The 227,676-nt window shown below is 62.8% G+C and carries 230 protein-coding genes, 1 tRNA gene, 1 other RNA gene, 1 pseudogene and 1 riboswitch (2 of these 234 running past the window's edge); of the genes and pseudogenes, 80 read left to right on the top strand and 153 right to left on the bottom strand.

Going from position 1 to position 227,676, the window contains the following annotated elements:
• Positions 1-1,319: the 3' portion of a tripartite tricarboxylate transporter permease gene (locus ACVZUB_RS16865; protein ID WP_003941745.1), read on the top strand. 64 nt of this gene lie to the left of the window's left edge; only the last 1,319 of its 1,383 coding nucleotides appear in the window; its start codon lies off the left edge, out of view; its stop codon occupies positions 1,317-1,319.
• A gap of 61 nt (positions 1,320-1,380) precedes the next feature.
• Here the strand turns inward: ACVZUB_RS16865 and ACVZUB_RS16870 are convergent, their stop codons facing one another.
• From ACVZUB_RS16870 to ACVZUB_RS16880, 3 genes are all read right to left on the bottom strand, one after another.
• Complete coding sequence (locus ACVZUB_RS16870) at positions 1,381-2,793, bottom strand: GGDEF domain-containing protein (RefSeq protein WP_482627552.1); 1,413 nt, start codon at positions 2,791-2,793, stop codon at positions 1,381-1,383.
• A gap of 187 nt (positions 2,794-2,980) precedes the next feature.
• Complete coding sequence (gene bioD / locus ACVZUB_RS16875; protein ID WP_276116746.1) at positions 2,981-3,664, bottom strand: dethiobiotin synthase; 684 nt, start codon at positions 3,662-3,664, stop codon at positions 2,981-2,983.
• Positions 3,661-4,806, bottom strand: coding sequence for an 8-amino-7-oxononanoate synthase (locus tag ACVZUB_RS16880; RefSeq protein ID WP_058039475.1), 1,146 nt, complete (start codon positions 4,804-4,806; stop codon positions 3,661-3,663). The genes bioD and ACVZUB_RS16880 overlap by 4 nt, the downstream gene beginning before the upstream one ends.
• Before the next feature lie 38 nt (positions 4,807-4,844).
• Between ACVZUB_RS16880 and ACVZUB_RS16885 the strand changes: the two genes are divergently transcribed.
• From ACVZUB_RS16885 to ACVZUB_RS16905, 5 genes are all read left to right on the top strand, one after another.
• A complete protein-coding gene (locus tag ACVZUB_RS16885) occupies positions 4,845-6,137 on the top strand; it encodes an adenosylmethionine--8-amino-7-oxononanoate transaminase (RefSeq protein ID WP_007733120.1) in 1,293 nt (430 codons plus the stop codon).
• A 57-nt stretch (positions 6,138-6,194) separates the two neighbouring features.
• Positions 6,195-8,534, top strand: a complete 2,340-nt coding sequence (glgX, locus tag ACVZUB_RS16890; protein ID WP_064689174.1) for a glycogen debranching protein GlgX — start codon at positions 6,195-6,197, stop codon at positions 8,532-8,534.
• A gap of 13 nt (positions 8,535-8,547) precedes the next feature.
• Positions 8,548-10,914: a malto-oligosyltrehalose synthase gene (gene treY, locus ACVZUB_RS16895; protein ID WP_482627553.1), complete on the top strand. Its 2,367-nt coding sequence runs from the start codon at positions 8,548-8,550 to the stop codon at positions 10,912-10,914.
• A gap of 94 nt (positions 10,915-11,008) precedes the next feature.
• On the top strand, positions 11,009-11,821 hold the full coding sequence (locus tag ACVZUB_RS16900) for a mycofactocin-coupled SDR family oxidoreductase (RefSeq protein WP_007733124.1): 813 nt from the start codon (positions 11,009-11,011) through the stop codon (positions 11,819-11,821).
• Between the two features lie 66 nt (positions 11,822-11,887).
• A complete protein-coding gene (locus ACVZUB_RS16905; protein WP_050655323.1) occupies positions 11,888-12,817 on the top strand; it encodes an NADP-dependent oxidoreductase in 930 nt (309 codons plus the stop codon).
• An 18-nt stretch (positions 12,818-12,835) separates the two neighbouring features.
• Here the strand turns inward: ACVZUB_RS16905 and ACVZUB_RS16910 are convergent, their stop codons facing one another.
• Positions 12,836-13,255, bottom strand: coding sequence for a PaaI family thioesterase (locus ACVZUB_RS16910; protein ID WP_230587613.1), 420 nt, complete (start codon positions 13,253-13,255; stop codon positions 12,836-12,838).
• A 55-nt stretch (positions 13,256-13,310) separates the two neighbouring features.
• Between ACVZUB_RS16910 and ACVZUB_RS16915 the strand changes: the two genes are divergently transcribed.
• Positions 13,311-13,904, top strand: a complete 594-nt coding sequence (locus ACVZUB_RS16915; RefSeq protein ID WP_162113855.1) for a TetR/AcrR family transcriptional regulator — start codon at positions 13,311-13,313, stop codon at positions 13,902-13,904.
• Positions 13,905-13,938: 34 nt separating this feature from the next.
• Here ACVZUB_RS16915 and ACVZUB_RS16920 read toward each other — a convergent pair whose 3' ends face one another.
• Positions 13,939-14,835 carry an EamA family transporter gene (locus ACVZUB_RS16920; RefSeq protein WP_218680117.1) on the bottom strand — a complete coding sequence of 299 codons (897 nt, stop codon included), beginning with the start codon at positions 14,833-14,835 and terminating at the stop codon, positions 13,939-13,941.
• An 83-nt stretch (positions 14,836-14,918) separates the two neighbouring features.
• On the opposite strand from ACVZUB_RS16920, the gene ACVZUB_RS16925 reads away from it, so the two are divergent.
• Positions 14,919-15,809, top strand: a complete 891-nt coding sequence (locus tag ACVZUB_RS16925; RefSeq protein ID WP_482627554.1) for a LysR family transcriptional regulator — start codon at positions 14,919-14,921, stop codon at positions 15,807-15,809.
• A 1-nt stretch (position 15,810) separates the two neighbouring features.
• On the opposite strand, the gene ACVZUB_RS16930 is transcribed toward ACVZUB_RS16925, so the two are convergent.
• From ACVZUB_RS16930 to ACVZUB_RS16940, 3 genes are read right to left on the bottom strand one after another with little or no spacing between them, the layout of a single operon-like run.
• Positions 15,811-16,167, bottom strand: coding sequence for a PLD nuclease N-terminal domain-containing protein (locus ACVZUB_RS16930; protein ID WP_003941757.1), 357 nt, complete (start codon positions 16,165-16,167; stop codon positions 15,811-15,813).
• Between the two features lie 57 nt (positions 16,168-16,224).
• The gene (locus ACVZUB_RS16935) at positions 16,225-16,848 is read right to left on the bottom strand and encodes a TetR/AcrR family transcriptional regulator (RefSeq protein ID WP_037129760.1); all 624 of its coding nucleotides are present in this window, start codon (positions 16,846-16,848) and stop codon (positions 16,225-16,227) included.
• Between the two features lie 57 nt (positions 16,849-16,905).
• Entirely contained in the window at positions 16,906-17,100 is a 195-nt protein-coding gene (locus tag ACVZUB_RS16940; protein WP_003941743.1) for a DUF1918 domain-containing protein, read from the bottom strand.
• 179 nt (positions 17,101-17,279) lie between these two features.
• On the opposite strand from ACVZUB_RS16940, the gene ACVZUB_RS16945 reads away from it, so the two are divergent.
• From ACVZUB_RS16945 to ACVZUB_RS16960, 4 genes are all read left to right on the top strand, one after another.
• Complete coding sequence (locus ACVZUB_RS16945; protein ID WP_030537115.1) at positions 17,280-19,292, top strand: MFS transporter; 2,013 nt, start codon at positions 17,280-17,282, stop codon at positions 19,290-19,292.
• 52 nt (positions 19,293-19,344) lie between these two features.
• Positions 19,345-19,935 carry a TetR/AcrR family transcriptional regulator gene (locus ACVZUB_RS16950; RefSeq protein ID WP_482627555.1) on the top strand — a complete coding sequence of 197 codons (591 nt, stop codon included), beginning with the start codon at positions 19,345-19,347 and terminating at the stop codon, positions 19,933-19,935.
• The gene (locus tag ACVZUB_RS16955) at positions 19,932-20,063 is read left to right on the top strand and encodes a hypothetical protein (RefSeq protein ID WP_256082667.1); all 132 of its coding nucleotides are present in this window, start codon (positions 19,932-19,934) and stop codon (positions 20,061-20,063) included. The genes ACVZUB_RS16950 and ACVZUB_RS16955 overlap by 4 nt, the downstream gene beginning before the upstream one ends.
• Positions 20,064-20,186: 123 nt before the next feature.
• Positions 20,187-20,513: a VOC family protein gene (locus ACVZUB_RS16960; protein ID WP_230691664.1), complete on the top strand. Its 327-nt coding sequence runs from the start codon at positions 20,187-20,189 to the stop codon at positions 20,511-20,513.
• Here the strand turns inward: ACVZUB_RS16960 and ACVZUB_RS16965 are convergent.
• From ACVZUB_RS16965 to ACVZUB_RS16980, 4 genes and pseudogenes are all read right to left on the bottom strand, one after another.
• Positions 20,512-20,901: pseudogene (locus ACVZUB_RS16965) on the bottom strand (arsenate reductase ArsC); the annotation flags it as partial. The gene ACVZUB_RS16960 and the pseudogene ACVZUB_RS16965 sit on opposite strands and share 2 nt — an antisense overlap.
• Complete coding sequence (gene arsB, locus ACVZUB_RS16970) at positions 20,898-22,001, bottom strand: ACR3 family arsenite efflux transporter (protein WP_063316134.1); 1,104 nt, start codon at positions 21,999-22,001, stop codon at positions 20,898-20,900. The gene arsB and the pseudogene ACVZUB_RS16965, both read right to left, overlap by 4 nt.
• Positions 21,998-22,384 (bottom strand): ArsR/SmtB family transcription factor, encoded by a 387-nt coding sequence (locus ACVZUB_RS16975; RefSeq protein ID WP_003941739.1) that lies wholly within the window; start codon positions 22,382-22,384, stop codon positions 21,998-22,000. Before ACVZUB_RS16975 ends, arsB begins: the two co-directional genes overlap by 4 nt.
• 64 nt (positions 22,385-22,448) lie before the next feature.
• Complete coding sequence (locus ACVZUB_RS16980) at positions 22,449-23,333, bottom strand: helix-turn-helix domain-containing GNAT family N-acetyltransferase (RefSeq protein ID WP_482627556.1); 885 nt, start codon at positions 23,331-23,333, stop codon at positions 22,449-22,451.
• A gap of 95 nt (positions 23,334-23,428) precedes the next feature.
• Between ACVZUB_RS16980 and ACVZUB_RS16985 the strand changes: the two genes are divergently transcribed.
• Entirely contained in the window at positions 23,429-24,790 is a 1,362-nt protein-coding gene (locus ACVZUB_RS16985) for an NAD(P)-binding domain-containing protein (RefSeq protein WP_387390948.1), read from the top strand.
• A 69-nt stretch (positions 24,791-24,859) separates the two neighbouring features.
• Positions 24,860-26,581, top strand: a complete 1,722-nt coding sequence (gene treZ / locus ACVZUB_RS16990) for a malto-oligosyltrehalose trehalohydrolase (RefSeq protein WP_058039463.1) — start codon at positions 24,860-24,862, stop codon at positions 26,579-26,581.
• A gap of 21 nt (positions 26,582-26,602) precedes the next feature.
• Here the strand turns inward: treZ and ACVZUB_RS16995 are convergent, their stop codons facing one another.
• Positions 26,603-28,147, bottom strand: a complete 1,545-nt coding sequence (locus ACVZUB_RS16995; RefSeq protein WP_054781564.1) for an MFS transporter — start codon at positions 28,145-28,147, stop codon at positions 26,603-26,605.
• Positions 28,148-28,275: 128 nt separating this feature from the next.
• Here ACVZUB_RS16995 and ACVZUB_RS17000 point away from each other — a divergent pair, with 128 nt between their 5' ends.
• A complete protein-coding gene (locus tag ACVZUB_RS17000; protein WP_007733148.1) occupies positions 28,276-28,797 on the top strand; it encodes a TetR/AcrR family transcriptional regulator in 522 nt (173 codons plus the stop codon).
• 13 nt (positions 28,798-28,810) lie between these two features.
• Here ACVZUB_RS17000 and ilvA read toward each other — a convergent pair whose 3' ends face one another.
• From ilvA to ACVZUB_RS17015, 3 genes are all read right to left on the bottom strand, one after another.
• Positions 28,811-30,166 (bottom strand): threonine ammonia-lyase IlvA, encoded by a 1,356-nt coding sequence (ilvA, locus tag ACVZUB_RS17005; protein WP_007733150.1) that lies wholly within the window; start codon positions 30,164-30,166, stop codon positions 28,811-28,813.
• A gap of 78 nt (positions 30,167-30,244) precedes the next feature.
• Positions 30,245-32,020, bottom strand: coding sequence for a pyruvate dehydrogenase (locus ACVZUB_RS17010; protein WP_020969844.1), 1,776 nt, complete (start codon positions 32,018-32,020; stop codon positions 30,245-30,247).
• A gap of 97 nt (positions 32,021-32,117) precedes the next feature.
• Positions 32,118-32,552 carry a nitroreductase family deazaflavin-dependent oxidoreductase gene (locus ACVZUB_RS17015; protein WP_003941666.1) on the bottom strand — a complete coding sequence of 145 codons (435 nt, stop codon included), beginning with the start codon at positions 32,550-32,552 and terminating at the stop codon, positions 32,118-32,120.
• A gap of 186 nt (positions 32,553-32,738) precedes the next feature.
• Here ACVZUB_RS17015 and ACVZUB_RS17020 point away from each other — a divergent pair, with 186 nt between their 5' ends.
• Positions 32,739-32,972, top strand: a complete 234-nt coding sequence (locus tag ACVZUB_RS17020) for a hypothetical protein (RefSeq protein ID WP_003941759.1) — start codon at positions 32,739-32,741, stop codon at positions 32,970-32,972.
• A 96-nt stretch (positions 32,973-33,068) separates the two neighbouring features.
• Here ACVZUB_RS17020 and dnaE read toward each other — a convergent pair whose 3' ends face one another.
• The 5 genes from dnaE to lspA all read right to left on the bottom strand — a co-directional run bounded on the left by dnaE (position 33,069) and on the right by lspA (position 39,944).
• Complete coding sequence (dnaE, locus tag ACVZUB_RS17025) at positions 33,069-36,605, bottom strand: DNA polymerase III subunit alpha (RefSeq protein WP_003941755.1); 3,537 nt, start codon at positions 36,603-36,605, stop codon at positions 33,069-33,071.
• A gap of 99 nt (positions 36,606-36,704) precedes the next feature.
• Entirely contained in the window at positions 36,705-37,643 is a 939-nt protein-coding gene (rarD, locus tag ACVZUB_RS17030; RefSeq protein WP_064113284.1) for an EamA family transporter RarD, read from the bottom strand.
• Positions 37,644-37,654: 11 nt separating this feature from the next.
• Positions 37,655-38,338, bottom strand: a complete 684-nt coding sequence (locus ACVZUB_RS17035; RefSeq protein ID WP_275231722.1) for a hypothetical protein — start codon at positions 38,336-38,338, stop codon at positions 37,655-37,657.
• The gene (locus tag ACVZUB_RS17040; protein ID WP_007733161.1) at positions 38,335-39,261 is read right to left on the bottom strand and encodes an RluA family pseudouridine synthase; all 927 of its coding nucleotides are present in this window, start codon (positions 39,259-39,261) and stop codon (positions 38,335-38,337) included. The genes ACVZUB_RS17035 and ACVZUB_RS17040 overlap by 4 nt, the downstream gene beginning before the upstream one ends.
• Positions 39,258-39,944 (bottom strand): signal peptidase II, encoded by a 687-nt coding sequence (gene lspA, locus ACVZUB_RS17045; RefSeq protein ID WP_003941684.1) that lies wholly within the window; start codon positions 39,942-39,944, stop codon positions 39,258-39,260. Before lspA ends, ACVZUB_RS17040 begins: the two co-directional genes overlap by 4 nt.
• A 68-nt stretch (positions 39,945-40,012) precedes the next feature.
• Here lspA and ACVZUB_RS17050 point away from each other — a divergent pair, with 68 nt between their 5' ends.
• Positions 40,013-40,939 carry a hypothetical protein gene (locus tag ACVZUB_RS17050; RefSeq protein WP_003941753.1) on the top strand — a complete coding sequence of 309 codons (927 nt, stop codon included), beginning with the start codon at positions 40,013-40,015 and terminating at the stop codon, positions 40,937-40,939.
• Positions 40,936-41,703, top strand: coding sequence for a sensor domain-containing protein (locus tag ACVZUB_RS17055; protein WP_482627557.1), 768 nt, complete (start codon positions 40,936-40,938; stop codon positions 41,701-41,703). Before ACVZUB_RS17050 ends, ACVZUB_RS17055 begins: the two co-directional genes overlap by 4 nt.
• A gap of 364 nt (positions 41,704-42,067) precedes the next feature.
• Here the strand turns inward: ACVZUB_RS17055 and ACVZUB_RS17060 are convergent, their stop codons facing one another.
• The 3 genes from ACVZUB_RS17060 to ACVZUB_RS17070 form a co-directional block, all read right to left on the bottom strand.
• On the bottom strand, positions 42,068-42,718 hold the full coding sequence (locus ACVZUB_RS17060; protein ID WP_218694877.1) for an NAD(P)-binding protein: 651 nt from the start codon (positions 42,716-42,718) through the stop codon (positions 42,068-42,070).
• 228 nt (positions 42,719-42,946) lie between these two features.
• On the bottom strand, positions 42,947-44,362 hold the full coding sequence (locus tag ACVZUB_RS17065; RefSeq protein WP_063316143.1) for a DUF1254 domain-containing protein: 1,416 nt from the start codon (positions 44,360-44,362) through the stop codon (positions 42,947-42,949).
• A gap of 285 nt (positions 44,363-44,647) precedes the next feature.
• Positions 44,648-45,589, bottom strand: coding sequence for a helix-turn-helix domain-containing protein (locus ACVZUB_RS17070; protein WP_063316144.1), 942 nt, complete (start codon positions 45,587-45,589; stop codon positions 44,648-44,650).
• Positions 45,590-45,744: 155 nt separating this feature from the next.
• Here ACVZUB_RS17070 and ACVZUB_RS17075 point away from each other — a divergent pair, with 155 nt between their 5' ends.
• The 5 genes from ACVZUB_RS17075 (at position 45,745) to gad (ending at position 50,951) form a co-directional block, all read left to right on the top strand.
• Positions 45,745-47,343, top strand: coding sequence for an MFS transporter (locus tag ACVZUB_RS17075; RefSeq protein WP_482627558.1), 1,599 nt, complete (start codon positions 45,745-45,747; stop codon positions 47,341-47,343).
• Positions 47,327-48,160, top strand: a complete 834-nt coding sequence (locus ACVZUB_RS17080; RefSeq protein ID WP_312639261.1) for an SDR family NAD(P)-dependent oxidoreductase — start codon at positions 47,327-47,329, stop codon at positions 48,158-48,160. Before ACVZUB_RS17075 ends, ACVZUB_RS17080 begins: the two co-directional genes overlap by 17 nt.
• Positions 48,157-48,519, top strand: coding sequence for a YidH family protein (locus ACVZUB_RS17085; protein ID WP_054781930.1), 363 nt, complete (start codon positions 48,157-48,159; stop codon positions 48,517-48,519). The genes ACVZUB_RS17080 and ACVZUB_RS17085 overlap by 4 nt, the downstream gene beginning before the upstream one ends.
• Entirely contained in the window at positions 48,516-48,848 is a 333-nt protein-coding gene (locus tag ACVZUB_RS17090) for a DUF202 domain-containing protein (RefSeq protein WP_218694883.1), read from the top strand. The genes ACVZUB_RS17085 and ACVZUB_RS17090 overlap by 4 nt, the downstream gene beginning before the upstream one ends.
• Before the next feature lie 711 nt (positions 48,849-49,559).
• Entirely contained in the window at positions 49,560-50,951 is a 1,392-nt protein-coding gene (gene gad / locus ACVZUB_RS17095) for a glutamate decarboxylase (protein ID WP_042452846.1), read from the top strand.
• A gap of 83 nt (positions 50,952-51,034) precedes the next feature.
• On the opposite strand, the gene ACVZUB_RS17100 is transcribed toward gad, so the two are convergent.
• From ACVZUB_RS17100 to ACVZUB_RS17220, 25 genes are all read right to left on the bottom strand, one after another.
• Positions 51,035-51,544 (bottom strand): WKL family lipoprotein, encoded by a 510-nt coding sequence (locus ACVZUB_RS17100; RefSeq protein ID WP_050655357.1) that lies wholly within the window; start codon positions 51,542-51,544, stop codon positions 51,035-51,037.
• A gap of 116 nt (positions 51,545-51,660) precedes the next feature.
• Positions 51,661-53,025, bottom strand: a complete 1,365-nt coding sequence (locus ACVZUB_RS17105; RefSeq protein WP_042452844.1) for a DNA polymerase IV — start codon at positions 53,023-53,025, stop codon at positions 51,661-51,663.
• Between the two features lie 36 nt (positions 53,026-53,061).
• Positions 53,062-53,400, bottom strand: a complete 339-nt coding sequence (locus ACVZUB_RS17110) for a TfoX/Sxy family protein (RefSeq protein ID WP_003941748.1) — start codon at positions 53,398-53,400, stop codon at positions 53,062-53,064.
• 68 nt (positions 53,401-53,468) lie between these two features.
• The gene (ileS, locus tag ACVZUB_RS17115; RefSeq protein ID WP_482627559.1) at positions 53,469-56,582 is read right to left on the bottom strand and encodes an isoleucine--tRNA ligase; all 3,114 of its coding nucleotides are present in this window, start codon (positions 56,580-56,582) and stop codon (positions 53,469-53,471) included.
• Positions 56,583-56,863: 281 nt separating this feature from the next.
• Positions 56,864-57,178, bottom strand: coding sequence for a hypothetical protein (locus ACVZUB_RS17120; protein WP_007733197.1), 315 nt, complete (start codon positions 57,176-57,178; stop codon positions 56,864-56,866).
• A 49-nt stretch (positions 57,179-57,227) separates the two neighbouring features.
• Positions 57,228-58,055 carry a DivIVA-like cell division protein Wag31 gene (gene wag31 / locus ACVZUB_RS17125; RefSeq protein WP_003941722.1) on the bottom strand — a complete coding sequence of 276 codons (828 nt, stop codon included), beginning with the start codon at positions 58,053-58,055 and terminating at the stop codon, positions 57,228-57,230.
• Positions 58,056-58,196: 141 nt separating this feature from the next.
• Positions 58,197-58,475, bottom strand: a complete 279-nt coding sequence (locus tag ACVZUB_RS17130; protein ID WP_003941780.1) for a YggT family protein — start codon at positions 58,473-58,475, stop codon at positions 58,197-58,199.
• Positions 58,476-58,664: 189 nt separating this feature from the next.
• Positions 58,665-59,315 (bottom strand): cell division protein SepF, encoded by a 651-nt coding sequence (locus ACVZUB_RS17135; protein WP_003941752.1) that lies wholly within the window; start codon positions 59,313-59,315, stop codon positions 58,665-58,667.
• An 85-nt stretch (positions 59,316-59,400) separates the two neighbouring features.
• Complete coding sequence (locus ACVZUB_RS17140; RefSeq protein WP_063316149.1) at positions 59,401-60,150, bottom strand: YggS family pyridoxal phosphate-dependent enzyme; 750 nt, start codon at positions 60,148-60,150, stop codon at positions 59,401-59,403.
• A 6-nt stretch (positions 60,151-60,156) separates the two neighbouring features.
• Positions 60,157-60,924, bottom strand: coding sequence for a peptidoglycan editing factor PgeF (pgeF, locus tag ACVZUB_RS17145; RefSeq protein WP_051649556.1), 768 nt, complete (start codon positions 60,922-60,924; stop codon positions 60,157-60,159).
• Positions 60,925-61,032: 108 nt separating this feature from the next.
• Positions 61,033-62,220, bottom strand: a complete 1,188-nt coding sequence (gene ftsZ / locus ACVZUB_RS17150) for a cell division protein FtsZ (protein ID WP_003941788.1) — start codon at positions 62,218-62,220, stop codon at positions 61,033-61,035.
• A 240-nt stretch (positions 62,221-62,460) separates the two neighbouring features.
• The gene (locus ACVZUB_RS17155) at positions 62,461-63,099 is read right to left on the bottom strand and encodes a cell division protein FtsQ/DivIB (RefSeq protein ID WP_007733212.1); all 639 of its coding nucleotides are present in this window, start codon (positions 63,097-63,099) and stop codon (positions 62,461-62,463) included.
• Between the two features lie 164 nt (positions 63,100-63,263).
• The gene (gene murC / locus ACVZUB_RS17160; protein ID WP_482627560.1) at positions 63,264-64,772 is read right to left on the bottom strand and encodes a UDP-N-acetylmuramate--L-alanine ligase; all 1,509 of its coding nucleotides are present in this window, start codon (positions 64,770-64,772) and stop codon (positions 63,264-63,266) included.
• The gene (gene murG, locus ACVZUB_RS17165; protein WP_003941767.1) at positions 64,769-65,938 is read right to left on the bottom strand and encodes an undecaprenyldiphospho-muramoylpentapeptide beta-N-acetylglucosaminyltransferase; all 1,170 of its coding nucleotides are present in this window, start codon (positions 65,936-65,938) and stop codon (positions 64,769-64,771) included. Before murG ends, murC begins: the two co-directional genes overlap by 4 nt.
• On the bottom strand, positions 65,935-67,413 hold the full coding sequence (ftsW, locus tag ACVZUB_RS17170) for a putative lipid II flippase FtsW (RefSeq protein WP_064075437.1): 1,479 nt from the start codon (positions 67,411-67,413) through the stop codon (positions 65,935-65,937). Before ftsW ends, murG begins: the two co-directional genes overlap by 4 nt.
• On the bottom strand, positions 67,410-68,933 hold the full coding sequence (murD, locus tag ACVZUB_RS17175; RefSeq protein WP_283551913.1) for a UDP-N-acetylmuramoyl-L-alanine--D-glutamate ligase: 1,524 nt from the start codon (positions 68,931-68,933) through the stop codon (positions 67,410-67,412). The genes ftsW and murD overlap by 4 nt, the downstream gene beginning before the upstream one ends.
• A 5-nt stretch (positions 68,934-68,938) precedes the next feature.
• Positions 68,939-70,021: a phospho-N-acetylmuramoyl-pentapeptide-transferase gene (gene mraY, locus ACVZUB_RS17180; RefSeq protein WP_003941699.1), complete on the bottom strand. Its 1,083-nt coding sequence runs from the start codon at positions 70,019-70,021 to the stop codon at positions 68,939-68,941.
• Complete coding sequence (locus ACVZUB_RS17185; protein WP_482627561.1) at positions 70,018-71,577, bottom strand: UDP-N-acetylmuramoyl-tripeptide--D-alanyl-D-alanine ligase; 1,560 nt, start codon at positions 71,575-71,577, stop codon at positions 70,018-70,020. The genes mraY and ACVZUB_RS17185 overlap by 4 nt, the downstream gene beginning before the upstream one ends.
• Positions 71,574-73,208: a UDP-N-acetylmuramoyl-L-alanyl-D-glutamate--2,6-diaminopimelate ligase gene (locus tag ACVZUB_RS17190; RefSeq protein ID WP_482628539.1), complete on the bottom strand. Its 1,635-nt coding sequence runs from the start codon at positions 73,206-73,208 to the stop codon at positions 71,574-71,576. The genes ACVZUB_RS17185 and ACVZUB_RS17190 overlap by 4 nt, the downstream gene beginning before the upstream one ends.
• A 183-nt stretch (positions 73,209-73,391) precedes the next feature.
• Positions 73,392-75,266 carry a peptidoglycan D,D-transpeptidase FtsI family protein gene (locus tag ACVZUB_RS17195; protein WP_003941764.1) on the bottom strand — a complete coding sequence of 625 codons (1,875 nt, stop codon included), beginning with the start codon at positions 75,264-75,266 and terminating at the stop codon, positions 73,392-73,394.
• Positions 75,263-75,907: a cell division protein FtsL gene (gene ftsL, locus ACVZUB_RS17200; RefSeq protein WP_482627562.1), complete on the bottom strand. Its 645-nt coding sequence runs from the start codon at positions 75,905-75,907 to the stop codon at positions 75,263-75,265. The genes ACVZUB_RS17195 and ftsL overlap by 4 nt, the downstream gene beginning before the upstream one ends.
• The gene (gene rsmH / locus ACVZUB_RS17205) at positions 75,904-76,917 is read right to left on the bottom strand and encodes a 16S rRNA (cytosine(1402)-N(4))-methyltransferase RsmH (protein WP_007730079.1); all 1,014 of its coding nucleotides are present in this window, start codon (positions 76,915-76,917) and stop codon (positions 75,904-75,906) included. The genes ftsL and rsmH overlap by 4 nt, the downstream gene beginning before the upstream one ends.
• Positions 76,918-77,107: 190 nt before the next feature.
• Positions 77,108-77,539: a division/cell wall cluster transcriptional repressor MraZ gene (mraZ, locus tag ACVZUB_RS17210; protein WP_003941779.1), complete on the bottom strand. Its 432-nt coding sequence runs from the start codon at positions 77,537-77,539 to the stop codon at positions 77,108-77,110.
• A 556-nt stretch (positions 77,540-78,095) separates the two neighbouring features.
• Entirely contained in the window at positions 78,096-78,542 is a 447-nt protein-coding gene (locus ACVZUB_RS17215; RefSeq protein WP_003941660.1) for a DUF3040 domain-containing protein, read from the bottom strand.
• Between the two features lie 237 nt (positions 78,543-78,779).
• Positions 78,780-79,331 (bottom strand): SAV_6107 family HEPN domain-containing protein, encoded by a 552-nt coding sequence (locus tag ACVZUB_RS17220; protein WP_228401065.1) that lies wholly within the window; start codon positions 79,329-79,331, stop codon positions 78,780-78,782.
• 147 nt (positions 79,332-79,478) lie between these two features.
• Here ACVZUB_RS17220 and ACVZUB_RS17225 point away from each other — a divergent pair, with 147 nt between their 5' ends.
• The 3 genes from ACVZUB_RS17225 to ACVZUB_RS17235 all read left to right on the top strand — a co-directional run bounded on the left by ACVZUB_RS17225 (position 79,479) and on the right by ACVZUB_RS17235 (position 82,529).
• The gene (locus ACVZUB_RS17225; protein WP_003941672.1) at positions 79,479-80,084 is read left to right on the top strand and encodes a GNAT family N-acetyltransferase; all 606 of its coding nucleotides are present in this window, start codon (positions 79,479-79,481) and stop codon (positions 80,082-80,084) included.
• Complete coding sequence (locus ACVZUB_RS17230) at positions 80,081-81,679, top strand: phytoene desaturase family protein (protein WP_042452826.1); 1,599 nt, start codon at positions 80,081-80,083, stop codon at positions 81,677-81,679. Before ACVZUB_RS17225 ends, ACVZUB_RS17230 begins: the two co-directional genes overlap by 4 nt.
• A 70-nt stretch (positions 81,680-81,749) precedes the next feature.
• Positions 81,750-82,529 carry an LppM family (lipo)protein gene (locus tag ACVZUB_RS17235; protein ID WP_285182739.1) on the top strand — a complete coding sequence of 260 codons (780 nt, stop codon included), beginning with the start codon at positions 81,750-81,752 and terminating at the stop codon, positions 82,527-82,529.
• Positions 82,530-82,580: 51 nt separating this feature from the next.
• On the opposite strand, the gene ACVZUB_RS17240 is transcribed toward ACVZUB_RS17235, so the two are convergent.
• Positions 82,581-83,570 (bottom strand): methylenetetrahydrofolate reductase, encoded by a 990-nt coding sequence (locus tag ACVZUB_RS17240; RefSeq protein WP_003941803.1) that lies wholly within the window; start codon positions 83,568-83,570, stop codon positions 82,581-82,583.
• A gap of 170 nt (positions 83,571-83,740) precedes the next feature.
• Here ACVZUB_RS17240 and ACVZUB_RS17245 point away from each other — a divergent pair, with 170 nt between their 5' ends.
• The 4 genes from ACVZUB_RS17245 (at position 83,741) to ACVZUB_RS17260 (ending at position 89,106) form a co-directional block, all read left to right on the top strand.
• On the top strand, positions 83,741-84,880 hold the full coding sequence (locus ACVZUB_RS17245; protein WP_285182738.1) for a polyprenyl synthetase family protein: 1,140 nt from the start codon (positions 83,741-83,743) through the stop codon (positions 84,878-84,880).
• Positions 84,881-84,882: 2 nt separating this feature from the next.
• Complete coding sequence (gene crtI, locus ACVZUB_RS17250) at positions 84,883-86,475, top strand: phytoene desaturase family protein (RefSeq protein WP_285182737.1); 1,593 nt, start codon at positions 84,883-84,885, stop codon at positions 86,473-86,475.
• A 98-nt stretch (positions 86,476-86,573) separates the two neighbouring features.
• The gene (locus ACVZUB_RS17255) at positions 86,574-88,151 is read left to right on the top strand and encodes an alpha-(1->6)-mannopyranosyltransferase A (RefSeq protein ID WP_042452824.1); all 1,578 of its coding nucleotides are present in this window, start codon (positions 86,574-86,576) and stop codon (positions 88,149-88,151) included.
• 10 nt (positions 88,152-88,161) lie between these two features.
• Complete coding sequence (locus tag ACVZUB_RS17260) at positions 88,162-89,106, top strand: phytoene/squalene synthase family protein (protein ID WP_042452823.1); 945 nt, start codon at positions 88,162-88,164, stop codon at positions 89,104-89,106.
• A gap of 20 nt (positions 89,107-89,126) precedes the next feature.
• Here the strand turns inward: ACVZUB_RS17260 and ACVZUB_RS17265 are convergent, their stop codons facing one another.
• Complete coding sequence (locus tag ACVZUB_RS17265) at positions 89,127-89,495, bottom strand: Rv2175c family DNA-binding protein (protein WP_003941747.1); 369 nt, start codon at positions 89,493-89,495, stop codon at positions 89,127-89,129.
• A 334-nt stretch (positions 89,496-89,829) separates the two neighbouring features.
• Between ACVZUB_RS17265 and pknB the strand changes: the two genes are divergently transcribed.
• Both pknB and ACVZUB_RS17275 read left to right on the top strand, forming a co-directional pair.
• Complete coding sequence (pknB, locus tag ACVZUB_RS17270; protein ID WP_003941667.1) at positions 89,830-91,893, top strand: Stk1 family PASTA domain-containing Ser/Thr kinase; 2,064 nt, start codon at positions 89,830-89,832, stop codon at positions 91,891-91,893.
• A 27-nt stretch (positions 91,894-91,920) separates the two neighbouring features.
• A complete protein-coding gene (locus tag ACVZUB_RS17275; RefSeq protein WP_054187279.1) occupies positions 91,921-92,349 on the top strand; it encodes a protein-tyrosine phosphatase family protein in 429 nt (142 codons plus the stop codon).
• An 83-nt stretch (positions 92,350-92,432) separates the two neighbouring features.
• On the opposite strand, the gene ACVZUB_RS17280 is transcribed toward ACVZUB_RS17275, so the two are convergent.
• From ACVZUB_RS17280 to ACVZUB_RS17315, 8 genes are all read right to left on the bottom strand, one after another.
• Positions 92,433-93,818: a class II 3-deoxy-7-phosphoheptulonate synthase gene (locus ACVZUB_RS17280; protein ID WP_482627563.1), complete on the bottom strand. Its 1,386-nt coding sequence runs from the start codon at positions 93,816-93,818 to the stop codon at positions 92,433-92,435.
• A 90-nt stretch (positions 93,819-93,908) separates the two neighbouring features.
• Positions 93,909-94,400, bottom strand: coding sequence for a polyadenylate-specific 3'-exoribonuclease AS (locus ACVZUB_RS17285; RefSeq protein WP_482627564.1), 492 nt, complete (start codon positions 94,398-94,400; stop codon positions 93,909-93,911).
• 66 nt (positions 94,401-94,466) lie between these two features.
• The gene (locus ACVZUB_RS17290; protein WP_047270098.1) at positions 94,467-95,273 is read right to left on the bottom strand and encodes a lysophospholipid acyltransferase family protein; all 807 of its coding nucleotides are present in this window, start codon (positions 95,271-95,273) and stop codon (positions 94,467-94,469) included.
• Positions 95,274-95,367: 94 nt separating this feature from the next.
• Positions 95,368-96,408 carry an ROK family protein gene (locus ACVZUB_RS17295; protein ID WP_020969875.1) on the bottom strand — a complete coding sequence of 347 codons (1,041 nt, stop codon included), beginning with the start codon at positions 96,406-96,408 and terminating at the stop codon, positions 95,368-95,370.
• Positions 96,409-96,532: 124 nt separating this feature from the next.
• Positions 96,533-96,928: a hypothetical protein gene (locus ACVZUB_RS17300; protein WP_007730069.1), complete on the bottom strand. Its 396-nt coding sequence runs from the start codon at positions 96,926-96,928 to the stop codon at positions 96,533-96,535.
• The gene (locus ACVZUB_RS17305) at positions 96,925-98,175 is read right to left on the bottom strand and encodes an ArsA family ATPase (RefSeq protein ID WP_064113266.1); all 1,251 of its coding nucleotides are present in this window, start codon (positions 98,173-98,175) and stop codon (positions 96,925-96,927) included. Before ACVZUB_RS17305 ends, ACVZUB_RS17300 begins: the two co-directional genes overlap by 4 nt.
• A complete protein-coding gene (locus tag ACVZUB_RS17310; protein ID WP_003941701.1) occupies positions 98,176-98,613 on the bottom strand; it encodes an SRPBCC family protein in 438 nt (145 codons plus the stop codon). It lies immediately after the preceding gene.
• 63 nt (positions 98,614-98,676) lie between these two features.
• A complete protein-coding gene (locus tag ACVZUB_RS17315; protein WP_003941776.1) occupies positions 98,677-99,063 on the bottom strand; it encodes an SRPBCC family protein in 387 nt (128 codons plus the stop codon).
• 159 nt (positions 99,064-99,222) lie between these two features.
• Here ACVZUB_RS17315 and ACVZUB_RS17320 point away from each other — a divergent pair, with 159 nt between their 5' ends.
• Positions 99,223-101,034, top strand: coding sequence for an AMP-dependent synthetase/ligase (locus tag ACVZUB_RS17320; protein WP_482627565.1), 1,812 nt, complete (start codon positions 99,223-99,225; stop codon positions 101,032-101,034).
• 96 nt (positions 101,035-101,130) lie between these two features.
• Here the strand turns inward: ACVZUB_RS17320 and ACVZUB_RS17325 are convergent, their stop codons facing one another.
• The 4 genes from ACVZUB_RS17325 to ACVZUB_RS17340 form a co-directional block, all read right to left on the bottom strand.
• Positions 101,131-102,258, bottom strand: coding sequence for a glycosyltransferase family 4 protein (locus ACVZUB_RS17325; RefSeq protein ID WP_003941734.1), 1,128 nt, complete (start codon positions 102,256-102,258; stop codon positions 101,131-101,133).
• 78 nt (positions 102,259-102,336) lie between these two features.
• Entirely contained in the window at positions 102,337-103,695 is a 1,359-nt protein-coding gene (locus ACVZUB_RS17330; RefSeq protein ID WP_223304499.1) for a peptidase MA family metallohydrolase, read from the bottom strand.
• 74 nt (positions 103,696-103,769) lie between these two features.
• Positions 103,770-104,822, bottom strand: coding sequence for a C40 family peptidase (locus ACVZUB_RS17335; RefSeq protein WP_003941704.1), 1,053 nt, complete (start codon positions 104,820-104,822; stop codon positions 103,770-103,772).
• A gap of 324 nt (positions 104,823-105,146) precedes the next feature.
• Entirely contained in the window at positions 105,147-105,704 is a 558-nt protein-coding gene (locus ACVZUB_RS17340) for a C40 family peptidase (RefSeq protein ID WP_003941754.1), read from the bottom strand.
• A gap of 14 nt (positions 105,705-105,718) precedes the next feature.
• Positions 105,719-105,897: riboswitch (cyclic di-AMP (ydaO/yuaA leader) on the bottom strand.
• Positions 105,898-106,418: 521 nt separating this feature from the next.
• On the opposite strand from ACVZUB_RS17340, the gene ACVZUB_RS17345 reads away from it, so the two are divergent.
• Together ACVZUB_RS17345 and ACVZUB_RS17350 are read left to right on the top strand one after the other, a co-directional pair.
• Positions 106,419-108,179, top strand: coding sequence for a DEDD exonuclease domain-containing protein (locus ACVZUB_RS17345; RefSeq protein WP_176741994.1), 1,761 nt, complete (start codon positions 106,419-106,421; stop codon positions 108,177-108,179).
• A 78-nt stretch (positions 108,180-108,257) separates the two neighbouring features.
• Positions 108,258-108,533 (top strand): Lrp/AsnC family transcriptional regulator, encoded by a 276-nt coding sequence (locus tag ACVZUB_RS17350; RefSeq protein ID WP_003941677.1) that lies wholly within the window; start codon positions 108,258-108,260, stop codon positions 108,531-108,533.
• 8 nt (positions 108,534-108,541) lie between these two features.
• On the opposite strand, the gene trpD is transcribed toward ACVZUB_RS17350, so the two are convergent.
• Positions 108,542-109,633 (bottom strand): anthranilate phosphoribosyltransferase, encoded by a 1,092-nt coding sequence (gene trpD / locus ACVZUB_RS17355; RefSeq protein WP_003941751.1) that lies wholly within the window; start codon positions 109,631-109,633, stop codon positions 108,542-108,544.
• Positions 109,634-109,772: 139 nt separating this feature from the next.
• On the bottom strand, positions 109,773-110,261 hold the full coding sequence (locus ACVZUB_RS17360) for a hypothetical protein (RefSeq protein WP_042453564.1): 489 nt from the start codon (positions 110,259-110,261) through the stop codon (positions 109,773-109,775).
• 127 nt (positions 110,262-110,388) lie between these two features.
• Here ACVZUB_RS17360 and ctaE point away from each other — a divergent pair, with 127 nt between their 5' ends.
• The 4 genes from ctaE (at position 110,389) to qcrB (ending at position 114,719) form a co-directional block, all read left to right on the top strand.
• On the top strand, positions 110,389-111,000 hold the full coding sequence (gene ctaE / locus ACVZUB_RS17365) for an aa3-type cytochrome oxidase subunit III (RefSeq protein ID WP_007730060.1): 612 nt from the start codon (positions 110,389-110,391) through the stop codon (positions 110,998-111,000).
• Positions 111,001-111,064: 64 nt separating this feature from the next.
• Positions 111,065-111,916, top strand: a complete 852-nt coding sequence (qcrC, locus tag ACVZUB_RS17370) for a cytochrome bc1 complex diheme cytochrome c subunit (RefSeq protein WP_003941682.1) — start codon at positions 111,065-111,067, stop codon at positions 111,914-111,916.
• The gene (gene qcrA / locus ACVZUB_RS17375; RefSeq protein ID WP_007730058.1) at positions 111,913-113,055 is read left to right on the top strand and encodes a cytochrome bc1 complex Rieske iron-sulfur subunit; all 1,143 of its coding nucleotides are present in this window, start codon (positions 111,913-111,915) and stop codon (positions 113,053-113,055) included. Before qcrC ends, qcrA begins: the two co-directional genes overlap by 4 nt.
• 59 nt (positions 113,056-113,114) lie before the next feature.
• Positions 113,115-114,719, top strand: a complete 1,605-nt coding sequence (qcrB, locus tag ACVZUB_RS17380; RefSeq protein WP_007730057.1) for a cytochrome bc1 complex cytochrome b subunit — start codon at positions 113,115-113,117, stop codon at positions 114,717-114,719.
• 149 nt (positions 114,720-114,868) lie between these two features.
• Here qcrB and ACVZUB_RS17385 read toward each other — a convergent pair whose 3' ends face one another.
• On the bottom strand, positions 114,869-115,165 hold the full coding sequence (locus ACVZUB_RS17385; protein ID WP_019748908.1) for an antibiotic biosynthesis monooxygenase family protein: 297 nt from the start codon (positions 115,163-115,165) through the stop codon (positions 114,869-114,871).
• 66 nt (positions 115,166-115,231) lie between these two features.
• On the opposite strand from ACVZUB_RS17385, the gene ACVZUB_RS17390 reads away from it, so the two are divergent.
• Complete coding sequence (locus tag ACVZUB_RS17390) at positions 115,232-115,621, top strand: DUF3224 domain-containing protein (RefSeq protein ID WP_063316159.1); 390 nt, start codon at positions 115,232-115,234, stop codon at positions 115,619-115,621.
• 109 nt (positions 115,622-115,730) lie between these two features.
• Here ACVZUB_RS17390 and ACVZUB_RS17395 read toward each other — a convergent pair whose 3' ends face one another.
• Both ACVZUB_RS17395 and ctaC read right to left on the bottom strand, forming a co-directional pair.
• Positions 115,731-116,147: a cytochrome c oxidase subunit 4 gene (locus tag ACVZUB_RS17395; protein ID WP_003941723.1), complete on the bottom strand. Its 417-nt coding sequence runs from the start codon at positions 116,145-116,147 to the stop codon at positions 115,731-115,733.
• A gap of 39 nt (positions 116,148-116,186) precedes the next feature.
• Positions 116,187-117,251, bottom strand: a complete 1,065-nt coding sequence (ctaC, locus tag ACVZUB_RS17400) for an aa3-type cytochrome oxidase subunit II (RefSeq protein ID WP_007730054.1) — start codon at positions 117,249-117,251, stop codon at positions 116,187-116,189.
• 319 nt (positions 117,252-117,570) lie between these two features.
• On the opposite strand from ctaC, the gene asnB reads away from it, so the two are divergent.
• Positions 117,571-119,496, top strand: a complete 1,926-nt coding sequence (gene asnB / locus ACVZUB_RS17405) for an asparagine synthase (glutamine-hydrolyzing) (RefSeq protein WP_003941790.1) — start codon at positions 117,571-117,573, stop codon at positions 119,494-119,496.
• Between the two features lie 63 nt (positions 119,497-119,559).
• Here asnB and ACVZUB_RS17410 read toward each other — a convergent pair whose 3' ends face one another.
• The 3 genes from ACVZUB_RS17410 to ACVZUB_RS17420 form a co-directional block, all read right to left on the bottom strand.
• Positions 119,560-120,537 carry a carbohydrate kinase family protein gene (locus ACVZUB_RS17410; protein WP_003941700.1) on the bottom strand — a complete coding sequence of 326 codons (978 nt, stop codon included), beginning with the start codon at positions 120,535-120,537 and terminating at the stop codon, positions 119,560-119,562.
• 196 nt (positions 120,538-120,733) lie between these two features.
• On the bottom strand, positions 120,734-121,084 hold the full coding sequence (locus tag ACVZUB_RS17415; RefSeq protein ID WP_007730053.1) for a HesB/IscA family protein: 351 nt from the start codon (positions 121,082-121,084) through the stop codon (positions 120,734-120,736).
• A gap of 150 nt (positions 121,085-121,234) precedes the next feature.
• Positions 121,235-122,302 (bottom strand): glycerate kinase family protein, encoded by a 1,068-nt coding sequence (locus ACVZUB_RS17420; RefSeq protein ID WP_482627566.1) that lies wholly within the window; start codon positions 122,300-122,302, stop codon positions 121,235-121,237.
• A 134-nt stretch (positions 122,303-122,436) separates the two neighbouring features.
• Between ACVZUB_RS17420 and ACVZUB_RS17425 the strand changes: the two genes are divergently transcribed.
• The 6 genes from ACVZUB_RS17425 (at position 122,437) to ACVZUB_RS17450 (ending at position 127,551) form a co-directional block, all read left to right on the top strand.
• Positions 122,437-123,093 (top strand): DUF3043 domain-containing protein, encoded by a 657-nt coding sequence (locus ACVZUB_RS17425; protein WP_007730051.1) that lies wholly within the window; start codon positions 122,437-122,439, stop codon positions 123,091-123,093.
• A 2-nt stretch (positions 123,094-123,095) separates the two neighbouring features.
• Complete coding sequence (gene cobU / locus ACVZUB_RS17430; RefSeq protein ID WP_019748913.1) at positions 123,096-123,683, top strand: bifunctional adenosylcobinamide kinase/adenosylcobinamide-phosphate guanylyltransferase; 588 nt, start codon at positions 123,096-123,098, stop codon at positions 123,681-123,683.
• Between the two features lie 23 nt (positions 123,684-123,706).
• The gene (cobT, locus tag ACVZUB_RS17435) at positions 123,707-124,852 is read left to right on the top strand and encodes a nicotinate-nucleotide--dimethylbenzimidazole phosphoribosyltransferase (RefSeq protein ID WP_047270132.1); all 1,146 of its coding nucleotides are present in this window, start codon (positions 123,707-123,709) and stop codon (positions 124,850-124,852) included.
• A 2-nt stretch (positions 124,853-124,854) separates the two neighbouring features.
• The gene (locus ACVZUB_RS17440; RefSeq protein WP_083954682.1) at positions 124,855-125,622 is read left to right on the top strand and encodes an adenosylcobinamide-GDP ribazoletransferase; all 768 of its coding nucleotides are present in this window, start codon (positions 124,855-124,857) and stop codon (positions 125,620-125,622) included.
• Between the two features lie 9 nt (positions 125,623-125,631).
• A complete protein-coding gene (locus tag ACVZUB_RS17445; RefSeq protein ID WP_482627567.1) occupies positions 125,632-126,606 on the top strand; it encodes a GlxA family transcriptional regulator in 975 nt (324 codons plus the stop codon).
• Between the two features lie 123 nt (positions 126,607-126,729).
• On the top strand, positions 126,730-127,551 hold the full coding sequence (locus ACVZUB_RS17450) for a dienelactone hydrolase family protein (protein ID WP_007730045.1): 822 nt from the start codon (positions 126,730-126,732) through the stop codon (positions 127,549-127,551).
• Here the strand turns inward: ACVZUB_RS17450 and ACVZUB_RS17455 are convergent.
• Both ACVZUB_RS17455 and gcvT read right to left on the bottom strand, forming a co-directional pair.
• Positions 127,545-128,648, bottom strand: a complete 1,104-nt coding sequence (locus ACVZUB_RS17455) for a branched-chain amino acid aminotransferase (protein WP_003941766.1) — start codon at positions 128,646-128,648, stop codon at positions 127,545-127,547. The two genes, ACVZUB_RS17450 and ACVZUB_RS17455, sit on opposite strands and share 7 nt — an antisense overlap.
• A gap of 32 nt (positions 128,649-128,680) precedes the next feature.
• Positions 128,681-129,781: a glycine cleavage system aminomethyltransferase GcvT gene (gene gcvT / locus ACVZUB_RS17460; RefSeq protein ID WP_482627568.1), complete on the bottom strand. Its 1,101-nt coding sequence runs from the start codon at positions 129,779-129,781 to the stop codon at positions 128,681-128,683.
• Between the two features lie 158 nt (positions 129,782-129,939).
• Between gcvT and ACVZUB_RS17465 the strand changes: the two genes are divergently transcribed.
• Positions 129,940-131,457, top strand: a complete 1,518-nt coding sequence (locus ACVZUB_RS17465; protein ID WP_019748919.1) for a leucyl aminopeptidase — start codon at positions 129,940-129,942, stop codon at positions 131,455-131,457.
• A 55-nt stretch (positions 131,458-131,512) separates the two neighbouring features.
• Here the strand turns inward: ACVZUB_RS17465 and ACVZUB_RS17470 are convergent, their stop codons facing one another.
• A complete protein-coding gene (locus ACVZUB_RS17470) occupies positions 131,513-131,863 on the bottom strand; it encodes a hypothetical protein (RefSeq protein WP_003941713.1) in 351 nt (116 codons plus the stop codon).
• Between the two features lie 364 nt (positions 131,864-132,227).
• Here ACVZUB_RS17470 and sucB point away from each other — a divergent pair, with 364 nt between their 5' ends.
• From sucB to ACVZUB_RS17495, 5 genes are all read left to right on the top strand, one after another.
• Positions 132,228-133,976, top strand: coding sequence for a 2-oxoglutarate dehydrogenase, E2 component, dihydrolipoamide succinyltransferase (gene sucB, locus ACVZUB_RS17475; RefSeq protein ID WP_058039509.1), 1,749 nt, complete (start codon positions 132,228-132,230; stop codon positions 133,974-133,976).
• A gap of 120 nt (positions 133,977-134,096) precedes the next feature.
• Positions 134,097-134,984 (top strand): TIGR01777 family oxidoreductase, encoded by an 888-nt coding sequence (locus tag ACVZUB_RS17480; protein ID WP_003941584.1) that lies wholly within the window; start codon positions 134,097-134,099, stop codon positions 134,982-134,984.
• A 29-nt stretch (positions 134,985-135,013) separates the two neighbouring features.
• Positions 135,014-135,775: a lipoyl(octanoyl) transferase LipB gene (gene lipB, locus ACVZUB_RS17485; protein ID WP_003941602.1), complete on the top strand. Its 762-nt coding sequence runs from the start codon at positions 135,014-135,016 to the stop codon at positions 135,773-135,775.
• A 51-nt stretch (positions 135,776-135,826) separates the two neighbouring features.
• Complete coding sequence (gene lipA / locus ACVZUB_RS17490; protein WP_003941610.1) at positions 135,827-136,837, top strand: lipoyl synthase; 1,011 nt, start codon at positions 135,827-135,829, stop codon at positions 136,835-136,837.
• 76 nt (positions 136,838-136,913) lie between these two features.
• Positions 136,914-137,669, top strand: a complete 756-nt coding sequence (locus ACVZUB_RS17495; RefSeq protein ID WP_003941625.1) for a DUF4191 domain-containing protein — start codon at positions 136,914-136,916, stop codon at positions 137,667-137,669.
• A 73-nt stretch (positions 137,670-137,742) separates the two neighbouring features.
• On the opposite strand, the gene ACVZUB_RS17500 is transcribed toward ACVZUB_RS17495, so the two are convergent.
• The gene (locus ACVZUB_RS17500; RefSeq protein ID WP_003941579.1) at positions 137,743-138,216 is read right to left on the bottom strand and encodes an RDD family protein; all 474 of its coding nucleotides are present in this window, start codon (positions 138,214-138,216) and stop codon (positions 137,743-137,745) included.
• Positions 138,217-138,429: 213 nt separating this feature from the next.
• On the opposite strand from ACVZUB_RS17500, the gene glnA reads away from it, so the two are divergent.
• Positions 138,430-139,866, top strand: a complete 1,437-nt coding sequence (gene glnA, locus ACVZUB_RS17505) for a type I glutamate--ammonia ligase (RefSeq protein ID WP_003941609.1) — start codon at positions 138,430-138,432, stop codon at positions 139,864-139,866.
• Positions 139,867-140,010: 144 nt separating this feature from the next.
• Here the strand turns inward: glnA and ACVZUB_RS17510 are convergent, their stop codons facing one another.
• Complete coding sequence (locus ACVZUB_RS17510; protein WP_063316166.1) at positions 140,011-140,631, bottom strand: YdeI/OmpD-associated family protein; 621 nt, start codon at positions 140,629-140,631, stop codon at positions 140,011-140,013.
• Positions 140,632-140,753: 122 nt separating this feature from the next.
• On the bottom strand, positions 140,754-141,719 hold the full coding sequence (locus ACVZUB_RS17515) for a helix-turn-helix transcriptional regulator (protein ID WP_007735427.1): 966 nt from the start codon (positions 141,717-141,719) through the stop codon (positions 140,754-140,756).
• A 110-nt stretch (positions 141,720-141,829) separates the two neighbouring features.
• On the opposite strand from ACVZUB_RS17515, the gene ACVZUB_RS17520 reads away from it, so the two are divergent.
• A complete protein-coding gene (locus ACVZUB_RS17520; protein ID WP_042445952.1) occupies positions 141,830-142,771 on the top strand; it encodes an alpha/beta fold hydrolase in 942 nt (313 codons plus the stop codon).
• 42 nt (positions 142,772-142,813) lie between these two features.
• On the opposite strand, the gene ACVZUB_RS17525 is transcribed toward ACVZUB_RS17520, so the two are convergent.
• On the bottom strand, positions 142,814-143,101 hold the full coding sequence (locus tag ACVZUB_RS17525) for a hypothetical protein (protein WP_341514394.1): 288 nt from the start codon (positions 143,099-143,101) through the stop codon (positions 142,814-142,816).
• Positions 143,102-143,421: 320 nt separating this feature from the next.
• Positions 143,422-143,880: a DUF5994 family protein gene (locus ACVZUB_RS17530; protein ID WP_204856018.1), complete on the bottom strand. Its 459-nt coding sequence runs from the start codon at positions 143,878-143,880 to the stop codon at positions 143,422-143,424.
• 589 nt (positions 143,881-144,469) lie between these two features.
• Here ACVZUB_RS17530 and ACVZUB_RS17535 point away from each other — a divergent pair.
• From ACVZUB_RS17535 to ACVZUB_RS17555, 5 genes are all read left to right on the top strand, one after another.
• Complete coding sequence (locus ACVZUB_RS17535; protein WP_007735433.1) at positions 144,470-145,657, top strand: inorganic phosphate transporter; 1,188 nt, start codon at positions 144,470-144,472, stop codon at positions 145,655-145,657.
• A 14-nt stretch (positions 145,658-145,671) separates the two neighbouring features.
• Positions 145,672-145,953: a hypothetical protein gene (locus ACVZUB_RS17540; protein ID WP_003941641.1), complete on the top strand. Its 282-nt coding sequence runs from the start codon at positions 145,672-145,674 to the stop codon at positions 145,951-145,953.
• 34 nt (positions 145,954-145,987) lie between these two features.
• A complete protein-coding gene (locus ACVZUB_RS17545; protein ID WP_003941653.1) occupies positions 145,988-146,314 on the top strand; it encodes a DUF3349 domain-containing protein in 327 nt (108 codons plus the stop codon).
• 11 nt (positions 146,315-146,325) lie between these two features.
• Positions 146,326-146,664, top strand: a complete 339-nt coding sequence (locus ACVZUB_RS17550) for a DUF3349 domain-containing protein (RefSeq protein ID WP_003941618.1) — start codon at positions 146,326-146,328, stop codon at positions 146,662-146,664.
• Positions 146,665-146,815: 151 nt separating this feature from the next.
• A complete protein-coding gene (locus tag ACVZUB_RS17555) occupies positions 146,816-147,859 on the top strand; it encodes an alpha/beta hydrolase (RefSeq protein WP_019748933.1) in 1,044 nt (347 codons plus the stop codon).
• Between the two features lie 72 nt (positions 147,860-147,931).
• Here ACVZUB_RS17555 and ACVZUB_RS17560 read toward each other — a convergent pair whose 3' ends face one another.
• The gene (locus tag ACVZUB_RS17560; protein WP_003941628.1) at positions 147,932-148,324 is read right to left on the bottom strand and encodes a VOC family protein; all 393 of its coding nucleotides are present in this window, start codon (positions 148,322-148,324) and stop codon (positions 147,932-147,934) included.
• Positions 148,325-148,380: 56 nt separating this feature from the next.
• On the opposite strand from ACVZUB_RS17560, the gene ACVZUB_RS17565 reads away from it, so the two are divergent.
• Together ACVZUB_RS17565 and ACVZUB_RS17570 are read left to right on the top strand one after the other, a co-directional pair.
• On the top strand, positions 148,381-149,160 hold the full coding sequence (locus tag ACVZUB_RS17565) for a helix-turn-helix domain-containing protein (RefSeq protein WP_234551554.1): 780 nt from the start codon (positions 148,381-148,383) through the stop codon (positions 149,158-149,160).
• Positions 149,161-149,162: 2 nt separating this feature from the next.
• On the top strand, positions 149,163-149,513 hold the full coding sequence (locus tag ACVZUB_RS17570) for an inorganic pyrophosphatase (RefSeq protein WP_042921879.1): 351 nt from the start codon (positions 149,163-149,165) through the stop codon (positions 149,511-149,513).
• Here the strand turns inward: ACVZUB_RS17570 and ACVZUB_RS17575 are convergent.
• The 3 genes from ACVZUB_RS17575 to ACVZUB_RS17585 are packed head-to-tail and all read right to left on the bottom strand — an operon-like array spanning position 149,506 to position 152,424.
• Entirely contained in the window at positions 149,506-150,615 is a 1,110-nt protein-coding gene (locus tag ACVZUB_RS17575; RefSeq protein ID WP_482627569.1) for an LLM class flavin-dependent oxidoreductase, read from the bottom strand. The two genes, ACVZUB_RS17570 and ACVZUB_RS17575, sit on opposite strands and share 8 nt — an antisense overlap.
• A complete protein-coding gene (gene thiM / locus ACVZUB_RS17580; protein ID WP_482627570.1) occupies positions 150,615-151,460 on the bottom strand; it encodes a hydroxyethylthiazole kinase in 846 nt (281 codons plus the stop codon). The genes ACVZUB_RS17575 and thiM overlap by 1 nt, the downstream gene beginning before the upstream one ends.
• A gap of 43 nt (positions 151,461-151,503) precedes the next feature.
• Positions 151,504-152,424 carry a sulfurtransferase gene (locus tag ACVZUB_RS17585; RefSeq protein ID WP_082845759.1) on the bottom strand — a complete coding sequence of 307 codons (921 nt, stop codon included), beginning with the start codon at positions 152,422-152,424 and terminating at the stop codon, positions 151,504-151,506.
• A gap of 128 nt (positions 152,425-152,552) precedes the next feature.
• On the opposite strand from ACVZUB_RS17585, the gene ACVZUB_RS17590 reads away from it, so the two are divergent.
• The gene (locus tag ACVZUB_RS17590; protein ID WP_007735446.1) at positions 152,553-153,239 is read left to right on the top strand and encodes a GntR family transcriptional regulator; all 687 of its coding nucleotides are present in this window, start codon (positions 152,553-152,555) and stop codon (positions 153,237-153,239) included.
• 48 nt (positions 153,240-153,287) lie between these two features.
• Here the strand turns inward: ACVZUB_RS17590 and ACVZUB_RS17595 are convergent, their stop codons facing one another.
• From ACVZUB_RS17595 to ACVZUB_RS17610, 4 genes are all read right to left on the bottom strand, one after another.
• Positions 153,288-153,809, bottom strand: a complete 522-nt coding sequence (locus tag ACVZUB_RS17595; RefSeq protein WP_063316171.1) for a hypothetical protein — start codon at positions 153,807-153,809, stop codon at positions 153,288-153,290.
• A gap of 18 nt (positions 153,810-153,827) precedes the next feature.
• Positions 153,828-154,859, bottom strand: a complete 1,032-nt coding sequence (locus ACVZUB_RS17600) for a cupin domain-containing protein (protein WP_007735448.1) — start codon at positions 154,857-154,859, stop codon at positions 153,828-153,830.
• A 60-nt stretch (positions 154,860-154,919) separates the two neighbouring features.
• On the bottom strand, positions 154,920-155,741 hold the full coding sequence (locus ACVZUB_RS17605) for an alpha/beta fold hydrolase (protein WP_003941629.1): 822 nt from the start codon (positions 155,739-155,741) through the stop codon (positions 154,920-154,922).
• Between the two features lie 188 nt (positions 155,742-155,929).
• Positions 155,930-157,057: an NDMA-dependent alcohol dehydrogenase gene (locus ACVZUB_RS17610; protein ID WP_003941634.1), complete on the bottom strand. Its 1,128-nt coding sequence runs from the start codon at positions 157,055-157,057 to the stop codon at positions 155,930-155,932.
• A 166-nt stretch (positions 157,058-157,223) separates the two neighbouring features.
• Between ACVZUB_RS17610 and ACVZUB_RS17615 the strand changes: the two genes are divergently transcribed.
• Positions 157,224-158,084: a spermidine synthase gene (locus ACVZUB_RS17615; RefSeq protein ID WP_482627571.1), complete on the top strand. Its 861-nt coding sequence runs from the start codon at positions 157,224-157,226 to the stop codon at positions 158,082-158,084.
• A 9-nt stretch (positions 158,085-158,093) separates the two neighbouring features.
• Here the strand turns inward: ACVZUB_RS17615 and ACVZUB_RS17620 are convergent, their stop codons facing one another.
• The 3 genes from ACVZUB_RS17620 to ACVZUB_RS17630 form a co-directional block, all read right to left on the bottom strand.
• Positions 158,094-161,108 (bottom strand): bifunctional [glutamine synthetase] adenylyltransferase/[glutamine synthetase]-adenylyl-L-tyrosine phosphorylase, encoded by a 3,015-nt coding sequence (locus ACVZUB_RS17620; protein WP_030537556.1) that lies wholly within the window; start codon positions 161,106-161,108, stop codon positions 158,094-158,096.
• Positions 161,105-162,445: a glutamine synthetase family protein gene (locus ACVZUB_RS17625; RefSeq protein ID WP_003941637.1), complete on the bottom strand. Its 1,341-nt coding sequence runs from the start codon at positions 162,443-162,445 to the stop codon at positions 161,105-161,107. The genes ACVZUB_RS17620 and ACVZUB_RS17625 overlap by 4 nt, the downstream gene beginning before the upstream one ends.
• Before the next feature lie 107 nt (positions 162,446-162,552).
• On the bottom strand, positions 162,553-164,124 hold the full coding sequence (locus ACVZUB_RS17630; protein ID WP_030537557.1) for an alpha/beta hydrolase: 1,572 nt from the start codon (positions 164,122-164,124) through the stop codon (positions 162,553-162,555).
• 207 nt (positions 164,125-164,331) lie between these two features.
• Here ACVZUB_RS17630 and panB point away from each other — a divergent pair, with 207 nt between their 5' ends.
• From panB to pip, 3 genes are read left to right on the top strand one after another with little or no spacing between them, the layout of a single operon-like run.
• On the top strand, positions 164,332-165,201 hold the full coding sequence (gene panB, locus ACVZUB_RS17635; protein WP_064074745.1) for a 3-methyl-2-oxobutanoate hydroxymethyltransferase: 870 nt from the start codon (positions 164,332-164,334) through the stop codon (positions 165,199-165,201).
• Between the two features lie 51 nt (positions 165,202-165,252).
• Complete coding sequence (locus tag ACVZUB_RS17640) at positions 165,253-165,690, top strand: hypothetical protein (RefSeq protein WP_007735455.1); 438 nt, start codon at positions 165,253-165,255, stop codon at positions 165,688-165,690.
• Complete coding sequence (pip, locus tag ACVZUB_RS17645; RefSeq protein WP_482627572.1) at positions 165,690-166,682, top strand: prolyl aminopeptidase; 993 nt, start codon at positions 165,690-165,692, stop codon at positions 166,680-166,682. Before ACVZUB_RS17640 ends, pip begins: the two co-directional genes overlap by 1 nt.
• 4 nt (positions 166,683-166,686) lie before the next feature.
• Here pip and ACVZUB_RS17650 read toward each other — a convergent pair whose 3' ends face one another.
• From ACVZUB_RS17650 to rnpB, 3 genes are all read right to left on the bottom strand, one after another.
• On the bottom strand, positions 166,687-168,096 hold the full coding sequence (locus tag ACVZUB_RS17650) for an RNB domain-containing ribonuclease (RefSeq protein WP_482628540.1): 1,410 nt from the start codon (positions 168,094-168,096) through the stop codon (positions 166,687-166,689).
• Between the two features lie 108 nt (positions 168,097-168,204).
• Positions 168,205-168,390 (bottom strand): hypothetical protein, encoded by a 186-nt coding sequence (locus ACVZUB_RS17655; protein ID WP_007735457.1) that lies wholly within the window; start codon positions 168,388-168,390, stop codon positions 168,205-168,207.
• A gap of 320 nt (positions 168,391-168,710) precedes the next feature.
• An RNA gene (gene rnpB, locus ACVZUB_RS17660) (RNase P RNA component class A) lies at positions 168,711-169,125 on the bottom strand.
• A 54-nt stretch (positions 169,126-169,179) separates the two neighbouring features.
• Between rnpB and ACVZUB_RS17665 the strand changes: the two genes are divergently transcribed.
• Both ACVZUB_RS17665 and ACVZUB_RS17670 read left to right on the top strand, forming a co-directional pair.
• A complete protein-coding gene (locus ACVZUB_RS17665) occupies positions 169,180-169,707 on the top strand; it encodes a DUF1697 domain-containing protein (RefSeq protein ID WP_007735458.1) in 528 nt (175 codons plus the stop codon).
• 28 nt (positions 169,708-169,735) lie between these two features.
• The gene (locus ACVZUB_RS17670) at positions 169,736-170,971 is read left to right on the top strand and encodes an SLC13 family permease (protein ID WP_007735459.1); all 1,236 of its coding nucleotides are present in this window, start codon (positions 169,736-169,738) and stop codon (positions 170,969-170,971) included.
• Between the two features lie 29 nt (positions 170,972-171,000).
• On the opposite strand, the gene ACVZUB_RS17675 is transcribed toward ACVZUB_RS17670, so the two are convergent.
• From ACVZUB_RS17675 to cobC, 4 genes are all read right to left on the bottom strand, one after another.
• Entirely contained in the window at positions 171,001-172,140 is a 1,140-nt protein-coding gene (locus tag ACVZUB_RS17675; RefSeq protein WP_030537561.1) for a bifunctional RNase H/acid phosphatase, read from the bottom strand.
• Complete coding sequence (locus tag ACVZUB_RS17680; RefSeq protein ID WP_482627573.1) at positions 172,137-172,874, bottom strand: zinc ribbon domain-containing protein; 738 nt, start codon at positions 172,872-172,874, stop codon at positions 172,137-172,139. Before ACVZUB_RS17680 ends, ACVZUB_RS17675 begins: the two co-directional genes overlap by 4 nt.
• Before the next feature lie 108 nt (positions 172,875-172,982).
• On the bottom strand, positions 172,983-174,116 hold the full coding sequence (locus tag ACVZUB_RS17685) for a Nif3-like dinuclear metal center hexameric protein (RefSeq protein ID WP_030537562.1): 1,134 nt from the start codon (positions 174,114-174,116) through the stop codon (positions 172,983-172,985).
• Positions 174,113-175,147: an Rv2231c family histidinol phosphate aminotransferase CobC gene (gene cobC / locus ACVZUB_RS17690; protein WP_482627574.1), complete on the bottom strand. Its 1,035-nt coding sequence runs from the start codon at positions 175,145-175,147 to the stop codon at positions 174,113-174,115. Before cobC ends, ACVZUB_RS17685 begins: the two co-directional genes overlap by 4 nt.
• Positions 175,148-175,203: 56 nt before the next feature.
• Here cobC and ACVZUB_RS17695 point away from each other — a divergent pair, with 56 nt between their 5' ends.
• The 3 genes from ACVZUB_RS17695 to ACVZUB_RS17705 are packed head-to-tail and all read left to right on the top strand — an operon-like array spanning position 175,204 to position 177,364.
• The gene (locus ACVZUB_RS17695; protein WP_042445748.1) at positions 175,204-175,899 is read left to right on the top strand and encodes an HAD hydrolase-like protein; all 696 of its coding nucleotides are present in this window, start codon (positions 175,204-175,206) and stop codon (positions 175,897-175,899) included.
• The gene (locus ACVZUB_RS17700) at positions 175,886-176,377 is read left to right on the top strand and encodes a low molecular weight protein-tyrosine-phosphatase (protein ID WP_007735468.1); all 492 of its coding nucleotides are present in this window, start codon (positions 175,886-175,888) and stop codon (positions 176,375-176,377) included. The genes ACVZUB_RS17695 and ACVZUB_RS17700 overlap by 14 nt, the downstream gene beginning before the upstream one ends.
• A gap of 48 nt (positions 176,378-176,425) precedes the next feature.
• Entirely contained in the window at positions 176,426-177,364 is a 939-nt protein-coding gene (locus ACVZUB_RS17705; RefSeq protein WP_204856013.1) for an SURF1 family cytochrome oxidase biogenesis protein, read from the top strand.
• Here ACVZUB_RS17705 and ACVZUB_RS17710 read toward each other — a convergent pair.
• Both ACVZUB_RS17710 and ACVZUB_RS17715 read right to left on the bottom strand, forming a co-directional pair.
• A complete protein-coding gene (locus ACVZUB_RS17710; protein ID WP_341514400.1) occupies positions 177,305-178,312 on the bottom strand; it encodes a cobalamin biosynthesis protein in 1,008 nt (335 codons plus the stop codon). The genes ACVZUB_RS17705 and ACVZUB_RS17710 overlap by 60 nt on opposite strands.
• A 65-nt stretch (positions 178,313-178,377) precedes the next feature.
• Positions 178,378-178,602 (bottom strand): hypothetical protein, encoded by a 225-nt coding sequence (locus ACVZUB_RS17715; protein ID WP_054782235.1) that lies wholly within the window; start codon positions 178,600-178,602, stop codon positions 178,378-178,380.
• Between the two features lie 669 nt (positions 178,603-179,271).
• Between ACVZUB_RS17715 and ACVZUB_RS17720 the strand changes: the two genes are divergently transcribed.
• From ACVZUB_RS17720 to ACVZUB_RS17745, 6 genes are all read left to right on the top strand, one after another.
• Complete coding sequence (locus ACVZUB_RS17720) at positions 179,272-179,583, top strand: hypothetical protein (protein WP_482627575.1); 312 nt, start codon at positions 179,272-179,274, stop codon at positions 179,581-179,583.
• A 120-nt stretch (positions 179,584-179,703) separates the two neighbouring features.
• Positions 179,704-180,582 (top strand): hypothetical protein, encoded by an 879-nt coding sequence (locus tag ACVZUB_RS17725; RefSeq protein WP_482627576.1) that lies wholly within the window; start codon positions 179,704-179,706, stop codon positions 180,580-180,582.
• A 280-nt stretch (positions 180,583-180,862) separates the two neighbouring features.
• On the top strand, positions 180,863-181,492 hold the full coding sequence (locus tag ACVZUB_RS17730; protein ID WP_482627577.1) for a DUF2510 domain-containing protein: 630 nt from the start codon (positions 180,863-180,865) through the stop codon (positions 181,490-181,492).
• A 643-nt stretch (positions 181,493-182,135) separates the two neighbouring features.
• Positions 182,136-182,357: a hypothetical protein gene (locus ACVZUB_RS17735; RefSeq protein WP_482627578.1), complete on the top strand. Its 222-nt coding sequence runs from the start codon at positions 182,136-182,138 to the stop codon at positions 182,355-182,357.
• Between the two features lie 418 nt (positions 182,358-182,775).
• A complete protein-coding gene (locus ACVZUB_RS17740) occupies positions 182,776-182,952 on the top strand; it encodes a hypothetical protein (RefSeq protein ID WP_482627579.1) in 177 nt (58 codons plus the stop codon).
• A gap of 1 nt (position 182,953) precedes the next feature.
• Positions 182,954-183,154: a helix-turn-helix transcriptional regulator gene (locus ACVZUB_RS17745; protein WP_482627580.1), complete on the top strand. Its 201-nt coding sequence runs from the start codon at positions 182,954-182,956 to the stop codon at positions 183,152-183,154.
• Positions 183,155-183,218: 64 nt separating this feature from the next.
• Here the strand turns inward: ACVZUB_RS17745 and ACVZUB_RS17750 are convergent, their stop codons facing one another.
• From ACVZUB_RS17750 to ACVZUB_RS17910, 33 genes are all read right to left on the bottom strand, one after another.
• A complete protein-coding gene (locus tag ACVZUB_RS17750) occupies positions 183,219-184,580 on the bottom strand; it encodes a hypothetical protein (RefSeq protein ID WP_482627581.1) in 1,362 nt (453 codons plus the stop codon).
• Entirely contained in the window at positions 184,570-184,884 is a 315-nt protein-coding gene (locus tag ACVZUB_RS17755; protein WP_482627582.1) for a hypothetical protein, read from the bottom strand. Before ACVZUB_RS17755 ends, ACVZUB_RS17750 begins: the two co-directional genes overlap by 11 nt.
• A gap of 2,720 nt (positions 184,885-187,604) precedes the next feature.
• Entirely contained in the window at positions 187,605-188,504 is a 900-nt protein-coding gene (locus ACVZUB_RS17760; RefSeq protein WP_482627583.1) for a hypothetical protein, read from the bottom strand.
• 3 nt (positions 188,505-188,507) lie between these two features.
• Positions 188,508-189,878, bottom strand: coding sequence for a phage tail fiber repeat family protein (locus tag ACVZUB_RS17765; RefSeq protein WP_482627584.1), 1,371 nt, complete (start codon positions 189,876-189,878; stop codon positions 188,508-188,510).
• Complete coding sequence (locus tag ACVZUB_RS17770; protein WP_482627585.1) at positions 189,875-190,198, bottom strand: LtfC-like domain-containing protein; 324 nt, start codon at positions 190,196-190,198, stop codon at positions 189,875-189,877. Before ACVZUB_RS17770 ends, ACVZUB_RS17765 begins: the two co-directional genes overlap by 4 nt.
• A complete protein-coding gene (locus ACVZUB_RS17775; protein WP_482627586.1) occupies positions 190,198-190,713 on the bottom strand; it encodes a hypothetical protein in 516 nt (171 codons plus the stop codon). Before ACVZUB_RS17775 ends, ACVZUB_RS17770 begins: the two co-directional genes overlap by 1 nt.
• Positions 190,710-191,306, bottom strand: coding sequence for a glycine-rich domain-containing protein (locus ACVZUB_RS17780; protein WP_482627587.1), 597 nt, complete (start codon positions 191,304-191,306; stop codon positions 190,710-190,712). The genes ACVZUB_RS17775 and ACVZUB_RS17780 overlap by 4 nt, the downstream gene beginning before the upstream one ends.
• Positions 191,307-191,317: 11 nt before the next feature.
• The gene (locus tag ACVZUB_RS17785; RefSeq protein WP_482627588.1) at positions 191,318-192,367 is read right to left on the bottom strand and encodes a glycine-rich domain-containing protein; all 1,050 of its coding nucleotides are present in this window, start codon (positions 192,365-192,367) and stop codon (positions 191,318-191,320) included.
• A gap of 3 nt (positions 192,368-192,370) precedes the next feature.
• Positions 192,371-192,667, bottom strand: a complete 297-nt coding sequence (locus tag ACVZUB_RS17790) for a hypothetical protein (RefSeq protein ID WP_064443989.1) — start codon at positions 192,665-192,667, stop codon at positions 192,371-192,373.
• A 3-nt stretch (positions 192,668-192,670) separates the two neighbouring features.
• Positions 192,671-193,504 (bottom strand): holin, encoded by an 834-nt coding sequence (locus ACVZUB_RS17795; protein WP_482627589.1) that lies wholly within the window; start codon positions 193,502-193,504, stop codon positions 192,671-192,673.
• Between the two features lie 130 nt (positions 193,505-193,634).
• Positions 193,635-194,336 carry a peptidoglycan-binding domain-containing protein gene (locus tag ACVZUB_RS17800; protein ID WP_482627590.1) on the bottom strand — a complete coding sequence of 234 codons (702 nt, stop codon included), beginning with the start codon at positions 194,334-194,336 and terminating at the stop codon, positions 193,635-193,637.
• Positions 194,337-194,370: 34 nt separating this feature from the next.
• Positions 194,371-194,964 (bottom strand): phage gene 29 protein family protein, encoded by a 594-nt coding sequence (locus tag ACVZUB_RS17805; RefSeq protein WP_064687468.1) that lies wholly within the window; start codon positions 194,962-194,964, stop codon positions 194,371-194,373.
• 2 nt (positions 194,965-194,966) lie between these two features.
• Positions 194,967-196,640 (bottom strand): Gp37-like protein, encoded by a 1,674-nt coding sequence (locus ACVZUB_RS17810; RefSeq protein WP_217017243.1) that lies wholly within the window; start codon positions 196,638-196,640, stop codon positions 194,967-194,969.
• Between the two features lie 16 nt (positions 196,641-196,656).
• The gene (locus tag ACVZUB_RS17815) at positions 196,657-197,589 is read right to left on the bottom strand and encodes a hypothetical protein (RefSeq protein ID WP_482627591.1); all 933 of its coding nucleotides are present in this window, start codon (positions 197,587-197,589) and stop codon (positions 196,657-196,659) included.
• A gap of 31 nt (positions 197,590-197,620) precedes the next feature.
• Complete coding sequence (locus ACVZUB_RS17820; RefSeq protein WP_482627592.1) at positions 197,621-202,774, bottom strand: tape measure protein; 5,154 nt, start codon at positions 202,772-202,774, stop codon at positions 197,621-197,623.
• Positions 202,775-202,791: 17 nt separating this feature from the next.
• Positions 202,792-203,454, bottom strand: coding sequence for a helix-turn-helix domain-containing protein (locus ACVZUB_RS17825; RefSeq protein ID WP_482627593.1), 663 nt, complete (start codon positions 203,452-203,454; stop codon positions 202,792-202,794).
• A complete protein-coding gene (locus tag ACVZUB_RS17830) occupies positions 203,397-203,771 on the bottom strand; it encodes a hypothetical protein (RefSeq protein WP_482627594.1) in 375 nt (124 codons plus the stop codon). The genes ACVZUB_RS17825 and ACVZUB_RS17830 overlap by 58 nt, the downstream gene beginning before the upstream one ends.
• Positions 203,772-203,914: 143 nt before the next feature.
• Entirely contained in the window at positions 203,915-204,742 is an 828-nt protein-coding gene (locus ACVZUB_RS17835) for a phage tail tube protein (RefSeq protein WP_054825926.1), read from the bottom strand.
• A 52-nt stretch (positions 204,743-204,794) separates the two neighbouring features.
• Entirely contained in the window at positions 204,795-205,190 is a 396-nt protein-coding gene (locus ACVZUB_RS17840; protein WP_482627595.1) for a hypothetical protein, read from the bottom strand.
• Positions 205,183-205,452: a hypothetical protein gene (locus ACVZUB_RS17845; RefSeq protein ID WP_482627596.1), complete on the bottom strand. Its 270-nt coding sequence runs from the start codon at positions 205,450-205,452 to the stop codon at positions 205,183-205,185. The genes ACVZUB_RS17840 and ACVZUB_RS17845 overlap by 8 nt, the downstream gene beginning before the upstream one ends.
• Positions 205,452-205,811, bottom strand: coding sequence for a hypothetical protein (locus ACVZUB_RS17850; RefSeq protein WP_134931924.1), 360 nt, complete (start codon positions 205,809-205,811; stop codon positions 205,452-205,454). Before ACVZUB_RS17850 ends, ACVZUB_RS17845 begins: the two co-directional genes overlap by 1 nt.
• Complete coding sequence (locus ACVZUB_RS17855; protein WP_482627597.1) at positions 205,808-206,230, bottom strand: Gp19/Gp15/Gp42 family protein; 423 nt, start codon at positions 206,228-206,230, stop codon at positions 205,808-205,810. The genes ACVZUB_RS17850 and ACVZUB_RS17855 overlap by 4 nt, the downstream gene beginning before the upstream one ends.
• 21 nt (positions 206,231-206,251) lie before the next feature.
• Positions 206,252-206,644 carry a hypothetical protein gene (locus ACVZUB_RS17860; protein ID WP_482627598.1) on the bottom strand — a complete coding sequence of 131 codons (393 nt, stop codon included), beginning with the start codon at positions 206,642-206,644 and terminating at the stop codon, positions 206,252-206,254.
• Positions 206,644-207,672 (bottom strand): major capsid protein, encoded by a 1,029-nt coding sequence (locus ACVZUB_RS17865; protein ID WP_054825921.1) that lies wholly within the window; start codon positions 207,670-207,672, stop codon positions 206,644-206,646. The genes ACVZUB_RS17860 and ACVZUB_RS17865 overlap by 1 nt, the downstream gene beginning before the upstream one ends.
• Positions 207,673-207,684: 12 nt before the next feature.
• Positions 207,685-208,053 (bottom strand): hypothetical protein, encoded by a 369-nt coding sequence (locus tag ACVZUB_RS17870; protein ID WP_054825920.1) that lies wholly within the window; start codon positions 208,051-208,053, stop codon positions 207,685-207,687.
• Positions 208,054-208,082: 29 nt separating this feature from the next.
• On the bottom strand, positions 208,083-208,784 hold the full coding sequence (locus tag ACVZUB_RS17875) for a hypothetical protein (protein ID WP_482627599.1): 702 nt from the start codon (positions 208,782-208,784) through the stop codon (positions 208,083-208,085).
• Positions 208,785-208,831: 47 nt separating this feature from the next.
• On the bottom strand, positions 208,832-209,491 hold the full coding sequence (locus tag ACVZUB_RS17880) for a VG15 protein (protein WP_054825918.1): 660 nt from the start codon (positions 209,489-209,491) through the stop codon (positions 208,832-208,834).
• Positions 209,472-210,959 (bottom strand): phage portal protein, encoded by a 1,488-nt coding sequence (locus tag ACVZUB_RS17885; protein ID WP_209447583.1) that lies wholly within the window; start codon positions 210,957-210,959, stop codon positions 209,472-209,474. Before ACVZUB_RS17885 ends, ACVZUB_RS17880 begins: the two co-directional genes overlap by 20 nt.
• Positions 210,959-212,776, bottom strand: a complete 1,818-nt coding sequence (locus tag ACVZUB_RS17890; protein ID WP_482627600.1) for a hypothetical protein — start codon at positions 212,774-212,776, stop codon at positions 210,959-210,961. Before ACVZUB_RS17890 ends, ACVZUB_RS17885 begins: the two co-directional genes overlap by 1 nt.
• Positions 212,748-213,113, bottom strand: coding sequence for a hypothetical protein (locus ACVZUB_RS17895; RefSeq protein WP_287487710.1), 366 nt, complete (start codon positions 213,111-213,113; stop codon positions 212,748-212,750). The genes ACVZUB_RS17890 and ACVZUB_RS17895 overlap by 29 nt, the downstream gene beginning before the upstream one ends.
• 147 nt (positions 213,114-213,260) lie before the next feature.
• Positions 213,261-213,569 (bottom strand): HNH endonuclease, encoded by a 309-nt coding sequence (locus tag ACVZUB_RS17900; RefSeq protein ID WP_482627601.1) that lies wholly within the window; start codon positions 213,567-213,569, stop codon positions 213,261-213,263.
• Positions 213,569-213,715, bottom strand: coding sequence for a hypothetical protein (locus ACVZUB_RS17905; protein ID WP_482627602.1), 147 nt, complete (start codon positions 213,713-213,715; stop codon positions 213,569-213,571). Before ACVZUB_RS17905 ends, ACVZUB_RS17900 begins: the two co-directional genes overlap by 1 nt.
• A gap of 120 nt (positions 213,716-213,835) precedes the next feature.
• On the bottom strand, positions 213,836-214,225 hold the full coding sequence (locus ACVZUB_RS17910; RefSeq protein WP_482627603.1) for a hypothetical protein: 390 nt from the start codon (positions 214,223-214,225) through the stop codon (positions 213,836-213,838).
• Between the two features lie 302 nt (positions 214,226-214,527).
• On the opposite strand from ACVZUB_RS17910, the gene ACVZUB_RS17915 reads away from it, so the two are divergent.
• Entirely contained in the window at positions 214,528-214,848 is a 321-nt protein-coding gene (locus ACVZUB_RS17915) for a DUF2510 domain-containing protein (RefSeq protein WP_387405895.1), read from the top strand.
• Positions 214,849-214,937: 89 nt separating this feature from the next.
• On the opposite strand, the gene ACVZUB_RS17920 is transcribed toward ACVZUB_RS17915, so the two are convergent.
• The 4 genes from ACVZUB_RS17920 to ACVZUB_RS17935 form a co-directional block, all read right to left on the bottom strand.
• Positions 214,938-215,315, bottom strand: coding sequence for a hypothetical protein (locus ACVZUB_RS17920; protein ID WP_482627604.1), 378 nt, complete (start codon positions 215,313-215,315; stop codon positions 214,938-214,940).
• Positions 215,316-215,346: 31 nt separating this feature from the next.
• Positions 215,347-215,419 (bottom strand) — tRNA-Cys (locus tag ACVZUB_RS17925).
• A 363-nt stretch (positions 215,420-215,782) separates the two neighbouring features.
• Positions 215,783-216,469, bottom strand: coding sequence for a hypothetical protein (locus tag ACVZUB_RS17930; RefSeq protein ID WP_482627605.1), 687 nt, complete (start codon positions 216,467-216,469; stop codon positions 215,783-215,785).
• A 74-nt stretch (positions 216,470-216,543) separates the two neighbouring features.
• Complete coding sequence (locus ACVZUB_RS17935) at positions 216,544-216,978, bottom strand: DUF6221 family protein (RefSeq protein WP_482627606.1); 435 nt, start codon at positions 216,976-216,978, stop codon at positions 216,544-216,546.
• 1,211 nt (positions 216,979-218,189) lie between these two features.
• Between ACVZUB_RS17935 and ACVZUB_RS17940 the strand changes: the two genes are divergently transcribed.
• Positions 218,190-218,378 (top strand): hypothetical protein, encoded by a 189-nt coding sequence (locus ACVZUB_RS17940; protein ID WP_064443960.1) that lies wholly within the window; start codon positions 218,190-218,192, stop codon positions 218,376-218,378.
• A gap of 323 nt (positions 218,379-218,701) precedes the next feature.
• Here the strand turns inward: ACVZUB_RS17940 and ACVZUB_RS17945 are convergent, their stop codons facing one another.
• The 17 genes from ACVZUB_RS17945 to ACVZUB_RS18025 all read right to left on the bottom strand — a co-directional run.
• Complete coding sequence (locus tag ACVZUB_RS17945; protein ID WP_482627607.1) at positions 218,702-219,046, bottom strand: hypothetical protein; 345 nt, start codon at positions 219,044-219,046, stop codon at positions 218,702-218,704.
• Positions 219,043-219,498, bottom strand: a complete 456-nt coding sequence (locus tag ACVZUB_RS17950) for a hypothetical protein (protein ID WP_482627608.1) — start codon at positions 219,496-219,498, stop codon at positions 219,043-219,045. The genes ACVZUB_RS17945 and ACVZUB_RS17950 overlap by 4 nt, the downstream gene beginning before the upstream one ends.
• A gap of 2 nt (positions 219,499-219,500) precedes the next feature.
• Positions 219,501-220,004 (bottom strand): hypothetical protein, encoded by a 504-nt coding sequence (locus ACVZUB_RS17955; RefSeq protein ID WP_482627609.1) that lies wholly within the window; start codon positions 220,002-220,004, stop codon positions 219,501-219,503.
• Entirely contained in the window at positions 220,001-220,513 is a 513-nt protein-coding gene (locus ACVZUB_RS17960) for a hypothetical protein (protein ID WP_482627610.1), read from the bottom strand. The genes ACVZUB_RS17955 and ACVZUB_RS17960 overlap by 4 nt, the downstream gene beginning before the upstream one ends.
• Positions 220,510-221,145, bottom strand: coding sequence for a hypothetical protein (locus ACVZUB_RS17965; RefSeq protein WP_482627611.1), 636 nt, complete (start codon positions 221,143-221,145; stop codon positions 220,510-220,512). The genes ACVZUB_RS17960 and ACVZUB_RS17965 overlap by 4 nt, the downstream gene beginning before the upstream one ends.
• 282 nt (positions 221,146-221,427) lie before the next feature.
• Entirely contained in the window at positions 221,428-221,793 is a 366-nt protein-coding gene (locus ACVZUB_RS17970) for a hypothetical protein (protein ID WP_482627612.1), read from the bottom strand.
• A 68-nt stretch (positions 221,794-221,861) separates the two neighbouring features.
• Positions 221,862-222,824, bottom strand: a complete 963-nt coding sequence (locus ACVZUB_RS17975) for a recombinase RecT (RefSeq protein WP_482627613.1) — start codon at positions 222,822-222,824, stop codon at positions 221,862-221,864.
• A complete protein-coding gene (locus ACVZUB_RS17980; RefSeq protein ID WP_482627614.1) occupies positions 222,821-223,726 on the bottom strand; it encodes a YqaJ viral recombinase family protein in 906 nt (301 codons plus the stop codon). Before ACVZUB_RS17980 ends, ACVZUB_RS17975 begins: the two co-directional genes overlap by 4 nt.
• Positions 223,723-223,914, bottom strand: a complete 192-nt coding sequence (locus ACVZUB_RS17985) for a hypothetical protein (protein ID WP_482627615.1) — start codon at positions 223,912-223,914, stop codon at positions 223,723-223,725. The genes ACVZUB_RS17980 and ACVZUB_RS17985 overlap by 4 nt, the downstream gene beginning before the upstream one ends.
• Positions 223,911-224,228, bottom strand: a complete 318-nt coding sequence (locus tag ACVZUB_RS17990; protein ID WP_482627616.1) for a hypothetical protein — start codon at positions 224,226-224,228, stop codon at positions 223,911-223,913. Before ACVZUB_RS17990 ends, ACVZUB_RS17985 begins: the two co-directional genes overlap by 4 nt.
• Positions 224,225-224,935, bottom strand: coding sequence for a hypothetical protein (locus ACVZUB_RS17995; protein ID WP_482627617.1), 711 nt, complete (start codon positions 224,933-224,935; stop codon positions 224,225-224,227). The genes ACVZUB_RS17990 and ACVZUB_RS17995 overlap by 4 nt, the downstream gene beginning before the upstream one ends.
• On the bottom strand, positions 224,932-225,126 hold the full coding sequence (locus ACVZUB_RS18000; RefSeq protein ID WP_076948386.1) for a hypothetical protein: 195 nt from the start codon (positions 225,124-225,126) through the stop codon (positions 224,932-224,934). The genes ACVZUB_RS17995 and ACVZUB_RS18000 overlap by 4 nt, the downstream gene beginning before the upstream one ends.
• A gap of 310 nt (positions 225,127-225,436) precedes the next feature.
• Complete coding sequence (locus ACVZUB_RS18005) at positions 225,437-225,808, bottom strand: hypothetical protein (protein ID WP_218695956.1); 372 nt, start codon at positions 225,806-225,808, stop codon at positions 225,437-225,439.
• Positions 225,809-225,926: 118 nt separating this feature from the next.
• A complete protein-coding gene (locus ACVZUB_RS18010; protein WP_156665928.1) occupies positions 225,927-226,103 on the bottom strand; it encodes a hypothetical protein in 177 nt (58 codons plus the stop codon).
• Complete coding sequence (locus ACVZUB_RS18015; protein ID WP_482627618.1) at positions 226,100-226,351, bottom strand: hypothetical protein; 252 nt, start codon at positions 226,349-226,351, stop codon at positions 226,100-226,102. Before ACVZUB_RS18015 ends, ACVZUB_RS18010 begins: the two co-directional genes overlap by 4 nt.
• Positions 226,348-227,109 carry a BRO family protein gene (locus tag ACVZUB_RS18020; RefSeq protein ID WP_482627619.1) on the bottom strand — a complete coding sequence of 254 codons (762 nt, stop codon included), beginning with the start codon at positions 227,107-227,109 and terminating at the stop codon, positions 226,348-226,350. Before ACVZUB_RS18020 ends, ACVZUB_RS18015 begins: the two co-directional genes overlap by 4 nt.
• Positions 227,106-227,676: the 3' end of a hypothetical protein gene (locus ACVZUB_RS18025; RefSeq protein ID WP_482627620.1), read on the bottom strand. It continues 644 nt past the right edge of the window; the window shows 571 of its 1,215 coding nt (coding positions 645-1,215); its start codon lies beyond the right edge, outside the window — the gene reads right to left on this strand; it ends in the stop codon at positions 227,106-227,108. The genes ACVZUB_RS18020 and ACVZUB_RS18025 overlap by 4 nt, the downstream gene beginning before the upstream one ends.

Raw genomic sequence — 227,676 nt, forward strand, 5'->3', positions numbered from 1 at the left:
CGTTCACGTTCATCGGATTGATCTCCGGCACGGACGAGACCGCCACGATCGCACCGCTGACTCTGCTCGTGATTCTGCTCGGCGCTCCCCCGGCGGCGGTCTTCACGTTCTTCCTCTCCGGTGCGATCGCCAAACACATGACGCACGCGGTGCCGACGATGCTGCTGGGCATTCCCGGCGACACGATGGCGATTCCACTCTTGCCGGAAGCGCAGATGATGCGCTCACTCGGCATCCCGCACATCGCACTCCGCAAGGCGATCTCGGGAGCAGTGATCTCGGCGTTCGTCGCTGTGCCGGTTGCCGTTTTGTTCGCGACCATCCTCGCGCCGTTCGCGGACACCGTTCAGTCGATAGCACCGTGGCTGTTCCTGGTCGCCGCCATCGGCATCGCCTACGCCTCACCAGGCCGCTGGGCCGGGGTTGTCGCCCTCGTTCCCTTCGTCATCTTGATCCTCGGCGCCCGCGCGTTGACGTCGAATTACGATGTGTCGCTGAACATCAGCTACTTCCTTGCGATCGCAGTCGGGCCGCTGATCGCGGACCTCGCATTGACCTTGGGCCCGTCGAGCCGTAAGGACATGGAACGCAGTGAACCCAAAACCGTTGCATTGGCCCCGGACATCAAAGGATGGAAGGGATACTTCCCCAATCCTCTGAAGGTCCTCGATCGCAAGCAGATCGGTTACACCGCCGCCGCTTCCACGGTGTCGAGCGCAACCTTCGTCTTCAGCCCGGTCGCCATGACTGTTCTGATGGGTGAGCTGGTAGGTGCGCGGATCAAGAACGGCTATCACCGACTGACCACAATGGTCTCGGCGAAGAACGGTACGACGGAATCCACCTACATCGCGGAAACCCTCATCCCACTCGTCGCTTTCGGCCTTCCGCTCAGCCCGCTCGCGGCAGGCCCCGCAGCCCCTCTGTTCAACGCTCCACCGGTGTTCGAGACCAATCAGGAAACCGGAGTGATCAACAATCTCTCCACGTACCTGACGCAGTGGGAGTTCCTGCTCTACGGACTGCTCGCAGTGGTCACGGCGACGGTCATCGCATACCCGTTTGCCATGAACTACGCGTACCGCGCTGCGTCAGCGGTGGTCAAGCACATCAGTCACGAAGCTGTGATCGCGGTGTTCACGGGACTGGTCGTGGTCATCAGCATCTGGGAGGGCGGCATCCTCGGGCTTCTGATCACCGTGACGGTCGGCCTGGTCGGTGGTCTTCTCGGGCGCCTGTTCAAGATTCACGGCGGAGTTCTTTTCATGGGTTACTACGTAGCGCTGTTCAGTGTTCCTGCCCTGATCAATCTGTTCTGAATCGGTCGACTCCACCACCACGTGCGGACCCGCAACAAACTGCGGGTCCGCACGTATTTCTTCAGCTACCGACCGTGAGCGCCACGGTTCGATTGCGGTCCAACTTCTTCGCTCGATACAACGCCTCGTCAGCGCAATCGACCAATTGCGTCAGGGCTGCGTCGCCGTGGGGTGAACACGCGACACCGATGCTGACCGTCGGCCCGAAGTCGCCCAATACTGCCGACGAATTCTCCGCTTGCGCGCGTCGAATCATCTCGGCTGTTTCGGTCGCACCCTCGAGATCGACGCCGGCCATCAGTACGACGAACTCCTCGCCGCCCAATCGGGCGAAGAGATGCTTGTCATCGAGGTGCCGCCGCACCTGATCGGCAAAACTCACCAACGCCGTATCGCCGGCACGATGACCGAGGTTGTCGTTCACCATCTTGAAGTGATCCAGATCCATCATCAGGACGCTGACCGGACGTCCAGAGTGGCGACGCGGATCGGTCGCACCCGTCACGCTGCCGCCTCGCCGCAAGAATTCGTCCCGGCGCAACGCACCGGTGAGATCGTCGTGGGTGACGGCCTGGGTGAGTGCCTCGAGGGCGCGGCGACGCTCGAGGATCACACAGGCCACCGCGATCGGCGCTACCGCCAGCAGCGACAATCCGATCTGGACCGACGCGCTGACCGGCGAGACGCCCTCGCTGGACAATCCGAGATGGCCGTCGGCCGTCAGTACCAACGTCCAGGCAGTTGACACAGCGGTGAGCACCGACGTGACAAATACATTGGTGAGCAAGGCTGCAGTCACCAGCGCCGGCATGGCAAACGCGATCGCTCCGGCACCGCCTATCACCCACTCCAAGATGATGCAGACGGCCAGCATCGCCGTCGGAACGAATGATCGACGCACAAGCGTGGCAACAGCTTTCGGTTCTCGATCCACTCGTCGAAGCGAAGGGAATGTCAGCACCAAGGGGACGATGGTCATGTAGTTGACGAACTCACTCGAGAACCAGAGCAACCAGCCGTCCCACCACTGCCCGCCGAACAGCACGCGGTTCGCGATACCGCCCACGAGCGCCGCCATCGACGCGGCGGCGACAGTCATCGACACGAGATAGCCGACGGACTGAATACTGGTCAGTCGACGGTCCTCACTGTCGACCCAGCGAAAGGCGTAGAAGCCGCTCGCAACCCCGACGATGTTGGCCGCGTTGAGCCACACCGTGGACTCCCATGCCCCACCGGTGATCAGGTCGGCTCCGACATAACCGACTACGACGCAGATCCAGGTGAGCAGTGTGGCGGAACGCGGCGACCGAAAGAGGATCCCGAGTAGCAGCGCGTTCGCCGGCCAGAAGACTGCAAGCGTGCCCGGCAGACGGCTCAGAATTCCGACCAGGCACGAGACGAAGACGACTACGCCGATAAGCAGTGCGCGACGTACGGCCGATGACGACAACGACTTTTCGACCGTGCTCACCACCTACATTCGACTGACCTACTCACAATTCGACAACCACTGTCGGTGACCAAGGCGCCCCGGATGCAGGGTCGCCGCAAGACACCCGTCGAAATATACCGACCGGAATCGTACGCGAGGGACGTCGAAACCCAAGGCGCCCCACTGTGCCTTGGCTATCGATGCGGACAAATCGGATGTTACGTCGTCATTTGGTCAAATGAAGTTCACCGAGCGTGATCGAAGCGGTGCGAGCAAACTCTCGGACACTCGCGCCTCCACTTCCGGCAGGCATTACCCCGAGAAGGGGAACACCGCTGACCGAAACCAGATCCTCGCGATTGCATCTCTCGGCGAGGTCCGGTTCCTGCGGCCACGAACCGATCACCAACCCGGCGCAGTCCACGCCGGATGCACGTAGGGCTTCCACGGTCAGTGCGGTGTGATTGAGCGTGCCCAGGCCGGACGCAACCACCAGCACCACTGGCACCGCCAGAGCCGCGGCAAGATCGCGAGCGGTGAACCCGTCGACGCCCAAGCGGACCAGCAAGCCGCCGGCGCCTTCGATCAGGGTCAAGTCGTGGGTGGTGTCCAGGTCGCGAGCAACTCGGACTACTTCGTCGAGCGCCAACAACGGCAGACCACTTCGACGGGCAGCAGTATCCGGCGCCAAAGGTTCGGGATACCGCGCCAACTCGACCAGCGTCACGCCGCCGCCGGTCAGACGCTCGATCTCGGCCAGATCACCCGCACCGTCCACGTCGACGCCGGTCTGGGCCGGTTTGAGCACCGCAACCGACTTTCCCGACTGCAGGGCGAGCGATGCCAGTGCTGCCGTCACCACTGTTTTTCCGACGTCGGTCGATGTGCCGGTCACCAGGAGAATACTCATGCGCGAGCACCTGCCAATACCTCGCGAAGTACGAGTGAGATCTGCTCCATCTCGGAAGGAGACAGCGTCGCTCGTGCAGTCAGACGCAGCCGTGACGTTCCTTCCGGAACCGACGGCGGGCGGAAGCAACCGACATGCAACCCCTGATCCCGGCACGCGGACGCGGCATCGAACGCCCGCTGCGGATCACCGAGAACGACTGAGACGACAGCAGATTCAGGCGACGGAGCACCGGTGACGTCCGCCAACTCGGATGCCCGGGCCAGGACGTCGAGCGCTCGCGTCGGCTCACGCTGGAGTACGGCGAGTGCAGCCCTGGCCGCGCCTACGGCGGCCGGTGCGAGACCGGTGTCGAAGATGAACGTTCTTGCCGCGTCGATGAGATGCGCGCGGATCTTGTTGTCACCGAGCACAACTCCACCCTGGCTGGCGAGCGACTTGGACAGTGTTGCCGTCACGACGACGTCGGGTTCACCGGCCAGGCCCGACTCGTGGACGAGTCCACGTCCACCGGTACCGCGCACACCGATGCCATGCGCCTCGTCGACCAACAGGATCGCCCCGTACTCGCGGCACGCCTGATGCATCTGCCGCAGTGGCGCAAGGTCTCCGTCGGCGCTGAAGACCGAATCGGTGACGACCAGTGCTCGCTCTTCCACTCTGCTGCGCAACGTGTCGGCGAGAAAGCCCATGTCCGAATGCGGAGCCACGGCAACCCGAGCACGTGACAGGCGGCAGGCATCCACCAGCGAGGCATGCGATCCCGCATCGGAGACGATCAACGACCCTGGACCCGAGAGCGCCGTCACCGCGCCGAGATTGGCTGTGTAACCGGAGGAGAAGACAAGTCCGGAGTCCGCCCCGACGAACTCGGCCAGTTCGACTTCGAGCAGTTCGTGTTCGGTGGTGGTGCCGGTGACCAGACGCGAGCCCGTGGCGCCCGCGCCCCAACGGCGCAGAGCCGCCGCGGCACCCTCGATCACATCGGGGTGCCGCACGAGTCCGAGATAATCGTTCGACGCCAGGTCGATCAACGGGGAGTCGACCGTGCGAGGACGGAGTTCGCGACGCAGTCCAGCGGCCCTGCGGTCCGCTTCGACGGCCGTCAGCCAATTCAGCGAGGTGTTCACTTTTCCGACCATACTTGAACACCGTTCAACTCAATGGTTAGGGTGCATCCGTGCTCACAACCGGACTTGATCCCCATGACGTCTCCGCCATCGATGCCGATGTCCTCTGGCATCCGTACGGATCGTTTCCCGCGTCGACTCGTCCGCTGATCGTCGACTCTGCGCAGGGGGCTACCCTGACGCTCTCCGACGGCCGCCGATTGGTCGACGGGATGAGCTCGTGGTGGGCCGCCATTCACGGCTACCGCAATCCCGTGCTCGACACCGCCGCCGCACGGCAGCTCGGCAAAATGAGCCATGTCATGTTCGGCGGACTGACGCACGAACCCGCCGCTCGCCTCGGGCGACTGCTCGTCGACATCACACCACCTCACCTCGACAAGGTGTTCCTCTCCGACTCCGGTTCGGTGGCCGTCGAAGTCGCAGTGAAGATGTGCCTGCAGTACTGGCGGAGCCTCGGAAAGCCGTCGAAGAATCGTTTGATGACCTGGCGCGGCGGATACCACGGTGACACCTTCACCCCCATGAGCGTCTGCGATCCCGACGGCGGCATGCATTCTCTCTGGACCGACGTCCTGCGCCCTCAGGTCTTCGCGCAAGCTCCCCCGGCGGGCTATCTCCCCGAATACGTGCAGGAGTTGGAATCGCTCTTGGCCGAGCATCACGAGCACCTCGCAGCGGTGATCGTGGAACCAGTGGTCCAAGGTGCCGGCGGAATGCGTTTCCACGATCCCGCGTACCTGATCGACCTGCGTAACCTCTGCGACAAGTACCAAGTCCTCCTGGTCTTCGACGAAATCGCGACCGGATTCGGACGCACCGGAGAATTGTTCGCCGCCGATCACGCCGGCGTCAGTCCCGATGTCATGTGCGTCGGCAAGGCACTGACCGGCGGGTACATGAGTCTGGCGGCAACGCTGTGCACCACGGAGATCGCGGAGACCATCACTGCCGGTGAGGGCGGCGGGCTGATGCACGGCCCCACCTTCATGGGCAATCCACTCGCGTGCGCCGTCGCGGTGGCGTCGACCGAACTTCTGCTTGCGATGGACTGGCGGCGTGACGTCGCAACCCTCGAACGTGGCCTCGCTCGAGGCCTCGCCGAAGCCGTCACAATTCCCGGGGTCGTCGACGTCCGCGTCAAAGGCGGAATCGGAGTGATCGAACTCGAACAGCCGGTCGACATGCAGAGCGCGACCGATGCAGCCGTCGACGCCGGCGTCTGGCTCCGGCCGTTCCGCAACCTCGTGTACGCGATGCCTCCGTACCTGTGTTCGGAGGCAGAGGTGGAACAGATCACAGCCGGAATGCTTGCAACCGCCCGCAGCCAGGCGAAACGGTGATCGGCACCGTAGACAGTCGACGAGATTCGATCGGCTGCACCCGATAGGGTCTGATTCATGGATCAACCGCCGAGCGAGACCTCAGCCACTCCCATCCCGGTATGGCCTGGCAGTGCGTACCCACTCGGTGCCACCTACGACGGCGCGGGGACCAATTTCTCGCTCTTCTCCGAGGTCGCCGAGGCCGTCGAGCTGTGCCTGATCGCCAAGGACGGAACCGAAACCCGCATTCGGATGGACGAGGTCGACGGTTACGTCTGGCATGCGTACCTTCCGTCGGTATCCCCCGGCCAGCGATACGGCTACCGCGTACACGGGCCGTACGATCCGGCTGCAGGTCTGCGATGCGATCCGAGCAAGCTCCTGCTGGACCCGTACGGAAAAGCGTTCGACGGAGACTTCGACGGAGACCGTTCGCTGTTCTCGTACGACGTCGAATCGGCGGCGGACCCCGAACCTTCAGGAGACGACGAATCTCCCGCCGTGGAGCCGCAAGAGGCTACCGACGACACGAGTTCGGAAGCCGAATCGGACGAGGTGGGCCTCGAAGACGACTCGCCCACGGGCGATCAGGAATCGGACGAGATCCTCGAGCCCGAACCCTTCGAGCCGGAACCACTCGTCGACGAACCCGCCACCATCCCTTTCCCCCAACATGATTCGCTCGGCCATACGATGTCGACCGTCGTCATCAACCCGTTCTTCGATTGGGCGTCCGACCACTCGCCGAAGCGTCCGTATCACGAGACGGTCATCTACGAAGCGCACGTCAAGGGTATGACCGCGACGCATCCCGGAGTTCCGGAGGAATTGCGCGGCACGTACGCGGGGCTCGCTCATCCGGTGATCATCGAGCACCTCACCGATCTGGGTGTCACGGCGATCGAACTGATGCCGGTCCACCAGTTCATGCACGATCAGGTGCTTCTCGACCAAGGTCTGCGAAACTACTGGGGTTACAACACCTTCGGCTTTCTCGCTCCGCACACCGACTACTCCTCGGCCACGAAACCCGATGCGGCCGTAGCGGAATTCAAAGCCATGGTGCGCAGCTTCCACCAGGCGGGTATCGAAGTGATCCTCGACGTGGTCTACAACCACACCGCCGAGGGCAATCACATGGGGCCGACCATCAGCTTCCGCGGAATCGACAATGCCGCCTACTACCGCCTGGTCGACGGCGACGAAGAGCACTACATGGACTACACCGGAACGGGCAACAGCCTCAACGCCCGTCATCCGCATACGCTGCAATTGATCATGGACTCTCTGCGGTACTGGGTCACGGAGATGCACGTCGACGGTTTCCGCTTCGACCTCGCCTCGACACTCGCCCGTGAACTGCACGACGTGGACCGCCTTTCGGCCTTCTTCGATCTCGTGCAACAGGATCCGATCGTCAGTCAGGTGAAGCTGATCGCCGAACCGTGGGACGTCGGCGAAGGCGGTTACCAGGTCGGCAACTTCCCCGGCCTGTGGACCGAATGGAACGGCAAATACCGCGACACCGTCCGCGACTACTGGCGTGGTGAGCCGGCAACGCTGGGGGAGTTCGCCTCCCGTCTCACCGGATCCTCTGATCTCTACGAGGCCACCGGACGTCGCCCTGGCGCGAGCATCAACTTCGTCATCGCTCACGACGGTTTCACCCTGCACGACCTCGTCTCGTACAACGAGAAGCACAACGAAGCCAACGGCGAGAACAACAACGACGGCGAATCGCACAACCGATCTTGGAACTGCGGGGTCGAAGGCCCCACCGACGACCCGGAAATCCTCGAACTGCGTGGCCGTCAGAGCCGGAACATACTGGCTACGCTGATGCTCAGCCAGGGCACCCCGATGCTTGCTCACGGCGACGAGATGGGCCGAACTCAGCAGGGTAACAACAACGTTTACTGCCAGGATTCGGAACTGTCATGGATGGATTGGACTCTCGCGGAAACCAACGCCGACCTCGTCGAGTTCACCAAGCGCGCAATTGCCTTGCGCGCCAAGAACCCGGTCTTCCGGCGTCGTCGATTCTTCGAGGGGCGACCTATTCGAAGCGGCGATCAGAGTCGCGACATCGCCTGGCTCACGCCGTCTGGCGAAGAGATGACTCCGGCCGACTGGGACAGCGGTTTCGGCAAGTCGTTGGCTGTCTTTCTCAACGGTGACGCGATCCCGGAACCGAACTACCGTGGCGAGCGCGTCACCGGAGATTCGTTCCTTCTCTGCTTCAACGCCCACTACGAAGATCTCGAATTCTCCACCCCCAACGCGGACTACGCGTCGGAGTGGACCGTCGTACTCGACACCTCGGTCCCCACCGGTGAGAGCGATACCGTGATCAAAGCCGGAACAACATTGGATGTAAAAGCGCGAGCATTGACGGTACTTCGCAGAACCGCTTGAGGGAGACGTGCACATGGCCCCGATAACCAGCACCTACCGACTGCAGTTGCGACCGGATTCATTCACTCTTCGTGATGCGGCCGCACAGGTGGACTACTTCGAGGCATTGGGGGTCTCACATCTCTATCTCTCCCCCATCCTCACGGCAACGTCCGGATCGACGCACGGCTACGACGTCACCGATCCGACAACCGTGTCCGAAGGACTTGGTGGCCGCGAGGCCCTGGTGGAGCTCTCGCGCGCCGTTCGATCACGTGGGATGGGCCTGATCGTCGATCTGGTCCCCAACCATGTCGGTGTCGCCAAACCTCGCGAAAATGCTTGGTGGTGGGACGTTCTCACGCACGGGCAGTCGTCGGAGTACGCGCATTTCTTCGACATCGATTGGGCCGAGGACAACGGAGCCAACGGCGCCGACGGCAAACTCTCACTCCCGGTACTGGGCAGCCCGGACGATCTCGACGCACTGACTGTCGAGAAAGATGGCGAGGAAACACTTCTCGCGTTCTACGAGCACCGCTTCCCCATCGCTGCCGGTACTGAATTCGGATCTCCACAGGAGGTGCACTCCAGGCAGTCGTACCGACTCGTACCGTGGAACGCCGGGATCGTCAACTACCGACGGTTCTTCGCCGTCAACGAACTCGCTGCGCTGCGCCAGGAGGACCCCCAAGTCTTCGAACTCTGCCATCGGCAAGTGAAGTCGTGGGTCGACGAAGGACTGATCGACGGCGTTCGCATCGATCACCCGGACGGACTCGCGAATCCGGCGGAATATCTCGGGCGCCTGCGAGAACTGATCGGACCGGATCAGTGGCTCGTGATCGAAAAGATCCTCGGCCATACGGAACCACTCGATCCGATGCTCCCGATCGACGGCACCACCGGATACGACGCCCTCAATCAGCTGGGCGGCGTTTTCGTCGATCCCGCCGCCGAACTCGAATTGACCGAACTCTCGGCAGATCTGACCGGCGACGACGGGGACAGTGCATGGTTGCATCACACCGAACGTCAGTTCAAACGCGACACCGGGCGCGGTGACCTTGCACCGGAGGTTCGCAGGCTCGTGCGTGCAATCCGACGCGAAACCGGAAGTCGTTGCAGTGAGACCGAACTGAACGACGCAGTTGTCGTCGCGATCGCTCGGATGCCGGTGTACCGATCCGACTACAGTCCCCTCGCCGGTTTGGCCGCTCGGATCGTCGGCGACATGCACGAATTGGCTCCCGGACATGAACCATCGTTCAACGTGTTGGCGCAATCCCTGGTGAACAGCGGTGAAGCCTCAGTTCGCTTCCAGCAGGTGTGTGGCGCTGTCATGGCCAAGTCCGTCGAAGATCGACTCTTCTATCGGACGGCGCGCCTGGTCTCACGTCAGGAAGTCGGCGGCAACCCGGCATCGCTTGCCGTCTCCGTCGCCGAATTCCATCTCCACAACGCGGACCGAGCGAAGCGGTGGCCGCGCGCGATGACGAGTCTGTCCACTCACGACACCAAACGCGGCGAGGACGTGCGGGCACGGATCGGTGTTGTGTCTCAGGTGCCGACGCTGTGGGCCCGGCTGATTCGCGAGTGGGAAGACGTGTGCCCCAGCCCTGATCCGCTTACCGGATTGTTCTTGTGGCAGAACATCATCGGTGTGTGGCCGGCGGACGGCCGCTCGGCAGCCTCGGTTCCAGAGCTGCGCGAGCGTTTGCACGCCTATGCGGAGAAAGCCGTCCGCGAGTCCGGCGCCAGAACTTCCTGGAACGATCCGGACGTCGACTTCGAGTCGGCAGTGCACCGCTGGATCGACGAGGTGATCGACGGCCCGGTCGGTGATTCGGTCAGCGAATTCGTCGGCCGGATCGCGCGTCACGGCTGGTCGGACTCTCTGGGCCAAAAGCTGCTCCAACTTCTCGGGCCCGGCGTTCCCGACGTCTACCAGGGCACTGAGCTGTGGGAGGACTCGTTGGTCGATCCGGACAACCGGCGGCTTGTCGACTACGGAACGAGGCGATCACTGCTCGATTCCGGCGCCGCGCCGATCGACGCAACAGGAACCGCAAAGTTGCACCTCGTTCGCACGGCACTGACACTGCGGCGGGAGAACCCCTCGTGGTTCGATCACGGTGAGTACCGGCCGGTCTTCGCTTCAGGTTCCGGATCCGGTCATCTGGTCGGCTTCTCGCGCGGCCCGGCAGGTGATCCGCCTATGGTCGTTGCTCTGGCGACGCGACATTCGCTCAGACTCTCGTCGCACGGTTGGAGAGATACGCGAGTGGACCTGCCAGATGGCGAATGGGTCGACGCACTGAGCGGACAACCCGTCTTGTCTTCGGATGCGCGGGACATCTTCGCTGCCGGGCCATGTGCCCTGTTGATCAGGGTGCGCTGAGCGGTTTCCGCTGACTGGGCATTCACCCCCGAAAAGAACTTCGTCGCGCTAACTTCCGAAGAGCAGATCATCACCACTAGTCGGAGGTTTGAGCATGGCCGCCAGTCGATTCACCGGAAAAGTTGCCTTCATCACCGGAGCCGCCCGTGGTCAGGGGCGCGCCGAAGCTGTCCGGCTGGCAGAAGAGGGCGCAGACATCATCGCCGTCGACGCGTGTGTTCAATTCGAATCCACCTCGTATGCCGGCGCCACCGACGACGACCTGGCCGAGACAGTCGAACTGGTCAAGGCCCTGGACCGTCGAATTGTCGCTACCAAGACCGACGTTCGCGACTTCTCTGCGCTGTCCGCGGCGCTCGCGGCCGGCATCGACGAATTGGGGCGACTTGACGTCGTCGTCGCGAACGCCGGAATCTGTTCTGCCAACATGTCCTGGGAAATCACGCCCGAGCAGTGGCAGGAAACGCTCGACGTCAACCTGACCGGCGTCTTCCACACCGCCAAGGCAGCGATCCCGCACCTGATCAAGCAAGGCACCGGTGGCTCGATCATCTTCACCAGCTCCGTCGCCGGCCTGCGCGGCCTCCCCTTCCTCGGCCATTACGTCGCGAGCAAACACGGCATCACCGGTCTGGCCAAGACGATGGCCTCGGAGTTGGGGCAGTACAACATTCGGGTCAACACCATCCACCCACACGGCGTGGAAACCGGAATGCAGATGACGGACATGCGGCCGCTCATCGACGCCAACGCCCACACACTCGGTCCGATCTTCATGCAGACCTTGCCCGACCCGGTCAGCCAGCCGGAGGACATCGCCGCCGCCGTCGCGTTCCTCGGTTCCGACGAGGCCCATCACATCACCGGCATCGCGATGCCGCTCGATCTGGGCACCCTGATCCGCTGATCGAATCTTCTCGAGTTTTTCCCGTCCTCGGGGAATATCGCTTCCCCGAGGACGGTTGCGCGAGACATGACCAAAACTGTTGTAGCGCAGACGTACGGCACGCCCGAGGTCCTGAAGCTGGTGGACGTCGATTTACCGGCACCGAAATCAGGTGAAGTCCTGGTCGACGTGAAGGCGATCGGCGTCAATCCCTTCGACTTCAAGCTCTACAGCGGCGCTTTCGGCACCGACCCCGAGAAACTTCCCATCCGCCTCGGCGGCGAGGCAGCGGGCGTCGTCTCGGCTGTCGGCGACGGCGTCACAAATGTGAACGTCGGCGACGAAGTGATCGTCAGCCCCGGCAACGGCCTCTACTCCGAACAAGTAGTCGTGCCGGTCTCCTCTGTCACCGCGAAGCCCGCAGGCATCAGCTGGGAACAGGCAGCCGGCCTCCTTCTGGTCGGCGGAACTGCAGTCGACGCCCTCGACACCATTCGGGTCGGTTCCGGCGACACCGTTCTCATCCACGGCGCGTCCGGCGGCGTCGGCGCGATCGCTGTTCAGCTGGCAGTTGGTCGCGGAGCTACGGTGATCGGCACTGCGGGAGCCTCGAATCAGGATTACGTGCGCTCGCTCGGCGCGACGCCTGTGCTCTACGGCCACGGCCTCGAAGCGCGTGTCCGTGAACTCGCGCCGAACGGCGTCGATGCGGCGTTCGACACCGCCGGAACGGACGAAGCCGTCGATGCATCTCTGGCTTTGGTCACCGACAAGAGTCGCATCGTCACCATCGTCGCGTTCGGACGCGCCCAGACCGACGGCTTCGCGTCCGTCGGCGGAGGCAATCCGGCAAGTGCGGAAGCGCGTTTGAAGGCTCGATCCGAACTGGTCGAACAAGCCGGTTCCGGACATCTCACCGTGAAGATCGCCAAGACTTTCCCACTAACGGACGTCGCGCTCGCTCACACCGAGTTGCAGAGTTCGCACCCCGCGGGAAAGTTCATCCTCGTTCCGTGACCTTCAGCTCTGTCTTGCCTAGGCCTTAGGGGCGAGTGGAACCAACAGGGTGGTGCCGAACGCGACGAGCACCGATTCGCCTTCGCGTTCGGCATGTACCTCGGCAGTGACGAACACCTGCTTGCGCCCGGCCTTGACCGAGCGCGCCGTAGCGACAAATGCGGTTCCGACGCCCGGACTCACGAAATTGACCGCGCAGTTGGACGCCGCCACGACACCTACCTGGGTGAAAGCAGCAAATCCGCACGCGGTGTCGACGAGCCCCGCCACGAGCGCAGCGTGCAGGTGTCCCGAGTACTGGCCCAGATCCTCACGCCATTCGAGCCGCAGACAAACGCGACCCGGTTCGGCCTCCGTGACTTCGAATCCGGCCCACCGGTTGAAGGCCGCCGAGGCGTTGACCGCCCGCAACTGTTCGAGCATTTCAGAATTTCCCATGTAGACCAGTCTACATAGATTGTGGTGGATCGCTGGGGTGTTTAAGCTCCAACTCGTGGCGACTCCCCCGAAACACCGCGAAGCACTCGTACGAGCTGCGGCCGATCTGTTTCGCCGCCAGGGGTATGCGGCAACGGGCCTCAACGAGATCCTCAAGTCGAGCGGGGCGCCGAAAGGTTCGCTCTACCACTACTTTCCCGGCGGCAAAGAGCAGATCGGCGAAGAGGTCGTCCGCGTCGGCGGGCAGTTGGTCACCGACACCCTGACCGAACTCGCCGACAGCCAATCGGACGCCGGGTCGCTGCTGCGCGAGTACGCGCTGTTGCTCGCCGGATGGGTGAGCGATTCGGATTTCCACGAAGGCTCGCCGATCACGACGGTGTTGTTGGAACTTGCCCCCGATTCGGAGAGCGTGACAGCCGCCGGACAGGCGGTGTATCGACAGTGGACTTCGCTACTGCGCGACACACTGATCGCGTCCGGGGTCGGACGTGCGCGAGCGGAACGGCTTGCCGTCCTGGCAGTGTCCGCGCTCGAGGGCTCGCTGGTGCGGGCTCGCGTCGAACGATCCGGTCAGCCGATTCTCGATTCCCTCGGCGAGGTCGCCGACGTGTTCGACGGAGCAATCGCCGCGGCGCACTCGCACTGAGCGAACGCGACCTGAGCGAACGGCACTCTCGGTCTCATGAAGGCGCCGAAAGGTACGTTCGCTCGGAATCGGAGGGTGGCTCAGTCGGCTTCCGGGCGCCATCCCGAGCACCACCGCGGGCCGCGCCGATCCCTGCGACGACGACGCACGCGATACCTGCCACGGCCAGAACACTCGGAACCTGTTGCAGCACAACCAGACCGATAAGCTGCGCGAAAGCAGGCTCGAGACTCATCAGCGTGCCGAACGCCGCCGTGGACAGCCTTCGCAACGAGACCATCTCCAGAACGAACGGCACGACGGGCAGCAAGATCGCGAGTCCGAGGCCCACGAGAATCAGATGCGGAGTCAGCCGCCCGATAGCCGAGGGGCCTACGGCAATTGTCGCGGCCAACCCGGCTACCGCCATCGACACCGCCAGCCCGTTGATACCGGCAACCTCGTCGCCGACGCGCTGGGTGAGCAATATGTACATCGCCCAGCAGAGCGCCGCACCGAGTGCGTACGCCACACCGACCAGATCGACTGTCCCGGCCCATGGTTCGGTGAGAAGCACGACGCCCACGCCTGCCAGAACCGGCCACAGAACGCGGCCACGCCCCCGGAGCAATGCAACCGTCAGCGGACCCAAGAATTCCAATGCGCTTGCTGTTCCCAGCGGAAGGCGCTCCACCGCTGCCATGAACAGGAGCGTCATGCCTGCGGTGACCACACCCAGAACCACGCAAGCCAGAAACGCCTTGCGAGTGAACGCCGAAGGGCGGGGCCTGACGATGATCAGAAGAATGATGCCTGCCCAGGCGAGTCGTAGCCACGCCGCTCCGTCTGCGCCGAGCTGATCGATCAGGCCCACCGACACGGCGAGCCCGAGCTGCACGCACAACATCGCCAAAACAGCCAGGCCCACTCCGGCCCGCGCTTTCGTATCCATAGCTGAATTGAACGGGAGGCCAACCGTTCGTGTCCACGCGATTTTGACCTACATTATGTTCACGATTAGTGAATGATCGAAGGATGGAAACCCGTCGACTCCATCTCCTCCTCGAACTCTCCCGCTTGGGTTCGATGCGTGCGGTCGCCGAAGCGCACAACCTCACGACGTCGACCGTGTCCCAACAACTCGCGGCCTTGACCGCGGAGACCGGTACCGCACTGATCGAGCCCGACGGTCGCCGGGTGCGGCTGACGCCGGCCGGTCAACGACTGGCCGATCATGCCGTCACCATCCTGGCAGCCGTCGATGCAGCTCGCCTGGACCTCGATCCGGACGCGGAACCGGTGGGGACCCTGCGAGTCGGCGGATTCGCAACTGCGATCAGAACCGCGATGCTCCCCGTCGCTCGAAGCCTGCAACGCAGTCACCCGCAGGTGGACGTGATGATCTACGAATACGAACCCGTCGAGGCTTTTGCACTCCTCGAACGCGACGATCTAGACCTCGCACTGACGTACGACTACAACCTTGCCCCCGCGTCGCCGAGCCCACTACTCGAAGCAATTCCGCTCTGGTCGACGCCATGGGGACTGTGTGTTCCCGGCGACGCCAAAGCTCCCGACAAGTCCACAGAATCCGGAATCGATCTCCGCGCCTTCGCCGACACGTCATGGATAGTGAACTCACGCAACACGGCAGACGAGCGCGCTGTGCGAACCCTCGCGTCGCTGGCCGGGTTCACCCCTCGGCTCACTCACCAGATCGACAGTCTCGACTTGGTCGAACTCTTGATCCTCAGTGGTTACGGCGTGGGGCTGATGCCGCTCGAACGCAAGACTCGCGAAGGCGTGCGCGTCGAACCACTCGTCGATCCGCCCGTCATCCTCACTGCCTATGCGGTGACGCGTCGCGGCCGATCGTCGTGGCCGCCGCTTCGGCTCGTGTTGGACCGACTCACGGCCTACCGATAACTCACATCCGATCAGCGTCGCCGTCGCGGCGCTGCTGCTTGGCAATTCGACGCTGCTCTTCCGCCCGTTCGCGGCACTGACGCAAGAAGGCTTCGTCCGCCGCCGGATCCTGCGCAACGGCACGTCCCGGGCGCTCGTATTCGCCGTACCCGGTTGGGCCGACGTATCCGCGGGGCGCGTTCTGTCCGCGCCCGACCACCAGCCACAGAACCGATCCCAAAGTAGGAAGGAAGATGATGATCAGAATCCAGACGACCTTGGGTAGGTACTGGATGTAGGCGTCATCTCTCGTGATGGCGTCGACGATGCAGAAAATCCACAGCAACATCGTGATGAGGCCGAACAAGGCATAGGGCACGCTGGCGATTCCTCCCGAGAATAAAAAACCCTCGCCATGCTAACGAAAACAGACCAATTAGTACATTAGATTCTGGCGAATGTTGAACTCGAGCCATCCTCGGTACGCATCGACGTCCCATCCACTGACCCGACGCAATTGCTGATGAAGCTGAGGCGAGACGAAAGCGGCAAGTATGCCCGCAGCTTTCTCGAGCGAAATCTCAGGCCTCAACAAGCCATGCTCGGAGAGACCCTCGGCTATCGACATCGCATTGACGGCCGACTGATCCGACGACTCCTCGGATAGTCGACGCATGTCGGCATCCGCACCCGAGGATTCGACCGCGACCATCATCAGAGCGCCGGCACGTTCGAGCAGTCCGATGCCCTGAGCCACGATCTGGGAGACGATCCGGCGAACGTCATCGGGGTCCGCGGCCAGGTTCGGCGCGCCGAGTGGAACCTCTTCGGCATCGAGCGCCGCAGCGAGGGCCGCTTCGAAGATCTCGAGTTTCCCGCCAGGGAAGGCTGTGAACACCGTCCGATCGGCGACGCCGGCCGAGGCGGCAATCTGCTTGACGGTGGCACTGACATACCCGTCTCGAACAAACAAGGCCGTCGCCGCATCACGAATGAGTTCACGCGTTCGCTGCGCGGAAGCTTCACGCACGCGGGAGTGGTACTGGCGTCTGCCCTCCATTGCGCACACTTTAGCCGCATTCGATGCAACGACCATGCATGGAAAGAATCGTGCAGCTCAGGAGCCTTTTCCGGGGTGATCTATCCAGCCGTCGCTACCGGGAAACACCAACGCCTCGTGGCCGTTGTCGTACCTGACCAGATAGGGAGGACCGCCGTCCTCGCCGTGCACCTCGAGAACCTCGGCAGTTACCTCCGCCTGCCCCACCACGCGCCCCTGGACGTGGAGACGGTCACCCACTTCGGCATGCATCACTCCTCCTCGCTGCCCGCTCGCGCAGGCGCAGACCAACCACTGACGTTGTTCCCGCCATGCCGACTCGGAAACCCTGGGGCGAGTTGCCGTCGTGAGAAATCGCATATTCACCGAAGATGACAGTGACGGGTGAACAGTGGTTCACTCATGGGTGAATTCCCGTTCACCATCGCCGCGTGAAGGACCGTCTCTTGGCATTGCACTCGTCTCCGACCACTCGCCGTTCAAGTCGGCTCATTACCGCAATTCTCTGTCTTTCCGGCACCGTGGTCGCGCTGCAACAAACGATGGTCATTCCGTTGTTGCCCGATTTCCCGAAGATCCTCGGCGTCAGCGCTGACGACGCCTCCTGGCTCGTCACCGTCACGCTCCTCACGAGTGCCGTCGCCACTCCGATCGTCTCCCGCCTGGCAGACATGTTCGGAAAACGACGCATGATGCTGATCTCGATGACGATGATCGTGGTCGGATCACTGGTGGCGGCGATCGGCGGCAACTTTGTCGCCCTGCTGATCGGACGTGGTCTCCAGGGCTTCGCGATCTCGATGATCCCCGTCGGAATCAGCATCATGCGCGACGAACTGCCCAAGGAGAAGGTGGCGTCGGCAACAGCGTTGATGAGTGCCACTCTCGGAATCGGCAGCGCACTCGGGCTCCCGCTGTCCGGGTTGATCTTCGAGCATCTGGGCTGGCCCGCCATCTTCTGGCTCTCGGCGATCGTGGGCGTCCTGCTGATCATCGCGGTAGCCGTCGTCGTCCCGGAATCGAGTGTTCGTACCCGCGGCAAATTCGACTTCCTGGGCGCGGTCATGCTCTCGACAGCACTCACGGCGATCCTCCTCGCCATCTCCAAGGGCGCCCGTTGGGGATGGACGAGCGAACTGACATTGCTGATGTTCGTCATCGGAATCGTGACTCTCGCATTGTGGTTCCCTTACGAACTCCGCGTCACCCAGCCGATGGTCGATCTACGAACGTCGGCCAAGCGGCCTGTTCTGCTGACCAACGTCGCCTCGATCCTCGTCGGCTTCTCGATGTACGCGAACAACCTCTCCACCACCCAACAACTTCAGATGCCGAAGATCTCCGGCTACGGCTTCGAACTGGGCGTGATGGCGGCCGGACTGTGCATGATTCCGGCAGGCCTCGCGATGGTCTTCTTCGCGCCCGTCTCCGCGAACATCACGAAGCGATTCGGAGCCAAGATCACCCTGATCGTCGGCGGCACGGTGCTCGCGCTCGCCTACATCGCGCGAGTGTTCCTGACCGGTTCGATAGCACTGATCATCATCAGCGCGGCGGTGGTCAGCATCGGAACCGCAATTGCCTACTCCGCGATGCCGATGCTGATCATGCGATCGGTTCCGATTACCGAAACCGCGTCGGCAAACGGCCTCAATTCGCTGCTCCGCTCAGTCGGTACTTCCACGTCCAGCGCGGTGGTTGCCGCCATGCTCACGTCGATGGTCATCCCGTCCGGGCCGGGCGAGGGCCTTCCGTCGATCGACGCCTTCAAGAACATCTTCTGGCTGGCCGCCCTCGCCGCCGTGGCTGCTGCCGCTGCCGCTGCGTTCATTCCTCGCCGCGGCGCAAAACCGGAAGCGGCACTTCGCCCGGTGACCCCGGAAGGGTTCGAGCTTCCCGACGCCGCCGTGTCCGAAACGGAAATTGTGGTTGCCGGTCGTGTGATCCGGGCCGACAGCCGACCGATCCGGCAGGCCGTTGTCACCGTGATGGACATGGAGGGTCGACCGATCGATTGGAGTCGCGCCGACAACGAGGGCAACTTTTCCCTCGCCCTACCCCGGCCCGGACGGTATTTGGTAGTGACGAGTGCCGACGGCTGGTCCCCTCGGTCGCAGGTGATCGCTTTCGACAGCGCGCAATCGACGCACACCGTCGAACTCGGTGACCGCCTCACCATCTCCGGCAAGGTCGGAGTCGGCGGCCGAACAACCTCGGGAACCGTCGTCACGCTCACGAAACCGACCGGCGAATTCGTCGCATCCACCGTCACCGACGGAACCGGGCACTACGGAATCGCGCTCCCGACATCCGGCCGGTACATCCTGACCGCGCTGACCGAGAGCGGACACGGCACATTGGCTCGTCAGATAGCGGTCATCGCGCAGTCCACCGTCGTCGATTTCGACGTACCCGTCGATGCCGAGCCGTTGACGACAGTATGAACGCCAGTACGAGCAACCGAACGCATGGCGATCGGGTATCGAGGCGAGCGACATGAGCAGCGGCGAAGCCAGCATCCTCACAGCAGCGAAAGCCTTGTTCGCGGAACGAGGTTACGCATCGACGACCATCAAGGACATCGCGGTCGCAGCCGGCTACTCCCCTGCCCTGGTCATGAAGATCTACGGCAGCAAAGCTCGGCTGTACTCGGCTGCGATCCCGTCCGCACCTCCGATGGACGAGGATCCGAATGCCGACGCCACCGGAGACATCGGCTGTCAACTGGTCGAGAAACTTGTCGCTCGTAGAGAATCCGACGAATCCGATCCGTGGGCAATGCTCGCAGTACACGTTCACGAGGCGCCAGATCCGGCCGCCGCTCGGGCCGAGATCAAGCAACGATACGTTCACGGGATCGCGCGCCGCATCGGCGACACGGAGCCCGGTTTGGTACGCAGCCAGATCGTCGTCTCACTGCTGCTCGGACTGGCCACCGGCATGCGGACGCTCGAACTCCTCGGTGAGGATTCACTGTCGTCGGAGGATCTGATCCGGCGCTACGGAAGGCTGATTCAAATAGCCGTCGACGAAATCGAACCGGTATCCGAGCACGAATCGTTCATCAGTGACACGGTGGAGGAATGACTACTTACCGATACCTCGACGCCGACCGGAATCTCCTCGAAGAGAAAGATTTCGAAACCGAGCAGGACGCACAGGAATACCGACTCTCCGTCCTCGGTGCCGAACACATCGAGCCCACCGACGAATGACGCCTCCGCAAAGGAAGCCGAAGCAAGGCATTCTGTAGCGTCGAGACCATGCCTGTAGCTCGCTTGGGATCGATCACCCTCGATTGCAGTGATCCACAACGCCTTGCGGAATTCTGGCGAAATATGCTGGGCGGCGAAATCACGTACAACACTGAGAAGTTTGCGACCGTCAGCACAGGCGGTGGCCAGATCACCGCAATCCGCATCGACGAACACCGCCCGAGCACGTGGCCGATGGCTGCAATACCGAAGCAGATTCATCTGGATTTAGTGGTCGATGATCTGGACATCGCACAGGAGCAAGCTGTCAGCCTCGGTGCTCAAATCGGTAGCCGGCAGAACGCGCCGGAGCGTTGCCGCGTTCTACTCGATCCCGCTGGTCATCCGTTCTGTTTGTGTCTGGCGGGTCCGAATCTGTCGCCGTGGTCAATGCCTGGCGAATCTGCGTGAGTTCGTCGATCAAGGCTTGAACGCGACGCTCGATTTCGTCACAGATCGGGCGAACTGCTTCAAGGCCCTGTCCGGCCGGGTCGTCGAGAACCCAGTCTCGGTAACTCTTGCCGGGGAAGATCGGGCACGTGTCGCCGCAGCCCATGGTGATGACGACATCCGAATCCTGGACGGCGTCGACAGTGAGGATCTTCGGAGACTGCGCTGAGATGTCGATACCGCGCTCTGCCATCGCCTCGACCGCTGCCGAATTGACGGTCTCGGCGGGTGCGGATCCGGCGGAACGGACCTCGATGGCGTCGCCTGCGAGATGGCTCAGGAATCCCGCGGCCATCTGAGATCGACCGGCATTGTGGACGCAGACGAACAACACCGATGGTTTGCTCATGACCTCGCTCTTTCTCGACTGGATGAAACCTCTTCGACTGCAAAGCGTTTGCGTAGAGCAAGGGAGACATAGACCAGCCCGACGAGCACCGGTACCTCGATCAGCGGGCCGACGACACCGGCAAGAGCTTGCCCCGAGGTGGCGCCGTAGGTGGCGATGGCTACCGCGATCGCGAGTTCGAAGTTGTTGCCCGCGGCGGTGAACGCCAGGGTCGTGGTGCGTTCATAGCCCAATCCGATTGCGGCGCCGAGGATGTAGCCTCCGCCCCACATGAGCGCGAAGTACGCGAGCAAGGGCAGCGCGATCCGGACGACATCCCAAGGCTGGGAGGTGATCTGTTCGCCCTGCATCGAGAAGAGCACGACGATGGTGAACAGCAGACCGTAGAGCGCCCAGGGGCTGATCTTGGGGATGAACTTGTTGTCGTACCAGTCGCGGCCTTTGGCGCGTTCGCCGAAGAAGCGGGACAGAAAACCTGCCAGCAGCGGGATACCGAGGAAGATCAGGACCGATTTCGCAATCTGCCAGGGCGAGGTGTCGATGGTGGTCTGTTCGAGGCCGAGCCACCCGGGCAGGACCGAGAGGTAGAACCAACCGAGCACGGCGAACATGATCACCTGGAACACCGAATTGATGGCGACCAGCACCGCGGCGGCTTCGCGGTCTCCGCAGGCCAGGTCGTTCCAGATGATCACCATCGCGATGCAGCGAGCGAGGCCGACGATGATCAAACCGGTTCGGTATTCCGGCAGGTCAGGCAGAAACAGCCAGGCGAGGGTGAACATCAGCGCCGGGCCGAGAACCCAGTTCAGGAACAGGGAGCCGGCGAGGAGTTTCTTGTCCCCGGTGACTGTGTCGAGGCGGTCGTAGCGGACCTTCGCCAGGACCGGGTACATCATGATCAGCAGACCGAGGGCGATCGGTAGCGAGATGCCGTCGATCTGCACCTTGTCCAGGGCAGTGTTCACACCGGGGATCCAGCGTCCAACCAGCAGGCCGACGACCATGGCCACGCCGATCCAGACCGCCAGATAGCGGTCGAGGGTGGAGAGTTTTCCGACGACTTCGGGGTGTTCGGTGGTGGCAGCGGTGTTGCTCATGCGGTGACCTCAGCGCAAGCGTCCGCGGCACTCACGCTCGCACCTTCTACCAGCAGAACGGCGGAAAGCTGTTGCAGCGCAGCCGGAATAACCCAGTAGTACACCCAGGTCCCGCGTCGTTCACAATCGAGCAGCCCGGCCTGGCGCAACACCTTCAGGTGATGCGAGATAGTCGGCTGAGACAAGTCGAACGAGTCGGAGATGTCGCAGACGCAGGCTTCACCACCCTCGTGACTTGCCACCAAGCTGAGCAAGCGGAGACGAACCGGATCGCCGAGGGCCTTGAACATCCGAGACAAGTCGCCGGCCCAATCCTCGGTCAACGGTTCACGAACGAGCGGGGTGCAGCAAGCCTCGGAGTCCGGCAGCTCTTGATTCGACATTCTTCGATATTGACAGATATCGAATCAACGCGCAATCGGGCATCCGGTCAGCCGGATCCCGAACTCATCCCTCGGCGATCGCCGTTCGACGCTCGAGCAGAACAGTGTCGCGCCACACGCCGTCGAGTTCGGCGATCTTCTCGCGAAGGCCGACCGTTCGAAACCCGGCCGAATGATGGAGCGAGATGGAGGCACGGTTCTCCGGGAACATCGACGTCTGCAGAGTCCAGAGTCCGTCGGCGTCGGCGGCCATGACTTGCTTGCGCAACAACGCCTTTCCGACGCCACGACCACGCATGCCGTCCGCAACGTACACGGAGTTCTCGGCAACCCCGCGGTAGCAGTCACGCTCGGAAACCGGACTCAACGCAGCCCATCCGACAACAACACCCCCGATAGTCGCCACCCATCGATGCTGCGGCAGCCACCGTTCGTGGAGATGCTCACGCGAGGGGACCTCAGCGGCAAAGGTGGCATTTCGGGTGTCGATACCCTCTCGGTAAATACGTCGAACCGCATCCCAGTCGTCGTCGACCATGGCCCGGACAGAGACATCGCCGGGCAGATCACTCGGGCAGCACGGACGCGGAGCAAGGACTCCCATCACCACATCCGCCGCCTGCGGCAAGGCAACGCAACACGTCGGACTCATCGCGACGACCGTGCTCGTCCCTTCCTTACGCATGGTCACAAAACCCACATCGGCGAGCTTGCGCAGGTGATGCGACACCGTCGGTTGCCCGATCCCCAACGCCTCGGCGAGCGCTCCGACGGTAATACCACCGACCGCGCTCGCTACCCGGTGAAGCAATCGGACGCGCATCGGCTCGGCAAGGCAGGCGAACCACTGCGCGTAGGTATCGGCATCGCCCTGCGCGAGGACGGAAGAACGGATCTGATCCGGGTCCGAATCTCCGACTCGTACCGTCGGAGTCTGCAGCGAAGTCATCTCTCCACTATATCGACAGCTGTCGATGGTTGCTTATATTGATGATCGTCGATACAGTTCCCGTAGATCGATAATCGTCGATGAAAGGCACGAAAATGAACCCCCTACCCGTTGTCGTGATCGGGGCCGGCCCGATCGGCCTGGCAGCCGCAGCAGAACTGCGCGAGCGCGGACTCACACCCCTTGTATTCGAGCGCGGAACCACAGCCGGTGCTGCGATCTCCGAGTGGAATCACGTTCGACTGTTCTCCCGGTGGTCCGAACTCGTCTCCCCCGCCGCGCGGCGACTCCTCGACCAGAATGGATGGAGCTCACCCGACGGGCAGACCTATCCGACCGGCCGGCAATGGCGCGAGCTCTACCTCGAACCACTCGCCTCGGCCCTCGCCGACCTGGTCCAGTTCGACACCGAGGTGATCGGCGTAGCTCGACGCGGACGTGACCTGGTCGTCGACGCCGGACGCGACAGCGAACCCCTCTCGATTCACCTGCGGCGCCGTGACGGAACCGAGGATCGGATGTTCGCCCAGGCCGTTGTGGATGCGTCCGGCACCTGGGGCACCCCCAACCCGCTCGGTGGTGAAGGTCTTCCTGCACTCGGCGAAGGCGCTGTGGGTACTGCGATCCGGTACCGGGTTCCTGATCTCGACGATCCGGCTGTGCGGGCACAGTTCGCCGGAAAACACACGGTCATCGCAGGTAGTGGCCACTCCGCCCTGACGGCGATCGTTGCGCTGTCAGGGTTGGCGGAGCAGGCTCCGAGCACCCGCATCACCTGGGCGGTCCGCCGAGGAAACATCGGCTCTGCATTCGGAGGCGGCGACGCTGACGAACTGCCCGCGCGCGGCGCCCTGGGATTGCGCGCAAAGAAGGCCGTCGAGGATGGCCTGTTGAGCGTCGTCACCGGCTTCCGCACCGCAGAGGTGACAACTACCCCTTCGGGACAACTCATACTTGCCTCCGATGCGGGTGATCGCATCGAGAACGTGGACAACGTCATAACGCTGACCGGCTTCCGCCCCGATCTGTCCTGGCTCTCGGAAATTCGACTCGGCCTCGACCCGGTCTTACAAGCACCGGTCGAGCTTGCTCCGCTGATCGACCCGAACGTCCACTCGTGCGGCACCGTTTACCCGCATGGCGCGAAGGAGCTTCGCCATCCGGAGCCGGGGGTGTACTTGGCAGGAATGAAAAGCTACGGCCGAGCACCCACCTTCCTGGCGATGACCGGCTACGAGCAGGTTCGCAGCATCGCAGCCGAGCTCGCCGGCGATCACGAAGCAGCGGCCCGTGTCGAGTTGATCCTTCCGGAGACCGGAGTCTGCGGCGGCGCAGGCATTTTCGACGAACCTGACACAGCAGAAACCGACACAGGGAAAGCCGAGGGCGGATGCTGCAGCGCCCCCGCTCCGAAACTGATCACGCTGTCTGCACCGTCCGGCAACACCTGCGGATAGAAACAGTCCTTGACGACGGAACCAGCCCGCCGGGCTGCCACATCCGGCCGAACAAGGCATGCTGATCGTGTGCATACATTCGAGGTCTGGGCGCCCACACCGGAATCGGTCCGGGTCGAAGTCGACGGCATCACGCACGAGATGGACCGGACCGACGACGGGTGGTGGCGCGCCGAGGTCGACTGCGACAACCGCGCTCGCTACGGCTTTGTCGTCGACGGTGAAACACTCCCGGATCCGCGTTCACCACGCCAGCCCGAAGGCGTGCATCTCCGCTCTCAACTGCACCAACTCGACGAGGCGTCCTGGACCGACTCTCAGTGGACCGGACGACAACTCCCAGGATCATCGGTCTACGAACTGCACATCGGAACGTTCACCCCCGAAGGAACATTCGACGCCGCGATCGAACGTCTCGATCACCTGGTAGACCTCGGCGTCGGCTTCGTGGAAATCATGCCGGTCAACGGCTTCAACGGAACTCACAACTGGGGCTACGACGGTGTGCTCTGGTACACGGTCCACGAGATCTACGGTGGCCCGGACGGATTGCAACGCTTGGTGAATGCGGCCCACGAACGCGGACTCGGCCTGATTCTTGACGTGGTCTACAACCACCTGGGCCCGTCGGGCAACTACCTCGAAAAGTTCGGCCCCTACATTGCCGATGGAGCGAACACCTGGGGCCGAACGATCAACATCGGCGGTCCGCAGTCGGGCGAGGTTCGCGAGTACATCATCGGGAATGCCCTGCGATGGATGCGCGATTTCCACATCGACGGTCTACGCCTCGACGCCGTCCACGCGTTGGTCGATCACACCGGAACGCACATCCTCGAGGAACTCGCCGTCCGAACGGAAACACTGTCGGCCCATCTGGGCCGACCGCTCACGTTGATTGCCGAAAGTGATCTCAACGACGCCACTCTGATCACGCCACGAGCGGCCGGCGGGTTCGGCTTGGACGCGCAGTGGGACGACGACATCCACCACACGATTCACACGGCCGTGTCCGGCGAACGCCAGGGTTATTACGCCGACTTCGGATCCTTGGAATCCCTTGCAAATACATTGCGGCGCGGTTTCTTCCACGCCGGAACGTATTCCTCGTTCCGTGGACGGGTTCACGGCCGGCCGATCGACATCACGCATCAGCCCGCCAGCGCCCTGCTCGCATACACGTGCACCCACGATCAGATCGGCAACCGCGCGATCGGGGACCGCCCGAGCGCCTATCTGACGCCAGGACAATTGGCGATCAAGGCGGCGCTGGTCCTGCTATCGCCGTACACGCCGATGCTGTTCATGGGCGAGGAATGGGGAGCGACCACGCCGTTCCAGTTCTTCACCTCGCATCCGGAACCGGAACTCGGCGAGGCCACTGCCAAAGGCCGCAAAGCGGAGTTCGCGGCGCACGGCTGGAACAGTGACGACATTCCGGATCCGCAAGACCCACAGACATTTCTGCGATCGAAACTGGACTGGGACGAGCGAGACGACGAGACACGCGCTCGCGTCCTGGCCTGCTATCGCGATCTACTTGCCCTGCGCAGGAAGCGAATCGAGATCACCGACCCTTGGCTGGGGCACCTGCACGTCGACTACGACGAGGACGACCAGTGGATCACCCTGCGCCGCGGCGCATTACAGATCGTGTGCAATCTGGGAACGGACGCGGCCTCGGTCCCGGCCGGCGGAACCCCCATCCTCTGGTGGGATCCGCCGACACAGGACGAGACCGCGTCCGCAACAGTGGTGCCGGGGCACTCGTTCGTCGTACTCGAAAGCTGACTAACTCTCGAGATTCCGGTATTAACGCTTCGCGTTCTCTGGTGTACTCCGCAGCATCCTCAACACCAATGCGGCACTGACGAACAGAACCAAAGCTGTTGCACCGGCAGCAACGTGCATACCGTCGACAAACGCCGACTTCGCGGAATCGGCAAGCACCGAACCGAGTTCACCAGGTAGGTACGTTGCTTCCTGCAGGGCACCGCCGAGTGTGCCCTGTGCAGCGTGCGCCTGATCTGCTTCGAGCATCGAGGTGTCGATTCCCTTGCGGAAGATCGCCATCACCACGCTGCCCAGGATCGCCACGCCGAGCGCGATGCCGAGTTCGTACGCGGTCTCCGACACAGCGGACGCAGCGCCGGCGCGTTCGGGTTCCACCGAGCTGACCACGAGATCCGATGTCAACGTCAACGCGACACCGACACCAGCACCGGCCAGACCGAAGCCGATCACGAACATCAACGGGCCGCTGTCGACGCCGAGCGCGAGCAGCATCGCAGCACCGATACCGGCAACCGCGAGGCCCGCGCTGAGCACGTGAGACACCGACCACCGGCGAATCAACCAGGCCGCCGCAACCGCGGTGAATGCGCTGAGCAACATACCCGGGAGCATCAGCAGGCCGGCGTCGAGCGCCGAGTTACCGAGCACCAACTGCAGGTACTGCGAGCCGAAGAACAGGACACCTGCCAGCGCGAAGATCGAGAGCAGGTTGGTGATGACGGCGGTGGAGAACGACGCGTTGGCAAACAGCTTCAGATCCAACATCGGATCCTTCAGCATCCGCTGACGACGCACGAACACGTAACCCGCCGCGAGACCAACAAGGCCGATCACCAGCAACGTGATGCTGACGCCGTGCACCACGGATTCCTTGACCGCGTACACCAGCGGCAACATGGTCGCCATCGACAGACCAGCGCTGATGAGGTCGAATCGACCCGGATTGGGGTCTTTCGACTCCGGGATCAGGATCGGGCCGAGTACAACCAGCGCGATCATGACCGGAATGTTGATCAAGAAGACCGAACCCCACCAGAAGTGCTCGAGCAACCAACCACCGACCAAAGGGCCTGCCGCTGTACCGCCACCGGCCATCGCGCCCCAGACACCGATTGCCTCGGTGCGCTGACGCGGGTTGACGAAGATCGTGCGGATCAGACCGAGGGTGGCAGGCATCAGCGTTGCGCCGGAAATACCCTGCAGCACGCGGGCGGCAATGAGCATCTCGGGACTGACAGCGAGAGCGGCGATGATCGAGGCGAGACCGAAGCCGACTGCGCCGATCAGGAGCAGTTTTCGCCTACCGATCCGGTCACCGAGCGTACCCATGGTGATGAGCAGACCGGCGAGCACGAACGAATAGACGTCGATGATCCACAGCAACTGCGTGCTGCTCGGCTCGAGGTCGGCGCTGATGAACGGAAGCGCAAGATCGAGCACCGTGCCGTCGACTGCGATGAGCAACACAGCAAAGGCAAGGACTATCAAGCCCGCCCAGTCACGCTTTGTCGCCCGAACCTCGTCGGGATTGATTGCAGACGTCTGATCTGCCGACACTGACATTGCTCCCCTGCGACTTTCTCTGAGTTCTTTCGAAAAGATTTCACTGAACCGTCCAGCCGGTACAGTAGGTCTACGGTAACAGTGAACCGTCCAAGCGGTAAAGTTATTTCCGGGTAGGGTCACATCACATGGCTGCCGACACTCGCGATCGAATTCTCGACGCACTGGAGAAGCTGCTGCTGGTCAGCGGCGTCGCCCAAGTCACGCTCGAAGGCGTTGCCGCCGAAGCCGGGGTTTCCAAGGGCGGACTTCTCTATCACTTCCCCAGCAAGGAAGCACTGCTCGCGGCGATGGTCCGCAGACTCGGAGAACGCTCGGATCAGCAACTCGAAGACGCCGTAGCAGGCGGTACGACGGTCACCGAGTTCTATCTGCAGATCCCCGATGCGAACGAAAGCGAAGAACTCTCACTCTTCCGGTCGATCATCGCGGCACTGAGAACAGTCGACGGACAACACGACGAAATCCAGAAGGCCGTCACACATGTGATGCGGAGCTGGGACAAGGGCCTTCAGACCGAGATCGCCGACCCTGTGCAGGCCGAGATCATCCGACTCGTCGGCGACGGCCTGTATCTGGCGGCCATGCTCGGGCTCCCCCAGCCGGATCCCGAACTGCATCGACAGGTGGTCGAGCGACTGCGGCCCTGACCGGGGGCGTCCCTTACGTCAGATAGCGGTACGCCGGGCTTCCCGGCTCGAGCCTCTCGGACTGCATCGGCGCGCGCTCCATCCGCTCGAGTAACGCCGCCAAACCGTCGGCGGAACCGAGTTCGATACCCACCAACGCGGCACCCGTCTCGCGATTGTTTCGCTTGACGTACTCGAACAGCGCGATGTCGTCGTCCGGCCCGAGCACGTCCGAGAGGAAGCGACGGAGCGCTCCCGGTTCCTGCGGAAAGTCGACCAGGAAGTAGTGCTTGAGCCCGAGGTGAACGAGCGAACGCTCGAGGATTTCGCCGTAACGAGAGACGTCGTTGTTGCCACCGGAGATCAGGCACACGACGGTCGAACCCGGCTCGAACGTCAAATTCTGAAGTGCCGCAACGGAAAGCGCTCCCGCGGGTTCGGCGATGATGCCCTCGCTCTGATACAGCTCGAGCATCGCCGTGCAGATAGCGCCCTCGTCGATCTGATTGACGACAAACGATCCCGAACCGGACCGTGTCTGAAGTTGACGAGCCACGAGCGGCAACGACGCGTGCGACACCACGGCGGCACCCAGACGTGAGACGACCTCGTAGGGAACATCGCCGATCCTCTTGACCGCTGCTCCGTCGACAAATGGATCGACGTCGGGAAGAGTCACCGGGCCCCCGGCAACAAGAGCGGCCGTCATTGACGCCGCACCGGACGGCTCGATCCCGACGATCGACGTCTTCGGCGACCGTTCGTGCAGGTAGGTGGCGATGCCCGCAATGCAACCGCCGCCGCCGACCGGCACGACGATCGTGTCGAGAGGGGCGTCCAATTGCGTGAGAATCTCCGCTGCAATGGTTCCTTGCCCCGCAGCGGTGCGCACGTCGTCGAACGGCGGAACCATGGTTGCGCCGGTTTCGGCTACGTCCTCGGCGGCCGCAGCAGCGGCGGCATCATAGGTCTCACCGATCATGAACAGTTCGACAAACGCTCCGCCGTGGGCGCGAATGCGATCACGCTTCTGCTTGGGGGTATTTGCCGGAACGTAGATCCGACCCTTGATCTGCATCGTTCGGCACGCGAAAGCAACACCCTGCGCATGGTTACCGGCACTGGCAGTCACTACGCCGGCACCGCGTTCAGCCTCGTTGAGCTGAGCGATCAGGTTGTACGCGCCACGAATCTTGTACGAACGAACGCCCTGGAGGTCCTCACGCTTGAGATACACGTGTGCCCCGGTCAACGCCGAAAGACGATCGCTGTACTGCAGGGGTGTCGCCGCAATGACGTGCTGAATTCGCTCGATGGCCGCGTCGATCTCCTGCGCGTCGAGCGCGGGGACGGTGGACTTCGTTACTACGACATCGGGCGAGTTAGACACCCCGCCATTTTCGCACGTCGGAGATCAACCTTCCCACCACCCCGCCCCGCATGGTCTGCGAGGCAGGGTGGCGGTAGGTCAGCCGCGCGGATCCAACTGTGAAGGACGGGGCACGTTCCGCAGATTCGACTTGGCCATCTGTACTGCCTCGCCGACGCCGCCGTTCATCACCATCTTCGACATCGCCAAAGCGAAGCCCTTCATCTGACCACCGGTGATGGTGGGCGGCAACGACAATGCCAACGGATCGGTCACCAGATCCACCAAGGCCGGACCGTCATGATCGAGCGCGGCGCGTAGGCCCGCTTCGATGTCCGCAGGATTCTCGATTCGGCGCGAGAAGATACCGAGCGCAGCAGCAACCGCCGCGTAGTCGACCGCGGGCACGTCGACCCCGAAATCCGGAAGGCCGTCGACCAGCATCTCGAGCTTGACCATTCCGAGCGTCGAGTTGTTGAACACCACGATCTTGACCGGCAACTTGTACATCGCGACGGTGACCAACTCACCGAGCAGCATCGACAATCCACCGTCGCCCGACACCGAGATGACCTGACGCCCCGGACTCGACCATGCAGCACCCATCGCATGTGGGAGCGCATTGGACATCGATCCGTGCAGCGCCGAGGAGATGAAGCGTCTCGATCCGTTCGGATTGAGATAGCGCGCCGTCCACACGTTGCACATCCCGGTGTCGGCGGTGAAGATTGCGTCGTCGGCTGCCAGATCGTCCAAGATCGAGGCCGCATACTCGGGGTGAATCGGCGTGCGCTGCTTGACCGGATCCGTGTATGCACCAACCACTTTGGTCATCAGAGTGTTGTGCTTGGCGAGCGTGTCCTCCAGGAACCCGCGGTCGGTCTTTCGATCGAGCTGCGGAATCAGTGCGCTCAAGGTGCTCGCGACGTCGCCGTGCACAGCCAGGTCCAGGCTGGTTCGACGCCCCAACCGCTCGGCCGCGATGTCGATCTGAGCGGTACGAACGTCGTCGGGCAAGAACTGATCGTAGGGAAAGTCCGTACCGATCAGGAGCAGGAGATCGGCGCCGTGGATACCGTCGTGCGCCGCACCGTAACCGAGCAATCCGGTCATCCCGACGTCGTATGGATTGTCGTACTGGATCCATTCCTTGCCACGCAGTGAATGCCCGATGGGAGCGCCGACGGTTTCGGCCAACGCCAGAACCTCCGCGCGCGCATCTCGCACGCCCGCGCCGGCGAAGATCGCAACCTTACGCGAGCCGTTGATCACATCTGCCAACGCCTTGACGTCACCGGCATCCGGAACGACTGTCGGCCTTCGGGTTTCGACGAGCGTCGGCGGGGTGCCTTCTGCCGGACAATCGGCGATGTCCCCGGGAAGCACGATCACCGAGACGCCGTTTCGAGCCACCGAATGCTGAATCGCCGACTGCACCACGCGAGGTGATTGGACTGCCGTGCTGACGAGTTCGGTGTAACTCGAACATTCGATGAAGATCCGCTCGGGATGCGTTTCCTGAAAGTAGCCCATTCCGATCTGGGCGCTGGGGATGTGCGAGGCGATCGCGAGGACCGGCGCGCCCGAACGATGAGCGTCGTACAGGCCGTTGATCAGGTGAAGGTTTCCGGGACCGCAGGATCCGGCACACACTGCGAGTTTTCCGGTGATCTGGGCATCCGCTGCGGCCGCAAAGGCGGCTGCTTCCTCATGCCGGACGTGTATCCAATCGATTCCGCCCTTCTCGGAACCACCGGTGCGACGAACCGCATCGACGATGGGATTGAGACTGTCACCGACAATGCCGTAGATCCGACTGACACCCGCGTCAACGAGCTGCTGAACCAATTGATCTGCAACGGTTTTCGGACTCATCAGACCTCCATGACACACTCACGGGAGTCGGGATCGCCGACCCCCGGGAGTGACGATTTACTTGTGATTGATGCAGCGCTTCTTGTGGAATGCGGGGTTACTTGGGTTCGAGCACGAACACCGGAATCTCACGATCGGTCTTCGTCTGATAATCGGCGTAGTCGGGGTACGCAGCGACAGCGCGCTCCCACCAGACCGCCTTCTCGTCGCCGGTGACTTCCCGAGCAACCAGGTCGAAGACCTGCGTCGCGTCACGCAGCGTGACGTGCGGGTCGGCTTTGACGTTGTAGTACCAGACCGGATTCTTCGGGGCGCCACCGAGCGAAGCCACAACGGCATACGAACCGTCGTGCTCGACCCGCATCAGCGGCGTCTTCCTGACCTTGCCGGACTTTGCCCCGATGGTCGTGAGAACGACGACGGGCATGCCGTTCATGTCGTTTCCCTCGGTGCCACCGGAGTTCTCGATGCGTGCGACCTGATCGGCGGCCCACGACGCTGGACTGGGTTCGTACTCACCTGTGATTGGCATGTGTACCAGTGAACACCCACTCGAGCACCTTGGCCACCGAACCACGCCGACCAGGCCTGTCGCCCGCGCACTCCCCTGGTTGATCGATTAAGTGAGCTGCCGATCAATATAGTTCGCTTGCCCGAACTCTCATCTCTGGCTACTCTGAAACCACAGCTTCGAACAGCCGTATCAGAAGGGGACGAGATGACCACCGCAGATATCTCCACTCGCGAATCACGCCCCTCCCCCGACTATTGCGTCGATCTGGCCGGAACTCGGTGGCCGCTGTACAAGATCGAAGCTCTCGTGGTCGGGTTCGTGCTGTTCGTCGTCGCCGGTGCCGTCACGCAGTCGATGCAGGTGGCCGTACTGACTGCCGCAACGGCCGCTGTAGTCACGTGGTGGGTACGGCGCGTGCACTACTCACGCACCACCTGATCACCGCACTCCCCCGATCTCCCGCGAACCACGAAGGGACCTTGCTGCTGATGCAGCAAGGTCCCTTCGTTCTGTTCAGATCCGCTCGATCGGCGGTCAGACCGTCAGACAGCTCGGCCCGAGTAATGCCTTCAGGTCGCCCATCAAAGCCGAGGATGGTTCGACCCGAAGGACGTCGTCGACCTTCCACAAGCTGATCTCGGTTCCACCGATCAGCCGAACGTGAACGTCGGACGTTCCGGGGTGCCTCGTCAGCACCTGCTTGAGAGCACTGAGCTTGTCCTTGGTGCATTGCCGAAGCGGCAGCGAGACCGACAGGGGGCGCGCGACCCCGATCGCCGAAATATCAGGCACCGCAAGGTCGTTGCCGATCAGCGACATCCGATCGTCTCGGATCGAAACGCGAGCCTTGACCAACACGATGGCATCCTCGGCGATGTCCATTCCGTACACGGCGTACGCCTGCGGGAAGAACAGCACCTCGATTCCACCCACGAGATCTTCGAGCTGCACGATGCACCAGGTCAGACCGTTCTTGTTGACCCGGCGGTCCACCGAGGCAATGATGCCGCCGAGAGTTACCTGGGCACCGTCCTGAACGCCGCCTTCGAGTATCGCGGCGATGGACGTGTCGGACTGCTGCCGAAGAATGTGCTCGACGCCGTTGAGCGGGTGACCGGAAACGTACAGCCCCAGCATCTCTCGTTCGAGCGCCAGGCGATGCTTGGAATCCCACTCTTCGTCAGGAATCTTGACGTCGAACACCGAGGTGATCGACTCGTCCGCCTCGGCACCGCCGAAGAGGTCGAACTGTCCGATCGCCTCTGCCTTCTTGGTGCTCATCACGGAATCGATGGCGTCGGCATGGACCAACATCAGGCCCTTGCGCGGATGACCCAACGAGTCGAAAGCACCGGCCTTGATGAGCGATTCGGTGACCTTCTTGTTGCAAGCCATCGCGTCGATCTTGCCGAGATAGTCGGAGAAATCTGTGAACTTCGACTTCTCGGTGCGCGCCTTGATGATCGAGGCGACGACGTTGGCGCCGACGTTGCGCACCGACCCCATACCGAAACGGATGTCGTCGCCGACGGTCGCGAAGTCGACGCGTGACTCGTTGACGTCCGGCGGGAGAACGGTGATGCCCAACTTGCGGCAGTCGGCGAGATAGATCGCGGACTTGTCCTTGTCGTCACCGACGGAGGTCAGCAGACCCGCCATGTACTCGGCCGGGTAGTTCGCCTTGAGGTACGCAGTCCAGTACGACACGAGTCCGTAGCCGGCGGAGTGCGACTTGTTGAACGCGTAGCCGGCGAAGGGAAGGACCGTGTCCCACAGCGCCTTGATGGCGGCTTCGCTGAAGTTGTTGTCCAACATGCCCTGCCGGAAGCCGGCGTAGGCCTTTTCCAGCTCGGACAGCTTCTTCTTACCCATGGCGCGACGCAGCAAGTCGGCCTGGCCCAGGGTGTACCCGGCCACCTTCTGCGCCAGTTGCATGATCTGCTCCTGGTAGATGATCAGGCCGTATGTCTCCGAGAGGATCTCCGCGAGCGGCTCCTCCAATTCGGGGTGAATCGGCTTGACGTCTTCCAAGGCGTTCTTGCGCTTGGCGTACGAGATGTGGGCGTCCACACCCATCGGCCCCGGTCGATACAGCGCCAAGGCGGCGACGATGTCGCCGAATCCGGTGGGCTGCATCAGTTTCAGCAACTCGCGCATACCGCCGCCGTCGAGCTGGAACACACCGAGAGTGTCGCCGCGGGCGAGCAGTTCGTATGTTGCCGCATCGTCCATCGGCAAAGTGTCGAGGTCGAGGTCGATGCCGCGGTTGGCTTTGATGTTCTCGAGCGTGTCGCCGATGACCGTGAGGTTTCGCAGACCGAGGAAGTCCATCTTGAGCAGGCCGATGGCTTCACACGAAGGGTAGTCCCACCCGGTGATGATGGCGCCGTCCTGGGCGCGCTTCCAGACCGGGATTGCGTCGGTGAGCGGTTCGGACGACATGATAACCGCGCAGGCGTGCACACCGGCGTTACGGATCAGCCCCTCCAGACCCACCGCGGTCTTGTAGATCTTCGCGACGTCCGGGCTGGAGTCGATGAGCGCTCGAACCTCGACGGCCTCCTTGTACCTCTCGTGCTTCGGATCGGTGATACCGGAAACAGAGATGTCCTTGGCCATGATGGGCGGCGGGAGTGCCTTGGTGATCTGATCGGCGATGGCGAAGCCCGGCTTGCCGAACTGGACGCGAGCCGAGTCCTTGATGGCAGCCTTGGTCTTGATGGTGCCGAAGGTGATGACCTGGGCGACCTTGTCGTTGCCCCACTTGTCCGTCGCGTAGCGAACCATCTCGCCGCGACGGCGATCATCGAAGTCGATATCGATATCGGGCATGGACACACGCTCGGGGTTGAGGAATCGCTCGAACAGCAACCCGTACGGGATGGGGTCGATGTTGGTGATACCCATCGCGTAGGCCACCAACGAACCGGCAGCCGATCCACGGCCGGGCCCGACACGGATCCCGACGTCCTTGGCGTGGTTGATCAGGTCGCCGACCACGAGGAAGTAGGCCGGGAAGCCCATTTCGTTGATGACGCCGATCTCGTAGTCGGCGCGGGCGAGGTACTCCTGCGGCGGTCCGCTCGGGAAGCGGCGATCGAGTCCGCGCATCACCTCGGCGCGCAGGAAGGTCTGCTGCGTGTGTCCCTCCGGGACCGGGAAGATCGGCATGCGGTCGTGGAACGCCCACACGTCCTCGTACGACTGCACACGCTCGCCGATGGCAACGGTGTTGTCGCATGCCCCCGGTACCTCGTTGTCCCAGATGGCGCGCATCTCGGCAGCGGACTTGAGGTAGTAGCCGTCGCCGTCGAACTTGAAGCGAGTGGGGTCGGAGAGCGTCTTGCCGGTCTGAATGCAGAGCAGCGCCTCGTGATTCTCGGCGGCGTCCTTGGTGACGTAATGGCAGTCGTTGGTGGCAAGTGGCGGAATACCGAGTTGCTTGCCGATGTCGAGCAGACCCTCTCGCACACGGCGCTCGATCGAGAGACCGTGATCCATCAGTTCGAGGAAGAAGTTGTCCGGGCCCCAGATCTCCTGCCACTTCGCGGCAGCTTCGAGAGCCTCGCGATCGTGACCGAGACGAAGGCGGGTCTGGATCTCACCGGACGGGCAACCCGTGGTCGCGATGATGCCCTCGGCGTGCGCGGCGATGAGCTCCTCGTCCATCCGTGGCCATTTACCGAGCTGGCCCTCGATGGACGCGAGCGACGACAGCTTGAAGAGGTTGCGGAGTCCGGTCGCGTTCTCGGCCACCATCGTCATGTGGGTGTACGCACCGCTACCGGAGACGTCGTCGGACTTCTGGCTGCGATCGCCCCACAGAACTCGCTTGGTGTTGAAGCGAGACTCGGGTGCGATGTAGGCCTCGATGCCGATGATCGGCTTGATGCCGGCGCTCTTTGCCTCGTTGTAGAACTGGCTGGCGCCGTACATGTTTCCGTGGTCGGTCATGCCGACTGCGGTCATTTCGAGACGAGCGGCCTCCTCGAACATGGCGCCGACCTTGGCCGCACCGTCGAGCATCGAGTACTCGGTGTGATTGTGAAGATGTACGAACGAGTCAGCCACGTGCGCCTCTCTGAAGGTCTGGGAGCGAGATCGAGTGTATGCCGCGCTGCCGACACGACCGGCGACCGACGTAGCGGAGTCGCCGTGCGCCGCCTCCGGTCACGTGACCGGAACCTCGGGTTCGGCGCTCGACCTCACCGAACGCCGCGAACGTCGACTGGCGACGAAGGTGTCTGTCGTGAAGATCACCAGTGCAGCCCAGATCAGAACGAAGCCGATCCACCGTGACGCCGGCATGTCCTCGTGCATGACGGCCACACCCCACGCCATCTGGAGCGCCGGGGTGAGGTACTGCAGCATGCCCATCGTCGCCAACGGAACTCTCTGAGCGGCGACGCCGAACAGGAGCAGCGGCAGCGCGGTGACCGGGCCGGCGGCAAGCAGCAACAGGCTGTGCCCGGTACCGCTGCTGATGAATGCACCGGCCCCGGTCAGGCCGAGAAACACGAGGTAGCCGACCGCGAACGGTGCGGCAACGACTCCCTCGGCAGTCAAACTGGTTCGAGGATCGAGCGGAACCACCTTCTTGACCAACCCATAGGTGGCAAACGAGCCGGCGAGCAGCAAAGCGACGATCGGAGGTTTCCCGAAGTCGACCGTGATCACCACAACTGCCGTGGCAGCGAGAACGAGCGCGGCGATCTGGGCGGGACGCAGTCGTTCGCGGAAGATCACGACGCCGAGCAGAACGGTGACCAGCGGGTTGATGAAGTACCCGAGAGCCGCCTCCACGACGCGGCCTGACACCACGGCATAGATGTACGTCCCCCAGTTCACGGCGATCGCCGCTGACGCCGCGGTCACCAGCAGCCAGGTGCGTGCGCTGATTCCGCGAAGCGATCCGAGGCGGCCGGCAAAGGCCAACACGATCAGCATCAACAGAAGGGTCCACACCACCCGGTGCGCCAGGATCTCGACCGGATCGGCGAAGTCGAGTAGTCCGAAGAATGCCGGGAACGTTCCCCACAACAGGAACGCCGCCACACCGTAGAGGATCCCCGAGGACGAACCGGACCTAGCGCGTTCGTCCTTGTTCACAGAACCGGAGTTCACGGGACCGGGCCGTCGTCGGGGCCGGGAGCAACGACGTCCACGTACTCCGGCAGCAAGGGGCGGACGGCTGCCAGCCACGGCGAGGCGTCGGACGGCAACGCTTCCACTGCACGGACGTTCGAGTCATGTTCGATCGCTTCGAGTCCTTCGGGAGTAGCTCGCACCAGCACGCCCACCGCGCAGGCGCACCCGGCGGACAATTGCTTCGCCGACGCGAGCGCCACCTGTTGCTGGCGATCGGTGTCGCCGCCGAGCGAGACCAGTCGCGTGGCTGCAACACCGGGCGATCTGCGCACTGCTTCGTCGTTGTCGGGAACGGGCACCGACATGAGCGGCGTCTGGACGCGTTCGATCGGAACTCGGAACATGACCCTGGACACGCGAACGCCCGAGACCTCAGCGCCCGGCACCTGAACACTGCTGGTCGACGTGATGACCTCGCCGACGGTGAGTGCCTTCGTGAACGAGACCAACGCCCACACCGGCCCGTCGACCGACGCAACAGAATCTCGCGCTCGGTCGAGGTAGTCCGGGACAGCTTCCCCACTGTCCGGACCCAGAGTGTCCGTCCGGATCGGCGGGGTCGGCACGGGATTCGCGAACCCCACGCCCACCACCGCCGCCACACCGACCACCACCGCGACGACGGCCGGCGCGGGGGTAAGCCCGCGCGGTGTCATGAGGACCGGAGAACTTCGAGTGCGTGTTCGAGATCCTTCGGGTACTTGCTCTTGATCTCGACCCAGCGACCGTCCGCCGGATGTGCGAATCCAAGAGACACGGCGTGCAGCCACTGGCGCTCGAGGCCGAGCCTTTCGGCAAGTCGAGGGTCCGCGCCGTAGGTCAGGTCGCCGCAGCACGGATGGCGCAACGCCGAAAAGTGGACACGGATCTGGTGTGTGCGACCGGTTTCGAGGTGCACGTCCAGCAGACTCGCTGCCTGGAACGCCTCGATGGTGTCGTAGTGCGTGACGCTGGGCTTGCCGTCGGCCGTGACCGTGAATCGCCAGTCGTTCCCGTGATGGCGTCCGATGGGCGCGTCGATCGTTCCGCTGCTCGGGTCGGGATGTCCCTGCACGAGAGCGTGGTAGCGCTTGTCGATGGTCCGCTGCTTGAAAGCGCGCTTGAGCAACGTGTACGCGCGCTCGGATGTGGCAACCACCATGACACCCGACGTTCCGACGTCCAGGCGGTGGACGATGCCCTGACGCTCGTGGGCACCCGACGTCGAGATGCGGAAACCGGCCGCGGCAAGTCCGCCGATGACGGTCGGTCCCGTCCACCCGACGCTGGCGTGCGCGGCAACTCCGACGGGCTTGTCGACTGCCACGACGTCGTCGTCGGCGTAGAGGATCTCCATTCCCTCGACCGGTGTCGCTTCGATGGTCAGGGGCCGCGGCGGTTCGGGCAGGACTACCTCGAGCCACGACCCTGCGGTCAGACGATCGGACTTGCCGACGGCCACACCGTCGACGAGTACCGAGCCTTCTTCCGCGAGTGTCGCGACCACGGTGCGCGAGAGTCCGAGAAGGCGCGCGAGGCCGGCATCGACGCGCATGGCATCGAGACCGTCGGGCACTGGCATCGAACGGGATTCCCTCACTTGGTTTCTCCCTCGGCTGCAGCCTTCGATTCGGTGAGCTTCTTGTCGTCCGCCTTGTGATCACGCAGGCGTTCACCGTTGGGTTCGAAGCCGAACAGTGTCAGGACGACGAGCAGAATCGCGCCACAGACGATCGCGGAATCCGCGATGTTGAACACCGGCCACCAGCCGACGGAGACGAAATCCACCACATGTCCGCGCATGATTCCGGGAGAGCGGAAGAATCGGTCGACGAGGTTACCCAGCGCGCCGCCGAGAACGAGGCCGAGACCGAGCGCCCACCACGGTGATCGGAGCGTGCGACCGATCTTGATCACACCGATGACCACACCGATTGCGACGAGAGTGAGGATCCACGTCATCGACGTCGCCATCGAGAACGCTGCCCCCGGATTGCGCACCATCGTGAATGTGACCACGTCACCGATGATTTCGATCGGCTGCCCCGGTTTGACCGCGGCGACTGCCCACACCTTCGTGAGAATGTCCGAGAGCAGGATGACAGCGGCGATGGCAATGAGCATGGTCAGCCGGCGGGGCTTTTCGACCGGCGCGACCGCCAGGTCACCGTCTTCCGATTTCACGGCTTCCGGTTTCACGGTTTCGGGCTCGTCGGCCTTCGAGATTTCGGTAATCGGCTGATCCTCCGCGTTGACATCTCGGTCTGGGTGGTCTGTACTCACGCAACCATCATCCCTCATGTTCACCGCACCGGGTCACGCACTCTGCAACTGCGGCTAGCCTGGAGCGCGTGCCACTGCTGTCCACGACCGGCCGACGCGTTCCGTTCGCCCTCGCTGCCCTCGCTCTCACCACCGTTCTCACCGCTTGCGGCGACTCGGATCAACCTCCGAACACCCCGACCTCCTCGCCGAGTGAGGTGACTGTTCCGGTGACCGCCGCGACGGTCGAAGTTCTCGAGGCGGGAAGCGAGCCGCGCGAGGTTTTGCGTACGAACTTGCCTGTCGGCACCACGCAGACGGCGACGCTCGTCACCCAGGCCGTCGTGAGTCAGCAGATCGATCAACAACCGGCGCAGGATTTCTCTTCGCCGGAGATCACGATCCCGCTCTCGGCAAACGTGACCGCTGACGATCCCACCGCAGTCGTAGACCTCACGCTGTCGTCGATGACCTCGCCCGATGCAACGCTGCAGGCTGCGCTGAGCGGGGCCGACGGGTCTGCGGCCGGATTGTCGGTCACGGATTCGGGCGCCATCACCGCCCTACGGTTGAAGCCCTCCGCCAACTCGGCCAATGCTGCCCGCGCTGCAATCGAACAAGCGCTGGGCCAAGCGGTCTACCGGACCGTTGCACTCCCCGACGCTCCGGTCGGTGTCGGCGCACGTTGGGTGGTTCGGCAGCAAGTCAGCAGCGAAATCCTGCTCGATCAGACAACCACCGTCACGCTCACCGCGCGCGAGGGCAATCGGCTTTCGCTCGCGGTGGACGTATCGCAGACCCCGCAGAGCCCGGTCTGGAACCTGGCCGGTGACGCCGGAACGCTGAACATCGATCAGTACGTCATGGCCGGCTCCGGAAACCTCACCGTCGACCTCTCACTCCCCTTGCCGATCGACGGACAGATGACCGTCGGCGGCGACCAGGCATACGGCGACCCGGACAGCTCCTCGGTGATCCGGCAGACCATCTCCAACAGCATTCGGTGGGAATCGTGACACGCCGGTCGCTTCTCGCACTTGGTCTGACCGCAACGGCGGCACTGTTCGTCGTGACCGGTTGCGGCTCGGACGACTCGCCTGGTGCCGACACGACTACGCAGGTTTCCGCCCCACAGGTCGGCTTGGCGCCGTTCACGGCTGCTCCGGCCGCACCGCTGAGCGGGGCGCCTCTCGACCGTGACGGCCTGCAACGAGCCGCGCTCACCCTGTCCGAGCTACCTGCCGACTTCGACGTAGTTCCCGACCCGGTCGACGACCTCGGCCTCGCACCGGCGCCGGAAAATTCGGAGGCGGACAAGTCGAGCACCGACCCCGCCGTCTGCGCCCAGGTTCTGGCCCCGATAGCCACCCAGGCTCCCGGATCGGTCGCCGACCTCTCCGACATGTTCACCGGCCCCGATTTCACGAGCATCGATCAGGACTCTGCTTCGTACGCCGACGGCACCGCGGCAGCAGCAGCTTTCGAGAAACTTCAGACCACGCTGGCCGGGTGTGCGGAGTATTCGGGAACCGATGCCGACGGAACGACAATCACCTATCGCGTCGGCGGAGCGTCGGACCCGAACATCGGCGACGCGTCTTTCGCTTTCCGAATCATCACGGAGAGTGGCGGTTTCACCTTGGTTGCCGACGCGATCGTGGCCGCAGTCGGGACGACGTTGACTCAGGTGTCCGCGACGGCGCCGAGTCCGATCGCCCCCGATGTTCTCCACTCGATGGCATCTGCCGCCGCCGATCGCCTGCGCGCCCAGTCACCGTAAACAGTTCGGCCGGAAACACTCTCGCGAACCTCCGGACTATGTTCTTGTGAATGGAATTGCCTCGCTGACGCTTCTGTGGTCTGTCAGCGCTCGGAAGATCGCTGTCTTCGGCCTTGGAACACGAAAAGGACGGCGGCGTTCGCAGAGCGCCGACAGCCCTCGATTCCGTTCCGTTCACCGGCACCCTGGCGAGCGTGCGAATGCATCTACGACCGCAGTGAACAGCACCGTCTCGAACATCTACGCCGAGCAGGGAATGTCAATTGGTGACGGCCACCGCGCCCGCGTCGACCGACTGGCCGTTAAGGCTCGCAAAATATCGGCTCGATGTCCGCACGCGCCGGCGTATCGAGATCAGGGTGCCTCATTCGGCAGGCGTCATTATGCACACGTGCTCACGCTCGGCGAATCCGCGGCCGGCGGCGTACAGCTCGCCAACCTGGGTACGGGCCCATGCCTCTGCCTGTTCCGTCTCCGGCTCGTGTACCCAGTAGATCGCAAGGTACGAACCGTCCGCGATCTCGGCCGCGACCGGTCCGCTCGCCGGGAAGCGCAGGTCTTTGAGTCGCATCGGCGCCACCCAACGGCGACCTGCGAACCAGCCTGGACCGATCATGCAGCCCGAGTAGATATGCTCAGTCGGGATGTAACCGGTCTCTTCCAGGTAAGGCAGGTAGACGTACGACTCGACGTCACAGCGCACACCCGGGTACCGATTCCAATACCAGGTGCCGCCGAAGTCCGTTGCGACATCAAGAATCTTGAAGTTGGTGACACCGACTTTCTTCAGTTCGACGCCAGCACTGATACCCATGAAGCCGGCGCCGACGATGAGCACGTCGAGATCGGCGGTCAACGGCGGTGCGGTGCGAGAATCGCTCGCATTCGGATCGCTGTCGAACGATGCGAAAGTACCTTCGAAATCAATCGCCTGAACGGTGTCGGCCCCGGTATTCGGCAGACGTTTGTCGCGCTCGGCCGCGTACTTTTCCCGAAACGATTCGAGATCTTCCACCTTCCGTTGTGATACCCAGAGGTGCGGATCTTCTCGCACAGGTTGCCTTCGACAGTCGCGGAACCGATACGGTCCGGCAGATTTCCACTACTGCCGGACCGCCTCGGCACTGGGTCCGGCTCGCATCATGGATCCGACTCAACTTGTACACCAACTCAATTCATACACAGACAGTCGATGAAAGAGTGGCCATTCGCGCCTACGAAGGCGGGGACCGGAACCCGAGGGTCATGCCCCCGCGCGCACCACCGGGGGCATCGGATAGGTGCCGTCGATCAGCTGCGCCAGGGGGCCGTAGAAGCGAGCCGCAATCTGGAAGCCATCCGTCGCGGAGACAGGAAGCCAATTCCTGGCAAGATCAGAATCAGAGGGTCGCTCAGCCTGGAGGTAGAACGTCAACTTCCCGTCCCGAACGGCGTATTCTCCGGCTCGCGCGAGGTAACTTGTTGCGCTGTAACGGTTCTCAGAGTTTTCGATAAAGTAGCCCTGAGAGTCGTATACCGGGAGCTCCCAGAACTCGGTGACCGGCGGCAAATCCTCCACGTCAAATGTAATGGTGTAGCAGTTCGCACCATCGAGAGGGAAACCCTCGGCGTCGTCGAACAGGTAACCAATTGTGTGGGACTGAAAGGGCACTGGGGTGCCCCACGCCACGTCGTTAGCACCAGCTTTGGCACGGTAGTCGAGATCGTCGTAGAAAAGGCTGGATTGCAACTTCCACCCGCTCATATCCACCTGCGTCTTCTCGAATGCCTGCCTGGCATCGGTCCGCGCCCGCGCGAATCCGCGATCGATCACCTCGCGCTGTTCATCGGTGATCTGCGAGGGGTCGAAGCAAGTCCCCGGACGCAACCCGAGCCGAGCGAGATTCGCGAGGGCTTCCCGCTCCTTTACCGAATCCGACCGGCGAGTCATGGAAGGATCGTTGATTACCAAACTCAGGAGCTGTAGATAGTCGATCGCGGTCATCGACTTTCCGATGTCGGCAATCAGGTCCATCCGCGGAAACGTGGCGTAGTCGGACTTGACAATTGGCTGATCCACGAGGTCCGGAACGCGGCCACCGCCGGCGTGCCACAGCGAAAGTGGAGCCGCGCGGACGCCCGTCACCGCGGCCCGTGCACCGGCCAGGTCCTGCTCAGTTCGACTCGTCACTGCCACGCGAACAGTGAGCACGAATGCATCGGACGGTGATCGCACGACCTCAGTGCCAGCGAACCCGGCCGGTAGGAGGCCTCTCCACCTCGGACCAACGATCACGTATCGCTGCGGCCCATTTCCGGTGAATTGCGATCCGGCCATGAAGAACCAGTCAATGTTCGGGCCAAGTGCCTGAATACTCCAGTACCGACCGTCAGCTACGCCCGGAGCTTCGATGACGACCGGATCGTTCGACAAGTCGAACATCCCACCGGAATAGAGCGTCGAGGCATTTACTGTCGTGGCGATGCGAACCTTGGCGTCGAACAAATCGAGGATCGGCTGGAGACGATTGAGCCCGCGATATGCCGGCTGCCCCTCCAAACCCGTGTAGACGTGCCGCAATTCGTAAAACCCGGCAAGATGTATGCCCCAGTCGAAGGCATCGGCGATCAGATCGCTGACATCGTCGACACTCAAAGACTGGTCGATCATGGTGGTCATCAAGGAACTCCTCGGGAGTCGTTACGTGTCAGTGAGATTCGCTCGACGCAAAGCCCCACACATCGCCGAAGAGACGTCGGCGACAGCCTCCTCGCACGGCCGCAGCCTTAGCGTCGATACGCCTCACACAAATTGCGTCCCAGAACTGAACGACCCGGGCAGTGCGGCGACCGGGAGCAATCGGACTCGGGCGCCGCAACTTCCATTGACGGTCTAAATATCGACCAGCACGGTCGGATATGGGAACGGATTGAGATTACAAGCCAATTCCTGATCAGTCAACGGTCAATGTCCGCGGCCGGCAAAGGGATTGCGGCCACCGACGTCGGATGTCACCGCGTCGGCCACCTGTTTCAGTGCCAACGCTCGGTTGGCGATTTCAAGGTTGCTGATCTCGCCGCCGACGTAGACGGTCAAAACGAGAGACTGGTGACCGTCCGCGTCGAAGGTCGGGGCCGCTACCAGGCTGACTGGGTGTTTTCCAGCGGAAGCGCGAACCGCTTCCCCGAGGAATCTCCGCTCGCCCAGACTCGACACCAGGTCACCGACAAGCTCGAGTACGGCAGGCGGCACGTCGTGCGCAGCAACCCCGGCCATCAGCCGGTGCAACCGCTGAACGGTCGGCGAGAGGTTCTCAACCAGATATCCTTCCGCCCGGCACTCGGCGGCCATCAGCCGGATGTGTTCGAAGTCTGTCCCGACAGCCAGCGCGGACTCGCTCCGCAGCCAACGTTCCAGCTCCTCGTCCGGTTCCCACAGCATGAACATGAGCCCCAGCGGCGGCGCGAACGGATACACGTCGCCGACACTGGCCGGCGGCTCGACGCCCGGGGGCGCGACCATCTCGAGAACCATGACATTGTCGCCAACCACGGCCGATGCCATACAGATAGCGCTGAACTGCTCACTCAGGCCCTCGAGACGGTCGCGCACCATCGAGCCCAGCGCAAAATCGCGCTGGGCCGCCCGCCCGGCCGAGACCAATGCTGGCCCAAGCCCGTAAGACTTGGTCTGTGTGTCACGAATGAGATATCCGCACGCGGTCAGTTCGGTCACGATGCCGAGACAGGTCGGTTTGGTGATTTCGCATCGGCGCGCAAGCTCTGAAAGACCGAAGCGCTTCCCCTGGTTACGCACCAAAAAGTCGATAACCTGCACTACGCGCGCAGTGGGCGGCGACACGACCTCCCTGCCTGCCGAGCGGTCCGCCACTTCGGAATCAACCATTGACCAATCCTTCCCAAGGCACTTACAGTAACGCGCATCACCTTACCGCATCGGTCGATATTTCGACCAATTGCGACACAACCTTGATACGCGCACTCCGTGCTACCAAAGTCCCTCACGGCCGACATCGCCGAATGTTCCGGGTCCGCGGACTCATGGATCGACGTTCGAATCGCCACGAAACCACAACTCAAGGAAACGAGACTGTCGTGACTCGACCTACAACCCTACCGCCGCAACAACGCCGAGCGCCTGAACGATCAACCAAATACTATGTGGGCCTGTTGATCTCGATCGTTCTACTGTTCGAAGTCGCCCCCCTCGAATACAGCATGGTGTACCCATCACTGCGATACATGGCGGCCGAATTCAACACTCCTGACATCGGCTGGGTGGTGACCATCCTCGGTCTTGTCGGGGTCGTCAGCTTGCCGATCATCGGCAAGCTCGGAGACATCTACGGCAAGAAGCGCATGCTGATGGTCGTCGCCGGCATATTCAGCATCGGAACGCTGACCTGCGCCCTCGCCCCGACCTTTCCGATTCTGCTGCTCGGGCGCGCCCTCGAGGCCGCGAGCGTCGGCATGACCCCGCTCGCTTACGGCCTCATCCGCGATGTCTTCCCACGACGCATGATCCCCGTGGCCCTGTCGGCAGTGTCCACCGGCATCGGATTCAACGGTATCGCCGGCCCGCTCATCGGCGGCTACCTCTCGACCGAGTTCGGTTACCGCGCAATCTTCTGGTTCCTCCTCGCCTATGTCGCCGTCATCGCCCCGGCGGTCTATTTCACCGCGCCGGAATCGCCGCTGCGCCTGTCCCAGCAGCTCGACTGGGTAGGCGCGGGCCTGCTGGGCGGCGGATCATTGCTGCTGATGCTCTCCATCAACCAGGGTCGCTCTTGGGGATGGGACTCACCAAAGACGCTGATTGCGTTCGCGGTCTCTGCGGTCCTGAGCGCGGTGTTCGTCCTCTACGAATTGCACACCACGCAACCTCTGATCGACATGCGGGTGCTGTGGGCGCGTGCCATGCGCAGCACGATGCTCGCAAGCTTACTCGGCTCATTCGCTATCGGTGGATACGCGTTCGCGTTGCCACTGATGCTCATGACGCCACGGGTTGACGGCATCTCTTACGGGTTCGGGCTCACTGCCTTCGCCTTCGCGCTGTGGACTCTCCCACATGGCATCCTCGCCATGGCGAGCGGCCCCCTGGCCGGACTGCTCGCGCGCAGCAGTGGCCCCCGGGCGAGCCTCATCGTCGCCATGACCGCGATCATGATCAGCCTGAGCCTGCTGGCCTTTGTGCACGACCAACAGTGGCAGATCATCACACTGGTCGCCATCTTCGGCGTCGGCCAGGGTTTCTTCTACGCAGCCAGCGCCAACCTTGTCGTCGAAGCGGTACCGCCATCTCAGACGGGGGCGAACGCCGGCGTACTCGGCTCCAGCAACAGCCTCGGCGCTGCATTCGGCGTCACCATCCTCAGCGCGATCCTCTCTGCGCACATTTGGTCCGTCGACCAAGGCACACGCCAGATCATTTACACGGATGCGGGATTCACCTACGTCTTCCTACTACTCGGTGCACTCGGCGCCATCGGTCTCATAGTGGCGTTCACGATGAGTCACGGACGCGCCCCCGCCTCCGGCGGAGCAACGATTGGCGCGAATACTGCACGTCCTGCCGCCGCGACAATACCGGTCAAGCAACAGTCCCCCACGGAGGCCACAAGTGACTATCACGCATGACAAGTTCTCCGGCGGCACCGCCGTCATCACCGGCGCGGCATCCGGAATCGGCGAGGGGCTCGCACGACACGCGGCCTCCATCGGAATGAACGTGGTGTTAGCGGACATCGACATGCCCCGGGCTGAACAACTCGCAGCCGAACTGTCAACGGCAGCCACCGAGGCCACTGCGGTCCAGACGGACGTCAGTGACCCGTCGTCGGTGGAGGGGCTGGCCCGGGCCGCGTACGAGCGGTTCGGCTCTGTCCGATTGCTCGTCAACAACGCCGGGATCGAGGCCCCTGGCCTATTTTGGGAGGTTCCGATAGACCGCTGGCAGCGGTTGCTGTCGATAAATGTGGGCGGTGTGGTCAACGGGGTCCACGCATTCCTCCCACGAATGATCGCGTCTGGCGAGGAGGCATACGTGCTCAATCTCAGCTCTATCGGTGGCCTCAGCGCGGGCGCACTGCAATCGCCATATCTCACGAGTAAGCACGCGGTGCTAGCCCTGACCGAGACGCTCTACCTGGACGTGAAGACCGTCGGCGCTCCCATTCAAGTATCGGCAGCACGCCCGGGCGCGGTACGGACCCAGATCTATTCAGGTGCTTCAGCCAGCGGCCTGGCCGGTGAAGCGCTTCGCGAGCAACTCGACCGGTACCTCGGCCAGGGCCTGACACCCGAGCAGGCTGCAGAGAGCATCTTCGCTCAGCTCGCGAAAGGCGCATTCTGGATCGGCACACAGCCGGAGGTCCTCGAGGCCTTCGCCGCATATCACGCGGATCATCTCACGAAGCTCACCCCGCCGGCCCCCTTCGTCGCCGTCGCCAAATGAGACCGTTCTGGTGCCCCGGTGCGTTCCGGGTCGGCGAAGACCCGGACCCTCGATTCACCCTGGCCAACGAACGCACATTCCTCGCCTGGATCCGGACCGCCCTGGCTTTGGTTGCCGCCGCCGTCGGCTTCGAGGCATTCGGCTCCGAGATGGTTGGCCCCACCGTTCACGCCACCCTGGTAGTTGGCGTGTTGACTGGGTCAACCATGCTGTCTGTCAGTGCATTTCATCGATGGATCGCGGTCGAACGCGCTTTGCGGTTGGGGCGAAGCCTCCCAGTCCCTACGTTCGCAGGCATCGCCGCGGGGCTTGTACTGGGATCCGCGCTGACGTTGTTGATGGTCGAGGTGACGCGGTGACACCCCTTCAACCCACACATGCCGACCGAGGGCTACAGCCAGAACGGACCACGATGGCATGGGTTCGGACTGGTACCTCCTTGGCTACGGCGGCGCTGATCTACCTGCGCTATGTCCCCGGCCCAACAGTCGCAATCGGTATTCTCGGGGGAAGCACGCTGATCGGTGCAGTCGGCATTATTGCAATCAGTCACCGAGGGCACCGCCGCAGATCCGACGATTTCGGGATCGGCCGCAGCTTCCCGGGGCCAACACGAAATTCAGCGCTGGTGTTGCTGGTCGCCACCTTGGCCATCAGCGCCGGGATCTTGGTGCTCGCCAGCCTGTGAATCGATGATGCTCCACGACCAAGCACGGCGCCCTGAACGCAATTTCACCAAAGGAGCCGAGCGCCGAGGCCAGGCGCCCCCGACACCCGAATCACCAAACCTCCAAAGTTCGACGGTTTTCGAAGATGTGGAATCCGCTGGCGGACAGGCTCACCGGCGATCAGGTCGCCGCGGGACAGACATGCGAACTCGCTCGCTGCACTGACGAGCGATGGGCAGGATCCTGTCGGCCGAAGGGTGTTTGCCGACAGGATCCGGCCCGAAGCTTCACTCGCGCTGTCGCAACTCGCGTTCGATCGTGCCTGCGTACCTCCAGCCACGAAATCTCCCGGGTGACGCTACTAAGACCGTCGGAGTCGCGGTGACTCTGCGAATTCATGTCAACCGGCGGATCGCTCCAGGAGGCAAGCCATCTGCGATCCGGCCCTTTCGTCGCAGTTGCGATCAGCGAAACAGAAGTCCGTCCTCGATTGCGGCGCGGCGGGCGCAGGGCCTCTGATTCTCGCCTGTCCTTACCTCGCATCGTAGGCCCACTCATGATTGTCACCACCGTGTGTTCTTTCGCCGCTTTCTACGATGTGTGCAGACTAGGACTTCAGACCGGATAATTGATTGATCATGGACCCTTTGACAACTGCCCGTCCACACTGAACGGTGAGAGTAGGTACGAAACAGACCAACGCGACACACTGATGTGAGGAGCCAGAGTTCATGCCGGAACCCAGAAGGTCAGATCACACCGATTACGTAGCCGTCAATCCGATCTTCTCGAGGCCTGGCGAGGATTCGGTTGCATCGAAGTACACACTCGAACCCGACGGCATGCTTCCCGAGACCGCGTATCAGATCGTCCACGACGAAACGATGCTCGACGGCAATGCGCGGCTCAATCTCGCGACGTTCGTCAGCACGTGGATGGACGATCACGCCACCAAACTGTATGCCGAGTCATTCGACAAGAACATGATCGACAAGGACGAGTATCCGCAGACCGCCGCGATCGAAACCTATTGCTGGCGTATCCTTGCCGACCTCTGGCACTCACCCTCCCCCAAGGACGCAATCGGCACCTCGACGATCGGTTCGTCCGAAGCCTGCATGCTCGGCGGCCTGGCGATGAAACGACGCTGGCAGCACGCACGAAAAGCCGCGGGCAAGTCCACCGAAAAGCCAAATCTCATCATGAGTTCCGCGGTCCAGGTGTGCTGGGAGAAGTTCTGCAACTACTGGGACGTCGAAGCGCGTTACGTGCCGATCAGCGAGGAACACCGGACCCTCGACGGTCACGATCTGGACAAGTACGTCGACGAGAACACCATCGGCGTAATCGCGATCATGGGTGTCACGTACACCGGGATGTACGAGCCGGTCCTGGAAATCTCGAAGGCACTCGACGCGATCCAGGAAAAGACGGGACTCGACGTTCCCATCCACGTCGACGGCGCTTCCGGCGCAATGATCGCCCCGTTCCTACAGCCCGAACTCGAATGGGATTTCCGGCTCCCACGCGTGCACTCCATCAACACCTCGGCGCACAAGTACGGACTCGTCTACCCCGGCCTCGGCTGGGTGGTCTGGCGATCGCAGGATCTACTTCCCGACGACCTCGTCTTCAAGGTGAGCTACCTCGGCGGCAGTATGCCGACCTTCGCGCTGAACTTCTCGCGACCCGGCGCTCAGGTGATCTTGCAGTTCTACTTGTTCCTGCGTCTCGGCCACGACGGCTATCGCGCGATCCAGCAGTCCTCACAGGACGTGGCGAAATTCCTCGCCGAAGGAATCGGGAAGCTCGACGCCTTCGAATTGTGGAACGACGGTTCCGACATCCCGGTCTTCGCGTGGCGCCTCGCCGAGGGCCACACGTCCAACTGGACGCTGTACGACCTCTCGGACCGGTTGCGAGGCAAGGGCTGGTTGGTGCCGGCCTACCCCATGCCGGACGATCTCGCGGATCTGACAGTGCAGCGCATCGTGGTTCGTAACGGACTGAGCATGGACCTGGCGGCCAATCTGCTGCGCATCATCGAAGAGGAAACCGCGTTCCTCGACGAACTGGACAGCCCGATGCCGCGGCCGCGCGTCACCGAGGGATTCCATCACTGACGTCGCTTACCACGTGAAGAGCGGCCGCCCACTCCCCTTCGGGAGTCGGCGGCCGCTCTGGTGTTTCAGGTGTTACCGAGAGATCAAGCAGCGCAAGCCGGCGAGGTCAGACCTGCAACGCCGACGATCTGGCAAGCGGTGGTCTTCGAGAGCTTCCAGACGCCGTCTTCGTAGACGAACGAAGCCTGCAGGCCCTGCTGCAGCGGCTGGCCGTTGACGACGATGTTCAGCGAAGCTGCTGCCGTCTCGCTGCCCGTGTCGGTGACCGGGTCGAGGATCTCGACCTGCGCGCCGGCAGCCTTGGCGGCAGCGGCGACCTGGTTGATCAGCTCGGGATCAGCCTCGGCGCCCTGGACGAGGTTGACCTTGTCTGCGGCCGGAACGGTTTCGTCGAGTGCCTGGGCGACCTTGGCGTTGAGCTCAGGGGCGGTCGGCAACGCGACCGGCGCATCTGTCGAGTCCGAGGCCGTCGTGGTCGTCGTGGTCTTCGACGTCGTGGTGGGCGAGTCGGTCTTGTCATCCGAGCCACAAGCGGTCATCGTCAGGGCTGCTGCGATCGCCACGGCTGCAACGGTCATCTTCTGAAGCTTCAACTTCTCAGTCCTATCCATTCGGGTGTTCACATTCGAGCGTCAGTCGAACATCGTGCTTGCTCGAGGATCGTCGACAACATTACCCAACGGTAAGCGGAAAAAGTCTAAGGACATCCTCAGAGAAGGCTGTCGACCGCATCTGCTACCTCGAGCACCTCATCGGATTCGGCAAAGGTTTTGGCGATTCCCGTTCCGCTGGAACGGGTTTCGAAGCGAACGGTGACCACACCGTGCCCGGCGCCCTGCACCCAACCGTGTCCGTATTCTGGATGCTTCACGTCCAAACCGGGGTGCCAGTAGCGCTGAGGGACACGTGCTGCCACCGGAACGTCGAGTTCGGCCTCATCGAGGGCGCCCGTGAGAGTCTCGACCGGATAGCCGGGAACATCCTGATCCAACTCGGGAAAAAGTGATCCTTGCCGAACGGTGGACAAACCGGCGAATCCCACACCGACCAGGCGAATCGGCCCCAATTCCTGTGGATCGATGACCTGTTTCTGCGCAGTCGCGATGAGGATTTGGCGGTCGATGGTGGCAAACGGCAGCGTCACGGATCGAGTCAAGATACTCATATCGGACTTCTTGAGCTTCAGTACGACGGTGCGAGCAGCTCTTCCGTCCTTCTCCAGCCTGGAAAATGCTGCACGACCACTACTTTCGACGGCGGCGCGCAGTTGCGCCATCGTGACGATGTCTGCGGCGAAAGTGGATTCCGCGCTGATCTGCTTGGATTCGGCACGCTCGGCGACCGGCCGATCGTCGATCCCCTGCGCAAGCCGATGCAACCCCGGACCGACAGTGGTTCCGAGTATCGACGCCACCTCCGCTATGGGAGTGCGGGCAAACCCACCGATGGTTTCGATGCCGAGACGCTTGAGCTTTTCCTCGGCAACAGGGCCGATCCCCCAGAGCTTTCGCACCGGCAGTGGATCGAGCAACTCGTGCTGCATCCCGGGAGGAATCACTGCGACGCCGTCGGGCTTTGCCAGTCCCGACGCGATCTTGGCGACCTGCTTACCTGCGCCGGCCCCGATCGAAGCGACCAACCCGGTCTCGGCTTTGATCAACGCCCGCAGGTCCTCGCAAAACGCGCGGACCTCGTCAGCTCCGACACCGGCCAACTCCACCGGTTCCCCGAAAGCCTCGTCCACCGACAGTTGCTCGAGGATCGGCATACGAAGGCGCAACGCGTCGAACGTACGTTTACTGAGAACCGAGTACAGGGACATCCGTGGCGGCAATACCACCGCTCCACCACCGACCATCCGGCGTGCTTGATGCATCGGCATTGCCGAACGCGCACCGAAAACTCTCGCTTCGTAACTTGCCCCGGCCACCACCCCGCGCCCGCCCAAGCCGCCGACCAGCACCGGGCGACCTCGCAGAGTGGGGCGGGTCAACTGCTCGGCGGAAGCGAAAAACGCATCCATGTCGAGATGCAGCACCCACCTACGACTTCGTGTGGGATCACCTTGATTCATCGGGCGTTACGGTTCTCTCAAAAGTAGGTGCAGAATTTACGTCCGCGCCTTCTTCTTCGGCGACTTCTTCTTCGGCAGGGGCAATACGTCGGCAGTCCGTTGAATGAAGGCGTGCAGGTGATCGAGGTCCTGCAACCGTTCCTCCGTCACCCGGTAATAATCCTTCGCTCCCGGGTACGGCGGAGCCAGATCGGCCTCTGATCCGAACTCCGTACTGACCTCGGTGGGTTTGACGAACAGAACGTCTCCGCAGATCAAGCCCACGATCTTCTCGTCGCAATACAGTCCGTACTCGCCGAACATCGCCCTTGCCCGCACGTCGAGCGGTTCCAACTGCTCGAGAATGCGCGCCACGGTTTCCTTGCTCGTGCTCATGAGAGCAAACTACTCCGGCACCCCGACATACAGACATTCATCGGGGAGCCGGAGTAGCTATGGCGGTATTAGACCTTCGTGATCGCGGCGCGGATACCGTCACCGAGATCGACGGCGTCGTCTCCCGCTTCACCCACCGAGAAGGAGGTGGCCAGAACCTCACCGGCGATCAATTCGCGATGACGCTCTGCCCACTCCTTGCAGTCCTGCGGAACCTCGAGCACGACGTTGATCCGGTCCGAGACGTCCAAACCGGCGGCACGGCGCGCATCCTGCAACTGACGGATACGGTCCTTGGCCCATCCCTCGGCTTCGAGTTCCTCCGTCACAGCGGAATCGAGTACGACCAGTCCCGCACCGTCCGGCAGAGCAGCCGTCGAATCCGGCTCGGCCGCAACCAGTTTCTGCGTGTACTCCTCGGGCAGCAGTTCGATGCCCGCCGCAACCACGACGCCGTCCGCGTTCTCGGTCCAGTCGCCCGCCTTGACCGCCTTGATGACAGTCTGAACGGACTTGCCCAGACGCGGTCCTGCAGCACGCGCATTGACCGCGATCTCGAAGCGCCCGTGCACGTCGACGTCATCGGTCAGATCAACCTTCTTGACGTTGACCTCGTCGGCGATCAGTCCGAGGAACGGACGCAGACGCTCGGCATCCGGCGCCGCAACCGTGACCTCGGGCAGCGGAAGACGAACACGCAGATTCTGCGCCTTGCGCAGGCTCAGCACCGTGGAGCACACGGTCCGGACGTCGTCCATCGCCGCTACCAGCTCGGGGTTCGCGGGGAGCTCCGACGCCTCGGGCCAATCAGCCAGGTGAACCGATCGCTCCCCGGTCAGCCCGCGCCAGATCACCTCGGACACCAGCGGCAACAGCGGCGCAGCGAGACGCGTCACGACCTCGAGCACGGTGTGCAGGGTGTCGATCGCGTCGCGATCCTCGTCCCAGAACCGCGAACGAGACCGTCGCACATACCAGTTGGTGAGCGCATCACAGAACAACCGAAGCTCGTCGCACGCGCCGGCGATGTCGTTGACCTCGAGGGCCTCGGTGATCACGTCGCGGGTGGTAGCGAGCTTGGCCAGGATGTACTGATCGAGGATGTTCTCCGAGTCGGTACGCCACACACCGGATTCCGGGGCGTACAACTGCAGGAAGCTCCAGGCGTTCCACAGCGGGAGCAATGCCTGACGCACACCTTCGCGGATGCCCTGCTCGGTCACGATGAGGTTTCCGCCGCGCAAGATCGGCGAAGACATCAGGAACCATCGCATCGCATCGCTGCCGTCGCGGTTGAACACCTCCTTCACGTCCGGGTAGTTGCCCTTGGACTTGCTCATCTTGAGTCCGTCGTCGCCGAGCACGATGCCGTGCGCAGCAACGGTTTTGAACGCCGGACGATCGAAGAGTGCGGTGGCCAGCACGTGCAGCGTGTAGAACCAGCCGCGAGTCTGCCCGTTGTACTCGACGATGAAATCGCCCGGGAAATGACCCTCGAACCATTCACGGTTCTCGAATGGGTAGTGCACCTGCGCGTACGGCATCGAACCGGATTCGAACCAGCAGTCGAGCACCTCGGGAACGCGGCGCATCATCGACTTCCCGGTTGGGTCGTCGGGGTTCGGGCGGACCAGGTCGTCGATCATCGGGCGATGCAGATCGGTCGGACGCACACCGAAGTCTGCCTCCAACTGATCGAGCGATCCGTAGACGTCCGTACGCGGGTACTGCGGATCGTCCGAGACCCACACCGGGATCGGGCTGCCCCAGTAGCGGTTTCGGCTGATGTTCCAGTCGCGTGCACCTTCGAGCCACTTGCCGAACTGGCCGTCACGGATGTGCTCGGGCACCCACGTGATGTCCTTGTTCAGCTCGACCATGCGATCGCGGAACTTGGTGACCGCGACGAACCACGAGGGAACCGCCATGTAGATGAGCGGCTGCCCACTGCGCCAACTGTGCGGGTACGAGTGCTCGATCGTCTCGTGCCGCAGCAGCTTTCCGGCAGCCTTGAGGTCCTTGATGATGACCGGGTTGGCGTCGAACACCATCAAGCCCTCGTACGGCGGAACCATCGAGGTGAACTTTCCACCCGGATCGAGCGGCTGCACGACCTCGATACCGTTGGCCGTGGCGACATCCATATCCTCCTCACCGAAAGCCGGTGCGAGGTGGACGATTCCGGTTCCGGAATCGGTTGTCACGTAGTCGGCCGAAAGCACGACGTGCGCGTTCGGATGTCCGAGGAAGAAGTCGAACGGCGGTACGTACGACAGTCCGACCAGCTCGGCGCCCTTGTGACGGGAAACGACCTCGGGGTCCTCCCCCAGCTCACGTGCGTAATGAGCAACCCGTGCTTCCGCGAGCACGTACCGCTTTCCGTCCTCGCCGAGCACCTGGACGTAGTCGACCTCGGGATGAACCGCAGTGGCCAAGTTGGACGGCAGTGTCCACGGAGTCGTGGTCCAGATGATCGCGTTTGCGCCGTCCAATGGTGAACCCGGAGCGACCAGCGGCATGTCGACCGTGACTGCAGGATCCTGACGCATCTTGTACGCGTCGTCGAGACGAGTCTCCTGATTGGACAGCGGAGTCTGCTCGTACCAGCTGTAGGGCAGCACGCGGAAGCCCTGATAGATCAGGCCCTTGTCGTGCAGCTCCTTGAAGGCCCACATGACGGACTCCATGAAGTCGACGTCCAGGGTCTTGTAGTCGTTGTCGAAGTCGACCCAACGTGCCTGGCGGGTGACGTAGTCGCGCCACTCGTCGGTGTACTTGAGCACCGAGGCCTTGCAGTACTCGTTGAACTTGGCCAGACCCATGACTTCGATCTCGGCCTTGTCCTTGATACCGAGTTGCTTCTCCGCTTCGAGTTCTGCGGGCAGGCCGTGGCAGTCCCAGCCGAAGCGTCGCTCGACCTTGCGTCCACGCATGGTCTGGAAGCGCGGCACCAGGTCCTTGACGTACCCCGTCAGCAGGTGACCGTAATGCGGCAAGCCGTTTGCGAAGGGCGGTCCGTCGTAGAAAACGAACTCTTCGCTGCCGTCCCGATTGGAAACCGACGCACGGAAGGTGTCGTCGTCGTCCCACTGTTTCAGGACTTTCTGTTCCAGTTCGGGGAACTTGACTCCGGTGTCGGCGGGGACACCGTAGTCGACTTTGGGATACCCGTTACTCGCCATGGCGATCTCCTCGTGCCAGTCGGACTCGGCACGGGGACGACGTGGCGCTTGTGCGCCGACACCGCGGTACCACCCCGTTTGCACCCCGTAGATCCGCGCTTGGATCCCGAGGTGCCACTCGATCGAGCTGTGACGGGCTCACCCGTTCGGTTCTACTGAGTTCTGGGCGCCTGAAGCGACAAGAACCGTTCTTCCGAAAGCTCCCCGGTGATTGCCGGATCACAGCCTGGTATTCGTGTTGGACAGTCTAATACTCGTCCTGGACCTTGTCGGAACTCGCCCTAGGACTTGTCGGGGCCACCCGGCGACTCGCCATGATTTCTCTGATTGTCATCGTTGGCGGTGGCTGCATCGTCGATCGACGAATTCGAGGAACTCTCGACTCGACCGTAAGGCGACGACATTCCGCTGCCCGATGCCGGGTCATCCAACGAAGGAACCGCCTTCCTGCTGGTCAGCGCACTGACCAGCAGGAGGACGGCACCTGCTACACAAATCGCGATACATGCCCACGCCCAGATCAACGACCCTGTGGTCAGGGCGACGATCAGGAGAGCGAAACCAACTCCCGCGAGAACCAACGTCACGACCAGCACGTATCAACCTTTGTCCGGTCCGATAGCTGAGCCGACGGGGCGCTCTCGGTCAGCTGTTTCCCTTGGCGAAGGACGGGCTGTAGGAATCCTGTCCACCGTCGACCGGAACGGCCGAGCCGCGCTGTTCGAGCTCTTCGAGCTGCGATTCCAGGTAGGACTTCAGGCGCACCCGGTACTCGCGTTCGAACGTCTTGAGCTGCTCGATACGGCCCTCGAGGACCGAACGCTGCTGGTTGATGGTCGCCATGATTTCGGTGTGCTTCTTCTCGGCGTCCGCCTTGAGAGCGTCTGCCTTCTCCTGAGCCTGGCGAAGCTGGGTCTCGGAGCGAGTCTGAGCGTCGGTGAGCATCGCCTCCGACTTGTTGCGCGCATCCGCGATCATGCCGTCAGCCTTGCTGCGAGCCTCGCTCATGAGCTGCTCGGAGTTGGTGCGGGCACTGCCGAGCAGCTGCTCGGACTCGGTCTTGGCATCGTTGGTGAGGCGATCCGCCATCTCCTGAGCCAGTCCGAGGACCTTTGCGGCCTGCATGTGGGTGTCGCCGCTCTGCGGCGCTGCAACGGCAGCGGCGGCGGGAACCGGCGCTGCAACAGGTGCAGGCTTGGGCGGTTCGACGACCCGAGCGGGCTCCGGCTTGGGCTGCGCTGCGACGGGTGCTGCCTGCTGAGCAGGTGCCGGCGACTTCTTGGCAGCCGCGAGCTCCTGATCCAGCTCACCTACGCGCTGGCGCAGGTCCGCATTCTCTTCGATGAGCTGCGACAGCGCCTGCTCGACGAGGTCGAGGAATGCGTCGACCTCGTCCTCGTTGTAGCCACGCTTGCCGATAGGCGGCTTGCTGAACGCAACGTTGTGCACATCAGCTGGAGTCAGTTGCGGCATGGAAGGATCCCTTCACGCGTCATTTGGCGGTCTAGCAAGCATTCAGTTGCAACACAGTCTACGTAGTGGCGAACTACGTAGTGGCGAACCACTGGATGAGTTATGGCATCCATTCTGGCACACCACTCACTCGGACTGCGCTCAGCGAACAACCGACATCAGGATGATGACGATGAAAAGCAAGACCATGATGGATAGATCCAAGCGAACTCCACCGAGGTTGATCGGGGGGATCAACCTGCGGAGCAGTTTCACCGGAGGATCGGTGATCGTAAAAATGGTTTCGAGAATGACTGCGACCAATCCGGTCGGTCGCCAATCTCTGGCAAACGAACGAACGAACTCGACGATCACTCTGCCGATCAGCAACAGCCAGAAGACAACCAGCACCAGATAGATCACAGAGAGAAGCGCGTCCACACCCTCACTCTGCCTGACTTCTGCGGTGTGTCCAAAACAGACACACCGCAGCAATTCCGGAACCGGTCCGCATCGAGTCCGTCTTGTAACGGCCGGCGATGGGTCCGAATGCGGCGTCCGCCGAGGCGGGCCGCCATTCGAATGTGCTCACGTCACCCCTGCTCAGGGGCCGGACTGCGGTCGAGACCATCATTTCTGGCTGTAGAAACCCGTCTCGGCGATCCGACGGCGCTCCTCGGCGGAAACGTCGATGTCGGCCGGTGAGAGAAGAAACACTTTGGTGGCTACCTTGTCGAAAGAACCACGCAATGCGAACGCCAGGCCGGCCGCGAAATCGACCAGACGCTTCGCGTCGGCGTTGCTCATGTCGACCAGATCCATGATGACGGGAGTGCCGTCCCGGAACCGCTCACCGATCGTGCGGGCCTCTGCGTAGCTCTGCGGACGCAGTGTCGTGATCTTGGCGAGCGGGCCGCCGTCGTCGACAACCGGCGCACGTCGCGCTTCGGGTCGCTCTGCGCGCGCGTCGACCGCGAGGTTGCCACGGCTTGCCGGGCGCGGCGCCATCGCCGGGCGGCTGCTGCGGCTGGGAACGGTGTCGACGCGGGGCCGGGAATCGTAGCGATCGAACTCCGCGTCCTCTTCGTCACGACGACTGGGCGCGTAGCTCGCCTTCGAGAAGGCAGGTTCGACGAACTCGCGGTCGTCGCGCTCGGCATAGCCGTCGTGACTACGACGGGGTGCGCGGCGAGCCTGATCGGGCTCCTCCACGTATTCGTCCTCGTAGTCATCGAGGGGAACCATGCCGAAGTAAGCCTTGAACTTATGCAGGTTGCTCATTGATCGACCTTCCTTGGCGCGGCGGAATCAATCCGACTGCGACCGGTCGCAGCGGTGTGGACGGGTTGGGCGATCACCTGAGCGATCACCTCGAGATTACTGGTCGTGAGCCGAGCAGTGCGGTTCCGACACGCACGCAGGTTGATCCGTGGCGCACTGCAGCCTCCAGATCGCCGGTCATACCGGCCGAGAGTTCGGTTGCCCGGGGATGCGATTCGAGGATCAAAAGATGTGCCCTGCGGAGGATTTCGAACTGCTCGTCCGGATCTGATCCAAGCGGCGGGACGGCCATCAGTCCCGCGAATTCGAGACCTTCGGCTGATTCGATCCTCTCGGCGAGAGGCGTTAGCTCGCCCGTCGGAACTCCGCCACGCGCGGGGTCTCCGTCGAGACTTACCTGGATGAGCGCCCGGAGCGGCTCCGTGCGCTCACCGCCCGACAAAGCACTCAGCGCAGCCCGATCGAGTGCATCGGCCAGTCGCGCACTGTCCACCGAGTGAATTGCATAGGCCCACTTCGCTACCGACCGAGCTTTGTTGCGCTGCAACTGTCCGATCATGTGCCAGCGAACCGGATCATCGATCGCGCCCGTCTGTGCAGCGCCGTCGAAGTCCGCGACCTTCTCCACTGCTTCCTGCTCACGCGACTCACCGAATTCACGGCAACCCAGTTCGTACAGGATTCGAGCGTCGGACGCCGGAAAGAATTTGGTCACCGGCAGCAGTGCTACGTCGGAAACCTCGCGACCGGCGGCAAGGCAGGCGGCCGCCAATCGCGCCCTCACCGAGTCGAGTGCCGTCGATATTTCTGTCAGCCGCATTTCCGTCTCGCGCATTTCTGCCTAGACGGTTTCCTGCGCTGCGGGCGCTTCCATCCAGATCACTGCAGCTTGACGCCCGGTCAGAGATTCTCGGCGATGACTGAACAACGCGCGATCCTCGATCGTGCACCGCGGGTCCTCGGCGACACCGGACACACCCGCGGCGAGCAACTGCTTACGCAGTCCCGCACGCAGATCGAGCCCCGGCGTGCCCTTCTCGGTGCGAGTTGCGCTGCCCGGCAAGTGCTTTTCCACGTCCGCGCGCATCGCAGCGGGAACCTCGTACTGGCGTCCGCTCGCAGCCGGACCGAGGAAGGCGCCGATACGCGAAACGTCCGCGCCCTGACGCACCATCTCCGCGAGGACGCGCGGGACGATACCGATGCGGGCACCGATCCGTCCGGCATGAACGGCCGCGATCACACCGGCCTCCTCGTCGGAGAGCAGAACGGGAACACAATCTGCACTGAGGGTGGCGAGCGCCAGGCCGGGTACAGTGGTGACCAGAGCATCCGTCGCCGGAATCACTTCGTCGGTCGGTTCCGTCACGACAGTGACGTTGCGCGAATGGATTTGTTCCATCCACACGAGATGGTCAGGCTCGACGCCTATTTCGCGTGCCAGACGTCGGCGATTCGCATCGACGGCTGCCGGATCGTCTCCGACGTGATCGCCCAGATTGAACGACTCGTACGGTGACGCGGAAACACCACCGGCTCGGCTGGTCACGACGCGGCGAATGCGGGTGCGGGTGGTCGACTTCTCGGTACTCAAGATAAGTGTGCTCACAAACGTCGAAAGTTGTCGTCCGGCTCAGACGTGACCGGACATCCAGTCAAGAACAGGGTACCCAGAAATTCCGGGCACCCTGTTCTCGAAACTGTTTGTAGCCCTACGTCAGCGACGCATGAAGACCGGCACGTCGACGTCGTCGTCGCCCTCGTCTTCCTGGACCGGCGCATGGCGGGGGCCACCGATCGGAGGCAAGCTGCCCGAACCGGTGGTCTCGCGCGCTGCGGAAATCGGCTGCTCGCCAGCAGGTTCGGCGGCCACCGGCGACCGGCCGACCTCACCCGCGCGCCCGGCGCCGATAGCTCCACGTCCCTGCGCGGTCGACTCCACGGGACGACGAGCCGGAGCTCCTCCGTCGAATCCCGCAGCGATGACCGTCACACGAACCTCGTCACCGAGTGAATCGTCGATGACCGTTCCGAAGATGATGTTGGCGTCGATGTGGGCAGCTTCCTGCACCAGCGAAGCCGCCTCGTTGATCTCGAACAGACCCAGATCGCTACCGCCGGCGATCGACAGGAGCACGCCGCGGGCGCCTTCCATCGAAGCTTCGAGGAGCGGGGAATTGATCGCGGATTCCGCCGCCTTGATCGCGCGTCCCTCACCCCGCGAGGAACCGATTCCCATCAACGCACTACCGGCACCGGACATGACACCCTTGACGTCCGCGAAGTCGACGTTGATCAGACCCGGAGTGGTGATGAGGTCGGTGATGCCCTGGACGCCGTTGAGGAGAACCTCGTCCGCGCTGCGGAACGCGTCCATCAGGCTGACGGCCGCGTCACCCAGCTGGAGCAGGCGATCGTTGGGAATGACGATCAGTGTGTCGCAGGACTCGCGGAGCGCCTGGATTCCGGTATCCGCCTGTCCCCCACGACGCTTGCCCTCGAAAGAGAACGGTCGCGTCACGACGCCGACGGTGAGTGCGCCCAGCTTCCGGGCGATGCTTGCCACGACAGGGGCACCACCGGTTCCGGTGCCACCGCCCTCGCCTGCGGTCACGAACACCATGTCGGCGCCCTTGATGACCTCTTCGATCTCGTCCTTGTGATCTTCGGCTGCCTTGCGACCCACTTCCGGGTCGGCACCGGCGCCGAGGCCACGGGTCAATTCACGACCGACGTCGAGCTTGACGTCGGCGTCACTCATCAGAAGGGCTTGCGCGTCCGTGTTGACCGCGATGAACTCGACTCCCTTGAGTCCCTGTTCGATCATGCGGTTGACTGCGTTCACGCCGCCGCCGCCGATGCCGACGACCTTGATTACGGCGAGGTAGTTGTGCGGGGGCGTCATCGGCTCTCGCCTTCCGTGTCGTGTTTCACGCTGCTTGTCAGTGCTGCTGTCTTTTTACTGCTGCTGTATTTGTCACTGCTGGTGTTCGAGATAAACCCTAAACCTCAACCACAGGGTTAGAGTTATGTCAAGTATTCGATCTGAAACGAAACGCTATGCACCGTCGTCGCGTTCCGCCATTAGGCGCGCCGAGACACACCGAAGTATTTGCTGCGCACTGACGCACGGCTGCACCGGGCGCTATCGCACCGTCGGCAGATCAGGACTGGACACGTCGTACGTCTGCCCCGGTTGGGTCAACAGCGGAAGCGTCACAGCAGCCTTACGATCCGAGTGCTCGACACCGCCCCAGTTTACGACGCGACCGTCGAGCAGAGTCAGCGTGACACTCGAAATCGACCGAGCGGCAACCTCTCCCACCTGAAATCTCAGATCCGGCGGCAACACCGACAACACCTCGAGCGCGGCAAGCGTCGGCTCGTCGTTCCACCCGGGCGTCGGTGTCACCAGACGCGGAACCCCGGGCGGCGGGACGCCCATCTCGAAGTCGACGCCCTTCTCGTCCAGCAGGTGTGCACCCTCAGGTGAGTCGACGAAGACGACCGGTACCCGTTCGGTGACGGTGACGCGGATAGTCGACGGATACATCCGCTGCACACGAGCCGAGGCCACCTTCGGAATCGTCGCCACACGTGCGGCGGCGGCGCCGGTGTCTACCCGCATCAACGGCTGACCGGTCGGTACGGCCAGGAGCGAAAGGATCTGTTCCTCACTGACGGTCGTCGCACCGAGAACTTCGGTGCCCCGGACCGAGAGCACCGGAGACAACCAAGCCGTCAACGCAATTCCCACCACCAGCACGATTGCCAGCGGTGCCACGATCAGCGGTCGCTTGAACCACTTACGAGTCGGTGTGGGTTCGGGAGCCGGCTCCGTCGACCGCGTCGAGTATCGCGATTCGGTGCGAGTACTGCGCCGACGCGTACTGGTGGCTTGTCTGGCTCGAGGATCTCGACGCCCGCGCCGACTTCGTGCGTCGGGTGTCATCGCGGCGCGGGATGCGGCGCCGAACGCAAAGCATCGAGGATCTGTTTGCCGAGCATGGTCACGTCACCGGCACCCATCGTGATGACGATGTCGCCGGGATGAGCCAACGCCGCCACCTGCTTCGGCGCCTGTGACAGATCCGGTTGATAGTGAACAGGTTTCGTGACCGACTGAGCGACCAGCGCACCACTGACGCCCGGCATCGGCTCTTCGCGAGCGCCGTAGACATCGAGAACGACAACCTCGTCGGCCAAGTCCAGCGCCTGCGCGAACTCCTCGGCAAACGCGGCGGTGCGTGAATAGAGATGAGGTTGGAAGACCACGATCACGCGTCCGGCTGCCGAATTGGTCGACGACGAATCGTCCTCCGGTCGAACCAGATCCGCCGCCGCGCCGAGAACCGCACGAACTTCGGTCGGATGGTGGGCGTAGTCGTCGAACACCCGGACACCACGCTCGCGGCCGGTGAACTGGAACCGGCGGTGTACGCCACCGAATCCGGCGAGCCCCTCGACGATCTCCTCCGTCTCGGCGCCGGCGTCACGGGCAGCCAGTAGAGCCGCAAGTGCGTTGAGCGCCATGTGACGACCCGGCACTGCCATCCGCACGGTTCGCGCGGCGCTCTCGCCCGCCAGGTGGAACTGCAGGACTCCCCCGACGTCGTGCGCATGGAAGCCCAGTAGTCGGACTCCGACCTCGACACCGGCGACAGGCTCGAAGGCGGTGCCCGCCTCCACTTCCTGCGCGTCTGCCGATCCGTAACCGAGTACCCGGATGTCCGAACGGCCCGAGGCCACGATTCGCTTCGCGAGATCCGCCGATCCCGGGTCGTCGAGGCAAGCAATCAAGAGCCCACCCGGACGCAACTTGTCGACAAAATCGTCGAACACCTTCACATACGCTTCGACACTCCCGAAATAGTCGAGGTGATCGGCCTCGATGTTGGTCACGACGATCACGTTGGGGTCGTACTGCAGCAGCGACCCGTCACTCTCGTCCGCCTCCGCGACAAAGACGTCACCGCTGCCGTGATGGGCATTCGTTCCCGCTTCGTTGAGTTCGCCGCCAACGGCGAACGAAGGGTCGAATCCACAGTGCTGCAGGGCGACCACGAGCATCGAGGTCGTCGACGTCTTGCCGTGTGTACCCGAAACCAGGAACGTGCGATTGCCCTGCATCAGTGATGCAAGGACAGCCGGACGAAGAATCACCGGGATTCCGCGGCGAGCGGCCTCGACGAGTTCCGGGTTGTCCTTCGGGATAGCCGCGTGCGTCGTGACGACGACGGTCGGACCACCCGGCAGCAGGTCGAGAGCATCGGCGTCGTGGCCGATCCGGACCTGCGCCCCGCGTGCACGGAGCGCCAGGACTCCTCGGCTCTCCTTGGCGTCCGAACCCGAGACGAGGCCCCCGCGGGAAAGCAGAATTCGCGCGATGCCGGACATACCGGCACCGCCGATTCCGACCATGTGTACTCGCTCGAGGTGGGCGGGCAGCGCGGTCATCGGTTTCCCCTTGCGTTTTCCTGGACGGCGTTTTCCTTTGCCGCGATGTCGAGCACGATCCGTGCGATCTCGGTTGCCGCGGTGCGGTGCCCGACGTTGGCAGCACCACTGCTCATCTTGTCGAGGCGCGCGCTGTCGCTCAGCATCGGGACGACGGTACCGGCGACGAACGTCGGCGTGAGCTCGTTGTCGGAGACGATGATCGCACCGCCCGCTGCGACAACGGGTTTCGCGTTGAGTTCCTGCTCACCATTGCCGTGCGGCAACGGAACGTAGACGGCCGGAAGCCCGACCGCCGAGACCTCGGCGACCGTCATCGCGCCCGAACGACAGATAGTCGCGTCGGCTGCGGCATACGCGAGATCCATCCGCGAAAGATAAGGAACAGCCACATACGGTGCCGTCTCCGAGTACTGCGTGACTTCGAGAGAGTTCTTGGGTCCGTGTGCGTGAAGGACCGAGATCCCGGCCTTCGCCAGTTCTTCCGCTGCTCCGGACACCGCGTCGTTGAGCGACTTCGCGCCTTGCGATCCGCCGAAGACGAGCAGAACGGGACCGTCCTGAGGTAGTCCGAAGTACTCGCGAGCTTGCGAGCGGAGTCCCGCTCGATCGAAATTGGCGATCGACGCGCGAACCGGGATGCCAACGATCTCGGCGTCCTGATCGCCGCGGTTCTTCACTCCGGAACCCGGAACAGCAGCAAGCACCCGCGTCGCCAGGCGAGCACCGATCTTGTTCGCGATGCCGGCACTGGCGTTCGCCTCGTGGATGACGATCGGAATCTTGCGGCGGCGCCGAAGAACACCACCACGTGCGGCAAGATACGCCGGAAGCGCGACGTAACCACCGAAACCGACGATCACGTCGGCGTCGACGGAATCGAGTACCTCGCGGGTCTTGCGCACCGAGGCGAGGATGCGTGTCGGCAGTTTGACGAGATCCATCGTGGGCTTACGAGGAAGCGGAACCGGCGGAATGAGCTCGAGCGTGTACCCGCGAGCCGGCACCAAGGTGGTTTCGAGACCACGCGCCGTCCCGAGCGCAGTGATTCTGGTGTCGGGCGCAGCGGCCTTGACCGCGTCCGCGACAGCAAGTGCGGGTTCGATGTGACCAGCCGTGCCTCCCCCTGCCACCACTACCGACAGAGCCGATTTGTTGCCGCTCACCTACGAATTCCTCGCTCTCGAACTTCTCGTGGATCTTGTGCCCTACGTGTCGGCGCCTGCCGACGCTGACCATTCTGCCCTCCCGCGGTGCGCTTCCGTGACCCAGCGGCCGCACCTCGGTTGGAATCCGAGGAAGGGCGAGCACCTTGATCTGCCCGCTTGCGTCGATCGCCCGTCTCGATCGCGCGCCGGCCGTCGCGTCCGCGTGCCGGTTCGATCTGCCGTGCGGGCTTCGGTCGACGGATCGGCCGGCCCCCTGACGGCGGGTGGTACAGCACGGGCTTCGGCAGTCTGAGCAACTTCGAGATCTTGCCGTCCTGCCCGGAGTTCAGAGCGGCAACTGCTTCGGGCTCGTGGCGCGCTGCATTGGCGATGACACCGAACATGAACAATGTGATCGCCAAGGACGAACCGCCGGCGGAGACCAAGGGCAACTGGAGTCCGGTCACCGGCAGCAGTCCGATGACGTAACCGATGTTGATCATTGCCTGGCCGACGATCCAGGTAGTTGCAGTGGCCGACAGGAGCCGCCAGAACGGATCGATGCTGCGGGCTGCGATCCGCAATCCCGTGTAGACGAATACAGCGAACAAACCGATCACCACTGCGCAGCCGACAAATCCCAACTCTTCGCCGATGATCGCGAAGATGAAGTCGTTGTGCGCGTTGGGTAGGTAGTTCCACTTGGCGACGCTCTGACCGAGTCCGCGTCCGAAAAAGCCCCCGTCGGCGAGCGAATACAAAGCCTGCTTGGCCTGATAGTTGTTGCCCTGCAGGTCGTCGCTCTTGTTGAAGAAGGCTTGAACTCGATCGGAACGATAACCGGCCGTCATCGCCAGCACGCCCGCCACGACGACGCCCGTCACCGCGATCGAGCCGAAGAGCTTCAGTGGCAGCCCACCGAACCACAGCAGGGCCCCGACGATGATTCCCAATGCGATGGTCGTACTGAGGTTCGGTTGCGCGACGACCAGCGCGAAGACCAGCATTGCTGCGGGCACGAGCGGAATCAGGATCGACTTCACGGATCGGTCGTCCGGCCGCCGCGAAGCCAACAGATGGGCGCCCCAGATCGCCAACGCGACCTTCATGATTTCCGAGGGCTGCACCGAGAACCCGCCGACGTTGAACCAGCGACGCGCGCCCTGCGCTTCTGTGCCGATTCCCGGAATCAGGACGAGTACCAGCATGATCAGCACGACGACGAACAGCGGAAACGAATACTGCCGGAGCACTCTCGCCGGGATCCGCAGCGCGACGTAGAAGAGCACAGCTCCGAGAATCGCGAAGATCAACTGCTGGGTGAACAACGAATACGCCGAGCCACCGGACACGTACTGCTCGACGCTCGACGCCGACAGAACCATCACGAGCCCCAAGACAGTCAACATCGTGGCAATCGTCACCACCAGGTGGAACGACGCCAACGGCCGCGCCAACCAGGCACCGATTCGGGTCTTGGGACCCTTGGTCATAGCAAGTTCCCGGCTTGGCCAGGCGAATCCGTGAACGGATCGGGTAATGCGGCTACGGCGGCGGCGAAGCTGTCACCACGATGTCCGTAGCTGGCGAACATGTCCAAGGACGCGGCGGCCGGGGCGAGTACAACTGCATCACCGGGGGACGCCAACTCGGCAGCTTCGACTACCACTGCGGCCATGACGGCATCCGCGTCGGCACCCGACGGCAGCCGGATGGTGAGAGTCGAGTTGCTGCTGTTTTCGCTCACCACTGCATCGTCCCCCGACATCACGTGCACCACGGGAACATCGGGTGCGTGTCGCGCGAGCGCGTCCTCGATCACACCAGCGTCACGCCCGAGAAGGACAGCGCCGGAGAGTCGAGGGCCGACTTCGCTCACCAATTGGTCGACGCTGGCTCCCTTGAGCAGACCGCCTGCAACCCAGACGACGCGATCGTGCGCGAGTATCGACGGTCTGGCTGCGTGCGGATTGGTGGCCTTGGAGTCGTCGATGTACACAACGGACCCGACACGGCCGACCAGCGCCCCTCGGTGTGGGCCGACCTTGTGTGCGGCCAGACCGCGTTCGACGACGTCTGCCTCGAATCCGAGTGCCCGCGCCAAGGCGGCGGCGGCCAGCGCGTCCATGACGCCTGCCGGGCCGGCGGGATCTATCGACGCTGCTTCGGCCAAGCGGACGTGATCGCCGAATGCGTTGTCCACGAGGTGTCCCGCTTCGACACCCAGTTCCCCTTCGCCCGGTTCACCCAATCTGAACCCGGTGACAATGTCTGCAGTTGCGCGAGTTCCCAGCTCGGAAGCGATCGCGTCATCGAGGCCGACCACCGCGACCTTTCCGCTCAGCGCCCGCGACTTGGCCTCGGCGTACGCGCTCATTCCGCCGTGCCAGTCGAGGTGATCCTCGGCGACGTTGAGGACCACGCCGGCATCCGGACGCACCGAAGGCGCCCAGTGCAATTGGAAGGACGACAGTTCGACAGCGAGGTACTCCACGCGCGGCGACGTCTCGGCGAGTGCGTCGAGTATCGGCAGCCCGATGTTTCCGCAGGCTCGGCCGACAACTCCGGCGGCGTCGAGAATCGAGGCCAGCATCGACGTCGTCGTGGTCTTTCCGTTCGTCCCCGTCACGACGAGCCATTTACGGGGTGTGCCGAAGTGCCCGCTGTGGTCGACGCGCCAGGAGAACTCGACGTCTCCCCAGATTGGAATCCCGTGACCGGCGGCGGCTGCAAGGATCGGTGCATCCGGCCGAAAGCCCGGACTGGTGACGACGAGCCCGTACTCGGTGATCGAATCCGGAGCATCCTCGATCGAGGTGGTGGTCACCATGTCCGCGCCGAGCTCCGCGCAGCGCTCCGCGAAGTCCAAGGTCGAATCGGCGACCGTCACGACAGCACCGAGGGCGACGAGAGGCTCGATAGTCGCTTGACCGGACACCCTCCCTCCGGCGACCAGCACGCGCGTACCGCGAAGCCAGGACAGGTCGTTCTCGGAAGCCGCTGAGCTGGTCATGGTTTTCAGCCTCCGAGCGCTGCGAGGTATTCGCTGTAGAAGAGTGCCAATCCGATAGCCGACGCAATAGCCGCCAGCAACCAGAATCTGATGATGACCGTGGTTTCAGCCCACCCGGCGAGTTCGAAGTGGTGATGGAACGGCGCCATTCGGAAGACCCGCCGTCGGCTGGACCGGAACACCGCTACCTGTATCACCACCGACGCGGCCTCCGCGACGAACAGTGCACCGATGACCACCATCAACAGTTCCGTGCTGGTGGTGATCGACAATCCGGCGAGCATGCCGCCGAGGGCAAGAGAACCGGTGTCGCCCATGAAGATCTTGGCGGGTGCGGCATTCCACCAGAGGAAACCGATGCACGCGCCCGCGCCGGCCGCGCAGAGCACCGCGAGGTCGAGCGGGTCTCGGACGTCGTAGCAACCCTTACCGGGATTCGTCTCGCACGAGTAGCGGAACTGCCAGAACGTGATGATGACGTAGGCGCCGAGAACGAAACTCATCGCTCCGGCGGCCAATCCGTCGAGGCCGTCGGTCAGGTTGACGGCATTGGACCAGGCGCTGACCAGTAGGTAGCAGAAGGCGATGAAGACCACGGAACCGAGTGAGACGGTGGCGATGTCGCGGACGTACGACAGATGAACACTGCCCGGAGTCAGCCCGTCGTCACCGCGGAACTGAAGGGCCAAAATTCCGAAGGCAATGGCAGCGACGAACTGGCCGACCAGCTTCGCTGTCTTGTTCAGTCCCAGATTGCGCTGCTTGCGGATCTTGATGAAGTCGTCGAGGAAACCGACTCCACCGAGCGCGGTGGTCAGACCGAGAACGAGTAGGCCGGACGCCGATGGCCCCTCCGCGTTGTCCATGCCGAGACCGATGAGGTGTGAGCCGAGATAGCCGGCCCAGATTCCGGTCAGGATCGCGACGCCGCCCATTGTCGGCGTGCCGCGCTTGGCCTGGTGACTGGCTGGACCTTCGGTTCGGATCTCCTGCCCGAAACCTTGTTTCGAGAACGCCTTGATCAGAATCGGCGTGAGCATGATGGAGACCGCCAGCGCGATGCCTGCGGCGAGAAGAATCTGGATCACTGCGAATCCCCGCCGTTCTCGCCATCGGTGTTCGCGTCACCGGTGTTGTCGCTGGGCGTTGCGGCCAGAATCGCTTCGGCGACCGTCCACAGTTCAACCGACTTGGACGCCTTCACCAGGACGAGATCGCCCGGTTCGAGTTCCGCTTCGAGAATGGCGATTGCCGCAGCTGCGTCGGGCACGACGACGGACTCGTCACCCCACGACCCCTCCATCACTGCTCCTTGATGCATCGCACGCGAGGTGCGGCCCGTCCCGACGACGATCAACTTGCTGACATCGAGTCTGACGGCCAGGCGACCGATCGCGTCGTGCTCGACAACTGATTCCGGTCCGAGCTCACCCATCTCTCCGAGCACAGCCCAGCTACGGCGACCGAAGTGCCGATCCGATCGCGCCATGGACACCAACGCTTTGAGCGCAGCGCGCATGGAATCGGGATTGGCGTTGTAACTGTCGTTGACGACGGTGACGCCGTCGGCGCGCTCGGTGACTTCCATCCGCCTCGCGGACGCTGCCTTCGTGCCCTCGAGGACACGCGCGATGTCTGCAACCGCGAGGCCGTTCTCGAGTGCGACGGCCGCCGCGGCCAGGGCGTTGCTCACGTGGTGTTCGCCGTGAACGGCCAGGCGAATACGTGCAGAACCCTGTGAACAGTTCAGTGTGAAGGAAGCCCTGGCCTGGTCGTCGACAACCACGTCGGTCGCCCGAACGTCGCAGTCTTCGGACTGACCGACGAATACGATCCGGGCCTTGGTTCGACTCGCCATTGCGGCGACCATGCGGTCGTCGGCGTTGAGGACCGCAACTCCACCGTCGGCTGCCGACGGGAGTGCTTCCACCAGTTCACCTTTGGCGACCGCGATCGCTTCACGCGAACCGAACTCACCGAGATGGGCAGTGCCCACATTGAGAACTACGCCGATCTTCGGCGGCGCGATCTTCGTCAGTTCGCCGACATGACCGACCCCACGGGCCGACATCTCGAGAACGAGGAAGCGGGTATTCTCGTCGGCGCGGAGCACTGTCCACGGCAGACCTAATTCGTTGTTGAACGACCCGGGGGGCGCAACCACCTCGCCGCACTCGCGCAGCAGCGCTGCTATCAGATCCTTGGTCGAGGTCTTGCCGGCAGAACCGGTGACACCGACAAGCGTCAGTCCACCATCGGTCGGTGCGCCGTCAGTTGCCAGTTCGTCGACGACGGCTCGGGCCAGAAGGCCGAGGGCATGCAGGACCGCGGCTCCGGACCCGTCGGTGTCGTGTTCGAGCAGCATCACTGCACTGGGACCGTCGTTCGGCACCGATGGAACGACGATTGCCGGAACTCCGACCGGCCGCGCCGCGAGCACCGCCACAGCGCCCGCTGCCACCGCCGCTTCCGCGTGATCATGACCGTCGACACGCGCTCCGGGTAGGGCGAGGAAGAGCCCACCTGGAGCTACTTTGCGCGAATCGAATTCGACGGTTCCAGTCACCTGCGTCGACGAATCGTCGACGTCGTGCAGGGTTCCTCCGACGATCTCGGCGATCCGAGAGAGCGTCATCGGGATCATTGCTTGCCTCCATGTGCTGTGTTGATCGCGAATCGGCCGATCATTTCGCCCAACACCTCGCGGTCGTCGAACGGGTGTTTGACCCCGTCGATTTCTTGACCTACTTCGTGGCCTTTGCCTGCCACCAGGACGACATCTCCTGGCTGTGCCCACCGGACTGCTTGCTCGATCGCGGCGGCCCGGTCCCCCACTTCGCGAACCTCGCCGCGTTCGGATTCGAGCACGTCCATGGCGCCTTGCATCACCGAAGCGCGAATCTTCGCCGGATCCTCGGTGCGTGGGTTGTCGTCGGTGACGATCAGCAGGTCTGCGCCTCGCGCACCCGCTTCACCCATGAGTGCCCGTTTGCCGGCGTCGCGGTCACCGCCCGCACCGACCACCACGGCCACTCGGCCGGGAACCTGGTTGCGCAGCGTGGCGATCACGGCTTCGAGCGCTGCCGGCTTGTGGGCGTAGTCGACCACGGCGAGAAAGCTCTGCCCCCGGTCGATCCGCTGAACTCGCCCCGGGACGTCCACGGTCCCGAGCGCTCGAACAGCCGCGTCCGGGTCGAGTCCCGCAGCAAAACTGACGGTCAACGCCAGCGCAGCGTTGGCCACGTTGTATCGCCCGGGGAGACGAATTGAGACTGGCCACGACTGTCCATCCGGCCCGACCAACTCGAAGGTCTGCGAGCCGTCCTCGGCAACCTCGACTGCGCCGACCGTCCACTCGGCCTCGGCCGTCGAGGTCGAGACCGTGGTCACCGCGTCGCTCTCGTCGGTCGCGGCCAACTCGGCCATCCGTCGACCCCACACGTCGTCGACGCAGACGACGGCATGCTCGGCTCGCACCGTCGACTCAGGATCGAACAACCGAGCCTTGGCCTGGAAGTACTCCTCGAAGTCCCGATGGAAATCCAGGTGGTCCTGCGAAAGATTGGTGAACGCGCCGATGTCGAAGCGGATGCCGTCGACGCGTCCGAGAGCAAGAGCGTGACTGGAGACCTCCATGACGACGGTATCGATCCCCTGCTCTGCCATCACGGCGAACAGAGCATGCAGTTGCGGAGCTTCCGGCGTGGTCAGAGCGCTGGGCACCCGGCGGCCGTCGATTCGAGTCTCGATGGTCCCGACCAGGCCGGGCTTGCGGCCGGCTCCGGCAATCGCAGCTTCGAGCAAGTACGACGTCGTGGTCTTGCCCGATGTACCGGTAATGCCGACGACCTGCATCTTCTCCGAGGGCCGGCCGTAGATTTCCGCGGAGATCTCACCGAGCACATCCCGCGGGTTCGGATGAACGAGAACTGGGACGGACCGGTCAGGCGCCTTGTCCGCGGCCTCGATCAGTTCGAGGCCGGCCTCGTCGGTCAAGATCGCGGTCGCACCGCGCCCCAGAGCGTCGACGGCGAACTGAGCGCCATGGGTCCGTGCACCGGGCAGAGCGGCGAAGAGGTCATCGGTCACGATTCCCTGCGCACGCAGGTCGACGCCCTTGACGACGACCTCCGAGGACTGTGATCCCGGTTGCCCCACCCATTCGAGGCGAGCCCCGGACAGTTCGGAGAGCGCCGTGATCGCGGTAGCAACCGGTTGTGTCGGACGCGTCCCGGGAGCGCCGTCCGAGTTCGACGATTGCAAACGATTCGGCACTGTCACTCGACTCCTGGCAATTGTCGTTGTTCTATCGCGGTCGTTGTCTATGGCGGTCGTTGTCTATGGCGGTCGCAACGCAAGCAAAGTTCGGCGCACTGCGATGAATGAGGTTACTGCGACGTTTGAGATTACCGTGTCCGGGATTCACCCGAAGACTGTGTCGAAACCGACACACCGCAATCAGTCCGCCTGCAACACCAACTTGCGACCGGGGTCCGGCGACATCGGGACACTGTCACGCTGGAGCATCCACGACGCGATGTTGTGGAACAACGGTGCCGCCGACTGACCGCCGCCGCCGTCCACGCCGCGAACCGGTGCGTCGAGCATGATTCCGATCACGAATCGAGGATTGTCCGCAGGCGCGATTCCCGCGAAGGTGATCCAGTAGTTGGAGTTGGAGTAGCACTTGCACGCGGGATCCACCTGCTGCGCGGTCCCGGTCTTTCCACTGACCTGGTATCCCTCGACGCCCGCGGCAACACCGGTTCCTCGTTGGTTGCCGGTGTCTTCCTGAGTGACCGACCGGAACATGTCCCGAACGGTCGCCGCTGTCTGGGCGCTGACCACCTCGACGCCCTCGGGTTGCGGCGTCTCGGTCCGCGTGCCGGAAGAATCGACAGTCGACTTCACGATCCGCGGAGGAATTCGCACGCCGTCGTTGGCAATGGCCTGGTACATCCCGGTCATCTGCAGGGTTGTCATCGAGAGACCCTGCCCGATCGGCAGGTTCGCGAAGGTTCCGCCCGACCACTGGTCGCGACTCGGAACGCTGCCCGCGCTCTCGCCGGGAAGTCCGACGTCGGTGCGTTGTCCGAGGCCGAACCTGTTCAGCATGTCTGCGTAGCGATCCTCGCCCACTCGCTGAGCGAGCATCAAGGTGCCGACGTTCGAGGACTTTCCGAACACACCGGTAGAGGTGTACGGGGCCACACCGTGATCCCACGCGTCCTTGACTGTGGCACCGGACATCGTGATGCTGCCCGGGACCTGCAGAACTTCGTCCGGAGTTGTCTTACCGTCCTCGATGGCCGCTGCTGCGGTGACGATCTTGTTCACCGATCCGGGCTCGAACGGCGTACTGACCGACGGATTGCCCATTTCGGCTGTCGGCGCGTTCTTGTCGATGCCGATTGCGGGGTTGAAGGTGCTGTCGTTGGACATGGCCAACACCTGTCCCGTCTTGGAGTCCATGACCACAACCGAAGCGTTCTTTGCGCCCGACTTGTCCTTGGCGATCTGGACCTGCTGCTGAACGTAGAACTGGAGGTCCGAATCGATGGTCAGCTCGACACCCGAACCGTTGACTGCCGGTTGCTTGTCACGCCAGCTGCCGGGGATCACAGCGCCGTCGGAACCGCGGTCGTACGTTTCGGATCCATCGGTTCCGGCGAGCGTGGAGTCCATCGAATCTTCGAGACCGAGCAAACCGTGCCCGTCCCAGCCGGTCGCGCCGACGAGATTCGCGGCCAGAGAGCCACCGGGGTACTCGCGGATGTCCTGACGCTCGAGGCCGACCTCCCGGAACTTGTCCGAGATCTCGGCAGCAACCGCCGGATCCACGCTGCGCGCGAGGTACGTGAAAGTCTCGTTGCTGTTCATCTTCTGAAGCAGATCTTTTTCCGGAACGGTATCGCCGAGCTTGGCGTGGATTCCGGCGGCGATCTCGGCGAGGCGATCGCTCACTTCCGGCGCCTGCTTGTCACCCTCGGCGCCCTGCTCGATGCTCTTGGCGCGCGCTTCCTCGAGTTCCTTGCGTACCCGCACCGGCTGGAAAGTCAGCGCCTTGGCTTCCATGGTGAAGGCGAGGGGGTTTCCGTTGCGATCGGTTATCGAGCCACGTACAGCCGGATCGACCTGCGTCGTGGTTCGTTGATTGGCAGATTCCGCAGCCAGACTCGGCGCGTCGATTCCCTGAATCCACAAGAGCTGCAATGCCGCAACGGCGAGCGCACCACACATGGTGATACGACCGACTCGCTGACGAAACGGAAATGAGGCGGTGGCCGAGCGGCGCGGACGCCGACCGGGGTTGTTACGGGAGTTCTGACTCACCGACGTTCCTCAGGCGGAGCAGGCACCGCCGTCGTGGTGGCGGGTGCTGTCGTCGTGGGGATCACAGGAACCAATTGTTCACTCTGCGCGAGGTTTCGCGTGTTATTCGGAACGCTCGGCGTGGCTCCGGGAGCAACCGGCGTTGTGGTGCGCGGGGGTGTCGCAGTCGGTGCGGGCACCGATGTGGGCGCATCGAGCGGAGGCATAGCTCCGGCAGTCGCGGGAGTCGGCGTTCCGACGACCTCGACCGAACCGTCCGGATGAACTACCAGTCGTGCAGGGTCCTTGGCGGGGACCATGCCGAGAGCGCTTGCCTGATTTGCCAACTCCGGAGCCGAGTTACGCGACTGGAAGTCACGTTCGAGCGCTGCTTTCTGCTCGACCAAAGACTGGTTGTATGCACGTGCATCACTGAGTTGGTACGAATCCTCGGCAGCGCGAGTGGTCAGCAGCAGAGTCACCGCGAGACCGATGGACAGAAGTCCGATGACGGAGGCGACGAACGGCACTCTCCCCTTGAGCATCGGCCGAGGAGAGATAGACGGGCCGGCAGCAGCGACAGTTCCGGTCCGGCCTGCCGCCCGTGCGGTGCGCTTGTCGTATGCACGTTGCGCTGCACCGGATTTGCCCTGACGACTCATGCCCGCCTCCTGGAAATGCGTTCTGCGGCACGCAAACGCACCGGAGCTGATCGTGGGTTCTCTTCGATTTCCTGCTCTGACGCACGTTCTGCGCCACGGGTGAGAATGCGGAACTCCGGTCCCATACCCGGCAACTCGACCGGTAGTCCTTCAGGACTGGTGGACTTCGAGCGGGGAACCAACTCCGCCTTCACAACTCGATCCTCGAGCGACTGGTAGGACATGAACACCACTCGCCCACCGACTGCCAGTGCGTCGAGCCCGGCAGGAACGGCTGCACGAAGCGAATCCAACTCGGCATTGACTTCGATCCGCAGCGCTTGGAAGGTGCGCTTGGCCGGGTGTCCCCCCGTACGCCGCGTGGCTGCCGGGATTGTTCGGTACAGCAATTCGACCAGAGCTGCACTGGTGGTGAAGGGTTCACGCTCACGCTGCCGAAGGATCTCGGACGCAATCTTTCCCGCGAACCGTTCTTCGCCGTACGTGCTCAGAATGCGAGCAAGGTCGCCGTGACTGTAGGTGTTCAGGACCTCTGCCGCGGTCAGCCCGACCGTCTGATCCATCCGCATGTCGAGAGGAGCGTCGATCGAGTACGCAAAACCTCGGTCGGCTTCGTCCAACTGCATCGACGACACACCCAGATCGAAAAGGATCGCGTGAACCGACTCCGTCGACGGCAGACCTGCCTGTTCGAGCGCGTCCTCGATCCCGTCATACGTGGTGTGCACGAACGTCGTTCGGTCCGCGAATGGCGCCAGACGCTCGGAAGCGATCCGGAGTGCGTTGGTGTCGCGATCGAGACCGATGAGGTGAAGGCCCGGGTACTTGCCCAGGAAGAATTCGGAGTGGCCACCGAGCCCCAACGTCGCATCGATCATGTATGCGCCCGCTCCACCGTCACCGACGGCGGTTATGGCAGGGCCGAGAAGATCGTCGGCGCGGTGCAGAAGTACAGGGACGTGCGCGAAGCCATCGGCATCCGAGGGTTCGTTCACCTCGTGATCCACCATGATTGCTCCGGCTCCTACTTTCATGATTTCCGATGACTTTTCGAAAAGGTGCTGACTTTCCGAGAAGGCGATGACTGTTCGAGAAGGCGAATGCTTCGAGGTCCCTGCCCGAAGGAGAACCTGGCGCTGGGGAAGTGCGTCAGGGTCTTTCCGGGCAGAGGCCTCGCGGCATTCGCCGGGGGCTCTTCGCCTAGACGATCTCGCTGAGAGATTCGCCTGTTGCCTGCGAATAGTCCTCTTCGTTGTCTCCGAGATACCTCTCCCAGGCTGCTAGATCCCAGATCTCGAGGTAATCGACGGAGCCGGTCACTACGCATTCCTTGGACAGGTTTGCGTAACGCCGATGATCAGCCGAGAGGGTGATTCGCCCCTGGGCATCGGCGTGCTGTTCATCTGTGCCGGCGGCCAGGGCACGGACATACGCCCGAGCTGCCGGATCATTGCGTGGAGCTGCCGCTGCCTTTCGAGCAAGCTTGACGAACTCGTCCCGGGGGTAGATGGCGAGGCTGTGATCCTGACTCTTGGTGATCATCAATCCTCCTGCCAGTTCGTCTCGGAACTTTGCCGGCAACGTGAGCCGACCTTTGTCGTCGAGCTTCGGCGTGAAGGTACCGAGGAACACTCGACACCTCCTGCGAGCTTGCGCTGAAACCCTCCCTATCGAGCGGATCGTGCTTCAGCTCTCCGCCCGAACCCACAGTACCCCACTTTCCCCCACAAACAAGGAGCACATGGTCCCTATTCAGCATCATTTGCTGATAAATAGCAGGTCAGCGCAGGTGGGGAGACGTGGGGGAAATTTGTAACCGTGTCCCGGCCCACACCGCCGTCAGATCGACCCTTTACGCCACGATCTGTTGCTCCCCCACACAAAATCGCAGTACAAGCGCGGTTTTCGAATAGACGTGAGCGGGACGAGGTCTGGTCGTGCGTTGCAGTTCGACCAGGGTGGAGGAAAGTGGAGGGCCGAGTGGAGCGAAGTGGAGGAAGCCCGCGGACATGCCCTGAGGCAGCAGGAGTGGCGAGTGATTCGCTCGCACGTCACTGATTCACTCGATGGATTGCCGGCGCACACGTACAACACCCACAGCAACGGCGTGTGGTCGTCCGTGCCCTGAAGTGGGCGTCACGTCCGAACTGCATCACTCTCGAAGTACGCCCGAAGAAGGGCGGGAGAGCTAGTCCTGCTCGAACCTGCGTTTGAATCGATCTTCCATCCGCGACGAGAATCCGCCGCCGGACTTCCGGCCGCGTCCCCGCCCGGATCCGCCGGCACTACCCCTACCCGGCGGACCGGAGGGATGATTGCCACCTTCGGAAGCGGAGTCGGCGGCCGGCGCAGACTTACGTCCACCACCCCAGAGGAACAACACCCCTGCGCCGAACATGAACAAGAAACCGAACAGGCTGATGATCGGAAAACCGCCCGGCTTGAGCGGGAGTGCAACCCCCGCGATCAGCAGGACCAGACCCAGCACGAATAGAGCCGCTGCTTGGAACCGCCGTCTACTCGACGGCGCCCGCATACGGCCGCCCCTCACATTGGAGGCGAACTTGGGGTCTTCGGCATAGAGAGCGCTCTCGATCTGATCGAGCATGCGCTGCTCGTGCTCGGAGAGTGGCACGGTACCTCCCCCGGCACTGGAAGTTTGGCAACCACCCCACGGTGTGAGGCGGCGGGTAATCAAGTTGGACGATTACCTGTTTTCATAATACGAGCAGTTTAGGTCTCGGACCACCAACTCCGGGTACGAGTTCCGCCACAAGCGTACGTATTCGTGCCGAAGGGCCCCGATTCGGCTCCATTTGCCTGTGCGGACCAGGAAATTCCCCGGAAACAACTGCCGACACGGACCATTTGTTCACGACGCTCGCAAATGCTCGGACGCGTCCTGACCGATGAAATCTTCGACCGCCGTGAGAAAACGGCCGACCTCGGCGAAGAATGCGTCGGAATCGGAGTCCGTGATCACGATCGACACGCCGGTTTCCACGGCCGCACGCGTAGAGGACCACCCTGCGAAGAACTTCGACCACGCTCCGAACGCGGGCGCTGCAGCGTCCATCAGAACCCACGCGTTTCCGCTTCGCTTGCGCTTCGAGCCGGCACCGGCAGGAGCTGCGGCCAACACTGCCCCGGCACCACGTAGGGCCGCCAGGTAGGCACACCGGAACCGGTCGGCAGGATCGCCCGCCCCAATCGCTTCCTCTAAAAGCGCATCCGCCTTCCGGAGCAGCCCCCACGCCACACCGGACTTTCCCACTCGAGCAGTGCGGTGGCTGGCGTCCGTCGCGCCGAAGGACCGCCTCGCCGACATCGGCAATCGAGAAATTGCGGCATCCGACGGACTCGACAACTCGGCAGGAAGAGTTCGTTGGCACTTCACACGTTCAGGCTTCACACGCTCGGACATCGGGGCACCTCCTGCACCGTGAGGATCCAAGACCAGGTGGGCCGGAGATGCCCGCTTCCCTTCGGGCATCTCCGGATCACCCACATCGAACATCTGTTCGACCTATTCAATATAACTGCACCCACCGACACGCCGTCAAGAGAAGAGGTGAGACCGGTCGACCCGCAGATCGCCTGGACACCACATACGGTCGACCTCGATCGCGCAGAATTCGCGAGTCGACTCCACGAGGCACTGGCCGTGTACGTCACCGCGATGGACTATCCGCGAGGAACCGAGTTCCATCGCGCACCGATGTGGCAGGAGCACGCGAACCGGCCTGGCTGGAAGGCCGTCGGCGCATTGGCGGTTCCTCAGCAACCGTCACACGAAAATCTGCCGCTGGTGGGGATCGCTTACGGGTATCGCGGGAGCCCGGACCAGTGGTGGCATCAACAGGTACTGCACGGGCTTCGGCGCTCGGGTCGTCCCCAGAGCGAGATCGACGCGATTCTGAGCGACTACTTCGAACTCACCGAACTCCACGTGCATCCGAACGGACAAGGTCACCGGTTGGGCGAATCGCTCTTGCGTCACCTCCTCGTCGATCGACCCGAACGTAGTGTGCTGTTGTCGACACCCGAGGTGTACGACGAGGACAACCGAGCCTGGCGGCTGTACCGTCGCCTCGGCTTTCGTGACGTGCTCCGCAGATTTCGTTTTGCCGGCGACAACCGGCCGTTCGCAGTCCTCGGCCGTGGACTGCCGCTGTGAGCGCGCTTCTCGACGCCGTCGTCGTCGGCTCCGGACACAACGCGCTCGTATCGGCCGCCTACCTCGCACGCGAGGGTTGGTCGGTCGAGGTTCTGGAGAAGGACACGGTTCTCGGCGGCGCCGTCTCGACCGTCGAGCGATTTCCCGGATACAAGGTGGACCGGGGGTCGTCGGCACACCTCATGATCCGACACAGCGGCATCATCGAGGAACTCGGACTCGGCGCGCACGGACTGCGCTACATCGACTGTGACCCGTGGGCGTTCGCGCCGCCCGCCCCGGGCACCGACGGGCCGGGCATCGTGTTTCACCGCGACCTCGACGCAACCTGCTGGTCCATCGAACGAGCATGCGGGACAAAGGACGCCGACTCCTACCGGCGATTCGTCGCGGTCTGGTCGGAGCGCAGTCGACATGTCATGAAAGCGTTTTCCGCACCGCCCACCGGATCGAACCTGATCGGTGCGTTCGGAGGTCTCGCCACCGCACGCGGCAACAGCGAACTGTCTCGGCAGTTCCTCGCGCCTGGCGACGCACTGCTCGACGAGTATTTCGACAGTGAGGCACTCAAAGCAGCGCTTGCGTGGTTCGGCGCCCAGTCCGGGCCTGCGATGTCGGAACCGGGAACCGCTCCGATGGTCGGCTTCGCGGCCCTCATGCACGTCTTGCCGCCAGGGCGAGCAGTCGGTGGAAGCGGCGCACTGAGTGCTGCGTTGGCCTCCCGGATGGCTGTCGACGGCGCCACGGTCGCGCTCGGTGACGGCGTGACGTCGATCCGTCGAAACTCGAGTCACTGGACCGCCACAACCGAGAGCGGTCGAGAAGTTCACGCTCGCAAGGTAATCGCCGGGTGCCACATCCTGACCACGCTCGACCTCCTGGGCCGAGGGGGCTTCGACCGAACCACGCTCGATCACTGGCGGCGGAAAATCAGGGTCGGCCCCGGCATCGGCGCGGTACTTCGACTGGCGACATCCGCGCTTCCGTCGTACCGCGGCGACGCCACGACACGGGAAAGTACCTCGGGATTGCAATTACTCGTCTCCGATCGCGCACACTTGCGCACTGCACACGGCGCAGCACTGGCGGGGGAACTTCCTCCTCGCCCTGCGGTTCTCGGAATGAGTTTCAGCGGAATCGATCCCACGATCGCCCCGGCCGGTCGGCATCAGGTGACACTGTGGTCGCAGTGGCAACCGTATCGCCTCAGCGGACATCGCGATTGGGCATCGGTCGCCGAGGCGGAGGCCGACCGGATCGTCGGCGAGATGGAGGCTTTCGCACCCGGGTTCGCCGATTCCGTCCTCGACCGGTTCATTCAGACTCCCCGGGACATCGAGTCGGAATTGGGGATGATCGGCGGAAATGTCATGCACGTCGAGATGTCACTCGATCAGATGATGTTGTGGCGACCGCTTCCGGAACTGTCCGGCCATCGTGTTCCGGGAGCAGACGGGTTGTATCTGACCGGAGCATCGACTCATCCCGGTGGCGGTGTGTCCGGAGCCAGCGGTCGCAGTGCGGCTCGAATCGCACTGTCGGACAGCCGCCGGGGCGCGACTCGTCGTTGGATGCGTCGTTCGAGCAGGTCGTGAAGGTCACCCGCCGAACTTCACCCGCCGACACGCCCCCGCCTCGATGACTGGCTACGCCACGGCTGGCACGATGACCACTGTGCAACAGTCCACCGATCCCGCCGCCAAGCCGACCAGTCGGAAACGTTTCCTGACGGTTGCCGCGCTCGCCCTCATGCTTGTTCCCTTGCTTGCCGGGTGCATCCGCGTGCAGGTGTCGATGGGAGTGTCCGCGAACGATCGTGTGACCGGACAGGTGGTAGCTGCCGCTATTCCGGCGAACGAGGCGGACAAGGGTCCGCAGCTGACCCCACCTTCGTCGCTGGAGGACAAGATACGGGTTCAGGAGTACAAGAAGGACGGGTACGTCGGCAGCCAGGCGTTCTTCAGCGACTTGTCCTTCGGTGACGTCGCCCAACTGGGCTCCATGTACGCCGAGGGGTCCGGGTCGTTCCAGATCACCCTCAAGCGATCCGGGGACACCGTCACGCTCGACGGCAAGGCAGACCTGAAGACGGTTCCAACTCAGGGCGCCGACGTCCAGGTCAGCATCGCCTTCCCGGCACGGGTCGGCACGACCAACGGAACACGAGACGGCGATTCCCGGGTGTCGTGGACCTTGCCCGCCGGCGAGGTGTCCACGATGCGCGCCGAGGTCAACTACGCGGACCCAAGCACCCGAAGCTTCGCCGGGTGGGCAGGAATCATGGCCGGGCTGGCGCTCGGTGTCGCGATTGTCGTCGGTGCGATGGCCTGGATGGCGCGCAATCGAGCACCGATCAAGCGCGCGCCGGCCGCGAAAGCACCGGTCATGAAGACGCCTGTCACGAAGCAAGCAGACAACAAGAATCCGAAAAACACCACGAAATAGCGCCTGACGATTGCCCCCCCCTCGATTGGTGTCGAGCGGGGCAACCGGAGATCAGACGGCTTGTGCTGTCCCGACCGAAGTGTCGGGAGTGAGACCGAGTCGCTCGAGGACCTCACTGGTGGCGCGCGCAAAGTTCAACGTGATGAAGTGCAGGCACGGAGCGCCTTCGGCGATCAACCGCTCACCCATCTCGGTGGCCAGATCGATGCCGAGTTCGCGGACCGCTGCACGGTTCTCGTCCGGACCGCTTCCGGCCGCGGCGTCGAATCGACGCTCGAGAGCGGGGGGCAACGACGAGCCCGAGAGCTCGAGCATGCGCCGCACCGAGCGCAGCGACGTCACCGGCATGATCTCCGGGATGATCGGCTTGGCGCCCTGTTCTGCGTCGTACGCACTCACCCGGTCACGAAGACGCAGGTAGTCCTCCACGTCGAAGAACATCTGTGTGATCGAGTACTCTGCGCCGGCACGCAACTTCGACACCAGGTACTTCGTGTCGTATGCCAAGTCCGGAGCGCGGTAGTGCCCCTCGGGGAACGATGCGACGCCGACGTGGAAGTCGCCCAGGTCACGGACCATCCGCACGAGTTCCTCGGCGTACTCGACGCCTTCGGGATGCTTCTTCCACTCGCCGAGCGGATCGCCGGGCGGATCGCCGCGCAATACGAGGATGTTGCTGATCCCACGATCGGCGTAGGCACCGACCATGGCGCGAAGCTCTTCGGTGCTGTGTGAGACAGCAGTCAGGTGAGCAACCGGCAGCAGGGTCGTCTCTTCGGCAAGTTCGCCGGTGACACGCACCGTACGATCGCGCGTCGAGCCACCTGCGCCGTAGGTCATCGAGACGAACGCCGGTCCGAGCCGCTCGAAGGTACGCACCGCACGCCACAGGCGCGCTTCGGCGTCCGCGTCACGCGGCGGCGAAAACTCGACCGAGAACGGAATACGGCTACCTGTCGAGGAAGCGATCCGATCGACGATCGACGGTGTTCGGGTGGCCCACCCCTCGCTGGAGCGGCCCCTGACTGGATCGAATGTCACCGGTCAAGCATATGTTTTCCAGCTGCAAACAAGCTCATCGCCCAGTACTGCGTATCCCGAATGTCAGGATCGCGCAGTTCACGGCCCGACCCGCCGTTGATTCCAGCCCCTACTAAGCTGGGCCCCAAGCTCGCTTCCGTGTAACCATCCGGCGCGAGAACATACCGATCTTGGAGGCCACCCTGTCCGCAGGAACCGCGCGCGTTGGACAGAGTTCGACCAACACCGCACCGCATCCGACCTCACTCGAACTGCCAGGTTTGTTCGAAGCAGCGCTCCGCGACTTCTTCGCTTCACGCCGCGAACTCGTCACGAACATCGGCGGTGGATACGAGAAGGCCGTCAGCACCCTCGAGGCCTTCGTCTTGCGCGGAGGAAAGCGCGTCCGACCGTCGTTCGCCTGGACGGGATGGCTCGGCGCCGGAGGCGACCCGAACGGGAAGGACGCAGACGCGGTGATTCGTGCGTGCGCCGCCCTCGAACTGGTGCAGGCCTGCGCGCTCGTCCACGACGACATCATCGACGCATCCACGACCAGGCGCGGCTTCCCGACCGTTCACGTCGAATTCGAGGACCAGCACCGAGACGAGGAGTGGAGCGGCGACTCCGCGCACTTCGGCGAGGCCGTCGCCATTCTTCTCGGCGACCTGGCCTTGGCCTGGGCGGACGACATGATCCGAGAATCCGGGATCAGCCCCGAGGCGGCCGCACGTGTCAGCCCGGTCTGGTCGGCAATGCGCACCGAGGTGCTCGGTGGCCAATTCCTCGACATCAGCAACGAAGCCCGAGGCGACGAGACCGTCGAGGCAGCCATGCGGGTCAACCGCTACAAGACCGCCGCGTACACGATCGAACGCCCACTGCACCTCGGCGCCGCGCTGTTCGGTGCGGACGCCGAGTTGGTCGATGGCTACCGGTCCTTCGGCACGGACATCGGTATCGCCTTCCAACTTCGCGACGACCTGCTCGGTGTCTTCGGAGATCCGTCCGTCACGGGCAAACCGTCGGGCGACGATCTCATCGCCGGTAAGCGAACTGTCCTGTTCGCGATGGCGCTTGCCCGCGCCGACGCCGCAGATCCGGCGGCAGCAGAACTGCTCCGCAACGGAATCGGCACGCAGCTGACCGACACCGAGGTCGACACTCTGCGCCAGGTGATCACCGATCTGGGCGCCGTCACCGACGTCGAAACGCAGATCGACACCCTCGTCGAGGCAGCTGCGAACGCCCTCGACTCGAGCACGGCAACGGCAGAGTCCAAGGCTCGCCTGACCGACATGGCGATCGCGGCCACGAAGCGAAGCTACTGACCGTGGCACACGTGCACCGCACTCGAACCGTCAGCTCGCCGACCGATCGAGTCGTGATCGTCGGCGCGGGACTTGCCGGACTGTCTGCGGGGTTGTATCTGCGTGGCGCCGGCCGCGACGTCACGATTCTCGAGAGCAACAGCTCGGTCGGTGGGCGAGTCGGTGTCTACCAGGGCAATGACTACAGCATCGACAACGGCGCAACGGTGCTCACGATGCCCGAACTCGTCGAAGACGCGCTTGCCGCCGTCGGTGCCGACCCAGCCTCGACAAACCCCAAATTCGTTGTGCACAAGCTCGATCCGACGTACCACGCGCGATTCGCAGACGGCACCGCTCTCGATGTCCACGCCGATCCAGAAGACATGGCTGCCGAGGTATCCCGTGTCTGCGGGCCGGAAGAAGCGCAGCGATACCGTGCGTTGCGGCGATGGCTGAACCGGATCTTCGACGCGGAATTCGACCGCTTCATGGACGCCGACTTCGATTCTCCCCTCGGACTGGTCAATTCGCGTGACGCAGTCAAAGATCTGAGCCGGCTCGTCGCACTGGGAGGATTCGGGAAACTGGGCGGGCAGGTGGATCGCAAGATCCGCGACCCTCGCCTCCGGCGGATCTTCACCTTCCAAGCGCTGTATGCGGGCGTTGCTCCGTCTCGGGCCCTCGCGGTGTACGGGGCGATCGCTCACATGGACACCTCACTCGGCGTCTACTTCCCCGAGGGCGGAATGCGCACGATCGCCGAGTCGATGGCCGACGCCTTCACCGAGGCCGGCGGAATTCTGCATCTCGGCCGCACTGTCGAACGCCTCGAGGTGAGCGGACGGCGCGTGCACACCGTTCACTCACGCGACGGCGAGCGCTTCGACTGTGACGCCGCCGTCCTCACTCCCGACATGGCCGTCACGGACTCGCTCTTGCGCCCGCATACGCGATTGCGTCCGCGCCCGGTGCGTACATCGCCGTCCGCTGTCGTGATTCACGGCACTGTTTCCTCCGCGGTCGCCGACGAATGGCCCGCGCAGCGACACCACATGATCGACTTCGGCGAGGCGTGGAAGCGTACCTTCGCCGAGATCACGGCACGCCGCGGCCGCGGGCGACTGATGAGCGATCCGTCACTGCTCGTCACCCGACCGGCACAGACCGATCCGAGCCTGGCCTTCTCGCGAGACGGCCGAATCCGTGAACCGCTGTCAGTCCTCGCGCCGTGTCCGAATCTGGACAGTGCAAGTCTCGACTGGTCGACTCTCGGCCCGCCCTACGTGCGCGAAATCATCCTCACGCTGCAAGAACGTGGCTACACGGGACTGGTCGAAGGGTTCGAGGTCGATCACGTCGACACCCCGCAGACCTGGCTCGAGAAGGGCATGGCCGCGGGTAGCCCGTTCGCAGCGGCACACACCTTCACCCAGACGGGGCCGTTCCGACGCAAGAACCTCGCCCGCGGCTTCGACAACGTCGTTCTCGCCGGATCGGGAACCGTTCCGGGGGTGGGAGTACCGACCGTTCTGCTGTCCGGACGGCTCGCCGCCGAACGTATTACCGGTACACGCGAGCGAGCCAGCGCGGTGGGCACTCGTGCGAGCAACTAAACTGGCCCCTCGTAACCGACCATTCATCCACGATTCACCGACTCGGGCGCTGCACGCGCCGATCGACACCGATCTCCTCGGGGGAGGAACCTGCACCGATGACGTCCTCTGCCGCAGCCACTGAAAGACCGTGGCACCTAAGGGCCGCCAATTTCCTTCGGACTCCCGAAGGTCACAGTGCACTGCTCGGTTTCTTCGGCGCAGTCATGATCACTTTCGGCGGATTCGGTGCCGGTAGCGTCCGGCGCCAAGATCCGCTGCTCGAGTCGATGTATCTGTCCTGGCTCCGTTTCGGCCACGGATCGATTCTGTCGGCGGCCATCGTCTGGATCGGTGTCCTGTGCATGATCGCCGCCTGGGTTCGACTGGGCCGCTCGACTCTGCGCGGTGACGTCTCGTTGCGCGGATTGCGCTACGTCGTCCCGGTCTGGACGTTTCCGCTGCTGTTCGCGGTGCCCATGTTCAGCCGTGACGCCTACTCCTACCTGGCGCAAGGCGCGTTGTTGCGCAACGGCTTCGACCCGTATGCCGTCGGCCCCGTCGTCAATCCGGGAATCCTGCTCGACAACGTCTCCAACGTGTGGACGACGACAACTACCCCGTACGGTCCGGTTCACCTTCTCCTTGCCGACGCCATCGTTCGGCTGACCGGTGAGAACGTCATCGCCGGCACGATGCTGTTGCGGATCACGATGCTCCCCGGACTCGCCCTGATGATGTGGGCCGTTCCCCATCTCGCGACGAAGCTCGGCGGAAACACCTCGATCGCCCTGTGGCTCGCAGTACTCAATCCCCTCGTCCTGATCCACCTGATCGGCGGCGTTCACAACGAGATGCTCATGGTCGGCCTCATGGCCGCAGGCATTGCGCTCGCTCTCGAACGCAAGCACCTCTTCGGCATCGGGCTGATCGCGCTCGCCGTCGCGATCAAGGCAACCGCAGGCGTCGCACTTCCCTTCATAGTCTGGATCTGGATGATCCACGAGCGGGAGGACGCCGCAGCGGCCGGGCGAGAACCGGCGTCACCGATCCGATCGTTCGTCAAAACGGCCGGCGCAGGTTTCGCGGTGTTCGTGGCGGTACTCGGATCCACCTCACTGATCGCCGGAGTCGGCCTCGGCTGGACGACGGCACTCTCCGGTTCGGCAAAGATCATCAACTGGCTCTCGCTGCCCACGATCGTGGCGCACATCGGAACCATGGCAACCTCCTGGTTCGCCGGCGACCATTTCAACGACATCCTCGAAGTCTCCCGGACCATCTCGGCGGTTGTGTTGATCGCGATCATCGCCGTCGTGTGGTGGCGCTACCGCAAGACCGAGCGCGACGCCGTCATGGGCATCGTGATCGTGATGGTCGCCATCGTCGTTCTGTCCCCCGCAGCACTCCCCTGGTACTACTCCTGGCCACTGGCAGTAGCTGCCGGTTTCGCAATGTCGCCGACGACTCTCGCCGTACTGACCGGGCTGTCCACCTGGCTGATGCTGGTGTTCCAGCCGGACGGATCGATCGGCCTCTACACCTTCCCGCACGTGGCTCTGGCCATCGTCGCTGCCGTGATCGCGGCGATGTCCTTGCAGACGGAAGATCCACTGCGACTTCGTGGACGCAAACACGAGAAACCGATCGACATGACGTCAGCCGCCTCGGCGCCCTCGACGTCAGGATCTGCGTGATCCGCGTGTCATGAACGCACTGCCTGCGTCCTATGAATTCTGCGAGGACGTGACGAGGGAACACGGCCGAACGTACTTTCTGGCCACCCGGTTGTTGCCCGAACCTCGACGCCGCGCAGTTCACGCGCTCTACGCATTTGCTCGCGTCGTCGACGACATCGTGGACGAACCCTCGGGTCCGCATGAACGAGGCACGGTGCTCGCCGACGTCGAACGTGCAGCCGTCAACGCACTCGACAACCCCACTGCGACAGGTGGCTTCCCGTCGACGGTTCCCCTCGACCTGACACGCGTACTCCCGGCCTTCGCGGATGCTGTGAAGACGTTCGACATCCCGCGCGCATATTTCGATGCCTTCTTCGAGTCCATGCGGATGGACGCCCCCGACACGGCGAAGTTTCGACCCGTTTACAACACGATGGACGAACTCAGCGAGTACATGTACGGCTCTGCCGTCGTCATCGGTTTGCAGATGCTCCCGATTCTCGGAGTGAGCGTTCCGCAGCAGGAAGCGGTAGTGCCCGCGTCGAATCTCGGTGAGGCGTTTCAGCTGACCAACTTCATCCGCGACGTCGGTGAAGACCTCGACCGGGGACGTCTGTATCTACCGGCGGGCGAGTTCGCCGCATTCGGGGTCGACATCGAGATGCTCGAACATGGGCGAAGAACCGAAACGGTGGACGTTCGGGTCAAGCGCGCGCTGGCACACTTCATCGCCGTGACGCGGGGGCGGTATCGGACCGCCGAATCCGGCATCCCGATGCTCGACCGACGGGTCCAGCCGTCGATCCGCACGGCTTTCGTGTTGTACGGAGCAATTCTCGATCAGGTCGAGCGCGCCGACTTCCGGATACTGCACCGACGTGTGTCCGTTCCAGGACGCACGCGACTTCGAGTCGCTGCGCCGGGTCTGGTCCGGTCGGCAACCTACGCGGCGAAAAACCGCATGCGGTGAGTTGTCAGAAGGCCGGCAGCTCAGAAAGCCATGGCCTGTGCGCGGCGGATGACCTCACGCGCGAGATCACCATGCAGTGCGTCCACCGGGCGCCCCGGCAGGGAATCGTCGGCCAGGAACAACCAGCGGAGGATTTCGACATCGGTGTAGCCGCCGTCGTGCAGCACCGCCAGCAGACCGGGCAGCCACTTGACGATCTGGCCGTCCTCGCCGAAGAACACTTCGGGGACACCGAGAACGCCATGCCGCTTGACTGCAATGATCTTGTGATCGCGAAGCAACTGGTGAACCTTGCTCACCGGCAACCCGACGTTCTTCGCCACATCCACCAGCTGGAACAGGGAAACCGAAGAATCCAGGACATCATCACAATAAGGAATCGCGCTCACCGCGAGAAGTTTATCCGGTCCGGCGAGCCCGCTGTGTACCGCCCGGTGCAGTGCTCGAAACTGCCGCTCCGCTCAGGTCACAGCGCTCTGTGACGTTCTCGAGACTTCCGCGTCGGTATCGCTGGCTACGATGGACGGGATGCGGCGTATCAGTAACCGGGATTTCGCGGTGGATGTGAATCGGTGCCCTCACTGCGGGAACCGGTACGCGGTATACAACCACCCACATTGCTGACAGCTACCACCCAGACCGCAAGCAGACAGATCACAAGCACGCAGATCACAAGCACGCAGATCGCAAGCACGGAGGAACAGTCATTACGGAGGTCGAGGGTTGATCGGCGAAATGCTCGAGCGCCGCTATCGAGTGGACGCACCGATCGCGCGCGGCGGTATGTCGACCGTGTATCGAGGCCTCGATACACGGTTGGATCGACCTGTCGCGATCAAGGTGATGGACCCGCAATTCGCCGGCGATCCAGCGTTCCTGACTCGTTTCGAGTTCGAGGCCCGGGCCGTGGCCCGACTCAAGCATCCGGCCCTTGTGGCCGTCTACGACCAAGGCAGCGATCGCAATCACGTGTTCCTCGTGATGGAACTCGTCGACGGTGGCACCTTGCGTGAACTCCTTCGTGAGCGCGGACCGATGCCGCCACACGCAGTCGCTGCAGTCGTGGCACCTGTCCTGGACGCGTTGGCGGTGGCGCATCGAGCGGGACTGGTTCACCGTGACGTCAAACCCGAGAACATCTTGATCTCGGACACCGGCGAAGTGAAGATCGCCGACTTCGGATTGGTGCGTGCAGCTGCGGCAGCAACCACCACCTCCAACAGCGTGATCCTCGGCACCGCGGCCTATCTGTCGCCGGAACAGGTGACGTCAGGAATTGCCGACACTCGAAGCGACGTCTACTCGACCGGTGTGTTGATGTTCGAACTTCTCACCGGTACAACACCGTTCACCGGCGATACGTCACTCTCCATCGCCTACCAACGCATCCACGACGATGTCCCGCGCCCAGGTTCACGTATCCCCGGTGTACCGGCGCAGTTCGATCGTCTGGTCGCCGAAGCCACTCACCGCGAGCCCGCACATCGTTTCGCCGACGCCGGTGAGATGGCAGCTGCACTTCGCAGTGTGAGCGAGCAACTGGAACTTCCGTCATACCGCGTTCCCGCTCCGCGTCGAAGCGCCCAGCACCAGAGCGCGCAAGTTGCCCCGGCCCGGCCACAACCGGCGCCTGCGCCTCCCACGGAGGTACACCCGAACTCTGCTGCGCGCCCGAACCCTGCTGCCACGACGGTATTGGCGTCCGGCGTGGCCCCGGCTGTGGCAGCCACCACGGCGCTCGGCACGGGCTCTCCTCCCCCTGGCGGTATCCAGCACACTCGCGCGGTCACCGCACAAACTGCTCGTCCGGCGACGGTCGACGGCGACTCGGATTTCGACGACGGTTCCGATTTCGGCGACGACCACCCGGGGCACGACGATCCGCATGCTCATTTTGTCGAGGCACGACGCAAATCGCGACGAGCCACCCTGATCTGGCTGCTCGTCATCGCGGTCCTCGCGCTCGCGTTGGGCTTCGGCGGATGGTGGATGGGCTCGGGCCGCTATACAGCTGTTCCCTCGATCGACGGGCTGACCAAGGACACTGCGGTCACCGCTCTGCAGGACGCCGGGCTCTCCCCCGACGTCCAGGGTCAGTACTCCGACGCCCAACCCATCGACACGGTGATCGGGACAGACCCGGCCTCCGGCTCGAGGGTTACCAAAGGCTCGACCGTGGCGTTACTGACTTCGCTCGGGCGTCCGACTGTCCCGCCCATTCCGGCCGGCGGCGACGTCTCGGCCCTGGGCGCACAACTCGCCGACCGCACTCTCGTCGCGGTCGACGGCGGGGACACATTCAGCTCCAAGATCCCGATCGGCGGCGTGGCCGCGCTCGACCCGGCACCGGGAACCGAAGTTGCCGTGGGCTCCTCGGTCAAGGTCATCACGTCCAAAGGGTCACCGCCCGTAGACATTCCCGATGTGAAGGGCATGTCCGAGAACGCTGCGCGCGCCGCCCTCGACAAGGTAGGCATCTCAGTCAGCACCACCAGAACAACGTTCGACGACGCCGTCGAGGGCGGTAGCGTGATCGGCACCGATCCCGCAGTCGGGTCCTCCGTCAACGCCGGCACCTCCGTGGTTCTCCTCATCTCCGATTCCGTCAAGGTTCCCTCGCTGATCGGCCGCTCCGTCTCCTCAGCACGCGAAGAACTCGGCCGCCTCGGCCTCGAGATCACCGTGCGTCAGCTCACCCAGAACGACAGCTCGGTCATCATCAGCCAGAGCGTCAAGAACGACCTCGTTGCCAAGGGCACCGACATCAGCGTCGTCGCAATTCCCTGACAGTCCGCTTCGGCCTAATCTGAATTCATGGCCACGTGGGAACCCGAGAGCATTGGGATACTCGACTTGCCGTCGGGGAGATCGATTCGGGGTCGAGGACTCCGCAATCCACTTCCTTCGGGACCTCTCCCCACCTTCGGCGTCTATCTGACCGGTAAAGAACCTCCCGACACCGAGTGGGAGTCGGAGTGGGTCCGCTGGCGAGATTTCTGGTTGCCGAGCGATCCCGATGCGCTGCGCAGGGCCTTGCACGAAGTGTGGGTGCGCTCGGAAACCGAAAGAGTCGAGATCGCGTGCGGTGGTGGATACGGCCGCACCGGAACAGCGTTGGCCGCTCTTGCCGTCATGGACGGAGTGCCCAGTGAGGACGCCACCGCGTACGTTCGCGCACGTTACTCACCTCGCGCCGTCGAAATGCCCTGGCAGCGCCGATTCGTCACACGATTCACGCAATAGCGAACGCCCCCACCTGCGCGAGCGGGTGAGGGCGTTTGCCGAAAACCTATGCCGGCGCGAATCAGCTTCGGCGAAGCAGGGTTTCAGCCTCGCAGCATCTCGGCCACGAGGAACGCGAGCTCCAACGACTGTTGGGTGTTCAATCGGGGGTCGCACGCCGTCTCGTAGCGACCGCCGAGATCGAGGTCGGAGATGTCCTGCGCGCCGCCGAGGCACTCGGTGACGTTCTCACCGGTCAGCTCGACGTGGATGCCACCCGGATGCGTGCCGAGACCGTTGTGGACCTCGAAGAATCCCTGGACCTCGTCGACGATGCGGTCGAAGTGGCGCGTCTTGTACCCGGTGGAGGCTTCGTGGGTGTTGCCGTGCATCGGATCGCACTGCCAGATGACCTGGTGACCGGTGGCTTGGACCTTCTCGATGATCGCCGGCAGCAGGTCGCGGACCTTGCCGTTGCCCATGCGCGAGATCAGAGTCAGACGACCTGGCTTGTTGGTGGGGTCGAGACGCTCGACGTATTCCACCGCCATTTCCGGCGTCGTGCTCGGGCCGATCTTGAGGCCGATCGGGTTGGACACCAACTCGGCGAAGGCGATGTGCGCGCCGTCGAGCTGACGAGTGCGGTCACCGATCCAGAGGAAGTGAGCCGACAGGTCGTAGAGCTTGGGGTGATCGCTGTCGTTGTCGAGACGCAGCATCGCGCGCTCGTAGTCGAGAACCAGAGCCTCGTGGCTGGCAAAGATCTGTGCCTGGTGCAGGCTCGGATCGGTGACGCCACACGCGTTCATGAACTGCAGGCCGCGGTCGATCTCGGCTGCCAGTTGCTCGTAGCGTGCGCCCGCGGGAGACGCTGCGACGAATTCGCGGTTCCAATCGTGCACCTTGTGCAGGTCGGCCATGCCGGCGCCGGTGAGCGCGCGAACCAGGTTCATCGCGGCGCTGGCGTTGGCGTATGCACGCACCAGTCGCGAAGGATCGTGGGCGCGGACTGCCTCGTCGGCGACGAGCGAGTTGATCATGTCGCCGCGGTAGGACTTCAGACCCAACGAGTCGATGTCGGCAGAGCGCGGTTTGGCGTACTGGCCGGCGATGCGAGCGACCTTGACGACCGGCATCGAGGAACCGTAGGTGAGCACGACGGCCATCTGCAGCAACGTGCGGATGTTTCCCTTGATGTGCGGCTCGGTGTTGTCCGCGAAGGTCTCGGCGCAGTCACCGCCCTGGAGCAGAAAAGCCTCACCACACGCGACCTGCGCGAGACGCTCTTGCAGCGCCTCGACTTCGCTGGCCACCGTGATGGGAGGCACGCTCTCGAGCACAGTCCGCATGGCTGCCGCCTGGTCAGCGGGCCACGAGGGCTGCTGAGCAGCGGGCTTCGCGAGCGCCTCGTCGAGCTGCTTACGCAGTCCGGCAGGCAGCGGCGGGAGTTCGGGCAAGCGGTCGATCGGCACGTCGACAGTCCAGTTCACCTCTACAGGATATTCGCTCGCTCGTCGGCGCGTCACACAGGCTCTCGATCGCAGCCCAATCGGAACACTTCCCGCGCACCGAAACCTGGGTCAGCGAAGTGACCGTGCAGCCGAAATGGCGTCGAACTTCACGAGGTTGTGCCTGGCGTCGGCAAGTGCGTCGTGTGCGTCGGCGGGCGCCGACGGGAGGGTAGGACTGCCGTTGTCTTCCCAGAACTGTCGGAGTTCGCGGGTGTACCGCGGCATCGATTGCGGTAGTTCCGTCATGTCGCCCCACAACTGGCACAGCGCGACGTGGTCGTAGGCGGCGACCCACGCCCAGAGCTCCGGAACCACCATCGGCCGCGGAACGAAGAATTTCAGAAGATCGTCGCGGATCTTCTCGCGTGATTTCCACAGCGGCGACGAAGGCTGCGGCAACTTCGGCAGCACGTTCTTGCGCACCCAACTACCGGCACGGGCGGGATCGAACTCCGTCGAAACCGCGTAGTACTCTCGGCCGTCCTCACAGACAACGCCGATGGACACGAGATCGATGGTTCGACCGTCTTCGATGAATTCACAGTCGTAGAAGTAGCGCACGTCCGAAAACTATGCCGCACGCGCAGGCTCTGGAGCCAATGCGCGTGCGGCCGGTGTGGGAAATCTCTAGCTGGCTTGTGCGTCCGGGAGCGAATCCTTGTCGGTCTTCGCGGATTCCTTCGACTCGGCCGAGGCCACGAGATCGACAACCGACTCGCTGCCTTCCGCCGGAACGTCGACGGCAGCTTCGGGTTTCGTGGGCGCCTGGTTCTTGAGGCTCGCCGCGTAGATGTCCACGTACTCCTGGCCGGAGAGTTTCATCAACTTGTACATCACCTCGTCGGTCACAGCGCGCTCGACGAAGCGGTTTCCGCCCATGCCTTCGAAGCGGGAGAAATCGATGGGTTCGCCGACGATCACGGTGACCTTGGCGGGACGCCACATCCGTGAGCCGATCGGATTCATCTTGTCGGTGCCGACCATCGCTACCGGGATCACCTTGACGCCCGATTCAAGTGCGAGGCGCGCCATTCCGGTCTTGCCTTTGTAGAGGCGACCGTCAGGCGAGCGCGTCCCCTCGGGGTAGATACCCAGCAGGCTGCCCGAACCGAGGACCTTGAGACCGGCGTTGAGTGCATCCTGCGCCGCGTCTGCACCGGTTCGGTCGATGGGGACCTGACCGACCGCGGTGAAGAACCACTTCTGGAAAGCGCCCTTCAGACCGGAACCGGTGAAGTACTCACTCTTGGCAAGGAACGTGATGCGGCGGTTGACGCGAAGCGGAAGGTAGAACGAGTCCAGAACCGCCTGGTGATTGCTGGCCAGAATGGCCGCCCCGTCAGTCGGAATGTTCTCGTGACCCTTGACCGTCGGACGCCCGAGCAGCCAGAGAATCGGCCCCAGCAACACATACTTGAAGAGCCAATACCACACGGCGTCCCTCCCATTCACAGCTGAATTTCGCTGAGTACGACCTTACTGCCGACCGGTAACCCCCGCTACACACGCCCCTGCAGGATCGACCCGATCACAGTCCGGCAGACGTGGTTCCAGCGCCGTCGACCCCACCGAGATCCTGAGGCACTACCGATCGGGCCAAAGCGGCGGCGCCGACCATGCCCGCAGCTTCGCCCAGCTGAGCGGAACGGATGCGGGCCAGTGGGCGGTGCTTCGCGCCGGTCAACAATGTCGCGTATTGCTCGCGGGCGTCGTCGAGAAACAGTGGGGCAGAACTCGCGACGCCGCCGGCGATCACGACCAGATCGGGATCGTAGACGTCACCGACCATGGCCAGACCCACGGCCAGCCAACGGGTGAACTCGGCGATCGTTGCAAGCGCGAGTGGGTCACCGTCCTGCGCGGCGTTGGCGATCCGGCGACCGGTGAGCGAACCAGGATCCACCGCTACCTCACGCGCCAGGACCGTCGACGCGGCCGGGTCGGCGGCAAGCAGTTCGATTGCCGTGTCGACGAGCGCCGTTCCGCTGCAATAGCGCTCCCAACACCCACGTTTGCCACACGCGCACTGACGCCCGCCCGGAACGACCTGGATGTGGCCCAGTTCGGGGGCGACGCCGTGACTCCCCCGGTACAGCTCACCGTTGATCAGCAGCGCACCACCGATGCCGGTCCCGATTGCCACCATCACGACATTGCGGCCACCTGCGGCCGCGCCGAATCGGTGCTCCGCGAACGCCGCTGCATTGGCGTCGTGTTCGAGAACGACCGGCAAGCCGAGCCGCTTGCTCAAGTCACTTCCGACCGGCGCGTCCACCCATGGCAAGTGCGGAGCGAACCGAACCGAGCTTCGATCGGAGGTGATGAAGCCGGCGACCGCCAACCCCACGGCCGATACCTCGTGCCTGGTGACCAATTCGCGCACGACGCGATCGAGACCGTCTTCGAGTGCCCTGGCCGACTGCGGGGTCGGGGCTTGAATCATCTCGAGCACTTGTCCGTCGACGTCCACGACGGAGGCCCTGATACTCGTCCCGCCGACGTCGATGCCGACCGTCAAGATGTCGTCCATGGTGGAGTCGGAGACCGCTTTCAAGCGGCGCGCGCTCATCGCGACGATTCCCGCGCGAGCGGCGTCCGCTGGAGTGCGCACCCTGAATCGGTGCCTCGTGCGTCGGTGACCATTGTGTCGATTGTGCTCATCTCGGGCCGTTCGCTCTACCCGGGGTACTGAGTCAGTCCTTGACCGTCACGTTGATCGGGACAAATGCCGCCGTGCGAGTTCGCTCCGCACCTGGCGTCGTCGGACCGCCTTCGGGTCCACGATCGGGGCCTGACGGCCCCCCGAGAAACTCGTCGAGAATCTCACGAAGCAACGCAAGGAATGCTGCTGCTTGACCCGCGAGGAATGCCAACAGTTCGTGGTGCTCACCGCGAACCAGTGCGGCGAGGGCGCACACCGGGCACCAGCTGCAGCCGGTGAACACCGGCTGCGTGTCCGTGGACGCCGAGTCACTCGCAACGTCGGCCGTCGCTGCTGCGGCCTTCTGCAGCACCGGTTCCAGGCGCGTCAGAACGGTTTCCGCCAGCGCGCGAAACTCCGCGACGAGGCGCTCGTGCTCTTCGCTCATACCGGCCACACCGCGGGATCCGGGCTGAACCGGATGATCAGGTAACTGCCGTCCAACTCCGCCCCGTTCACGACACAACGACGCAGCACCGACGCCAAACGAACTCTGCGTCGTACGCCGTCTGCTCCCACCAGCACATCGTCCTCCACCCGGCCCAACGACAACGACGACGGATCCACGAGCGGAAGGTACATCCGCATCACGTACACCGAATCGACTCCGGTCCCGGACTCCAACGACACCACGATGTTGTCCGCGGTACCGACGGTGCCCGAATCCGTGCCCGCTCCACCCTCGAACGTGGCCGCGATCTCGCCCAGAGCGGCCAACCCTACCGGTTCGGCGCAAGCGCGTTCGACCGTTGTGACGGACATTCCATCGGTTGATCCACGCAGTTCGTCCACGACGAGTGCCTGAGCCGCCCGGATCGACGCGAGCCACTGCGCCGCCGGTGAATCGTCGACACTCTTCCCGGCGGACGAGTTGAACTGCGGGACAAGGTTGTTGACCACAATCCCGTCAACTCGCAACCCGGCCAGAGCCAGCCCGGACAACGTCCGACGAGTCGCCGCGACCGACACGCCGTCGGCCGACGTCACCACACGCACGCCGGTGTTCTCCCGATCCGAGAGGTGAACCGCGATCCGATCCACCGACGCGAGCACGCGTTCGACGACGGACACGAACAGGAGCAGCCGCATGTCCGTACCTGTCACAGCGACCATCCGCCTGTGCCGCGGCCACAATCGCTCGAGATACTCCGACACCATCGACGGCGAGCCGAGTAGCCGCAGCGCTTCGGCTGCGGCCGGACAGTCCACGATCACGAGGTCGTAGTCGCCGCTGTCCGAGAGGTCGACGATCTCGGCGAGCCCGAGCATGTCTTGGATGCCCAGGGATCCCGTCAACTCTTCCGGTTCCAAGCCCTCGAACGACGAACCGTGTTCGTGATCTCCCGCTCCGAAAGTTCCTGCAGCGTCGATCAACCCCGACAATCCTCGGAACTTGTCCTCGAGGAGCGCTGACGTGTCGAGTTGCCGGACGTCGAGACGCTCGGTGAGAGATGTGGTCGTTCGCGGATTCGGCACGCCCAGGACGTCTGCAAGAGAACCTGCCTGATCGATCGACACGAGCAGCACTCTCGCCCCATCGGTCGCAGCCGACACAGCAGTCGCTGCGGCAAGCGTCGTCGTGCCTACTCCGCCTTTACCGACGAACAGTTGGACGCGCGATCGTTGCTCCGGCACTCAGCCCTCGACTCGCTTCTTCAGTTCCTTCAGAGCTGTGTCGGTGATGATCTTCTCGGCCTTGCGCTTGAACAGTCCGATCATCGGAATCGTCAGGTCGACCGTCAACTCGTAGGTGACCGACGTGGTGCCGTTCGGGCCGGGCTCGAGTGTGTACGAACCGAATTGGGACTTCTGAATCTCGCCCGAGATCAGCTCCCAACTCACCGCCATACCGTCCGGTGCCCACGAATACTGCAGTTCGTAGGTGTCCTTCACCATCCCCGCGTCGAGGACGAAACGTACTCGGTCCGCGCGGCCGCCCTGTCCCGGCGCCGTCACCTCGACGGACTTCGCCGCGGCCACCCACTCGGGGTACCGCTCGAAATCGGCGATGACGTCCATCACGGCGTCGGCAGGAGCGTCGATGCTGATCAACCCCTTGGTCTTCTCGGCCATACGACTGCGCTACCTTCCTTCGTCAAAAGTCCAGAACCTGCACAACGTGCAGTGCTTCGATTATCAGTCCGGTGCTACTCCGGCGGCACGTCCCGCTTCGAGTTCGCGTTTGAGCTGGAACGACATGACCTTGCCATCGACCCGACGCTTGCGGTTCATCCCGGCGAGGTCGAGGGTCGCCAGATCGGACGGCGATACGCCGACCGGCTCACAGTGCAGGAAGTAGTGCGCGATCGTCCCGTCCATGACCGGTTCGAGCCACACCTCCATGGTGCCGACCAGCTGACCTGACACTCCCCAACGGAATCCTGCGGGACCGCGATCTTCCCGGACTTCGAGCTCGAGATCACTGAACCAGCGACGCCACTGCGCGCGCGAGGACAACAGTTCGGCGACCCGCTCGGGCGGGGCGGCGATGAAAGTCTGGTCTGCGACCTGAATGCTGCTCACCGAAGTAGCTTCACATATCGCGTCCGCGAAGCGTCGAGGGGTGTCGCAACACTACATACCGGACAGACTGTAAGCCTGGCCACAACTGCGTCGGACATGCGACTACAGTAGGAGACGAAAACCCTACTCGTCAGTATTTCGCAGTGTCGGAGGTATTTCGTGCCTGAGTTCAGCGCACCCCAGACGTTCACCATTCCCGAGGATGCCTCCGCGGTCGACTCGGTCTTCGCCTTCGCGAAGACGAAGCCGGCGGCGGTTGTCTACAAGCGCAAAGTCGGAAATGCATGGGTCGATGTCACTGCAGGCGATTTCGCCGCTCAGGTGACTGCCGTCGCCAAGGGCCTCATCGCGATCGGCGTCAAGCAGGGCGACCGCGTCGGCCTCATGTCGGCGACGCGTTTCGAATGGCCGCTCGTCGACTACGCCATCTGGGCGGCCGGCGGCGTGACGGTTCCGATCTACGAAACCTCCGCAGCCGAGCAGGTTCGCTGGATTCTCGAGGACTCCGAAGCAATCGACCTCATCGTCGAGAACGACGCACATGCCGCGACCGTGAAGGACGTCGCTGCAGCCGCCCCCGCGCTGCGCACGGTCTACCAGATCGATGCCGCGGCAGGCGGTAAAGGTGTTGTCGAGGAATTGACCGCATTGGGCGCCGACATCTCCGACGAGGACGTCCACGCCCGCGTCGCGGCACTGAAGGCATCCGATCCCGCGACCCTGATCTACACGTCGGGCACCACGGGCCGACCCAAGGGCTGCCAGCTGACGCACTCCAACCTGATTGCCGAGTCGAAGGGCATCCTCGACTCCAACCTGGGCACGCTGCTCAAGACACCCGGCGTTCGCACTCTGATGTTCTTGCCGCTCGCGCACGTTCTCGCTCGCGCAGTCAGCATCGCGTCGTTCGACGCCGGTGCAGCGCTGGGGCACACGAGCGACATCCCGAACCTCGTTCCGACGTTCGGCGAGTTCAAGCCCGACTTCATCCTCTCGGTGCCGCGCGTGTTCGAGAAGGTCTACAACAGCGCACGCGCCAAGGCGCACGGCGACGGCAAGGGAAAGATCTTCGACGCGGCCGCAGACACTGCCGTCGCGTGGAGCGAGGCGCAGGACAAGGGCGGCGCCGGCATCGTTCTCAAGGCCAAGCACGCTCTCTTCGACAAGCTCGTGTACTCGAAGCTGCGCGCAGCGCTCGGCGGGCAGTGCCAGCTGGCCATTTCCGGTGGTGCACCTCTGGGCGCTCGACTCGGCCACTTCTTCCGCGGTATCGGTGTCACGATCTACGAGGGCTACGGACTGACCGAGACCACCGCAGCGTTCGCCGTCAACACCATCGGCGCACAGAAGGTCGGCTCTGTCGGAAAGCCGTTGGCCGGCAACTCCGTTCGTATCGCAGAAGACGGCGAAATCCTCCTCTCGGGACCGGTGGTCTCCACCGGCTACTGGCGCAACGAGAAGGCGACCGCCGAGTCGATCGAGAACGGCTGGTTCCACACCGGCGACCTCGGCACCGTCGACAAGGACGGCTACATCACCATCACCGGCCGCAAGAAGGAAATCATCGTCACGGCAGGCGGCAAGAACGTCTCCCCCGCTCAGCTCGAGGATTCCCTTCGCGCGCACCCGCTGATCAGCCAGGCCATCGTGGTCGGCGACCAGAAGCCTTTCATCGGCGCCCTCATCACCATCGACGCCGAAGCTCTTCCCGCCTGGAACGAGCGCAACAACAAGGCCGCAGGAACCACAGCGGCCGACCTGGTTTCGGACGGCGAACTGGTCGGCGAAATCCAGGACGCCATCGACGAGGCCAACAAGCTCGTCTCACACGCCGAGGCGATCAAGAAGTTCCGCATTCTTCCGGTCGACTTCTCCGAGGACACAGGCGAACTCACGCCCACGATGAAGCTCAAGCGCAACGTCGTGCACGAGAGCTTTGCCGCCGACATCGAAAAGATCTACGCCAAGTAGTCTTTCGCCGATCAGCCCTCTGCCGACACGAACGTGCCGACATGAACGGCCCGCACCGAATTCGGTGCGGGCCGTTCGCGTTCGAGTCCCGTTTGCTCAGCCGAGGAGATTACGCAGTTTCGAAGCGAGCGTGTCCCACTTCCAGTCTTCGGCAACCCATGCCCGGCCGGCTGCTCCCATCGCGGCCGCGCGATCACGATCGGACAGCACCTCGATCACGGATTCGGCGACGTCGCGAACAGAGGTGCCGTCGACCACGAGCCCGGTCTTGTTCTGCTGCACCGTTTCCGGAGCGCCACCACTGCGCCCGGCGATGACCGGCACACCGGTAGCCGAGGCCTCGAGGTAGACGATTCCCAGTCCTTCGACGTCCAATCCGGCGCCTCGGGTACGGCACGGCATGGCGAACACGTCGGCGATCGTGTGGTGCGCCGCCAACTCTGCGGCGGGCACCGTGCCCGTGAAGACGACGTGATCGTCCATCCCGGTCTTACGCGCCAATTGGCGGAGATGGTCCTCGTACGGCCCACCTCCGACGATCACCAGTACCGCCCCGTCAATGCTCTTGCGTACGGTCGGCAGCGCCTTGATGAGCATGTCCTGCCCCTTGCGTGGCACGAGCCGCGACAGGCACAGGATCGTGGGCCGCTCGCCCAGCCCGTATCGCTTACGCAGTTCCGCGCGGGCGACCGAGTCCGGGTGGAACACTGACGTGTCCACTCCGGAAGGAAGGTGCTCGAGCGCCGCTTGCGGGCCGAAGGCCGCCGAGAACCGCCCACGGGTGTATTTGCTGACGAACGTCACCGCATCGGTGTGGTCACCGATCACACGCAACGACTGCCGCGCACCGGGAATCATCGACCATCCGACCTCGTGGCCGTGAGTACTCGCGATCACTCGGCTCGCTCCGGCACGTCGAACAACCGGCGCCAACAACGCCAACGGCGCTGCCGCACCGAACCAGACCGACTCGCAGTCGTGCTTCTTGACCAACTTCGCGGCTCGACGAGCGACAAAAGGCGACGGCAGCATCAGCGTCGTCGGGTGCCGAACGACCTCGAAAGGCTGTGCCGCATCGAACTTCTTGTGCGAGTCGCCCCGCCACCGCGGTGCGTACACCACCAACTTGTCCGGCGGCAGATGCCCGGCGAACGTGTGGAGATACGACTGGATACCTCCGGGGCGAGGAGGAAAATCGTTGGTCACCAAGAGGGTCCGGCGCATCCGTCCACCGTAGGGCACTCGGTGCTTCAAACGTGCGAAGGGCACCTCGCCGCTGCAATCGACCCAGCCGCGAACCGCTCAGCCCAGATGGCTGTTGGTCCAGTCGACCCATCCGGCTCGCAGTTCCTCGGTTCCGACGCCAACGACCGCTCGGATCCGCGAATCGAGGTCTTCGGCCGTCATCTTTCCGGAGGCGAGAGCGCGAAAGAGGTCGGTCAGCTTTGCTTCTCCGAATCGATCGGCGATATACGCGTTGATCGACCACGCCGATTCGTACGCCAGTGAACTCACGACCGGTACACCGCTGAACTGCGTGTCGTCCGGAAACTCGGTCGGAGTATCGCCGGAGCGTACCGCTGCTGCCAGAGTCGGCGCGATCTCACCCCAGGCCCGCGAGGATCCACGGTTTCCCGCGTATTCGGCAAACCCTTCCAATACCCACATCGGCGACCCGTCACGGGTTTTCGATCGGGCGGCTATGTGCATCAGTTCGTGGCGCAACACCGTTCGCCTGGTGATGTCGGTCAACCTCGAAGCCGCGGCAGGCGAGAAGACCACTCGCTGGCCGCTCACGTCGGATGACCCGTCCGCCGTCGCATCCGCGACCGACACTGCAGCAATCGAAGCGCCGTCGTGATGGGAGCCGACCAGTGCGGTGAATTCCTCAGCGGACCCCGCCACCATGAGCACCGCGCGCTCGGACCACCACGGCCCCCACAACTGCGTCGTGTTCTCGATGGCTGAGTCCACATCGGCAGCCAAAGCGTCGACGAACGCCTGCTGACCCGGGTGGCCGATCACCAGCGCGTTACCCGCAGAATTCTCGGCGACGGCAAGCGGGCCGAAGTCCCAGGGGCCATTCCAGGATTCGCCCGCCGTTCGGGCGCCGTCCAGTCCGACGATCGACCCGTCCGCAAGAACCGACCACTGATCGCCGCGTTTCGCGAGTGTCATGGACACTGCCTTGCGCGTGGGCAATGCGTCGACGCCGTCGAGGGCGTACCGCAACAGAACTTGCGCATTCCATACTTCGACGTCTCCGCCCGGCGCACCGGTTCGCGGCGCCGGAGTCAGGCCGCCGCTGGGAATCTCGTATCCCCAGTCGGAGAATTCAAGCGCTCCCGCAGCAGTGGCTCGTCGAACTTCCGCCTCGAGCACACCGGGTGCGGCGGCACTGTCGACGAACTTCGCCAGCCCCGACGGATCGTCGGACATCTGAGCCGCGGCCCATGCATCGAGAAAGCTCTGGACTTGAGCGCTGCGTTCCGCGTCCTGTTCGGCGGCGGCGTTTTCGTCGGAATCGGACCTGTTCGTCAGGAAGATCGTCAGGCCCAGAACGAGCACCACGGCTACACCGAGCGCCACGAGGGCCGGATACTCCCAACGGCGTGGTCGATCTGCGCCGACGTCGGGCGTCGTCATCGGTTCAGTCGGCACGGTGCCGAGTGTAGGAGAACTCGACTCGACGCTTCACGGCGGCTGGCCACACGCCGCTCGGGCGCAGCAAGCCGTCAGTAACGACGCGCAGTGGAGAACTCCATGCCTGCCATCGACTGGACCTTCACCGGTACGCCGAACGTCGACGCATGCAGAATGTTTCCGTCGCCGGCGTAGATGCCGACATGCGAGTTGTCGCTGTAGAACGTCACGACGTCGCCGGGCTGTAGTTGGTCCCTCGACACCGGTACACCGCCCTGCGCCTGCGCTTGGCTCGATCGCGGCAGAGTCTTTCCGATCTGCTTGTAGGCCCATACCACCAGACCTGAGCAGTCGAACTCGTTCGGGCCGGTCGCGCCCCAGACGTACGGGTCACCGATCCGCGTGAGGCCTGCCTGCAGAGCAGCAGCACCCGAGCCAGGGGTCAAGTTAGCCAGAATTTTGCTGAGATCGACGTCCGGCGGGAAAGGCGTACCGCTCAGTTGGTTACGTTCGTCGTCGGTGAGATTCTGGAAGGCTTTGGTCACGTCGGCGATCTGCGTCTGCAGTTCACTCTGCTTGCGCTGCAAATCGTCACTGAGCGCGCGGGCTTGATCGGCGGCGGTTCGCGCTTCTTCGGCCGATCGCTTCGACGCTTCCGAGGCGGCACGCGCATCGGCAGTGGCTTGGTTGAACTGAGAGACCTGTACTGCCGCGTCGTTGGAAATCACGTCGAGCGCAGACATCTGGTCGAGCAACTGCTGCGGCGAGTCGCTCACCATCAACGCAAAGAGGCGATTGGTTCGCGCACCCTGGTAATTCGCTGTGGCAATACGGTTTACCGCCGGAGCGAACTCGGCGACGCGCGCCGAAGCCGCGTCGAGAAGACCCTGATCGGCTGCCGATCGCACGTCCGCATCATTCGCGACTGCCAGCTTCGCGTCGAGGTCGATCTGCGCGTTGTGCAGCGCTTCGTTGGTCTGCTCGGAAACCCGGGAGAGTTCACCGAGCTTGTCGAGCGCCTCGGTGGGGTTGGTGATGACGGGGTCGGCACCGGCCTGCATCGAAGGCCCTGCAACGAGTCCGAACGCCAGCACTCCCACTGTCAATGCGGCCCGTACTCGACTGTTGTTTTTCGATGAAACCACGGAATGCAACTCTCCGTCTCGGTGAAGCGACGTCGACCGGGACCGGTCGACGATCTGTTAGCTGGCTGTCAACTATCCACAGTACCTGTCTCGGCCGCGCAATGTCTCGATAAGGTTACGGAACGGCATACGTTTGTGTCTACTCGCCGGTAGGCGTGTCGGGGTGAAGTACCGGGCGAATTGTCGCGAAACGAAAATGTGGGCCCCGAATCGAAGATTCGAGGCCCACATTCGAAGATCCGGAGCTCCCCCGAGCTCCGCCGCATCACAGCGGCGGATCGTTCCGACTGCCTACCGGAGACAGCCGTCGAGCGTGTTCAGAAATCAGTAACGGCGAGCGCCGTCGTACGGCATCGAGGACACCGGAGCGAGCTTCACGGGCTGACCAGCGGTCGACGCGTGGATGACATTGCCGTTACCGGCGTAGATGCCCGAATGCGATCCGCCGTAGAAGGAGATCACGTCGCCGACCTGAAGATCGGACTGTGCGACGGCAACGCCGGCTGCAGCCTGGTCGTAGCTCGTGCGAGGCAGGTTGAGACCGGCCTGCTTGTATGCCCACTGAACGAGACCGGAGCAGTCGAATGCGTCCGGGCCGGCTGCGCCGTACACGTACGGGGAGCCCAGCTTGCTCTCTGCGGCGCGAACTGCCTGCTCACCAACACTGGAGATGGGAGCGGCCGGTGCAGCCGGTGCGATGTCGGTGATGCCCGGAATGACCGGCAACTGAGGAATAGAAACGCCCGGAACCTCGAACGTGCCGACGCCGGGGATGGTGATGGGGTCTGCCGAGGCAGGTGCAGCGGTTGCAGCGAATGCTCCGACTGCGAGCGCGCCGGCTACTGCCAACTGCGCTGAACGCTTGAAACTCTGTGACGCCACTTAAGGGGTGCTCCATTTCTTCCATTCATCCGCCGACCGAGTTAGCTGACGGGTTCGGGCTGGGAAGATCAGCCCTACCCGCGTGGTCTGCAGCGATCCTGCGTGCTGCACCCCAGGCGGGATTCACCCCAGTGGAAACTTGGGTTCCCGGTTCGGGTTCCTCGCGGAGATCCCGATTAGGCGGTTCCTGACGATGCCGGTCCTGTTTGGTCCGGCAAGACTTCGTTAGGTCTCAGGAAGGTTACGAAATGATCGCGACGATGTCGACCGCTTCGTGACAATCGTGCCCGATTCGCCGGAAATCGTGGTGCCGCGCCCGCGATACGCCCGGCGGGTCACGGGGAGATAACAACAGGTCGGTTCGGCGACCCACTCCAGGCCGTCAAACCCGCGCCCGTTACCCACTGCCAAGGCTCACCAAACCCGACAATCCGATCTTCCATGCAGTTCAACGATGATTACTTGAAACTAGAACCTGTTCCGGTCACGGACGCGGTTTCAGCCGTCGACAGACGCACCGAAGACCCCTCGACTCGCCCTACTCACAAGTAGGCGCGCGTCCACATTCGCGAGTTCCCACCGCAAGTGTGATCCTCGTCTCTCCTACTTTTGTCGGGCGTTCATCCACCGATTTCGCAATGGAAGTCCGTGCGGGTCGGATTCCGTGTCTGCACTCTCGAATTCGTGTCGGGGGGTACTTCTACTGTCTGCGGTGTGAGTCCCGCCTCGGCCCGAGAATTTCCGTCTCCGCCCCCGTTCTCCGACGGGGAGAAGTTCGACGTCGGGCGGCAACTGAGCTTCGACGAACTGGACACACCGCTGAGCGAGACAACATTTGTCGTCGTCGACCTCGAGACCACAGGGGGCAGCGCCGACCAGGACTCCATCACCGAGATCGGCGCCGTCAAGATCCGCGGCGGCGAGGTACTGGGCGAAATGGCAACACTCGTCGACCCCGGCCGGTCGATTCCGCCCTACATAGTCGAACTGACCGGAATCACCACGGCCATGCTGATCGGCGCACCTCCCATCGAACGTGTCCTGCCTGCATTTCTCGAGTTCGCCGAGGGCGCGGTGCTGGTGGCACACAACGCGCCGTTCGACATCGGTTTCCTCAAAGCAGCGGCGTCACGCAGCGCGCGCCCGTGGCCCGCGTTCCGTGTCCTGTGCACCGTCAAACTCGCCCGGCGCGTACTCACACGCGACGAGGCACCTTCGGTGAAGCTCTCCGCACTCGCCCATCTCTTCCAAGTGACCACCCAGCCGACGCACCGGGCTCTCGACGACGCGCGTGCGACCGTCGACGTCCTCCACGGACTGATCGACAGGGTCGGAAACCAGGGTGTCCACAGTTACAGCGAACTAGTCGACTACCTGCCCAACATTTCCTCGCATCAACGGGCCAAACGGTCCTTCGCCGCAAACCTGCCGCGAAGCCCCGGTGTCTACCTTTTCCGCGGTCCTTCCGACGAAGCCCTCTACATAGGAACTGCTACCGACCTTCGACGCCGCGTCCGCAACTACTTCACCGGTTCGGAGACCCGCGGCCGGATGAAGGAAATGGTCGCGCTGGCCACCCGCGTGGACCATGTCGAGTGCGCGCACGCTCTCGAGGCCGGGGTGCGTGAACTACGACTGCTGAGCGCGCATGCGCCGCCGTACAACCGTCGCTCCAAGTTTCCCAAGCGAGGTTGGTGGATCACCCTCACCGACGAGGCGTTTCCGAGACTGTCCGTGGTTCGCACGCCCACGGCCGATTCGATCGGCCCGTTCACCTCTCGCGGCGACGCAGTCGACGTCGCCGACACCGTCGCAGAGTTCAGTCGTCTGCGCACGTGTACCAAGCGTCTCGGACGCGGCGCCGTTCACGGCCCTGACTGCCCCGCTCGCGAACTGGGGGCGTGTCCAGCCTCCTGGACCCCGGAAATCAACGCAGAGGACTACGCGGCCGCCCCTGAGGCCGTGCGTGGATTCTTCCGAGGAACCAACGACGCTCCCCTCCAACAGATGCAGGCCCGGATCGACGAGCTGTCCGCACACGCGTTGTTCGAGAATGCTGCTCGTCTGCGTGACCGAACGGTCGCAGTCGCCACCGCAGTGCGGCGCACTCAGCGACTCGCTGCAGTCGCGGCGATCGAACAACTCGTTCTCGCCCGCCCCACCGGAGACGGCGGCTGGGAGCTGTCGGTGATCCGGTCCGGGCGTCTCGCGTCCGCCGGGCTCGCCAGACGTGGGACTCACCCGATGCCCGTCGTCGACGCCATCACCGCGGCGGCCGAAACCGTCCTACCGGACGACGCCCCGTTCCGCGGCGCGTCACCCGAAGAACTGGGACTGATCGCAAGGTGGCTCTCGTCGGACGGTGTCCGAATCGTGTCGGCGACATCCGGATACGTCGAACCTGTGAGCGGCGCCGGCAAGTGGGAAGCCTGGTGCCGACTCGCCCGAGCCGGAACCGAATCCGAACATCGATGACGTAACGGCGGGGCGGCACCCCTAAGCTCGATCGAAACCACCGGGTCATCACAACCCGCAGGGAAATCGAGGAGAGAAATGATCAACGCCATCGTCATGATTCACGCCGAGTCCGCTCGGATCCCGGAAACCGCGCAGGCCGTCGCCGACCTGTCCGGAGTGACCGAGGTCTACTCGTGCGCAGGTGACGTCGATTTGATCGCCATCGTGAAAGTGCGTGACCACGCCCAGATCGCCGACGTGGTCACCGGAGGAATCAACAAGGTGCCCGGCGTTCTCCGAACCGCCACACACATTGCGTTCCAGTCATTCTCCAGCGCAGACGTCGAGGCCGGTTTCTCGCTGGGTGAATAGCCCCTCGATCAGGCTTGGTCGGCCAGCTCGGCGGTGAGCGCCGCCCACTTGTGAAGCAGTTCAGCGCCCGCGCCGCTGTCGATCGCGGCAGCGGCTGCAGTCATCCCGGCAGAGATCGCACTCTCGAGATCGTCGCCGACACCGTTGAATGCCGCGATGGCTGCTCCCGCGTTCAGCAGGACCGCGTCCCGGACCGGCCCCTTCTGCCCGGAAAGCAGCGTTCTGGCGACGGTGGCGTTGATTTCGGCGTCGCCTCCACGCAACTCTTCGAGAGGAACGCGGTCGATTCCGAGGTCACGCGGATCCAGCGTGACAGTTCGCACACTTCCACCGCCGACGATGTGAACCGTCGACGTCGTCGATGTGGTCAGTTCGTCCAGTCCGTCGTCTCCCCGTACCACCAACGCCGAATTGCCGCGCTGCGCAAGGACTCCCGCGACGACCGAGATCAGTTTCGGAAATGCGCACCCGATCAGCCCGGCACGCGGACGAGCCGGATTGGTCAGTGGACCGAGCACGTTGAATGCCGTCGGAATGCCGATTTCCTTGCGAGGCACCGCCGCAAAGCGCAGTGCGGGATGGAAGACCGGCGCGAAACAAAAGCCGATGCCGACCTCTTCGACACACCTCGCAACCTGCTCCGGCCCGAGGTTGATGCGAACGCCGAGCGCCTCGAGCACGTCGGCGCCACCGCTCTTGGACGAAGCAGCGCGGTTGCCGTGCTTGACAACTCGCACACCGGACGCGGCAACCACGATCGAGGCCATCGTCGAGATGTTCACCGTGTTGGAGCGGTCACCACCCGTGCCGACGATGTCGACGACGTCGGAATCGACCGGCACGCGCCTGGAGTGTTCGAGCATCGCGGCGGCGAGCCCTTCCAACTCCGCGGGGGTTTCGCCCTTCATCTTCAGACCGACCCCGAAAGCAGCGATCTGAGCGGAGGTGGCGTTGTCCGACATGATCTCGCCCATAGCCCAGCGACTGTCGGCTTCCGACAAGTCACTGCCGTCCGTGAGCAAACCGAGAATCATCGGCCAGGACCGCACCACTGCACTCGAATCGACGTTCACGGCGTTGGATGCGTCGGTGCCGGCCATAGTGCCTTGGTCCCCTGTCGTTCAAGTGGGCTGGATTTCGAGCTGTCGTTTCGAGCTGTCGTTTCGCGCTGCCATTTTGTGCTGCCGATGACCCTCGCAGCCTAGTCAGTGAGGTAACGAGGAAACCGAATAGGGCCGCTCAGGACTTTCTGCGACCGCGTTTGGGCGGCGCCTCCACAAGTATCGGGGGCTGGAGCGCGTCCCACCCGGCGACCGAACCACCGAGTCGCTGCGCCAGACCAGCCATTCGTGACCGCTCCTGGGAGCAATGCAGGGCGTCAAGCACCTGGACACGCTCGAAGACGACGCGAACCGAATTCTCGACCACCGGAGTCACGTCCTCGGGCCGACTCGAGCCTCGCACATATCCGTCCTGGGCGACGATGCTCTCGGCATCGGCTACCGAGCCCTCCGGGAGGTCGAGATGATGCCGCAGAACCACTTCGGACTCCGCCCTGAACTCCGGCTCGGTGGAGGCGGCACGTTCGAGAGCCGTCGAGCTCGCCTCGGCGTCGTCGAAGCCTTCGGCAACGACGACCAGATCCGACCGCCCTGCATCGAGCGGTGTCGGAATCTTCGTGCCGAAAATTCTCAGGAACCACGGTCTACTCTTGTGTGTAGCTGCCATCGCGCCAGCATATTCCGACCACGCCACCAGCGCGTTCGCCGCCCGATCCCGCGAACTCGAGCCGAGCGACGCGCCGATGGTGGACCCGAGTGGTCGTCTCTTACGACGAAGCGTCATACTTCTGTCTGTGACGAGCGCAGTAGGGACTTCAGGATCGGCAATCACCCAACGCGTGCACTCGCTGAACCGGCCGAATATGGTCAGCGTTGGCACCATCGTGTGGTTGTCAAGTGAGCTCATGTTCTTCGCAGGGCTCTTTGCCATGTACTTCGTGGCACGAGCTCAGGCGAACGGAAATTGGCCGCCGGAGCCAACCGAATTGAACCTGTATCTGGCCGTGCCGGTGACCTTGGTGCTTATCGCATCTTCGTTCACCTGCCAGATGGGTGTCTTCGCGGCTGAGCGTGGCGACGTCTTCGGACTTCGTCGCTGGTACACCATCACCTTGGTCATGGGGGCGTTCTTCGTCGCCGGCCAGGGTTACGAGTACTACCACCTCGTGCACGAGGGCACCACGATTTCGAGCAGCGTGTACGGCTCGGTGTTCTACATGACCACCGGCTTCCACGGTCTGCACGTCATCGGCGGTCTCATCGCCTTCGTCTTCTTGATCGCACGTACCCGGGTCAGCAAGTTCACGCCCGCCCAGGCCACCGCCGCGATCGTTGTTTCGTACTACTGGCACTTTGTCGACATCGTGTGGATCGCGCTGTTTGCCACGATTTATTTCATCCGTTAATCAGCTGTACGCCCCAGGCAGCCCCTGACGTCCAGTTCCGTCCCGACATACCAAAGGGATACAGATGAGTTCATCCCCCCCTCCCGCATCCGATAACTCAGCGAATGCCGCGAAGTCGCGTCGCCAGCGGAAAATCCGCCGGCGCGTCACTGGCGCGCTCGTATTGATGATGGGATTGATCAGCGCAGGTTTCCTCGCTTCGGCGTTGACACCAGCTCCGCAGGTTGCGACCGCCAGTGACGATTCAGCAGCCCTGATTCGTGAAGGCAAGCAGCTGTACGACACGTCATGCATCACGTGCCACGGCGCGAACTTGCAGGGCGTGCAGGACCGCGGTCCCAGCCTCATCGGCGTCGGCGAAGCAGCCGTGTACTTCCAGGTCTCCTCTGGTCGTATGCCGGCAGCTCGCAACGAGGCCCAGGCTGCACGCAAGGACCCCAAGTTCGATGCTGCGCAGACCGACGCCCTCGGCGCTTTCATCCAGGCCAACGGCGGCGGCCCGACGCTCATCCGCGACGAGAACGGCGAAATCGCCCAGTCCTCGCTGCGCGGTGGCGACGTCGGACGCGGCAGTGAGCTCTTCCGGCTCAACTGCGCGTCGTGCCACAACTTCACCGGCCGCGGTGGCGCACTGTCCTCGGGCAAGTACGCCCCGGTCCTGGATCCGGCCAGCGAGCAGCAGATCTACGCTGCCATGGTTACCGGTCCCCAGAACATGCCGAAGTTCTCGGATCGTCAGCTGACGATCGAGGAGAAGAAGGACATCATCGCCTACGTCAAGTCGTCGGGCGAGTCGAAGGACCCCGGTGGGTACGGGCTCGGTGGCCTCGGTCCGGCCTCTGAGGGTCTCGCCATGTGGGCCGTCGGAATCATCGCTGTCGTCGGTGCAGCATTGTGGATCGGAGCAAGGTCATGAGCGACGCTGGCCAGCATGGCGGCGATACGCCTAAGAAGTACACAGATGAAGAGCTCGACGCGATGTCACGCGACGACCTGGTCAAGCTGGGTACCAATCTCGATGGCGTCGATGTCGTCTACCGCCGTGATCGTTGGTCGGTAAAGGGCACCAGGGCGGAAAAGCGCGCCGAGCGCAACGTCGCCTTCTGGTTCGGCCTCGCCGGCGTTTCGGCGATCGCGTTCATCGCGATCTACCTGTTCTGGCCCTGGGAGTACGCAGGCGCCGGTGACGAGAACTACGGCAAGTACAGCCTGTACACCCCGTTGATCGGCTTGACCATGGGTCTGGCGATCCTCGGCGTCGGCATCGGTGCCGTTCAGTTCACGAAGAAGTTCATCCCCGAAGAGGTCTCGATCCAGGACCGCCACGACGGTGGTTCCACCGAGGTCGATCGTCGCACGATCGTCGCCGAGCTCGGCGACACCCTCGAGACGTCCACCCTCCCCCGCCGCAAGGCCATCAAGCGCAGCTTGATGTTCGGCGGCGGCGCACTCGGCGTCATGATGGTCATGCCCCTCGGCGGACTCATCAAGAACCCGTGGGCCAAGGGCGACGACTCACCTCTGTGGGTGTCCGGCTGGACCCCGAACTACCCGGGCGAGACCATCTACCTGCGTCGTGACACCGGCCGTCCCGAGGACATCGTCCTCGTTCGCCCGGAAGATCTCGATGCCGGTTCGATGGAAACGGTCTTCCCGTTCCGCGAGTCCGACCGTGGCGACGAGCACGCTCTGCTCGCAGCACTGCGCGGCATTCGTAACTCGGTGATGCTCATCCGCCTCCGCACGGAAGACACCGCGCGTGTCACCAAGCGTAAGGGCCAGGAAAGCTTCAACTACGGCGATTACTTCGCCTACTCGAAGATCTGCACCCACCTGGGTTGCCCCACCTCGCTCTACGAACAGCAGAGCAACCGTATTCTGTGCCCCTGCCACCAGTCGCAGTTCGACGCACTGACCTACGGCAAGCCGATCTTCGGTCCCGCTGCTCGCGCACTTCCGCAGTTGCCTATTACAGTGAACGAAGAGGGCTTCCTGGTCGCCGACGGTGACTTCATCGAAGCACTCGGCCCGGCATTTTGGGAGCGTCGACCGTGACCACAACAACAACCAAACCGTCCAAGATCAGCGCGGCAGCGGCTGGACAAGCGGAGGCTATGGACTCCCGCTACCACCTCGCCGCAGGCATGCGCCGGCAGATCAACAAGGTCTTCCCGACGCACTGGTCCTTCATGCTCGGCGAGATCGCGCTCTACAGCTTCGTGATCCTGCTGATCTCCGGTGTGTTCCTGACGCTGTTCTTCGATCCGTCGATGGCACACGTCGTCTACCAGGGCGCATACCAGCCGCTTCGCGGTGTCACGATGTCTCGCGCCTACGAGACGACCCTGAACATCTCCTTCGAGGTGCGCGGCGGTCTCTTCGTTCGCCAGATTCACCACTGGGCTGCACTGATGTTCGCGGCGTCGATCATCGTTCACCTCGCTCGCATCTTCTTCACCGGCGCCTTCCGTCGCCCACGTGAAGCGAACTGGGTCATCGGCTGCCTGCTGCTCATCCTGGCGATGTTCGAAGGCTTCTTCGGTTACACCATCCCCGACGACCTGCTCTCGGGCACCGGCCTCCGCGCCGCCTTCGGTGGTATCACGATGAGTATCCCGATCGTCGGTACCTGGATGCACTGGCTGATCTTCGACGGCGACTTCCCCGGCGACCTCATCATCCCGCGTCTCTACGTCGCTCACGTGCTGCTGTTCCCGGGCATCATCCTGGCTCTGATCGCCGGCCACCTCGCGTTGGTCTGGTACCAGAAGCACACGCAGTTCCCCGGCCCCGGCCGTACGGAACAGAACGTCGTCGGCGTCCGCATCCTCCCGGTCTTCGCGATGAAGGGTGGCGCGTTCTTCGCCATGACCTTCGGCGTGCTCGCACTGCTCGGTGGTCTGTTCCAGATCAACCCCGTGTGGAACATCGGTCCGTACAACCCGTCACAGGTCTCGGCAGGTTCCCAGCCCGATATCTACATGATGTGGACGGACGGCCTTGCTCGACTGTGGCCGGCGTGGGAGATCTACCTGTTCAACCGGTACACGATCCCTGCAGTGTTCGCCGTCGCCCTGATCATGGGCCTCGTCTTCGCACTGTTGATCGCGTACCCGTGGATCGAGAAGCGTCTCACCGGAGACGACGCTCACCACAACATCCTGCAGCGCCCGCGCGACGTGCCGGTCCGTACCGCTATCGGTGCGATGTCCATCGCGTTCTACCTGGTGCTCACGATCTCCTGCATCAACGACATCATCGCGTACCACCTGCACATCTCGCTGAACGCAATGACGTGGATCGGCCGTATCGGCATGGTCATCCTTCCGCCCATCGCGTACTTCGTGACGTACCGGTTCTGCATCGGCCTGCAGCGCAGTGACCGTGCAGTCCTCGAACACGGCATCGAGACCGGCATCATCAAGCGGATGCCGAACGGCCAGTACATCGAGATCCACCAGCCGCTCGGCCCCGTCGACGAGCACGGACACCCGATCCCGCTCGAGTACCAGGGTGCTGCTGTCCCGAAGAAGATGAACAAGCTCGGCCTCGCCGGCAAGCCCGGTAGCGGTAGCCTGATCACCGCTGACCCAGTCGAGGAGAGCGAGGCTCTCGAAGCCGCTCATCACGAAGCTGAGCACGAGCAGCTTCAGATCCTTCTGGACTACCAGAACCGAACCAACGGCAAGTCCGATGGTTCAAGTGGAGAACTCCACTAAGAACGTCAGTTGACCAGTGAGGCCCCGAACCGGATTCCGGTTCGGGGCCTCACTCGTTCTCTGAGCGATTCAGTATGGACAACCTCCAAGTGGGCACCACTCCCCCGGTCCGTCGTCTGAGCGCCGACAACAGCAGGCACTACGCTTTGCTAGACCTCGAGCACAGTCGAATAGTGCTCCACCGTCGGGAACGGCTCGTAGAAGTGATGGAGAAGTTCTCGCCACTTCTCGTATCCTGGCGACTTACGGAACCCGATGGTGTGTGACTCCACGTCTTCCCACTCGACCAGCAGGAGATATCGCTCCGGTGATTCCAGGCAGTGCGAGAGCCGCAGCCTGATGAATCCGGGAACCTCGGAGATGATGGTTCGGGCCACGTCGAATGCGGCCTCGAAACGCGCTGACTGCGACGGATCGACCTGCAGGACGGCATGTTCGAGAATCATCTACCGAGTGTTGCACGTTCTCGGGAGTCCCCTCGAGGCGTTGTCGCCTGGTGAGATACTCGGACCATGACATCCCATGCACGCGGCACCTTCGAGATCGATCTTCGCCCCGCCGATCCTGAGCTCTCCGGACGCGTCGGACGCTTCGAGTTCGACAAGACGTTCATCGGCGGCGTCGAAGGCACGTCGTCCGGACTGATGCTGTCCGCGGGCGATCCGACAGCCGGTGCAGCGGGCTATGTCGCTTTGGAGTTTGTCACGGGGCAGGTCGACGAAGCTGTGGGATCGTTCGCCCTGCAGCAGTTCGGTCAGATGATCGACGGAACGCAGAAGCTTCTGTACGAGATCGTGCCGGGGTCCGGAACCGGCGAGTTGAAGGGCATCTCAGGCACTCTCGAGCTGGAGGTCGTCGACGGTCTGCACCGCTACGACCTCGAATACTCGCTCCACGATTGACAGAGAGCGGTTGTTGACAGGCACCCTCCTACCACCGAAACGTACATAAACGACAACAGAGGCGCCGTACCCGGGTGGGTGCGGCGCCTCTGTTCGAGTGCGGGTGAAACTAGTGCTTCTCGGGTCCGGTGTAGTACTCGAACACCAGGCCTGCGGCTGCGGCGAGCACACAGACAACTGCGACTGCGATGAGCCACGGCTGGAAGTACGCCAGCGACACTGCCGCGAGTGCAGCAGCAGCGGCAAGCAGGATCGGCCAGAAGCTACCCGGGCTGAAGAAGCCCAGTTCTCCTGCACCATCCGAGATTTCAGCGTCGTCGTAGTCCTCGGGACGGGTGTCCAGACGACGGGCGACGAAGCGGAAGTAGGTACCCACGATGAGCGTCAGACCTGCAGACAGGACGATGGCCGTCAGTCCGGCCCACTCGATACCTGTGCGTGACAGAGCGGTGAACACTCCGTAGATGATCGCGACGAGAATGAAGAACATCGTCAGGATCTCGAAGAGCTTGGCTTCGATCTTCATATCAGCACTTGTCCTTGTTCAGTGAAGAGGCTGGCCGGCTCAGTTGCCTGCAGTGGCGACGGTTGCCTGACGGTACTCGCGGTCGGTGTTGAACGGCGTGGTCGACGTAGCCACCGGCGACTGACCGATTGCCTGCAGAGCCTCGGCGGTCGTCAGACCACCCTTGCCCTCCGCGTCACCCTTGCGCAGTTCGATGTACTTGGCGAAGTCCTCCGGCGAAACCGCACGAACCTCGAAGTTCATCATCGCGTGGAACGTGCCACACATTTCTGCACAACGCCCGACGAACGCGCCTTCCTTCTCGATCTCACTGATCTGGAAGATGTTGTCCGAGTGGTTCTCCTTGGGGTTCGGGAGAACGTCACGCTTGAACAGGAACTCGGGCACCCAGAATGCGTGGATGACGTCCGAGGAAGCGAGTTCGAACTGGATTCGCTTGCCGGTGGGCAGAACGAGGATCGGGATCTCCTGGCTGGAGCCGACGGTCTCGATCTTGTCGTAGTGCAGGTAGCTCAGGTCCTCGGTGCTGTTGCCGTGGATCGGGCCGGGAACTTCTTCGCCGTGATCGTTGACCGTGGAGCCCTCGGTCTTGGCAGCCTCTTCGGCCTCGACGTCGATTCCGTTGTACTTGGCGGAACCGTCACCGAACTCGATGGAGCGGTAGCCGAACTTCCAGTTCCACTGGAAGGCCGTGACGTCTACAACGACGTCAGGGTTGTCCGTCTTGTCCAGAACATGGTTCTGAACGATGACGGTGAAGTAGAAGAGAACCGCGATGATGACGAAGGGAACTGCCGTGTAACCGAGTTCGAGCGGCACGTTGTATGCCGTCTGACGCGGGAATTCCGGCGAGTCCTTCTTCTTACGGTGGAAGATGACGGCCCAGAAGACCAACCCCCACACCAGCACACCCATGACGAGGGCGGCTACAACCGACCACGTCCACAGCTCACGCATGCGCGTCGCCTCCGGGGTGATGCCCGAAGGCCACCCGAAACGAAGCACTTCGTTGTCGATGGAGCAACCCGACAGCAGCAAGGCAGCAATGCCCAGAGATACTGCCAGCCCCGCTCGCCGAAGGATCCGACCTTGCGCCACGTTCACGCCTTCCTGATCGCCACAAAATTCAACTAGGGCATGCCCGGAGGGAAGGCCCAATTACTACGCAGCGTAGACCAAAGCCGGGCGCTATCCATCCTCGGGTCCTCGCCCGTGTCGCGGCGGACGTCACACAGCTCTCTCAGGTGCTGCTCAGGAACGGCTCAGGTCGTTTCGGCGACGCACATCACGTCGATTCGTTCCGCCGCGATCGGCAGGGACGTCGATCTGCGGCATACTTTCGTCAAGAGTTCGTTGACCTCTCCCCGACACTCGTGTCCGGGAGCCTTCTGTACAAAAATTCTGAATCGAGGAACCGGACGCTGTGTGTGGACTGCTCGGGCTACTGACATCTGGCGGAACCAGCGAGGACGCCGTCTCGCGGGTCGACCAGGCGATGCATTGCCTTCGTCACCGCGGGCCGGACGAACACGGGACGTGGAACGACGATCACCTCGTCTTCGGGTTCAACCGCCTGGCGATCATCGACATCGCTCATTCCCACCAGCCGCTGCGTTGGGGCCCACCGGAGAACCCGGAGCGTTATGCGCTCACGTTCAACGGCGAGATCTACAACTACTTGGAGATCCGCGCCGAACTGGTCAAGGACCACGACGCCAAGTTCTTCACCGAGGGCGACTCCGAGGCCATCGTCGCTGCATTCCACTACTGGGGTGAGGACGCGGTCCGGCGCCTGCGCGGAATGTTCGCGTTCGCGATCTGGGACACCGACACACGCGAGCTGTTCATCGCGCGCGATCCGTTCGGGATCAAGCCGCTGTTCATCGCGACCGGCGCCGGCGGCACCGCGTTCGGCAGCGAGAAGAAGAGCCTGCTCGAACTCACCGATCTGATCGGCATCGGTACCGAGCTGGATCCGCGTGCCATCGAGCACTACACCGTTCTGCAGTACGTACCGGAGCCGGAAACACTGCACAAGCAGATCCGCCGCCTGGAGTCGGGCAGCTTCGCTCGGGTGCGTCCGGGCGAGGAGCCCACGTTCACGCGGTATTTCACGCCGAAGTTCCCGGCCAAGCCTTTTGCACCTGGCACCGAGAAGGCGCGCTACCAGGAAATCGCCGAGGCACTCGAGGATTCGGTCGCCAAGCACATGCGTGCCGACGTCACCGTCGGTTCGTTCCTGTCCGGCGGTATCGACTCCACGGCGATCGCGGCGCTGGCGATGCGCCACAACCCCAACCTGATCACCTTCACGACCGGTTTCGAACGTGAGGGCTATTCCGAGGTCGACGTCGCTGCAGAATCTGCCGCAGCGATCGGCGCGAAGCACGTCGTCAAGGTGGTCTCCCCCGCCGAGTTCGCCGCTGCCATTCCCGAGATCGTCTGGTACCTCGACGACCCGGTAGCCGATCCGGCATTGATTCCGCTGTGGTTCATCGCGAAGGAAGCGCGCAAGCACGTCAAGGTCGTGCTGTCCGGCGAGGGTGCCGACGAGCTGTTCGGCGGCTACACGATCTACCGTGAGCCGTTGTCGCTCAAGCCTTTCGAGTACCTCCCCAAGGGATTGCGTCGAGCTGCAGGCAAGTTGTCCGAACGCATCCCGGACGGCACTCGTGGCAAGAGTCTGCTCAACCGCGGTTCCTTGACGCTCGAGGAGCGCTACTACGGAAATGCTCGTAGCTTCAACGACGCTCAGCTCCGCGCCGTCCTGCGCGATTTCCGCCCGGAGTGGACTCACCAGGACGTCACTGCGCCGATCTACGCGCAGTCACGGGACTGGGATCCGGTTGCGCGGATGCAGCATCTCGACCTGTTCACCTGGCTGCGCGGCGACATCCTCGTCAAGGCAGACAAGATGACGATGGCCAACTCGCTGGAACTGCGTGTGCCGTTCCTCGATCCCGAGGTCTTCGACGTCGCGTCACGCGTACCGCTCGATCAGAAGATCACGAAAGACACGACCAAGTACGCACTGCGCCAGGCCCTGGAAGGCATTGTGCCGCACCATGTTCTGCACCGTGCGAAGCTCGGATTCCCGGTTCCCCTGCGCCATTGGCTGCGCGGCACCGAACTCTTCGACTGGGCACATCTGCAGATCGAGGAGTCGGGAACCGACCACATCTTCGACAAGCAGGCCGTCGTGAAGATGCTCAACGATCACCGCGAGGGCGTGTCCGACCACAGCCGACGCCTCTGGACCGTCCTGACCTTCATGGTCTGGCACGGAATCTTCGTGGAGAAGCGCATCGTGCCGCAGATCCAGGAACCGGTGTACCCGGTCAATATCTAGGCCTTCGGCCCCGTGAGCGGTTAGGGAGTCTCCGAACTCCTCAACCACTCACGGGGCGGAGCCCTACTTCGGCAGGATCGTCGCGATCTCGTCCGCTGCCGCGCTGCCGTATGCGTCGGTAAGGCGCTTGAGTGCCTCGTCGCGATTGAACACCCACTCCTGCGTTCCCACGGTCTCGAGAATCAACACAGCGACCAAAGATCCCAACTGTGCAGCACGCTCGAAGCTCAGACCGGCGCCGTGTGCGAGCAGGAACCCGGCGCGGAAGCCGTCGCCAACGCCCGTCGGATCCACCTTGCCGGTCTCGGGCACTACGTCGACGCGCACCCAATTACCTTCGGCGTCAACAATTTCCACACCCTTGGAGCCGAGGGTGGTGACACGGATGCCGACCTGCGCGCGGATCTCTTCCTCGCTCAGACCAGTCTTCTGCTGAAGAAGACCCCACTCGTACTCGTTGGTGAACAAGTACTTCGCGCCGTGAATGAGCGCCTTGGCCTCGTCACCGGACAGGCGGGCAAGCTGCTGCGACGGATCCGCTGCGAACGGAATCCCGAGCAGACGGCATTCGTCGGTGTGGCGAACCATGGCCTCGGGGTCGTTGGCGCCGATCAGCACCAACTCGACTGCGCCCGCAGTCTTGGCCACTGCCGCGAGTTCGATCTCGCGAGCCTCGCTCATCGCACCGGGGTAGAACGACGCGATCTGCGCCATGTCCTCGTCGGTGGTGCACACGAAACGCGCCGTATGTGCCTTGTCCGAGATACGGACCGCGCTGCAGTCGACGCCGTTGTCCTCGAGCCACGTGCGGTACTCGGCAAAGTCGGCACCGACTGCGCCGACGAGTAGCGGGGACCCACCGAGCACGCCCATGGCGTAAGCGATGTTGCCGCCGACACCACCGCGGCGAATCACGAGATCGTCGACCAGGAAACTCAGCGAAACGTGGGCGAGCTGATCGGCGAGGAGCTGATCGGCGAAGCGGCCGGGGAAGCGCATCAAGTGGTCGGTGGCGATGGAACCGGTTACCGCAATAGTCACGGATCGTGGCCTTTCAGCGAAGTGAGTACAAGAATGAAAGAGGAGCAAAAGTTCACGTTACCGCCCGTAGCGCCGTCATCGGCGCCCGAGCTGTCGGATCGGAACGGTCTACGTACGAGTCACCACAAACAACTGACGCGAAACCGAATGTCGGTTCCGCGTCAGTTGTTCGTGAATTGAGTTGTGATCGACAGACTCAGTTGAACGAGTCACCGCAGGCGCAGGAGCCTGTTGCATTGGGGTTGTCGATCGAGAAGCCCTGCTGCTCGATGGTGTCGAGGAAGTCGATGGACGCACCTTCGACGTACGGCGCGCTCATCCGGTCGACAACCAGGTTGACGCCGTTGAAGTCGACAGTGAGGTCACCGTCGAGCGTGCGGTCGTCGAAGAACAGCTGGTACTTCAGTCCGGCACAGCCGCCGGGCTGCACTGCAATACGCAGCGCGAGGTCGTCGCGACCCTCCTGATCGAAGAGTGCCTTCGCCTTGGCGGACGCGGCCTCGGTCATCTTGACGCCGTGGGTGGCGGTCTCGTTCTGCACAGTCATGGGCTCTCCCTAATGTTCGTACCAACCCGTGAACGCTTCAACGGTACGCCGCTGCCGACTTATTCCCGCCAGTCCTTTACCGGGTGCGATTCGTCTTCATCCTATCCGGTCTTCCCGACACGGCAACGGCGCGTCGACGCTTGTGGATCCTCAGCTCCGGACGCCGCGCCAGAAGTTCCACTCGCGCGCCGTGTGTTCGGCGAGTCCCTCGAGACACGCCGACGCTTCCTCCATCGCACGTTCCACCGACCCGGCGAAATCCGTCACCGACTTCGCCGCGACTATCGAGGTCGACGCATAGTCCGCCTCGTCGAGCGTCACCTGGCCGGCAAAGACGAGCGTCGGAACGCCGTGCGCTGCCCCCGCCGAAGCGAGCGTTGTGACGAGTTTGCCGCGCAGAGATTGGTGGTCGAACTTGCCTTCGCCTGTGATCACCAGGTCAGCGGAAGCCAGTAGCGCGGCCTGTCCGGTGCGATCCGCGACGACGTCGGCCCCGGATCGCCGCTGTGCACCGAGCGCAAAGAGCGCGGCACCGATACCACCCGCGGCGCCGGCACCCGGAAAATCCGACACTCGTTTTCCGGTGGCGGACTCCAACTGTTCGGCCCATCTCGCGTTCCGCGCTTCGAGGACAGCGACGGCTTCGGCGTCGGCGCCCTTTTGCGGGCCGAACACCGCTGCCGCACCGTGCTCGCCGAGAAGTACGTGTTCTACGTCGGTGGCGGCGACCAACTGAGTGCCTGCCGTAGCCGCCGCTGCAACCTCCAGGCCGCCCAGCGCCTCCACCAGTCCACGTCCCCCGTCGGTGCAGCAACTCCCACCGAGTCCGACGACAACCGTCTTCACGCCTGCCTCGAGCGCGACAGCGATCAGCTCTCCCACACCGAGACTGTGCGCGGCGAGTGCAGTGTCCCGCGTCGGCGGACCTCCGAGCAGGCCGAGCCCGACGGCCTCGGCGGACTCGATGTATGCCGTGTCCGAATCGAACAGCCACGCGGCGTCGACGGCGGCGGTCAAAGGCCCGGACACCCGTGCAGTCCGGATGTCGCCCCCGGCCGTGGCCAAGACGTCGACGAATCCCGGACCACCGTCGGATTGTGGCGCGGTGACGACGTCGTCTTCGGGTCGGCCACGTCGCCAACCGGCAGAAATGGATTCGGCCGCTTCGACGGCCGTCAACGTCACACCGAACGAATCTGGAGCAACTATTACCCGCATAGACGAAGTCTAAGAGTCCCGAATGACCCCGATGTTTCACGATCTCGCGCGTTTCAGTGCCTCGGGCGATCGGGTTTTTCAGAAAGACCGAGGTCGGTTTCCCAGACCGTGCACTTATCCAATAGCCTGGAGGTGTGAAATTGCTACGCCGCGGTGACTCAGACAACTCCGACAAACGTGACGTCGAGGGCACTGAGGCATCCTCGGCCTCCGAAGAGGCGCCCATCGAGCAGGTGGGCAAGGGCCGCCCCACACCCAAGCGTCGTGACGCCGAGGCGAAGAGGCGTGGCCCCGTTGCCCCTGCCCCGCTGACCGCGAAGGAAGCCCGCGCCCGCCGTAAGGCGACCCGCGGCTCCAAGGAGGACCGCAAGGCCGAAGCCGCCGAGCGTCGCGCATCGTCGGCAGACCGCCGCGCCCGCATGCTCGCCGGCGAGGACAAGTACCTGCTCCCCCGCGACAAGGGACCGGTTCGCGCCTACGTCCGTGATTTCATCGACGCTCGCCGCAACCTCGTCGGGCTGTTCATGCCGCTCGCATTGATCCTCATCATGACGATGTTCGTCACGCCCGCGCTCCAGCAGATCGTCACGCTGGCAATGCTCGTGATGATGCTCTTCATGGTCGGTGAAGGCATCTGGCTCGGTCGCATGATCAACAACCGCGTCGCCGAGCGCTTCCCCGACAGCACCGACGGCGGATTCAAGCTCGGCTGGTACGCGTTCGTTCGCGCGTCGCAGATCCGTAAGCTGCGCGCACCGAAGCCTCGTGTGGGGCCGGGCGACGCAATCTGAGCGTGACGAACACGTATAGAACTTTAGTCCTCGGCGGCGCGCGGTCTGGTAAGTCCGCGCACGCCGAGGATTTGGTTTGTGCAGGCCACTTACCCGAAAGTTCGGCACCGATCCGGTACCTGGCGACAGCCAGACGTGATGTCTCCGACGCAGACTGGGAGAGCCGGATCGACCAGCACCGCAACAGACGGCCTTCTCATTGGTCGACTGTCGAAACCGCAGCTGCCGGTGACCTCGCGGCGCAGCTCGAAAGCGATTCACACACAGCGACGTTGGTCGACGATCTGGGAACGTGGCTGACCGCGGAACTCGATCGGCAAGGCGCCTGGGACGCACCGCGCGGCACCGTCACGCCCGCGGCGGACAGCCTGGTCGCCAGTGTCGAGAACTACCGCGGACACCTGGTGCTGGTCAGCCCCGAAGTGGGTTTGGCCGTCATCCCCGAGACGCGGTCCGGACGATTGTTCCGCGACGAGATCGGCACTCTCAACGCTCGTATCGCCGCGGTGTGCGATCGTGTCGTACTAGTGGTTGCAGGGTTACCGCTCATCTTGAAAGATACTGCTGCACAACCGGAAGGCACGATGTGAGTACCGAGGCCAATCCAGGGGCCATTTCAGGGGCGAATCCAGATGCCAACCCTGACGTCGCGCCAGTCAGTAGCGCCGACTTCGAACCCGTCACCCCGCCCGACCGCGAGGTGCGAGCGCAGGCCGATGCGCGTCAGCGTGATCTGACCAAGCCGGCCGGTTCGCTGGGCCGACTGGAGGCTCTCGCCGGCTGGGCATCAGCCTGCCAAGGAGTTTGTCCCCCACACGCTTTCGCTCGGCCTCGCGTCGTCGTGTTCGCGGGTGATCACGGAATCGCCCGCAACGGCGTCTCCGCCTATCCGCCGGAAGTGACCGCACAGATGGTCGCCAACTTCCTCGGGGGCGGCGCGGCAGTCAACGTCCTCGCCGAGGTTGCCGGCGCCACGGTACGCGTCGTCGACATCGCAGTGGACGGCGATACCGATCCGTCCGTCTCGAACCACAAGGTGCGCAGGTCTTCCGGGTCCATCGACCGCGAAGACGCCATGTCGAACGAGGAAACCCTTCAGGCCATCGCCGCCGGCCGAGCGATCGCGGACGAGGAAATCGACGGGGGCGCAGATCTTCTCATCGCCGGCGACATGGGCATCGGCAATACGACGCCCGCAACCGTACTCATCGCCGCACTCACGGACAGTGAACCCGTCGCGGTCGTGGGTCGAGGTACCGGTATCGACGACGCCGGATGGATCCGCAAGACCGCAGCGATTCGCGACGCTCTCCGGCGTGCCCGTCCGCACGTTCGCGACACAGTCGCGCTGCTGCGCACGTCTTCGGGTGCCGACCTCGCCGCGATGGCCGGCTTTCTGGCCCAGGCAGCTTCGCGTCGCACGCCGGTGATCCTCGACGGCGTAGTGGTCACCGCAGCCGCCATGGTTGCCGACGAACTGGCTTTCGGCGCACGTGAATGGTGGGTCGCCGGACACCGCTCCACCGAACCCGCCCACACCATCGCATTGACCCGCATGGGTCTCGACCCGATCGTCGAGTTCGACATGCGTCTCGGTGAAGGTTCAGGCGCAGTCACAGCGCTCCCGATTCTTCAGGGCGCAGTGGCAATCCTGGGCAAGATGGCGACATTCTCCGAAGCCGGTGTCAGCACTCAGGGCAGCGCACCTGTCGACGAACCCGAGTCGATCGACCTGACCAAGACCGATACGGCGGAGTGAGCGTGGCGGGCCCGCTGTCCGGAGTGCCACTGGCCTTCTCGTGGCTGACGGTCCTTCCGGTTCGTGGTCCCTCCGACATCGACCGAACTGCCGGCCGTCGCGCCATCGCGGCAGCTCCGCTCACCGGGATCGCTCTCGGCATTGCCGCGACGTTTCTGCTCTGGAGCACAACCAGTGTCGGCCTGAATCCCTATCTCGCAGGCTTGCTGACGGTAGGTGCGCTCGCTCTCGGGACACGCGGGATGCACGTGGACGGACTGGCAGACTCCGTCGACGGACTGGGTTGTTACGGTCCACCGGAGCGCGCCCGCGAGGTCATGCACAGCGGCGGTGCCGGACCGTTCGGGGTCGCGGCGCTGTTCATCTTCCTTGGGCTGCAATCGGTCTCCTTCGGCGTCCTCGCTGTTGCCGACTCCCCCACGCAGTGGATCGCCGTTCTCGTATCTGTCGCTGCGGGTCGTGTGGCCGTCGTTTTTGCCTGCCGCCGAGGTATTCTCGCGTCTGGCCCGAGCGGATTCGGTGCGCTCGTCGCCGATTCACAACCGTTGTGGGCCGCAATCGTGTGGTCGGTTCCGCTGATCGCCGCTTCCGGCTTTGCCACCGACCGGTGGTGGCTCGGCCCTCTCGTGACCGCGTCGGCGCTGGTGATCAGTGTGCTGTGCGTGCGTCACTGCGTCCGTAGATTCGGCGGACTCAACGGAGACGTTCTCGGATTCGCACTCGAACTCACTGTGACGCTTACGGCCGTCGGCCTCACTCTCGGACTGTGATCCGACGTCGTGCGAGTAGGTGTCCTTGCGTACGAAGGTTGCCTCGCGGCCGAGATCTTCGTTTTCACCGACCTTCTCCTGATCGCCAATCGCGTCGCTGATGGAGCGCCCGCCGACCCCTTCGAGGTATCGGTCATCGCAGCGTCCGGCACGCCCGTCGTTGCGGCAGGTGGATTTTCGCTCGGCGTGCAGGAGGGGCATCACGACATCGATCACCTGGTTGTGCCGGGGTTCGAACTCGTGCCGTCCGAAGACCCTGCGACGCGTTTGTCGCTGTGGGACAGAGAAATCGAGTTCATCCGTGCGTGCGAGGCGCGCGGCGTTCGGGTGTCGTCGGTCTGCGTCGGCGCGTATCTGCTGGGCGAGGCGGGACTGCTCGACGGACGCCGATGTACGACGTCGTGGCTGTACGGTGCGGACCTCGCGAGTCGTTACCGCGGTGCGACGGTTCGAACCGACTCGTTGATCGTCCAGGACGACGGCGTCACCACCACTGCTGCGTTCACCGCCGCGCTCGACCTCGCAACAGCACTCGTGCGCGAGCATCTCGGCGACAAGATTGCGCGTACGACCGCAAGAATTACGCTGGCGCCCGAAAACCGAACCAGTCAAGCTCCGTACATCGTCGACTCGATGCTGCCCGCCAAACACACACAGTTTGCCGATGACGTCGGAAGTTGGTTGATCGAACGGATGGCGGAGCCTTACGACTTGGATCTGCTGTCGGGTGCTTTTCACCTCAGCACCCGAACCATGCTTCGGAAGTTCAAGGACGAGACCGGGGAATCGCCGCGCAGTTATCTGCAGCGTGCACGGATCCGAAAAGCGAAACGGTTGTTGGAATCGACCGACTGGCCTCTCGGAAAGATTCTGGGGCACATCGGCTATCAGGATCCTGGAACCTTCCGTCGCCTGTTCACCGACCGCGTCGGCATCAGCCCGGCCGACTACCGAAAGCGATTCCGCAACGGCGGCGCCGGATAGGTGCGAGGCGAGCCCGCCCGAAAACATGGCGAACCGCCCTCTTCTGTAGTCGATCCCGCGCCGAAAGACTGTGCAGAGGAATTGTTTCGACTACTGAGAGGGCTCACCGTGCCGAACCGGAGCATGACCGAAGACGATCCGCTCGAAGACTTCGACCGTCGAACGATCACCATCGACGCAGTGGCGAAGTCCGTGTACGTGGCCGGCACCGGTCCCGCAGTAATCGTCATGCCGGAGATGCCGGGCATCAGCCCGCATGTAGCGCGATTCGCCCGCTGGGTGCGCGACGCCGGTTTCACTGTCTTCGTTCCGTCACTGTTCGGGCACGACGGCGCGGTCCCCACAGTGAACGAGGGGCTGACGGTATTCAAGAGAGCCTGCGTCAGTGCAGAATTCCGCGCCCTCGCTGCCGATGAACCGAGTCCGGCGGTCCGTTGGCTGCGTTCACTCGCCGCTTCCGCCCATGAGGAGAGCGGCGGACCTGGCGTCGGCGTGATCGGAATGTGCTTCACCGGTAACTTCGCGTTGTCGATGATGCTCGAACCCTCGGTCATCGCGCCGGTTCTCGCCCAACCGTCGTTACCGCTCGATCGACCGGACGAAACCGACAGCGGGCCCGAAGAACTCGAAGCCGTGCGCTCGAGACTCGAGGCCGAAGACCTCACGGTGCTTGCATACCGCTTTCGAGGTGACTCGTTCTGCCGCGCACAACGATTCGCCGCCTATTCGAAGGCCTTGGGCGAGCGCTTCGTCGGGAAGGTACTACCCGACGAAGCGGCCAACGCGACAACGTCGCCGTTCTTCGAACACGTCATTGCCAATCCACACAGCGTGGTGACGGCTCATCTCGTCGACGAGGCGGGATCGCCCACCACCGTCGCACGAGACGAGATTCTGCAGTTCTTCCGGGAGCGATTGCTCGCGGAACGAACCAGCGATCAGTGAAGTTTCGTCATCCAGCCGTGGGTGTCGGCGAAGGTTCCGCGCTGGATACCCGTGAGGGTGTCGCGCAGTGCCATCGTCACCTCACCCGGCTCGCCGTCGGCGATGGTGAACTCGCCCTCGGCGGACTTGACGCGTCCGACGGGGGTGATGACTGCTGCTGTGCCGCAAGCGAAGACCTCGGTGATTTCACCGCTCTTGCACTTGGTGCGCCATTCGTCGGTGCTGATCTTGCGCTCCTCGACGGCGAAACCGGAATCGGCGGCAAGGGCGAGCAACGAGTTGCGCGTGATGCCTGGCAACAACGAACCGGACAGCGACGGCGTCACGAGGCGAGCGTCGGGGCCCGAGCCGAAGACGAAGAACAGGTTCATTCCACCCATTTCCTCGACGTACGTGCGCTCGATGGCGTCGAGCCAGACCACCTGGTCGCAACCCTCGTCGGCGGCTTGCGCCTGGGCGAGGAGTGAAGCGGCGTAGTTGCCGGCGAACTTGGCCGCGCCGGTACCGCCGGGGGCCGCGCGAACGTATTCGGTGGACAGCCACACACTGACCGGCTTGACGCCGCGCGGGAAGTACGCACCGGCAGGCGAGGCGATCAGCAGGTAGCGGTACTCGTCGGCGGGACGGACACCGAGTCCGGCTTCGGTGGAGAACATGAACGGACGGAGGTAGAGCGCGTCCTCGCCACCGGCTGCGGGAACCCAGTCGAGATCGACGTCGATCAGTTCGGTGATGGAATCGATGAACATCTGCGACGGGAGCTCCGGCATGGCCAGACGGCGCGCAGATGCCGCGAAACGCTCGGCGTTGGCCTCGACGCGGAACGAGCTGATCTCGCCACCCGGCTGACGGTATGCCTTGAGGCCCTCGAAGATGGCCTGTCCGTAGTGCAAAACCATTGCGGCCGGATCGAGCTCGATGTTTCCGTACGGCAACACCTGGGCGTCGTGCCAGCCCTTGCCCGCGGTGTAGTCGATCGAGACCATGTGGTCGGTGAAGTGCCGCCCGAAGCCGGGCGCCGCCAAAATGTCACGGCGCTCGGCGTCGGACTTCGGGGACGAGCTCTGAACACGAACGAAATCGGCGGCACCTGTCATGGGCGCAATCCTATCGAACGTGAAAAAGCTCTCTACTTGGTGTTGGTCTCCACGAACGGAGGAGACACCACGACGCACCGAAGAGCACGACCACGGACGTCGACTTCGATCTCGTCGCCGGCCGAGACATTGGCACCGGAATCGAGGAGCGCCAACGCAATTCCCACTTTGAGCGAGGGCGAAAACGTCCCCGAGGTGGTCTCGCCGATTGCCTCGCCGTCACGCAGAACACCGAGGCCGGCACGAAGCACGCCGCGATCGAGAGCCTTGATCCCCCAGAGTTTGCGAGCCGGGCCGGCAGCCTTCTCGTCGGTCAAGGTCTCTTTGCCCCAGAATGTCGGCTTCTTCCAACCGATCGCCCATCCGCAGCGCGCTTCGAGCGGAGAAATCTCGAGCGAAAGCTCATGCCCGTGCAGCGGATACCCCATCTCGGTACGAAGAGTGTCACGGGCGCCGAGTCCGGCGGCCTGCCCACCCTCGGCGCGCACTGCCTCGAGAAGCGCGCGGAACAACGGCTCGCTGTCGTCCCACCGCGGCAGGAGTTCGTAGCCGACCTCACCGGTGTAACCGCTGCGGCACACACGAACAGGCACGCCGTTCCATTCCGCATCTTCGTACGCCATGTACTCGATCTCGGTGGGAAGTCCCAGAGCGGTCAGAACCGCCACCGATTTCGGACCCTGCACAGCCAGCACACCGTAGGCACGATGCTGATCCTCGACGGTGATTCCGTCCGGTGCCACAGCGACCAGAGCCGCAACGACGTCCGCGGTATTGGCTGCGTTCGGGACGAGGAAGATCTCGTCGTCGCTGACGTAGTACGCAATGAGGTCGTCGATGACACCACCGGACTCGTTGCAGCACAACGTGTACTGAGCCTTACCCGGCCCGATCTTGTTCAGGTCGTTGGTCAGTGCGGAGTTCACGAATTCCGCGGCGCCCGCGCCACGCACGACGGCCTTGCCGAGGTGACTGACGTCGAAGAGTCCGACATTCTCACGCACAGAGGTGTGTTCGGCCACGACGCCGGCGTACGAAACCGGCATCTGCCACCCCCCGAACGGCGCGAACGTCGCGCCGAGTTCGACGTGGACGGGGTGGATCGGGCCCTGCAACATTTGTTCGTCGGTCATGGCCCACAACCTATCGGACTTCGCCGATCGAAACATGTCCGCAGCGAGAGCTCACCCGGCCGTGACGATCGCCCGTCCGCAAACTGCAAAGGGCCTAACATCGACTCAGGCATCCGCCAGAACCGGACGCATCGCACACTCACCTCACAGGAGACACCTTGAGCACTCGCACAGCCCGATCGTTGGGACCCGACCTCGTTCTCGCCGGCACAGTCGCCAAGCGCGCAGAGATACTGGTCGTCGGCCTGACGTCGGGTCCGGACGGCCCCGAAATCGCACTCAGCGAAGGCATCGTCGCCGAAGACGTACTCGCCGAGATCCTCGACAGCCTCATCGCCGTCGGCGCCACCGGCAAGCCCGAGCAGCTCACTCGTGTCCCGGCACCGAGCGAACTGTCGGTCACCAGCGTTCTCGCCGTCGGACTCGGCTCTGCCGACAAGCTCGGCAGCGAGCAGATCCGTAAGTCCGCCGGCGCCGCAGCTCGCTCGTTGTCCGGCATCGACACCGTCGCAACCACGCTCTCGATCCTCGACCTCGGTGCAGCCGCCGAGGGATTTGCGTTGGGCGCGTACAGCTTCACCGAATTCAAGTCGTCCATGACGGCTCCCGGTCCCGATTCGCAGCCACTGGCCCGCGTCGAACTTCTGGTGCCGTCGCCGCGCACGAAGGAGACCAAAGCGACGCTGGCACGGTCGGCTGCCATCGCCGAGGCCGTCGCCACCGCACGCGAGTTCGTCAACACTCCCCCGAGCCACCTCTACCCCGCCGAGTTCGCCGCGCGCGCGAAGGCACTGGGCGTCGAGGCCGGGCTCACCGTCCAGGTTCTCGACGAGAAGGCACTCGAGAAGGGTGGCTACGGCGGAATCATCGGCGTCGGCAAGGGCTCGTCACGCCAGCCGCGTCTCGTCCGCCTCGAATACGCGTCGAAGAAGCGTGGTGCCCGCAAGGTCGCACTAGTGGGTAAGGGCATCACCTTCGACACCGGCGGAATCTCCATCAAGCCCGCCGCCGGGATGGAGAACATGACCTCGGACATGGGCGGCGCCGCAGCCGTCATCTCCACCGTCGTGCTTGCCGCCAAGCTCGGCCTGCCCGTCAACGTCGTCGCATACGTACCGATGGCCGAGAACATGCCGTCCGCGACCGCGCAGCGTCCCGGCGACGTGCTGACCCAGTACGGCGGAATCACCATCGAGGTCGTCAACACCGACGCCGAGGGCCGTTTGATTCTTGCCGACGCGATGGTTCGCGCGGGTGAGGACGATCCCGACTACATGATCGACACCGCCACCCTCACCGGTGCGCAGATGGTCGCGCTCGGCAACCGCACCCCCGGAGTCATGGGCACCGACGAGTTCCGTGACCGCGTCGCCTCCATCTCGCAGAGCGTCGGCGAGAACGGCTGGGCCATGCCGCTGCCGGAGGAATTGCGCGGAGATCTCGACTCCAAGGTCGCCGACATGGCCAATGTCACCCCGCACCGCTGGGGCGGCATGCTGGTCGCAGCTCACTACCTCAAGGAATTTGTTCCCGAGGGTGTCCAGTGGGCGCACATCGACGTCGCGGGGCCGGCCTACAACACGTCAGGGCCGTGGGGTTACACCGGCAAGGGCGGTACCGGCGTTCCCGTTCGCACGATGATCTCGGTCCTGGAGGACATCGCGGTAAACGGCTGACCCCTTGCTGTGCGCCTTTATTAACCCCCCGCGGTTAATAAAGGCGCACAGCAGTTCAGGCGCCGTCGCGTAATTCCTGCTCTCGGGCCCGCTTGCGTTCGATTCGCTTACGTTCGTCGTGATCGCGCATACGCTGCGGATATCCCGTCTTGCGGACGTCGTAGACCGGGATCTTCAGGTCCTGTCCCAATTTGCGGGCACCACGTTCGCCGCCGACACGACGACGAGTCCACTCCCCGTCCTTCGCAACCAGGACGACGGTCACCTCGGTCACCGTCGTCTGCGGTTCCACATAGGCCTCGACGCCTTCGTGCGAGTGCGCCCAATTCGCCAGATGATCCGCATCACTTTGCGCTGCGGCCTGAGCCGCACTTGGCGGACGCTTGAAACGATCGAACAGTCCCACGGTCGTACCCTCCTCGGTACCGACGCCGCGGATGCACCCCGGCGATATGTCAAGTTTGCCAGGCGATGTCCGTTGTGCCTGCGCACGACATACCGTTTGGTCCGCTTACGACGTTACAGCCGGACCCCCGACGCATACCTACTCGCCAGTAGCCGACACACCCGAAACGGACGGCATCCCCCTCATCGGACACGCCCGGCGTATCAATGGAAAGATGAACGACGGTGACGCCGCGCCCGCGCGTCGACATCGGCAAAATAGCTACAAGTAGCCGCACGTCGCGCGCCACTCGAGCACAATGCATTACGACCACAAGTCGACAAAATTCAACAACCCGAACACAACTGTCGAGGAGTCAAAAGACATGGCCTTCTCCGTCCAGATGCCAGCCCTAGGTGAGAGCGTCACCGAGGGAACTGTCACACGGTGGCTCAAGCAGGAAGGAGACACGGTCGAAGTCGACGAACCCTTGCTCGAAGTCTCCACGGACAAGGTCGACACCGAGATTCCGTCTCCCGTCGCCGGCGTCCTGACCAAGATCGTCGCGCAGGAAGACGACACCGTGGAAATCGGTGGCGAGCTCGCCCAGATCGGTGAAGCCGGCGAAGCCGCAGCACCCGCGGCAGAGGCACCCGCCCCCGCCGCCGAGGAAGCTCCCGCCGAGGAAGCGCCGGCTGCCGAAGCTCCCGCTGAAGAAGCTCCCGCTGCCGAGGCACCCGCCGCTTCGAGCGGTTCCGCTGAAGGTACCGCCGTGACGATGCCCGCCCTCGGCGAGTCCGTCACCGAAGGCACCGTCACCCGTTGGCTCAAGGCTGTCGGCGACGAGGTTGCCGTCGACGAGGCGCTGCTCGAAGTCTCGACCGACAAGGTCGACACAGAGATCCCGTCCCCCGTCGCCGGAATCCTGCTCGAGATCAATGCGCAGGAAGACGACACCGTCGAGATCGGTGGCCAGCTGGCCGTCGTCGGCTCCGGCGCACCCGCCGCGGCACCGGCACCCAAGGCCGCTCCCGCAGCACCGGCAGCACCCCCTGCCCCCAAGGCCGAAGCTCCGAAGGCCGAAGCACCCAAGGCTGAAGCACCCAAGCCTGCCGCCGCACCGGCCGCACCCGCTCCGAAGCCTGCTGCGGCTCCCGCACCGGCGGCTGCCCCCGCAGCGTCCGGTGACAGCAGCCCGTACGTCACCCCGCTCGTGCGCAAGCTCGCCACGGACAACGGCGTCGACCTCGCGACCGTCACCGGCACCGGCGTCGGCGGCCGCATCCGCAAGCAGGATGTGCTCGCCGCTGCGGAGGCCAAGAAGGCTCCCGCCGCCGCTGCTCCTGCTGCAGCACCCGCGGCCGCACCGGCCGCCACCGCAGCCGCAGGCGTCCGACCCGAACTGGCACACCTGCGTGGAACCACGCAGAAGGCCAACCGTATTCGGCAGATCACGGCCACCAAGACACGTGAGTCGCTGCAGAACACCGCTCAGCTCACGCAGACCTTCGAGGTGGACGTCACCAAGATCGTCGCCCTGCGGGCCCGTGCCAAGGCCGGCTTCATCGAGCGCGAAGGCGTCAACCTGACGTTCCTTCCGTTCTTCGCCAAGGCAGTCGTCGAGGCGCTGAAGTCGCACCCGAACATCAACGCCAGCTACGACGAGGCTGCCAAGCAGATCACCTACTACGACGCTGAACACCTCGGCATCGCAGTGGACACCGATCAGGGCTTGCTCTCCCCCGTCATCCACAACGCCGGCGATCTCGGCCTGGCCGGTTTGGCCCGCGCCATCGCCGACATCGCCAAGCGTGCACGCTCGGGTGGCCTGAAGCCGGACGAGCTCTCGGGTGGCACCTTCACCATCACCAACATCGGCAGCCAGGGCGCGCTGTTCGACACCCCGATCCTGGTACCGCCGCAGGCGGCCATGCTCGGAACCGGCGCGATCGTCAAGCGCCCGATGGTGGTCACCGACGAGAACGGCAACGAGTCCATCGGCGTTCGCTCGATGATCTACTTGCCGCTGACCTACGATCACCGTCTGGTCGACGGCGCCGACGCCGGCCGATTCCTCACCACTGTGAAGCAGCGGTTGGAAGAAGCCTCGTTCGAAGCTGATCTGGGCCTGTAAGCAACTGCTCGGCCGGCCGGGGCGTCATCTCCATCAGGAGGTGGCGCCCCGGCTTTTTCAGTACGGTCGGAGATATACGTTCGGATATCGAAGCACGCTGAATCGAAGGAGGCTTTCCGAATGCGAGTAGTCATCGCCGGCTCGTCCGGTTTGATCGGAACGGCCTTGGTGTCATCGTTGCGCTCCGACAACCACGACGTGGTGCGTCTGGTGCGACGCTCGACCGCCGGCCCCGACGAATCGCGTTGGGACCCGGACCACGACCGTCTGGACCTCTCCGTCCTGCAGGGCGCCGACGCCGTCGTGAACCTCTGCGGCGTCGGCATCGGCGACAAACGGTGGTCGGGTTCCTACAAGCAAGCGATCCGTGACAGCCGCATCGTCGCGACCGACGTCTTGGCCGAAGCGGTCGCGAGTCAGAAGGTTCCCGTCCTCGCCAACGCGAGCGCCGTCGGCTATTACGGCGACACCGGCGACAAGATCGTCGACGAGGATTCGCCGGCAGGCACAGACTTTCTCGCCACGACGTGTCGCGATTGGGAACTTGCCACCGAACCGGCGCGTGCGGCGGGCGCCCGCGTCGTCAATCTGCGGTCCGGCGTCGTGATTTCACCTCATGGGGGCATGCTCGGTCGGCTTCGGCGCCTTTATTCGTTCGGCCTCGGCGGGCGACTGGGCAACGGTCGCCAGTACTTTCCGTGGATCTCACTCGAGGACGAGTGCGACGCGATCAAGTTCGCGCTCACGAATTCCGAACTCTCCGGTCCCGTCAACCTGACCGGTCCGGCCCCTGTCACCAATGCCCAGTTCAATGACGCCATGTCCCGTGCGGTCCACCGCCCGGCTCCCTGGATCGTTCCCGGGTTCGCACTCGAAGCGTTGATCGGAGAATTCGCCAAGAGCGGCATCCTCGGTGGCCAGCGCGCCATTCCCGCAGCTTTGGAAAAGGCGGGATTCTCTTTCCGCCACAACACGATCGGCGAAGCGCTGGCGGCCGCACTCGGTTGATTCCGAAGTCGGGCGTAATCTCTACGTCCATGAGCAGCGCTGCCGTTTCCGCCCGGTTCTCGAAACTGCCGATCGCCGTCGAGCAACTCGGTTCGATCGACTACAACGCCGCGTGGGACCGCCAGCGTGAGCTCGCGGCTGCGCGGGCGGACGACATCGGACCGGACACGCTACTGCTCCTCGAACACCCGCCGGTGTACACGGCAGGACGACGCACGGAACCCGAAGATCGTCCCGTCGACGGCACGCCTGTCATCGACGTCGACCGCGGCGGGAAGATCACCTGGCACGGCCCCGGCCAGCTGGTGGGATATCCGATCGTGAAACTGGCCGAGCCCATCGACGTGGTGCGGTATGTCCGACGCATCGAGGAAGCACTGATCACGGTGTGCACGGACCTCGGCCTGAACTGCGGGCGCATCGACGGCCGCTCCGGCGTCTGGCTGCCTGCCGAACTCGCAAACGGGCAATGGAAGCCCGAGCGCAAGGTTTCTGCCATCGGAGTGCGCGTCCAACGGGGCGTGGCACTGCACGGCTTCTCCCTGAACTGCAATTCGGTCCTGACCGGATTCGACAACATCATTCCCTGCGGCATCCGTGACGCCGGGGTCACGACGCTGTCGCATGAACTCGGTCGCGACGTCACCGTGGACGAAGTCACTCCCGCTGTGACCGAGGCAGTGATCGCTGCTCTCGACGGAACCATGCCCGTCACCGAACGGAACGTCGAGCGCGTCACCTTCGAAAGCGCCTCGCCTACTCCGACTTTTACTACCGTTCAGTACAGCTGACGGGCTCGCCCGAACCCCGTTGCAGTAATCACCGGGCGTAGGATCACTGTCGTGACTATCGCCCCAGAAGGACGTAAGCTGCTCCGTCTCGAGATCCGAAACGCGGAGACGCCCATCGAACGCAAACCCAACTGGATCAAGACCCGAGCAAAGATGGGCCCCGAGTACACGGAGCTCAAGGGCCTGGTCAAGCGTGAAGGTTTGCACACCGTCTGCGAGGAAGCGGGCTGCCCCAACATCTACGAGTGCTGGGAAGACCGCGAAGCCACGTTCCTGATCGGCGGTGAGCAGTGCACACGCCGCTGCGACTTCTGCCAGATCGACACCGGCAAGCCCGAAGCCCTCGACCGCGACGAGCCCCGTCGCGTCGCGGAAAGCGTTCAGGCCATGGGCCTTCGATACTCCACGATCACCGGCGTCGCCCGCGACGACCTCCCCGACGGCGGCGCCTGGCTCTACGCCGAGACCGTCCGCAAGATCCACGAACTCAACCCGGGCACCGGCGTCGAGAACCTGGTTCCGGACTTCAACGGCAAGCCCGAACTGCTCGACGAGGTCTTCGCCTCACGCCCCGAGGTCCTTGCACACAACCTCGAGACCGTCCCCCGCATCTTCAAGCGGATCCGTCCGGCATTCCGGTACCAGCGCAGCCTCGACGTCATCACCGCAGCACGCGACTACGGACTGGTCACCAAGTCCAACCTGATCCTCGGCATGGGCGAAACCCCTGAAGAGGTCACCGAGGCGATGGCAGATCTCCACGCCGCCGGTTGCGACATCCTCACCATCACCCAGTACCTGCGACCCTCGCCCCGGCACCACCCCGTCGAGCGGTGGGTCAAGCCCGAGGAGTTCGTCGCACACTCGAAGGCTGCAGAAGAGATGGGCTTCGCCGGCGTCATGGCCGGTCCGTTGGTTCGCTCGTCGTACCGCGCCGGCCGCCTCTATGCGCAGGCCATGGCACATCACGGCCGCGAACTTCCCGAGGCGCAGCGTCATCTGACCGAGGGCGGCGACGCTTCCCAGGAAGCCAGCTCACTCATGGCGCGCCTGAATCGCTGATCCACTTTTTGCTGTGCGCCTTTATTAACCGCGGGCGGTTAGTAAAGGCGCACAGCAATGGACGTATCCTGAGTACATGGCGAACGGCAGCAAATCCGGTAAGGGCAAACCCACCAAAGAGGCAAAGGCTGCAGCGAAGGCTGCCCGCAAGCAGGCTTCCAAGGAACGTAGAACTCAGCTCTGGCAGGCATTCCAGATGCAGCGCAAGGACGACAAGCTCCTCCTGCCGCTGATGATCGGCACCCTCGTCGGTGCGGCTCTGGTCTTCTTCCTGGTCGGCCTCATCTGGGGCCTTCAGTGGTTCCTGCTGCCGATCGGCATCGTTCTCGGTCTCCTCGGCGCCTTCATCATCTTCGGTCGTCGCGTCCAGAAATCGGTGTACAAGAAGGCTGAAGGTCAAGCCGGTGCCGCTGCGTGGGCGCTCGACAACATGCAGGGTGCGTGGCGCGTCACGAATGCCGTCGCCGGCACTACCCAACTCGATGCCGTTCACCGCGTCGTCGGACGGCCGGGTGTCATCCTCGTCGCCGAAGGTTCGCCGCAACGCGTCAAGGGCCTCCTCGCGCAGGAGAAGAAGAAGACCGCCCGCCTCATCGGCGACACCCCGATCTACGACATCATCATCGGCAACGACGAGGGCCAGGTTCCGCTCTCGCAGCTCCAGCGCTACTTGAACAAGTTGCCCCGCAACATCGACACCAAGCGCATGGACAACATCGAAGGTCGCCTCGCTGCACTGAGCGCACGCGGCGGCGGAGCAGCGCTTCCCAAGGGCCCGATGCCCGGAGGCGCGAAGATGAAGGGAATGCAGCGAACCATTCGTCGTCGCTGACACTCCCCCACAGCAAAACGAAAGACCCGGGCCCACACGGACCCGGGTCTTTCTTTACTTCGAGAAATTTGTGTCAGCGCGATTTCACGAGCAAAGTGCCGGTCGCGCGGTCCTGCATACCGCGACCGTCGATGTCGGTGATGGTCGCGGGAATCACGAACACAAGCAGTGCCTGACGTCCGAGCGCGCGCACGAAGCCCACTCGAATCGGGCCTTCGATTCGTGCAACCTGAAGTCCGAGGACGAACTGCCCCGGTGTGAAGTTGAACAGCGCCACCGTGACGACGCCGACTGCGAACCACACCATCAGCGTGACAGTCGAGGTCATACCGTCGAAGAAGTCGCCGGTGATGAGCGAGGCCACTCCCACAGCCATCACCCAATCCACCAACAGTGCCGCGATACGACGGCCCGAACCGACCAGCGAACCCGGACCCTCCTGAGGGAAACCGAGGAGCTCGCCACGGTACGACTGCTCACGGCCGTCCGCGCTCTTCGGCAAAGCTGCTTGCGGCCCAGAGAGCCAAGTTCCGGTGATACGTGCCATGCTGTCCAGGATAGGCGTCGCAGCACCGTAGTCCAGATTTGCCGGGTTTTAACTGTGTGGCCGGTCACATGGACTTCGGAAATCCCCAGGATGCTGCGACGCGTAACACTGCCGAAACAAAGGGTTGACGAGCGGGCAACACCAGCTCCCTACCGTCTGCCTCGACGGATTCAACCGACATCACTTGGCTGAAGCGACTTAAGGAGCACAAGCGTGGCGTTCACCACGGCCGAAGAGGTCATCAAGTACATCGCGGACGAGAACATCGAGTACGTCGACATTCGGTTCAGCGACCTGCCCGGCGTCCAGCAGCACTTCTCGATCCCGGCGTCTGCTTTCAACCAGGACGTGTTCGAGGACGGCCTCGCATTCGACGGATCTTCGGTCCGCGGATTCCAGTCGATCCACGAGTCCGACATGATGTTGCTTCCCGACGTCACCACGGCGCAGATCGACCCCTTCCGCAAGGCGAAGACCCTCAACATCAACTTCTTCGTGCACGACCCGTTCACCCGTGAGTCCTACAGCCGCGACCCGCGCAACGTTGCCCGCAAGGCCGAGGAGTACTTGGTCAGCACCGGCATCGCGGACACCGCATTCTTCGGCGCCGAGGCCGAGTTCTACATCTTCGACTCGGTTCGCTACGACTCCGGCATGAACTCCGCTTTCTACGAATTGGATTCCATCTCCGGTTCCTGGAACACCGGCGCAGAGACCAACGCCGACGGCTCCCCGAACCTCGGCTACAAGGTTCGCGCCAAGGGTGGCTACTTCCCCGTCGCTCCGTACGACCACTACGTGGACCTGCGCGACGAAATCTCCACCAACCTGACCAACGCGGGCTTCGAGCTCGAGCGCGGCCACCACGAGGTCGGCACCGGCGGACAGCAGGAGATCAACTACAAGTTCAACACGCTGCTCGCAGCTGCTGACGACCTGCAGTTGTTCAAGTACATCGTCAAGAACACCTGCTGGCAGCACGGCAAGTCCGCGACCTTCATGCCGAAGCCGCTCTTCGGTGACAACGGCTCGGGCATGCACGTCCACCAGTCCCTGTGGAAGGACGGCAAGCCCCTCTTCCACGACGAGTCCGGCTACGCAGGCCTCTCGGACATGGCTCGCCACTACATCGGCGGCATCCTGCACCACGCTCCGTCGCTGTTGGCCTTCACCAACCCGACGATCAACTCGTACCACCGTCTGGTGCCGGGCTACGAAGCCCCCATCAACCTCGTGTACAGCCAGCGCAACCGCTCGGCAGCTGTCCGTATCCCGATCACGGGCAACAACCCGAAGGCAAAGCGTCTCGAGTTCCGCGCACCCGACTCCTCGGGTAATCCGTACCTCAACTTCGCTGCACAGATGATGGCCGGCCTGGACGGCATCAAGAACAAGATCGAGCCGATGGCTCCGGTCGACAAGGACCTCTACGAGCTTCCCCCGGAGGAGGCTCGCAACATCCCGCAGGCTCCGACCAGCCTCGAGACGGTCATCAACCGCCTCGAAGCCGATCACGAGTACCTGACCGAGGGTGGCGTCTTCACCACCGACCTTATCGAGACCTGGATCTCGCTCAAGCGCGAGCAGGAAATCGCTCCGGTCAACCTGCGTCCGCACCCGTACGAGTTCGAGCTCTACTACGACGTGTGATCCGCATCCTGACGTAAGTCAGACCTGCGAGTACCGAGTCCACCCGTCCCGCTTCTGCGGGGCGGGTGGACTTGTTTCGGTCCGAGGGAAACCCCTCGGACAGATGATGACCGGCCTTCATACCGGACGCGGTCGAATCGCGGATCAGCCGCGGGCACGTTGACCGATGGCCGCATTGTTGACGATATGGGCGATTCGACCTGCCCGTGTTGCGTCTCGAGCGGCACTGACGATCCACCACAGCATCTGTTTGCGGGCGCTGGGCGGAAAACTGTCCCAGTTACTTCGCGCTTGCGTGTCCAGGTCCAGCGCCGCCTGCAAGTCAGATGGTTCCTCGAGGTCTTCGACTTGGTCGAGAATCGTCCACCAACCAGTGGATTTCGCGGCAGCAATGGCACCACGACCAGCAGCGGTCATGAGGCCACGCGCCTCCATATCAGCTGCGCGTTCGCGGTTGAGTCGGGTCCAGGAACTCTTGCGTCTCCGCGGTGTGAACAGTTGCAAATTGCGCTCTTCGTCGAAGATGGTGTTAGTGGAATCGATCCACCCAAAGCAGATCGCTTCCTCAACGGCCTGAGGGTAGGGGCAGCGTGGTCGGCTGGTGGTGGTGCGCCAGGAGCACAACCACACTCCACGGCCTGACGTGTGATTGTCCGTCAACCAAGTTCGCCACTGTTCGCGAGTCTCGGCGTGGATGATCGGGTAGTCGAACTTCCACGTCGGGGGGTGGACGGAAGCCGGCGGCGATGATTTCGAATCGGTCACTTACTCTCCAAGCCTAGAGGGAATCGGATACGTGTCTCGATAGACGAGGGGCCTGCGCAGGGAACACGTCCCCGCGGCAACTTGGACGTGAATGGTCTTGTCGCGCAATCCTCTTCTGACTGTCATGGTGGCGAGACCCTGAGGTGAAGGGCGAGCCGACTGACGGTGTCGGCAAGCTCGGTTGGTTCGATGACGACCACTGGGGCGGTGAGCGCAATGCGCGCAACCGTCATGGCGAGCCTGCCGAGATCTTCGCTGCGGATCTCGACAAGGCAGCGGTCCGCTGCCACCTCGATCGGTGTGTGGTCAATCCATCTGAGTACGCCCTCGAGGTCGGCGAACGTAGCTTCGATGGCGAGTTTTGCATCGTGGTGACGGGGTGGCGAGCCAACTGATCTCGCGACGAAGCCTGCCGCGTCACCGCCCGGGATCTCGCGTGGCGTGAAATGACTGCCTGCCAGCCAGGGCTCCGAGAGCCGGTCCAGTCGAAATGTTCGCCAATCCGAACGATGGTGGTCCCATGCTACGAGATACCAACGACGCCCCGCCGTGACAAGGCGGTGCGACTCGACGAGTCGTCTGCTGCTCTCGCCATCACCTCGCCGATAGTCGAAACGAACGTGCTCGTGGTCGCGACATGCCGCAGCGAGCACACTGAGTGCTTCGGGATCGACGATGTCGTCATTTGCCCGCCGCATGGAACTGACGCTCGAATGCAGTGCCGACACACGTCGGCGTAGTCGATGGGGCAGGAGTGTTTCGATCTTCGTCAGCGCGCGCAGCGCCGTTTCTTCGATGCCTCCGATGGCGGCCTCGGCGGCGTAGCGCAGTCCGACGGCTACCGCCACGGACTCGTCATCGTCGAGGATCAGGGGCGGCACGTGCGCCCCCGTTGCAAGTCGGTAGCCCCCGTATTTTCCGGACGTGGAATCGACCGGATAGCCGAGGTCGCGTAGGCGATCGATGTCGCGGCGCACCGTCCGCTGCGTGACATCGAGTCGTGCGGCAAGTTCGGCACAGTGCCAGAAGCGATGAGTCTGAAGGAGCGAGAGCAGTTGCAGTGCTCGGCCTGTGGGATCGTTCCGCATTTCTTCAGATTGCCAGCGATCTAGGACTTTATGTGTCCACGATGCTCCCTATCGTCGGAGCAACCGGTCGATCCAGACACGAGATCGGTACTCGACTCAAAGGAGCATCCGTGAATCCATCCGACTTCCCCAGGCCCGTCCTCATCCCAGTGAACGGCGTGGAACTCGAAGTCTTCGAAGCAGGGCGACACAATGCCGGGAAACCCATCGTGTTGTGTCACGGATGGCCAGAGCACGCCTATTCCTGGCGATACCAGGTGCCCGCCCTTGTCGAGGCGGGCTACCACGTCATCGTCCCGAACCAACGCGGCTACGGCAATTCGTCACGTCCGACCGAAGTGACGGACTATGACATCGAACATTTGGCGGGTGATCTCATCGCACTTCTCGATCACTACGGCTACGACGATGCCACCTTTGTCGGTCACGATTGGGGTGCCTTTGTCGTGTGGGGCCTTACCCTGTTGCACCCGGACCGGGTAAACAAAGTGATCAACCTGAGCCTGCCCTACCAGGATCGCGGAGAGCAGCCGTGGATTGAGTTCATGGAAGCCGTGCTTGGCGGTGATTTCTACTTCGTCCATTTCAATCGACAGCCGGGCGTCGCGGACGCGGTGTTCGAAGACAACACCTTCCGGTTCCTCCGCAACCTGTACCGGAAGAACGAACCCCTCAGGGAACCTCAGCCGGGTATGGCGCTGATCGATCTCGCCAAAGCAGAGACACCACTCGGTGAGCCCCTGATGAGCGATAGAGAATTGGCCGTTTTCGTCTCCGCCTTCGAATCGACAGGATTCACGGGCAGTGTGAACTGGTACAGGAACCTTGACCGCAACTGGCATCTGCTGGCGGAGGTGGACCCGATCATCCAACAGCCCACACTCATGATCTACGGCGACCGTGACGCGATCGCGAGAGCTGAGAACCTGACAGAGTTCGTGCCCAATGTGGAAGTAGTCAATCTCGATTGCGGTCACTGGATCCAACAAGAAAGACCCGAAGAGACCAACCAAGCGATCTTGAACTGGCTGGAACGGCAGGATGCCACATAGTTTCAAGGCTAGGTGCGGTCTCAGTGAAAATGTCAGTCTCATTCAAGTCCAGTAGGGGGCTTGATCCGGACCGACCGTCTTCGAGATTTGGCGAGAGCGTCGGTAAACAAACCATGCACTCAACCCGACGATGGGCACAAGCCAAATCCCGACAGAGAAGGCGGCAGCGCGCCACACACCGACTCGCCCGGACGCAGAAACCACATCGGCCAAGACGAGAATGAATCCGCCGCCGTACAGAAGAAAGAATGCTTCGAATCCGTCCATGCAGTCCATTCCACTGTCGGCGCAGTCCTGAAGCCCAGCCGCACCGAGTAGGGAAATGTTCACGGTGGCGATGCTACGGGCCAGGGCGTCCCGAACTGCCGAACAAGCGGGCGGATTCGGCGATGCGAACGCCGCTCAGCCCGAACAGAGTAGAAGCCCCACCCCCGTGGGGAGGGCGGGGCTTCCTCTGGTCCGGCGCTCACGCACAGTGGGAGGGTGGTGGACATGCCGGACCGACGACACGGCAGGGAGTCAAGCTGCCGCGCCCAAGCGCTGACCTGAAGGAATGCGCCTGAGATCGTGGTTACGAGAACCATCAAACCAGACAAACTGGACGCATGTTCAGGAATCGCGAGATTCGACCCCCGCACGTCAGAAAGATCTCACGGCACCCGATAGGTTTCGCTGCGGACAGGATCCACCAACCGCCGCATGACCTCGTACGCGCGGTCCGGATCCGTGTACGGCGGAATCATCATCAAAACGAGTTGACGACCATAGATATCGTCGAGATACATCAAATCGTGGGGCTGGCCAGGGTACGGACCCCGCACTTCCAGTCCGTCGACCTCGTCGATACGACGCTGCGCGCTGCTGATCGTGTTCCAGTCGAACGCAACCCGCGCGATCGGCCCCAACCTCAGCGAAAGTGCGGATATCAGATCGTGAAGCTCCGCCGTGACGTTCGTGGTCCACGGGAACCACGCGCCGTCAACCGATGCCTTGACGGCACCTTGCCCACGAAGCAGGAATCGCGGAGTCCGCGTCGGCGACGGGAAAGGTTGCCCGACATGGCGCTGCGGCGCTTCCATTGCGTAGTCGAGAGTGCTGATGTGCGCCATGACGAGGCTCCTTGACGGAGGATTCGTGGAACCGTCAGGCAGAGGCGCCCGGTCGTGGGTTCCATACTTTCAGGCTACTCCGATGCGCAATCCCGACTGCGCATCGACGGAAATGATCACGCCGGTGTCGCCCGTCCGGGAACGGACCATTACCGATGTGACCGAGGGTGTTGAAGGATTTCGAAATAGGCACCATCACACCGTATTTCGCTTTCACTTTGCTGCGGATCTCGTCGAATTCAGCTCCACAGCTCACCAACTGAGCGGTCCCCGCAACCGGCGAAGAGCCGTCGGCAACCTTTCCGCGGTTGTTGCACGGCACGACGGTGACGCGTGGGTTGTTCCGCAGCCGCTTGGCCTTACCCGATTTCGAGGAAGTCCAGAACCCGATACGTCCGTCCGGCAATTGGCGTATGCCTCCACAACCTCCACGACCATGCACGCGAATGAATTTTCTCTACCCCAGGAGTTTCAAAACGGACAATTATCCGGACGAAGGTGAACAACAGGTGCCGAGTGGTGGAAATGTCGCGGAACGACCACGTCTGAGGTCGATTTGAGGCCCGGAGGTGTTGGAACATGACTTCTCGTGAATGCGGAACTCATCGTTCTCCTCGTCGTCGTCGTAACCGCTCTGGGGTTCGACTTCACCAACGGTTTTCATGACACTGGCAACGCTATGGCCACGTCGATTGCAACCGGCGCCCTCAAGCCCAAGGTGGCAGTCGCTCTGTCTGCTTCCTTGAACCTGGTCGGAGCTTTCCTCTCGGTAGAGGTTGCTGCCACCGTGGCCAAGGGCGTGGTGAACCTCGGAAATGTGGGTGGCCAAGCGCTGCTCACCATCGTCTTCGCCGGCCTTGTCGGCGGCATCATCTGGAACCTGGCAACGTGGTTGCTCGGCATCCCCTCGAGTTCCTCACACGCACTGTTCGGCGGCCTGATCGGCGCCGCCATCGCGTCCCTCGGCATGAGCGGTGTCGCCTGGAGCGGCGTCCTCAGCAAGGTTGTCATCCCCGCAGTTCTCGCTCCCGTCGTGGCCGGCTTGGTTGCCGCGGCCGGCACCTGGCTCATCTACCGCATCACCTCCAACGTCGGAGAAGAAACCAAGGACAAAGGTTTCCGACTCGGCCAGATCGGTTCGGCTTCACTCGTTTCCCTCGCACACGGCACCAACGACGCTCAGAAGACCATGGGCGTCATCTTCCTCGCCCTGGTAGCCCACGGAACCATTTCCGCCGACGCGGACATGCCGTTCTGGGTCAAGCTCACCTGCGCGCTCGCGATCGCTGCCGGAACCTACCTCGGCGGTTGGCGAGTCATCCGCACTCTCGGCAAGGGACTTGTCGAGATTGCCGCACCACAAGGCATGGCAGCCGAAGCATCCTCTGCTGCAATCATTCTCACTTCCAGCCACCTCGGCCTTCCGCTCTCCACCACCCATGTGGCGACGGGTTCCATCATGGGAACCGGTCTGGGACGCAAGGGCGCCGAAGTTCGTTGGGGTGTAGCCGGACGTATGGCGGTCGCCTGGTTGATCACTCTTCCGTCCGCTGCGATCGTCGGCGCTCTGTGCTGGGGACTGGCCGACATCGTCGGCGGCCTGCCCGGTGTCCTGGTCGTCTTCGCCGTGCTCATCGCCCTGGCCGGTTGGATGTACCTGCGCTCCCGCAAGGAGCCCATCGATCCGAGCAACGTCAACGCCGAGTGGGACGGCGGCCTGGTGCCTGCAGAGGTCCCCGGTCCGGACGCCCGCGTCACCACCGACGCCAAAGCCTGAAAGAGGGAATCGACATGGATATCTTGAAAAACACCGTCGACTCGCTCTGGCAGGTCGTACTGGTCGGCCTCCTGCTGGGCGCCGGACTACCGGCGATCTTCGCAATCGGCCTGAAGTCGCTCGACGCCGGACAACGTGGCAGTGGCGGCGGGAGCACTGCCGTCGCGGCTCGCAGTCCGTTGGCCGTGGCAGGCGCAGTGGTGTGCTTCGCGGTCGTGCTCATCGCGATCGTCACCGGAATCCTCTTCATCATGCAGGGCTTCCTCAGCCACACATTCGGCATCGAGATCTTCTGATCCCGTGCGCCCTCACGAGCGGAAAGACATCACCGTGACTGCACCGACTCCATCCCTTCCTCAATCCATTCTTGACTGGCTTCGCGCCGGCTACCCCGAAGGCATACCGCCCAAGGACCGCATTCCGCTGGTCGCATTGCTACGACGCAAACTCTCGGACGCGCAAATTCGAGACATTGCCATCGGCGCTGCACTCGCAGAACTGAGCGACGTCAACAGCGACCAGGTGATCTCGAGCGACGAGATCAGCGCTCAGATCGCCGATCTGACGAGCCAGACTCCCTCGGACGAGGACATCGCGCGCGTTGCCTCCGTCCTTGCTGCCGCCGGGTGGCCCCTCGCTGATCTCGACAACCACTGAAGCTCGATTCGTTGAGTCTTCCACCACTTCTGGCTTCGATACTCGGCTGGCTGCGTGCCGGGTATCCGAACGGTGTGCCGGAGCAGGACTACGTCCCTTTGATGGCCCTGCTCCGGCGACAACTGTCCGACGACGAGATCGCCGTTCTTGCTGACGATCTCGTCGCCGGCTTTCCGCTTCCGGTCGATCCGATCGACTTTCCCGGTTCGGTCGATCCGATCGACATCGGCGTCCTCATCACCAAGGTCACCGACGATATTCCGCACGAATCGGACGTCGCTCGGGTGCGTGAACACTTGATTCGTGGAGGTTGGCAAATCGAGGCGCAACCTCCGGTCGACGACGCCTGACGGCATTACGGTAAATCAGACCAGTTTGATAACGAACCGGTAACGGTGCCGTCGAGGTCAATACAGACCACTTAGTGTCATAAGGAATTCCGCGCCTCGGGGGGCTCGGTCGGATTTCGGTGTGCAAGCACCTTTGGGGCGGGAGTGATACATGCACGAGGCTCACACAGATTTGGCGAAGAACCCAGATATTTCGAACCCGGATATTTCGAGAAACCGCATTTCGAAACGAATCAAGCGTCGGATCCTGGGCCTCGCCGCGACAGCACTCGCACTCCCCCTGACCGCAGGCCTGATCAGCGGATCGGTAGCGACCGCAGCGCCCGCGCGTACCGCCCCGGCCGGTGGCTACGAGGAAGTGTTCGTAGACTCGTCGATGGGACCGATCAAGGTTCAGATCCAGTGGGCTTCGCGCGGCGGCAACGCGGCGCTCTATCTTCTCGATGGCCTACGAGCACGCGACGACCGAAACGCATGGAGTTTCGAGACCAACGCTCTCGAGCAGTATCGTGGCGACAACGTCACGCTGGTCATGCCGGTCGGCGGGCAGTCCAGCTTTTACTCGGACTGGTATGCGAACAGCAATTTGAATCGCCAGCCGGTCACGTACAAATGGGAAACCTTCCTCACCCAGGAACTTCCCGCCTATCTGGAATCGCGCGGCGTCTCCCGAACCAACAACGGCGTGCTCGGACTGTCCATGGGTGGCAGCGCGGCACTGACGCTAGCCGCCTACCACCGCGATCAGTTCAAGTTCGCCGGTTCGCTCTCGGGATACCTCAACATCTCAGCTCCAGGCATGCGTGAGGCGATCCGGGTGGCCATGGTCAGCGCCGGGTCCTTCAATGTCGATGCAATGTGGGGACCGCCGTGGAACCCCGCTTGGCTCCGCAACGATCCCTTCGTGTTTGCACCCGAACTGGCTGGGCTCTCGCTGTACATCTCCGCTGCGAGCGGCCTACCCGGGCAGTTCGATCAACCGCGTCGACCCGTCGACTTCGTGAATACCGGTAGCGCCATCGGCCTCGAAGCCCTGGCCCTGATGAACTCACGGGCATTCCAGCTGCGCATGAACTCCCTGGGAATTCCGGCGACGTACAGCTTCCCGGCCAACGGCACTCATTCGTGGCCGTACTGGGGTGCAGAACTGTGGAAGGCCCGAGGCCAGATCCTCGACACCCTGAACGCTTGGTGAACTGACAACGACTCGATCACCGACAACCGCAGGCCCCGACCGATATTCGTTCGGGGCCTGCGTCGTTCGAATTCAGAGCGCGGCAAAGAGATCCACAGTATTGCCGTCGGGATCGAGAAGAACGGCGTAACGCTGCCCCCATACGGCGTCGAAGGGCGCCTTGTGCCCTGGGAAGTCGGCTGTCATGCGCTGATACGCCTCGTCTACTGCGGCGGGAGTCCCGAAATCGAAGGCCAAAGCGACGGGGTGTCGACCTTCCCCGACAGCGAAGTCCGGATCGAAGCTCGCGATGGTGGACAGCGCGTCCCAGGCCAGCCGAAGCCCACCGTCGAAAGTGAACTCCACATGCGGAGCGTCAGCGGGTGTTTCCGGAATGTCGAGCCCGAGGGTTCGGTAGAACGCGAGGGAACGCGCGAGATCGTTGGTGACGATTCCGACGAGATCGAGTCTCGGAGAGACGGACACGGTATTTCTCCTGTTTCGGGTCGAGAAGTGATCGGCGAGTGTGTGACGATGATCTGATGACCGGCACTGACACCCTCGCTCTTGACGGTAGTCGGACGGTAGCGTCGAGTCTTGAACAAAACGGCCACACCTATGTCGAGACTTGGATCACCGGTTCGGCCGGCCTCTTCAGTTGCACGTGGAAAAGCACTACCGACCCCCATGCGCCCACGGAAGCAAAGCGGATTCTTCCCGATCTCTGCGCAGACTTCATCGTCGACAGCACCGGAAAGTCGTGGCTCGTCGGACCTGCCACCGGTGCCGATCTGGTTTCGGTCGCCGCCGGTACAACCATGTGGGGCATCCGGATCAATCCACCGGCTCTGCGGAGCCTGCTCGGCACAGCTGCCGATGCGGTGCAGGATTCGAAGATCGCCATCGACGACATCCTCACTTCCAGACAAGCACGGGTACTTGCCGACGCCCTGCGCCACGAGGCAGTCGACGCACACCTACTGGGCCAGTTGTGGCGCGGACTGGAACCCGACCACGGAATCGAGCGTGGTTACTCCGCGCTCATCTCCTCCCCTTCCACGCCGATACGAGAGATTGCTGCAGACCTCGGTGTTTCCGAACGTCATTTCAGACGATCGATCACGTCAGCGGTCGGGCTGTCCCCCAAACTGATTCAGAAGGTGCAACGAATGCAGGACGTGTTGACTCTCAGCCGCGGCGCAAAACTCACGCTGTCGTCGCTGGCCGGTCGCGCCGGCTACGCCGACCAAGCCCACCTCGCACGCGATACGCGTGCACTGGCAGGTCTGACACCGACTCAGCTACTGCGCGAGCACCGGTAACGATGAGCGAAGATCTGTTCGCCGCCCTCGATCACCTGGCTGCCACGTCAGCTGTCGTGATCGATCGCCCCCGAGGGTCGGCACACCCGCGGTACCCCGATGCGATCTATCCGCTCGACTACGGCTATCTCGACGGCACGGTCAGCGCGGACGGCGACGGGATCGATCTGTTCCGAGGCTCGGCCGTCGGCAACGGTGTTGTCGCCGTGGCCGTTGTTGCCGACATCGTCAAGAAGGACGTGGAAGTCAAGATCCTTCTCGAATGTACTGCGTCTGAAATCGACACTGCCACAGCATTTCTCCGCGACGTTCTAGGTCTCGGTGCCACTGTCTTGCGGCGCGCCGTCAGCTGAGTTCGTCGAATCGCGGAACAAGATGCTCCGCAACCCACTTCGCTTCCTCGATCAGAGGCCAACCTGCCAGGATCAGTGCAGTCAAACCGGTTCGGCTGCGAAGCGTGCGTACCGAGTCCGTGATCGAATCCGGATCGCCGACGTAGTACACGGCCGATGACCCGGTGCCGAAGATGTCGAGGGGTGACCACGCCGTGATACCCGCGTACAGCCCGTCACCGACGTACAACTCCTCCGGTTCCGGAAGTCGGCCGGAGGCAATCTTGTCCGCCCAACCCTGTCGCTGAGCGTCGCGGGCGGTGAAGGTCTTGAGGTCTTGCTTCCCCTGAGTGCGACGACGCACTGCGTTGTCCAAGACATGAGCGATCTGCTCGACGCCCGTCTTCTCGAACAACGAACGGAACCGGTCGTGCGCCTGCGCCTTGGTGGGGCGAACGATCACACCGGTGAGCGCACCGAAGTCGGTGAACTCGCGCCCGGCTGCCTCCGCCGCCGCCCGTGCGGCAGAGAATTTGTCTTCGATGAACGAAGTCTCGCGCAGCATCGCCAAGTAGGTGTCGAGCACCTTGCCTGAATTCGCCAGGCCTGCAGGCGAATCACCGGTACCCCACAGCGGAACCTGATGCCCAGCGGGCGCATCGATACGCAGTGGTGTGTTGGGAAAGTTCGACTCCGTGCCTTCGGCGTAGATGCGGCGGAAGTCCGCCCAGTACTGCTCCCCCAACTCGTAACGCTCGTCGTGGGGCACGTTCATGTCGTACTTGGTCAGGATGTTCTCGCGTCCGTTGACCGAGTTGATCAACAGTCGGCCGCCGCTGAAGGCGTCGAAAGTCAATGCCTTCTCCGCCAGCAGTCGCGCCGGCGTCATGTTCGCGTAGACGGCGACGAGGAACTTCATGCGCGTGGTGTGCGCTGCCGCCCACGTCGCCGAGATGAACGGATCGTTCGGCCAGGTGGCAACAAGCGCACCTTCGAATCCGCCGTCGTCGATGGTCTTCGCGAGCTCGATCTGCCTGGCCCCGTCCACGGGGAACAGCCCACCGGGGCTCCACGGGTAGCCCCCGTCTGCCTGGGTGAGATACCAAAATGTCTTGATGCCCATCAGTTCTGCACTCCAGCCGGCAGGTCGAACGATTCGATTCGGGCACGTGAGCGGATGGTGTCCGCATTCACGCTGCAGAGCGCATCGAGGTATGCGACCGCGAAAGAACCGGGGCCCGAGGCATTTTCCTCGGCGATCTCCGATGCCACGGCAACATGCGTGTGCGCGGCAACCAATCCGTCCAGCGCGGTCGACGTGACGGCGAGGTAGGCGGCGACAAGACCGCCCAGAGAGCAACCGGTACTGGTCACGCGCGGCAACAGCGCGCTGCCACCGGAGACTCGGATGCCCTGGGTGTCACCGCCCGCATCGCGGCCGACGATGTAGTCGACCGGTCCGGATGCCGACACGGCATCCGCATGCTTCAAGAGTGACAGAGCGGCGGGCACCGCGTCGGCGGAATCGGAGGCACTGTCGACGCCGCGGGTGTCACCGCCGAGTCCGGCCAGAGCGATGATCTCCGATGCGTTCCCGCGGATGGCGCTGGGGTGAAAGCGCAGCAGATCCACAGCGATACCGCTCCGCCAGGGTAGTCCGCCGACACCGACGGGATCCAAAACCCATGGCGTACCGGCAGTTCGGGCCGCTTCTGCTGCTATCAGGAAAGCTTCGGCTGTCCCGTCGTCCGGCGTTCCGAGGTTGACGAGCACTCCCCCGGCGATGGCAGCGAACCCACCCGCTTCGTGGACGTTGTCGATGTGAGCGTTGCTTGCGCCGGCGGCGAGCAGAACATTGGTCAAGAAGTTCGCAGAAACGATGTTGGTCAGCGACTGGACGAGCGGTACCTGATCGCGGAGTGCGTCGATCGCCGACGCGACGGTTTCGACAGAGACAGTGTCAGACATGAGAATTCCTTCAGAACGGGAGGTAATTGAGGACTGCGGCGATTCAGGACCGCGGACATCGAACATCCGCAAGCGCGCCGCCGGGCTCACCGCCGACAACCATCGGCAAAGTCGGATCTGCAGTCCATTCCTCCAACGAACCGTCGTAGACCTTGACGTCCTCATAGCCGCCGCGGATCAGTGCGAGTGCTGTCAGGCACGCCGAAACTCCACCGCCGCAATAGATCACGACAGGTTCAGCGACGGGTGGTAGAACGTCAGCAGATTTCGACCGAACATCGTCCGCCGGAAGCATCCGGGCATCGGCGTCGAGAAGACCCTTCGCAGACAGATTCACACTTGACGGAATATGTCCGCGTCGCGAATATCGCGTCTTCTCCGTTCCCTCGTACTGCTCAGGCGCCAGCGCGCACACCAGCGTTCCGGCTTCTTCTCCTGAGGACAGTGAGGCAACGCGAGGTAGATCGACCCACAGGCCAAGGTCCGTCACACTCCAACGCTTCGACGCCGACGTGTGGGTGACGTCGTCGCCGCTCGCGAGGGCGAAGCCGCATCGAGTCCATTCGGCGAGGCCACCGTCGAGGACCCTTGCTTCGATGCCGGCGTTGCGAAACACCCACCAGAGCCGTGATGCCCAAGTGGTCGAACCCTGGTCGTAGATCACGATTGTCGCACCCGGTTCGATACCACTGGATTGGAGATCGGACATCAACTGCTCCGTTGACGGGCGTGTGAAATGCAGCGCCGCTTCCCTTTCGGAAAAGACGTCCATCAGGTCGACGTGTCGGGAACCCGGGATGTGCGAGGAAACCCAGCCGTCGTACCCGGACTCCGGGCGATAGTCGCCGTCAAATCGCGCGGGAGGAAAATGAACCGTCGCGTCGAGCACGGCGACGCCTCCCTCACGCAGCATCGCGTCGAGTTCAACGGCACTCACCAGCGGCGACGCGGTCTCTCCAGCCACTTCGGACCCTCTCCCTCGGAAACGAACAAGCACGAACCTAAATGAGTACTAGCGTATACGCAAGTACTCACTCGTCGTCGATGGCATAATCGAACGCGCTCTACTTGCATGCACAGGAATGAGGACACATGGATCTCGACGCCGATACGAGCACCACCGATCTGCTGGTGCCGGAGGCTGCGCTCGGCCGGTCCGATCAGACCTCGCGGCAGTACCTGCGCCTGCGAGCCGACATCCTGGCCGGCAAGTTCCCCCAGGGCGCTCCGCTGCACGAGACTCAATTGTGCGAATCGTACGGCGCATCCCGCACCCCGATCCGGGAAGCACTCAACTGGCTCGCACACGACGGACTACTCGAACGAGCCGCTCGCGGTTTTCGTGTCCGTTCCGGCACACCCGAGGACGTCATCGAGATCTACGCGGCGCGGGTAGCTCTCGAATCGGAAGCGGCAGGCGCCGCCGCACTCCGCCACAGCGATCTCGACCTTGCTCGCCTGGACGGATTACACGAGTTCTGCTGCACTGCAACCGAAGGCACCGAGGTGCGTTCCGGGAACTTCAAGTTTCACGAGGCCCTCTGGCAGGCCGCCCACAATTCCACGATCACCTCACTGCTGATCCGCCTCACCACCCAATTGCGAATCTACGACAGCGGCCCGCCGTCGAACTACGGCGAACCGGACCTGCTCAATTCGGAACATCAAGAGATCCTGAACGCCATCCGCGCCAGGGACGAATCGTCCGCGCGTGGCTACATGCGCAACCATCTCGAGCGCAGCCGCGACCAACGAATAAGGATGTTCGCCAGCCGCTGACTTCAGACAGCCCAGATTTCTGCACGCCGACGCCTGCGCCGCCGTCGCTCAGACGGGGAGCGTGCCGGTGTCGACGTCGTACACGCTCTCGGCCGGGCTCGACATCACTCGATCCGCCATCTCCTGCTTGAGCTCTGTCAGCCGTGACTCGTCTTCGGCCGTCCGGTCGGACTTACGGGACAGAGTAATGAACTCGTCGACGACGAACCCCTCCCGAACAGTCAGCGTGACGCTCGCGCCGCGATAGGTGATCCGAAATACATACAGCGCGAGCGTATTTCCACGTTCACGCCTGGCCAAGGAACTGTCAACGGTGTACCGCCCTTCGGTCACCGCGCGCGTGACCAACTCGAACGCATCGCGCACTCCTGGTCCGCCGTGTGCGGTGGTGACGACCAGCTCGCGACGCTCGACGGAGCCTTCCCCGCCGAGCACACCGAGAGCGCGCTCGAGAACCTTGTAGGCATGCGCCACGCCGCCCGGGGCCTGCGGACCGTGATAGCGGAGGGCGTCCTCGTACGTGAAGTCGAGCATCGTCCCGTAATCGGTCACGGTGAGCGTGGTGGCCATGATGGGCGTCCTTGCCGGTCAGTGCTGGCGGTCGATCGGATTGATCCGCGAGACGATGAGCGGATCGATCGGAGTGAAAGGGAAGTGCGGCAGCTCCCGCTCCGGAACGCCGAACGAGGCCGAGAGAACGCTGCGCGAGAACGCGGAAGCCGTTGCACGGTAGCCTATGTCGCCCGGTGTCGGCTGGTCGAAGAAGATGAGGAAATTGATGTCCTCGTCGCCTAGAACCTCGATATGATGGGGATAGGCACGCGGAACGAAATACACCTGACCGGGCTCCAGTAGGTAGGTGTCGAGCGAACCGTCCGGATCGAGGACCGTCATCCGCCCGTGACCACGATGCACGTATCCCATTTCGGCAGTGACGGGATGCCAGTGTGGCTCACGCATTCCACTCTCGCGAATAGTCAACGAGTACATCGAAAGATCCTCCAGCGCCGCCCAATACTGCTTTCGCGCCACTTTCGCCTGTCCGTACGGATATGCGAGAGGCGCGATCTGGCCTTCGAGATCGAAGAGATGCGCGTTGGGAAGGCCGGCGGTATCGGGAACGACGGCGGCGCCGTCCCGCCGAACTATCTGGGACGCATCGGCTCTACCGAAGACGTCGAAGGCCGATGCGGCGAGATCGTACGTATTGCCGAGCACCGCGTTCGACATTGCGCTGACGCTACTCTGCAACGAAAAGTGCTGCGGCAGAGAAGTACGCAGGGCGGCGATGATCTCCGCCTCCTCCTCTCCGACATTCTCGATGTGATAAATCGCGCCGGATTCGACGTGATACATCTGCCCCGCTCGCACCACGAAACTGGCGAACTCGTCAGCATTGCCCAACATCGAGACGAGCACGGTTCCGCTGGTGACGTAGGCGATCTGGTTCGCGTTGACGTTCCATTGTGGTTCACGGATCGCGCCGGGACCGAGAACAATTCGTTTGATCGACAGACCGGACAGGATCGGCAACGAACTCGTGTCGAGCTGCGAGATCGACCCGAGTTCGTTCTCGAAGACACTGGGGCCATTGCGTAGTGAGGCAACGTGTGTAGACATGGCAATTTTATCCTTCCCACTCTGGTCCTTTCGACTCCGCTCCCTTCCGCCTCGCTGACGTCAGTCCTCGATGAACGCGAGAATGTCCTGGTCCAGTGTCTTCTGATATGAGCCGTAGATACCGTGAGGTGCGCCCGGATACACCTTCAGCGTGCCCTTCTTCACCAGCTTGATCGCCTTCTCGGCCGCTGCGCCGATCGGCACGATCTGATCGTCGTCGCCCTGAGCGATGAGGAACGGAACGTCGATGGCTTCGAGATCGGAGGTCTGGTCCGTCTCCGAGAATGCCTTGACGCAGTCGTAGGCCGCGGCGAGGTTGACCAACATACCTTGCCGCCAGAAGTCGTCCTTCGCCCCTTGCGAGACGTCGGCACCTTCGCGGTTCGCGCCGTAAAAGCTCTCGCTGAGATCCTTGTAGAACTGCGATCGGTCTCGCAGAACTCCCTCACGGATGCCGTCGAAGACCTCGATCGGTGTGCCTTCGGGGTTGCCGTCCGATTTGACCATGATCGGCGGTACGGCGCCGGCGGTGATCACCTTCGCCACGCGCCCTTTGCCGTGCTGCGCCGCGTACCGGACCACTTCCCCGCCGCCGGTCGAATGGCCAACCAGGACCAGGTCTTTCAGGTCGAGTGTGTCGATCAGCTCAGCCAGGTCCTTGGCATATGTATCCATGTCATTGCCGGTGTACGTCTTCGACGAGCGACCGTGTCCTCGACGATCGTGCGCGATGGTCCGGTATCCGGCGTCGGCGAACAACTTCATCTCGACCTGCCACGCGTCAGAACTCAGCGGCCACCCGTGGCTGAGGACGATCGGCCGGCCGACGCCGTGCTCGGTGTAGTAGATCTCGGTTCCGTCGGAGGTGGTGATGTAGGGCATGCTCTGCTCTTCTCTGTCGAGTCGTGGACTGAGATCCGGACACGGTGCCCGGTTTCCTCACTCTGCGAGTGCCCACTACGGGGGCAGTCGACTCATCGATCGACAGAAATGTGCGTGGGGGCAGAAGACTCCGGCCCGACACCACGAAGCGTGGTGCCGGGCCGGAGCCTTCAGTCAAAGGGAAACGATCAGTAATCGTCCTCCGTGTAGACGATCATCCCGCGCAGATTCTTTCCTTCGAGCATGTCGGCGTACCCCTCGTTGATCTCCTCGAGCTTGTAAGTCTTGGTCACCAACTCGTCGAGTTTGAGTGCGCCGCTTCGGTAGTGATCGAGCAACTTGGGAATCTGGGACCGTGGCCCTACCCCGCCGAAGATGGCTCCCTGCAAACGCTTCTGCAGAAGGGTCAGCTCGAAGAGGCTGAGCGTCACCTGCGAATCTGCGTAATGCCCCATTCCGACGACCACGACCTGGCCACCCTTGCCCGTCGCGCTGAGCGCGGGCTGAATGATGTCGCCGTGAATCTCGCCCACGGTGATCACGGTGACGTCGGCCATCTTGCCCCAGGTGATCTCGCCGATCACCGGTAGCGCTTCCTCGAGGGAGGCAAAAGTATGTGTGGCGCCGAATTCCTTTGCCTTGTCGCGCTTGAACTCGACGGGATCGATCGCGATCACAAATCGTGCTCCGGCGGACGCCGCACCCTGCACCGAGTTGATTCCGACGCCGCCGACGCCGACGACCACCACCGTGTCGCCGACCTTGGCTCCACCGATTGCGGTGGCCGATCCCCAACCGGTGGCAACACCGCAGCCGAGCAAGGCCGCCTTGTCGAGCGGGATGTCCTTCTCGATCTTGATCACCGACGCCTCGTTGACGGTCACGTACGGCGAAAATGTTCCGAGCAGGCACATCTGGATGACCGGCTCGTCGTCGAGGGTGACGCGGTACGTCTTGTCGGAGATCGCCTGCCCGGTCAACAGGCCGGCTCCTTCGTCGCAGATGTTCTGCAGACCCTTCGCACAGGACGGACAACGTCCGCACGCCGGGATGAAGGCGAGAACCACGTGGTCGCCTTCTTCGACGCTCGCGACACCCGGTCCGACCTTCGTCACCACTCCGGCGCCTTCGTGCCCGCCCAGGGCCGGGTAGAAGGGCAGCGGGCTGGCGCCCGTACGCAAATGTTCGTCCGAATGGCACAGTCCCGATGCGGCGAGTCGGACCTGTACCTCACCCGAGACCGGGTCGCCCAGCTCGACCTCTTCGATCTCCCATGCCTGACCTGGCGCCTTGACTACCGCTGCCTTGACCTTCACCTGCACTCCTCGAAATTCTTCGTGATGCACGGACGACGAAAGAACGCGCCGGCATTTGTGTCACCGATCACACTCTGTCTACGAGTGTGCCTGAAGTAGCTCGAGAATACTGCCGGTCTGTGCGCCTTTTTGGTAGCCGCCTCTACCAAAAAGGCGCACGGCTAACATGGACACAGTGGCCAAGGGAACTCGCAAGACCAGAACTCGCAGCAGTACTCCCGAGCGAGGCGAGTCCGGTCCCATCGCCGGCACTTTTCCGATCGATACCGGGACGTGCGAACTAGTCCGCGATCAGTACTCCGATGACAGTTGGATCATCCAGATCAACGGAGTGCCCAGTTCCCACGTGAACGTCGCGGATCCCACGGTGCTCGATTTCGAGTACATGCGGTGGATCGCGCATCTGGTCGATTCCGAACGTGACAAGGCCGAGCGCCTGCGGGTGCTTCATCTCGGCGGTGGCGCCTGCTCCATGGCCAGATACTTCGCCGCCACCTACCCTGACGCGCGTCAAGTGGTGGTCGAAATCGACGGTGCTCTGGCGGAACTTGTACGCGATTGGTTCGACCTCCCGCGCGCGCCTCTTCTGCGCATCCGCGTCGGAGAAGCCCGCGCCGTCACCGAAACTCTCACCGAGTCCACCCGGGACATCGTGATTCGAGATGTCTTCGCCGGCAGCACAACTCCGACACCACTGACGACGGCGCAATTCACGACCCACGTACGACGCGTGCTGGCACCGGGCGGTATCTACATCGTCAACTGCGGCGACACCCCGGATCTTCAGGGCGCGCGCAGTGAAGCCGCAACCATCGGTGCGCAGTTCGAACACATGACGATCATCGCCGATCCCGCGATGCTCAAGGGCCGTCGCTACGGCAACATGATCATCGCGGGCAGCGACGTACCGATCGGCGGGCAACCCGCGCTCGCGCGCGAGCTACTCGGCGGAGGAGTTCCCGCCCACGTGTGGCAGGGCGCCGAAGTCCGCAAGTTCGCCGCGAATGCGCCGGTTCGCCAAGACTGAGCGAAAACGCTACTCCCCGCCGAAGACCCTCTCCACCACTGCTTTTGCCCGACGCGTGATGCGCAGGTAGTTGTCGAGGAACTCCCCTGCGTCGTCGCCGTATCCAGCGACCTGCGCCACCGCCGCGAGAACACGGCCCGGGCCGGGAAGCTGATCGGTCGGCTTGCCTCGCACCAGAACGAGGCAGTTGCGTGCCTTCGTCGCGGTGATCCAGGCGTCACGCAGCAGTTCGACGTCACCTTCGCTGAGCAGTTCCGCGGCGCCGATGGCGTCGAGAGTCTCGAGGGTCGACGTGTTGTGCAGCGACTCGATCTTGTCGGCGTGGCGCAGCTGCAGCAATTGCACAGTCCACTCGATGTCGGCCAAGCCGCCGCGACCCAGTTTCGTGTGCGTCGCCGGATCGGCTCCGCGAGGAAGCCTTTCGGAATCGACTCGCGCCTTGATGCGCCGGATCTCGCGCACCGCCGCGTCACTGACGCCGCCTTCGGGGTAGCGGGTCTTGTCGATCATGTGCAGGAACCGCAGTCCCAATTCAGGATCACCGGCCACCGGGTGCGCACGAAGGAGTGCTTGAATCTCCCACGCCTGAGCCCACTTCGCGTAGTACGCGTCGTAAGACTCCAGGGTTCGTACCATCGGTCCGTTGCGACCTTCCGGGCGCAGTCCGGTGTCGACCTCGAGCGGTGGATCTGTACTCGGTGCCCCGAGAAGCTTGCGCACCTTGTCGGCAATGCTGTTGGCCCACTTGACCGCAACGGTCTCGTCGACGCCCTCGCGGGGTTCGCACACGAACAGAACGTCCGCATCGGATCCGTAGCCGAGTTCGCCGCCGCCGAGTCGGCCCATGCCGATGACGGAGAAACTGGCCGGCGCCTCGGTCCCAAGTTCGGTGACGCTGGCCTTGATCACCGCGGAGAGCGATGCATTGAGCACCGCGGCCCACACCGAGGACAGCGCCTTGCAGACGGCGGGAACATCGAGCATGCCGAGGATGTCGGCCGACGCGATTCGCGCAAGTTCGTGTCGGCGCAGCGAGCGGGCCGCGGCAACAGCACGATTGGGATCACTGTGTCGGCCGGAGGCGGTGAGTATTCCGCGAGCGACGTCCTCGGGCTTCGGCTCGACCAGGCGCGGTCCACTCGGCGAATCCGCGAACAAGCGAATCACGTCGGGAGCCTTGATGAGCAGGTCGGGTAGGTACGCCGACGAGCCCAGCACGGTCATCAGACGCTCGGCCACCGCAGCCTCGTCGCGGAGCAGGCGCAGGAACCACGTCTGGTCGACGAGCGCGTCCGAGAGCCTGCGGTAAGCGAGCAGACCGGCATCGGGATCCGGTGTGTCCGCGAGTGATTCGAGCAGAGTCGGCAACAGGAGCGCTTGAATGCGACCCTTGCGTGAAGCGCCACTCGTCAGTGCAGTCAGATGCCCGAGAGCATGCTCGGGTGCCGTGTAACCGAGAGCGGCCAACTGGCGAACCGCGGCTTCTGGCCCCAGGACCAGTGCTTCCTTGTCCATCCGCGCCACCGATTCGAGAAGCGGGCGGTAGAACAACTTGGCGTGCAGGCGGCGAATCCGATGCGAATTCCGCTTGATCTCGGCGCGCAGGACTCCCAGGGAATCCAGACGACCGTCGGGTCGCATGTGCGCGGCGCGGGCCAGCCAACGCAGCGCTTCCTCGTCGTCCGGCGGCGGCAGGGTGTGTGTGCGCTTGAGCTTCTGTAACTGCAGACGGTGCTCGAGCAGACGCAGGAATTCGTACGACGCAGTCAGGTTGGCGGCGTCGTCGCGGCCGACGTATCCACCCGCCGCCAATGCAGTCAGTGCATCGACGGTGCTCTGGACATGCAACGAACTGTCAGCGCGCCCGTGCACCAATTGCAGGAGTTGGACGGCGAATTCGACGTCGCGCAAACTTCCGCGGCCGAGTTTGAGTTCGCGCTCACGCAGTTCGGGGGGAACCATTTCCTCGACGCGTCGACGCATGGCCTGGACTTCGGGGACGAAGTCCTCGCGCTCGGAGGCGATCCACACCATCGGGCTCATCGCCTCGGAGTACTGGCGACCGAGCTCCATGTCGCCGGTCATCGGACGAGCCTTGAGCAGTGCCTGGAACTCCCAGGTCTTGGCCCAGCGCTTGTAGTACGTGATGTGGGATTCGAGGGAGCGAACCAATTCTCCGCGCTTGCCTTCGGGCCGCAGCGCAGCATCGACCTCGAAGAATGCGGAGGTACCGATACGCATCATCTCACCGGCAACGCGACTGGCCGTCGCATCGGCCGGTTCGGCGACGAACACCACGTCGACGTCGGAGACGTAGTTCAGCTCGCGCGCACCACATTTGCCCATGGCGATCACGGCGAGCCGGATCGGACAGCTGCCCTCGGGACACACCGTTGCGATGGCCACCGCAAGTGCAGCGGTCAGCGCGGCGTCGGCCAGATCGGAAAGCTGGTGCCCCACAGTCTGATACGGAACTACGGGTTCGTTCTCGACGGTCGCCGCAAGATCAGCCGCAGCCAGCAGCATCAACTGGTCCTTGTAGCTCTTACGCAGAGCAACAACAGCTTCCGGCCCGGTTACCGTGGCGCGGTAGGTCAATGAACCTTCGGTGGCACCCTCGTCGACAGTTGCACCCACGACCTCGAGCAACGCTGCAGTCGCCTCGTCCTTGGTCGGCAGAGCGGTGCCGTCGAGCAGTTTCCAGCCGATCGGATCCGCGGCCAGGTGGTCGCCGAAGGCCGACGACGCACCCACCAGTGCGAACAAACGGCCGCGCAGGCTCTTGTCCTTGCGCAGGACCTGATCGAGTTCGCGCCACCCGTCGCCGAGCCCGTCCTTGATCCGCACAAGGGTGCGCAGAGCGAGGTCGGCATTCGCGGCACGCGAAAGCGACCACAAGAGTTCGATGCTCTCGGCGTCGACCCAACCGAGCTGACGCAACTCGTCGGCAGCGGTGGGCTCGACCAGCCCGAGTCGACCCGGTCCTGGAACTGCTGATCTCGCAGCGGGCGGTTTCACCGTCACAGACCGAGGTAGGTCTTGAGCTCGAACGGCGTCACGTGGCTGCGGTATTCCTCCCACTCACGACGCTTGTTGCGCAGGAAGAAGTCGAAGACGTGCTCGCCGAGTGCTTCGGCCACGAGCTCCGACTTCTCCATCTCGCGCAGAGCGCTGTCCAAGTTGCTCGGCAGTTCCTTGTAACCCATGGCGCGACGCTCGGCGGAGGTCAACGACCACACGTCGTCTTCTGCCTCGGGCGGCAAGGTGTAGCCCTTCTCGATGCCGCGAAGACCGGCAGCAAGCAGGACCGCGAAAGTCAGGTACGGGTTGCAAGCCGAGTCTGGGCTACGGATCTCGACGCGGCGTGACGACGCCTTGTTGGGCGTGTACATCGGGACGCGAATGAGAGCCGATCGGTTGGACGGGCCCCACGACGCAGCAGTGGGTGCCTCTCCCCCGTGGACGAGTCGCTTGTACGAGTTGACCCACTGGTTCGTGACCGCACTGATCTCGTTGGCGTGCTCGAGGATGCCGGCGATGAACGCCTTGCCGGTCTCGGAGAGCTGCATCGGATCGTCCGGATTGTGGAAGGCGTTGGTGTCGCCCTCGAACAGGCTCATGTGGGTGTGCATCGCGGAGCCGGCCTGATCGCTGAACGGCTTGGGCATGAAGCTCGCCCGGACGCCTTCACCGATCGCGACCTCCTTGACGACGTAACGGAACGTCATCACGTTGTCGGCCATCGAGAGTGCGTCGGCGTAGCGCAGATCGATCTCCTGCTGACCCGGCGCGGCCTCGTGGTGGCTGAACTCGACCGAGATGCCCATCGACTCGAGTGCGTCGATGGCGTGGCGGCGGAAATTCGGAGCCGAATCGTGCACAGCCTGGTCGAAGTATCCGCCCGAGTCCGCCGGGATCGGTGGAGTGCCGTCGATCGGGCCGTTCTCCAGAAGGAAGAACTCGATTTCCGGGTGGACGTAGCAGCTGAAGCCCAAGTCGCTGGCCTTGCTCAACTGGCGACGCAGTACGTGGCGCGGATCGGCCCACGACGGCGAACCGTCGGGCATCGTGATGTCACAGAACATGCGAGCGGAATGCTGCGCACCGTCCTTGTGGGCCCACGGCAGGATCTGGAATGTCGAGGCGTCGGGCCGAGCGACGGTGTCGGCTTCGGAGACTCGAGAGAATCCCTCGATGGCGGAACCGTCGAATCCGATTCCCTCCTCGAAGGCGCCTTCGAGTTCGGCGGGGGCGATCGCCACCGATTTGAGGTACCCGAGAACATCGGTGAACCACAAGCGGACAAACCGAATGTCGCGCTCTTCCAGGGTACGAAGCACGAATTCTTTTTGGCGATCCATGCACGCGAGACTAAGCAAGCCACGTTAAATCTGTGTTACATCAGTGGTCCCGGTTAACAGAGTGATTGGTCACCATCGAATAGGCGCAGCGTACGGCGTCGCGCCGGCTAACATGTCAGACCCTCTTCCGGAGCCTTCAAGTAAACGAAGTAGTCGACGACGGCATCGTCGACGCAGGAGTTTCCGTCCAGAACCACCGTGTGTTGGGTTCCGTCGAACGTGATCAGAGCAGCGCCCAACTGCTTCGCGAGATCCACTCCGGCCTGATAGGGGGTCGCCGGATCCTGCGTCGTGGACACGACGACCAGCTGCGGCAGACCGGCGTCAGCGAGCGCCTGGGGGTCGAGCGCGTGAGGGCTGCCGGTAGCCGGAACGGGCCAGAACGCGCACAGGTCGAGCGGCGCTTGACCCGTCCCGCGGCCGTCGTCGAGGAACGGCGCCGCCTCGCGGTACCGAGTGTCGGATTCGCCGGCCTCGGCGCGGTCGGTGGTTGCCGGATCGTCCACGCAGCGAATGGCGTTGAACGCGTCGTTGATGTTGGAGTAGCTGCCGTCATCCTCACGGCCTTCGTACATGTCGGCGAGATTGAGCAGCGAGTCGCCGCGTCCGTCGGCCAGACTCGACAGACCCCCACGCAGCGGCGTCCACAACTGTGGCGAATACAGAGCCTGCTGCACGCCCGTGATCGCGTCGGAATAACTCAGCCCGCGCGGATCGGTGGTCTGTGCCGGCTTCTCGATCAACGGATCGACGAGTGCCTGAAAGCGTGCCTGCGCCTGCGCCGGATCATCACCCAGCGGGCAATCCGTTCGCGAGACACAGTCGGCGACAAAGGCGTCGAACGCGCCTTGGAAGCCCTGCCCCTGCAAGACCACTTCGTCGACCGGATCCTGCTCGGGGTCGAGCGCGCCGTCGAGGACCATCGCTCGGACGTTCTGCGGAAAGGTTTCCGCGTACGTGGATCCGAGCCGGGTCCCGTACGAGAACCCGAGGTAGTTCATCTTCGGATCGCCGAGAACGCCCCGAATGACGTCCATATCTCGCACCACCTCGTAGGTACCGACATGAGCGAGGAACTCCGTACCGGTCCGCTCAGCGCACTTGGCGGCGTAGTCCTTGCTGTCCGCCTCGGCGAGAGCGATGCCCTCCGGCGTCATGTCGACGTTGACCTCCGCACGCTCCGCGTCGGTCTCCTCCGGCGTCAAACACCGAACCTGCGGGGTCGACGCCCCGATCCCCCGCGGATCGAAGCCGATCATGTCGAAACGTTCCTGCAATTCGGTGCCCGAACCCGAGGTCGCCATCGACAGCCCGGACCCACCCGGCCCGCCGGGGTTCAGCAACAGTGAGCCGATGCGGTCGCCGGTTGCCTTCGAACGCGAGATCACCACCTTCGCGGTGTCGCCGTTCGGATTCGCGTAGTCGACGGGAACGCTCACCTCGGCGCAGTCGACACCACGCCCCAGCGGCGCAGTTCCTTCTTCGACGAATTGGTCGCACGAACCCCAGTCGAGCGTCTGCTCGTAGAATTTCTCGAGGCCGGACGGCACCGCGGACGCGGCAGAACCAGCAGGTTCCACTGATTCGGGCGTGCCTTCCGAACTGGTGCAACCGACAACCAACACGAGCACTGCTGCGCTTCCGGCGAGGGCACCGGAGAGGCGAACGAACTTCGACATGCCATCGATGGTGCCAGGAAACCGCGATAGCCAGCGGTTCGCCTCGTCTCGGCACCTACCTGATACGCGCGCGGTGATGTGACCCATTGCACCCCGTCAACTATTCGTGTCGGCGATGTCCGGTGGCAGACTGAACACGTCATCACCCACACCCGGGGACCCGAAGGCGATCAACGCTCAGGGCCTCGAGGCCAGAAAGGGACAACGATGTCCGAAACACCTCTCTACGGTTCTGTACCCAGTGCAGTTTCTGTACCCACTGCAAGCTCTACCGATGCACCGAAGCGTAAGACGCGCATTCACCACCTCGCCGAGATGAAGCAGAACGGCGAACGCTGGTCGATGCTCACCGCTTACGACTACTCCACGGCACGCATCTTCGAAGACGCAGGCATCCCGGTGCTGCTCGTCGGCGACTCTGCCGCCAACGTCGTCTACGGCTACGACACCACCGTGCCGATCACCGTCGACGAACTGCTCCCGCTCGTGCGTGGCGTCGTTCGCGGCGCGCCGCACGCACTCGTCGTCGCCGACCTCCCCTTCGGCACCTACGAGGGTTCCGCCGAGCAGGCCCTGTCGACTGCGACGCGGTTCATGAAGGAAGGCCTCGCGCACGCCGTCAAGCTCGAGGGCGGCGAGCGGATGAGTAAGCAGATCGCGGCTATCACCTCGGCCGGCATCCCCGTCATGGCTCACGTCGGATTCACCCCGCAGAGCGTGAACTCGCTCGGCGGATTCCGCGTCCAGGGTCGCGGCGACGCGGCCGAGCAGCTTGTGGCGGACGCCATTGCAGTCCAGGAAGCCGGGGCGTTCTCCGTCGTCATGGAAATGGTTCCGGCCGAGATTGCGGGCCAGGTCAGCCGCAAACTCACCATCCCCACCGTCGGCATCGGGGCCGGTTCCGAATGCGACGCTCAGGTACTCGTCTGGCAGGACATGGCGGGTTACACGAGTGGTAAGACAGCCAAGTTCGTCAAGCGTTTCGGTAACGTCGGTGACGAACTGCGTTCCGCAGCCGCAGCCTATGCATCAGAAGTTCGCACTGGCGCTTTCCCGGCCGCAGAACACAGTTTCTGATCCGAGACCGGCGAACGCCGCCTGTCTCTCAACCAGCCAGGGGTGCGTTCAATGATCGGTAACCGTCGAAGTTCTACTGCCGCAGCTGTAGTCGGCGCGGCAGCTCTCGTCACGGTGCTGAGCGGATGCGCGGGAGGGTCCACCAACTCTCCCGCGCCCAGCAGCACTACGCCCGCGAGTTCCACCACGACGGCGCCGGCAACAACCGCGTCCGGTTCGACGTTCACCGACGCTCAAGTCCAGCAGTTGTGCTCGGATATGGAAGGGCAGCTGCAGAACTGGCGGACCGTCACCCCGACGCTCGGCAAGGGCGGACTGAACACGATCGTCATCACGTGGGCGACGCAGAACGGCATCAACCTGCTCGATCTCGCTCAGAACCGCGAAAGCATCGACGCGGCAACCTCAGCCGCGTGCCCCGACGTCCGGAGCGGCGCGATTTCCGCACTCGAGATCCCCGATCTCGCCTCCGGCCTGGTGGGCTTCTGATGACCGACACGTCAGCCACTTCAGGGCAGCCGTCGACTCTCCGGAGTCTGTATCCCCCGATCGAGCCTTTCGTCACCGGCTTCCTCGATGTCGGTGACGGCCAGAGCATGTACTGGGAAGTCAGCGGAAATCCGGACGGCAAGCCGGTGGTGTTCCTGCACGGTGGCCCCGGCGGTGGTGCGCAACCGGCGGTACGCCAGTTCTTCGATCCGGCCGCATACCGCATCGTTCTACTCGACCAGCGCGGCTGCGGGCGGTCCACCCCTCACGTTGGCGACGGCGCCGACCTGTCGGTGAACACGACGGACAAGCTGCTGGCCGACATCGAAGCCCTGCGCGAACATCTTTCGATCGACAAGTGGATGGTTTTCGGCGGGTCCTGGGGTTCCACGCTGTCCATCGCCTACGCCGAAACGTTTCCTACGCGCGTCACTGAGCTGGTCCTGCGCGGGATCTTCCTCCTGCGTAGTAGCGAGATCGACTGGTACTACAACGGCGGCGCGGGAAACATCTTCCCGGAGCGCTGGGACAAATTCCTCGAACCGGTACCCGAGGCGCAGCGCGGCGAAGACCTCGTCGCGGTCCATCACCAACTGCTCCATTCCGAAGACCCCGACGTCGCAGCCCGGGCAGCGATCGCCTGGTCGGCCTGGGAAGGATCGACGAGCTACCTGTACCCACAGGCGGACAAGATCGAACAGAACTCCGAGACCCGATTCGCCTTGGCTTTCGCCCGTATCGAGAACCACTACTTCGTCAACGGCGGATTCTTCGACGAGGGTCAGCTCCTACGCAAAAGCTCCGCACTGCACGGCATTCCGGGGACGATCGTCCAGGGCCGCTACGACGTCGTCTGCCCCGCCACCAGCGCCTGGGCGCTGCACAAGGCGTGGCCCGAATCCAAGCTCGTGATCGTCGACGACGCGGGACACTCCGCGATGGAGCCCGGCATCATGCATCACCTGGTGGAAGCCACCGATTCTTACCGGTAACTCCCTACGCCGGGAACGTGAATTCCACCGTCCGTTTGACGGTGTCGACGGCGGTGAGTCGCACCTTTGCGCGCTCACCGTCGTCGGGCGTTCCGACGCATTTCGCAATCACCGCGACCGACGGGACAAACACTTCCGCCGAGCGCTTTCCGTCCTTGGCGCGCATCACCACTGCGTCGAAGACCTCGCCGACCCGGCCGTCGAGCAGCGTGGACTCGGTCAGATCGATGCACGCACGGTCGACCTTGTTCGCCAGTGAGTCGGACCCACTCATGATGTCGGGCAGCTCGGGAAGTGCAGTGCGCGCCCATTCCGGTACCGGCGTACCAGCTGTGATCGCCAGACACACCTCGGTGCTGAAGCGGTCGGACAGCCGGCGCAGCGGAGCAGTCACGTGAGCGTAGGGCGCTCCGATCCCCGCATGCACCGTCAACTCCGGTAGTCGGCCGTCGAAGGCCGCGTAGTCTGCCCCGCGCAGCAACGACGGCGCAACCGACATCAGCGCCATAGTCGACGGCTCGTTGGAATCGAGTCCGGCAAGAATCTGCCCGACGCTTTGCCCCTCCGGCCACGTGATACCCAGCGCCACTGCAGTTCTCCGCAAGGTCCGAACCGCGGACTCCTCGGCCGGCGGCAGCGTGCGAAGCAACCCGATACCTGCGTCGATCATCATGCGGCCGGCACACATCCCGGTCAGCAGCGACACTTCTGCGTTCCAGTCGTCCGCTTCGGTACGTGGCTCCAGTTCGATCCGCCAGCGAGCCGAGGACTCGTCCTCCGACTGATCCCGAACCACTGACTGCTCGGGCAGTTTCAGCTCGATGGCACCCCTGGCAACCGCCGAGACACTGCGCAATCGTCCGAACTCCGGTAGTGCGGCGATGGACGGATGCAAGGTTCCCGCGTCGGCATCGCGCTGCACGGTCGAATAGTCCAGACGTGCCACCGATTTCACGAGAGCGCGTCTCACCTGCCACGACGTCGGCTCGGCCTGCGCGTCGAGTTCGATCCGCCACAGCGCGGCGGGGCGAACCACGTCCGGCAGCAGACTCGCCGATCCCTCCGACAACGCTCGGGGATGCAGCGGGGCGGAACCGTCCGGGAGATAGAAGGTTTGGCCCCGCTTGCGGGTTTCGATGTCGAGAGCGCCACCCGGCGTCACCACCGCCGCGACGTCGGCGATCGCGTAGTGCACGACGTACCCGGTCGAGATCTTCTCGATGTGCACTGCCTGGTCGAGATCCATCGATCCGGGAGGGTCGATGGTCACGAAGGCGATACCCGTTTCGTCGACACGCCCGGCACCGAAACGATCCACGGCATTCTCGGCCTCGGCCTGCGCCGCAGCCGAGAATGCTCCTGGCAAGTCGAACTCCGCCCGAACCACTCCGAAGTCGATTCCCTGCACCATCATTCGACTTGCGGGCACGCATCCTCCATGATCGGTTCGGGCCGGTGTAGCAGCAGTACCGGTCCCAGTTGTTCGAGTCCCGACTGTTCCAAGGCTCAGTTATTCCAAGGCTCAGTTGTTCCAGTCTTCGTCTGCCCGATCGGCGGCTTTGTTGCGTTCGGCAGCGATCTTCAATGCATGCTCGGCAGAGTCCCGATCAGGGTACGGCCCCATCCTCGTCAGCGAGGACGCACCCTTTCCCTGCGTGACGGAACCGTCGGACACGTCGAAGTACCAGAGTCGATCTTCATCAGTCATATCCACAGTGTGACATCAGAGTGAGATAGAAGCTTGTAGATCGCTGTGAGACTGATATTCTTTCTACTTGGCCTGGCAGGTGAGAACCGGACATTCGAACGGTGAGTTCTGCTTGAATGCCCAACACAAGCTACGAACAGAAAATGGAGTGCGCATGTCCGCAATTCTTTACGATTACCTCCTCCCGCTCATGGGCCATGACGCGGCAACGTACTGGGCTACGCTGCTGGTCATCAAGCCTGTCTGACAGCTTTCGACCATAGAGAAGACCCCCACCGATCCGGTGGGGGTCTTCTTTGTGCTCTCTTGCAGATCGCGGGCGGACGAGTCGGCGTGTAAGCCGGATCCTGTCCTGCGGCACCGAAGTGCCGAGTGGCGACCATCCATCTGGGCACACCGTCGCCGGGTGCCTCAAGCGGTTCACCCGCAGGCTCGGGCGAGCAGCCCTCGAACACCTGCGCAGCCGCACCGCGAGCGATGCGACCTTCAACCTTGCTCCGGGCGGGGTTTACCTAGCCACCCCGGTCACCCGAGGTGCTGGTGCGCTCTTACCGCACCGTTTCACCCTTACCTGCCTCGAAAGGCAGGCGGTCTGTTTTCTGTGGCACTGTCCCGCGAGTTGCCTCGGGTTGCCGTTAACAACCGCCCTGCTCTGTGGAGTCCGGACTTTCCTCGGCCCCAGGCCTGTGCGCGATACGCGCTGGTTCCAGAAGCCGCGGCCGCCCGGCCAACTCGTCCGCCCCCGTATGCTACCGGGCGCCTGTCGGTGGCCGGCACTATGGTCACCGTATGACTCGGTACGTGGCCCTGCTACGCGGCATCAACGTGGGCGGCATCAACATCAAGATGGCGGACCTGGCGAGAGTCTTCGGTGACCTCGGATTCCAAGGGGTGAAAACCGTGTTGGCCTCAGGCAACGTTCTGTTCGACAGTCCGAGCACCGACATCCCGACGCTGAAGAAACAGATCGAATCCGCCCTTGCCCGCGAGTTCGGCTACGAGGCTTGGGTGTTCGTCCTCGACCTTCCGACACTGCAGGCGATCGTGGACAACTACCCGTTCGAGCGCGAACGCGAGGGTTGGCATGCTTATGCGATGGTTGCCTCCGAGCCGGAAATCCTGGAGGAATTGAGCACTGCAGCAGCGCAACTCGATGCCTCGGTCGAGCGTGTGGCGGCAGGCGACGGAGTCCTGTACTGGGAGGTCGAGAAGGGGCAGACCGTCAAGAGCGCGTTCGGCAGGAACACCGGAAAACCGAAGTTCAAGGCGTTCACCACAACCCGAAACCTGAACACGCTCTACAAACTGCTCAAATGACGCTCGCCCCGACACGGAGCACCATCGCGTGACTCTTCTACCGATCCTGCTCGTCGCCCTCGTCCTCGTCTTCGCGATAGTGCGTCCACGCGGGCTTCCCGAGATCGTCATCGCCGGGCCGGCAGCTGTCGTCGTTCTCCTGACCGGCGTCGTAACTCTCGACGAAGCCCGCGACGAACTGGCGAGCATGGCACCCACCGTCGTCTTCCTGGTTGCCGTGCTGGTTCTCGCTCATGCCGCCGATGCTCTCGGCGTCTTTCGCTGGGTCAGCCAGATCCTGCAGCAAAAATCCCTCGCCGATCCACACCGGTTGCTGATCTATGTGTTCGGCGCCGCCGCCCTGACCACGGCGGTCCTGAGCCTCGACGCCACCGTCGTGCTGCTGACACCCGCGGTGATCGCGGCCGCACGATCCATCGGAGCAAGTCCCCGGCCGCATTCCTATGCCAGTGCGCACCTGTCGAATTCGGCGTCGACCCTGCTGCCGGTGTCCAACCTGACCAACCTCATCGCGTTTGCCGCAACAGGTTTGACGTTCTTGCACTTCACCGCATTGATGGCGTTGCCGTGGGTCGTGACGATCGCTGTCGAGTACCTGATTTTTCGACTGTTCTTCCGTTCGGAACTCGCGCGGGGCGACAGCGCCGAACCGCCGGTGGCAGCCAGATCTGCGCCTGCGCCGATTCTGCCGCTGACGGTGATCGGAATGACGCTGCTCGGTTTCGCGGTTTCGGGTTTCTTCGGGATCGAGCCCGCCTGGATCGCGGTGGTGGGTGCGAGTGTCCTGGGAGCGATCGCTCTGGCTCGGCACCGTACGACCGCCGCCAAGATGCTCTACGCTGCCGACCTCTGGTTCTGCGCGTTCGTCCTGGTTCTCGGAATCATCGTCGCCGGAGTCGCGAACGGGCCGGTGGGCGAATGGATTGCGCAGATCCTGCCAGGCGACACCAGCTACGGCTCACTGCTCTTTGTCGCCGCGGTAGCGGCGGTTGCGTCCAATCTCGTCAACAACCTGCCGGCAACCTTGCTGATGATCGCAGCGCTCGGAACGGCGGCACCTCCAGCGCTGGTGCTTGCGATGTTGATCGGCGTCAACCTCGGCCCCAACCTCACCTACGTGGGCTCACTGGCAACGATGCTCTGGCGACGAGTCGCCACCAGCGCGGGCGCACCGCCCACGCTGGCGACATTCACTCTGCTCGGGGTCATCACGACGCCGCTGACGCTGCTCGCCGCCGTGAGCGCCCTGTGGTTGGTGATCTGATCAGAGGCTGATCAGCCGTCGGGGCTCTTTCAGCGAAGGTGTGACGTGTCGTTGACCAACCGGACCGAGGCTCCCCCGTCGGGATAGAACTCGGTGATACTCAGCGACGCCAGATCCAGATGCAACCGGTACAGCAACGACGGCCCGGCATCGAGGGCCAGCTGCACCAAAGTCTTGATCGGGGTGACGTGAGAGACGACCAACAGCGTCGCGCCGCCGTAGGTCGAGATCAGGTCGTCACGCGCGGCGACGACTCGTTCGCGTACCTCGTCGAAACTCTCGCCGCCCGGTGGACGCACCGAAGTGTCCGAGAGCCATTCGCGATGCAGGTCCGGGTCACGCTCGGCTGCCTCGCGGAACGTGAGTCCGTCCCAGTCGCCGAAATCGGTTTCGATCAAACCCTTGTGCTCGACGACGGGTAAGCCGAGCACGCGGGCCGATGCCTCTGCCGTCTCACGTGTTCTGCCGAGGGGTGAGCAGACGATGGCGTCGATACCGCCTCGGTTCCCGAAGCGTCCGGCTGCGCCGGCAGCCTGCGCGCGGCCCAGTTCCGTGAGCTCCGGATTCCCGCGTCCGGAGTACCGGCGATCGACCGACATCGCTGTCTGTCCGTGACGTAGCAACAACATTCGTGTCGGCTTGCCGGTGGTGGCGATCCATCCCGGAGAGCCGGCGATCTGCGGCTCCGACGTCTCTTCGGACGGCGCGGCAGGTGCAGCAGGTGCGGGGGCCGAAGGTGCGACTGGGCCGGTTTCGATGCCGGCAGCCGCGTCCATCGCCTCGTTGGCAAGGCGATCGGCATGAGAGTTCTCGCCGCGAGGAATCCACGTGTAGGTCACTCGCGAGAACTGCGTCGCCAGCTCGGCAGCGCGCCGCTGCAGCGGAATCATGTCCGGGTGCTTGACCTTCCAGCGCCCGGACATCTGCTCGACGACCAACTTGGAATCCATGCGGACGTCGACCGTCGACGCGCCGAGTTCACCGGCAGCGGTCAACCCGGCGATCAGTCCGCGGTACTCGGCGACGTTGTTGGTCGCGATACCGATGCTTTCCTTGCGTTCGGCCAACACCGAGCGCGAGGCATCGAACACCACCGCTCCGTAGCCGGCCGGACCGGGGTTGCCCCGCGATCCACCGTCGGCCTCGACGATGACTTGCGAGAGAGTCACAGACCGGACTCCTTGGTACGCACCATGATTGCATTGCACTCTGGGCAACGAACTACGACGTCGGCCGGTGTCGCGGCGATTCGGGAGATCTCGCCGCGGTCGATCTCGATCCGGCAAGCGCCGCATCGGCGTGCCTGCAGAAGCGCCGCGCCCGGTCCGCCCAGGCTGCGCTGCTTCTCGTAGACAGCAAGGAAATCGGCGGGAAATTCACCGACGAGTCGTTCACGATCGGCGGCGCAACGCTCCTGCGCCTTGTCCAGATCAGCGACGGCATCGTCGCGGCGACGCTTGGCGTCGATCAGCTCTTCTTCGGCCTGGGACAGCTGGGCACCGGCGTGATCGTGATCGGCCTGCAACGCCTCACGCTGCTCCATCACTTCGAGCAACTCGTCTTCGAGGAGCCCCTGACGCCGGACCAGGCTGCCGAGTTCGTGTTCGAGTTCGGTGAGCTGCTTCGCCCCGACCGACCCGCTCTGCAAGAGTGTGCGGTCACGATCCTCGCGCTGACGAACCGCGTCGACCTCGCCTTCGAGCTTGCGAATGTCGCGATCGATGTCGTCGATCTGGATTTCGACGGCTACGGACGCGTCTTTACGGCTGATTCCCTCGGCCTCGAGACGTTCGACTTCCTGCTGCTCGGGAAGCGCTCCGCGTCGGTGGGTGATCCGAGTGAGCTCAGCATCCACCCCGGCGAGGTCGAGAAGCTTGGATTGCACCTGTGGTTCGACGTTCACGCTGTATAACTCCTGCTGTAAGTCCGATGTCGGCAGTGCTCGCGAAGGACGGCTCTCGAAGAACTGCTCTTGAATTGTTCGTGCAACCGTACCTTGCAGAGCGCTGCACTAATGCGCACTCAAACACCACGGATCGGTGCGAATTGTCGAAACCCGGCTTTCCCACTCCGGATTGTCGGCAAACGCGGCGTCGAGCACCGATTTCGCCTGTGCGCACCACGGGTATTCACTCGCCCAGTGCGCGACATCGACCAGAGCCGGGCCACCGGCGCGTAGATGCTCGTCCGCGGGATGATGCCGCAGGTCCGCAGTGACGTAGACGTCGGCGCCCAGTGCCGCCACCACGTCGAGATACGAGTCGCCGGAACCGCCGCACACCGCCACGGTACGAACGGTCGCGTCTGGATCTCCGGCCGCGCGAACACCCCACTCGGTCGAGGGCAGTGAGCGCGCCACTCGCGCGGTGAATTCCCGCAAGGTTTCGGGGTGGTCGAGCTCACCCAACCGCCCCAGTCCGAGTGAACTGGGGAACGCTGCGAGTTCGAAGACATCGAAGGCCGGTTCCTCGTAAGGATGGGAGGCACGCAATGCGCCCAGCACTGCGCTTCGCTTTCCGCGAGGGGCAATCACCTCCACACGATTCTCGCGAACCTGCTCCACAGCGCCGACGGTCCCGATCGTCGGATTCGCTCCGTCGGCGGGCAGGAACTGACCCGTACCGGTGACGGTCCAACTGCACTGGCTGTAGTCACCGATCCGCCCAGCCCCGGCCTCGAAAAGTGCATCCTGCACGGCCGATGCATTCTCCACCGGAACCATGACGACCCACTTGTCGAGCGGCTGCGTCGGCTTGGGTTCGATCGGGCGCAGCACGGTCAGGCCCAGAGCCTGCGCCAACGCGTCGGACACTCCGGGGTCGGCCGAGTCCGCATTGGTGTGCGCCGAGAACAGCGCGCACCCCGCCTTGATGAGCTTGTGAACCAACGCACCTTTGGGTGTGTGAGCACCGACGGTGTCCACCCCACGCAGCAGAAGTGGATGGTGAACGACCAGAAGGTCGGCACCGGAGGCGATGGCGTCGTCGACCACTGCCTCGGTCGGATCCACCGCGAAAACCACTCTCGTCACAGCGTCGGCCGGATCGCCGCAGACCAGGCCGACCGAGTCCCACGATTCCGCCAGGGCCGGCGGATAAGCGGATTCCAGCACGGCTATGACGTCCGCAAGGGTTGGGCCACTCACAAGATCTCCTTCATCGCTTCGATCAGTACCGCAACCTGCTCGGCTGGACGGACGGCCACGCGCAGCCGATCCGGGCCGAGTCCGGGAAAGGTGTCGCACCTTCGGACGGCGATTCCGCGGGCACGCAGGTGCTCTCGCATCGTGGCGCCGTCACGGACGTCGATGAGCACGAACGGCCCCGCAGCGGGTTCGTGCACGGCAATCCCGATCTCGGTCAGTCGCCGCGACATGTCTCGGCGGTCCACGGCAATCGCGTCGGCTTTGATCCTCGACTGCTCGACGGCGAACGGTTCGCAGCACGCCGTGATGGCCTCGATCTGCAGACTGCCCAACGGCCAGTGGGCTCGGCCGTGACTGAGTCGAGCCAGAAGATCGGGAGAGCCGATCGCGTATCCACACCGCAATCCGGCGAGCGCCCACGTCTTGGTCAGGCTCCGAAGGACCAGTACATCCGCCGACTCGACACCGGCGATGCTCTCCGTTTCGCCGGGGACCGCGTCGCCGAAGGCCTCGTCCACCACCAGGATCCGGCCCGGCTGACGCAATGCCAACACATCGGCCTTGGGGTGAAGCACGGACGTCGGGTTGGTCGGATTGCCCAGAACGACAAGGTCCGCGGATTCGGGTACCTGCGCGGTCCGGAGCTCGAAAGGCGGCTCCAGAATCACTTGAGTCACCGGCACACCGGCCTCTCGCAGTGCCAGTTCCGGCTCGGTGAACGACGGATGGATCAGCGCTGCCGAACGAGTGCCCAGACGCGGCAGCATCGCGAATCCCTCGGCACCGCCCGAGAGCAACAACACCTCTTCGGGCTGGCGCCCGTGCCGCTGCGCGACCGTTTCGCGTGCCTTCAGTTCCGCTGCGGCCGACGGGTACGAACCGAGCGTCGCCAGCCCTGCGGCCAGCCGATCCCGCAACCACTTCGGCGGGCCGGAGCCTTGAACGTTGACGGCAAAATCGAGTAACCCGGGCTCCGCTTCGACATCGCCGTGATGTCGCAAGCTCTCCAGGTCAACCGTTCCGGTACTCACCCGGTCAGCCTACGGTCGAGCACCGTGCGCGGACATCACCCCTGCCGTCCGGGACAATGAGTGCCGTGACGACACCACCCCTCGACCGTTTTCCCGTAGTTCTGTTCGATCTGGACGGCACCATCACCGATTCCGCTCCCGGCATTCACGGCGGCTTCCGACATGCGTTGGCAACTGTCGGCCATCCGGAGCCGACGGAAGCGATGTTGGCATCGGTGATCGGCCCGCCGATGGTCGATACCTTCAGGTCACTCGGTATGGCCCCGGCGGACGTGGATCGGGCGATCGCCGCGTACATCGAGCGTTACGACGCGACCGGGTGGCAGGAGAACTCGGTGTACGAAGGCATGGACGTCGTCCTGGGTAAGGCTCGCGCGAGCGGCACCCGACTGGCCGTCGCCACCTCCAAGTCGGAGCGATTCGCCATTCGAATCCTCGAGCATTTCGGCCTGGCCGAGCACTTCGAGTTCATCGGCGGCGCGAGTGACGACGGAACTCGTCGGGCTAAACCCGATGTGATCGCGCATTCGCTGACCTCACTCGGGATCACTCCCGTCCTCGCATCCGACGGCGGAACCCCCGACGTTCTCATGATCGGCGACCGTGATCACGACGTGCTCGGCGCCGCGAAGTACGGCATCCCCACCGTCGTCGTCGAATGGGGCTACGGTTCCGCCGAGGAAGCGCGGCAAGCGTTTCGCTCCGTATCGTCGGCATCCGAACTGGGAGGACTTCTCGATGGCCGCCACTGAACCACTCCACGTGACTGAACCACTTCATGTGACGTTTGTGTGCACCGGCAATATCTGCCGGTCACCGATGGCCGAAAAGATCTTGCTCGCGCATCTGGACCGTGAAGGCCTCGCCGACCGAGTCCGTGTCAGCAGTGCAGGTACCGAGGGGTTTCACACCGGTAGCGAGGCCGACGAGCGGACCAACGTCGTGCTCCGAGCGGCCGGATATCCGACGGGCCACAGTGCCGCGCAGGTCAATGCAGATCATCTCGCGGCCGATCTGGTCGTCGCCCTCGACACCGGCCATGAACGTGAGCTTGCTCATCTCGGCGTGCCCACCGAGCGTCGGCGCCTACTGCGATCGTTCGACCCCGAGGCTGACGGAGAATCGGTTCCGGACCCGTACTACGGGGATCAGGAGGACTTCGAACTGGTGCGAGACCAGATCGAAGCAGCCATTCCCGACATACTCGACTGGATCCGCGAGCGGGCCTGAACCCGGAGCAAAATTCACTCCCGTTCGGGCAACGGATACCGTGGACGTGTGCGAAGACTGAAATTCCTGTTGCGGCCCGGTTGGTTGGTACTGGCAGCTGTGGTCGGGCTCTTCGCCTACCTGTGCTTCACCGTGCTCGCCCCATGGCAGCTCGGCAAGAACACGAAGACCGAGCACCGCAATGATCTGATCTCGAACTCGATCAACGCGGAGACCGTGCCGATCGGTGACGTCATCGCCGATTCGACGATCGCACCGGACGACGAATGGCGAAACATCACCGCGGCAGGCACCTATCTGCCCGACGCCGACATCCTCGTTCGACTGCAGTCCATCGAGGGCGCACCGTCGTACGAGATCCTGACGCCTTTCCTTCTCGACGACGGCCGCACGATCCTCGTCAATCGCGGATACGTTCGGCCGATCAACGGCGCCGAGGCACCGCCCATCGCCGCGCCGCCGACCGATCCGGTCACTCTCAACGGTCGCGTGCGTCTGTCGGAAGGCACCGCGCCCGGCCGAGTTCCGATGTTCGAGGACGGCGCGAAACAGGTCTACTCCATCGACGCACAACCTATCGGCGAGTTCATCGGAACGGACCTGATCGACGCGTACATCCAACTCGAACCCGACCAGCCCGGCGGCCTGGGGACGATCCCTCTCCCCCAACTCGATGCAGGCCCCTACCTCTCGTACGGGTTCCAGTGGCTGGCGTTCGGCATCATGGCGCCGCTCGGACTGGCCTACTTCATTCGCGCCGAGTGGCGCGAACGTCGCAAGGAAAAGGCAGCTCAAGCAGCTGTCGACGGCTTCGCAGCGGACGACGCCGCTACCGAGACGACCCCGGAAGCGCCGGTGTCCGCGCCTGCCTCATCCCCCGCCGAACCGGCTCGTACCTTCAGTCGTCGCAAGAAGCCGGAGCCGGAATCAGTGCCGCTGACGGCGCAGGAAGCCAAACTTGCCGATCGATACGGCAATACCCGCTGATACCACAGCTGCACTGATCTGCACCGCCGACGAAAGCCTCGCCGCGCGGCGCAGATCGTTCGGCGTCGGCACAGGCCCGCGGCCGAGGACGGGACGCATCTCCACCCCGTGCGCGTACTCGGTCCGACCACCCAACGAAATGCCCAACGCCCCTGCCGCCGACGCTTCCGCGACGCCCGCATTGGGGCTTGGATGAGCCGCTGCGTCGCGTTTCCACGCTGCCAGTGATTCCTGAACCGAGCCGCCTACCACCGGTGCACACGCAGCCGTCAGCGCACCTGTCAGCCGAGCGGGGACGATGTTGACCAGGTCGTCGAACCTCGCCGCAGCCCACCCGAATCTGAGGTATTTCTCGGAGCGGTAGCCGATCATCGCGTCGAGTGTGTTGGCAGCGCGGTAGACGAACAGACCCGGCACGCCCACAATTGCACCCCAGAACATTGCACCGACGCTTGCATCCGAGGTGTTTTCGGCGACCGACTCCAGCGCTGCACGCGTGAGGCCGTCCTCGCCCAGTACCGATGGATCGCGTCCACACAGTGAAGGGAGAAGCTCGCGCGCTTTCGTCAGGTCACCATCGACCTGTGACGCCTCCAATCGAGCGGCCATGTCGATGCCGGTGCGTGCAAGCGACGTCCCGCCGAGCACGGCCCAAGTAGCCATCGCTGTCGTACCCGTGACGGCCACCCAACCGGCCCGGCGCGACACTTTTTCGGCTGCGAGCCCAAGTCCTGCGGTGCCGGCCAAGAGCACGGCAACATGAAGTGTTCCGGCCGCGCGCGAGTCCCGGTAGGACATCTTCTGCAGCGCGATAGCCGCGGTTCCGAAGCCGGCAACCGGATGGAACCGCCCCGGATCGGCGAAGACCCGATCCGCGACGAAGCCGAGGAGAAGCCCGGCAGCTCGCGCATTGAATCGAGACTGGGACGAACGAACCGAAATCTGCACGAGCGTAGTTGTAGCAGCGACGCTCGTTCTCTGGCCAACCGTCACGTGTCTGCACGAGCCGATCTCTACCCGTCCCAGTCGATCGTCAGGTAGATCAAGCGGTGCATTCGGTTGATTTCCCAGACACGGGCAATCCCGGTCGCCAGTGCGTCGCTTTGGGAACGAACCCGGATCGTCTGCCCCGGGAACAACGCAACAATGAGACTGGGCATCTCGGCGATGTGTATGTGCGGACGGGTGGGATGCACGCGCGTCGGGTCGACGGCTACTTCGATCACAGAACTGGACATGCGTCCAGAATGGCGTATTGCGGACAATTCGTTGCCGAAAATGAAAAAACCCCGATCTGCGTCGACGCAGATCGGGGCTTGAATTCTTCGGTGGGCGCGGAGGGTTTCGAACCCTGTCTGAATGCATGCATATCGCCAAGAAATTTGTCAATAATTGATCCTGGCCAGCAGTTTATGCATCGACATAAATCCTCATCAACCCTCAAGAACTCGACCGACTGTCCGAAATCTGTCCGCTCCACCCGCGATCGACAATTTCTCACCATTGACATTGGAAAAACAACTACCCAGGGTTGACCGGATCGCGTACCCGTTACTTACAGTCCGTCTGGTTTGATTCAGGGCATGAGGAAGACCTCGCCGCGGCCGCGGCCATTGGGGCCGTGCTACTTGCAGCTGGCGGGTGCTCATCCGAACCTGCAGGACCCAGCGCTGAAGAAACCCGCGCACAACAATGCGCCGGGTTCGCGGAACTCACGCCCGGATACCTCGAAATGCAAGAAGCGTTAGACATCATGGGAGACAAAAACGCGACATCCAAAGGACACGCTGACGCCATGTATCGGAGCATGCAACTCAGTAGCGACAAAGGTCGACGCACCAAACCATATGACTGCGACGTAGACACCAAATACTTCGCGGAGTACATCGCGAAATGAAAGGCCCAACATGAAGGTTGTCGTAGGTTTCGTAGCCGCCCTCATCGCGCTCGTCCTCATCAAGAACGTGTTCCTTGCGATCGCCGCGAACTGGCTCACAATCCTGCTAGTCTTCGCCACAGTCATCGGCGTCGTGTTCATCGGGACGTTCGCGAAAACCTTCATCGACATCAACCGTGAAGGACACAAGCTCGCGAGGCAGCAACGCAAAGAACTGCTCGCCAGGGCAATAAACCAAAACACCGCATATCTGCAAGGCCATGATCGTGGCGTCTACGGGGACTATCCGCCCGCGGAACTTGACTTGACCATGCCTGACTAAGCCCTAACCGAAGTAACGGGTGTCTTCGGCCGTTTCCGCTCGGAGTAGCTGGGATGTGATTCGGAGCGCTCTTTGCCGAATCATTACTCAAGTCGAATGCGCGTCTGGTCTCCTAGATCAATGAGATCAAAGATCGTCGTCGCCGCGGCACTTTCGCTGAGCTTCTTCACTGCTGGATGTGAAGCGTCGGACTCTACCGAATCCGAGCAGCCTCAAGACTCGGTCGTTCAATCCACGAGTCCGACAACCGAAGCCAGCCCTATTCGCAAGAAGGCGATCGGCGAAGAGGCGGCCGCAGGGTGCGTTGAAGGTGCCGCAAGAGAAACGTGCGACGTTCGATTCACGATCACCTCCATCACTCGCGGTGAATCATGCTCGGCTTACTCCACTGGCATCCTTGAAATGCCGGCGAACCACGAGGTCGTCCGCTTCAATATCGAAGCTGAGACTGCACCTGAGTTCAGCTATGCCCAGGCCAACGGCGTGTTGCTTACGCAGTACTGGAGCGTTCTCGATGCGGACGGTTACATGGTGAAGGATCCCGATATCGCTACCGGGTGTGACGTCGACGCAAACGTCGTCTACAAGTTCCTCGAGCCAGGTACGAAACAGAAGTCGAGCGTCCCCATCATCGCGCCAGTCGGCGCGACAACGCTGCGCCTCTCAGAGCAGGGCCACGGCTGGGAATGGGAAATTCCTGCAGTAGCCGAGATGCCGCCGACCGCCCCCGCCGCTCCGCCGGTTGAATCCCCCGCTCCGTCCACGGCTCAAGAGTGGACACCAATAACAACCACCGTTGCCCAGAACCCCGTCGACAGTCGCCCCAACCCTTACCCGAACTCGCAGGACTCATTCGGCCGAGATACGGGAACAAGCGGGGCAACCTTGGTCGGGTGTGGCGATTGGCATGAGTACCAGCCAGGTACAGGCATCTATTCAGACGGCTCTCTGGACTACGCCGCAGAGTGCCTGCCCGGCGGATCTATGGCGCCGAATTAGCCTCACCGTCCTCATTGACATCAACCGCGCGGCCACCGGAGGAAACCGTCTGTGCAGGCAGAAAAGTTTTCATACTAGGAAATTCAATTCGGCAGGTTTTAGGCCGCTATCCGCGCTGCCTTACAACTGACCGCGCCGGTGGACGAAGCAGGGCGACCCACTGAACCGGCGCCCCACGATTTGATTTGCGGCTAAGAAGGTCCGTCGAATCCGCATGACCGGACTGTCTGGTATGTATTGCTGACACTTCCCCGCCACGGGGCCGAGCAAGGACACGACGATGAACACACAGCCCGGTTGGTATCCAGATCCTCAAAATCCCGCGGCAATGCGCTACTGGGACGGCAACCAGTGGACGCCGCACTCGCAGCCAGGGCAACCGATTCCCTTCGGTGGGCAACCGCCGAAGAAGAAAGGCAAGGTACTGATACCGATCCTCGCCGTACTCGGTGGGCTGATCGTGATCATCGTCGGACTATCGATCGTCACAAGCCCGTCGTCGACAACGAAGAACATCGCCTCCGAGACGACGCCGCCAAAGATCGAACCGAACCTCGCAGATGCATCGACCTACAAGGAGGTCGACGAGCGGGAGCTGGCGCTGATCCTGAAGGACATGCGAGCACACGCTGGCCAGCGCATCATCCTGTATGGAACGGTTGCGCAGTTCGACAGTGCAACCGGTCCTGGACAGTTCCTCGCGGATGTCGGAACCTCCGCGCTCGGTATCGGTAACTACGAGTCGGCTCACATGGTTGGCGACCCTGCCACACTGAAGCCGTTCGTTAGGGATGACGAAGTGAAGATGTTCGTTGTTGTCGATGGCGAGTATTCGTACACGTCGACCGCGGACTACAAGTTGACGGTTCCTCAGTTCAAGATCGGCATCATCGAGATGGCCGGGAGTTAGTCCATCGCGACTTTTGCGGCTCCGCGCCAACACATTCGGGCGTCCGGATCGTCTCGCCACAGCGTCGGCAGTAGTGCGTCCGATGGCCGCCGTTGTGAGCGGTCATGCAGCCGCAGACCTCCCAGCCCACGAGGCATGTGTTCGCCGCCAGCAGGTGCCCGCTCGGGCAGCGCTGTGGGGCTCGTTCCGTCGACCGCATACTTTAAGATTCGCACACCTGTTCGACGAGTGATAGCGTCGGTTCCGCGGGGTCCGGAGGGTAAGGGAAGACCAGCCGGGCCCTGCCAATATGCATTCATTCACGGCACGAAGTAGCATCGCCCGGTGCGCGTTTGCACCCCCCCGCGACGCGTACCGGCCCGCTCGACGAGTCCCCCCGATTTAGTTCGAGCGGGCCACCTATGGACTGTGCGCCTTTTCTTTAGTCGGATTTGGGCGCACACGGCCCGCTGGTTGTTACTGACGAGCGATCGGGCGGGCCACCGAGAACTGCATGCCTCCTGAGTGGGCTGGGTCGGGCACGCATGGCCCAATCGGGACCGGCCGGGCAGCCGCAATCCGATTGGGCCGCCTCTTGCCAAGTTCGCCGCAGTTGGCAGACTGGAGAACCGTGAAGCATCGAAATCCCGACCACAACCCAGAGATGACCGAGGCTGTTTTCCAGTACGGCTCAGACGGATACGAACTGCCCGTCGCCGAGGTGAAGCGGCTGATGCTGGATGTCGAGACCATCATGAACGGAAGAGGTACGGGCCTGGTTCGTGTAACGATCGACGGCGCAGAGAAGGCATTCCTCATCTCAGCGGGAGCGCTCGTCACGTTCCATGTCCCCATCGGAACCCTGAACGAAGACCCAGACGAGTAAGTATCGGTACTCCAGTCCCCCGCTTCACACGAAGTGGGGACTTCATTTGTCAGTCGGGCCGAAATATTCTCCAATGCAATCACTCTCAACGGCTGACTTTACACACATATGTGTGTAAAGTTCTATTTGTAAGGCGATGAGCCCTACGAAACAATTCAAGAGAGTGGGAGGTTGAGATGCCCGACAAGTCGGATATCTACTTCGCCGTCAGCATGGTTGTGGCCTTGCTGCTCGGATGGAGGGAGGTAGAGCATCGGTTCCGAGAGTGGAGGGAAAAGCGCGAAAGGCGCAAACCTCGACACCGACGGAAGTGACCAAGTAGAGCCGGGGGTGTCTGTAGCACCCCCGGTCCTACCGGACCATCCTCCCCCTCTCTCGGGTTGACCGCAACGAAACAAGAAAGTGAGACACTGAAACCATGAAGCGTTACCTGAACAGGCGGACGGGCGCACTAGCACTCTTCACGGTCACCACGGTCGCTCTACTGTCCGACAACTTCACCCCGACGCGTGCAGCGATCTGGGGTGTCGCATGGGCGGCCGTGGCGATACTGATAGTCACCAGCGAGGTTCGGCACGCACGGGCTGACCACTGAGATGATTCGGTACCTCAGCAAGGGTGAGATCGCCGAACGCCTCGGCCTGTCGCTCGAAACCGTCAAGTCGTACGACCGGCGCGGGTATCTGCCGCCAGCTGATGCGCAGACCGGACGGAACTTCGGTTGGCTGCCGGAGACGATCGACGCATGGGCGGAATCTCGCCCCGGCCGAGGTGCGCGCACCGATCTCGCAGACTGATTGGCGACAAAATGCCCCGCCCGATCCGAGAGGATGGGCGGGGCATTTTGTCGTCGAGTCTCGTCTACATATCCTCGCTGAGGATTGTGGCCTCGTCTGGAACCGACTCTTGCCGGGAACGCTCCGCAATCTTTTCGACAAGTTTGTCGAGCGCGGCTGGGTCCAAAATTCCGGAACCCATCTCACCGGAAACCGCCTTGACGATCTTCCTGTGGACAGAGAGTGAAGTTCCCGGTTCGCTCCCGAATCCAGTCGCTACCGCAACATGGTCTGACTCCACAGATATCTTGATCGGGAACCACGCATCTACGTCACCCTCCTCCGACGCGTGCACTGCGCGCAGAGAAATATTCACAAGAGGCCGACGATCTTTCACGAGTAACTGACATGCCGGAATGGAGTCCAGCAGGTGCTGCCCCTCAAATCGTATCGAGCGCAACGACGGACGCATGGAAGACTCGTCCTGATCATCCGAATCCGATATGCGGAACCGTGCAATCGTCAGATTCAGCTTCGATAATCCTGCTGCCTTCAAGCGAGCGCCTATGATATCGAGAAGAAATTCCGATGTGGGGTGAATCTGACCAATGCCCGATTTTCCTTCAGCTCCGGCAAAAGGCACATAGCCCTTAAGTTCGGGACCACCAGCAAGCTGGACCGCGTTTGCGGCCGCACGGGCGGGCTGAGATGTTGCCCTCTTGACTTCCAAAATTTCACTGCCGTTTACAATGTGCACCTTAGTCGAGTGCTTGCTAGGAACAGCAGTGAGCGAAGGCCTTTCGCCAGCCTCATCGATTTCGGCCCCGTAGGATCGAAATGATCCAAGTACAGCAAGATTTCCATCTTCTTGAATCTTTGCCGACTCAAATACGTACCATTTCGCCACGCCTACACGAACGTAGCGCCCCAGCACTACCTCTAATTGCTGGTGCAAAACACTAACATCCTGCGCCTTGTCGAAAGAAAACAGACGCGACACGTGACCCTTCTCTGGTGTCGGCTCTTCCTCATATGACAAGACTAGTCGAGCAATTTCCTCAGGGTCCCAATTATAGTGTCGAGCTAGGCGTGCGGCCACCTCTTCTGCTCGACCTTGGTGTGCAATGCCAAGGTCCCTCGAGGCCTCTCGGAGCCATGCAAGCTTTACCCCGATCAGTGCTTTCTTTGCTACTTCGTGCCGAACCTCGGTGGTGTCGATACCACCGTCGTTAGTTGCAACGGAGGGCACAAGCTCATCCTCCAGGTAGGACCGGAGATCGTTATGGATGAACTCACTAATGTCTGGAACGTCGACGGAATCACGATTCGGCACATCCGACGGCTTACGGAGGGCTCGGCCGCGCTCCATTGCCATGTTCAGCAACTCGGTAATCGTCGAGTCGAGTTCCTCGTCGGGGATTAATGATCGAGCCTTCTTACTCACCATTAGGCCACTCTCCCTTCTCGACTGCGAGCCGATACATTTGCAATATTACCCAAGCTGCCGCCGTATTGACAGCATACCATTTTTCTGCGTTGCCGACCTCAGATTCGTTATTCAGAATGAAATCTAACAACGATTCCTGAGCTTCGATCATAGACATCAAAGCGGGAATAAAGAACTTGTTTTCAATCTCATCTTGCGCGGTGATCTTCCTGAGACTCTCACCGTAACTATCAATGAGGTCAAAATATTCGTCTCGCGGAAAATCTTTGTCTTTTGCCCACGTCTTTATTCCGTAAGACGCCACGCACTCTCGACATTCGGGAGGAATCCGAATCTGGGTCAACGCTAAGCCTCCGATCGCATGCCGTATGCAACCATCAGCGCAAATATCGGCTGCGCAACAATTGCGATTAACAACGAAGATGCAATCACGATTTCTTGGACCGGTCGCCAGTTCGAGCCTGAGTACATGCCAAGCCAAGCACTAACGGCACCGATAGCAGCAATGACGACCAAGCCGGCAGAGATTTCGGGAACGCGCAGCCTACGTAGTCGAGCGACGCGCTTGCGCCCTGGCGCGGTCAAAGTAATCGAAATGTTCAGTGTCGCGAGAAGGAAGCTTTCGACCGTTAGAAACAGTGACAAAGCCTGCACATTCGAGAGTGCAGGCTCAGCACTAGACACTAAGCGCCCTAGGCGGATCCAGACAATCAACCATCGAACAGTCAGGGGAAGTGGTTTGCATCACGACAACATACCAACTGTTCGACACGCGACTACCACCAAGTGACTAAATTGCGAAAGACCATGCGAGTCTGCGGCGATCGCGCTGGATCCGGCGCCTCTCAAGATGGATCAGGAAGTGGCCTCATCGTGCAAATCTTTCCTTGCCTGGAAATGAACATCATCCAACCGGAACCTCGGACCGCTTCACGCGCGCAATCTCGGACAACCCCAAGCCTTCGAGGACCTCAACTGCTGCGTTCCCCAAAGGAGTGGCGTGGTGAGAAGCGTCGCGATCGTGTCGGCACCCCCACCTACACTGCACCGCGCGGGGTCGGGAGGGTAAGGGAAGACCAGCTCGGCCCCGCAATCTGGCATTTTGAACACCGAAGTCGGATATCATTTCATTGCTGCGGCGACTGTGAGTGGTCAGTTCTGCCGCGCAAGGCCTGCCCTCCGGCTGTGGACTCGCCGGGGGTGGGCCTCACCACCCGTCGCGCCGCCATGTTGAGCCATAGGCACTATGGACGCGCTGGCGAAGTGCCTGCCTGCTACTTGAGCACCGTATACACCAATCGTGGTTCGGCCCCATGCCCGAGAAGTAGTATCGCTCGTGCACGTTCGCCTTTGCCGGCTCGACGTGCACGGCCCGCCTAGGTGTTACTGACGAACGCTGTGGGCGGGCCATCTGGAGTATGAAGAACTCCGTTTACGCGCACAGGAATCGGCGGCCCTCCCGCGTCTCCCGCAGTCCGGCGTCGAATCTCGTCGAGAATCTGATTGTTGGACAATTGCTGCAGCGACATTCTTGTCGGCGACAACGGCACGTTTTCTTCTTCAGTCATGAACCCGGCGGCAATCAACACCTCCTGCACAGGCGCATCGAACAACGCTGCGACGCGCCGCAGTACCTGCGGCGTTGGGGACCGAGCGATCCTTGTCCACTGACGCATCTGGGATGGATACACACCGAGCGCCCGAGCTGCTTCCTCTGGACTTTCATAGCCGCGGGCCACGATCTGGTCTCGAACCCACGCTGCGAACCCTGAAGCCATGGGCGTTATTTTCCCACGGAATTTCTGAATGTTCGCGCAGCGAAACAGTTCGAGAGTTTTGCGCTCGGAGCAGTTATCCCCATGTGCTGTGCATGAATTGGGGATAGTTCAACACTCAAGTATCTGTGACTCGGCGAAGACTGGTATCGGAACCCTCGGATCCGTAGATTTTCCTCGGCGGCATCGCTCGAACCCCCAAACTTCGAGTATGGCGTAGCCCTGCCGACGCGATCCCCCAGACAGCCGGCAGGGCACCACAAACGGTGCGCCGCTTCCGCCTCGGTTCTCGGCGCGCCCCGGGCCGCCAGCGTGCTGATCACACACTCGCTGGTGGCCCTTCTAGCGACACCCCTGGATTTCGAAAATGCCCGACGAGATTGAGGTCTGACCTTCCTCTCACGCGGTAGACAGCTGCTGCGGCAGTTCGACGTCGGTAACGCGGTCAGCCACTCGGCCCAGTCCCGAGCTGGCAGCACTCGCTTCGACTGCGCCGACTAAAATCTTCCACGGGTCGGGCCCCGGACAGCGAGAGTTGTATTAGCTGATGAAGAACGGTGCATACCGCACGCAATGTCGACGCTGCAGCAGTGTGGTGTACGACGGCCCATGGATCTCGCCGGCCGAACGGCTGAGACTGCAGCAAGATCACCGAAGTTCCTGTCCTGCGGATGTCATTTCGATCCGAGAGCCGCTCTCGGCTTCGTCTCGGGTTGCCACTGTGAGCTCACGCTTCACGCGCCCCGCCTAATTGCGGCAGAGGGTGAAGTCGGAGATGAAGAAGACCCCAAAGTTACGATACGGCTACCGTTGCAGGTATGGTCGGATTGTAAACGCATAGAGCTGCTGTTGTTCGTTTACCAGCCCTGACGGTCCCCTATCTTGTGTGGCCGTCAGGGCTGCCCTGTTACAGAATGAAAAAGCCCGGATCTAGTTACCCTGGGCAACTTTCTGCGACCGGAACCTGCAGAATCTAACGGACCTCGAAACGGAGATGTCGTGAAACGGAAAGCGCTTTGCCTCACAACCGGAGCTCTCGTCATCGCCTTCGTAGCCCGATCACTCGGTTCACTGGCCGCGGCTCAGCCCTTCGGCGTACCTCTCGGGCACCGCCTCGTCCGCTGAAGACCTGACAGAGCCCATCCACCGAAGCTGCGGGGCCAACAAACTCGGCCCAGTTTATTCGGCCCATCACACCGTGTGAAACAGCAAAAGGCGCCCCCACCGATTCCCGGTAGGGGCGCCTTTTTTACAGAACGGCGAAGCCGCTTCGCGTGTAGATAGTGGTTCCGAACTGGCTGATTCGGTTGTACTGAACCTTCACCCTGTCCCCGGCGGCCAACGGGTAGCTGACTGCAGTTCCGCCGCGAACGTCATAACCCCCGATATCGGAACTGGTGTTCACCACATTGCCGTTCACGAGGATCCGGATTGCAGACTTATTATCCGAACGGCAGTTCACATTGGCAGTCAAGATAGCGCTCGGATGACTCTTCTGAACCACGAACGAAGTGCCATCCATGATGGTGCCAGGATTGGGCGTAAAGGCAATGTCGGACCAACCTACGGGCGGAGTCTGATCGACCTCAGTGCCGCCAATGGCTACGGGCTGATCCTCCGCCGAGATGGTCATCATCGTCCGATTGGCCACAACGGTCGTAGCGAAAGCTCCGGACTGATTCCGATATCCCAGGGTCAACACATCGCCGACTGCCAGTGTTGTGTTGGCCATCCCCATCAGCTGAAGAGCGCCGTTGTAGTTCACAGACCCTGCTGACTCGGTGCCGATCAACGTGCCGTTCTTGTAGATACCGAGATAGGCGGTGTTGTTGGAGGTCGTGGTGAAGTGCCCAGTGAACCCAATGCGGACGGGACCAGACGTTGCACTGACAACGCCGTTGCCCTGAACCACTGTTCCCGGAAGCCCTGGGTTGGCGATCATTCCGGGGATGGTCACCGTTGTCACTGTCGATGTCTGGAAGTTGGCGCCGAGGATGATGCCGGTGGGCGTGAAGGAGCTGAACAGAAGCTTCCACTCTGTCCCCGTCCAGAGGTGAGACGACGTGATGTTCTTCCATTCGGAGCCAGTCCAATAGGCGCGTTGCGTGATTTTCTTGTACGAGTTCCCGTCCCAGGCGTGTGCAGACATCGGCTACTCCGTCACGTGGTAGATCGCGCCCGTTATCTGGCCTGTCGTCGGCAGTGCTGTAACTATCTGGTCGAGGTCGCCACGCCTCGCGGTCGCCGACGTCGTACCGAGCGCGAGGTTCGAGTTGCCCGTTCCTGCTCCGATCGCAGCTCGACCTGCTGCTTGGTCGACAGCCCGCATTGATGCCCGGCCCACGGCGGTTGCATCTGTGATGTCGGCCGAGGAGGTGTCCACCGCACCTGTTCGTCCGTTCACCGAAGAGACCGGCGAGGTGGGATAGGTAGCTTCCAGCCAGTTTGTCGGCACTGATGCCGGATTCGCGATAAGCCGGAAATCTGTACCCCGATCACCGCGAGTGCACCAGTCGCCGCGCTCGCCACCGAGTGCGATCATTCCCGCCTCTGAATAGGTCACACCGCGAAATGACGCGCGGGCTTCGGCTGGGATCTGTGCGGCGAGGATCTTGCCCGCGCCGTCGAGGTCCGCTTTGGTGGCGAGTTTCGCTGTCAGACCGGTGACTTGAGCTTCGGAGTGCGTGTGCGTCGTCGGGGCTTTGCCGTCGAGTGCACCTTGGAGGCCGGTGACATCTGCGACAGGGTGGGAGTGCGCGGTCGGCGGGCGGGCGTCAGTCAGTCGCGAATCGCCTTCCTGCACTGACGTGTCCGCCTTGCCGAGTGAAGTCTGAATGGCGGGTGAGGTCTTCGCCTTCGTCACAGCTTCGTCGACGAGCTTTGGTGTCGTGACCGCGTTGTCGAGCACCGAACCGGCAACGATTCCGTCAACCGCGTCCTCAGCTCGCTGCGCCTGCGTTGTCGCGTCTGCGACCGCCTGCTGCGACAGTTCGCGCTCGGTGACGAACTGCGCGCCGTACTGCTCGAGAGTCTGGTCGACCAGGTTGGCCGTGTTCTCGATGCTGATCTTCGTCTGATGGACATCGGTCTGAATCTCCTCGACGTCGCCCTTCGCCGTGACTACGACGTTGAGCGCCTCGGCGACGGTCTGGCGGTCGGCTGCGACTGCGGAGGCTGCGGATTCAACTGCCAACCGATCCTGCGCCACCTGTGCAGCATCCTCGGCAACGTCTTGGATTCCAGCCGCGATCTGCTCGGACCGTTCAGCGGCAGACTCGGCACGCCCGGCCGCATCGTTGGCCCCAGCAATCGCAGGAACAGGAAGTGTGATGTCTGGTCCCTGCGACATGTCGAAGACAAGGCTGTCACCGGACACGGAGATGCCGTCGACGCTTCTGCCGGCAGGACCCGGCACTGTCGAGTCCTTCCCTGGCGGACCCGGCGACGGGACGAGGATCCCACCGCCTCCGGACTCCTCCTTCCCCAGTGTGATTCGTTCACCGTCACTGCCCACGAGGATCATTTGTTCACCTTCTTCACCTGTCCGGTTTGCAGCTCCAACTCGACTGTCGGCGTCGCAGTGGTGTCCTGGTACATCAGCCAGTATTTGGTTCCTGCGGCAATGGTCGCGACGACTTCGGACTCGATTTTCAGCGATGCTGTGCCGCCTGCAATGGTGAACTCCCACTTGATTTGTGAGGTGCCAGGTTCGCCGAGAAGGAAGTACAGCTCGTGCCCGTCAGGGAAGTCGGCGCCGTCGTCGAATCGGTACCAGTACACGAAGTCACCGACAGTCGGCAGATTCAGAGCGAACTTTGGTGTGGGTGTGCGGATGTCGCCCATCAGCTTCCCTTTCCGTAGATATCGCGCATGACGTCGGCGATATCCGGCGCGACGTTGGCGGATGCACTGGTGATGTCGTGGCCGTGATCGGCGAGAGTCTCAAGCAGTTCGGCGGACGTAGTCTCAAGTTCTTTTGCCAGGACGTGAGCGCGGATCGGTTTCGCTGAAACGGATTCGGAGGTCGTCGGCTCATCGATCCCGGCGGGACTGTCGTCAACCACCGGATCGGGCACCACGATCTCGTAACCGCCAGCCAGCATCAGTGCCAACGTGGCAGCATCATTCAAATCCGCTTCGTGATGCAACATGCACGAACCTGGCATGCGATCCATATTCCGCGCCCGACCGGACGAAGTGGACGGAACCACAACAACTTCCGGCAATTGCATCCCGAACGACGGCTGCGCCCAGACAATCACATGGTCGGCCTGAATCAATGGCTCTGAAAGTCGGTAGCAATTCGCCGGTCCCGCATAGCCCTTAACGTCCTCAAGAATCAAAGTTGCAGTCTTCACGGTTCGTACTCCCCTAACATGTATTCGACAATCGTCACGCAACCATCAGCGCCCGAACCGAAGCCGCAACCACCTCCGCCAGCGGGAAATCCGCCAGGCTGGCCAGGATTACCGCCTCCGCCCGATTGGCCTGTCTCCCAGAGGAAGGTTGGCGATTCTCCAGGGCCAGTGAAAGGTCCAGACGAACCGCCACGCTTCCCCAGGCCCGCACCGCCACCGCCACCGGCGAGAAGGCGAATAGGTGACGAGGTGACCGACACTCCGTCGGTGCCGCTTAGCCCGCCAGCACCACCACGCATGGTCCCCAATCCGCCGGCCCCGCCATTGTCAGCGCCGGAGCCGCCATTGGCGATTACGTCCCAGAACGAGGAACTTCCGCCATCCTGGCCATTCGTGCCACCCGCTCCGACCACAATCTCCACGACATCAGGGATGTTCCGCGCAAACACCATGAAGCGATCCACTGCCGCGCCTCCGCCGCCACCGGCCGCCTGATTGCCGCCGCCGCCAGCTCCCCGCAAAATCAAGTCGAACTGGTAGCAACCACTGGGCGGAGTCCATGCGAAAGTTCCTGGCGTACGGAACACTTCCATCTGCGTGTACCTCACGAGAAACGCTCGATGATGTGAACGATGCCAGCGCCGCCGTTTCCGCCACGGCCCCAGCTGTTGCTGTTGTTCCCAGAGCCTCCGCCCCCGCCACCACCGCCAGGGAATGCGCCAGCGCCAGCCGTAGAGCCATTGTTACGAGCACCTCCCGCGCCTCCGCCGCCGCCAGTCGGGACAAGCTGAGATGGAACCTTGCCCGGCGCATTGGCCGTGGTGCCACCCGGAGAAATGCCGCCCTGACCACCCAGGCCCTGGGTTGAGGGGTAGGACGCGGAAGTGGTGAATCCGCGTCCGCCGCCTCCGCCGCCGCCATGCAAGTCATAAGGAGAAACGGACGACCCCGCGTTGGCCGGCGCTCCAGCAGCCTGCGTGACCAGACTGCCGAAGCCGCCAGGAATCATCCCCGTACCACCCGGGACCCGATCCCAGTTGCTTTGATACGCGAAGTCCGCAGTAGGGCCTCCGATTCCGCCGCCAGCCTCCAGGTCCAGAACCCAGGAACTACCGCCAGGTTTGCCGTTGCTGTCCGTGCTGATAGCGCCATCACCAGGGTATCCAACCTTGATGGAAATGACCTTCGGAGTTCCGTCAGCATTGAAAAGCATGCTGCCAGGAATGGTGAAGTGGTTTTCTCCACCACCAGATCCACCCCCGCCGCCGAGCTGGGAGGCTGGAGCAATATCGATACTCCACTTCCCCGAAGCGCCGCCGCCGCCAGCACCAACCATGATCACATCCCACGAAATCGTTCCCGGTGAAGCCGTGATGTCTGCGTTGCCTGTAAAGGTGCGCGTCTTACCGAAGATGGTGAGTTGAGCAAGCTCCTCACGGATCTCTTCGATGGTTTTCGAGTGGTCGGTGATCAATTGAAACTGCTCGTCGAGCGACTTGCCGTCATGTTTGAACGCGTTCTGCGCACCTTGCCACTTACCTAGAGCGCCATTGGTCAATCGCGCCTTGGCTTGCTCCTCGGTCTCCAGCTGGCGAGCGCGGAAGAGACCGCGCCCGAGGGAGCCTTCAGGGATGGAGCCGTCAGGAGCGGTCAACGATCACACCTCCTCTTTCACTTCATCCGGCATCGTCGGCTCGGGCGGGATCTCGACATGAGGAGCGTGCTGTCGCAGCAGCGCGGCGAGGATCACGATGTAGTTGCCTTGCGCTCGGACGAACCGGACGCACACCCGGATTAGCCTGCGATCCTCTTTGCGGCCACCTTCGAGTTCGGCAACCTTGGCCTGCAACTGTCGAACTTGTGATTGCTGCCGACTCACCCATGCCGCGAGGATGCTGGTCGCTGCGATGCCGAATGCTGAAATCCGTTCCGGGCTCAGTAATTCCAGCAACATCGATCACTGCTCCGTGCAGGAAGGGACGCGGTGCCGGCCAGCGCTCGATGTCGAGCCGATGTTTCGCTCGATCGCCCGCACGAGATCGGAAATCACGAAGACTGCCTGATGGTTCTTGGTGTATCCGAGCGTGGACTTCTTCTCCGCTGCGAACCATTCCCAGACCGGCAGTCCCCACGAGGCGATCAGGTCGAGATCCGCGGTCACCGCATGTCCGCGTGCGTAGATCTGATCGAGTGCATTCTGCACCTCGACCACGGGTCGGTCCGCCGCGTCGGCGAGGTCGAACGCGAAGGCGGACGCAATGAGTCCGGTACTCGCGGGCATCGCCGGGAGTACTTCGTCGTGGGTCTCGTCCATTGCGATGCGGGAGGGCTGCACGGGGGCGAGCGACGGCAGCCCCCTGGTCGATCCGAAGTTACTCGAGGCCAGCGACGTCAGTACCGATATGAGCGCCGCGGTGGCGGCCAGGGTAAGCGCATCGTGCCAATTGATGTCCGAGAGCGTTCCGGTCGCCGGGATTGCGCCGACGAGGGCACTGACGAAGGTGCGGCCCACTCGATCGGCAAGGTCGATCGCGAAGTTCCCGGACGTGAGTGCCGTCGATGTCGAGAGTGCGATCAAGAACGAGACGAGGGCCGCCAGTGCCGCCGAGGACAGCGCTGTGGTCCAGGCGACGGAGGCAATAGTCGCGCCGGCCCCGAGGAAGACGAGCACTGTCTGTAGGAATGTCTTGCCGGTGCGATCGAGCAAGTCCAGCCAAAAAGCTTTCGTGTCGACCGAGTGTGTGCCGACGAATTCGACGCCGACAGTGAGGGTTCCGTTGGATTCAGCCATGGTCAGTAGTTCCTTCGTTCGTAGTGATCGGATCGAGTGATGGACTCGTAGCCGCGCGCCCATCGCCACAGGGCCCAGACGGACGATCCAGCGACGCTGATAACGACGCAGGCGATAGCAACAGCGGTGGTCACTTGACTCCCAACGCGCGCCAGGTGGCAGGACCCACGATGCCGTCGGTGGCGAGGTTGGAGCGTCGCTGAAATTCGCGGGTGACAGCCTCGGTTGCCGGGCCGAAATCCCCGTCGACGGCGATACTCGAATACGCGGGGTACGCCCGATTGAAGAGCGCCTGCAGGTAGCTCACGTGCACGCCCTGGCTACCACGCATGAGCGTCGGACGTGAGACGGACGGCCCGGGCGTGGGTGTGGGATTACCGCCGCGGATACGTTGCACACCAGCGTCGTTGCGGGGGTCGCCTTCTCGGTAGCGCATCTGGAAGTGCATCTCGTCGGGATAGTTCCACGAGCGCCCCCAGTACACCTCGGGATATAGCTGCAGACCGCGATTGACGGCAGCGACTTCGTTGGCCGGCATCGTGTACCTGCCCATCGGCCGGATCGGCGCCCAAAAGTCGAGCGACACGCCCGCAAGGTGATTGGAGTTCGCTACGGAATTCTCGAACGACCAGCCCCAGACGGGCGAGGTGAACGGACGCACGTTCCGGTGTAGCCATCCCGCGAACGATCCGAGGATGATCGCAGGAGCGCCGCGACGTAGCGGCGCGGTATCCATGAACGGTGCGGTAGTGACGATTTCACATTCGTTGCGATCGCAGATGCGCCAACCGGCTTCAGAAACGCTGTTGCCCTTGTAGGTTCGAAATGTCATGACTACCCCTTTCGGGATGTAGGAATGGAGGGCTCTAGAGGCCCAGATGTGCGACGAGCCGGTCAGCGATCTCGCGACCGACATAGGCGTCGGGGTCGACGTCCAAGCCGAGGTTTCCGAGAAGTTCGACCACCTCGTCGGTATCGACGTCGAGACGCGACGCCAATTCACTGACCTGCAAATGACCGGCGGGAGCGGAGGGTTCGGGAACGTCCTCGAATCCCATCTTTTCGAGCACCACCTGCTTGAGCTCGGCTCGATCGGACTGTGGCAGCTGCGCCACGACTTCCGTCCAGGAGCTCTGTGGAAGGTCGGGGGTCTCCATGGACACCCACTCACCCTGTGCAGTCCACCTGTCCGCCACCGCATTCTTGGGTGGTTGATATTTGAGTGTTGGCTTCGCCGATGGCCTGGCGCCGAGGATCCACATACGCCAGGACTGCATTTCCCAGTACTCAGTTCCGAGCATCAAAGGAGCTCCGACCACGCCCGGCATTCCCGTGAACATCCACAGGAACGCCTGGCGCGGATTACGGAGATCGCAGTTCTCCCGCAACGGAAGACCTTGGCCTTCCCATGCCGGCCACTGGTCGAACGTCTTGCCGCGAACAAGTCCTTGCTGTTCCATCGTCAGACTCCCAACTGTTGAAGTGAGGTGGCGAACGCTTCGATCCGCTCCCATGCCTTCTGCACGGGGTCCTCGAGCGCGCGACTGTCGCCGATGGTCACGGTGCGTGTGACTGGCTGCTCACGTGACCAGGACAGCCCGACCTTGGAAATCCGGTCGATGTAGATGCGGCCGGTCTTGTCGTTCTGCATCGTGAAACCTGCACGGTCGCCGAGCCATACGTGGCCGGTCTCGCCGATCAGGAACGGCGCAGCGTCGCGGGCACCGAACTCGATCGACTCATACGAGCGTGTCGCCCAGATTCCCGCTCGGAGAACCATGAGCGAGGAAATCGTGTACGCCTTGCCCGCACCGTCCTGGAAGTACTCGAAGTATCTCGTCCAGCCCTGATTGTTGGCCCGCGCTACCAACCGTGCGACCATCCAGGCGAGCACGGTCCCCATGTAGAACGGTTTCAGCACGGCGTCCGCCACACCGCCCATGGGTGGCACGCCGGGAATCATGGCGGTCAGATCGCCCAACATCTGCACTGTCGCCGACATCAATTCGTCGACGCCTGGGGCTGAGCTACCGCCCGTGACGACTTGTATGCCCTTCGACGGAGTCTTGCGGAACCGATACCTGTCCAACCCGGTCTCTTCGCCGTCGCGCCACACCGCAAGCGGCAGCGACTTATTCGTCCGCTTGCTACCCGGGATGTAGTACTCGGCCGGGATTGTGGTGTCGGTTTTGAGATGCGACGTGCTTTCGATGAAATCGCCGATGAACTTCTCGACGGTCATTTTCAGCCCGTCGAATCGAGTGCCACCATGCGACGTTCCCGTGAACCGTCCGGACCGATCTTCGAACGACACGACCACCGTCCCGTGACGCAGGTTCGCACCCGGCCACGGAGGCGGATCGCCATGCAGGTAGCGGCGCACGATCGGGGTGATCTCGCCGTCCTGCATCATCGTCTTCGCGATGTCGTGAAAATTCTTGAAGCGCGAGCCCGCAATCCCCCACAGCGCACCGGAATTGAGCGAATCCATGAACTTGATCGGCTTGACGACCAGAGACCAGGTGGATTGATCCAAGTTGGTTCGGTTCGCCGGATCCATCGGATCGTCCGGCATGGCCCAGGTCGAGTTTCGTTCCCGGTGGCACTGGAGGTCGAGCATCGTGGACAGCACCCACGGGATCGGCCCCGGGAGGATGAACACGCGCGGCGCCTGGAAGTGCTCACTGAAGAAACTGTTCGACCAGACCGTGTACCACTTGAGCCGCTCGTAATCACTCGAAAACGTCGCCACGACAACTTGATCGCCGTTGTCCCGCTTGTCGAGTTCGACGTACTCGAGGAGTCCGCCCCACCGCGAACCCGTGTACTCGACGGTGATGTTGACGTTGCGTTTCTCGCCGCGCTGCATGCGGCCCCACTCGTCCCAGAGCCACTCGCCCACAGGATGATCGAGGGGATGTTCCAACTGCCCAGGACCGGTGTCCCCTTCGATCAGATCGAAGGTTCCGCCGTACTCGGCCTGCACCAGATGCTGCAACCGCATCTCGCCGTCCCACAGCAATGCAACCGGCGGGATCTGGCGTTGATTCTGCTCACGCCGCTCTTCGGCCCGGGTTGCTTCCCAGATCGCTTCACATTGCTCTTCGAGAGACAGTCCGTGATCGATCACGGTCACCGGCGGCCACCTCCTGTCATTGCATGCCGATAGGCCGCGACCATCGCCGCGGCTGAACCAGCTGGATCATCGCGCCGCCCGCCGGCGCGTTGGTCACCGAAACCCGCAGAGTTTGCTTCTGCGTCTTCGGCGGGATGACGTACTCGAAAAACCGCCCGGGAACGGGCATCCGGCCAAGCAAGTTCGTATTCGCAGCATCACGAACCATCAGCTTCATCGGATCCAGATCGACCGTGAACCCACCCTCGAGCGCACCGATGGACGGCATGACGATGGAGCGGTTCGCGTCATTGCGGCCCGACAACTTCGACACGCCAGGTCGGCGTTTGCCTGGCGGTCCCTCCCACGACACGTCGGGAAGGATCCAGTCACCGCGAGTGCCGATCCACTTGTGCCGCATCGGCTGATCCGTCGGATTCCAGACCTCGATCTCGCCTGACCCCGACGAACTGCCGGTCGACCACTTCGTGACGTAGTCATCCTCGTAGTAGTGCGGTTGACCCGCCCGAAGCGGAATGATCGGATTCGAATACTCCACGACGAGCGGGTCAATCCCCGGATCGAAATCGGGCTGCTCGTACAACTGCACGTCGAGGAACCGTGTCGAATTCTCTGTAATGACCTCGATGCACGCCAATTTCGCATCGTGGTCCCACTGATCGACCCGATAGTCGAACGCCTGCCGGAACCGCGAATCGATGTCCTCCTGATCGCCGTCGGCAACCCGATCCGCGGAAACATGGAACCCCAGCGCAAGATCTCGCCAGTCGTTCCACATCCCCTTCATCGTTCCGCCCGACTCGGCGTTCGCCGCCACCCACGAAGTGCGGACCGGGGAGTCGAACAAGCCCTTGACCTGATCGACTCCCAAGTCCACACCTTCGGTGCCGGCATCCTCGCCATGGACAGGCCAGAAACTTCCATCCGTGCCGTGGATGTTGATCGTCATCGATGCCATGGTGACCTCCCAGCCTTACCGATCATCCGAATGGCCTTCCTGCATGCCGCATCATCTGGCGACCCTGAGCACGCTGAGCGCTGTGCACCGCGGCCATGCCGTCAGAGAATGTCGGGTTGTTGATGTTGACCGAGTAGTCGTTTCCACCACCGGCATTCGGATTGATGGCGAGCGTGTCCAAGTTCGCGATCTTGGCGATATTCGCGAACTCGGGCGCGGTGAACACCGGCTCCGGAGCGCCTGACTTGTTCAACGCCAACCCGCCGTGCGGGATCATTCCGCCCTGGTCGTAGAGCTTGATCGGCAAGGTCTTGAGCCAATCCTCGACCCAATTTCCCGCACCGATCGTGACCGGCAGTTGCCCGTCGATCTCGCTCTGAGGGAACGAACGCGTCACGAAGTCACCCAGCGGATCTCGCATTGCCTCCGCAGCCGAGGACTCCGGCAAGGTGGATCCCGGCTTCGGCTTCTTGAACTCCGGAAGCGGAATATCCAGCCAACGAGAATTGATGCCGAATATCTCAAGCGCCGAATCGACCGCGATCCCCACCAGATCGGCCCCGTACCTCTTGAGTCGATCCTTCAGCGAGAAATCGCCGTTGGCTTCCTTGTCCTTGTCCTCCTCGACCTTCTTGCGAGTCGCGGCGAGCGAGTTCTGAGCCGAGTACACCGAAATATCGGCCTTCTCCTTCTCGAGCGAGGTCGACTCGGGATCGTTGTACACCTTGTCCCGGGCCAACTGCGCATCCAGCAGAGCAATCTCGGCATTGCGCACCGAAATCGCATCGTCACCCATCTCGCCGGTCAGAACAGGAGCAGGATCGTTCGACGTCGAACTCTTTCCGTCACGTTTCTGCTCCAGCTCGCGAACCTTGAGCTCGGCCTGCTGAACCTTCAGCTCCGCCTGGTCACGATCGGCCTGCGACTTCTTGTCGTTGGCGTTGATCTTGTCCCGAGCCTCCTGCGCCTGAATTACCGCCACACGGGCGGATTCGAGTGCAAGAGCATCCTTCTCGGTCCACTCCACCGGCTTCTCGCCACGCAGATACGCACCCGACTTGCTGTCCCAACCGTCGATGAGTTCGTTCGGCAGGTGGAACTTCACCGGGAACTGCGACGACTGAGCATTCGCACGGTTTCCGCCGATGCCCGATGTACCGTGAGCACCGCCCGATTCCGCCGACATGCCGGCGATGGTCGCCGCCATGTGTTCCTTCGAGATGCCGACCTGGAACTGAGTGCCCGCAGGACCCAAACCGGCTTGCAGACCCGCCACGCCGCCACGACCGTTGAAGAAGTCGTACGTGGTGTACAGACGCTTCACCGATCCGGTGATGCCCATGACGATCTGCTGCAACCAGCCGACAAATCCCGAGCAGTCGAATTGCGTCGGCCCCGTACCGCCCCAGAGGTACTTATTACCCTCGACCGATCGGCCGGCCGCGAGCCCTGCCTCGATACCGTTGCGGCCGCCTTCGGCGAACCGGGGAAGATTCTTCAACCGCGAGTCATCGCGATTGATCATCCCCAGCAGCCAATCCCACTTTTCCGACGAGCGGCCGTTGACGATCCACTCGCCCTTGTCGACCCAGGTTGTCGGTACGCCATCGCGGCCCATTCCGAGGAAGCCGTCAACACGATCGGTGCCCGGCCCTGACGTGGGAAGTCGTGCGCCGTCGGCATTTCGAGGAAGCCGCCCACCGTAGTATCTGCCAGCGACCTGAGGCAGCCCCTGTTGGCGATACAACTCATTGATCGCGTCGTTCGACCAACCGCCACTCTGCTGCGCAACGGTGTAGAGCTGGTTGAACTGAACGGTGACCGTCTTGTCCTTCAGCGCGTCCAAGGCTGCCTTCGCGGCCCCGCCGTCGATCAGGAACTTCTCAATCCCCGCAATGAACGCCTTCGGGTCCGCAACCTTGCTCGACAGGTCGAACAGTTCCTGCAAACCAATGTTCTTCTGATCCTTGAGCTTCTCGATATCAAGATCGGCGCCCGGCTTTACCTCGAGCTCGTCGAGGTACTTCATGAAGGCGTCGGCGCTGCCCGCATTGAAATCGAACTGCTTGAGGTCGAGATCGATCCCGGCCATCGCCTTCAGATTGTCGAATGCGATCATGTTGTCCATGGCCGTGCTCAACTTCATCTGAAATTCGTTGTCGTCCATGTCGATCCGGATCTGGCCGCTAGGCAAATCCGTAACGTCGGCGCCCATGCGACGCAGTTCCGCCAGGATGCTCGGGTCGAAATCCTTCTCGACCGTTAGAACCTTCGGCTTACCTGGCTCGATCTGCATCATCTGAGACCAGACCTCAGCAAGACCCTTGGTCACATCGTCGGCGCCCTGGAGACCAACCTGAATCTGGATGGCACGCTCGTTATAGCCGAGATACTCCAGCGCATTTCGCATGTCGCCGATTTCGATCCCGAACGACTTACTGGTGCCTTCGACCTGCTGCTGAACGCTCGAGAAGATCTCGTTGATGTCCTTGCCGGCGTTTGCCATCTGGACTGCGTTCTGGATGATCTTGACGCTGGTATCTTCGAGATCTTGACCGTTTTCGGTCAGTGTCGAAATACGCCCGTTATCCAGCAGCTCGGAGCTTGCACCCTTCGTCTGGTCAATCGGCGCCGCTTGCAACAGTTCACGAGTGAGCTTGTTGTTGTCGTTCGTGGCCTGCTTTTCATCGGGGTTAATGCCCGCAATCAGCTGCAATGAGCGATACATTGCATCGCTCTTCTCGGTGGCAGTGGCCGCTTCGTCGCCGATCGTCTTCAGGAGATCGGACATCTCCAGATAGCCTGGCGTGAGTTCTGCAACGGCAGCACGCGTGTTCTGGAACCGTCGCCTCTGACCGTCGAGCCAGATGAATGTTTCCATTCCAGCTTCGGTTGATCGGTCCAACTGCGATGTCAGGTAACCAAACTCGCCGTTCGTCCCCGAAATTGCGCCGGCAAGTTCCTTGTTGGTGACACCCAGGCCGCTGAGTGTCGCCTCAACCATTTCAGCAGAATCTCGAACCGCAAGATCCTGCTTCATGCGCTGGTTGAACGAATCGCCGGTACCGAAGAGCGCATTGCCGGCGTTCTGCCATGCGCCGCCGGCCTGGGCCCAGATTCCTGGACCGTTGGCGATCAGCGTCTTTTGTGCTGTGCGTGCCTCCTCGATTCGGCTCGTCAGGGCCTCTGTGGCCTGTTCCGACATGGCACCACCGGACGCCTGCAGCGCCTTGGCCAACTCGAACTGAGATTCGGCGGTGCCTTGTGTGGCGACCGTCAGCGCTTCGTGGAATCGCTTCGACTTCTGAATCTCGCCATTGATTCCCGAGTACGCGACCATGCCACCGATGAGCGCGATGCCGACCGGACCCCCCAGGGCGCCGGACACCGCGCTCATTCCGCGACTCAAGCCGCTTGCAGCAGAACTCATTGCCGAGAGACCGGCGGCGCCGACGCCGCCCGCAGCAGCGCCCATCCTCGAGATGAACGACGTCGTCCCATGAACTGCCTGACCGGCCAAGAGGTGAACCGACGCGTAACCCTTCGCCTGCAGCGCGGATGCCTGCATCGCTGCGGCCGTGGCCTTCTCCTGCGCCGCGTACGCCCGAAGCCCCGGCATCGCGTTGGTGTACGCCGCGCCCATCTTCCCCAGGACGGTGTTGGACGCCGTCATGCGAGCCGCAAGGCTCGATGCCCGGTCGCTGAGAGTGAGCATTGTTCCGCTGAAACGGCTCATCGAGCCACTCGCAGCGCCATATTGTGCGGCGTTTACCCGCACGTCAGCATTGAACCGGGAGAACGCCCCACGGACGCCATTGACGGTGTTGCCGGTCGTCTGCCACATTCGCTGGTAGGCATTGAGCGGTTGCGTGCCAGCGGCTGCCTGCGCCGTCAGGGATGCCATCGATGGGGCGATGCGCGCCATGATCGCTGGCACGGTCTTGAACAGGAAGAATGCTGCGGCGAGCGCGGTAACAACGCCCTGGTTATTCTCCATCAGGCTCGACAGCGCGTTCAAGACAGGAACTAGCACGCCATCCGCAAGCTGCGCTGTGAGCTCGAGAGTCGACAGCAGCAACGTCCACGACGAAACACCCAGCGCGCCCGATGCTTCGGCAAGCGAGCCGACAATGCCCTTCACCGCGGGCCACGCCTTGACGGCAGTGTCACCGAGTGAATCGAAAACGCTCGTGAAGAGGTCCCACTCCGAACCGATCTTCGCGCCGTTCTCCGACCGGAATGCTGCGAACGCTTCCTTGCCGGCCTCGCCGAACTTCTGCAGCTTCGGCAATCCCTGATTGAACACGCGATGATCGAGCGTGTCCGCGAAGGCAGACACCTTCGGCGTCACCACATCGATTCCGGCAGTGACATCCTTGAGCCAGTTCGCCGAACGACTGAAGGTGGGCTTCAGGGCCGCCGCGCCCGCACGACCCATCGCGGCCATCGTGTTGGACCAGGCGGCCGAGACGGTATTGCCAGCGGTGGCGGCACCGCCGATGTTCTTCTCGATGGCAGCCAAGTAGGTCGCCGAATCAACCTTGCCTTCGGCGACCATGTCCGACAAGGCCTCTTGCGTGACGCCCATTTCGGTGGCGAGCCACTGGTAGATCGGCAGACCTCGGATTGCGAGCTGGTTCAGATCAAGGGTGTATGCCTTGCCCTTGGTTTGAACCTTGTTGATCACTGCGCCCATCTCTTCGATGGACGTTCCGGCGATCGTCGCCGCGTCGGCAGTCAGTGACAGATAGCGCGTCAGGTCCTGGCCGGGCTTTATTCCGGCGGCGACGGCCGACGCTGAAATCGTTGCAGCTTCACCGAGACCGAAGGATGTTCCCTTCACCGAGGCAAGGGCGGAATCCATGATCTTCGCGGTACCGAGAGTCGTGTGCCCCAGGCCTTCGAGCTTGCCTTCGGCATTGTCGATCGCGGTGAGGCGGCCAAATCCCTTGTACAGCGCCGTACCAATTACCGTCGATACCGCGGCGCCCGTAGCCGCGGCCCCCGCCATGAGGGTCTTCCCCATGGCTGCCGACATCTTCGAGCCCATGCTGTCGCCGGCCTTTTCGCCCTGCTGGACGACCTTGGACAAAGACTTCGACACAGCCGCCGGAATGCCGTCGGTACGCGCCGCGATCGGGACGTACATGGTCGCCAGTTCAATGCCACCGGCCATGGGCCACCTCCAGTTATTCAGTTGTCATCGAGGTGCTTCCACGTCTTACGTGTCACAATCCGGCCGATTGTCGACCGCGAAACGTGGAAGAGGGCAGCAAGATCGGCGTAGGTGCATCCACTCGAGGCGAGCGCGCGCACTGCCAGAACTTGCTGCGTGGTGAGCTTCGGCGTCCCTGGTTTGAGTTCGTCGTCGAAGGTTTCGCTGGATTCGGCGTCGAGGATCTCGGGTCGGTCGGCAATGGCGAGCGGAACCTGTTCCCGGTTGTCCGCCTTGAGTCTCTTGCGAAGCTCAGAGACTGGTAGCACCGTTTTCGGCTTGCTCTCCTCGGGCGGTGTGACGCCCGGGCGTGGCATCGGCTCAGGGCGCTTCGCCTTCGAATTGCCTCCGCGCTGCCAGTTTCCGCCCTGGATTCCGTCAAAGATTCCAGCGAGCAAGTGTGCGTGCAGATCCCAGTGAAGATCAGGATTCTTGCGGCGCATATACGCGCCGTTCGGTGGGGGGTACTTGAGGTAGCACTTGAGGTCCCACCATGAGAGATTCGCGGTGCCGAGGAAATCCAGCGATCTACCCATCGGGAGCAGATCAGCTTGGATCGCCTCGGCAACCTCCTCCTCGTCCTCTAGGTATCCGAGGAGGCTGAGGATTCCCCCACTGGCGTCTTCGACTCGTTTTCCCAATGAGTGTCGATCTGGCCGAGCTCACCGTCGGTGAGCTTCTCGAGGATCGCGTAATCCCTGGCACTCACGTGGAGGCTGAGCATCTTCAGAACGATGTCTCGGCCAGAGCGCCGCACTGGCTCCAACGGCTTCCCATCTTCCGGCTGCGGCTCGTTCTTGCCCGAGAGCCAGTCGTAGAACTTCTTGGACTTTTCGACCGGGAAGTACTGGATCTTCGGAACCGTGAAGAAGAGCGGATTCTGACGCCCCTTGATCGGGATCTCGAACTCGATCTGAATCGAAGGATCGTGGGCAGGAGTGACGCGGAAGATAGCCATGGTTGGACCAAGCCTTTCGAAAATGAAATAGCGCAATGTCGACTACGTGAAAGCGTTTGACGGACGGGCCTGTTGGTGTCCCGCCCCGTGAAGGGCAGGCCCGGTCCAATGGTGTTGACACCTCACGGGGCGGGAGAATGCGGTCAGACCGCGGCGACGGTCACAGCGCCGGGAGGAGTGAGACCGGATCCAGACGCGGTCACGAGACCGGCGCCGTTCTTGAACACGACCGTGAACGGACCACCGGTAGAACCGGTCACCTCCACGTTGCCGGCGCCGACGGTCGGGAGAGCCTCAAGCGCGGTCCTCACGGCTGCGGCCGTCGGATTGAATGCGATGCCGTCCGTGGTCTCGCCGTCGACGTACACGTTCCATGCACCCGCAGTAGAACCGCCAGGCAGCGTGAACAGCTTCGTCACGGAACCATCAGCGGAACTGATGGTCATGACCGCGTTGTTGCCGTTCTTCTCGAACGAGGTGATTTCCACTTCGTACGAGATCGTGTCGGTGTGCACGTACACACGGTCGCCGGTCAAGCTCGGCTGGCCGTCGGGAATGTAGTTCCGCACGTTCGTGTCCTCATCGACGGTGTCGAGGACCCACGAGGAGTGTGGCAGCGTCTTCTTGTTCTTGTTGACCGTGATCACGTTGCCGGAGACCACGACGTTGCTCTCACCGAAAACGGTCTTGAGCACGGTCGCGTTCTTGGACTCCATGAACTTGAACTTGAAGACCAGGCCGTACTTGGTCTGAAGGACTTTGACGACCGCGCCACCGAAGGCGTTCTTCTCGGTCTTGTCTCGGGTCTCCGACTCGGTCATGCCGTCCTCGCCGACATAGCCGTGATCGAGCCAGGCGGGCGGAAGGGCAGAGCCGGCCGGGCCGGGCGCCGGAGTGCCGAGCGGAGAACGGAACACGACGCCGTTGGCGAGCGGTTCGGAGGTAAGGATGTTGCCGGCAGAAGATGCCATGGGATGCCCCTTTCAGGCAGAGTTGGCCGTGCCGCGAATGGCGGTGCACGGCCTACGAAGTGATGTGTCCCCTGATGTCGAACTGCAGGGTGAACTGGTAGCGCGGCGTCGACGATTCGGGATCCGGAAACGATTGCGGGACACCGATCGTGGTCACCTGACGGATCCTCGGCTCGGTCGAATCACGCTGCGCTGCTTTGAGAATCGAGAACGATCGCTCGGCGAGCCTGCGTGCGCGGTCTTCGTCGTTGTCCCAGCATTGGAAAATCACCATCCGCGAGGAGAGGATGATGTTGCGATCACCACCGCCTGCAGCGCGCGCTGTGACGGACCTGTTCGGCCGGGGCACTGGGACGCGGGTCGACACGTCCGTGTTGTCGCCGAGCTTGTCGTAGAGATAGTTCGTGACGATTTCTTCGACAGGGTCGAACTCGATGACCTCAACCACTGGACGCTCCCGCGGCGCGGATGAGGTTGTTGTGCTTGGCTTCCGATCGCTTCGCCTGCACGGTGGTTGCCGCAACCGATACGAATCCGCGGCCCTGCGGCCGCTTCTGCCCCTGCACGGACGAGAGGGTGTACCCGGCAGCGTTCCCGCCGACCGCGGCATGGACTTTCTCCATCGTTCGATGCAGATGACCCATGACCTCGACGCCGCGACGGAGTTGCTCGAGCGCGTGGGGATTCCAGACGATGTCAGCTTTGCTCATCAGTTCTCCACTTTCTTCAGTGCGATTGAGCGGCCGGGCGTGAACCCGAATGGGCCTTTCGTCCAATCGGAGTCCTCGCCGTCGACTTCGAAGTCGTGGTCGTAGCCGGGAATCACGACGCGATCGAGAGCACTGATCGTCACCTCCGGCGGTGCGAGCACCACGAGGCCTTCTATGACCATGTCTCGGTTCGGCTGGTTCGGCTCCGACATGCCGTAGTCCGAACGTGAGCCGTAGCCGTACACGAGAGTCGGTTCCGGATCGGACCATGATTTCTTCCGGTTGCGGCCGGCGTCGAGTTCATCGGACTGCTGGAACCGACGGATCCCGATCGTGTGAGCTCGAGGAAAGGGCTTCACGAGAACCACTCCGTGTCAGGAGTTCTCGATCGATACGCACCCGGAGGCGTCATGTCCACGGAGAACGCCCGCGTCTTCCGCTTCGGGATACCGAGTTCTTCGCGATCGTCATCAGTCAGTGTGAGCGCACCAGGCTCGGCGCCGCCGTATGTGGTCGACGTCTGAAACGGGCCGGCGCCCTGCTGGACACTGCGCACACCTTCGGGGTTCTGAAGGTGCCGGATCAGCATCCGGGCAACGACCTTCTTTACTCGGATCAGTGGCAACTTGTTGGCGGTGATGCGGTCCTCGATATTCGGATCCGCCCGAAGGATGTCATCCTCCGCGTCGGCGATCTTGACCGCAATCTGCTCGTCCGACGCCTCGGTCGGAGGGCCGATCCAACGGTCGCGAACATCCTTCGGAATTGTCCATGCCATCGGGTCGGCACCTCCTAGTTTTTAGTTGTTGGTCGTAGCCTTGGCGGGTCGACCGCGACGCTTGGGTGCCGCTGTTACAGGCTCGGGCTCGGGCTTAACCGTTTCCGGCTCGGGCTCCACCGTCTCCGGTTCAGATACGGATTCCGCTGCGAGGTCGGGCGTCAGCTCCTCTTCGGTGGCCGGCGCACTTACGGTTTCCGGAGCGACCTCTTCCGTTACGGTCTCGGATTCGGTTGTCGTCTCGGTCTCGACCACGACGGGTTCCGTGACCTCAGGCTCGGGTGGCGGGCCGTCCCAGGCCGCAGGATTGGTGATCCTCGCAGCAGCCCAGGACGGAACCGCATCACTTGGCCCGAAAACATGACCGACGCCCGACTCGTCCGCGACATGCACAGAGGTGATCAGGCGTGCCATCAGAGAACCTTGGCGATCATGGTCGCGTTGGAGTTACCCAGGATCGGCAGACCGATTCCCGAAGCCTTCGTCCAACGACCGATCGGATCCGGATTGACGTACGAGCCGACGACAATGCCGGGCGCCTCGGTCTCGTCGATCGAGTATTCGGGTTCGATCGCTTCTGCGGTGATGCCCCACAGGGTTTCGCCCAGCTTCGCCGAGGTCGTGCTCGATCCGCCGATGTAGAGAATCGAGTCATCCGGAATCAAGCGAACGGCATTGCCGTTGTAGTCCTCGACCTGCGCGTCGCACACCTCGAATCGAGGATGTCCGAACGAGGTGAACAGGGCCTGGACCGCCTCGAGTGTGACGATGGTCTGCGTCGAACCGACGGGGAGAACCATTTCGCGGATCGCTTTGTTGCGCATCAGCGAAGACAGAACGCGCTGCGAGGTGATCGCCCGACCGGGGTTACCCGAGTTCGAGACACGGAAGACCGAGAACCAGGACTCCTGATCGAGGACCGGATCCGCGAGTCCGGACCACAGGGTGGCCGCGGTGACGGAATGTCCGGGCTTGCGGTCGAAGTCGGCCTCGATCTCCAGGCCGTCCTGCGCCAGGCTGACCTTGCCGGTCACGAGCGCCTGCGCCTTGGCGATGATCAGGCGAGTGCGAATCGCGTCGGCCAGCTCCACAGCATCCTTGAGGATGTAATCGAGAATCGCGGAATCTGCCTTGCGCAACCGCAGACGGTCGTACTCCCCCAGTAGTCGCTTCTCCGAAAGAGGAGGCAGCTCACCGGAAATGCGAGTCAGACCCTTGCGGGGCGACTGCGGAGCCTCGGTGTCCCAACTGCGGAACTTCGCCGACCGTTTCAGTCCGTGCTGCGTGATGTTCGCCCGGAAATCCACATCGTCAATGAGGACATCAGGGAGAAGGTTGTCGATCACCGACAGGTCGTTGACCGGCTGATCGGCAAGAGCCTCACGGGTGTAGCCCGTCAGCTCCGCCGGAGTGATGTAGTCGCTATTGAGCACAAGTGCCATTGCTCAGACTCCTTAGAAGTATCGGATGCTGCGGGCAGTTGCCTGGCCGGCCGCATTGACGGGGGACGGCAGCTTCGCCGCCAGGATGGCGCCGTGCCAGTGCAAAGCGCCGACCACAACAGTCGCGCCGGCGGGGATCTTCACCGCAGTGAACAGATGCCCCTCGATCGGATCCTCGTCGCCGTTCTTCCACAGGCCGTAACGAGTGCCGACCTTCTTGAGCGGGTGGCCGGACTTGAGGTAACCCTGGGGGTAGTGAGTGGCGGGCGTAAACGTCGACACGTCGATGTTGACCGGTCGTGCCGTGTCGGTGCCGTGTGCCGACGCCAGCCAGGACTGGTCATCCTGACCGAAGCGTTCGGTCCTGATATTGAGATCCATCTGGATCCCTCCTTCTTGAATGTGTTGGTCTACTTGGAATTTCGTTCCTTGTAACGCGCCCTACCTGCCGAGACAGTCGATTCCGTCTTCTGGTGGCCGGGGTTACCTTGCTGCGGGTTGGGCAGCGGACCACGGGGAACGCCCGTGAGCGGATGCGCCGCCGCGACTGCCACGATCTCCGTGGTCACCTTCTCGTTGAAGTCGGCGGCTGTGGGGTCGAGGTTGAGCGAGGCGATCCTGGCCATGAACGATCGGGAGTCGATCAGCGAGCTGGGGTTCGCGCCCTTGGTTGGAGCGAGCAGCAGAATCGCGTTCTCGACCTTCGCTTCGCGTTCACCCTGCCGTGCGGCAGAAAGGTCCGTGGCGAGCTGCGCGGGATCCGGTGGCGTGTTGCCACCTTCGCCGGTGAAGGCCCTTTGAATCTGATTCCACTTCTCAGCGGCGTCATGATTGTCCTTCGCTCGCGTCTCCCACTTGCGGGAGTGGTCGAGTTTCTCCTTCACCTCGGCCGGCGTCATACCTTCGAAAACCTTTGCCCAGTCGACCTCGTTGGGCTCGGGGTTCGGGTTCGGCTCCGGCGCCGGAGCCGGAGCCGGAGCCGGATTGGGGTTCGGGTTCGGATTCGGGTGCCCCTCCGGATCTCGTCGGGGGTGACGCCGTGCGGCGCGATTACCCGACGGGAAGAAAGGATCCGAAATAGCCGGCGCAATGATCGTTCGATGAATCTTCATTTCTGCTCCCGTGCGGGATAGGTCAGCACCGTGCGGCGCCGAAGGAGTTAGGAAGAACCGAGAATGACTCGCATCTCGGCGAGAATCGCGTCCGTACCAGTGGCCGTACGCGAAGCTTGGGTATACGCCTCATCGAAGCGCTGATAGTGGGCAGGCCGATCAAAGGACCTGCCTGGCCGCACTTCTTGCGCGCCGCAGCGACAGTTTCCGTGAGCGCGAAACCCCACCGTTGATTCCAGGTAAACGGCGCCGCGCGTACAGAGCATCGCGCAGAATGCGCAGCACTTGCCTTCGGCAACCCGCTCATAGCGCGCGCCAGGCTCTGCCTTCGCATTGTCGAAGATCGTCTGCCGATTGCCGCTCCAGATCGCTTTCTGCGCAACCTCAGCCAGCCGGGCAAGCGCATCCGCGCCACGAGCACCCATCGCCCAATCAGCCGAAGACAGCAAGCCCTCCGACGCGGGAAGTGGCGACGGCTTCGCTCGATAGGGCAAGTTCGGCGCAGACTCGTCATACCAAGCAGCACCCAGATTCGACGCAGCAGCGGCATACGGATCCGTCACCGCGGGCAACGAATTCACCATCACCGATCGGAACTCCGCGGAAGGGAGACCCTGCGCCGTGTCCCAGACGTTGACGATCTCATTGATCGCCAATCTGTCTAGGTGGCCCAGAATCTCCTTCCGTTCAAGCAGGCTCGTTGGCATTGCGCCTACTCGACAACTCGATCACCTGAGGGTTTGAAACTTGGCCAGCAGCCTTGCGTAGAAGGTCGGGAAGCTCCGCTGCCATCGCCAGTCGCTTCTCCTCTGTCAGACGTAGCTGGTCCTGCTCTGAGAAGCCCATGTAGTCGTACGTGACAGGCGAGTCCGGACGCAGAATCCCTGAGCCGACGAGCTTTTGGCCGGCGTCAGCCGTCGCAGCGCGCGTCGGAGTCGACGCGTCTCGCCATCGAACACCGATCTTGCGGAACGCGTCCGCGTCTACCTTGCCGTCACGAGCGAGTAGCGACAGGAATGCGATCTCCCGCCAGCATTGTCCGAACGTCCCTTGGCGACGCTCCGCGCGCTTGACAAGCCGATACTCGGCCTGCCTGATCGCATCCGCAGATGCAGGGTTGTCGGTGAAGAAACCGAGGTAGGTCGAGGGGATCCCAGCCTCGGCGGAAATGAGCTGGGAGTACATCTTCACTTGGTCGATGTACGGGGTTGGCGGCGCCGGGTGGAACTCGCCCACCGATGGCATTTGCCCATCCTCGGTCCTCGGAATGACATTGAAGCGACCCATCGCCGCAGTCCAACCGGCGAGCCGCTTCTCGCTGGCCGACGAGTCTTCGGAGACACCGAACTGCTCCGGCTCCGCACCCAGCGCATATCGCGAAGGCGCAGTGTAGAACTCGCGATTGATTTCCACACCCAGCATCGTGCGAATTGCAGCATCGGTGTAGTACATGACCGGGCGAGTAATCTCCGATCGGCCGTCGAGATCCGACGCTCGATCACGATTGACCATCCGTGACATGAAAACCCGACCCGCATTGTGATCATCACGCGAGACGACATCGAGCTTCTTTGTGCGCCCGTTGCGTTCGAAGCCGATCGTCGAATTGGGCAGATACAGCGTTTCCATCTCGACTGCACCGGATTCTCCACGAGTCTGTGACAGTCCCGCGAGCGCCCGCCGCGTCCGATGGTTCCGCAAAGTCGTTGCCGAAGAGGCGGACTCCACAGTGATAAGTACGTCCGGTTCACCCTGACTGGTGTCGCCGCGGCCCACCGTCACGAAGTCGGTTCCGGCGATCAGCGCGTCCAAATGCGCCCGACCAGCTTCCACGTCGAGACTGTTCTCGCGGAAGATGTCGTCGAGTCCCATGAGGTCCTGCACCGACGTCCAGCCGAGCAGGTCGATGCGCTCCTCGAGAACGTCCGCCACCGTCCCAGGCCAGCCGAGGGCCAAGCTGAGGTCTTTCAGGCCGGGAGGGACCGAAATATCGAGCTGGCGTGTTTTCTGCTTGGCCTCGTAGAAATCGTTCTTGATCTGATTCTTAGCAGCGAACTTTCGGATCTGCGCGCGCAGCTGCCCGACGAGGCGTTCCTCGTCGTCACTGAGGGTGAGAGTCCGGAGCGAGAGAGCCGCGATGCCACGCCCGCCGAATAGCTGCGAAAATCCTTTCATCACAGGGTGACCGCCTTCCGCGAACGCGATGTCGCCTTGATTCCGCTGCGGATGGCAATGCGCCACATCATTCGAGCGCCAACCGCACACACCGCGCCGTCGACCTTCTTCTTCGACTCGCGGTGTTCCTTGCCGAGACCGACGCCGATTCCACGGGCGGGGCGCCGGCGCGCGTTCTTTACGTGCTGTTGCAAGATTTTGTCTCCGTCATGAGGGATCACGCCCGTACTCCCCTCCATCGCGCCGTTCTTCACGTCCGAGGTGAATCGCTCGGCGTGCTCGATGAACACCTTCATATGAGCCGGTGAGCGCATGTCCCAATTGATCAGGTGCGCAGAGTCTCCCGACTTCACTGCCGGGAGTAGCCGCAGCTTCTGTGCGTACTTCTGAGCCCAGGCGTCGGCGTACGGCTCCCAATAGCGTTCACCTGTTTCGTCATCGCGAGCGTCGGAAAGGTCAGCCCAGAAGCCGACGACCGAGTACTTAGCGAACGTCTCGTGAACCCGGACGTCGACCGCGTCCCGATTGACGATCCAGTCCTTGTCCTTCGGGCCGCGCTGCCAGATACCGATCCGGAATATGTACCCGTCCGACATTCGGCACCCGACCAGGGCGGTCGCGTCATCGGACTTCGATCCGTCGAAGAACATCACGATGCGATCGCCGCGCTCGAGCACACGAGGATCAGCGTTGGCGTCCCAATCCTGAGGAACCACCCAGGCGTCCTCGGCGGCCGTGATCTGGTTGTACCACTTGCGCCTTGACTCGCTGGGAGGGTTCGCAGAGTTCAGGATCGACTTGACGATGCGACCACGCGGCTTGGTGTCGAGCCAGGTCGAATCGCCCGCGATTGCGCGCACCACATCGGGTGCCGCCTCGGCACTGAGTGGCGCTTTCGGTGGCGCTTCCAGCGAGTCGTACAGCAGGCCGAAGTCCTGAAACTCCGATTCCTCGCCCTGGGTCGCTTCCCATGCTTCGCGAACGACCTGCCCGACCGAACCCTCGTTTGGGCGAAAGGCATTGCAGATGTCCAGCATCCGAGCCGTGCCGTCTTCGGACTTCGCAGCGTTGCCCTCGATGGCGCCCGCCATCTCGTGGCCGCCGTTCGACGAATTCCAGTTCTGCGTCTCGCCACGAATGATTAGCGTCGGCCGGCCGCCCTCGATCGCCATCGCCGACGAGGTCACCGCTTCGATCTGCCGAGTGTCACCAAGGCCGTAGAGATTGACCTTGCCGATCTGGATCCCGTAATGCTGGCGAGTTTCCGCCGGCACCAACGACGGCAGGAGCTTCATCGTGTTCTTGGTCTGCTCCTGATTGACCGCGACAATCTGCACCCACGCGTTCGGCTCCTCGCGACCGATCGGACGATCGCCGTCCCAGTGATCGAACGTCACCTCGGCGAAACACGCTGCGAGCGCGAGACATGCCGCAACCGGATCCTTGCCCCAACCCTTCAGCCTCTGCAGGACTGCCGAGTGATACAGGAATCCGCCGTTCTCGTCGACCGCGAAGAACCAGAGAATAAAACGGGTTTGCTCGGGAGTGAACTGCCATGGCTGACCGCGCTTGTCCCTGAGCCACTTTCCTGCCCAGGCGAGGACCCGCCATCCGAGACTGGCCTCGGGCAACACCCAGCCGTTTTCGTCCCACTGCCACGTCGGGCCGATCTTCACCGGCTCCCACAACAACCCCGTTGGTGGAGTGGCGTCGTCGAGCTGCTCCTCGTACCAGGCAATGATCTCGGCGAACTCGGAATCCGCAGACTTGATCAGAGTCGCCGCGCGACTACGCGCCACGCCTGGACCACCGGGCATTCGCCGCGGTCCTGGCCGAGGCCGACCGCTCGCCCGCCTCCTTCTCGACATTGCCATCGTCTGGCAACTTCAACTGCCGCATCAACGACGACAGAACAGTCCGATGCTGACGCACCTCGGACACCAGCGGATTAACGACCGGCTGCCCCGTCGACCCGATCGTCATGATGTCGTCGTCCTCGAGCCACTTGACCATCGAGTCGATCAGGTCAGCCTCGCGACAAGCATCTTCGAGAATCCGAAGCTCGTCCGGGCGCAACTCGTATGCACCGGAAATTCCGGACCAGAGCTTTTTTCCTGCCGCGCGAAAGCCTGCCGGCGCTTTTGGCTTGACCATCGCAGACCTCCTCCTCGCTCCAAAAAACCAGAAGCGGAGCACGCATGTTTTTGACTGCTATGCCAACCGTGGGCCCGTGGGGGTGGGGGTAGGGGCATCCCCCCAGGGGGTCACGGGGCGGGCCGGAGTCGCGGCGCGGAGGTCACGTCAGCGTCGGCCCGGGTGGGGCTCAGCTGGTCGGAGGCGGCCGTTCTTTGCTCGTCCAGCCTGGGCCTCGCGTTGAGTTTCCACGGCGTGACAAGGCAAGCAGAGCGCCTCTCCGTTGGAGAGCGTGTCGGTGCCCCCGGACCTGGTGTTGACGATGTGATTGGCCTCGATGTCATGCGGTTGGGCCGTCGCGCTGCCCTGATACCCACACCTCTGACACCGGTATCCGTCACGCGCTTTGACCTGCCTGGCCCAGCGTCGGTGGGCTGCGGTGCTGGTTCGGCTGTGGCCTCCGCGCTCCCAGGCCATCAGTGGGCCTGCCCATCACCGGTCAGCAGTCCGAACCGCCCGTTCAGGGTCGCAGTGAGAACGGCGACCGCGGGTTTGTTCGCTCGACATCGCTCGCGTCGGAGATGAACGACATCGTCGACGATCATGTCTTCGAGTGCTGGCATGCGTTCCCGCCTTTCACTTCCGGGTTCGACATGGGCACGGCGCCGGCCGCCGCGGCGATTGACCGCGACAGCCTGCCGTCGACGTGGCCCGCGTCTTCTGGGTCCTTCGGTCGGGGTCGGCTACCCGACGGAGGGAAGACCCTTGCGGTGTCGCCGGTGGGAGTAGCCGCGGGCGAGCCACGAATCGCGAGGGATCCGGACGCGGACCGACTCGGTCACGAGGGTTCCGTCACTGGCACCGGTGAGTTGTGGCCAGCCGTCGGCGTCCGGGACGAAGCGATCGACCTTCAACCAACGTCGGCTGATTTGACGAACTGATTCGTCGAGCGTCCATCTTGCGCTGGCACCCAGTACCCGGGTGGCCTCCTCGTAGTGCGGGGTACCCCGGCAGAAGTACGGGTCAGCCTTGGTGGGGGCCAGGACGATCCGGAGCATCCGTTCGATTCGGCGCATGGCCTTCTCACCCTCACGTCGGGGAATGAAGTACTCCGGGAACTCAGAATTACTCACAGCCCGGGACTGTCCATCGACTACCTCTGCCATTGTTGAACCTTCCTCACAATGTCTGCACGGAATCCATCGGCCACACCCTGTGCAGAGATACGGCCCGGGATCGATGTTTGGTTGCTCGGCGGGGAAGTCGGACCACTTCGCATTCACGATCTCCACATCCGCACAAAACCTTCGATTGCCCAGCGGATCAGCTTGAGCCTCGGCATCACCACACCACCGTTCCGCAGGTTGGGATCTAGACATGGACGCGCTCGGCGAGTGGCACGATGTATCCACCGACGAGAGAAGTGAGCTGAACCGTGAATGATGGCAAGGGATTGAAGATCGCCAATCTAGTTGCATCAGTTCTCGTCTTGTTGTTCCTGCTCGTGATGGCGTCAGGTCTGTACTGGGCTGGAAGCGGCCCGATCTTCGTGCTGCTCTCACTTGCTGTCACAGGCGGCGTGATCGCGTGGGTTGTGTTGGCAATCCGCGGACTCGTGGTCAAACCAGCGCCGATCCACCACCGCCCCGCGGGGACCTTCATGCCCGCGGGCTGGTACCCCGATCAGCAGGATCCGTCTCAGGTTCGCTGGTTCAATGGCAACGAATGGACCGCGGCAACACTGCCCCGTCGGTGATATCCCTGGATCGTGCGAGTATCAGATGACCCAGAAGTCAATGAGTGCGAAAACGATTCGGATCGCTTCGATCAGATCGAGGATCGTGGTCATGCACTGACCTTGCAGAGTTGAGCGAGCGCCTCCTGCGCTTTCGCAAGGCGTCTGTCTGCCAGCCTCTTGGTGTCGTTAGCCAGAGGGCCGTGCTGATCTCCCCATATGCGATATATCTGTTCTCTATGCGCCGTGGCGTAGTTGACATCCTTCTCGGCCAGCAGGATGTCAGCCTCCCTCACCTTCGGCAGGGCCATCTCGTCAAGCTTGGCTGCAACACCATCGACGATCGCTTCGACGTCGACGGGAGGGAATATGCCGAACGTCGTCGTGCGGGTAAACGCGACGGTCGCAACGAGTTCGAGGACGACCTCGCGTTGCTCATGGTTCATCGAGCGGAGAACCGTGCCGATATCGTCATACGTTCGACTCACTTCAGACTCCGATGATTTGGATGAACGATTGGTGGTCGGGCAGGACTCGAACCTGCAACCTTCGGATCTGCGACCCGCCGCTCTGCCAATTGAGCTACCTACCATTGAGGCCCCGCCTGCAGGCCGGGGCTATTCAGTTGTTCGGCTACCGATCTCCCCGGATCACCGTGTGCCCCACGACAGCGGGGACGTTTGAGCCCGCCCAGGCAGCAGCGCACTACGGCGGGGGCCGTCTTGGTGCGAGCTTGGATTCCATATCCGGCGCGTGAGCAGAACCGGATCGGCGACTTTGACCTGAGCGGAAGATTGTGGCGTTGATTCCCGGAGCACCCACCGGTGATGTTTCGGCTAGTGCATCGACAGATCCAGACGCGCCCCTGGATGCAGAAGGGGCGTGAGACTGATCCTTTCGGATACCTCTCACGCCCTTGCGAGCGAAGCTTAACACACTTGGCGTGGTTAAGGTTTCACGCCGCTTCCTTCCCGCGGCTTCGACTCTTGTGCTCCAAATGCGCGTCGAGGACATCGCCGAATCGGAATAGCTCCGCCCGGGTTGCAACGATGCACCGCGTGCCGAAAATCTTCTTCGCTCGGCGAAGAGTGTTCACTCGCTCGGCCGTCAAGCCCGCATACTCCTCACCCATCCCTCGTGCGGCCTTCGCGATCGCGTGCCGATGCATTTCGTACTCGCGTGCCTCGTTCACTGCGTCCTCATCGAGCTTTGGAATCACTTCCTCTCGCGGCGGACGCAGGGTCGCGAACCCAGCCGTCACGACGTTGCGGATCGCGTCAAGCGCTTCTTCGCTACCGGGAGTGAGGGCAAGTGCAGCGACGTTGCGGTCGAGCCACTCCGCCAGCTCCAAGGTTTTCGGCGGCGAGAAATGAACTGGCGCACGCTTCTCCCACTCGCGGAGCGGCCCGATGAAGTTGGCCGAGTGCGTGCATCCTTCCGGCCAGTACCAAATCCCGCGGGGCTCACACACGAACCGCACCCATGTCGCCAACTCGTGATGCAAGGCTGTTGCCGCGTCGGATACTCGCGGATTGAACGGCAACGGTTGCGCCTGCTCAACTCGGCCAACCCGAGGTCCACCGGACCCGAACTTCTCGTGTTTGCCGACAGCTACGTCGAGACCGGCCATGAGAGTTGGCACCGATCGCAGGATCTCGACAAGCTGCCTCTGTCCAATTCGATCAAGATAGAAGTGATCCGCTTCAGTACCGAAACTCAAGGTCGCCACTCCTCGCGATAGTCGGGATGGTCGGCGTACGACACGGCGAGAAGCTGCATCGACTCCCAAAGTCCAGGAAATATCCGGATATTGACCATACCCTGCCGCGCCTTTGCCACAATCCCCCGCTTCGCTGCTACCTCACCGAGCACTCGCGCCGGATCGTGGCGAGCAATGTGCCTTGCCTGCTCGGCCGTGTGCCCACCCTCGTCGTAGATCGTGATTCCGGCGCCCTCGATCATCTTCAGATCGTTCGGGTCGCAATACGAATCGGTCCGCCATTCTCCGTCGTCGATGCCGGTTCGAACACGCCCTTGGGTCTGCGGGTCGTACCGACTTGGGTGCTGGATGGCAGCTTTCGCCACCGCTTCATCCTCCGCGATCCGCGCTTCGAAGAATTCAACGAAGGCGCGGAAGCTAGCAGTATCCATGCTCATCGTTCCCCCTTGAGTGCTGATGTGGCCATTACGATCCCCGCTTTCAAGCCGTCGGACACTTCCGCCCAATCCTACCCGATTCTATCGACATACTCAACCAATTTCATTGTGTATCAATGTCTTTCACGATCCATCCATTACCAAAAGTTCGAGCAAGTCATTCGGTTCGTCGTCCACAGGCACACTGTGGCATTCGCACGGGCAGCGCCAGATGTGCGATGGCCGGATAACGGTTGGCCATCCGGCCGGAACGGCGGTCTTTCCGTTGGGCTTGTTTCCGATCGTCACGTAACACTCGGGCGACCAGACTCCGGACTCTTGCGGTCCGCCGATGCGGTGGGCGCACTTTTCGTGTCGCCCGGTCGTGCACCACCCAGAGGTCCCGTATTCACATGCGGCGACCATGTCAAAGTGTGCGGCAACCGAATCAGTCACGCTTCATCAACCTCCACCATCTCGATATTGCGCTTTACGTAATCCGAGCACCTGTTGCATCTTTCAATCACTCTGCCCAAGTGGACAATTGTCCTAAATTTGCACGAATCACCGAAACCAAACCGAGTTCCCCATTTTCACCCTCGATCCTTTACTGTGTGTTTGCGCACCTTTTCCAACCGGTTGGAATTTATAGAGTCACTACCGAACCGCGACATCGAGACAGTCCGGACCAAACGACAGGAAAACTAATGCGAATGCCGATACGTGCTCGAAGGATCCTTCTGAGCGCCGTCACCACAACCGCCGTGGCTTCTGCCGCCTTGTTTGGCACTAACGGAATAGCGTCTGCTCAACCAGTCTCGCCCCCGACCTCGATCGTCGATGTCCAAATCATCAGTCCCCCAACACCGCCTGCCGTAGCGATCGAAACGCCAGTCGATCCAGTCGCGCCAGTCGCGCCAGTCGCGCCGGTGACACCGGGAGAAGGACAGGTAACACCCCAAGCGCTCCCAGTCATCGCCGCGGCTGCTGTCGCCTGGTGCGCAAGTGGCGCCCTCGGCTCCGTCCCCGCCACTGCAATCAGCAACTTCCTCGCCGGCACGAACACAGCGTGGACCAATTACATCTACGGAGTCGTAGCTGGCTGCGCGGCAGGTAATATCGGGTCCCTTGCATGGAAGCTACTGCCGCAGTTCTTGAAGAATCAGGCGATCAATGCTGCTGTGTGGCATTGGAAGACGTTTATCGCCCGTTGGTAAGGATGGTTCATGAAAACACGCCTGCTGAAGGTTGCAACCGCATTTGGATTGCAGTTTCTGGCCTTACTGATCCTGTTCCTCGTCTTGGCGATCCTGGGGATTGACGGGACTCCGAGCTGGGTTTACGCGGCAGTCGGAGGTTTCATATTCTGCTTCGCGTTGGCCGCTCAACAGGGGCGACCGTCCGAGAAGGAATAGGCGAAGGGATGAAAGTCCCTTTCCCAGTTGGTGTATCGCTGCCAGGGCAGTCGGGCAGCGATACACCGGCAAGGGATACACATCAAATGCGTACCGACAAAGGCAAAGCGCACTCCCGAGGAGCCCTCCCATATGAAGCGCATCTGTACCGCAACCGTTGGCACAATGATCCTCATTGCCGGGCTTCTCGGCGTGTGGTCGACCATCTTTTTCGTCGAGTTCGTCGCCGACCATATTCTCGTAACATCCGCTGTTGCATGCGCTGCATTGATCGCTGCTGGTGCGGGTCTCATGATACGAGCGTTCTCCCGCACTGCGCACCTTCACGGAGAATTACCCTCAGAGGACTTGAAGGGTAGGAACTCCCACTCGACGTAGTCGTTGCAGAACTCGGTGCCGATCGGGCCGCTCATGCCGACTCTGTATTCGCAATCGTCGAGAGCACCCTGCTCGGCCATTGGGCTGATGCAGTCGTTGTCGAACCAGTGCTGCATCCAGCAGAGTTCGTGCGTGACTTTCGGGTGGTGGTGATCGTCGTCCCAGCTCTCGCAGTCACATCCGGGGTAGTTGTGGCAGGCGGACTCGGTGCCACCGTGGCAGGTGAATTCGATCCGTGGGTGCTCTTCGTCGCCGGTGATGGTGACTGTGTGTAGTGCCTTGGTGCTCATTGCTGTTCCCCTTCCACCCCTGCGCGGATGAATTCCTCTTGCAGAGCTGCGCGGATGAGTCGTGCGGCTCCCCATTGCGCTATGAGATTTCCGCCTTGTTGGAAGAGGTCACCTTGCAGCTTCTCCACCCTGGCGATCGTGGCCTCGGCCTTCGCGACGCGCGCTTCGGCTTCGAACCGCGCCGCTTCTTCTTTGCGGATCTGAGTTATGCGGATGCTGGCCCGCTTGTTTGCGGCCTTCACTCTGGCTCTGGCGCGAACATTGACTTCCGTTATCTGCCCGTTGGTGTGCTGCTCCTCCACAGACGCGAGATGTACGGCATGCTCTTTCACGAGTCCGCCAACCCAGTCGCATCCGTTGCATTCGGGATAGCGGACGGCTTCGTTCAACTCGACCACGCGCAATGTGTGCGCTGCGATGAGGTCGCTCAACCCCGGATCAGGCGAGGTCACGTTCACCCCTCCTTGGCTGCAGCGAACGGGGCGAAAGAGCGCATATCCGTCGGGGTGAAGTCGGCAACCTTGTGTCGTTTCCCGTCCTCCAGGACTCGAAAGACTTCTCCACTTACCTTGCGATACCTGTGGTCGAGAAAGCTGGAAATGACAGTGACGTTCTCGGGCACCGCATCCCATGTTGGCCACTCGGTTTCGGTGGGTACAGGGACAATCGGCGAAAGGGACGACTTCTGCCAATGCTCACCTGGGGCCGTGGTGTGGTCACCGTGATGCCCATCAGCAAGTGCGCAACGGTAAACATGATCGCCATCAAACTTTGCTGCGCATGACCCTGGCTTCTCCTGGATCTCGTAGACGGTGCGGACCATGTGTGCGGCGCGCTCGAGCAGTGTGTTGATCTGCTCTCGATTAGAGCTACTCCCGCACCCGTATCGCGTCGGGCCTTCCTGACTGACTTCGATGTCGCCAAGAGGCGATGTGACATAGATGCGGACCGTGCTCATGAGTTCTCCTGTGCGTTTCTGCGGGCGATTTTGGTTGCGAGTCGTGCGACGTCGTAGGCGGACCGTGCGTGTCTGAGTTGGCCGCCACCGATTCGGGCTTCCCATCCGGCTTTGCGTCGCTCGCCGGGTGAGACGAGCTCGCCGGGGTAGGTGCCGAGTGGTTGTGACCCGTTTTTATTGGGTCGGATCTGGGTGACGTTGACGGGCCAGTCGACTCCGAGGACTGCGCCGAGCACTTCGGCGGTGGCGAGCAGTGCGGTGGGGTCGACTGCGGCGCGGCCTTTCATGTGCCAGCTGGGTCGGGTGATGGTTTCGACGGCGATGAGGTCGATGTCGTGGATTTGCAGGAGGGCCGCGCCGGCTTCGAGGACTGCGAGGACGTAGCGCCGTTCTGCGGGAAATATCTCCCCTTCTGAGGTAATGGTCTGGTGGGCGACGATTTGGTCGCCTGAAAGGACGCAGAGCCCCGTTGCGCGCGCTCCGGGATCGATCCCGAGGACGGTTCTCACGATTCCGCCTTCGCTGCCCGGTACTTGGCGATGCCCCAGACGATCGCGTGCAGCGATCGCAGGTAGTGCACGTCGTAGTCCATGAACGACCATTCCCAGGTGTCGTAGAACTCGAAGTCGCCGCCCTTGAGGCCCCGGTGGCGGAAGTTGTGCAGCGCGCTTCTGGCTTCGTTCTCGTACTCGGCGTAGTCGAGAACGTCATCCTTGATCGCTCGCCACAGTTCGACGACGTCGCCTTCGTAGTCGCGCCGGCGGTCCCAGAAGTCCTCGACGACGAGCTGCGTGAAGATCTCCGACGAGAACTCCCGCCACTGCGAGGTGCCCTGGATCTTCTCGCCCCAGTAGTGCGGGTTGATCCCACCTTCGGATTTGTGGCCGCTGCCGGCGAAGAATCCGAACATGTCCTCTTCGCGAGCGAAGTGGAACGACTCGAGGTCGCCGGTGACGACGAGGTGGCCGGGCCAGGTGATCAGATCCCAGCCGTAGAGGCCCGTGCCGGGCTTGCGGAATCGGAGGTGCCGGTACAGCTCGTCGTCGCGGAGGATCGTCATTTCGTGCTCGGTGACCGACAGGTCGAACTCTCGCTTGGCATGCGCCAGTAGGTCTCGTCTTTTCGTGCCGACTGCTGACATCGATTTTCCTTCGTTCATCCACATCCACAAGTGAGGTACTCACCTAGAGCAACCAGAAGGATTGGTATGTGGTTGGTGTTTATGGGTTGGTAAATATGGTGGGGTGACATGGGTGTCACTTAGACTTGCTCGAAATGTCACTTAGACTTTGCGAAATGTCACTTAGACTTGCTCCAAATGTCACTTAGACTTTTCGGTCTGTTTTTTGAAATCGGTAGTTATCCACAGGATTTCGAACCTCTATCCACAGCCTGTGGAAACAATCTCTAGGTGACACCCATGTCACTTAGACTCTGCGCCATCAGGATCCAGAACAAGCCGATCGAGAACGTCTGGCGGAACCGTCAATTGGTACTCGTCCGCCAACTTCTGGTACCGATTCCCCTTTTTCGAACGAGTCACGAAACCGTTGTCTCGAAGCCACCCGAGGTTCCGGATGACGGTCCGCTCCGAGACCTCCATCGTGCGGCCCAGAAGTCCGATTCCGGGATAGATCCGCGACCCGTCGCTGTCCGAAAACGTCGCCAACATCAGCGCCAGATACTTCGCGCCCGAGGGCATGCTGACACGTCGGACGATGCCCTCCCAGACGAACCGATCGACCGACTGCTGCCCGTCCTCGAACTCGATCGCTGGCTCTGCCGTCATGGTTCAGTTCTCACCTTGCTCGCCCGGGCCGCCACCGAAGAGACGGCCCGAGCCTGTTGCAGTTGGACTTACTCGGCCGGTTCTTCGCCGGTTTCGAGAAACTGGATCGTGGTCGCCACCTCGGCGCTCGTCAGATCTTCGAGCCCGGAGAGTTCCTGTCCCTGCGGCCTCTCGAGTCGACTGGCGAAGAATGCCGCCCGCTCCGACACTTCGATCCCGTGCTTGTCCAGCGCTGCGAGCAATTCCTGCAGCTCGTCTGGCGTCGCACGCGCTTCGATGGCAGGCTGCTCCGGTTCGGCCGTCACACCGAGCGCGGCAGCCAAGCCAGCGGTGCCACCCTTCGGCGCCGGCGCACGTTCCGACGTCACCGACGTCGACTCGGCCTCGATCACCTGCACAGCGTCCTCGAGGACCATGCCCGAGAAGTCGTTCGGGTACGCCTTCTTCCATGCCGCAGCCTCCGCGCACTTCGCGAGCTGATTGGCCGGCATCTTCGCCCACATCGAATTCGGAACCTGCTGGCCATCTTTCGAATACGTCTGCACGTACTCGCCATACATCGCGACCGACGAGTACTTCACGCCGTTCTTGACGACGATGTACTTCGCTGCCAGCGGTGGACGATTCGGGTCCAGCCAGACATCATCCCATCCGCCGTCGGCGCCGCGCCAGAACGGACCCTCAACCGCGATGTCGTCACCAGCGAGACGCGCCAGACGATGACCGGTCACCCGGTAGCCGTCGATCCCCGTCTGGATCGTGTACTTCATGACCCACTCTTCGTCCTGACGCTTCGCCCGCTCGTTCCACACCTTGATCTTCGTGCGGCGACCGAGCATGTAGATCTGCTTAGCAAACGGATCCAGACCCGTGCGCTTCGCCTGATGGAAGAACAGGTCGAGGTCACCCTTCGGCGCATCCTCGACACCGAGCTGCCGAAGTGCCGCCACCTGCACATCGGTGAACGTCGACTGGGTCGGGTCGATAACGAGATCGGTGGTGTTTCCGCGTACTGCGATCTGATTTGTCATGCTGCAGGCCTTTCGATTTCGGCCGGATCGGCCTTCGTGTTGGATTTGAGTGCAATGCCCTTACCGTGCGGGCCGCGGGTCGCGATCAGCAGTCCACCGGCCTTCGCGGTCCTCGCCCCGGCCATCGCGTCGAGCACTCGGGACTTGACGCCAGTCAGCCGCTTCGCGACGTCCTTCTCCTCGGCGACGGTGGTCAGGTAGTCGTGAGCGAGATCCGGATCGAGCTGGACCTCTCGGTCATCGATGGCAGGATGTAGGCGCCGAACCGTCGCGTACGTGCTGATCGAGTCGTCGAGTTCCGGCGGAATCCCAGCGGCGAGGCTGGCATTCCATTCCCTTACGCGGTCGAGGATGAGTTCCGCGACGACCGGATCGTGCGCGATCGTGTAGATCTTCGGCTTGCCGTACTGCGGCCACAGGACGACGTCCGACGGGTCGAGCCAGCCGGTGACGATCTGCTGCCAGATCACCTGCGCGGTGTAGTCGGCGGGCACTTCGCCAGTTCCGTCGTCGCCCCACTCGGCGAGGTCGCGTGCTGTTTTCTTCTCCACGCCGCGGCGCTTCGATCCGCGTGAACCACGGGCGTCGACGGTGGCGGCGTTGGGGAATCCCAGTGCGTCATTGGTGTACTGGACCTCGGCTCGCGAGAGCTTCCACCCGGGATTCTTGTACCGCCAGTACTCGGCGGCCGCCAACTCCGCTGCATGCCCGTAGTCGAAATCGTCCTGCTGCGCCTTGCCGATCGGCTCCGAAGTCACGGTGCCGGCCATCTCGTGCCACAGCGAGAACTGCGACTTGAAACGCGAGATGCCGAGAATGGACGGGATCTTGGACGCGGTGATTATCTTCAGCCACTCCGGCGAGCCCGGTACGGCCTTCGTCGTCACGAGTCGCGAGGTCATCTTCTGCTCCGATCAGGTGTGAGGTTGTCGTGATGGGTGGCCCAGATATTGGCGCCGTACTGGACGTTCACGAGTCCGCGGTTCGCTATGTCGACGCTGCGGATGATTCCGGGCTTGGTCGCCAGAGTTGCTGGGTGCGTGTAGATCACCCGTTTGCCGACGTTCTCGATGGCTTCGGAGAGTTTCATTCCCACTCACCTCGCATTGCCGCCTGGACGTCCTCGCGACGTTCCGACTCGACACGCGCGCGTTTGAAGTCGGCCGGATCGCCCTGGCCGCCAAACACGCAGCTCGGTGCACACGGCGCGGACCGCCACTTCCCGCAGGTTCCACACCCCCAGGTGATGAAGCTCGGCACCGCGGGGAACGTCGCAGGCTCGCGGGTTGGGAACTTCTCGACGCAATCCGCGACGAGACTGTCGTACGCGTGATCGACCTGCTCACCGATCTCCTGCTCGTACCAGTCCGGGCTGTTGACCGGATCCTGCAGCGGGTCAGTCACTTCGCCGCCTTGGATGCACGCTTGGAGGTGCGCTTCGGCTTCTCAGGTTCGCGCGTCAGGAATTCTTTCCAATCCGACGCAGGCGCCCCGTGCTCGGCGATCCGCACCGGCATCAAGCAGCCGATAAAGTGGTCTCCGATTCGCACCAACGCTGGACGAGACGGCGTCGAAAGTCGCACGGTCGCATGGTCTCCCTTGCGCCACGCAGCATCCTTGAAGGCCGCAAACAGTGCTGTGTTCACACCCCAGAGATCGAGGTCGATCGGACGGTCCATCTCTTCGAGAAGGATTCCGGCGATGTCAGGGAACTTCTCGTCGGCGAGCGTGACCGTGAGTCTGGTCTCGCCGTCGGCGACGGTGAGCTCGCGACCCGAGCAGGTGAGTTCGACCTGAGGTGAGCGGCCATCGAGTGGGCCACCGATCACGCGAAGCAACCGGGTTGCCGTCGCGCGCGGCAAGACTCCAATATTGCTACCCGGACCACTCAGATCAGGGTTCGCTGAGCCGTCCGCCATTTTGGGCCACGGCTTGATCCGGACCAGACCGATACGGAATCGATCAGTCCCGGTGATCGTCAACTGCCCCTTGATCATCGACAGGTTGATCCCGCAAAGCATCGGGAGTTCGCGTTCCTTTCCTGCGAATTTGAGCCCGATAGTGACCGCCTTCGTGAGGTCGCCGCGGCTGATGCTGAATGTGATGCTCATGCTGTTGCCTCCGTGGTCCATTCGATTCGCTTCATTGCGTTGCCCCAGCCCTCGTGATTGGGGCCGTGGCCGGCGAGCTTGGCGCAGGTGAGATCTGGCTGCGTTGGGTGAGACTGCTTGCACGGGAGTCCGCGGCCGTGGCAGGGCTGACCGAGCTTCGTGCATTCGGTGTTGTGAATGTGGTCGGTCATGCCGCCACCGACTCAGCGTCGTGAAGCAACGCGTTCAGATGCGGATCACACTGCAGTGGAGTGCGGTTCGGATGGGATCGAGCCCATTCGTCTACGCGCGTGGAATCCAAACGCGTCCACTCGCCGTCGGGCCGCGACTGCCTGGCTCGTTTCTTTCGCTCAAGCTCACGCGCTGAGTAATCGAGGCAACGACAGCCGAAGTTGTTGTAGCCGGTCATGGTGCCGTGATTCGCGCGAGGGTGAACCAGTCGGCCTTCGATGAGGACCCGCTCTGCCATCCGAGCTGCCCGCTGAGTCGCGGTCGGGCGCCTCATGCTGCACCACCGATCGGGCCGAGCGACGCCATAGCGGCTACCAGCAGGATCGCGATCACCGCCACAATGACGATCGCGGCAACCTTGATGCGGCGGGACGACTTCGGCGCGGGCTCCAGTCCCCATTCAGCCCAGGTGTCGCGGTCGACCACAACCGGCTTCACCTCGTCAGCGAAGCGGATCGCTCCGTTCTCGATGGTGAGCGCGTCGAGATCGTCGTCATGGTCGACGTCGGAATCGCCGGGCCAGTCGAAAGCCTGCGCAGTGACGAGCGGATCGCTTGGACCGAGCACTGCGAGCGGCGACGATTCCAGGCACGATTCAGGCTGCACCGGTGCCGTTTTGGGCGTGTTTTGGGTATGCGTCATCACAAAATGTCCTTCGCAGGAGAAATGAGAGTGTGGGAAGTTTGGGCCGGTGGCGTCGGGTTGCCGGCCATCTGGACCGGCACGGTCCTACAGTGGTGACGCCACCGGAGTCTTTGGGCTACATCGGGATTGCGGCTCGGAGGCCAGCAGCGGCAGCGATCACCCTGTCAGCGGCGACGATCCGGTCAGCCTCTGACCGTGGAGCCGACGGGAGCTCGTACTCCTCGAGTGCGGCCTCGTAGACCTCGATCGCGGCGAGCGCACGCTGACGCTGAACCGCTACGACGGCCGTCACTTGATGTCCTCGAGCAGTTGAAACGCGCGGCTCACCAGGCGCGAGGGTGCCATCGTCGTGGGCCGCATCGGCTCAGTGACCTTGCTGCCGTCTTCCTGTCGGATGACCGTGCAGGTCACTCGGATGTGGTCGTAACGGTCGACGTCGACCTCATCGACGCGAAGGGTCCGAACATGGACATCGCGGGCATCGCGGTAGACCTGGCCGGCAACGATCCGTTCTCCGCTCGGGGTGGTGTACTCGTTCATGCTGCAGCCTCTTTCGTCCAGCGTTCGACTGCACGTGCAATCGCTTGCGCACCAGCGGGAGTGATCTTCAGCGTGTGCATGACCTCGCCTCTAAACCGTGGAGCGTCGTGGGCCTCGCAACGCTGGAAATATGCCTTCTTGTCGGCATATTCGGAGTAGCGCGTCTGGGGTACGACTTTGCCGTGCTTCTCCGAGAACCTGGACGACTTTTCGGCGTAGATCCAATTGCGTGCAATCAACTCGGCGCGTAGCCACGTCTCCCCTACGCCGAGTGTCGAGGCGACCGTGCGCACCGTCATCACATCGCTGCCGGCAACGAAGATGTCGACGTACGCGGCCTTGGGCTCGAGGACTGCAATCTTGGCATTGGCGGCTGACTCGCGTTCGAGTGCCGCGACGTACTTCTGTGCCACTTCGAGCTCAGTGAGTGCCGGCGCGGCCGAGTACGTTCCGGTCTTGCGGATCGAGGGCAGCACTTCGTGAGTGAGCCACCGCTTGACGGCTTTCGCTTTCGTTGACTGGCTGCCGAGGATCGCGGAATAGAAACCGGATTCGGAGATGACGGTCATATCCTGGTATCCGCCAGGGGTACGCACTGAGCGCGTACCCTTTTCGTCGTCGTCGAGGCGACGTGTCATGTCAGATGCCATGCGGTACTCGAGAAGTTTCGCGACATCCGCGGCGACGAACCACGGCTCGCCGTCATAGATCGGCGCCCGAAGTCCTACCGAATCATGAGTGAACACGTCGAGACTCATGCTGCGCCGCCGAGCTTGGCCTGAACCTCAAGCGCCTCAGCGATCTCGTCCGAGAAAGTGAAAGCACCATCACGCGGAAGGTAGACGTCATCCTCGCCGTCGACGCTGATGGCGATCATGTTCAGCGCTCGGTCATAGCGCGCCGAGATTCGAGGATCGTCGGCCTTCTCCGTCGGGGGCACCGAGGTGCCCCCGACGGAACCGGCCTCTCCTACTGTTAGGTCACCACAACCATCAACCGAAGGAGAAGTTTCATGGAATTCCGGAACGGAACCTGGACCAGTCAAACCCGGGCTGCGGACGCCGCTGGCATCGCCAAACTTGCGAACGACATCGTTCGCAACAGTTCCGACCCCGACGCTGTCACGGTCGCCAAGAAGATCAAGGCGATCGCGGAACGGCTCCAGAGCGAGCGATAGGGGCGCGAGCAAGTCAACGACTCGATTGTCATTGCCGATGCCTTCGGCCAGGAATGTCAACTGATCCACGAGGACTCGCACCAGATTGCGTTCGTGGTCAAAGGGCATCTCAGGTCCGATATTCGAAATGCACTCGATCAGGCGGCTT

Source organism: Rhodococcus sp. OS5, assembly GCF_056837585.1.

Coding starts and splice junctions, on each gene's coding strand:
- ACVZUB_RS17500 (WP_003941579.1), bottom strand. CDS start 138,216: ATGGCACGTATCACCGGAACTTGGCTCTCTGGGCCGCAAGCAGCTTTG.
- ACVZUB_RS17740 (WP_482627579.1), top strand. CDS start 182,776: ATGAAGCGTTACCTGAACAGGCGGACGGGCGCACTAGCACTCTTCACG.
- ACVZUB_RS17450 (WP_007730045.1), top strand. CDS start 126,730: ATGACCGAAGACGATCCGCTCGAAGACTTCGACCGTCGAACGATCACC.
- ACVZUB_RS18005 (WP_218695956.1), bottom strand. CDS start 225,808: ATGACGCATACCCAAAACACGCCCAAAACGGCACCGGTGCAGCCTGAA.
- ACVZUB_RS16995 (WP_054781564.1), bottom strand. CDS start 28,147: ATGTCAGTGTCGGCAGATCAGACGTCTGCAATCAATCCCGACGAGGTT.
- ACVZUB_RS17895 (WP_287487710.1), bottom strand. CDS start 213,113: ATGGTCAAGCCAAAAGCGCCGGCAGGCTTTCGCGCGGCAGGAAAAAAG.
- ACVZUB_RS17625 (WP_003941637.1), bottom strand. CDS start 162,445: ATGGATCGCCAAAAAGAATTCGTGCTTCGTACCCTGGAAGAGCGCGAC.
- qcrB (WP_007730057.1), top strand. CDS start 113,115: ATGGACTCCCGCTACCACCTCGCCGCAGGCATGCGCCGGCAGATCAAC.
- ACVZUB_RS17900 (WP_482627601.1), bottom strand. CDS start 213,569: ATGGCCTGGGAGCGCGGAGGCCACAGCCGAACCAGCACCGCAGCCCAC.
- ACVZUB_RS17595 (WP_063316171.1), bottom strand. CDS start 153,809: ATGGCCACCACGCTCACCGTGACCGATTACGGGACGATGCTCGACTTC.
- ACVZUB_RS17395 (WP_003941723.1), bottom strand. CDS start 116,147: ATGAAGATCGAAGCCAAGCTCTTCGAGATCCTGACGATGTTCTTCATT.
- ACVZUB_RS17325 (WP_003941734.1), bottom strand. CDS start 102,258: ATGCGCCGGACCCTCTTGGTGACCAACGATTTTCCTCCTCGCCCCGGA.
- ACVZUB_RS17220 (WP_228401065.1), bottom strand. CDS start 79,331: ATGTCCGAGCGTGTGAAGCCTGAACGTGTGAAGTGCCAACGAACTCTT.
- ACVZUB_RS17480 (WP_003941584.1), top strand. CDS start 134,097: ATGCGAGTAGTCATCGCCGGCTCGTCCGGTTTGATCGGAACGGCCTTG.
- ACVZUB_RS17700 (WP_007735468.1), top strand. CDS start 175,886: ATGGCCGCCACTGAACCACTCCACGTGACTGAACCACTTCATGTGACG.
- ACVZUB_RS17110 (WP_003941748.1), bottom strand. CDS start 53,400: ATGAGCACGAGCAAGGAAACCGTGGCGCGCATTCTCGAGCAGTTGGAA.
- ACVZUB_RS17615 (WP_482627571.1), top strand. CDS start 157,224: ATGGACACAGTGGCCAAGGGAACTCGCAAGACCAGAACTCGCAGCAGT.
- ACVZUB_RS17750 (WP_482627581.1), bottom strand. CDS start 184,580: ATGGTGAGTAAGAAGGCTCGATCATTAATCCCCGACGAGGAACTCGAC.
- ACVZUB_RS16900 (WP_007733124.1), top strand. CDS start 11,009: ATGGCCGCCAGTCGATTCACCGGAAAAGTTGCCTTCATCACCGGAGCC.
- ACVZUB_RS17085 (WP_054781930.1), top strand. CDS start 48,157: ATGAGACCGTTCTGGTGCCCCGGTGCGTTCCGGGTCGGCGAAGACCCG.
- ACVZUB_RS16905 (WP_050655323.1), top strand. CDS start 11,888: ATGACCAAAACTGTTGTAGCGCAGACGTACGGCACGCCCGAGGTCCTG.
- ACVZUB_RS17760 (WP_482627583.1), bottom strand. CDS start 188,504: ATGTCTGCACACGCCTGGGACGGGAACTCGTACAAGAAAATCACGCAA.
- ACVZUB_RS17530 (WP_204856018.1), bottom strand. CDS start 143,880: ATGGCGCACATCAGCACTCTCGACTACGCAATGGAAGCGCCGCAGCGC.
- ACVZUB_RS17885 (WP_209447583.1), bottom strand. CDS start 210,959: ATGAAAGGATTTTCGCAGCTATTCGGCGGGCGTGGCATCGCGGCTCTC.
- ACVZUB_RS17310 (WP_003941701.1), bottom strand. CDS start 98,613: ATGGCCGAGAAGACCAAGGGGTTGATCAGCATCGACGCTCCTGCCGAC.
- ftsL (WP_482627562.1), bottom strand. CDS start 75,907: ATGAGTCGTCAGGGCAAATCCGGTGCAGCGCAACGTGCATACGACAAG.
- ACVZUB_RS17715 (WP_054782235.1), bottom strand. CDS start 178,602: ATGTCCAGTTCTGTGATCGAAGTAGCCGTCGACCCGACGCGCGTGCAT.
- qcrC (WP_003941682.1), top strand. CDS start 111,065: ATGAGTTCATCCCCCCCTCCCGCATCCGATAACTCAGCGAATGCCGCG.
- ACVZUB_RS17035 (WP_275231722.1), bottom strand. CDS start 38,338: ATGACACCGCGCGGGCTTACCCCCGCGCCGGCCGTCGTCGCGGTGGTG.
- ACVZUB_RS17945 (WP_482627607.1), bottom strand. CDS start 219,046: ATGAGCACCAAGGCACTACACACAGTCACCATCACCGGCGACGAAGAG.
- ACVZUB_RS17735 (WP_482627578.1), top strand. CDS start 182,136: ATGACCGAGGCTGTTTTCCAGTACGGCTCAGACGGATACGAACTGCCC.
- ACVZUB_RS17260 (WP_042452823.1), top strand. CDS start 88,162: ATGAACGCACTGCCTGCGTCCTATGAATTCTGCGAGGACGTGACGAGG.
- ACVZUB_RS18015 (WP_482627618.1), bottom strand. CDS start 226,351: ATGAACGAGTACACCACCCCGAGCGGAGAACGGATCGTTGCCGGCCAG.
- ACVZUB_RS17565 (WP_234551554.1), top strand. CDS start 148,381: ATGACCGGCACTGACACCCTCGCTCTTGACGGTAGTCGGACGGTAGCG.
- glgX (WP_064689174.1), top strand. CDS start 6,195: ATGGATCAACCGCCGAGCGAGACCTCAGCCACTCCCATCCCGGTATGG.
- ACVZUB_RS16920 (WP_218680117.1), bottom strand. CDS start 14,835: ATGGATACGAAAGCGCGGGCCGGAGTGGGCCTGGCTGTTTTGGCGATG.
- ACVZUB_RS16880 (WP_058039475.1), bottom strand. CDS start 4,806: ATGGTCGGAAAAGTGAACACCTCGCTGAATTGGCTGACGGCCGTCGAA.
- ACVZUB_RS18020 (WP_482627619.1), bottom strand. CDS start 227,109: ATGAGTCTCGACGTGTTCACTCATGATTCGGTAGGACTTCGGGCGCCG.
- ACVZUB_RS17255 (WP_042452824.1), top strand. CDS start 86,574: ATGACGTCCTCTGCCGCAGCCACTGAAAGACCGTGGCACCTAAGGGCC.
- gad (WP_042452846.1), top strand. CDS start 49,560: ATGCCGGAACCCAGAAGGTCAGATCACACCGATTACGTAGCCGTCAAT.
- ACVZUB_RS17870 (WP_054825920.1), bottom strand. CDS start 208,053: ATGGATCTCAATATCAGGACCGAACGCTTCGGTCAGGATGACCAGTCC.
- ACVZUB_RS16960 (WP_230691664.1), top strand. CDS start 20,187: ATGCTGGGCGGCGAAATCACGTACAACACTGAGAAGTTTGCGACCGTC.
- treY (WP_482627553.1), top strand. CDS start 8,548: ATGGCCCCGATAACCAGCACCTACCGACTGCAGTTGCGACCGGATTCA.
- rsmH (WP_007730079.1), bottom strand. CDS start 76,917: ATGGTGGATCACGAGGTGAACGAACCCTCGGATGCCGATGGCTTCGCG.
- ACVZUB_RS16950 (WP_482627555.1), top strand. CDS start 19,345: ATGAGCAGCGGCGAAGCCAGCATCCTCACAGCAGCGAAAGCCTTGTTC.
- ACVZUB_RS17385 (WP_019748908.1), bottom strand. CDS start 115,165: ATGATTCTCGAACATGCCGTCCTGCAGGTCGATCCGTCGCAGTCAGCG.
- ACVZUB_RS17905 (WP_482627602.1), bottom strand. CDS start 213,715: ATGCCAGCACTCGAAGACATGATCGTCGACGATGTCGTTCATCTCCGA.
- ACVZUB_RS17015 (WP_003941666.1), bottom strand. CDS start 32,552: ATGCCAATCACAGGTGAGTACGAACCCAGTCCAGCGTCGTGGGCCGCC.
- ACVZUB_RS17725 (WP_482627576.1), top strand. CDS start 179,704: ATGAGATCAAAGATCGTCGTCGCCGCGGCACTTTCGCTGAGCTTCTTC.
- bioD (WP_276116746.1), bottom strand. CDS start 3,664: ATGAGTATTCTCCTGGTGACCGGCACATCGACCGACGTCGGAAAAACA.
- ACVZUB_RS17935 (WP_482627606.1), bottom strand. CDS start 216,978: ATGGATACTGCTAGCTTCCGCGCCTTCGTTGAATTCTTCGAAGCGCGG.
- ACVZUB_RS17135 (WP_003941752.1), bottom strand. CDS start 59,315: ATGAGCAACCTGCATAAGTTCAAGGCTTACTTCGGCATGGTTCCCCTC.
- ACVZUB_RS17875 (WP_482627599.1), bottom strand. CDS start 208,784: ATGAAGATTCATCGAACGATCATTGCGCCGGCTATTTCGGATCCTTTC.
- ACVZUB_RS17665 (WP_007735458.1), top strand. CDS start 169,180: ATGACTCGGTACGTGGCCCTGCTACGCGGCATCAACGTGGGCGGCATC.
- ACVZUB_RS17815 (WP_482627591.1), bottom strand. CDS start 197,589: ATGACGATCAACATCCACGGCACGGATGGAAGTTTCTGGCCTGTCCAT.
- ACVZUB_RS17880 (WP_054825918.1), bottom strand. CDS start 209,491: ATGCCAACGAGCCTGCTTGAACGGAAGGAGATTCTGGGCCACCTAGAC.
- ACVZUB_RS17415 (WP_007730053.1), bottom strand. CDS start 121,084: ATGACTGTGCAGAACGAGACCGCCACCCACGGCGTCAAGATGACCGAG.
- ACVZUB_RS16940 (WP_003941743.1), bottom strand. CDS start 17,100: ATGCATGCCGAAGTGGGTGACCGTCTCCACGTCCAGGGGCGCGTGGTG.
- ACVZUB_RS17515 (WP_007735427.1), bottom strand. CDS start 141,719: ATGCGGAACGATCCCACAGGCCGAGCACTGCAACTGCTCTCGCTCCTT.
- ileS (WP_482627559.1), bottom strand. CDS start 56,582: ATGGCGAGTAACGGGTATCCCAAAGTCGACTACGGTGTCCCCGCCGAC.
- ACVZUB_RS17540 (WP_003941641.1), top strand. CDS start 145,672: ATGGATATCTTGAAAAACACCGTCGACTCGCTCTGGCAGGTCGTACTG.
- pip (WP_482627572.1), top strand. CDS start 165,690: ATGACCGACACGTCAGCCACTTCAGGGCAGCCGTCGACTCTCCGGAGT.
- ACVZUB_RS17495 (WP_003941625.1), top strand. CDS start 136,914: ATGGCGAACGGCAGCAAATCCGGTAAGGGCAAACCCACCAAAGAGGCA.
- ACVZUB_RS17185 (WP_482627561.1), bottom strand. CDS start 71,577: ATGATCCCGATGACGCTCTCTCGGATCGCCGAGATCGTCGGAGGAACC.
- ACVZUB_RS17420 (WP_482627566.1), bottom strand. CDS start 122,302: ATGCGGGTAATAGTTGCTCCAGATTCGTTCGGTGTGACGTTGACGGCC.
- ACVZUB_RS17820 (WP_482627592.1), bottom strand. CDS start 202,774: ATGGCCGGTGGCATTGAACTGGCGACCATGTACGTCCCGATCGCGGCG.
- ACVZUB_RS17235 (WP_285182739.1), top strand. CDS start 81,750: ATGACCACTGTGCAACAGTCCACCGATCCCGCCGCCAAGCCGACCAGT.
- ACVZUB_RS17970 (WP_482627612.1), bottom strand. CDS start 221,793: ATGACGGCAGAGCCAGCGATCGAGTTCGAGGACGGGCAGCAGTCGGTC.
- ACVZUB_RS17765 (WP_482627584.1), bottom strand. CDS start 189,878: ATGATCCTCGTGGGCAGTGACGGTGAACGAATCACACTGGGGAAGGAG.
- ACVZUB_RS17140 (WP_063316149.1), bottom strand. CDS start 60,150: ATGCGCGAGACGGAAATGCGGCTGACAGAAATATCGACGGCACTCGAC.
- ACVZUB_RS17855 (WP_482627597.1), bottom strand. CDS start 206,230: ATGGCATGGACAATTCCGAAGGATGTTCGCGACCGTTGGATCGGCCCT.
- ACVZUB_RS16955 (WP_256082667.1), top strand. CDS start 19,932: ATGACTACTTACCGATACCTCGACGCCGACCGGAATCTCCTCGAAGAG.
- ACVZUB_RS17940 (WP_064443960.1), top strand. CDS start 218,190: ATGAAAACACGCCTGCTGAAGGTTGCAACCGCATTTGGATTGCAGTTT.
- ACVZUB_RS17800 (WP_482627590.1), bottom strand. CDS start 194,336: ATGACATTTCGAACCTACAAGGGCAACAGCGTTTCTGAAGCCGGTTGG.
- ACVZUB_RS18000 (WP_076948386.1), bottom strand. CDS start 225,126: ATGACCGACCACATTCACAACACCGAATGCACGAAGCTCGGTCAGCCC.
- gcvT (WP_482627568.1), bottom strand. CDS start 129,781: ATGACCGACGAACAAATGTTGCAGGGCCCGATCCACCCCGTCCACGTC.
- ACVZUB_RS17650 (WP_482628540.1), bottom strand. CDS start 168,096: ATGATGGTGCAGGGAATCGACTTCGGAGTGGTTCGGGCGGAGTTCGAC.
- ACVZUB_RS17865 (WP_054825921.1), bottom strand. CDS start 207,672: ATGGCACTTGTGCTCAATAGCGACTACATCACTCCGGCGGAGCTGACG.
- ACVZUB_RS17630 (WP_030537557.1), bottom strand. CDS start 164,124: ATGTCGAAGTTCGTTCGCCTCTCCGGTGCCCTCGCCGGAAGCGCAGCA.
- ACVZUB_RS17980 (WP_482627614.1), bottom strand. CDS start 223,726: ATGACCTCGCGACTCGTGACGACGAAGGCCGTACCGGGCTCGCCGGAG.
- ACVZUB_RS17745 (WP_482627580.1), top strand. CDS start 182,954: ATGATTCGGTACCTCAGCAAGGGTGAGATCGCCGAACGCCTCGGCCTG.
- ACVZUB_RS17730 (WP_482627577.1), top strand. CDS start 180,863: ATGAACACACAGCCCGGTTGGTATCCAGATCCTCAAAATCCCGCGGCA.
- ACVZUB_RS17720 (WP_482627575.1), top strand. CDS start 179,272: ATGAAGGTTGTCGTAGGTTTCGTAGCCGCCCTCATCGCGCTCGTCCTC.
- ACVZUB_RS17600 (WP_007735448.1), bottom strand. CDS start 154,859: ATGTCTACACACGTTGCCTCACTACGCAATGGCCCCAGTGTCTTCGAG.
- ACVZUB_RS17065 (WP_063316143.1), bottom strand. CDS start 44,362: ATGACCACCATGATCGACCAGTCTTTGAGTGTCGACGATGTCAGCGAT.
- ACVZUB_RS17805 (WP_064687468.1), bottom strand. CDS start 194,964: ATGGAACAGCAAGGACTTGTTCGCGGCAAGACGTTCGACCAGTGGCCG.
- ACVZUB_RS17790 (WP_064443989.1), bottom strand. CDS start 192,667: ATGTTGCTGGAATTACTGAGCCCGGAACGGATTTCAGCATTCGGCATC.
- murC (WP_482627560.1), bottom strand. CDS start 64,772: ATGACCGCGCTGCCCGCCCACCTCGAGCGAGTACACATGGTCGGAATC.
- ACVZUB_RS17295 (WP_020969875.1), bottom strand. CDS start 96,408: ATGAGCGCGCGCCGCTTGAAAGCGGTCTCCGACTCCACCATGGACGAC.
- lipB (WP_003941602.1), top strand. CDS start 135,014: ATGAGCAGCGCTGCCGTTTCCGCCCGGTTCTCGAAACTGCCGATCGCC.
- ACVZUB_RS17780 (WP_482627587.1), bottom strand. CDS start 191,306: ATGGAAGTGTTCCGTACGCCAGGAACTTTCGCATGGACTCCGCCCAGT.
- ACVZUB_RS17360 (WP_042453564.1), bottom strand. CDS start 110,261: ATGGCAGCTACACACAAGAGTAGACCGTGGTTCCTGAGAATTTTCGGC.
- ACVZUB_RS17605 (WP_003941629.1), bottom strand. CDS start 155,741: ATGCCCTACATCACCACCTCCGACGGAACCGAGATCTACTACACCGAG.
- ACVZUB_RS17795 (WP_482627589.1), bottom strand. CDS start 193,504: ATGGCTGAATCCAACGGAACCCTCACTGTCGGCGTCGAATTCGTCGGC.
- ACVZUB_RS17105 (WP_042452844.1), bottom strand. CDS start 53,025: ATGAATCAAGGTGATCCCACACGAAGTCGTAGGTGGGTGCTGCATCTC.
- ACVZUB_RS17770 (WP_482627585.1), bottom strand. CDS start 190,198: ATGGGCGACATCCGCACACCCACACCAAAGTTCGCTCTGAATCTGCCG.
- ACVZUB_RS17555 (WP_019748933.1), top strand. CDS start 146,816: ATGCACGAGGCTCACACAGATTTGGCGAAGAACCCAGATATTTCGAAC.
- ACVZUB_RS17845 (WP_482627596.1), bottom strand. CDS start 205,452: ATGAGCAAAGCTGACATCGTCTGGAATCCCCACGCGCTCGAGCAACTC.
- ACVZUB_RS17455 (WP_003941766.1), bottom strand. CDS start 128,648: ATGACAGGTGCCGCCGATTTCGTTCGTGTTCAGAGCTCGTCCCCGAAG.
- ACVZUB_RS17000 (WP_007733148.1), top strand. CDS start 28,276: ATGGCTGCCGACACTCGCGATCGAATTCTCGACGCACTGGAGAAGCTG.
- ACVZUB_RS16975 (WP_003941739.1), bottom strand. CDS start 22,384: ATGTCGAATCAAGAGCTGCCGGACTCCGAGGCTTGCTGCACCCCGCTC.
- ACVZUB_RS17965 (WP_482627611.1), bottom strand. CDS start 221,145: ATGTCAGCAGTCGGCACGAAAAGACGAGACCTACTGGCGCATGCCAAG.
- ACVZUB_RS16935 (WP_037129760.1), bottom strand. CDS start 16,848: ATGGAGGGCAGACGCCAGTACCACTCCCGCGTGCGTGAAGCTTCCGCG.
- ACVZUB_RS17890 (WP_482627600.1), bottom strand. CDS start 212,776: ATGCCCGGTGGTCCAGGCGTGGCGCGTAGTCGCGCGGCGACTCTGATC.
- ACVZUB_RS17860 (WP_482627598.1), bottom strand. CDS start 206,644: ATGGCACGCCTGATCACCTCTGTGCATGTCGCGGACGAGTCGGGCGTC.
- thiM (WP_482627570.1), bottom strand. CDS start 151,460: ATGTCTGACACTGTCTCTGTCGAAACCGTCGCGTCGGCGATCGACGCA.
- ftsW (WP_064075437.1), bottom strand. CDS start 67,413: ATGACCAAGGGTCCCAAGACCCGAATCGGTGCCTGGTTGGCGCGGCCG.
- wag31 (WP_003941722.1), bottom strand. CDS start 58,055: ATGCCGCAACTGACTCCAGCTGATGTGCACAACGTTGCGTTCAGCAAG.
- ACVZUB_RS16910 (WP_230587613.1), bottom strand. CDS start 13,255: ATGGGAAATTCTGAAATGCTCGAACAGTTGCGGGCGGTCAACGCCTCG.
- ACVZUB_RS17995 (WP_482627617.1), bottom strand. CDS start 224,935: ATGAGCATCACATTCAGCATCAGCCGCGGCGACCTCACGAAGGCGGTC.
- ACVZUB_RS17655 (WP_007735457.1), bottom strand. CDS start 168,390: ATGACTGATGAAGATCGACTCTGGTACTTCGACGTGTCCGACGGTTCC.
- ACVZUB_RS16980 (WP_482627556.1), bottom strand. CDS start 23,333: ATGACTTCGCTGCAGACTCCGACGGTACGAGTCGGAGATTCGGACCCG.
- ACVZUB_RS16985 (WP_387390948.1), top strand. CDS start 23,429: ATGAACCCCCTACCCGTTGTCGTGATCGGGGCCGGCCCGATCGGCCTG.
- trpD (WP_003941751.1), bottom strand. CDS start 109,633: ATGGCCGGCACCGACGCATCCAACGCCGTGAACGTCGATTCGAGTGCA.
- ACVZUB_RS17955 (WP_482627609.1), bottom strand. CDS start 220,004: ATGAGCACGGTCCGCATCTATGTCACATCGCCTCTTGGCGACATCGAA.
- ACVZUB_RS16925 (WP_482627554.1), top strand. CDS start 14,919: ATGGAAACCCGTCGACTCCATCTCCTCCTCGAACTCTCCCGCTTGGGT.
- ACVZUB_RS17575 (WP_482627569.1), bottom strand. CDS start 150,615: ATGGGCATCAAGACATTTTGGTATCTCACCCAGGCAGACGGGGGCTAC.
- ACVZUB_RS17695 (WP_042445748.1), top strand. CDS start 175,204: ATGAGTGCCGTGACGACACCACCCCTCGACCGTTTTCCCGTAGTTCTG.
- sucB (WP_058039509.1), top strand. CDS start 132,228: ATGGCCTTCTCCGTCCAGATGCCAGCCCTAGGTGAGAGCGTCACCGAG.
- ACVZUB_RS17070 (WP_063316144.1), bottom strand. CDS start 45,589: ATGGTTGATTCCGAAGTGGCGGACCGCTCGGCAGGCAGGGAGGTCGTG.
- murD (WP_283551913.1), bottom strand. CDS start 68,933: ATGACCAGCTCAGCGGCTTCCGAGAACGACCTGTCCTGGCTTCGCGGT.
- ACVZUB_RS17830 (WP_482627594.1), bottom strand. CDS start 203,771: ATGGCTATCTTCCGCGTCACTCCTGCCCACGATCCTTCGATTCAGATC.
- ACVZUB_RS17075 (WP_482627558.1), top strand. CDS start 45,745: ATGGATCGACGTTCGAATCGCCACGAAACCACAACTCAAGGAAACGAG.
- ACVZUB_RS17010 (WP_020969844.1), bottom strand. CDS start 32,020: ATGAGTCCGAAAACCGTTGCAGATCAATTGGTTCAGCAGCTCGTTGAC.
- ftsZ (WP_003941788.1), bottom strand. CDS start 62,220: ATGACGCCCCCGCACAACTACCTCGCCGTAATCAAGGTCGTCGGCATC.
- ACVZUB_RS17350 (WP_003941677.1), top strand. CDS start 108,258: ATGATCAACGCCATCGTCATGATTCACGCCGAGTCCGCTCGGATCCCG.
- ACVZUB_RS17570 (WP_042921879.1), top strand. CDS start 149,163: ATGAGCGAAGATCTGTTCGCCGCCCTCGATCACCTGGCTGCCACGTCA.
- ACVZUB_RS17275 (WP_054187279.1), top strand. CDS start 91,921: ATGGCCACGTGGGAACCCGAGAGCATTGGGATACTCGACTTGCCGTCG.
- qcrA (WP_007730058.1), top strand. CDS start 111,913: ATGAGCGACGCTGGCCAGCATGGCGGCGATACGCCTAAGAAGTACACA.
- ACVZUB_RS17300 (WP_007730069.1), bottom strand. CDS start 96,928: ATGAGCGAAGAGCACGAGCGCCTCGTCGCGGAGTTTCGCGCGCTGGCG.
- ACVZUB_RS17590 (WP_007735446.1), top strand. CDS start 152,553: ATGGATCTCGACGCCGATACGAGCACCACCGATCTGCTGGTGCCGGAG.
- arsB (WP_063316134.1), bottom strand. CDS start 22,001: ATGAGCAACACCGCTGCCACCACCGAACACCCCGAAGTCGTCGGAAAA.
- ACVZUB_RS17640 (WP_007735455.1), top strand. CDS start 165,253: ATGATCGGTAACCGTCGAAGTTCTACTGCCGCAGCTGTAGTCGGCGCG.
- ACVZUB_RS17835 (WP_054825926.1), bottom strand. CDS start 204,742: ATGGCATCTTCTGCCGGCAACATCCTTACCTCCGAACCGCTCGCCAAC.
- ACVZUB_RS17020 (WP_003941759.1), top strand. CDS start 32,739: ATGACCACCGCAGATATCTCCACTCGCGAATCACGCCCCTCCCCCGAC.
- panB (WP_064074745.1), top strand. CDS start 164,332: ATGTCCGAAACACCTCTCTACGGTTCTGTACCCAGTGCAGTTTCTGTA.
- ACVZUB_RS17975 (WP_482627613.1), bottom strand. CDS start 222,824: ATGACAAATCAGATCGCAGTACGCGGAAACACCACCGATCTCGTTATC.
- ACVZUB_RS17985 (WP_482627615.1), bottom strand. CDS start 223,914: ATGAAACTCTCCGAAGCCATCGAGAACGTCGGCAAACGGGTGATCTAC.
- ACVZUB_RS17390 (WP_063316159.1), top strand. CDS start 115,232: ATGACATCCCATGCACGCGGCACCTTCGAGATCGATCTTCGCCCCGCC.